This window comes from Rhizobium anhuiense, assembly GCF_003985145.1.
GTDB lineage: Bacteria > Pseudomonadota > Alphaproteobacteria > Rhizobiales > Rhizobiaceae > Rhizobium > Rhizobium anhuiense.
The window spans coordinates 624582-850703 of the sequence record NZ_ML133522.1 but is presented as its reverse complement, the minus strand read 5'-3'; the positions used below and the strand labels follow the sequence as shown (position 1 = coordinate 850703).

Annotated in this window: 225 protein-coding genes, 2 pseudogenes, 1 riboswitch and 1 other annotated feature (1 of these 229 cut by a window edge); of the genes and pseudogenes, 111 read left to right on the top strand and 116 right to left on the bottom strand. The window is 61.3% G+C overall.

Annotated features, from left to right (window positions below; translation table 11 throughout):
* The 3 genes from EEQ99_RS10250 to EEQ99_RS10240 form a co-directional block, all read left to right on the top strand.
* On the top strand, positions 1-1346 hold the 3' portion of the coding sequence (locus tag EEQ99_RS10250; RefSeq protein WP_210304718.1) for a SulP family inorganic anion transporter. It extends 346 nt beyond the left edge of the window; only the last 1346 of its 1692 coding nucleotides appear in the window; its start codon lies beyond the left edge, outside the window; the stop codon is at positions 1344-1346.
* 132 nt (positions 1347-1478) lie between these two features.
* Positions 1479-2321: a polyphosphate kinase 2 gene (gene ppk2, locus EEQ99_RS10245; protein ID WP_028757192.1), complete on the top strand. Its 843-nt coding sequence runs from the start codon at positions 1479-1481 to the stop codon at positions 2319-2321.
* A gap of 139 nt (positions 2322-2460) precedes the next feature.
* The gene (locus tag EEQ99_RS10240; RefSeq protein ID WP_028756252.1) at positions 2461-3615 is read left to right on the top strand and encodes an AI-2E family transporter; all 1155 of its coding nucleotides are present in this window, start codon (positions 2461-2463) and stop codon (positions 3613-3615) included.
* Between the two features lie 35 nt (positions 3616-3650).
* Here EEQ99_RS10240 and EEQ99_RS10235 read toward each other — a convergent pair whose 3' ends face one another.
* The 9 genes from EEQ99_RS10235 to EEQ99_RS10195 all read right to left on the bottom strand — a co-directional run bounded on the left by EEQ99_RS10235 (position 3651) and on the right by EEQ99_RS10195 (position 14191).
* Entirely contained in the window at positions 3651-3887 is a 237-nt protein-coding gene (locus tag EEQ99_RS10235; protein ID WP_028756251.1) for a hypothetical protein, read from the bottom strand.
* A gap of 110 nt (positions 3888-3997) precedes the next feature.
* Entirely contained in the window at positions 3998-4363 is a 366-nt protein-coding gene (locus EEQ99_RS10230) for a potassium channel family protein (protein ID WP_028757850.1), read from the bottom strand.
* Positions 4360-5454 carry a calcium/proton exchanger gene (cax, locus tag EEQ99_RS10225; RefSeq protein ID WP_028757849.1) on the bottom strand — a complete coding sequence of 365 codons (1095 nt, stop codon included), beginning with the start codon at positions 5452-5454 and terminating at the stop codon, positions 4360-4362. Before cax ends, EEQ99_RS10230 begins: the two co-directional genes overlap by 4 nt.
* Before the next feature lie 152 nt (positions 5455-5606).
* Entirely contained in the window at positions 5607-6524 is a 918-nt protein-coding gene (locus tag EEQ99_RS10220; RefSeq protein ID WP_028757848.1) for an amino acid ABC transporter substrate-binding protein, read from the bottom strand.
* Between the two features lie 17 nt (positions 6525-6541).
* Entirely contained in the window at positions 6542-7900 is a 1359-nt protein-coding gene (potE, locus tag EEQ99_RS10215) for a putrescine-ornithine antiporter (protein WP_028757847.1), read from the bottom strand.
* 18 nt (positions 7901-7918) lie between these two features.
* Entirely contained in the window at positions 7919-10282 is a 2364-nt protein-coding gene (speC, locus tag EEQ99_RS10210) for an ornithine decarboxylase (protein WP_028757846.1), read from the bottom strand.
* Positions 10279-12540, bottom strand: a complete 2262-nt coding sequence (locus tag EEQ99_RS10205; RefSeq protein WP_097594258.1) for an Orn/Lys/Arg family decarboxylase — start codon at positions 12538-12540, stop codon at positions 10279-10281. The genes speC and EEQ99_RS10205 overlap by 4 nt, the downstream gene beginning before the upstream one ends.
* A gap of 164 nt (positions 12541-12704) precedes the next feature.
* Entirely contained in the window at positions 12705-13631 is a 927-nt protein-coding gene (locus EEQ99_RS10200) for a cation diffusion facilitator family transporter (RefSeq protein WP_028757844.1), read from the bottom strand.
* Positions 13632-13831: 200 nt separating this feature from the next.
* Positions 13832-14191, bottom strand: coding sequence for a hypothetical protein (locus tag EEQ99_RS10195; RefSeq protein ID WP_244604781.1), 360 nt, complete (start codon positions 14189-14191; stop codon positions 13832-13834).
* A gap of 256 nt (positions 14192-14447) precedes the next feature.
* Between EEQ99_RS10195 and EEQ99_RS10190 the strand changes: the two genes are divergently transcribed.
* Positions 14448-15818, top strand: coding sequence for an amino acid permease (locus tag EEQ99_RS10190; protein ID WP_028757843.1), 1371 nt, complete (start codon positions 14448-14450; stop codon positions 15816-15818).
* Positions 15819-15830: 12 nt separating this feature from the next.
* Here EEQ99_RS10190 and arcC read toward each other — a convergent pair whose 3' ends face one another.
* The 4 genes from arcC to EEQ99_RS10170 all read right to left on the bottom strand — a co-directional run bounded on the left by arcC (position 15831) and on the right by EEQ99_RS10170 (position 19396).
* The gene (gene arcC, locus EEQ99_RS10185) at positions 15831-16769 is read right to left on the bottom strand and encodes a carbamate kinase (protein ID WP_028757842.1); all 939 of its coding nucleotides are present in this window, start codon (positions 16767-16769) and stop codon (positions 15831-15833) included.
* Position 16770: 1 nt separating this feature from the next.
* The gene (locus EEQ99_RS10180; protein ID WP_028755964.1) at positions 16771-17775 is read right to left on the bottom strand and encodes an ornithine carbamoyltransferase; all 1005 of its coding nucleotides are present in this window, start codon (positions 17773-17775) and stop codon (positions 16771-16773) included.
* A gap of 37 nt (positions 17776-17812) precedes the next feature.
* A complete protein-coding gene (gene arcA, locus EEQ99_RS10175; RefSeq protein ID WP_063475211.1) occupies positions 17813-19042 on the bottom strand; it encodes an arginine deiminase in 1230 nt (409 codons plus the stop codon).
* A 147-nt stretch (positions 19043-19189) separates the two neighbouring features.
* Positions 19190-19396 carry a hypothetical protein gene (locus EEQ99_RS10170; protein WP_028755968.1) on the bottom strand — a complete coding sequence of 69 codons (207 nt, stop codon included), beginning with the start codon at positions 19394-19396 and terminating at the stop codon, positions 19190-19192.
* Positions 19397-19837: 441 nt separating this feature from the next.
* On the opposite strand from EEQ99_RS10170, the gene EEQ99_RS10165 reads away from it, so the two are divergent.
* The 3 genes from EEQ99_RS10165 to EEQ99_RS10155 all read left to right on the top strand — a co-directional run bounded on the left by EEQ99_RS10165 (position 19838) and on the right by EEQ99_RS10155 (position 23593).
* The gene (locus EEQ99_RS10165) at positions 19838-21085 is read left to right on the top strand and encodes a two-component system sensor histidine kinase NtrB (RefSeq protein ID WP_127430346.1); all 1248 of its coding nucleotides are present in this window, start codon (positions 19838-19840) and stop codon (positions 21083-21085) included.
* On the top strand, positions 21051-21719 hold the full coding sequence (locus EEQ99_RS10160) for a response regulator transcription factor (protein WP_028757838.1): 669 nt from the start codon (positions 21051-21053) through the stop codon (positions 21717-21719). Before EEQ99_RS10165 ends, EEQ99_RS10160 begins: the two co-directional genes overlap by 35 nt.
* 92 nt (positions 21720-21811) lie before the next feature.
* Complete coding sequence (locus tag EEQ99_RS10155; RefSeq protein WP_174824445.1) at positions 21812-23593, top strand: hypothetical protein; 1782 nt, start codon at positions 21812-21814, stop codon at positions 23591-23593.
* A 63-nt stretch (positions 23594-23656) separates the two neighbouring features.
* Here the strand turns inward: EEQ99_RS10155 and EEQ99_RS10150 are convergent, their stop codons facing one another.
* A complete protein-coding gene (locus EEQ99_RS10150; protein WP_028755965.1) occupies positions 23657-24616 on the bottom strand; it encodes a membrane protein in 960 nt (319 codons plus the stop codon).
* 157 nt (positions 24617-24773) lie between these two features.
* Between EEQ99_RS10150 and EEQ99_RS10145 the strand changes: the two genes are divergently transcribed.
* Both EEQ99_RS10145 and EEQ99_RS10140 read left to right on the top strand, forming a co-directional pair.
* Complete coding sequence (locus EEQ99_RS10145; RefSeq protein ID WP_127430344.1) at positions 24774-25418, top strand: helix-turn-helix domain-containing protein; 645 nt, start codon at positions 24774-24776, stop codon at positions 25416-25418.
* Between the two features lie 77 nt (positions 25419-25495).
* Positions 25496-25855, top strand: coding sequence for a hypothetical protein (locus EEQ99_RS10140; protein ID WP_127430343.1), 360 nt, complete (start codon positions 25496-25498; stop codon positions 25853-25855).
* Positions 25856-25949: 94 nt separating this feature from the next.
* On the opposite strand, the gene EEQ99_RS10135 is transcribed toward EEQ99_RS10140, so the two are convergent.
* The 4 genes from EEQ99_RS10135 to EEQ99_RS10120 all read right to left on the bottom strand — a co-directional run bounded on the left by EEQ99_RS10135 (position 25950) and on the right by EEQ99_RS10120 (position 32276).
* Positions 25950-27884, bottom strand: a complete 1935-nt coding sequence (locus EEQ99_RS10135; protein ID WP_127430342.1) for a mechanosensitive ion channel family protein — start codon at positions 27882-27884, stop codon at positions 25950-25952.
* 11 nt (positions 27885-27895) lie between these two features.
* Positions 27896-29104, bottom strand: coding sequence for an alpha/beta hydrolase (locus tag EEQ99_RS10130; RefSeq protein WP_127430341.1), 1209 nt, complete (start codon positions 29102-29104; stop codon positions 27896-27898).
* A 382-nt stretch (positions 29105-29486) separates the two neighbouring features.
* Positions 29487-30551: a sensor histidine kinase gene (locus EEQ99_RS10125; RefSeq protein WP_127430340.1), complete on the bottom strand. Its 1065-nt coding sequence runs from the start codon at positions 30549-30551 to the stop codon at positions 29487-29489.
* 279 nt (positions 30552-30830) lie between these two features.
* Positions 30831-32276: an MFS transporter gene (locus tag EEQ99_RS10120; protein ID WP_127430339.1), complete on the bottom strand. Its 1446-nt coding sequence runs from the start codon at positions 32274-32276 to the stop codon at positions 30831-30833.
* 567 nt (positions 32277-32843) lie between these two features.
* Here EEQ99_RS10120 and EEQ99_RS10110 point away from each other — a divergent pair.
* The 13 genes from EEQ99_RS10110 (at position 32844) to EEQ99_RS10050 (ending at position 44653) form a co-directional block, all read left to right on the top strand.
* Entirely contained in the window at positions 32844-34169 is a 1326-nt protein-coding gene (locus EEQ99_RS10110; protein WP_127430338.1) for an ABC transporter substrate-binding protein, read from the top strand.
* Between the two features lie 123 nt (positions 34170-34292).
* The gene (locus EEQ99_RS10105) at positions 34293-35261 is read left to right on the top strand and encodes a carbohydrate ABC transporter permease (RefSeq protein WP_174824444.1); all 969 of its coding nucleotides are present in this window, start codon (positions 34293-34295) and stop codon (positions 35259-35261) included.
* On the top strand, positions 35258-36211 hold the full coding sequence (locus EEQ99_RS10100; protein WP_028757828.1) for a carbohydrate ABC transporter permease: 954 nt from the start codon (positions 35258-35260) through the stop codon (positions 36209-36211). Before EEQ99_RS10105 ends, EEQ99_RS10100 begins: the two co-directional genes overlap by 4 nt.
* Positions 36208-36420, top strand: coding sequence for a hypothetical protein (locus EEQ99_RS10095; protein WP_063475102.1), 213 nt, complete (start codon positions 36208-36210; stop codon positions 36418-36420). The genes EEQ99_RS10100 and EEQ99_RS10095 overlap by 4 nt, the downstream gene beginning before the upstream one ends.
* Before the next feature lie 3 nt (positions 36421-36423).
* Entirely contained in the window at positions 36424-37521 is a 1098-nt protein-coding gene (locus tag EEQ99_RS10090) for an ABC transporter ATP-binding protein (RefSeq protein ID WP_127430337.1), read from the top strand.
* On the top strand, positions 37514-38521 hold the full coding sequence (locus EEQ99_RS10085; RefSeq protein ID WP_127430336.1) for an ABC transporter ATP-binding protein: 1008 nt from the start codon (positions 37514-37516) through the stop codon (positions 38519-38521). Before EEQ99_RS10090 ends, EEQ99_RS10085 begins: the two co-directional genes overlap by 8 nt.
* Before the next feature lie 53 nt (positions 38522-38574).
* Positions 38575-40215, top strand: coding sequence for a dihydroxyacetone kinase subunit DhaK (locus EEQ99_RS10080; RefSeq protein WP_127430335.1), 1641 nt, complete (start codon positions 38575-38577; stop codon positions 40213-40215).
* 46 nt (positions 40216-40261) lie between these two features.
* Entirely contained in the window at positions 40262-40882 is a 621-nt protein-coding gene (dhaL, locus tag EEQ99_RS10075; protein ID WP_047610382.1) for a dihydroxyacetone kinase subunit DhaL, read from the top strand.
* Positions 40879-41277, top strand: coding sequence for a dihydroxyacetone kinase phosphoryl donor subunit DhaM (gene dhaM / locus EEQ99_RS10070; RefSeq protein WP_097542335.1), 399 nt, complete (start codon positions 40879-40881; stop codon positions 41275-41277). The genes dhaL and dhaM overlap by 4 nt, the downstream gene beginning before the upstream one ends.
* On the top strand, positions 41277-41621 hold the full coding sequence (locus EEQ99_RS10065; RefSeq protein WP_028757822.1) for an HPr family phosphocarrier protein: 345 nt from the start codon (positions 41277-41279) through the stop codon (positions 41619-41621). The genes dhaM and EEQ99_RS10065 overlap by 1 nt, the downstream gene beginning before the upstream one ends.
* Entirely contained in the window at positions 41605-43200 is a 1596-nt protein-coding gene (locus tag EEQ99_RS10060; protein ID WP_047610386.1) for a putative PEP-binding protein, read from the top strand. Before EEQ99_RS10065 ends, EEQ99_RS10060 begins: the two co-directional genes overlap by 17 nt.
* A 1-nt stretch (position 43201) precedes the next feature.
* A complete protein-coding gene (locus EEQ99_RS10055) occupies positions 43202-43609 on the top strand; it encodes a hypothetical protein (RefSeq protein ID WP_028757820.1) in 408 nt (135 codons plus the stop codon).
* Between the two features lie 51 nt (positions 43610-43660).
* Entirely contained in the window at positions 43661-44653 is a 993-nt protein-coding gene (locus EEQ99_RS10050) for a dihydroxyacetone kinase subunit DhaK (protein WP_097542334.1), read from the top strand.
* Positions 44654-44717: 64 nt separating this feature from the next.
* Here the strand turns inward: EEQ99_RS10050 and EEQ99_RS10045 are convergent, their stop codons facing one another.
* Positions 44718-45677, bottom strand: a complete 960-nt coding sequence (locus EEQ99_RS10045) for an acetylxylan esterase (RefSeq protein WP_097542333.1) — start codon at positions 45675-45677, stop codon at positions 44718-44720.
* A gap of 76 nt (positions 45678-45753) precedes the next feature.
* The gene (locus EEQ99_RS10040; RefSeq protein WP_127430334.1) at positions 45754-46536 is read right to left on the bottom strand and encodes an alpha/beta fold hydrolase; all 783 of its coding nucleotides are present in this window, start codon (positions 46534-46536) and stop codon (positions 45754-45756) included.
* Between the two features lie 226 nt (positions 46537-46762).
* Here EEQ99_RS10040 and EEQ99_RS10035 point away from each other — a divergent pair.
* Positions 46763-47024: pseudogene (locus EEQ99_RS10035) on the top strand (FCD domain-containing protein); the annotation flags it as partial.
* A 10-nt stretch (positions 47025-47034) separates the two neighbouring features.
* On the opposite strand, the gene EEQ99_RS10030 reads toward EEQ99_RS10035, so the two are convergent.
* A complete protein-coding gene (locus EEQ99_RS10030; RefSeq protein WP_127430333.1) occupies positions 47035-47430 on the bottom strand; it encodes a hypothetical protein in 396 nt (131 codons plus the stop codon).
* Positions 47431-47852: 422 nt separating this feature from the next.
* Here EEQ99_RS10030 and EEQ99_RS10025 point away from each other — a divergent pair, with 422 nt between their 5' ends.
* Complete coding sequence (locus EEQ99_RS10025; protein ID WP_097542331.1) at positions 47853-48623, top strand: siderophore-interacting protein; 771 nt, start codon at positions 47853-47855, stop codon at positions 48621-48623.
* A gap of 156 nt (positions 48624-48779) precedes the next feature.
* Here EEQ99_RS10025 and EEQ99_RS10020 read toward each other — a convergent pair whose 3' ends face one another.
* The 6 genes from EEQ99_RS10020 to EEQ99_RS09995 form a co-directional block, all read right to left on the bottom strand.
* Complete coding sequence (locus tag EEQ99_RS10020) at positions 48780-49991, bottom strand: FAD-dependent oxidoreductase (RefSeq protein ID WP_063475112.1); 1212 nt, start codon at positions 49989-49991, stop codon at positions 48780-48782.
* 1 nt (position 49992) lies between these two features.
* The gene (locus EEQ99_RS10015) at positions 49993-51222 is read right to left on the bottom strand and encodes an Atu1372/SO_1960 family protein (protein WP_063475113.1); all 1230 of its coding nucleotides are present in this window, start codon (positions 51220-51222) and stop codon (positions 49993-49995) included.
* A 23-nt stretch (positions 51223-51245) separates the two neighbouring features.
* Positions 51246-51908, bottom strand: a complete 663-nt coding sequence (locus EEQ99_RS10010; RefSeq protein WP_097542330.1) for an amino acid ABC transporter permease — start codon at positions 51906-51908, stop codon at positions 51246-51248.
* Entirely contained in the window at positions 51905-52564 is a 660-nt protein-coding gene (locus EEQ99_RS10005; RefSeq protein ID WP_063475115.1) for an amino acid ABC transporter permease, read from the bottom strand. Before EEQ99_RS10005 ends, EEQ99_RS10010 begins: the two co-directional genes overlap by 4 nt.
* A gap of 7 nt (positions 52565-52571) precedes the next feature.
* Positions 52572-53324: an amino acid ABC transporter ATP-binding protein gene (locus EEQ99_RS10000; protein WP_097542329.1), complete on the bottom strand. Its 753-nt coding sequence runs from the start codon at positions 53322-53324 to the stop codon at positions 52572-52574.
* 180 nt (positions 53325-53504) lie between these two features.
* Positions 53505-54383, bottom strand: a complete 879-nt coding sequence (locus tag EEQ99_RS09995) for an ABC transporter substrate-binding protein (protein ID WP_028757808.1) — start codon at positions 54381-54383, stop codon at positions 53505-53507.
* Here EEQ99_RS09995 and EEQ99_RS34535 point away from each other — a divergent pair.
* The 3 genes from EEQ99_RS34535 (at position 54325) to EEQ99_RS09985 (ending at position 56225) form a co-directional block, all read left to right on the top strand.
* On the top strand, positions 54325-54483 hold the full coding sequence (locus EEQ99_RS34535) for a hypothetical protein (protein ID WP_164735909.1): 159 nt from the start codon (positions 54325-54327) through the stop codon (positions 54481-54483). The genes EEQ99_RS09995 and EEQ99_RS34535 overlap by 59 nt on opposite strands.
* 63 nt (positions 54484-54546) lie before the next feature.
* The gene (locus EEQ99_RS09990) at positions 54547-55602 is read left to right on the top strand and encodes a GlxA family transcriptional regulator (RefSeq protein ID WP_097542328.1); all 1056 of its coding nucleotides are present in this window, start codon (positions 54547-54549) and stop codon (positions 55600-55602) included.
* 149 nt (positions 55603-55751) lie between these two features.
* The gene (locus EEQ99_RS09985) at positions 55752-56225 is read left to right on the top strand and encodes a MarR family winged helix-turn-helix transcriptional regulator (protein WP_097542327.1); all 474 of its coding nucleotides are present in this window, start codon (positions 55752-55754) and stop codon (positions 56223-56225) included.
* Between the two features lie 25 nt (positions 56226-56250).
* Here EEQ99_RS09985 and EEQ99_RS09980 read toward each other — a convergent pair whose 3' ends face one another.
* Positions 56251-57552, bottom strand: coding sequence for an epoxide hydrolase family protein (locus tag EEQ99_RS09980; protein WP_127430332.1), 1302 nt, complete (start codon positions 57550-57552; stop codon positions 56251-56253).
* Between the two features lie 229 nt (positions 57553-57781).
* Here EEQ99_RS09980 and EEQ99_RS09975 point away from each other — a divergent pair, with 229 nt between their 5' ends.
* Positions 57782-58198 (top strand): NUDIX hydrolase, encoded by a 417-nt coding sequence (locus tag EEQ99_RS09975; protein ID WP_097542325.1) that lies wholly within the window; start codon positions 57782-57784, stop codon positions 58196-58198.
* Positions 58199-58239: 41 nt separating this feature from the next.
* Here EEQ99_RS09975 and EEQ99_RS09970 read toward each other — a convergent pair whose 3' ends face one another.
* Complete coding sequence (locus tag EEQ99_RS09970; RefSeq protein ID WP_097542324.1) at positions 58240-59283, bottom strand: DUF3095 family protein; 1044 nt, start codon at positions 59281-59283, stop codon at positions 58240-58242.
* A 118-nt stretch (positions 59284-59401) separates the two neighbouring features.
* Positions 59402-59797 carry an Ohr family peroxiredoxin gene (locus tag EEQ99_RS09965; protein WP_097542323.1) on the bottom strand — a complete coding sequence of 132 codons (396 nt, stop codon included), beginning with the start codon at positions 59795-59797 and terminating at the stop codon, positions 59402-59404.
* Between the two features lie 267 nt (positions 59798-60064).
* Between EEQ99_RS09965 and EEQ99_RS09960 the strand changes: the two genes are divergently transcribed.
* Positions 60065-60862: a class I SAM-dependent methyltransferase gene (locus EEQ99_RS09960; RefSeq protein ID WP_127430331.1), complete on the top strand. Its 798-nt coding sequence runs from the start codon at positions 60065-60067 to the stop codon at positions 60860-60862.
* A gap of 22 nt (positions 60863-60884) precedes the next feature.
* Here the strand turns inward: EEQ99_RS09960 and EEQ99_RS09955 are convergent, their stop codons facing one another.
* From EEQ99_RS09955 to EEQ99_RS09940, 4 genes are all read right to left on the bottom strand, one after another.
* The gene (locus EEQ99_RS09955; protein ID WP_028757223.1) at positions 60885-61508 is read right to left on the bottom strand and encodes a hypothetical protein; all 624 of its coding nucleotides are present in this window, start codon (positions 61506-61508) and stop codon (positions 60885-60887) included.
* A 127-nt stretch (positions 61509-61635) separates the two neighbouring features.
* Positions 61636-61983 (bottom strand): CAP-Gly domain-containing protein, encoded by a 348-nt coding sequence (locus EEQ99_RS09950; protein ID WP_028757224.1) that lies wholly within the window; start codon positions 61981-61983, stop codon positions 61636-61638.
* A 137-nt stretch (positions 61984-62120) separates the two neighbouring features.
* On the bottom strand, positions 62121-63443 hold the full coding sequence (locus tag EEQ99_RS09945) for an extensin-like domain-containing protein (RefSeq protein ID WP_127430330.1): 1323 nt from the start codon (positions 63441-63443) through the stop codon (positions 62121-62123).
* Between the two features lie 151 nt (positions 63444-63594).
* Complete coding sequence (locus EEQ99_RS09940) at positions 63595-65412, bottom strand: methyl-accepting chemotaxis protein (protein ID WP_028757799.1); 1818 nt, start codon at positions 65410-65412, stop codon at positions 63595-63597.
* 289 nt (positions 65413-65701) lie between these two features.
* On the opposite strand from EEQ99_RS09940, the gene EEQ99_RS09935 reads away from it, so the two are divergent.
* The gene (locus EEQ99_RS09935; RefSeq protein WP_049813453.1) at positions 65702-66088 is read left to right on the top strand and encodes an acyl-CoA thioesterase; all 387 of its coding nucleotides are present in this window, start codon (positions 65702-65704) and stop codon (positions 66086-66088) included.
* 18 nt (positions 66089-66106) lie between these two features.
* On the top strand, positions 66107-66694 hold the full coding sequence (locus EEQ99_RS09930; RefSeq protein ID WP_127430329.1) for a hypothetical protein: 588 nt from the start codon (positions 66107-66109) through the stop codon (positions 66692-66694).
* A gap of 125 nt (positions 66695-66819) precedes the next feature.
* On the opposite strand, the gene EEQ99_RS09925 is transcribed toward EEQ99_RS09930, so the two are convergent.
* From EEQ99_RS09925 to EEQ99_RS09905, 5 genes are all read right to left on the bottom strand, one after another.
* Entirely contained in the window at positions 66820-67518 is a 699-nt protein-coding gene (locus EEQ99_RS09925; RefSeq protein WP_127430328.1) for a DUF4405 domain-containing protein, read from the bottom strand.
* A gap of 33 nt (positions 67519-67551) precedes the next feature.
* Positions 67552-68034: a cytochrome P460 family protein gene (locus tag EEQ99_RS09920; protein WP_127430327.1), complete on the bottom strand. Its 483-nt coding sequence runs from the start codon at positions 68032-68034 to the stop codon at positions 67552-67554.
* A gap of 73 nt (positions 68035-68107) precedes the next feature.
* The gene (locus EEQ99_RS09915) at positions 68108-68524 is read right to left on the bottom strand and encodes a carboxymuconolactone decarboxylase family protein (protein WP_174824443.1); all 417 of its coding nucleotides are present in this window, start codon (positions 68522-68524) and stop codon (positions 68108-68110) included.
* Between the two features lie 26 nt (positions 68525-68550).
* Entirely contained in the window at positions 68551-69639 is a 1089-nt protein-coding gene (locus EEQ99_RS09910) for an alpha/beta hydrolase (protein ID WP_127430325.1), read from the bottom strand.
* 138 nt (positions 69640-69777) lie between these two features.
* A complete protein-coding gene (locus tag EEQ99_RS09905; RefSeq protein ID WP_127430324.1) occupies positions 69778-70677 on the bottom strand; it encodes a LysR family transcriptional regulator in 900 nt (299 codons plus the stop codon).
* A gap of 148 nt (positions 70678-70825) precedes the next feature.
* On the opposite strand from EEQ99_RS09905, the gene EEQ99_RS09900 reads away from it, so the two are divergent.
* Entirely contained in the window at positions 70826-71815 is a 990-nt protein-coding gene (locus EEQ99_RS09900) for an aldo/keto reductase (RefSeq protein WP_127430323.1), read from the top strand.
* A 219-nt stretch (positions 71816-72034) separates the two neighbouring features.
* Here the strand turns inward: EEQ99_RS09900 and EEQ99_RS09895 are convergent, their stop codons facing one another.
* The 7 genes from EEQ99_RS09895 to EEQ99_RS09865 form a co-directional block, all read right to left on the bottom strand.
* The gene (locus tag EEQ99_RS09895; protein WP_127430322.1) at positions 72035-73207 is read right to left on the bottom strand and encodes a DUF1501 domain-containing protein; all 1173 of its coding nucleotides are present in this window, start codon (positions 73205-73207) and stop codon (positions 72035-72037) included.
* A 12-nt stretch (positions 73208-73219) separates the two neighbouring features.
* Positions 73220-74731 (bottom strand): DUF1800 domain-containing protein, encoded by a 1512-nt coding sequence (locus tag EEQ99_RS09890; protein ID WP_127430321.1) that lies wholly within the window; start codon positions 74729-74731, stop codon positions 73220-73222.
* Positions 74732-74915: 184 nt separating this feature from the next.
* Positions 74916-75263, bottom strand: a complete 348-nt coding sequence (locus EEQ99_RS09885) for a DMT family protein (RefSeq protein ID WP_127430320.1) — start codon at positions 75261-75263, stop codon at positions 74916-74918.
* Between the two features lie 122 nt (positions 75264-75385).
* Positions 75386-76786 (bottom strand): PIN-like domain-containing protein, encoded by a 1401-nt coding sequence (locus EEQ99_RS09880; RefSeq protein ID WP_127430319.1) that lies wholly within the window; start codon positions 76784-76786, stop codon positions 75386-75388.
* A gap of 327 nt (positions 76787-77113) precedes the next feature.
* Positions 77114-78364 carry an MFS transporter gene (locus EEQ99_RS09875; RefSeq protein ID WP_127430318.1) on the bottom strand — a complete coding sequence of 417 codons (1251 nt, stop codon included), beginning with the start codon at positions 78362-78364 and terminating at the stop codon, positions 77114-77116.
* A gap of 415 nt (positions 78365-78779) precedes the next feature.
* A complete protein-coding gene (locus tag EEQ99_RS09870) occupies positions 78780-79589 on the bottom strand; it encodes a class I SAM-dependent methyltransferase (RefSeq protein WP_127430317.1) in 810 nt (269 codons plus the stop codon).
* A gap of 227 nt (positions 79590-79816) precedes the next feature.
* On the bottom strand, positions 79817-80698 hold the full coding sequence (locus EEQ99_RS09865; protein WP_028758744.1) for an NmrA/HSCARG family protein: 882 nt from the start codon (positions 80696-80698) through the stop codon (positions 79817-79819).
* A gap of 100 nt (positions 80699-80798) precedes the next feature.
* On the opposite strand from EEQ99_RS09865, the gene EEQ99_RS09860 reads away from it, so the two are divergent.
* Positions 80799-81722 carry a LysR family transcriptional regulator gene (locus tag EEQ99_RS09860; protein WP_028758743.1) on the top strand — a complete coding sequence of 308 codons (924 nt, stop codon included), beginning with the start codon at positions 80799-80801 and terminating at the stop codon, positions 81720-81722.
* Between the two features lie 21 nt (positions 81723-81743).
* On the opposite strand, the gene EEQ99_RS09855 is transcribed toward EEQ99_RS09860, so the two are convergent.
* The 4 genes from EEQ99_RS09855 to EEQ99_RS09840 all read right to left on the bottom strand — a co-directional run bounded on the left by EEQ99_RS09855 (position 81744) and on the right by EEQ99_RS09840 (position 85265).
* Positions 81744-83210: a SulP family inorganic anion transporter gene (locus tag EEQ99_RS09855; protein WP_028758742.1), complete on the bottom strand. Its 1467-nt coding sequence runs from the start codon at positions 83208-83210 to the stop codon at positions 81744-81746.
* Positions 83211-83280: 70 nt separating this feature from the next.
* Positions 83281-83336 (bottom strand) — a sequence feature (sul1 is cis-regulatory element that is thought to sense ions involved in sulfur or methionine metabolism; They are found in Alphaproteobacteria).
* Positions 83337-83473: 137 nt separating this feature from the next.
* Positions 83474-83725, bottom strand: a complete 252-nt coding sequence (locus tag EEQ99_RS09850; protein ID WP_025554522.1) for a hypothetical protein — start codon at positions 83723-83725, stop codon at positions 83474-83476.
* A gap of 77 nt (positions 83726-83802) precedes the next feature.
* Entirely contained in the window at positions 83803-84180 is a 378-nt protein-coding gene (locus tag EEQ99_RS09845; RefSeq protein WP_025554521.1) for a response regulator, read from the bottom strand.
* Positions 84181-84476: 296 nt separating this feature from the next.
* Positions 84477-85265 (bottom strand): DUF899 domain-containing protein, encoded by a 789-nt coding sequence (locus EEQ99_RS09840; RefSeq protein ID WP_028758741.1) that lies wholly within the window; start codon positions 85263-85265, stop codon positions 84477-84479.
* 207 nt (positions 85266-85472) lie between these two features.
* On the opposite strand from EEQ99_RS09840, the gene EEQ99_RS09835 reads away from it, so the two are divergent.
* Both EEQ99_RS09835 and EEQ99_RS09830 read left to right on the top strand, forming a co-directional pair.
* The gene (locus EEQ99_RS09835) at positions 85473-86120 is read left to right on the top strand and encodes an ankyrin repeat domain-containing protein (protein ID WP_028758740.1); all 648 of its coding nucleotides are present in this window, start codon (positions 85473-85475) and stop codon (positions 86118-86120) included.
* A 45-nt stretch (positions 86121-86165) separates the two neighbouring features.
* Positions 86166-86690 (top strand): YHS domain-containing (seleno)protein, encoded by a 525-nt coding sequence (locus tag EEQ99_RS09830; protein WP_049812608.1) that lies wholly within the window; start codon positions 86166-86168, stop codon positions 86688-86690.
* A 17-nt stretch (positions 86691-86707) separates the two neighbouring features.
* Here EEQ99_RS09830 and EEQ99_RS09825 read toward each other — a convergent pair whose 3' ends face one another.
* On the bottom strand, positions 86708-88927 hold the full coding sequence (locus EEQ99_RS09825) for an adenylate/guanylate cyclase domain-containing protein (RefSeq protein WP_028827926.1): 2220 nt from the start codon (positions 88925-88927) through the stop codon (positions 86708-86710).
* Between the two features lie 233 nt (positions 88928-89160).
* On the opposite strand from EEQ99_RS09825, the gene EEQ99_RS09820 reads away from it, so the two are divergent.
* Complete coding sequence (locus tag EEQ99_RS09820; RefSeq protein ID WP_028759161.1) at positions 89161-89928, top strand: adenylate/guanylate cyclase domain-containing protein; 768 nt, start codon at positions 89161-89163, stop codon at positions 89926-89928.
* A 72-nt stretch (positions 89929-90000) separates the two neighbouring features.
* On the opposite strand, the gene EEQ99_RS09815 is transcribed toward EEQ99_RS09820, so the two are convergent.
* Complete coding sequence (locus EEQ99_RS09815) at positions 90001-90378, bottom strand: hypothetical protein (protein ID WP_028759162.1); 378 nt, start codon at positions 90376-90378, stop codon at positions 90001-90003.
* A 207-nt stretch (positions 90379-90585) separates the two neighbouring features.
* The gene (locus tag EEQ99_RS09810; RefSeq protein WP_028827925.1) at positions 90586-90975 is read right to left on the bottom strand and encodes a hypothetical protein; all 390 of its coding nucleotides are present in this window, start codon (positions 90973-90975) and stop codon (positions 90586-90588) included.
* Between the two features lie 362 nt (positions 90976-91337).
* On the opposite strand from EEQ99_RS09810, the gene uvrB reads away from it, so the two are divergent.
* From uvrB to dusA, 6 genes are all read left to right on the top strand, one after another.
* On the top strand, positions 91338-94376 hold the full coding sequence (gene uvrB, locus EEQ99_RS09805; protein WP_127430316.1) for an excinuclease ABC subunit UvrB: 3039 nt from the start codon (positions 91338-91340) through the stop codon (positions 94374-94376).
* Between the two features lie 141 nt (positions 94377-94517).
* Positions 94518-94904, top strand: coding sequence for a GNAT family N-acetyltransferase (locus tag EEQ99_RS09800; protein WP_028756377.1), 387 nt, complete (start codon positions 94518-94520; stop codon positions 94902-94904).
* Positions 94905-95287: 383 nt separating this feature from the next.
* Positions 95288-98137 (top strand): cadherin domain-containing protein, encoded by a 2850-nt coding sequence (locus EEQ99_RS09795; RefSeq protein ID WP_028827923.1) that lies wholly within the window; start codon positions 95288-95290, stop codon positions 98135-98137.
* Positions 98138-98367: 230 nt separating this feature from the next.
* The gene (locus tag EEQ99_RS09790; RefSeq protein ID WP_028756073.1) at positions 98368-98835 is read left to right on the top strand and encodes a DUF3828 domain-containing protein; all 468 of its coding nucleotides are present in this window, start codon (positions 98368-98370) and stop codon (positions 98833-98835) included.
* A 788-nt stretch (positions 98836-99623) separates the two neighbouring features.
* A complete protein-coding gene (locus EEQ99_RS09785; protein WP_003540801.1) occupies positions 99624-99836 on the top strand; it encodes a cold-shock protein in 213 nt (70 codons plus the stop codon).
* A gap of 184 nt (positions 99837-100020) precedes the next feature.
* Positions 100021-101022 (top strand): tRNA dihydrouridine(20/20a) synthase DusA, encoded by a 1002-nt coding sequence (gene dusA / locus EEQ99_RS09780; RefSeq protein WP_097542305.1) that lies wholly within the window; start codon positions 100021-100023, stop codon positions 101020-101022.
* 12 nt (positions 101023-101034) lie between these two features.
* On the opposite strand, the gene EEQ99_RS09775 is transcribed toward dusA, so the two are convergent.
* Positions 101035-101991: a S1C family serine protease gene (locus EEQ99_RS09775; RefSeq protein ID WP_029733162.1), complete on the bottom strand. Its 957-nt coding sequence runs from the start codon at positions 101989-101991 to the stop codon at positions 101035-101037.
* A gap of 460 nt (positions 101992-102451) precedes the next feature.
* On the opposite strand from EEQ99_RS09775, the gene EEQ99_RS09770 reads away from it, so the two are divergent.
* From EEQ99_RS09770 to EEQ99_RS09745, 6 genes are all read left to right on the top strand, one after another.
* On the top strand, positions 102452-103288 hold the full coding sequence (locus EEQ99_RS09770; RefSeq protein ID WP_029733163.1) for an alpha/beta fold hydrolase: 837 nt from the start codon (positions 102452-102454) through the stop codon (positions 103286-103288).
* Between the two features lie 41 nt (positions 103289-103329).
* The gene (locus tag EEQ99_RS09765) at positions 103330-103599 is read left to right on the top strand and encodes a hypothetical protein (protein ID WP_088930345.1); all 270 of its coding nucleotides are present in this window, start codon (positions 103330-103332) and stop codon (positions 103597-103599) included.
* Between the two features lie 202 nt (positions 103600-103801).
* Complete coding sequence (locus EEQ99_RS09760; protein ID WP_028756077.1) at positions 103802-104017, top strand: hypothetical protein; 216 nt, start codon at positions 103802-103804, stop codon at positions 104015-104017.
* Between the two features lie 758 nt (positions 104018-104775).
* Positions 104776-105255, top strand: coding sequence for a BA14K family protein (locus EEQ99_RS09755; protein WP_127430315.1), 480 nt, complete (start codon positions 104776-104778; stop codon positions 105253-105255).
* A gap of 359 nt (positions 105256-105614) precedes the next feature.
* Positions 105615-106142, top strand: coding sequence for a BA14K family protein (locus EEQ99_RS09750; protein ID WP_028756080.1), 528 nt, complete (start codon positions 105615-105617; stop codon positions 106140-106142).
* A 249-nt stretch (positions 106143-106391) separates the two neighbouring features.
* Entirely contained in the window at positions 106392-106976 is a 585-nt protein-coding gene (locus tag EEQ99_RS09745) for a GNAT family N-acetyltransferase (RefSeq protein ID WP_047610477.1), read from the top strand.
* Positions 106977-107105: 129 nt separating this feature from the next.
* Here EEQ99_RS09745 and EEQ99_RS09740 read toward each other — a convergent pair whose 3' ends face one another.
* From EEQ99_RS09740 to EEQ99_RS09730, 3 genes are all read right to left on the bottom strand, one after another.
* On the bottom strand, positions 107106-107975 hold the full coding sequence (locus tag EEQ99_RS09740; RefSeq protein WP_127430314.1) for a DUF3313 domain-containing protein: 870 nt from the start codon (positions 107973-107975) through the stop codon (positions 107106-107108).
* Between the two features lie 103 nt (positions 107976-108078).
* Positions 108079-109428, bottom strand: a complete 1350-nt coding sequence (locus EEQ99_RS09735) for a sensor histidine kinase (protein WP_373289031.1) — start codon at positions 109426-109428, stop codon at positions 108079-108081.
* Positions 109425-110096, bottom strand: a complete 672-nt coding sequence (locus tag EEQ99_RS09730; protein WP_028756072.1) for a response regulator transcription factor — start codon at positions 110094-110096, stop codon at positions 109425-109427. Before EEQ99_RS09730 ends, EEQ99_RS09735 begins: the two co-directional genes overlap by 4 nt.
* Positions 110097-110235: 139 nt before the next feature.
* Here EEQ99_RS09730 and EEQ99_RS34530 point away from each other — a divergent pair, with 139 nt between their 5' ends.
* Positions 110236-110382, top strand: a complete 147-nt coding sequence (locus EEQ99_RS34530) for a hypothetical protein (RefSeq protein WP_164735916.1) — start codon at positions 110236-110238, stop codon at positions 110380-110382.
* A 19-nt stretch (positions 110383-110401) separates the two neighbouring features.
* Here the strand turns inward: EEQ99_RS34530 and EEQ99_RS09725 are convergent, their stop codons facing one another.
* The gene (locus EEQ99_RS09725) at positions 110402-110944 is read right to left on the bottom strand and encodes an NADPH-dependent FMN reductase (RefSeq protein WP_029733203.1); all 543 of its coding nucleotides are present in this window, start codon (positions 110942-110944) and stop codon (positions 110402-110404) included.
* Between the two features lie 158 nt (positions 110945-111102).
* Between EEQ99_RS09725 and EEQ99_RS09720 the strand changes: the two genes are divergently transcribed.
* Genes EEQ99_RS09720 through EEQ99_RS09710 form a run of 3 tightly spaced genes read left to right on the top strand, consistent with a single transcriptional unit; the run spans position 111103 to position 113725 of the window.
* Entirely contained in the window at positions 111103-112122 is a 1020-nt protein-coding gene (locus tag EEQ99_RS09720; protein ID WP_127430313.1) for an ABC transporter ATP-binding protein, read from the top strand.
* A complete protein-coding gene (locus EEQ99_RS09715; RefSeq protein ID WP_127430312.1) occupies positions 112119-112919 on the top strand; it encodes an ABC transporter permease in 801 nt (266 codons plus the stop codon). The genes EEQ99_RS09720 and EEQ99_RS09715 overlap by 4 nt, the downstream gene beginning before the upstream one ends.
* Positions 112920-112921: 2 nt before the next feature.
* Positions 112922-113725: an ABC transporter permease gene (locus tag EEQ99_RS09710; RefSeq protein ID WP_127430311.1), complete on the top strand. Its 804-nt coding sequence runs from the start codon at positions 112922-112924 to the stop codon at positions 113723-113725.
* A 15-nt stretch (positions 113726-113740) separates the two neighbouring features.
* Here the strand turns inward: EEQ99_RS09710 and EEQ99_RS09705 are convergent, their stop codons facing one another.
* Positions 113741-114262, bottom strand: a complete 522-nt coding sequence (locus EEQ99_RS09705; protein WP_028827836.1) for a winged helix-turn-helix transcriptional regulator — start codon at positions 114260-114262, stop codon at positions 113741-113743.
* 90 nt (positions 114263-114352) lie between these two features.
* On the opposite strand from EEQ99_RS09705, the gene EEQ99_RS09700 reads away from it, so the two are divergent.
* The gene (locus EEQ99_RS09700; RefSeq protein WP_127430310.1) at positions 114353-114994 is read left to right on the top strand and encodes a dihydrofolate reductase family protein; all 642 of its coding nucleotides are present in this window, start codon (positions 114353-114355) and stop codon (positions 114992-114994) included.
* Between the two features lie 200 nt (positions 114995-115194).
* A complete protein-coding gene (locus tag EEQ99_RS09695) occupies positions 115195-115398 on the top strand; it encodes a hypothetical protein (protein WP_029868413.1) in 204 nt (67 codons plus the stop codon).
* A gap of 102 nt (positions 115399-115500) precedes the next feature.
* Here EEQ99_RS09695 and EEQ99_RS09690 read toward each other — a convergent pair whose 3' ends face one another.
* The 3 genes from EEQ99_RS09690 to EEQ99_RS09680 form a co-directional block, all read right to left on the bottom strand.
* Complete coding sequence (locus EEQ99_RS09690; protein ID WP_029868412.1) at positions 115501-116376, bottom strand: bifunctional helix-turn-helix transcriptional regulator/GNAT family N-acetyltransferase; 876 nt, start codon at positions 116374-116376, stop codon at positions 115501-115503.
* A gap of 179 nt (positions 116377-116555) precedes the next feature.
* Positions 116556-117257 carry a class I SAM-dependent methyltransferase gene (locus tag EEQ99_RS09685; protein WP_244604779.1) on the bottom strand — a complete coding sequence of 234 codons (702 nt, stop codon included), beginning with the start codon at positions 117255-117257 and terminating at the stop codon, positions 116556-116558.
* A 155-nt stretch (positions 117258-117412) separates the two neighbouring features.
* Positions 117413-117790 (bottom strand): winged helix-turn-helix transcriptional regulator, encoded by a 378-nt coding sequence (locus EEQ99_RS09680; RefSeq protein ID WP_174824442.1) that lies wholly within the window; start codon positions 117788-117790, stop codon positions 117413-117415.
* Positions 117791-117921: 131 nt separating this feature from the next.
* Between EEQ99_RS09680 and EEQ99_RS09675 the strand changes: the two genes are divergently transcribed.
* Together EEQ99_RS09675 and EEQ99_RS09670 are read left to right on the top strand one after the other, a co-directional pair.
* Positions 117922-118761 carry an SDR family oxidoreductase gene (locus EEQ99_RS09675; protein ID WP_097542299.1) on the top strand — a complete coding sequence of 280 codons (840 nt, stop codon included), beginning with the start codon at positions 117922-117924 and terminating at the stop codon, positions 118759-118761.
* A 117-nt stretch (positions 118762-118878) separates the two neighbouring features.
* Positions 118879-119241, top strand: a complete 363-nt coding sequence (locus EEQ99_RS09670; RefSeq protein WP_127430309.1) for a hypothetical protein — start codon at positions 118879-118881, stop codon at positions 119239-119241.
* A gap of 17 nt (positions 119242-119258) precedes the next feature.
* On the opposite strand, the gene EEQ99_RS09665 is transcribed toward EEQ99_RS09670, so the two are convergent.
* Complete coding sequence (locus tag EEQ99_RS09665) at positions 119259-119726, bottom strand: Lrp/AsnC family transcriptional regulator (protein ID WP_047610502.1); 468 nt, start codon at positions 119724-119726, stop codon at positions 119259-119261.
* 128 nt (positions 119727-119854) lie between these two features.
* Here EEQ99_RS09665 and EEQ99_RS09660 point away from each other — a divergent pair, with 128 nt between their 5' ends.
* Together EEQ99_RS09660 and EEQ99_RS34525 are read left to right on the top strand one after the other, a co-directional pair.
* Positions 119855-121066, top strand: coding sequence for an argininosuccinate synthase (locus EEQ99_RS09660; protein WP_097542386.1), 1212 nt, complete (start codon positions 119855-119857; stop codon positions 121064-121066).
* A gap of 244 nt (positions 121067-121310) precedes the next feature.
* A complete protein-coding gene (locus tag EEQ99_RS34525) occupies positions 121311-121484 on the top strand; it encodes a hypothetical protein (RefSeq protein ID WP_164735915.1) in 174 nt (57 codons plus the stop codon).
* A gap of 173 nt (positions 121485-121657) precedes the next feature.
* On the opposite strand, the gene EEQ99_RS09655 is transcribed toward EEQ99_RS34525, so the two are convergent.
* Complete coding sequence (locus EEQ99_RS09655; RefSeq protein WP_097542298.1) at positions 121658-122041, bottom strand: VOC family protein; 384 nt, start codon at positions 122039-122041, stop codon at positions 121658-121660.
* Here EEQ99_RS09655 and EEQ99_RS34520 point away from each other — a divergent pair.
* The 4 genes from EEQ99_RS34520 to EEQ99_RS09640 all read left to right on the top strand — a co-directional run bounded on the left by EEQ99_RS34520 (position 122040) and on the right by EEQ99_RS09640 (position 124733).
* The gene (locus tag EEQ99_RS34520; RefSeq protein ID WP_164735914.1) at positions 122040-122213 is read left to right on the top strand and encodes a hypothetical protein; all 174 of its coding nucleotides are present in this window, start codon (positions 122040-122042) and stop codon (positions 122211-122213) included. The two genes, EEQ99_RS09655 and EEQ99_RS34520, sit on opposite strands and share 2 nt — an antisense overlap.
* A 32-nt stretch (positions 122214-122245) precedes the next feature.
* Positions 122246-123160 carry a 4-hydroxybenzoate octaprenyltransferase gene (ubiA, locus tag EEQ99_RS09650; RefSeq protein WP_127430308.1) on the top strand — a complete coding sequence of 305 codons (915 nt, stop codon included), beginning with the start codon at positions 122246-122248 and terminating at the stop codon, positions 123158-123160.
* Between the two features lie 23 nt (positions 123161-123183).
* A complete protein-coding gene (locus tag EEQ99_RS09645; RefSeq protein WP_127430307.1) occupies positions 123184-123960 on the top strand; it encodes a phosphodiester glycosidase family protein in 777 nt (258 codons plus the stop codon).
* Between the two features lie 158 nt (positions 123961-124118).
* Positions 124119-124733, top strand: coding sequence for a LysE family translocator (locus EEQ99_RS09640; protein ID WP_028758944.1), 615 nt, complete (start codon positions 124119-124121; stop codon positions 124731-124733).
* Positions 124734-124768: 35 nt separating this feature from the next.
* On the opposite strand, the gene EEQ99_RS09635 is transcribed toward EEQ99_RS09640, so the two are convergent.
* On the bottom strand, positions 124769-126649 hold the full coding sequence (locus tag EEQ99_RS09635) for an ABC transporter ATP-binding protein (RefSeq protein WP_097542295.1): 1881 nt from the start codon (positions 126647-126649) through the stop codon (positions 124769-124771).
* A gap of 231 nt (positions 126650-126880) precedes the next feature.
* Between EEQ99_RS09635 and EEQ99_RS09630 the strand changes: the two genes are divergently transcribed.
* Positions 126881-127282, top strand: coding sequence for a GFA family protein (locus EEQ99_RS09630; RefSeq protein ID WP_127430306.1), 402 nt, complete (start codon positions 126881-126883; stop codon positions 127280-127282).
* A gap of 103 nt (positions 127283-127385) precedes the next feature.
* Here the strand turns inward: EEQ99_RS09630 and EEQ99_RS09625 are convergent, their stop codons facing one another.
* Positions 127386-127859: a VOC family protein gene (locus EEQ99_RS09625; RefSeq protein WP_097542294.1), complete on the bottom strand. Its 474-nt coding sequence runs from the start codon at positions 127857-127859 to the stop codon at positions 127386-127388.
* A gap of 245 nt (positions 127860-128104) precedes the next feature.
* On the opposite strand from EEQ99_RS09625, the gene EEQ99_RS09620 reads away from it, so the two are divergent.
* From EEQ99_RS09620 to dapB, 3 genes are all read left to right on the top strand, one after another.
* Positions 128105-128689 carry a histidine phosphatase family protein gene (locus tag EEQ99_RS09620; RefSeq protein ID WP_127430305.1) on the top strand — a complete coding sequence of 195 codons (585 nt, stop codon included), beginning with the start codon at positions 128105-128107 and terminating at the stop codon, positions 128687-128689.
* 147 nt (positions 128690-128836) lie between these two features.
* Entirely contained in the window at positions 128837-129052 is a 216-nt protein-coding gene (locus EEQ99_RS09615; protein ID WP_097542293.1) for a hypothetical protein, read from the top strand.
* A 133-nt stretch (positions 129053-129185) separates the two neighbouring features.
* Positions 129186-129956 (top strand): 4-hydroxy-tetrahydrodipicolinate reductase, encoded by a 771-nt coding sequence (gene dapB, locus EEQ99_RS09610; RefSeq protein WP_097542292.1) that lies wholly within the window; start codon positions 129186-129188, stop codon positions 129954-129956.
* 15 nt (positions 129957-129971) lie between these two features.
* Here the strand turns inward: dapB and EEQ99_RS09605 are convergent, their stop codons facing one another.
* From EEQ99_RS09605 to EEQ99_RS35090, 3 genes are all read right to left on the bottom strand, one after another.
* Positions 129972-130892, bottom strand: coding sequence for an ornithine cyclodeaminase family protein (locus EEQ99_RS09605; protein ID WP_097542291.1), 921 nt, complete (start codon positions 130890-130892; stop codon positions 129972-129974).
* A gap of 86 nt (positions 130893-130978) precedes the next feature.
* On the bottom strand, positions 130979-131485 hold the full coding sequence (locus EEQ99_RS09600; RefSeq protein ID WP_127430304.1) for a GNAT family N-acetyltransferase: 507 nt from the start codon (positions 131483-131485) through the stop codon (positions 130979-130981).
* Between the two features lie 109 nt (positions 131486-131594).
* Positions 131595-131996, bottom strand: a complete 402-nt coding sequence (locus EEQ99_RS35090) for a hypothetical protein (protein ID WP_097542290.1) — start codon at positions 131994-131996, stop codon at positions 131595-131597.
* A 311-nt stretch (positions 131997-132307) separates the two neighbouring features.
* Between EEQ99_RS35090 and EEQ99_RS09590 the strand changes: the two genes are divergently transcribed.
* The 3 genes and pseudogenes from EEQ99_RS09590 to EEQ99_RS09580 all read left to right on the top strand — a co-directional run bounded on the left by EEQ99_RS09590 (position 132308) and on the right by EEQ99_RS09580 (position 135426).
* Positions 132308-133705, top strand: a complete 1398-nt coding sequence (locus EEQ99_RS09590) for a pyridoxal phosphate-dependent decarboxylase family protein (protein ID WP_097542289.1) — start codon at positions 132308-132310, stop codon at positions 133703-133705.
* Between the two features lie 215 nt (positions 133706-133920).
* Positions 133921-134511, top strand: a complete 591-nt coding sequence (locus EEQ99_RS09585) for a hypothetical protein (RefSeq protein ID WP_097542288.1) — start codon at positions 133921-133923, stop codon at positions 134509-134511.
* A 128-nt stretch (positions 134512-134639) separates the two neighbouring features.
* Positions 134640-135426 (top strand): annotated as a pseudogene (locus EEQ99_RS09580) (class I SAM-dependent methyltransferase).
* Between the two features lie 38 nt (positions 135427-135464).
* Here the strand turns inward: EEQ99_RS09580 and EEQ99_RS09575 are convergent.
* The 3 genes from EEQ99_RS09575 to tyrS all read right to left on the bottom strand — a co-directional run bounded on the left by EEQ99_RS09575 (position 135465) and on the right by tyrS (position 138995).
* A complete protein-coding gene (locus EEQ99_RS09575; protein ID WP_028758913.1) occupies positions 135465-135887 on the bottom strand; it encodes a TIGR02594 family protein in 423 nt (140 codons plus the stop codon).
* A 504-nt stretch (positions 135888-136391) separates the two neighbouring features.
* Positions 136392-137567 carry an MFS transporter gene (locus EEQ99_RS09565; RefSeq protein WP_097542287.1) on the bottom strand — a complete coding sequence of 392 codons (1176 nt, stop codon included), beginning with the start codon at positions 137565-137567 and terminating at the stop codon, positions 136392-136394.
* Between the two features lie 135 nt (positions 137568-137702).
* On the bottom strand, positions 137703-138995 hold the full coding sequence (gene tyrS, locus EEQ99_RS09560) for a tyrosine--tRNA ligase (RefSeq protein ID WP_097542385.1): 1293 nt from the start codon (positions 138993-138995) through the stop codon (positions 137703-137705).
* Positions 138996-139329: 334 nt separating this feature from the next.
* On the opposite strand from tyrS, the gene EEQ99_RS09555 reads away from it, so the two are divergent.
* Positions 139330-141231 (top strand): potassium transporter Kup, encoded by a 1902-nt coding sequence (locus EEQ99_RS09555; protein WP_097542286.1) that lies wholly within the window; start codon positions 139330-139332, stop codon positions 141229-141231.
* A gap of 100 nt (positions 141232-141331) precedes the next feature.
* Here EEQ99_RS09555 and EEQ99_RS09550 read toward each other — a convergent pair whose 3' ends face one another.
* Together EEQ99_RS09550 and EEQ99_RS09545 are read right to left on the bottom strand one after the other, a co-directional pair.
* Entirely contained in the window at positions 141332-142915 is a 1584-nt protein-coding gene (locus tag EEQ99_RS09550) for a Na+/H+ antiporter (protein WP_028827844.1), read from the bottom strand.
* 50 nt (positions 142916-142965) lie between these two features.
* The gene (locus EEQ99_RS09545) at positions 142966-143277 is read right to left on the bottom strand and encodes a hypothetical protein (RefSeq protein WP_097542285.1); all 312 of its coding nucleotides are present in this window, start codon (positions 143275-143277) and stop codon (positions 142966-142968) included.
* 38 nt (positions 143278-143315) lie between these two features.
* On the opposite strand from EEQ99_RS09545, the gene EEQ99_RS09540 reads away from it, so the two are divergent.
* From EEQ99_RS09540 to EEQ99_RS34515, 3 genes are all read left to right on the top strand, one after another.
* Positions 143316-144092, top strand: a complete 777-nt coding sequence (locus tag EEQ99_RS09540; protein ID WP_063475133.1) for a dioxygenase family protein — start codon at positions 143316-143318, stop codon at positions 144090-144092.
* Between the two features lie 159 nt (positions 144093-144251).
* Positions 144252-144809, top strand: coding sequence for a hypothetical protein (locus EEQ99_RS09535; RefSeq protein ID WP_028758923.1), 558 nt, complete (start codon positions 144252-144254; stop codon positions 144807-144809).
* Between the two features lie 13 nt (positions 144810-144822).
* Positions 144823-144969 carry a hypothetical protein gene (locus EEQ99_RS34515; protein ID WP_164735913.1) on the top strand — a complete coding sequence of 49 codons (147 nt, stop codon included), beginning with the start codon at positions 144823-144825 and terminating at the stop codon, positions 144967-144969.
* 7 nt (positions 144970-144976) lie between these two features.
* Here the strand turns inward: EEQ99_RS34515 and EEQ99_RS09530 are convergent, their stop codons facing one another.
* The 3 genes from EEQ99_RS09530 to EEQ99_RS09520 form a co-directional block, all read right to left on the bottom strand.
* Positions 144977-145753, bottom strand: a complete 777-nt coding sequence (locus EEQ99_RS09530) for a molybdopterin-binding protein (RefSeq protein WP_028758922.1) — start codon at positions 145751-145753, stop codon at positions 144977-144979.
* Positions 145750-146592: a cytochrome b/b6 domain-containing protein gene (locus tag EEQ99_RS09525; protein ID WP_047614046.1), complete on the bottom strand. Its 843-nt coding sequence runs from the start codon at positions 146590-146592 to the stop codon at positions 145750-145752. The genes EEQ99_RS09530 and EEQ99_RS09525 overlap by 4 nt, the downstream gene beginning before the upstream one ends.
* 84 nt (positions 146593-146676) lie before the next feature.
* Positions 146677-146961, bottom strand: coding sequence for a pentapeptide MXKDX repeat protein (locus tag EEQ99_RS09520; RefSeq protein WP_047610538.1), 285 nt, complete (start codon positions 146959-146961; stop codon positions 146677-146679).
* A gap of 182 nt (positions 146962-147143) precedes the next feature.
* Here EEQ99_RS09520 and EEQ99_RS09515 point away from each other — a divergent pair, with 182 nt between their 5' ends.
* The 3 genes from EEQ99_RS09515 (at position 147144) to EEQ99_RS09505 (ending at position 148783) form a co-directional block, all read left to right on the top strand.
* On the top strand, positions 147144-147692 hold the full coding sequence (locus tag EEQ99_RS09515) for a sigma-70 family RNA polymerase sigma factor (protein WP_047610540.1): 549 nt from the start codon (positions 147144-147146) through the stop codon (positions 147690-147692).
* Positions 147689-148333: an NrsF family protein gene (locus EEQ99_RS09510; RefSeq protein ID WP_047610542.1), complete on the top strand. Its 645-nt coding sequence runs from the start codon at positions 147689-147691 to the stop codon at positions 148331-148333. The genes EEQ99_RS09515 and EEQ99_RS09510 overlap by 4 nt, the downstream gene beginning before the upstream one ends.
* A 168-nt stretch (positions 148334-148501) precedes the next feature.
* Positions 148502-148783: a hypothetical protein gene (locus EEQ99_RS09505; RefSeq protein ID WP_047610543.1), complete on the top strand. Its 282-nt coding sequence runs from the start codon at positions 148502-148504 to the stop codon at positions 148781-148783.
* Between the two features lie 70 nt (positions 148784-148853).
* Here EEQ99_RS09505 and EEQ99_RS09500 read toward each other — a convergent pair whose 3' ends face one another.
* The 7 genes from EEQ99_RS09500 to EEQ99_RS09470 form a co-directional block, all read right to left on the bottom strand.
* Positions 148854-150335, bottom strand: coding sequence for a right-handed parallel beta-helix repeat-containing protein (locus EEQ99_RS09500; protein ID WP_047610545.1), 1482 nt, complete (start codon positions 150333-150335; stop codon positions 148854-148856).
* A gap of 597 nt (positions 150336-150932) precedes the next feature.
* Positions 150933-152420 carry a right-handed parallel beta-helix repeat-containing protein gene (locus tag EEQ99_RS09495; RefSeq protein WP_127430302.1) on the bottom strand — a complete coding sequence of 496 codons (1488 nt, stop codon included), beginning with the start codon at positions 152418-152420 and terminating at the stop codon, positions 150933-150935.
* A gap of 320 nt (positions 152421-152740) precedes the next feature.
* Positions 152741-153955, bottom strand: coding sequence for an ABC transporter permease (locus EEQ99_RS09490; RefSeq protein WP_127430301.1), 1215 nt, complete (start codon positions 153953-153955; stop codon positions 152741-152743).
* A gap of 4 nt (positions 153956-153959) precedes the next feature.
* Positions 153960-155099, bottom strand: coding sequence for an ABC transporter permease (locus EEQ99_RS09485; RefSeq protein ID WP_127430300.1), 1140 nt, complete (start codon positions 155097-155099; stop codon positions 153960-153962).
* On the bottom strand, positions 155096-155800 hold the full coding sequence (locus tag EEQ99_RS09480; RefSeq protein WP_047614052.1) for an ABC transporter ATP-binding protein: 705 nt from the start codon (positions 155798-155800) through the stop codon (positions 155096-155098). Before EEQ99_RS09480 ends, EEQ99_RS09485 begins: the two co-directional genes overlap by 4 nt.
* Positions 155797-157086 carry an efflux RND transporter periplasmic adaptor subunit gene (locus EEQ99_RS09475; RefSeq protein ID WP_373289055.1) on the bottom strand — a complete coding sequence of 430 codons (1290 nt, stop codon included), beginning with the start codon at positions 157084-157086 and terminating at the stop codon, positions 155797-155799. Before EEQ99_RS09475 ends, EEQ99_RS09480 begins: the two co-directional genes overlap by 4 nt.
* Positions 157083-158189, bottom strand: a complete 1107-nt coding sequence (locus EEQ99_RS09470) for a helix-turn-helix domain-containing protein (RefSeq protein ID WP_063475139.1) — start codon at positions 158187-158189, stop codon at positions 157083-157085. Before EEQ99_RS09470 ends, EEQ99_RS09475 begins: the two co-directional genes overlap by 4 nt.
* Before the next feature lie 343 nt (positions 158190-158532).
* Between EEQ99_RS09470 and msuE the strand changes: the two genes are divergently transcribed.
* The 8 genes from msuE to EEQ99_RS09430 all read left to right on the top strand — a co-directional run bounded on the left by msuE (position 158533) and on the right by EEQ99_RS09430 (position 166782).
* On the top strand, positions 158533-159117 hold the full coding sequence (gene msuE, locus EEQ99_RS09465; protein WP_127430298.1) for an FMN reductase: 585 nt from the start codon (positions 158533-158535) through the stop codon (positions 159115-159117).
* Positions 159118-159145: 28 nt separating this feature from the next.
* Positions 159146-160255, top strand: coding sequence for a dimethylsulfone monooxygenase SfnG (gene sfnG / locus EEQ99_RS09460; protein WP_127430297.1), 1110 nt, complete (start codon positions 159146-159148; stop codon positions 160253-160255).
* A 112-nt stretch (positions 160256-160367) separates the two neighbouring features.
* Positions 160368-161279, top strand: coding sequence for an ABC transporter ATP-binding protein (locus EEQ99_RS09455; RefSeq protein ID WP_127430296.1), 912 nt, complete (start codon positions 160368-160370; stop codon positions 161277-161279).
* On the top strand, positions 161279-162175 hold the full coding sequence (locus tag EEQ99_RS09450) for a branched-chain amino acid ABC transporter permease (RefSeq protein WP_127430295.1): 897 nt from the start codon (positions 161279-161281) through the stop codon (positions 162173-162175). The genes EEQ99_RS09455 and EEQ99_RS09450 overlap by 1 nt, the downstream gene beginning before the upstream one ends.
* Before the next feature lie 3 nt (positions 162176-162178).
* Positions 162179-163225: a branched-chain amino acid ABC transporter permease gene (locus tag EEQ99_RS09445; protein ID WP_127430294.1), complete on the top strand. Its 1047-nt coding sequence runs from the start codon at positions 162179-162181 to the stop codon at positions 163223-163225.
* A 69-nt stretch (positions 163226-163294) separates the two neighbouring features.
* Positions 163295-164638: an ABC transporter substrate-binding protein gene (locus tag EEQ99_RS09440; RefSeq protein WP_127430293.1), complete on the top strand. Its 1344-nt coding sequence runs from the start codon at positions 163295-163297 to the stop codon at positions 164636-164638.
* 90 nt (positions 164639-164728) lie between these two features.
* Positions 164729-165508, top strand: coding sequence for an ABC transporter ATP-binding protein (locus tag EEQ99_RS09435; RefSeq protein ID WP_127430292.1), 780 nt, complete (start codon positions 164729-164731; stop codon positions 165506-165508).
* A 35-nt stretch (positions 165509-165543) separates the two neighbouring features.
* Positions 165544-166782 carry an SfnB family sulfur acquisition oxidoreductase gene (locus EEQ99_RS09430; RefSeq protein ID WP_127430291.1) on the top strand — a complete coding sequence of 413 codons (1239 nt, stop codon included), beginning with the start codon at positions 165544-165546 and terminating at the stop codon, positions 166780-166782.
* A 150-nt stretch (positions 166783-166932) separates the two neighbouring features.
* Here the strand turns inward: EEQ99_RS09430 and EEQ99_RS09425 are convergent, their stop codons facing one another.
* The 5 genes from EEQ99_RS09425 to EEQ99_RS09410 all read right to left on the bottom strand — a co-directional run bounded on the left by EEQ99_RS09425 (position 166933) and on the right by EEQ99_RS09410 (position 172334).
* Positions 166933-167670 (bottom strand): SDR family oxidoreductase, encoded by a 738-nt coding sequence (locus EEQ99_RS09425; protein ID WP_127430290.1) that lies wholly within the window; start codon positions 167668-167670, stop codon positions 166933-166935.
* Positions 167671-167936: 266 nt separating this feature from the next.
* Positions 167937-168533 (bottom strand): dienelactone hydrolase family protein, encoded by a 597-nt coding sequence (locus EEQ99_RS09420; protein WP_127430289.1) that lies wholly within the window; start codon positions 168531-168533, stop codon positions 167937-167939.
* 97 nt (positions 168534-168630) lie between these two features.
* On the bottom strand, positions 168631-170619 hold the full coding sequence (locus EEQ99_RS09415) for a primary-amine oxidase (RefSeq protein WP_127430288.1): 1989 nt from the start codon (positions 170617-170619) through the stop codon (positions 168631-168633).
* A 93-nt stretch (positions 170620-170712) separates the two neighbouring features.
* Positions 170713-170886, bottom strand: a complete 174-nt coding sequence (locus EEQ99_RS34510) for a hypothetical protein (RefSeq protein WP_164735912.1) — start codon at positions 170884-170886, stop codon at positions 170713-170715.
* Positions 170883-172334, bottom strand: a complete 1452-nt coding sequence (locus tag EEQ99_RS09410) for an APC family permease (RefSeq protein WP_127430287.1) — start codon at positions 172332-172334, stop codon at positions 170883-170885. The genes EEQ99_RS34510 and EEQ99_RS09410 overlap by 4 nt, the downstream gene beginning before the upstream one ends.
* Positions 172335-172456: 122 nt before the next feature.
* Between EEQ99_RS09410 and EEQ99_RS09405 the strand changes: the two genes are divergently transcribed.
* Positions 172457-173494, top strand: coding sequence for an AraC family transcriptional regulator (locus EEQ99_RS09405; protein WP_127430286.1), 1038 nt, complete (start codon positions 172457-172459; stop codon positions 173492-173494).
* Between the two features lie 63 nt (positions 173495-173557).
* On the opposite strand, the gene EEQ99_RS09400 is transcribed toward EEQ99_RS09405, so the two are convergent.
* The 7 genes from EEQ99_RS09400 to EEQ99_RS09370 all read right to left on the bottom strand — a co-directional run bounded on the left by EEQ99_RS09400 (position 173558) and on the right by EEQ99_RS09370 (position 179682).
* Positions 173558-173923, bottom strand: coding sequence for a cytochrome C oxidase subunit IV family protein (locus tag EEQ99_RS09400; RefSeq protein WP_127430285.1), 366 nt, complete (start codon positions 173921-173923; stop codon positions 173558-173560).
* Positions 173924-173930: 7 nt separating this feature from the next.
* Positions 173931-174650 carry a heme-copper oxidase subunit III family protein gene (locus tag EEQ99_RS09395; protein ID WP_127430284.1) on the bottom strand — a complete coding sequence of 240 codons (720 nt, stop codon included), beginning with the start codon at positions 174648-174650 and terminating at the stop codon, positions 173931-173933.
* A 9-nt stretch (positions 174651-174659) separates the two neighbouring features.
* Positions 174660-175373: a cytochrome c oxidase subunit 3 gene (locus EEQ99_RS09390; RefSeq protein ID WP_127430283.1), complete on the bottom strand. Its 714-nt coding sequence runs from the start codon at positions 175371-175373 to the stop codon at positions 174660-174662.
* A complete protein-coding gene (ctaD, locus tag EEQ99_RS09385; RefSeq protein ID WP_127430282.1) occupies positions 175370-177139 on the bottom strand; it encodes a cytochrome c oxidase subunit I in 1770 nt (589 codons plus the stop codon). The genes EEQ99_RS09390 and ctaD overlap by 4 nt, the downstream gene beginning before the upstream one ends.
* A 64-nt stretch (positions 177140-177203) precedes the next feature.
* On the bottom strand, positions 177204-178022 hold the full coding sequence (locus EEQ99_RS09380; protein ID WP_047610571.1) for a cytochrome c oxidase subunit II: 819 nt from the start codon (positions 178020-178022) through the stop codon (positions 177204-177206).
* A gap of 148 nt (positions 178023-178170) precedes the next feature.
* The gene (locus EEQ99_RS09375) at positions 178171-178560 is read right to left on the bottom strand and encodes a c-type cytochrome (RefSeq protein ID WP_127430281.1); all 390 of its coding nucleotides are present in this window, start codon (positions 178558-178560) and stop codon (positions 178171-178173) included.
* 198 nt (positions 178561-178758) lie between these two features.
* A complete protein-coding gene (locus EEQ99_RS09370) occupies positions 178759-179682 on the bottom strand; it encodes an MYG1 family protein (RefSeq protein WP_127430280.1) in 924 nt (307 codons plus the stop codon).
* Between the two features lie 145 nt (positions 179683-179827).
* On the opposite strand from EEQ99_RS09370, the gene EEQ99_RS09365 reads away from it, so the two are divergent.
* Positions 179828-180319, top strand: coding sequence for an HIT family protein (locus EEQ99_RS09365; protein ID WP_127430279.1), 492 nt, complete (start codon positions 179828-179830; stop codon positions 180317-180319).
* A gap of 105 nt (positions 180320-180424) precedes the next feature.
* Here EEQ99_RS09365 and EEQ99_RS09360 read toward each other — a convergent pair whose 3' ends face one another.
* The 5 genes from EEQ99_RS09360 to EEQ99_RS09340 all read right to left on the bottom strand — a co-directional run bounded on the left by EEQ99_RS09360 (position 180425) and on the right by EEQ99_RS09340 (position 185777).
* Entirely contained in the window at positions 180425-181189 is a 765-nt protein-coding gene (locus tag EEQ99_RS09360; RefSeq protein WP_127430278.1) for an ABC transporter ATP-binding protein, read from the bottom strand.
* Complete coding sequence (locus EEQ99_RS09355; protein WP_047610579.1) at positions 181186-182226, bottom strand: FecCD family ABC transporter permease; 1041 nt, start codon at positions 182224-182226, stop codon at positions 181186-181188. Before EEQ99_RS09355 ends, EEQ99_RS09360 begins: the two co-directional genes overlap by 4 nt.
* Positions 182223-183239 (bottom strand): ABC transporter substrate-binding protein, encoded by a 1017-nt coding sequence (locus tag EEQ99_RS09350; protein WP_127430277.1) that lies wholly within the window; start codon positions 183237-183239, stop codon positions 182223-182225. The genes EEQ99_RS09355 and EEQ99_RS09350 overlap by 4 nt, the downstream gene beginning before the upstream one ends.
* Before the next feature lie 182 nt (positions 183240-183421).
* Positions 183422-183671, bottom strand: a riboswitch (cobalamin riboswitch).
* A gap of 274 nt (positions 183672-183945) precedes the next feature.
* Positions 183946-185226: a bifunctional sulfur transferase/dioxygenase Blh gene (gene blh / locus EEQ99_RS09345; protein ID WP_127430276.1), complete on the bottom strand. Its 1281-nt coding sequence runs from the start codon at positions 185224-185226 to the stop codon at positions 183946-183948.
* Between the two features lie 182 nt (positions 185227-185408).
* The gene (locus EEQ99_RS09340) at positions 185409-185777 is read right to left on the bottom strand and encodes a DsrE family protein (RefSeq protein ID WP_063475164.1); all 369 of its coding nucleotides are present in this window, start codon (positions 185775-185777) and stop codon (positions 185409-185411) included.
* 88 nt (positions 185778-185865) lie between these two features.
* Between EEQ99_RS09340 and EEQ99_RS09335 the strand changes: the two genes are divergently transcribed.
* The 3 genes from EEQ99_RS09335 (at position 185866) to EEQ99_RS09325 (ending at position 188788) form a co-directional block, all read left to right on the top strand.
* A complete protein-coding gene (locus EEQ99_RS09335) occupies positions 185866-186861 on the top strand; it encodes an AraC family transcriptional regulator (RefSeq protein ID WP_127430363.1) in 996 nt (331 codons plus the stop codon).
* Positions 186862-186969: 108 nt separating this feature from the next.
* On the top strand, positions 186970-188442 hold the full coding sequence (locus tag EEQ99_RS09330; RefSeq protein ID WP_127430275.1) for a sensor histidine kinase: 1473 nt from the start codon (positions 186970-186972) through the stop codon (positions 188440-188442).
* Between the two features lies 1 nt (position 188443).
* Positions 188444-188788 carry a response regulator gene (locus tag EEQ99_RS09325; protein WP_127430274.1) on the top strand — a complete coding sequence of 115 codons (345 nt, stop codon included), beginning with the start codon at positions 188444-188446 and terminating at the stop codon, positions 188786-188788.
* 106 nt (positions 188789-188894) lie between these two features.
* Here EEQ99_RS09325 and EEQ99_RS09320 read toward each other — a convergent pair whose 3' ends face one another.
* The 3 genes from EEQ99_RS09320 to EEQ99_RS09310 all read right to left on the bottom strand — a co-directional run bounded on the left by EEQ99_RS09320 (position 188895) and on the right by EEQ99_RS09310 (position 190389).
* On the bottom strand, positions 188895-189377 hold the full coding sequence (locus tag EEQ99_RS09320; protein WP_063475166.1) for a cupin domain-containing protein: 483 nt from the start codon (positions 189375-189377) through the stop codon (positions 188895-188897).
* A 43-nt stretch (positions 189378-189420) separates the two neighbouring features.
* A complete protein-coding gene (locus tag EEQ99_RS09315; RefSeq protein WP_047611701.1) occupies positions 189421-189801 on the bottom strand; it encodes a VOC family protein in 381 nt (126 codons plus the stop codon).
* Between the two features lie 324 nt (positions 189802-190125).
* Positions 190126-190389, bottom strand: coding sequence for a hypothetical protein (locus EEQ99_RS09310; protein ID WP_047610594.1), 264 nt, complete (start codon positions 190387-190389; stop codon positions 190126-190128).
* 177 nt (positions 190390-190566) lie between these two features.
* Between EEQ99_RS09310 and EEQ99_RS09305 the strand changes: the two genes are divergently transcribed.
* Complete coding sequence (locus EEQ99_RS09305) at positions 190567-192579, top strand: BTAD domain-containing putative transcriptional regulator (protein ID WP_127430273.1); 2013 nt, start codon at positions 190567-190569, stop codon at positions 192577-192579.
* 138 nt (positions 192580-192717) lie between these two features.
* Complete coding sequence (locus EEQ99_RS09300; protein WP_047610596.1) at positions 192718-193704, top strand: aldo/keto reductase; 987 nt, start codon at positions 192718-192720, stop codon at positions 193702-193704.
* A gap of 86 nt (positions 193705-193790) precedes the next feature.
* Here the strand turns inward: EEQ99_RS09300 and EEQ99_RS09295 are convergent, their stop codons facing one another.
* From EEQ99_RS09295 to EEQ99_RS09275, 3 genes are all read right to left on the bottom strand, one after another.
* A complete protein-coding gene (locus tag EEQ99_RS09295; RefSeq protein ID WP_210294331.1) occupies positions 193791-194939 on the bottom strand; it encodes a hypothetical protein in 1149 nt (382 codons plus the stop codon).
* Positions 194940-195734: 795 nt separating this feature from the next.
* Positions 195735-196148, bottom strand: coding sequence for a hypothetical protein (locus EEQ99_RS09280; protein WP_047610598.1), 414 nt, complete (start codon positions 196146-196148; stop codon positions 195735-195737).
* Positions 196149-196216: 68 nt separating this feature from the next.
* Positions 196217-196705, bottom strand: coding sequence for a hypothetical protein (locus tag EEQ99_RS09275; RefSeq protein ID WP_097542254.1), 489 nt, complete (start codon positions 196703-196705; stop codon positions 196217-196219).
* 141 nt (positions 196706-196846) lie between these two features.
* Between EEQ99_RS09275 and EEQ99_RS09270 the strand changes: the two genes are divergently transcribed.
* From EEQ99_RS09270 to ftsZ, 3 genes are all read left to right on the top strand, one after another.
* Positions 196847-197515, top strand: a complete 669-nt coding sequence (locus EEQ99_RS09270) for a response regulator transcription factor (protein ID WP_063475171.1) — start codon at positions 196847-196849, stop codon at positions 197513-197515.
* Positions 197512-198882, top strand: coding sequence for a sensor histidine kinase (locus tag EEQ99_RS09265; protein ID WP_127430272.1), 1371 nt, complete (start codon positions 197512-197514; stop codon positions 198880-198882). Before EEQ99_RS09270 ends, EEQ99_RS09265 begins: the two co-directional genes overlap by 4 nt.
* A 317-nt stretch (positions 198883-199199) precedes the next feature.
* Positions 199200-200219 carry a cell division protein FtsZ gene (gene ftsZ / locus EEQ99_RS09260; protein WP_012758070.1) on the top strand — a complete coding sequence of 340 codons (1020 nt, stop codon included), beginning with the start codon at positions 199200-199202 and terminating at the stop codon, positions 200217-200219.
* 124 nt (positions 200220-200343) lie between these two features.
* On the opposite strand, the gene EEQ99_RS09255 is transcribed toward ftsZ, so the two are convergent.
* The gene (locus EEQ99_RS09255) at positions 200344-200556 is read right to left on the bottom strand and encodes a hypothetical protein (RefSeq protein WP_047611710.1); all 213 of its coding nucleotides are present in this window, start codon (positions 200554-200556) and stop codon (positions 200344-200346) included.
* A 544-nt stretch (positions 200557-201100) separates the two neighbouring features.
* Positions 201101-202642 carry an Ig-like domain-containing protein gene (locus EEQ99_RS09245; protein ID WP_127430271.1) on the bottom strand — a complete coding sequence of 514 codons (1542 nt, stop codon included), beginning with the start codon at positions 202640-202642 and terminating at the stop codon, positions 201101-201103.
* Between EEQ99_RS09245 and EEQ99_RS09240 the strand changes: the two genes are divergently transcribed.
* On the top strand, positions 202641-202844 hold the full coding sequence (locus EEQ99_RS09240; protein WP_125853736.1) for a hypothetical protein: 204 nt from the start codon (positions 202641-202643) through the stop codon (positions 202842-202844). The two genes, EEQ99_RS09245 and EEQ99_RS09240, sit on opposite strands and share 2 nt — an antisense overlap.
* A gap of 2 nt (positions 202845-202846) precedes the next feature.
* Here the strand turns inward: EEQ99_RS09240 and EEQ99_RS09235 are convergent, their stop codons facing one another.
* On the bottom strand, positions 202847-203671 hold the full coding sequence (locus EEQ99_RS09235; RefSeq protein WP_127430270.1) for a helix-turn-helix transcriptional regulator: 825 nt from the start codon (positions 203669-203671) through the stop codon (positions 202847-202849).
* Positions 203672-203762: 91 nt separating this feature from the next.
* On the opposite strand from EEQ99_RS09235, the gene EEQ99_RS09230 reads away from it, so the two are divergent.
* A complete protein-coding gene (locus EEQ99_RS09230) occupies positions 203763-204653 on the top strand; it encodes an SDR family oxidoreductase (RefSeq protein WP_063475174.1) in 891 nt (296 codons plus the stop codon).
* 98 nt (positions 204654-204751) lie between these two features.
* Here the strand turns inward: EEQ99_RS09230 and EEQ99_RS09225 are convergent, their stop codons facing one another.
* Together EEQ99_RS09225 and EEQ99_RS09220 are read right to left on the bottom strand one after the other, a co-directional pair.
* A complete protein-coding gene (locus tag EEQ99_RS09225) occupies positions 204752-204961 on the bottom strand; it encodes a hypothetical protein (RefSeq protein WP_028757272.1) in 210 nt (69 codons plus the stop codon).
* Between the two features lies 1 nt (position 204962).
* Positions 204963-205163: a hypothetical protein gene (locus EEQ99_RS09220; RefSeq protein WP_028757271.1), complete on the bottom strand. Its 201-nt coding sequence runs from the start codon at positions 205161-205163 to the stop codon at positions 204963-204965.
* A gap of 219 nt (positions 205164-205382) precedes the next feature.
* Here EEQ99_RS09220 and EEQ99_RS34505 point away from each other — a divergent pair, with 219 nt between their 5' ends.
* Positions 205383-205556, top strand: a complete 174-nt coding sequence (locus tag EEQ99_RS34505; protein WP_088930348.1) for a hypothetical protein — start codon at positions 205383-205385, stop codon at positions 205554-205556.
* Positions 205557-205735: 179 nt separating this feature from the next.
* Positions 205736-206668: a hypothetical protein gene (locus EEQ99_RS09215; protein WP_127430269.1), complete on the top strand. Its 933-nt coding sequence runs from the start codon at positions 205736-205738 to the stop codon at positions 206666-206668.
* A gap of 47 nt (positions 206669-206715) precedes the next feature.
* Here EEQ99_RS09215 and EEQ99_RS09210 read toward each other — a convergent pair whose 3' ends face one another.
* The 4 genes from EEQ99_RS09210 to EEQ99_RS09195 all read right to left on the bottom strand — a co-directional run bounded on the left by EEQ99_RS09210 (position 206716) and on the right by EEQ99_RS09195 (position 209275).
* Positions 206716-207159 carry an SRPBCC family protein gene (locus EEQ99_RS09210; RefSeq protein WP_003560606.1) on the bottom strand — a complete coding sequence of 148 codons (444 nt, stop codon included), beginning with the start codon at positions 207157-207159 and terminating at the stop codon, positions 206716-206718.
* A gap of 143 nt (positions 207160-207302) precedes the next feature.
* Complete coding sequence (locus EEQ99_RS09205) at positions 207303-207716, bottom strand: GFA family protein (protein ID WP_127430268.1); 414 nt, start codon at positions 207714-207716, stop codon at positions 207303-207305.
* A 149-nt stretch (positions 207717-207865) separates the two neighbouring features.
* A complete protein-coding gene (locus tag EEQ99_RS09200; RefSeq protein WP_028757268.1) occupies positions 207866-208558 on the bottom strand; it encodes a type 1 glutamine amidotransferase domain-containing protein in 693 nt (230 codons plus the stop codon).
* A 165-nt stretch (positions 208559-208723) separates the two neighbouring features.
* Entirely contained in the window at positions 208724-209275 is a 552-nt protein-coding gene (locus EEQ99_RS09195) for an alpha/beta hydrolase (RefSeq protein WP_127430267.1), read from the bottom strand.
* A gap of 476 nt (positions 209276-209751) precedes the next feature.
* Between EEQ99_RS09195 and EEQ99_RS09190 the strand changes: the two genes are divergently transcribed.
* The 13 genes from EEQ99_RS09190 (at position 209752) to EEQ99_RS09130 (ending at position 226023) form a co-directional block, all read left to right on the top strand.
* A complete protein-coding gene (locus tag EEQ99_RS09190; protein WP_097542251.1) occupies positions 209752-210336 on the top strand; it encodes a TetR/AcrR family transcriptional regulator in 585 nt (194 codons plus the stop codon).
* Positions 210333-210935, top strand: a complete 603-nt coding sequence (locus EEQ99_RS09185) for a 2-hydroxychromene-2-carboxylate isomerase (protein ID WP_097542250.1) — start codon at positions 210333-210335, stop codon at positions 210933-210935. The genes EEQ99_RS09190 and EEQ99_RS09185 overlap by 4 nt, the downstream gene beginning before the upstream one ends.
* A 157-nt stretch (positions 210936-211092) precedes the next feature.
* Positions 211093-212469, top strand: a complete 1377-nt coding sequence (locus EEQ99_RS09180; protein ID WP_028758199.1) for an FAD-binding oxidoreductase — start codon at positions 211093-211095, stop codon at positions 212467-212469.
* A gap of 47 nt (positions 212470-212516) precedes the next feature.
* Positions 212517-214838, top strand: coding sequence for a molybdopterin guanine dinucleotide-containing S/N-oxide reductase (locus EEQ99_RS09175; protein ID WP_127430266.1), 2322 nt, complete (start codon positions 212517-212519; stop codon positions 214836-214838).
* A 134-nt stretch (positions 214839-214972) separates the two neighbouring features.
* Entirely contained in the window at positions 214973-216625 is a 1653-nt protein-coding gene (locus tag EEQ99_RS09170; RefSeq protein WP_097542248.1) for an ABC transporter substrate-binding protein, read from the top strand.
* 37 nt (positions 216626-216662) lie between these two features.
* Complete coding sequence (locus EEQ99_RS09165; protein ID WP_097542247.1) at positions 216663-217673, top strand: ABC transporter permease; 1011 nt, start codon at positions 216663-216665, stop codon at positions 217671-217673.
* Positions 217670-218518 carry an ABC transporter permease gene (locus EEQ99_RS09160; RefSeq protein WP_097542246.1) on the top strand — a complete coding sequence of 283 codons (849 nt, stop codon included), beginning with the start codon at positions 217670-217672 and terminating at the stop codon, positions 218516-218518. The genes EEQ99_RS09165 and EEQ99_RS09160 overlap by 4 nt, the downstream gene beginning before the upstream one ends.
* Positions 218497-220227, top strand: a complete 1731-nt coding sequence (locus EEQ99_RS09155; RefSeq protein ID WP_127430265.1) for a dipeptide ABC transporter ATP-binding protein — start codon at positions 218497-218499, stop codon at positions 220225-220227. Before EEQ99_RS09160 ends, EEQ99_RS09155 begins: the two co-directional genes overlap by 22 nt.
* Entirely contained in the window at positions 220224-221315 is a 1092-nt protein-coding gene (locus tag EEQ99_RS09150) for an LLM class flavin-dependent oxidoreductase (protein ID WP_127430264.1), read from the top strand. The genes EEQ99_RS09155 and EEQ99_RS09150 overlap by 4 nt, the downstream gene beginning before the upstream one ends.
* A gap of 211 nt (positions 221316-221526) precedes the next feature.
* Positions 221527-222630, top strand: a complete 1104-nt coding sequence (locus EEQ99_RS09145; protein WP_097542243.1) for an LLM class flavin-dependent oxidoreductase — start codon at positions 221527-221529, stop codon at positions 222628-222630.
* Between the two features lie 114 nt (positions 222631-222744).
* Entirely contained in the window at positions 222745-223926 is a 1182-nt protein-coding gene (locus EEQ99_RS09140) for an acyl-CoA dehydrogenase family protein (protein WP_127430263.1), read from the top strand.
* Between the two features lie 77 nt (positions 223927-224003).
* A complete protein-coding gene (locus EEQ99_RS09135; RefSeq protein ID WP_127430262.1) occupies positions 224004-224981 on the top strand; it encodes a ketopantoate reductase family protein in 978 nt (325 codons plus the stop codon).
* A gap of 37 nt (positions 224982-225018) precedes the next feature.
* Positions 225019-226023 (top strand): C-terminal binding protein, encoded by a 1005-nt coding sequence (locus tag EEQ99_RS09130; RefSeq protein WP_127430261.1) that lies wholly within the window; start codon positions 225019-225021, stop codon positions 226021-226023.
* Positions 226024-226122: the final 99 nt, after the last annotated feature.

The window sequence follows — 226122 nt, the reverse complement described above, 5'->3', positions numbered from 1 at the left end:
TGCTGAGGCTCGGCGTTCTCGCGAGCTTTCTCTCCCGTCCCATTCTGGTGGGTTTCTTCGCCGGCGTATCGCTCTCGATCCTTGTCGGACAAATCGGTCGTTTCACGGGGGTAAAGATCTCATCGGATGGACTGATCCCGCCGCTCGTCGAAATGCTCGCCAAGAGCAGCCTGATCCACTGGCCTTCGCTCATTCTCGGCCTGATCATGTTCGCCCTGTTATGGATCGTCCGGGCCTTTCGGTTCCGAGTTCCAGGCCCTGTTCTGGTGGTTGTCCTCTCGGTCGTCCTTTCGGCGATCTTCGACTTCCAAGGCCGGGGCATTGCAGTTGTCGGCGATATCCCAAGCGGAATGCCGAGCCTATCTCTGCCTGCATTGCATCAGATGCCTCTCGATAAGATCGTGCTCGGTTCGGCCGCGATCTTTCTCGTCAGCTTCGGCGCAGGCATCGTCGCGGCAAGAAGCTTCGGCTCACGAACCGGAGAGGAGGTCGACGCCAATCAGGAATTGATCGGACTTGGCGCCGCCAACATCGCGCCCGGCTTGTTCGGCTCGTTTCCCGTCAGCGTCTCGGATTCCCGAACCGCGATAAACCTGTCGACAGGCGGCGTCTCTCAGGTCGCTGGATTGGTATCGGCCGCGACGCTGATCGCCGCGCTTGTTTTCCTTCACAGTGCGCTGCGGATACTCCCCATTCCCGCGCTCGCCGCAATCCTCGCAACGGCGGCAATCAGCCTCATCGATATTCACGAATTGAAAAAGATCTGGCGCATCAGCCGCATGGAATTCATTTTTGCGCTGATCGCCATGTGGGGCGCAATCAGCTTCGGTGTTCTCAACGGCGTCATCGTCGCGGTTGCGGCAACGCTCGTCTATCTCTTGCGTCAGACGATGTTTCCCCGCGACGGTCTTCTTGGACGTATCGAGGGACGGCACGGCTTTTTCGATCTTGCCCGCTTTCCGGAAGCGCGCCCTGTCGAGGGGGCCGCCGTCTTCGCCATCCAAGGCAGCATTCTGTTTTACAACGCCGATTACGTGCGCCTGCGGCTGGCGTCCGTAGCGAAGGAACTCCCTGCCGAAACCAGATGCCTCGTGCTCGATGCCAGCGCCGTCACGCATATCGACAGCACCGGCGCAGCCGCGCTCGATGCCGTGGCCGAGATCCTGGCAAAGCGGAATATCGTTTTCGCAATGACCGACCTCAGCGAGGAAAGCCGCGGCATCCTCGAGCGCGCGGGGGTCGTCGAAGCGATCGGTGTTCACAATCTTTTCAACGGCAGGGAAGAGGCGTTGCGAGCGCTGATAGGAAATGTCGGCGAGACCGGCAGCACCGCGTCGGCAGGCTAAAGCATGTCGCGCAAAAGTGTGCAGCGGTTTTGCGGCAACGACATGCGTAAAAACAAAGAGCTAAAGCGCAAGGAGCGAATCTGAAAGATCGCGACGCGCTTTAGAATATGTTCGCGCAAGGGAGGTAGAGAAATGGACGAGAATTACGAGCCCGCAAAGACGGATGGAGGGGCAGGCCGCGTCGGAAAGGATAAAAAGAAAAAGAAATCATGGGACTATGACAAGGAAATCGAGCGACTGCAGGTGGAGTTGGCCCATTTGCAAGCCTGGATCAAGAAATCCGGTGCGAGAGTCGTCATCGTCTTCGAGGGACGGGATGCCGCCGGCAAAGGCGGCATGATCAAGCGCATAACAGAAAAGGTCAGTCCGCGGGTCTTTCGCGTCGTGGCACTGCCGGCGCCCACCGACCGCGAGAAATCTCAGATCTACATGCAGCGCTATATCGCTCATATGCCGGCCGCCGGCGAAATCGTCATATTCGACCGCAGTTGGTACAACCGCGCCGGCGTTGATCGGGTCATGGGATTTTGCAGCGAAAAGAAAGCGCAGCGCTTTCTTGAATTGGCGCCTCGCTTCGAGGCCGCGATCGTCGAAAGCGGCGTCGTTCTACTGAAATACTTCCTGACGGTCAGCGAGGAAGAGCAGGAACGCCGTTTCAGACGCCGGATCGACGATCCTCTGCGACAGTGGAAACTCAGTCCGATGGATGTTGAATCCTATCAGCGCTGGTGGGACTACACGCGTGTCTATGACGAGATGCTGCGGATGACCGACAGCAACCATGCACCGTGGTGGGTGGTGCCCTCGGATGACAAGAAACGTGCCCGGGTCAACTGCATCTCGCACATCCTGCAATCCATCCCTTATGAGCGGGTGAAGTTCGAAGCACCCGATCTCGGCAAACGTCAGAAGCGGCCGTCGGATTTCATGGAGGACCACAGCATCCGCCATGTCGTGCCGGACGCGACGTCATAAGACGACCTCAGCCTGAAGCAATTCCAGGCAAAGCGCGAAGCGCTTTTGCCGGGAATCGCGTCAGAACAAAAGGTTAGAGCAGTTCTGCGTTTCCGCGAAAAGCTGAACCGCTCTAGAACATGGCGGACGGGACGCAACGATGGAGACCACAGGCGATACGGCGGCGCAGGGAGCCGGGTCAGGGCAGATTTCGATAGAGGCGAGAATAAGCGATCTTGTCCGATTGGGCATCATCGGGCTTTTTGCCTATTGGACCATCGTTCTGATTGCTCCCTTTGCGCTGATCGTCATCTGGTCGGCCATCCTTGCGGTCGCCCTTTTCCCGATATTCGAGGCACTTTCGAGGCTGATCGGAAACAGGCCCGTCATCGCGGCCGCCATCATCGTCGTCTTTTGCCTCGTCCTGATCATTGCGCCCCTGGCCCTCGTTGCGGTCAATTTTGCCGACACCACGCAGGCGTTGATCGGCAAGCTGCGGACGGGGAACTTCACGCTCCCCTCGGCACCGGTCGCTATTCGGGAATGGCCCGTCGTCGGCGAGCGGATTCACGACGCCTGGAATCGGATTGCAAGCGATCTGGCCGCTACCATCATCAAGTTTCAGGCGCCCATTCGTGAAGTCACGGCCGTTATCGTCACGAAGCTCGCCTCGATCGGCGGCGGCGTTTTGAGCTTTGTCGTTTCGATCATGCTTTCGGGCCTATTGCTGACGCGATCAGCACGCCTGGCTGCAGCCATACAGGTGCTGGCAAGCCGGATCGCCGGTGAAAAGGGTGTCGGCTTTGCCCGGCTGGCGGGAGCCACGGTGCGCAATGTATCGCGGGGCGTCATTGGCGTTGCCTTCCTGCAAGCGCTGTTGTGCGGACTGTGTTTTGCCCTTTTTGACGTTCCGGGGAGCGGCCCCTTGACCTTTCTTGTGCTCGTCCTGTGCCTGATGCAGCTCGGGCCTGCGCTCATTCTTTTGCCGGTCATCATTTGGGCGTGGTTCTCCTGGCCCATGTCGATCGCCTTGGCTTTCACCGTCGTGACGATCCCCATCATGATCATCGATAACATACTGAAACCGATCTTGATGGCGCGCGGCCTCTCCACTCCAATGCCGGTGATACTGATCGGCGTCATCGGCGGCACCTTGTCACAAGGCCTGCTGGGGCTGTTTTTGGGGCCGGTCGTTCTCGGTGTCTTCTACGAACTGCTGAAAGCCTGGGCCTGGCCTTCGGTTTCGACCGGATCGGAAAATAGCCGCTCCGCGAGATTCGATGCTCAACCGGAACGCATCGAACACCCGCAATGACGATCGTCGAGGCGCCAGCGGCGGCCTGGCGGGACTCACCTGTTCTTGCAGTAGACGACAACCTCCTGCTCGATTTCGCGGCAGAGCTGTTCATACTCGATGATGAGCTTCTCTTCCCTCGGGCTCTTACTTCGGAACCGCTCCAGCGCATCGACAGCAAGATCGTAGGATTCAAACATCTCCGCGAGCGCTTCACTGGTCATGCTCTCCAGGAGATGCCGGATATCGGGGAGCCGCAACATCAGTTTTCTGCGGCCACGCTCTTTGCTCATGGATCAGCTCCGCATTCAACGTATCCCTGCAATGGATACGAAGTCACCAAGGTATCGGATCGTTCCCCGAGATCACGAATAAAATGTACGGCGGCGCAATCTGATCAAACCTAGCTGCCGTCTCGGTCCGTCACGCTCAAGGCTTTTACTGTGATAGCTGCAATGACGCCGGTCAGCACGATCCCTGCAAACCCGATGACCAAAGCGAGTATCCGTGCCGAAACATGTTTGGGCGTAAAGTCGCCGTAGCCGATGGTAAGTCCCGTCACGAAGGTAAAATAAAGCGCTTCATCGATCCGCCAATTTTCGATCCGCCAAATTGCCAGTCCGGATGCGACCATGATCGACACGATGCCGGAAAGGATCGGCCAGATGACACGCAGCTGCTGTGCGAGTGCGATGAAGAACAGCCTTCTCACCTGCCGGGTATGCGGTCCGCCGCCCGATCGCTCCTGTTTGGGAACGCGGGACCTCATCGCACTGCCGGCGGCAGGACGTACAGCGTTATGGCGAAAATCATGTACACCATCAGCACCAGGACGCCGACAAACCATGCCGATCGCCCGCTGTTGGTGACGAACATCGCAGTCACCGTCGCAAGGAACATCATCGTCACGGCACCCGGCCAGAATTGCAGATCCATCGGCGACGGACCGATGAAATAACTCGTCAAGACCAGAACGGGCGCAACGAACAAGGCAATCTGGGAAGCGCTCCCGAGCGCGATGCCCACGCTCAGATCCAGCCGGTTCTTGCGCGCGCCGGAAAATGCCGAGGCCATTTCGGCCGCACCGCCGACCAATGCGACGACGATGAAACCGACAAAGGCGGGGGTCATTCCGAAGGCCTCCGCCGCCTCCTGCACGGACTCGACGAAGATCTCGCTCACCAGGGCCACGATTACGGTGACGCCGGCAAGCGTGCCCAGAGCAAGGCCGATCGGCCACGGCGCTTCGCCGGCCTCGGCATGTTCCGTTGAAGAAAAAAATTCCCGATGCGTCCGAAGCGTGAACAACAGCCCAAGCCCGTACCCGACGATCAGCAAGGCAGCCAGGCTGAGACTGAGCGTTTGAGTGACTGGTGCGACCGATGCCGAGTCCAATCCACCAAGCGCCGAAGGCATCAGCAGGGCGATTGTGGCCAGGAAAAGCAGGCCGGCTTGAAGTCGCGCGCTGGCTCGGTTGAACTCCTGAATGTGGTATTTGAGCCCGCCGAGAAGAAACGAAGCACCCAGCATGAACAGCGTGTTGGTGACGATCGCTCCGGCGATGGATGCCTTGACCAGCGTATATTCGCCTGCCTGCAGGGCAGCCAGCGCGATGACCAGTTCGGTGAGATTGCCGAGGGTCGCATTCAGCAGCCCGCCCGCGGCGTCACCCGTCTTGGCGGCAACGGATTCGGTCGCATGGCTGAGCAGTCCGGCCAACGGGACGATGGCCAGCACCGACAGGACGAAAAGCGCCGTGTGGGCCTCGGGGAAGAGCGCCGCAGCTGCGAACACCACCGGCACGGCGGCCAGCAGCCAGAGCATGGGGCTATCGCGAATCTCTTTGAAAAGAAGGCTCAACCTTCACTCCCCTCTGATCACCTAGCCCCTGATTACCTGGCCCCCGATAACCTGGCCCCCGATTACCTGGATCGCGATGATCTGTTGCCGCTAGCTCCCGGCCGACGCCAATGATCCCTGTCTTGCTCGTCTTCCCTGATCTGCTCGCGGCCTCATTCCGGAAGAGCCGTCTGCTGGAAGAAGGTCACGACTGCGTCGTCAGGCTGGCCAAACCATGTTGTAAAAAACACCCGGAAATTCTGCGCCGCATAGGCCTGGCTCAGGGCGCGATCGACGGCCAAGCGAAAATCCTCGTCCCCGCGCGCCAGCTCGAGGCCGAGCGGTTCGTAGGTGAAATGACGCTCGAGGATTATGAGATTGCCGGAGCTGTCGCTGCGGGCGGCGGCATCCATCAGAAGCGGCATGTCGCCGAAGAGCACCGCCGAACTGCCGTCCAGGACACGCTCGATCCCCTGTTGATAGCTGTTCACGGGCGTCGCCGTTGCCGCGAGCTGAAAGGTCTTGATCCTGTCGGACAGCCAGCCTTCGCTTGTCGTGCCGGCTATCGAGGAGAATGTCTTGTGCTCGAGGATCGTGCGGGCCGGCGCGCCGCGCCAGACGGGCCGGCTCGATGGCTCGCCATATTGCAGAACCTCGCGCAGCGCCAGCGGAGCACTCGCATTGAGCAGCGCCCCGGTACCGCTCGGGAAGATCGGGAGTGAGAATGAGACCTGCTGCCTGCGGCTGAGCGTCACCGGCTCCGCCCCGCAGACAAGGTCCACCGTGCCATCCTGTATGGCACGCAGCTTGGCGTCGCCCGAAAGGGAAACCCATTCCACGTCGAGCTTCGGCAGGTTCAGCTGAGCCCTCAGGCTGTCGGCTATCCGGTTGCAGAGGGCAACCGCATAGCCATCGGGTTTGCCCTGCTGGGCATCGAATGAAAAAGGTCTCGCGTCGGGGTCGTAGCCGAATTTCAGCGCGCTGGACGTCCTGACGCGGTCGAGCGTCTGGGCGGGCGCGGGCGGTGCGACGGCCATCACGGCGAGGACAGAGGCGACAATTGCCGCCCAGCGACCATTTCTACCTGACATGTTTGGTCCTCCCTGTGTTACTCGGCCGGCGCCCGGTTCACGCCGCTGGCGAAACGCGGGGCGATAAGCCCGTAAATGATGAAAGCGATCCCTGTAACGATCATGCCGCCGAGTACCGCATCCTTGCCGGAGGCATAGATGGCGAAAACGCTGTAAGCCATGCCGACCAGGGCGATCGTGGCATTCAGCCGGTATTTCGCCGGCGGCACGCGAGCGGCCTTCATCATGACGAACAGGGCAGACAGCGCGATGATGTAAGGCAGCACATTGGTGACGACAGCGAGGTTGACGAGCGCGGAGAACTGCTCGCTCAAAGTCGGCGATATGGTCATCAGGGCAAGACCTGTCTGCACGATGCCTAGAATGATCATGCCGCTGACCGGCGCGCCCATCTCGTTCACCCGGGAAAATATGGACGGGAACATCCGCTCATCGGCAGCGGTTTTCGCCGTCTGGGCGATCGTGAACTGCCAGCCCAGCAAAGAGCCGAGGCAGGCAAGGACCGCCAGCGCCATGATGATCGAACCGATCGTCGGATTGAACATCGTGGCATAGGCCAGTGCGAACGGACCTGTTGAAGTGGCGAGCTCGGCATTCGGCACGATGCCCTGAATGACTGTCGTCGACAGGATATAGATGACGGCTGCCCCGAGCGTGCCGAACATACAGGCGAGCGGCACGTCACGCTTTGGGTTTTCGACGGCATCCGAATTCTGCGCCGCCGACTCCATGCCGAGGAAGGCCCAGAGCGTCAGCGAAATGCTCGATCCCATGCCCTGGGCCAGTGTCAGCCCTTTCGGATTCCAGGCAGCGCCGAATGTGCTTGAACTGAACCAGAGCCAGCCGATGATCGACAGCAGCCCGACCGGAAGGATGACGCCCCAGACTGTGATCGAACCGATACGCCCGGTAATGCGCGGACCGCCGAAATTGGCGGCCGTCGTCAGCCAGAGAAGCACGATCAGCGCCAGGCAGGTCATGATGGGCGTGGATGTCAGCACCGGAAAGAAGCCGGCGAGATAACCGACGGCCGAAATACCAATCGCCACATTGCCGATGGCGAGCGACAGGAAATACAGGAAGAACACCAGGAAATAGCCGTCTTTTCCATAGGCATCTTCCGCGTAGGCGGACATGCCCCCGGGGCGCTGATTGAACAATCCGGCCTGAGCAAAGCCATAGGCGATCGCCATCGAGCCGACGGCGGTCACCAGCCAGGAAAGGAGCGAGATTGCACCGACCTGCGCCATGTTGGCGGGGAGCATAATGATGCCCGACCCCATCATGTTCACGGCGACGATGAAGGTGAGCTGCACCAGATTCATCTTTTTCTTCGCGGTGGTCTCGGCCGCGAGATGCATCGTGTTGTCGGTCATGATGAAATCCTCCTGCCCCTACTCGCGAACGACATATGTGTGGAATTTGATCCGCCCCTCGACCCGCTCCTGGAACACGCCCTGGACCTCGTAGTTGAAACCCGGAAACCGGTTGAAGGATTCCTCGAAGGCGAGGAAATAGTCGCGCATGGGTCGAGCGCGGTCGTCCCAGCGCTCTCCCGGCACGATCACGCCGATGCCGGGCGGATAGATCAGCGCCAGCGTTGCCGAAATGCGGCCGGCGGCTTCCGTCAACGACACATAGTCGACATTGTTGGCGACCAGCGCTTCATAGGCCTGCTTCGGAGCGATGGCCGGCTCCGGGAAGCTCTCCGAGCGGAAGCAGAGACGCTGCAATTCCTTGACGCCGGCATCGCGATAAAAGGTATGCATTTCGCGGCAGACCTGGCGGACCGTATAGCCGGCATAGCGCTCGCGATTGGCCGCAAAGACGGTCGGCAGCACCTCCTGCAGCGGCGCGTCGCGATCCCAGAGATTCTTGAACTTGACGAGTTTGGCGACGAGCGTGTTCAGCTTGCTCTCGTCTTCGGCTGGAGTGAGCAGGAAAAGCAGGCTGTTGAGGTCGCATTTTTCGGCGACGACCCGCTGCTCGCGCAGATAGTTGGCGACGACGGTCGCCGGAATGCCGAACTCGCGATATTCACCGGTCTTGCGGTCGATGCCGGGCGTCAGCAGCGTAAGCTTGTTCGGATCGACCATCGTGTAATCAGGCGCATATCCGGCATAACCGTGCCACTTTGCCTGTGGATCGAAACGCCAGCATTGCTGCTCGCGCTTGAGCACATCCGTGGACACATCTTCCCACCGTACGGCTTCGAGGTCGGTGGTATGTTTTGAGCCCGAAATGGTGACCTTGTCCGGCACGAAGGGATCGAAGAACCATTGCTCTTCCGTGCCTGCGGCTTTGGACTCGTAGTGCTCGACGAAACCGCGCAGCTTCTTGCGCACCTCGATCCCCAGTTCGATGCAGCGGTCCCAGAGCATCTCGCCCGCCTTGCCCTCATGCACCTTGGCGTTGACGTCAAGCGAGGCGAAGAGCGGATAGAAGGGAGAGGTCGAAACATGCATCAGCAGCGATTCGTTGAAACGCTTGTGTTCGACGAACCGGCGCTGGCCGCTGATATGTTCGTCCCGCTTGTGGATCTGCGATGCCTGCGAGAAGCCGGCGCCCTGCTTGTGCACGGATTGGGTGGAGAACAGGCCAGGCATGTCCGCCCGCAGGTCTTTCAGGCGCATCGGGCTGTGGCCCTCGAAGAGCGGATGAAAGGCGTTGTAGCCGATCCAGGCCTCGTCCCAGAGCACGTAGTCGCAGAGATGACCGATCTTCTCCATGACCTGCCGGACATTGTAAATCGTGCCGTCATAAGTCGCGAGCTGGATGCAGGCTAGGCGGAAAGGCCTCTCCGCCTGCGCGCGGCTCTTGTCGGTGACAAGCGGATGTTCCTCGATCTTTTGCCGCAGCCAGCTCTCGTCCCAGGCCGCCCAGTCGACCGCGCCGATCATGCCGAAGGAATTGCGGGCGGTCGGCAGATAGATCGGGATGGCGCCCGCCTGAACCAGCGCGCCCTGATGCAGGGATTTGTGATTGTTGCGGTCGAAGAGCACGAGATCGCCGCTGCGCAGCACCGCGTTGGCGACCACCTTGTTGGAGGTGCTTGTTCCGTTCAGGATGAAGTAGGTGCGGTCCGCGCCGAAGATGCGCGCAGCCTGCTTCTGTGCTTCGACGGCGGGGCCTTCATGGATCAGGAGGTCGCCGAGATCGACGTCCGCATTGCAGAGATCGTTGCGGAAAATGCTCTCGCCGAAATATTTGAAGAAGAGCTGGCCGGCCGGTGATTTTCGATAGAACTGGCCGCCCTGATGTCCAGGGCAATCGAAGGCGATATTGGCCTCGCCGTCATAGGCCATCATGCCGCCGAAAAACGGCGGCAGCAGCGACTTGCCGTAATTGACCGCGCTGGAAACGATCTGCTTGGCATAGAAGGTCGGCGTCTGCTGGCCGAGATAGACGAAGCCATCCACCTCGCCGGCCATCTCGACGACATCCATATCCGCAATCGTCAGCGTATCCGCCATTGCCCAGATCGGCGTGCGAAAACCGATATCCCTGACCGAGCGGAGAAAGTTACGTGCCGCCGGCAGCTTGCCGCCCTCGACCGAGCCGATATAGGCGCCGACGTCAGCATCCTCAGATACATCAGCGGAATAGTCGTGCCGCAGCTCCACCTGGAAGCCCTGGGCGGTGATCTGCGCCACCAGTTCCTGGGCCTGAGAATTGTCGCGGTCGATGACGGCCACGATCTTCAGCATCTTGTGAAACGGTATGGCGACCGTCGGAGACTTCACATCGCGCGGGATCATTCCTGCCCCTCCTCTGCAATGCAATCGACAAGATAGCGGCGACCGCCGTCACCGGGCAAGAATCGAAGGCCGTGGATATCCGTCTCGAAACCGGGGAACTTCCGGTCGAAATCACGGGCGTAAAGCAGATAGTCCTGAATGGATTTCGTCGACTGGGTGATCCGCTCGCCCGGCATGATCAGCGGGATACCCGGCGGATAGGGTACGATCATCACGGCGAGGATGCGGTTCATGAGATTGTCGATCTCGACGCTCTCGATCCGCCCCTTGACCAGCCGGTCATAGGCGTCGGCGGGACGCAACGCCATTTCGGGCAAGACGGTGTACATCTCGCGCTGCGCCTTCGGCACATCGTCCTTGCGGTAGATCGCATGGATCTGTTCGCAGAGGTCTTTGAGCCCCATGCCGCCATAGGCTTCCGGATGGGAGGCGGCGAGTGCCGGCAGCGCGCGGGTCAATGGCGCATTGGCGTCATAGAGATCCTTGAAATTCAGGAGCTCGGTGACGAGCGTGCTCCACTTGCCGCGCGTGATGCCCATCGAGAAAAGCACCAGGAAGGAATAGAGGCCGGTCTTTTCGATTTCTATGCGTCGGGAGGACAGGAACTTCGTGATGACGGCCGCCGGTATCCCATGCTCGTCCATCGCTCCGCTTGCCGACAGGCCCGGCGACAGAATAGTGACTTTGATCGGGTCGACCATGACGTGGTTTTCGGCAAGGCCGGTAAACCCATGCCAGGCATCATCCGGCTTCAGAACCCAGTCGGCATGGATATCGGTCGGCGTCTGCTCGGCGACCGTCGGCTCCCAGACGTCAAACCACCAGCTGCCTTCCGTCTGTTGCCTCATCGTGTTCATCGCCCGGCGGAAGCTGATCGCCTCGTCGATCATCTCCTGGACGAGCGCGCGTCCCGCCGGTTGCTCCATCATCGCTGCGGCGACATCGCAGGAGGCGATGATGCCGTATTGCGGCGAGGTGGAGGTGTGCATCATGAAGGCTTCGTTGAAGCGGGTGACGTCGAGCCGCGTGGTCTCGGCATGCTGGATGTGGATCATCGAGGCCTGCGAGAACGCGGCCAGAAGCTTGTGCGTCGATTGCGTGGCAAAAGTGATGGCGGTTTTCGAACGCGCCGGCTTCGTAGACGAAATCCCGTGGAAGCCATCGTAGAATTCGTGGAAATTGGCATAGGCGTACCAGGCCTCGTCGAAATGCAGCACTTCGACTGCGTCGCCGAGCGATGCCTTGATCGCATCGACATTGTAGCACAGCCCGTCATAGGTCGAGTTGGTGATAACCATCAACCGGACCTTGCCGCTCGTCTGCCCGGCAAAGGGGCTTGCGGCAATCTTGCGACCAATCGATTCCGGGGTGAACTGATCCTTCGAGATCGGGCCGATGATGCCGAGCCCGTTGCGCGACGGCGTGAGATAGATGGGAGTTGCGCCCGTCATGATCAGCGAGTGCAGGATCGACTTATGGCAGTTGCGGTCGCACAGCACCAGATCGCCGCGCCCCACCATGCCATGCCATACGATCTTGTTTGCCGTCGACGTGCCGCCGACCACAAATAGGGTCTCGTCGGTGCCGAAGATGCGTGCGGCATTGCGCTCGCCCTCGGCGATCGGCCCGACGTGATCCAGCAGCGAACCAACGCTGCCGACCGATACGGAGATATCGGATCGCAGCGTGTTTTCACCGAAGAAAGTATAGAAGAGCTGGCCGACGGGGCTCTTGCGGAAAGCGACACCACCCCCATGGCCGGGCGTATGCCAGGAATAGGCGCCCTCGAGGGTGTAGTCCATCAGCGCCTTGAACATCGGCGGCGGCAGCCGGTCGAGATAGTTGCGCGCAGCCTGCGCTATGGCGCGCGCCATGAATTCCGCCGTATCCTCGAACAGCCGGAAGAAGGCGTTGGCGTGGCGAAGCACCCCGGCCGGGACGTCTTCCGCGGTCGTTTCGTCGCCGAAGAGGAAAATCGGCAGGCGGTCGTTCCTCTGCCGCTTGGCGGCCAATACCTCTCCCAACAGCTGCCAGCGCGTGGTCTTGTCCTCGCTCCCGTCGACGGATACCAGCCAGCAGGATTCGGTGTTGAAGATATGCACGAGGCGCCGCGCATCCTCGTAGGAAACGCCGGAGACGATCCGGAAGCCTTCCTTTTCGATTGCGGCCGCCAGATCGCGCATGCCGCGTCCTGCGGCGCTCTTGCCATCAAAGTCTTCGTCGATAACGGCTATCGGAAATGCCATCTGGAATTCCATGCGTTCCTCCGGAAACCGAGGGTCAAAGGCCGTGGCCGCTCTGCAGCGACGCGTATCTCAGCTGGAGGGATCGTACATGACGGGTGATGCACCGTCGTTGATTGCAATCAACCTGAGGCAAAGGATTTCGATATCGATGGGAACGCTGACGTCGCCTGTTCCGCCTATTCCGCCCATTCCGCGTCGGCCGTGAAGGCGATCGTCAGCCAGCGATTGGCGCTCTCGTCTCCGATCGAGGCCCCTATCTCGTCGCGGAGTGCGTCCCATTCCTCTACCGTCTTTGCCGGAAGCCCTTCCGGTACGATGAAGTAGAGTTCGATCTGCATTGCGCGGCCGACCCGGGCGACATAGGCGCGGTGCGAAAGGAAGCCGAGGCGGCGAACCGTTTCCGAGGCGACGCGGTCGACATGCTCCTGGAGATCGACAGGGGCGATCAGCAGGATCTCGCTCAACGCCTTCCGGACAGTGCCGATCGGAAGCGGGATCATGACCAGGCAGACCAGCGCCAGAACCGCGGGATCCATATAGCTGGCGACCCATGCGACGGGCGTCGCCTGCACAGCCATGCCGATCAGAAATGCAATCAGCAGCGCTAACGCGATGCCGCCGGACATGATCCACGCCTTGATGTCGAGCGAGATGAAATCGGATTTGATGCCGGCATTCAGCCTGATGCCAAGGAAAGCCATGGCGGCGCAGACAAGCAGGGTCGCCGCAGAATAGGCGACCGCCATGCCGAATTGCAGTTCGTGGCCGCCGTTCAGGATGCTGATGATCGCGCTGATCAGTGCATACACGGCGACCGTCATCAGCAGGCAGCCATTGAGCATCAGCACGATGGGCTCCAGATGCCAGAAGCCCATGGTAAAGCGGTTTCGGATTCTGCCCGACTGCGCGTCGCTCTGGGTCGATTGTATGATGAGGCTGGAAACCCAGAGCGCAAGCCCGGTCATCGCCGCATCGGCCAGCGAATAAACGCCGTCGAAGGCGATGGAGAACGATCCGGAAAGGATGCCGAAAACCACGCCGAGCGTAGCGACCACAACCGTCGCCGCGATCGAGATCCTGAGAAATCCCTGCTCGCCTAACATCATTGTCCCCGCCTCCGACACCTTTCGTTCCAATCGTTTTATGCTGGTCGTGAAGGTGAGACGAGGTGTGAGACGGAGTGGGCCCCCTTTTTCCATTGCCGGCCGCAGCCGCGCCATGGCAACCAGCCAATCATGCGGTGGGCGCGCAGGGAAGGCCGCGCGGCTGCCCCAGCCTGAAATTTACCCGGCACAAATGCCGCTCATTTTGTATAGAAGGTCATATTGCCGTTGCGTGCCCGCGAGACCCATTCGATGTCGTTCGCGGTAAGCTTCTTGGCCTTGAGCTGGGCCGCAAGCCATTTGTTCGCGCGAATTGCGTCTCTGATGGCTTTGACATGTTCTTCACTTCCCTGCTTAGGGTGTGAGCCTGTCTCCGAAAAATCCGCCATCCTGTAGCTAACGATCGTGAATCGTCTGTCGTGATAGGTTCTCACCGCCTCGGGCAGATTTTCGCTCCAGTTCATTCTCCTATATTCGCGTCGATTCTGCTGGGCCTCGACCGGAGCAATTCCGGCGGCGGCAGTGAATACGGCAAGTCCAATGATCATGGCCATCTTCATCGCTCTTACTCCCGAGAACTAAATGACGTTCGGTGTCGAAGATAGCTCATGCACCGACGCCAAGCATTGAGTACGATCAATGCTGTTCAAGCAGGTACATTGCCGATGGCCCGCATATTTTCTGATGCTTTCAGACCGTCGCCCACTACGCATTGAACCGGATTGCGGCATCTGTTCTTTGGGAGGAAGATTGCGTCCGGGAACAGATGTCCGAGGCGATATCGGCGTCGGAAAGGATGTTTATCGGGAGGGGACCATGACAACGTCGCCAAATGGCAAGAGCCTCGGACTTGCTGCCTGCACCGCCATCGTGGTGGGAAACATGGTGGGGTCGGGCTTTTATCTTTCGCCGGCCGCAGTCGCGCCCTATGGCAACCTTGCGATTATCGTCTGGATCGTCATGGGCGCCGGCGCGATCTGCCTCGGCCTCACCTTTGCGCGCCTGGCGCGCCTTGTGCCCGCTGTCGGCGGCCCCTATGCATATACGAGGCTCGCCTATGGCGATTTCGCCGGCTTCCTGATTGCCTGGGGCTACTGGATTTCCATCTGGACGTCGCTGCCGGTCATCGCCATTGCCTTTGCCGGCGTCATGGTCGATCTCTTCCCTGCTCTCGGCAACCGCTTCGCCGCGACCGTGCTGACGCTTGGCGTGATATGGGCGATCGTGCTCGTCAATCTTCGCGGCGTCCATGCGGCGGGTGTCTTCGCGCAGGTCACCACCTATGCCAAGCTGCTTCCCTTCGGCGCCGTCGCCATCATCGGCCTTCTCTTCATCGACACCTCGCATTTCTCCGAATTCAATCCGAGCGGACAATCGCTGCTGCAGTCGGTCGCAACGCTGGCGCCGCTGACGATGTTCGCCTATCTAGGGCTGGAATCGGCGACCGTGCCTGCAGGCGATGTCGAGAATGCCGAGCGGACCATCCCCCGTTCGACCGTGCTTGGGATCTCGATCGCCGCCGCCCTCTATGTCCTGGGCACCATTGTCGTGATGGGCCTCCTGCCGCGCGAACAGCTCGTTCGCTCGGTTGCGCCATTCTCCCAGGCCGCGGGGATCATGTGGGGACGGCCCGGCGAGTTGGCGATCTCGATTGCCGTGCTGCTCTCCTCGATCGGCGCTCTCAACGGCTGGACCCTGCTGATGGGGCAGGTCCCGATGGCTGCTGCCCGGGACGGGCTGTTTCCGCCGCTTTTTGCGCGGCTCTCCGCGCGCGGCGTGCCGGCATGGGGCATGATCATCTCAGCCTCGTTCGCAACGCTTTTGGTGCTTGTCCAGGCGATCGGCTCCGAAGGTTTCGCGGCGGCCTACCGGCTCATGGTCGGTCTGAGCACCATGGCCGCCGTCATTCCCTATGCCTTCTGCTCGCTTGCCCGAAGCCTCGTTGCTGGTGCCGCCCATGGGCGAATGCCACGGGTGAGCGCAATCGAGATCATCGCCTTCGTCTTTGCAATCTTCACCCTCTACGGTTCCGGCGCCGAACCGGTGCTATACGGCCTCGTGCTGTTGATGCTCGGCATCCCGGTCTATGTCTGGCAAAAACGAAATGCGACTGGCGCCACAGACAAGGAGACGGCAGCAGGGGGCGCGATACCGCGCCCCCTGCCCTCTCAGGATAAGTTTGCTTGAAAGATCGGGCGGTCAGCTGTGCCAGCTCAGGCCGGCAAAATTTTCATTGATGATCGTTCCGCGTTCGCCGCGCACCATTCCCGCAATGTCGGCAAGCGATCCGATGGCCGCGGTCTTGCCACCGGCCCGCGCAAAATGGCAGGCGGCATCGATCTTCGGGCCCATCGACCCGGCCGGGAAGGAAAACTGCTTGAAATCGTCGGGACGGGCCTGATGGATCGCCTTCTGGGACGGCTTGCCCCAATCGGTGTAGACGGCCTCGGCATCCGTCGCCATGATCAGGAGATCGGCTTGGAGCTCGCGCGCCAGCAGCTCCGAGCACAGATCCTTGTCGATCACCGCTTCGACACCGATCAGCTTCCGGTCGTGGCCCTTTTCGTACATTGTCGGAATGCCGCCGCCGCCCGCACAGATGACGATGGTGCGCTGTTCCAGCAGCCATCGGACCGGGCGGATCTCAAAGATGCGTTTGGGCGCCGGCGAGGCGACGACACGCCGCCATTTTTCGCCATCCTGCTTGAAAACCCAGCCCTTTTCCTTGGCGATCCGGTCAGCCTCGGCTTTCTCATAGACCGGGCCGACGAACTTCGTGGGGTTCTGGAAGCCCGGGTCGGCGGCATCGACCTCCACCATGGTCAGCAGCGTGGCCAAAGGTTGCTCGAACGGCAAGAGATTGCCGAGTTCCTGTTCCAGCATGTAACCGATCATGCCCTCGGTCTCGGCGCCGAGAACATCGAGCGGATAGGCTTCCTCGGGTTTGTAGGCCGCCCCCTGCAGCGCAAGCAGCCCCACCTGCGGCCCGTTGCCGTGGGTGACGACGATCTCATGTTCGGCCGCCAATGGCGCGATCGCCTCAGCCGCGACGCGCGCATTCCGTCTCTGGGTATCGGCGGTCATGGCTTCCCCACGCCGCAGAAGCGCATTGCCGCCAAGCGCAATCACCACACGCATGTCAATCTCCCAGGGTCGCGACAAGCAGGGCCTTGATCGTGTGCAGACGGTTCTCCGCCTGCTCGAAGGCGACATTGGCCTCGGACTCGAAGACGTCGTTGGTGACTTCAAGTCCGTTGTCCATGCCGTAATCTTCGGCGATCTGTTTGCCGAGCGTGGTTTCGGTGTCGTGGAATGCCGGCAGGCAATGCATGAACTTGGTCTGCGGATTGCCGGTCGCCTTCATCAGTTCCTGATTGACCTGATAGGGCGTGAGCAGCTTGATGCGTTCGCGCCAGACCTCCTTCGGCTCGCCCATCGAAACCCAGACGTCCGTATGGATGAAATCGACGTCTTTGACCGCCTCCTTCGGATCTTCGGTGACCAGCAGGCGAGCGCCCGAGGCCTGCTGAAGATCCCTGGCGATCTTCATATATTCTTCCGAAGGCCACAGCGATCTCGGGCCGCAGATACGCACGTCCATGCCGAGCAGGCAGCCGACGATCAACAGCGAATGCCCCATGTTCGAGCGGGTGTCGCCGACATAGGCATATTTGATCTGGGCGACCGGTTTGTCGCTATGTTCGCGCATGGTCATGACGTCGGCAATCATCTGCGTCGGATGATATTCGTCCGTCAGGCCGTTATAGACCGGCACCCCGGCATAACGTGCCAGCGTCTCAACGCCCTTCTGCGCCGAGCCGCGATATTCGATGGCATCATACATGCGGCCGAGCACTCGCGCCGTATCCTTGAAGGATTCCTTATGCCCGATCTGCGAGCCGGACGGATCGAGATAGGTGACGTTGGCGCCCTGATCCGAGCAGGCGACTTCGAAGGCGCACCTCGTTCGCGTCGAGGTTTTCTCGAAAATCAGGCAGATCTCCTTGCCTTTCAGGTGTTCCTGCTCGGTGCGGGCATATTTGGCCCGCTTCAGATCGCGGGCGAGATCAAGGAGGTAACGGAATTCCCGCGGTGTATAGTCCTGCACGGTCAGAAGCGATCGATTGCGCAGATTGAAGCTCATGGTCTTGCTCCGTCAGCCTGTTTCGTGGATGGAAACGTCAGTAAGCAGGGTCGCGCCAGATGGGACATGTCATGCAGTGCCCGCCACCGCGGCCACGGCCGAGTTCGGCGCCGCGAATGGTGACGACCTCGATCCCAGCCTTCCGCAGAAGCGTATTCGTGTAGGTGTTGCGGTCGTAGGCGACGACGACGCCGGGCTCGAGCGCGACGACATTGTTGCCGTCATCCCATTGTTCGCGCTCGGCCTGGTAGGAATTGCCGCCGGTTTCGACGGTGCGCAATCGCGGCAAGTCGAGCGCCTCGCTGACGACATCGAGCATTGGTCGAGTTTCAGGATGAATCTCGAACGTGCCGTCGTCGTCTTTCGGATACATGCTGTAGCAGCGGACCTGGTCGACGACCTCGGCAAACAGCGTGACGACATCGCGATCGCAAAAGCTGAAAACGGTATCCAGGTGCATTGCCGCACGGCTCTTCGGCATCAGGCAGCCGATCACCCTCTTCGCGGCCTTGCTCCTGAACAGCGCCTGCGCCACCTGACCGACGGCCTGATAGGTCGTACGCTCGCCCATGCCGATCAGGACGGTGCCGTTGCCGATCGGCATGACGTCGCCTCCCTCCATCGAGGCGTTGGCGAACTGATTGTCTGAATCGCCCCACCAGATCTGGAAATCACCGCCGAGGAAGATCGGATGAAACTTGTAGATCGCACGCTGGATCAGCGTTTCGGCGCGTCTTGCCGGCCAGAACATCGGGTTGCAGGTCACGCCGCCGTAGATCCAGCAAGACGGGTCGCGCTGGAACAGGGTGTTCGGAATCGGCGGGATGACGAAATCCGTCTCCGGCAAGGCGCTGAGCATCAGCGACTTTGCCTTGACCTCAGGCAGGTCGGAGATTGCGATGCCGCCGATCATGAATGCGGCAAGCTGCGTGGGCGGCATTTCGTCAAGCCACGGCCGCATCGCCTCGGCGATCTGCGAGCCGAGCACATTCGGAGTAATGCGCCGGTCCAACACGAAATCGCGCGCCTGTTTGTTGGCAAGCGCCTGGCCAAGCAAGTCGTGGAGCTCGAGAACTTCAACGCCCCGTTCCTGCATCTTCAGCACAAAATCAAAATGATCTTTCTGAGCCTCATGTACCCATAGGACATCGTCAAAAAGCAGATCATGGCAGTTAGCAGGTGTCAGTCGCTGATGAGCCAACGACGGTCTGCAAACCATGACGGTTCTCAATTTCCCGACCTCCGAGTGAACCCCGAAACCACGCATGTGGTCCTCCTTCCGGCTTTCCAGATCGCGGCCGCGTCGGCCGTCCTTCGAAAAGCAGACTATTTCGGCCCGATCGGTCGTGTCATTGATCGCAGACAATCCACGGCACAGTATGTTGCGATCCTTCCGCCGCTTTGGGGTGGGAGGTCATTGAAGACCCGGAACATCGCAGCGATGGATTTGCCATAGGCGCCAATGGGTGGGATGAATGTCGAGCGCGTCGCCGGTCACCGCATTGATCCAGCCGTCGGGGAGACGCTGGCAGGGGAAAACCAGGGCATGGACGCCTTCGTCGTCGATGACGGCGAGCTCTATATCCTGTTCGAATGGAGCTTCGACTGGCAATCGCCACATTACCAAACCCTCCCGACGATCCACCGGGTCAACCGGACACGAGGTTGTCATTCCGGCACACCAATCATCCAACCGGCAAGTTTTGGCCTGACCGGCGATCAGCCGGCAAGTGTGGGTCTTGTCTGCGGAAATAGATCCGACGAGCTTTGGCCATCGCTCGATCGCCGATGTTCCTTGCGGCTCGCCCGCCCACGGGCGGCCCGGCCACTTGCCCGCTGTTTGTCACCATAGTGGAACAATGAGACGGAGGCATTGAGCCGGATCAATGGCGACGAAGTCGGACGACGCGCTATGGGTTTGCGCCGAAGGTTCGCGGAGCAAGACCAATAGAGGCTACGCGATACTACACGGATTACCCGCCCAACGGTGGTATTGTGACCTCATTCTGGAGGAAAAGACGGTCCATGGGCCAAGACTTCTCAATGGACGGAGGAGACCATCATGTCCATCAAGATGGCGCCGCCGCGCGTCGTCGCCGAAGCCAGTTCCACCGTCGCAGTCGTCGCAGGACAAGTCCGATCCGGGACGTCGCAGGTGGTGTCTCACGAGCCGGTGCGCGCCTTGCGCGAAGGAAACGACGGGCTACGGATGGACTGTATCCGGCAACTCCACGAACACATGCCGGACGCCGTGTTTTTTATCGATGGCCGCCATAGAATTTCCGGCTGCAACAAGGCTGCGGTTGCCATGTTCGGTTATGAAGAGCGCGAATTGATGGGCCGAAAGATCGGCCTCGTCTGGCATCCGACGCCGAATGTTCGATTGAATGGGCGTTGGGCAGACCACGGGGCGGTGCGTGCCGGTCTGGCGATCACCAAGAGCGGAGTTCAATTTCCGACCGCACTTACCATTATCAGGAAGGATGATGAAAAAGGCGTCTTCACTGCGGCGATTTTTGAGGACTTTCGAACCGAACGCCAGACCTTGCAGCAAGTTCAGGAGCTGCAGCAAGAGATTGCCCGGCTTGCAAGAATGACTGAGCTGGGGGAGATGGCGTCCACTCTTGCCCATGAGCTTTCCCAGCCGCTGTCGTCTATCGCGGCCTATTCAGAGGGGTGCGGGCGCCTTGTCATGGGCAAGCGTCGCCGGCGCGGTGAAGAGCTTCACGAAGCACTGCTGGAAATTACGCAGCAGGCGCTCTGGGCAGGAAGTATCGTCCAGAACGTGAGAGAATTCGTCGAGCGTGGCGCTTCAGAGAGGAAACCGGAGGCGATGCACGAACTGATCCATAGGGCGACAAGGCTCGCACTCATTGGGTCGCGGCGAAAAGACCTTCACACCGACTTTCGGCTCGAAGCAGTGAAGAACACCATCCTTGGAAACCGCGTTCAGATCGTGCAAGTGCTCACGAACCTCGTTCGCAACGCCTTGGAGGCGACCGAGTGTGTCGAGCAGCCCTTGATTACGATCCGGACAAAAGACAATTCCTCGTATGTCATTGTCGACGTGTCCGACAATGGCTGCGGGATTGCAGCCGAAATGGAAGAGTCGTTGTTTCGTCCTTTCGTGACCGGCAAGCCGCATGGCCTTGGCATGGGCTTGGCATTGTCCAAGCGCATTGTCGAGGCGCATGGAGGCCGAATAAGCGCGCGTAGAAGTACAGAGAATGGTTCAGTCTTCTCGTTCTCGCTTCCGCTGGTGGAGACAGAAATCGATGGCGAACGACCTTACGATCCATCTCGTCGATGACGAGGAGGTATTGAGACGATCTTTGACATTCTTGCTGGTATCGGCAGGGTTTGCCGTGCGAGCACATAGTTGCGCAAAAGCATTTCTGGATATTCTGCCGCTTTCGGGCCGAAACTGCCTTGTGACGGATCTGCGCATGCCTGATGTCGACGGCATCGAATTGCTCCAGCGTCTGCGCCGGTTCGGCGTGGACGTTCCGGCGATCGTCATTACCGGCCAGGGCGATATCGCTGCAGCCGTTCAGGCGATGAAGGCGGGAGCGTCGGATTTCCTCGAAAAGCCTCTCAGGGAGGAAGCACTGATCGCGGCGATCAATCTGGCAATGGGACAAAGGCGGCCAGGCAGCGCAATCGCCGGTTCCGAAAGCGTCGCGGCACGGGTTCGTCAACTCACGGACCGCGAACATCAGGTTCTGATCGGCGTGCTCGACGGTCTGCAGAACAAGATGATCGCCTATCATCTCGGCATCAGCTCGCGCACGGTGGAGGTCCACCGCGCCAATGTCATGGCCAAGATGGGAGCTCGCAATCTTGCAGAGCTCATGCGCATGGCCATCGCCATCGACGCGGTCGAGCAGTCGACCGAAACCGGACGGATCTCACCGGCCAACACCTGGCCAGCCTGCGCGCGATAATTCGAAAAGCGGTGCTTGCAACTGGACGCTCCTCAGATATGATGCTTTAGAAAACGCTTATATAATTGCGTGATCTTGTCGTAGGGGCGATCATGAGAAACGCAACAAAGATCGATGTATTCAGCAGTCTTGGACCGACGGCTGAGGAAATCTGCCGGCAAGTCGAGCGAATTCTCGCAAGTGAAGAATTTCACGCGCCGAAGCGCGGGCGAAATTTTTTGGAATTTGTTGTCAGCGAGACGCTCGCTGGTCGATCAGGTTTCCTGAAGGCATTTACCATTGCAAATATGGTTTTTGGTCGGGAAGCGTCATTCGACCCGCAGAATGATCCGGTCGTCAGGATCGAGGCGGGCCGAATACGAAAGGCCCTGGAACGTTATTATCTCGTCGCAGGCCAGGCGGATGACGTCATTATTACGGTGCCGAAAGGCGGATACGTGCCGCATTTCGAATACACCCGCGACGCGCCAATGCCGGCTCGGCCCGAAAAAGACCCGGAAAATCCGCGGATCGGAGAATTTGCTGATCAAGATCATTCACCTCATGAGGCGCGCCGTCCGCCGCCGATTGCTCGTGGTCTCGGAACCGGTCTGCTGGCCATTCTTCTTCTTCTCGCCCTTGCATCGGCATTTCTTGTGGCGGGAAGTGCCCCGATCAGACCATTGCCGACGCATAAACATACCTCCCCGCCGACGGTAGCTGTCGAGGTTTTTGCAGAGAGCAACTCCGTCGATTCCAATTCGGATATCGCCCGCGGCCTGAGAGACGATGTTATCGGCCAGCTTGCCCAGCTCGAAGACATCGTCGTGGTCGCCGATCCGCCGCCGGGTGATCATGCCGCTGCTGCCGACTACGCGCTTCAGGGCAACGTCCAGACGGATGGAAGCCGGTTGCGCTCCGTTGCCAGGCTGGTGCGTCGGGCAGACGGGGCCGTCATCTGGGCCAATAATTTCGATGCCGATCTTCGCGCTCAGAACAAGCTCTGGATTCAAACAAATGTTGCCCGGCAAATCGCCAGTGCGATAGCGCAGCCCGACGGCGCCATCTTTCAGGCCGAAACAGCCATGATCGCGCAGGCGGCGCAGAAGGCAGACCAGGATGCCCGTGCCTGTATCCCGGCCTACTATAGCTATCTCCAGGCGATGACTTCGCAAAGCCATGGCGCGGTGCGCGAGTGCCTGCAACAGGCTATCCGGCGCACCCCCGATAATGCGACGTCATGGGCGCTCTTGTCCCTGGTCTATCTTGACGAAATCAGATTTCGCTACAGGCTCGGCACACCATCTTCGGCCAAGCCCCTCGAATTGGCAACGGCTTCGGCGCAGCGGGCGGAATCGCTGGCGCCGGATAATCCCCGCGTGCTTCGCGCCGTTATGCTGGTGAACTTCTTCCGTGGAGATATCGACAAGGCGCTGGCGGCCGGGACGGCGGCCTATGGCGCAGATCCCAACGATGTCGAAGTTGCGGGCGAGTACGGCTTGCGATTGGCGATGTCGGGCAAATGGCAATCGGGTTGCGAGTTGATATCGATCGCGCTTGACAAAAATGCCGGCCCCAGTGGCTATTACGAGGCGGGTATGGCGATGTGCGCATTTATGAGAGGCGATATCGAAGCGGCAGAACAATGGTCGCGAATATCGGATCTCGACGGCAACCCCATGCGCCGCCTTGCCTTGTTGTCCATTCTCGGAGCCGCGGGGAAGATGGAGGAGGCCAAGTTGGAGCAGGATTGGCTCCAGTCCCACGCACCGGCATTGATGACGAACATCCGCCAGGAGGTTTCGCTGCGCTTGCAACGCCCGGCGGATCAGGAAAGGTTCTTTGCCGGCCTGCGCGCCGCAGGGGTGGCCGTTGACCTGCCATCGGGAGGATAATGGCACGAACGATCCGGGTGGACGGTCCCGCCGGCGATGGGAAGGCGGTCGCTTGCTAGGGGGCTATGGAATCGGGTCTGCGCCACTCAGTTTCTGGTTGCTTGAAATTTCCATAACGATTTGAGCGGCAATTTCGTCCTCGACATCGAGAATGGTTTGATCGCGCAACTCGCGATCATATTGATTTGCCCAGACGACCGTGCCGTCGGCGCCGTTGATCAGGCGGACATGCAGATGCAGGACTGTGCCCTCGACAAGGATGCTTCCCTGCAGATTGAACAGCGAGCCGGTCGTCTCCATCCCGGATCGATCGGGAGCAAGCACGACGAGGTTGTCCACTTTCATGAGCTTGGCGATCAGCTGATCGGCCAGCCCCTTGGCAAAATCCGCGCCGCGCGCAGTACCGCCGAGGGCTGCGAAGGGTTCGACAACAATCCTGGTTTTGCTTTTCAACGTCGAGACGGCAGCCGGCGGCGTTTTCGGCGGCGACAGGTAGGATTCGAGCGGGCGGATGAGGGCGAGTACCGCCATTGCGCCGAAGAGCGCGGGAATGCCGATCGGCAGGAGAAGATCGCGATATCGCATCGATCGCTGATGCCCGGGATGGCGGTGCCTGTTCTCCCGATTTGGCGCATCGGCGGCCTCGACGTTCGAGGTGTCTTCATCGCTTGAAAAATGTGGAGCATAGCCCCCTTTGGGAATGGTGATTTGTATCGGGTCGCTGCTTCCGCAGACGAGATAGTATCGTTCAAGGGCGCGACGGATCCGCCCGGCTTCGATACGGACAACCGGATCGTTCTGTGCATCGAAGGAGGCATCGCGGCCGAACACGGCCTGTGCAATTGTAAAAGCCTTGAGCTGTCCGGCGTGGCCTTCAAGCGTCTCTTCCACAATATATTGCAGGAAGCGGCGCCCGCGTTCAGGCGCAAGAAATTCCGGGCTTGCGAGTATACGATCAAGCTGCGCGCGAACGCTTTCGGTATCTTGACGTGCCTGGCTGCCCCCTCCCTCTTCCGGTGCCATCTAGACCTCCCGCGATACCGCCGTATCACTCTCAAGGGGTGGAAGCATTATACACCCATCGGCGGTCGCGTGCTTCCGTAGCAATACGTAAGGGGTATCTCGAATACCGAGGCACGCAGCGATTGCTTATGCTGAACGCGGATGGGGGACGACGCACATGTTCCAGGGTCACGCGATCGGAAAATACACAACGGTTCCCGCCCACCACCATGGAGCGGTTTCCGCGACGGCCAAAGATCAGTCGATCAAACTCAGCGCCGACGAAACGATCTACAGCGAAGGCGAATATGCCCTTGCCATCTACCAGGTCGAAGCAGGCGCCGTGCGGATTTACCGCCTGACGTCGAGCGGCCAGCGGCATATCCTATCCTTCTGCGGCAAGGGCGAATGGTTCGGGCTCGAAAACGGGAATGTCCGGACCGATTTTGCAGAGGCCATTTGCGAAACGCGCGTAAGGCCGTTTCGCACCAATCAGGACGCAGTCGTCCCCATCGATCTTTTGCACATTGCCCTGACGAACCTGGAAAAGGCGCAATGCAAACAACTCATCATCAGCGAGCAAAGCGCCTTGAAGCGCCTTGCAGCCTTCGTTCAGGAGATGGCCGACCGCCATCCCGAGGATCCGGAATTCGATATGATGATGTCTCGCAGCGATATTGCCGACTATCTCGGGCTGACGGTCGAAACGGTTGCCCGCTCTTTTACGAAGCTCCGGGAGAAACGCATCCTTCGTCTTGCCGGCAAATCACAACGGATTGTACGGCTTCTCGATCGCGATGCGCTCGTCGCCTTGACGATTTAGCAATGCAGAGTGTGACAGCGGCCTTTGCGAATCTGACGATACGCGCGGCGCTGCAGGCTACGATAGAGGATTGAACCATGACACATGCGTCCCGCCGAAAATCGATCGCATTGGCCAGTAGAGTTCTTGCAGGCCTGGTCGCCGCGCCGACTCTGGTCGCAGCTTTTCCACTGCACGCCGTCCATGCCGAGGATGATCCCTTCTCTCAGTTTCCGTTGGTCATCCATTGCAAGTACAACGAAACCTACCATGCCTTTTACATATCGCGTGTCTCGCAAGACGGCGTGGCGACCTATGTCGCATCCGATCGGATCGCCGGCACGATCACGCTCGATGGACAGGCAAAGGCGATCGGCGGCGCCGGCGGCGGCAGCTGCGTCGGCAAGACGCTGGTGGAGCTTCGTGCGTCTCAGCAGGCCTATGATCTGAAACCTTAGCGCATCGGCCCGAAAATCGGAATCGATTTTCGGAAAGCACAATGCGACGATTGAACGTGTTGGAGTATCCTTTCATCTGCCGTGGCCGGCGAGGTCACTTCGCCGGCGTCGCCGATTTTGCCGCCTGCTGCGCAAGGATCGCTTGAGCGGCCGCCGCGCCGCCACCCTTGTCGTCGCCTCCGACTTGCACCGTTGGCTGCGCGAATGCGATGCCGTTGGCCAGGAACAACTCGCGAATCTTGGCATAGGCTTTGCGACGGATATAAGTCTGCATGCCCGGAACCGTGGTCATGGCGAAGCTCAACACGATGCCGTAGTCGCCGAACTGCTCGACGCCCTTCATTTTCAGCGGCTCGATGAAGTGCTGGCCGAGTTCCGGATCTTCCATCAGATCGGCTCCGACCTTCTTGGTCAGCTTGCGCGCCTTGTCTATGTCGGTATCGAATCCGACGGTGATCCTGAACTTGTCGATCACCCAGTCCCGGCTCATGTTCTCGACGGCACCCAATTCGCTGAACGGCACCGTGAACACCGGGCCGCGATGATGGCGCAAACGCACCGAGCGCAGGCTGAAGCTCTCCACCGTCCCCTTGTAGTCCTTGGCCTGGATGTATTCACCCACACGGAAGGCGTCGTCGAGCATGTAAAAGACACCGTTGATCACGTCTTTGACCAAAGTCTGCGAGCCGAAACCGATGGCGACCCCGAAGATGCCCGCTCCGGCGATCAGCGGTCCGATCTGCACACCCAATTGGGCCAGCACGATCAGCCCCGCCATGACCGCGACAGCAACGGCCAATGCATTGCGAAGGATCGGGAGAAGTGTCCGAAACCGCGCGCGTCGGGCTGCGTCGGCCGGCGCAAGCGATGTCGTGCTGGTCGATACACGCAGCGTTCGATCGATCCAGCCCCGCGCCACTTGCCAAAGAAGGTCGGCGACCACGAGGATCAGGACGCTCTTCAGGCCGCCGTAAAACAGAGCCGCGATCATCGGGTCGCGCCGACCCAGCGTGTCTGGATTGAGACGCCAGACAAGCGCCAGCCATCCCACGGCGAGCGCGATAACTGCGGCGCGCGCACCGCGGGCGACCAGGATACCGCGCAGGCTGCCGGGATCGCTGGTGAAGGACAGCGCCATGCGGCCGACGGCATTCAGGACCGCCGGCAATATCAGCGCGTAGATGCCGATCCAGAACAGGCCCTTCATATTGAGGCACCAGACGAGCCACAGGACGACGAGGAAAGCCGTTAGCGCCGCCTTCCAGGCGCGGCTTCCTTCCCAGATCGACCACACGGCCTCGATGGCAAAAAGCAGCCCAATCACGGAGAAGCAGTAGCTGATTGCGTCGCTGGCTTCAGGGGAAACGCCGAGCGGCTCGCCGACGGCTGCTGTCGCGCTCGCAAAGCTGATGAGCCCGAACAGGATCAATAGCCTCATCCGCAGCGACGAGCCCATCGCTACCGCGGACAGGAGTGCAGCCGCCAATCGAAACAGGATGAAAGCCGAGAGATAGGCAAGGAGCGTCACTCGCGCGAGCGGCGGCCATTCGACCGCGAAAAAGACGATGCCCATCGCGCCGGCGAATATGCCGACTGGGATAAGCCGGCCAAACAATGCCTCGCGACGTGCGGCGAACCTGCGATACACCGCCTCGGCGGCGAGACCAAAGGCGACCAGACCGCCGAATATGACGAATACCGGCGCATAGCCTCTGTCGGCAGCTTCGCGCCTTGCTCTCGTTGCCGCCGCCGTCACCTCTGCCGGAATCGCCGGGATCGCCGCCAGAATCGCGTTCACACGCCCCCGCACGCCGGCCTCCCACCTGGCCAAGGCCGAATGGCCGGCCGGTGAAACGGATGGCGCGGATCCGCTCTCCTGCTTGCGGCTATCGAGCCAGACTTTCACCTCGGGATCCTGCAGCAGGCGCACGAGTTCGTCGATCTTCTGCTGAGGGCTTACCGGTGGCGTTTGCGCCAAAGCGCTCAATGCGAAGAAAAAGGCGGCGGTGAAGGAAAGCAGCCATTTCAACCTGAGACTCCTCATTGCGTCAGCGTCTGTTGTTTCAGGTCACCGTCGAGCGTCTCGTTGGCGGATCGTGGCGGCCTCCTCCGCGTGACGGGCTGCTCGATGATCGCAACCGGCGCCGCGACGGCGGTGGCCGCTACAGTGCCGATATTTGCCACCGTGCCGCCGACGACAGCTGTAATGCCCTGGCCCAGCGTGATCTTGGAATCGGTAAGGGTCTGGCCGGTCATAAGGCGCTGGCCGATGAGTTGGACAATCTCGGGACTTTCCGCAAATTTGCCGTGATTGAGCTTGTCGTTGGTCTTCACCTTCGTCAGATCGATGGCGGTGATGCCGGCCTTTTCCAGTTTCGAGCGGTAGGGCTCTTCAGCAGGGTTGATCGCACCGAGACGGGATACACGTCCGGTGAGAAAGCTGGAGACTGCAAGAGCCTTGTCATCCTGGGAGACGAAGATCGTGAATTTCGGGCGCGGTTCGCCCATCTCCACATATTGTTTGGCGAAGACCTGAATGTCGATGTCGGGCGAGGCCAGGATGACATTGTGGATTTTCGAATTGACGTGACCGTCACGTATCCCCATCTGCCGCAGGGATTCCATGGCAAGCCAGGTCCCCATAGAGTGGGCCATGACGGTGATGTCCTTGACGTTGGGATCGGCCGCCAGCGTGCGAAGCGCCTGCTCCAGCGCCGTGCGCGAATAGTTCGTACTTTCCTTGTCGTACTGGTAGGCAGTGATTTCCGCTCGTGACGGCCAGGTGAACAGGACGGGCGTCGCCTGCATCTTGCTGTCGTGCACGATCTGCGCCAGCCGGAAGACGGAATCCTCATAGGTGTTGTTGAAGCCATGAATGAAGACGAGTGCATGCCCGCCGTTCACGTGCTGTCGGAACCAGACGCGGCCTTGCGCGACGGTGTCGATCTGCTGAACGTTCGTCACGGCAAAGTCGGTGGCGGGATCGGGGGGAAGGCGTTTAGGCCACTGAACCGTGCCGGCTTCACGCTTTGCCGGGATTGAAATGGAGATCTGGGTCAGATGTGGCTTGGAACTGCGCTCGCCGTTGAAGAGTGTGGCCGGGCTTCCGGAAGGCTCGCGCGTGGTCGCAACCAGCATGTCGACCCTTGATGTTGGCGGCGTCGATGAAATTGAAACGGGTGTCATCACGCCGCCCGGATGCCCGCAACTCGTTAGAAGAAGAAAAAGAGCCACGCTACGCTTTGCCATTCACGCATCCAGCAATCGCCCAGGAGGAGGCTTCGGAGCCGGAATACTAGCAGCTGGGTCGCAGCGGCGCCTGTAGCATCACGTAATATCTGTATGCTTTGAAAGCGATCGTTGCGCAGGCATGGATAGGAGTCACGTCCCGCACAGGCCGTCCGAGCGCAGCGAAAGAAAGCAGGCTTTGGCGACAGGTGTCGGATATAGCATAGCTTACGGCTATCCGACCGCGAGATCGTATCCGGCAGGATCTGGCTGCTGCGGGGCAGACTTCTTCCCGAGCCCGCCGCGGGTCGACCGTAAACAGATCATCGCGCTCTGGAGCTGCTTCAGGGCGCACAACATTTCAAGAAAAGATCGGCCGGCAAGCCTTTAGGCTGCACAAACCCTACTTCCCCTCATGCAACGAAAACACCAATGTCGCCTTGGTGCCGTCATGCCCGGGATCATAAGCGAAATCCGATTTCAAACTCGCGGCCATGGCCGTCAGAATGCGCGTGCCGAGGCCGGTTCCTCTGGCCGGGCTCGACGGGTCGAAACCGGCGCCGTCATCCTCGACGATGACGCGCAATGTCTCGTCCGTTTGGTCGACGAGGACGCGGATCTCGCCCGGCACGCTATCCGGATAGGCATATTTGAAGGCATTGGTGACAAGCTCGCTGACGATCAGCCCGAGCGTGATCACCTTGTCGGTCGCCAGATTGACCGGCTCAGCGGTAAGCACGATGCGGTGTGGCCGCTTGTCGTCGCGCATCGAGGCTTCGAGTTCGGTGAGCAGGCTGTTCAGATATTCGTCGACCTGCACCGAGCCGACCTGCCGGTTGGTGTAGAGCCGGCGGTGCACGCTGGCGATGGCGTTGATGCGCATCTGCGTTTCATGCAGCGCATCGATCGCCACCTGGTCCTTGGTCATCGAAGACTGCATGCGGATTAGCGCGCCGACCAGGCCGAGGCTGTTGGCGATCCGGTGGTTGACTTCGGTAAGCAGCATCTCGGCAAGGTCGCGCTGCTGGCGGATCACCTCCTGCGCCTGCGCCGTTTCGCGGCGAAAACGCGCCCGCTCCAGCGCCTGTTCGAGGGCAGCGGCCAGCAGGTCGAAATAATCGGCTGAGATCTCCTTGAGCATGTAGTCATCGGCGCCGGCCTTCAGCGCCGCAACCGCGATGCTGGTATCGTCCGAACCCGTCGCATAGATGACCGGCGGATGATCCGGCATCGCCGCAATGCAAGGCAAAATGTCGAGGCCGGTCTCGTCAGCCAGGACATGATCGAGCACGACGGCATCGATGCCGCCTTCGCCGAGTCTCGCAAGGCCGGCAGCGCCATTCTCAGCCCACTCCACCGAAAAGCCGCGCCGGAGCAGGTTCTTCTGCATCAGCAGGGCAAGCTCCTCGTCGTCGTCGATATAGAGGATGTGGATCAGGGCATCCGCATCGCCGCTAGAATTGCTCATTCCGTCTCCCGGCGTTCTCTCTGAGCGACGAACGCCCGCAAGCGTCCGAGTCGTCCGCATGGCAATGTCGTATTGCATTGACCGCCTGGGGTAAACAGCGGTTATCCCTCGCTCTTGTCGCAGGCGGCGCGGAAGAGGATGTCGGGCAGCCGGCATTTTCAGAACATGACCCTGGCCCTGGGGAGGATCCCATGGAAACCGTTGAAAGAGGCTGGGAAACGAGAACCCTGAAGTAAGATTCATAAACGCCGAGTGGCCCGATTGGTTCCGCAGGCCAAGCTAATTTTTCTGGAATTTCCGATGGCCGGATACTTCGGCCCCCGCCTCCACCGGCAATTGCAGGAAGCGTAGCGACGAGACGATGCCGATCGCGCCGACCACGACGAAAGCCCAGCGAAAATCGGCAAGAACGGGATTGTCGGTGCCCCTGAGAGCCGAGGCGATATTGAGCACTGCCGCCGCCACCGCCACGCCGAGCAGCATCGACACCTGCTGCAGCATGCTCGACAGCGTCGAGGCCGAGCTTCGCTGCGCCGGGCCGATATCGGCAAAAGCCAGCGTGTTCAGCGCGGTGAATTCCATCGACCGCGACAGGCCGGCGAGAAAAAGCAGCGCATGGATGAAAAACGGCGGCGTCGCCGGCGAAAGGAAGCCGCAGCCGACAATCGAAAGCGCCGCGATCAACCCATTGACCCCGAGCACGGTGCGGAAGCCGAAGAACCGCAGCAGCGGCGTCGTCACCGCCTTCATGCTGAAATTGCCGAGGAAATAGACGAGCAGATAGGTGCCGGCGGCAATCGAGCTCAGTCCGAAGCCGAGCTGGAACAGCAGAGGCAGTAGGAACGGCGTCGCGTTGATGGCCATCCGGCAAGCCGTGCCCGCCGACAGCGTCGACATCGAAAAAGTCTGGATGCGGAAGGCCGAAAGGTCGAGCAGTGGATTGTCGACGGCGAGAAAATGCCGAGTCGCCATGACCGAAAGCACGATGCCCGCCGCCAGCATTGAAATGATCGGCAAGAGACCGCCGTCCCATTTGACCGAAAGCTCCAACGCGGCAAGCAGGAAGGTCAATCCCGCAGCGCTGAGGACGAAGCCCACCAGATCCAGCCGGCCGGGATTGCTCTCGCGCTGCTCAGGCACGAAGCGCAGCACCAGCACCATGCCGAGAATGCCGATCGGGATGTTGATGAGGAAGTTCCAGTGCCAGCTGGCATAGGTGGTGATGAAGCCGCCGAGCACCGGGCCGATCACCGGCGCCGTCAGCGCCGGCCAGGTGATCAGCGCGATCGCCTGCACCAGTTCCGACTTGCGGGCATTCTTGAGCACGATGATGCGCCCGACCGGCGTCATCAGCGCACTGCCCGCCCCCTGGACGGCGCGCCACAGCACGAATTCCGCAAGGCTGCCAGAGAGCCCGCAGAACAGCGAGGCGCCGGTAAAAACGGCAATCGACATCAGGAAGATACGGCGCGCGCCGAACCGATCGCCGAGCCAGCCCGACAGCGGAATGAAAGCGGCCATCGTCAGCATGTAGACGGTGATGCCGATGCTCATCGACACCGGCTGCACGCCGAAGCTTGCCGCCATCTGCGGCAGCGAGGTGGTGACGATCGTGCCGTCGAGGATCTGCATGAAGAAGGAAACGGCAACGACCAGCGCCACGATTTTCGCCTGGCGGCCGCTCGCCGCCTCTTGCCCGTTCTCGCTCGTCTCTGCCGTGGTCATCGATCTGCCAATGAAAATTCCGGATGACGCGGCAGGGAAACGGGAAGGAAGCCGATCGGAGATCTGCCGCGCGGAGGCGCGCGGACATGGAAAGCCGCGCACTGGCTGAATACGCCCGTTGCAGCCGGCCGGAAAGGCTAAATCTCGCACTGCGCAGGAATATTCCCGATAGGGCCGGACGGCGGCCGACATCGATCCTCAGAAAGGATTCAAGAAAAAGGCCCCGCCGAAGCGAGGCCAAGCCTGATCCGCTCCGGGGAAAAACAGGAGCGGCGCACAATCCATATCGGGCGATCGATGTCGCAGCGAGGCCAGATGTCGCTGCTTTGGTACGCTTGCGGAGAAATTTCCCGATTTCGCGGAAAAGATTGCGCCCAGAAAGTCGCTGCCGGGTGGGCGCGACAGCTGTGCACTGCAGCAACGATTGCCGCTTGCAATGTTTATAAAAATAGTTTTCACTAAACATATTGCTAAACATGATGATTGAGGAGTTCATGTGAGCATTTTCTGAAACGGGTGAGCATGCGACGCCGGCGGGGAGCCGGCCCTTGGTTCTGGGAGGAACTTATGCAGAAAACATCGAAAGCCCTTTTGGGGCTGGCCACGGCATTCGTCATGTCGTCGGCATTGCCCAATCTCGCCAAAGCCGATGAACTGACGCTGTGCTGGGCCGCCTGGGACCCCGCCAATGCGCTGGTCGAGCTGTCGAAGGATTTCACCGCCAAAACCGGCACGCAGTTGAAGTTCGAATTCGTTCCGTGGACGAGTTATGCCGACCGCTTCCTCAACGAGTTGAACTCCCATGGCAAGCTCTGCGATCTCATCATCGGTGACAGCCAGTGGATCGGCGGATCGGCCGAGAACGGCCACTACGTCAAGCTCAACGACTTCTTCGACAAGGAAGGCATCAAGATGGATGACTTCGTGCCGGCGACGGTCGTCGGCTACTCGGAATGGCCGAAGAACACCCCGAACTACTGGGCACTGCCCGCCATGGGCGACGTCGTCGGTTGGACCTACCGCAAGGACTGGTTCGAGAAGCCGGAACTGCAGAAGGAATTCAAGGCAAAATACGGTTGGGATCTTGCAGCGCCGAAGACCTACGATCAGCTGAAGCAGATCGCCGAATTCTTCCAGAAGCGTGAAATCGACGGCAAGACCGTCTATGGCGCCTCGATTTATACCGAACGTGGCTCCGAAGGCATAACCATGGGCGTGACCAACGTCCTCTATGACTGGGGCTTCCAGTACGACAATCCGAAGAAGCCCTATGACATGGAAGGTTTCGTCAACTCGGACGATGCGGTCAAGGGCCTCGAATTCTACAAATCCCTCTATGATTGCTGCACCCCGCCCGGCAGCTCGAACGTCTACATGGTCGAATCCGCCGATGCCTTCAAATCCGGCCAGGTCGCCATGCAGATGAACTTCGCCTTCACCTGGCCCGGCCTCTATAAGGACGAAAAGGTCGGCGGCGACAGGATCGGCTTTTTCCCAAATCCAGCCGAAAAGGCGCATTTCGCCCAGCTCGGCGGCCAGGGCATCTCGGTCGTCTCCTACTCCGACAAGCGCGACGCCGCCCTGCAATATATCAAGTGGTTCGCCCAGCCTGATGTGCAGGCCAAATGGTGGGAACTCGGCGGCTTTTCCTGCCTGAACTCCGTCGTCAACGCGCCAAGCTTTGCCAAGAGCCAGCCCTATGCCCAAGCCTTCCTGGACTCGATGGCGATCGTCAAGGACTTCTGGGCTGAGCCGAGCTACGCCTCACTGCTGCAGGCCATGCAGAAACGCGTCCACAACTACGTGGTCGCCGGCAACGGCACCGCCAAGGAAGCGCTGGACGGTCTGGTGAAGGATTGGGGCGACGTCTTCAAGGACGACGGCAAGATCTAGCGCGTGGCATCACTGTTGCGTGTCATCCTCGCCAGGATGGCGGCCCGGATCGGCAGACGAGCCGGGCCGCCAGATCTGCCATATGCCAAAAGACCCCGTACCCCAATAAGACCAGGTGAAAACTTGACTATGTCCCATTCCTCCATCGTCGAGAAGGCAGCCGACGCAACAGCAAGGGCAACGCCGGTCTCGGTCGCCCGGCGCGTCCGCGGGCTCTCCGACAGGGCGATCGCCTGGCTGTTCATTGCACCGGCCATCACCTTGCTGCTGGCGATCAACATCTTCCCGCTGCTTTGGGCGGTCTATCTCTCCTTCACCAATTACCGCGCCAACCGGCCGAATGCGCCGGTCCAGGGCGTCGGCCTTGGAAATTACCAGCGCGTCCTCAACGATCCCGACATCTGGTTTGCGATGCAGACCACCGCGCATTTCGTCTTCTGGACGATCGTGCTGCAGACGGTGATCGGTTTCACGCTGGCCTATCTGATCGACCGCAAGTTTCGCGGCCATGCCTTCTGGACGACGATCATCCTGATTCCAATGATGCTGTCGCCTGCCGTGGTCGGCAATTTCTGGCGCTTTCTCTACGAGCCGCAGATCGGCCTCTTTGCCTATGCCGTGTCGCTGATATCAGGCATTCCGACATCGGAGATCCAGATGCTCGGCAACGTCACTCTGGCGCCCTGGGCGATCATCATCGTCGATACCTGGATGTGGACGCCCTATGTGATGCTGATCTGCCTCGCCGGCCTGCGCTCCATCCCCGATTATATCTATGAGGCGGCCGAGGTCGACCGCGCTTCGCCCTGGCGCCAGTTCTGGTCGATCACCGTGCCGATGGCCCTGCCCTTCATCATGCTCGCCGTGCTCTTCCGCGGCATCGAGAATTTCAAGATGTTCGACATGGTGACGCTGCTCACCGGCGGCGGGCCCGGCTCGGTCACCGAAGTCGCTTCGATCACGCTGAAACGCGCGGCCTTCGAAAGCTGGGCGACCGGCCGGGCCTCGGCCTTCGCCATCATCCTCTTCGTCGCGGTGTTTGGCCTCGCCAACATCTACGTCAAGGCATTGAACAAGGTGAAGCAACGATGAGCGCCGCCAACTCCGCCCATTCGGTCGTCGAACCGAGCCTTTCCAGCAAGCGCATCGCCGGCACCATCGTCGTCCTATACGCGCTGATCACCCTCATCCCACTCGTCTGGATCTTCCTGACCAGCATCAAGTCGCCGCCGGATTCGATCAGCTATCCCCCGAAGATCGTCTTCACGCCGTCGCTCGAAGGCTATTGCAACCTGTTCACGACGCGCACCCGGCAAACGCCTGATTATATCGCCTCGCTGCCGGCGCCGGTCGGAGCCTGCGATGAGGTGACGCGCAAGCGCAACATGGTGATCGCCGGCCCGTCGAACTTCCTGCCGCGCTTCGTCAATTCGCTGGTGATCGCCTTCGGCTCCACTTTCCTGGCGGTCTTCCTCGGCACGCTTGCCGCCTATGGCTTCTCACGCTTCAAGGTGCCGCTCGCCGACGACCTGCTGTTCTTCATCCTGTCGACACGCATGATGCCGCCGATCGCCGTCGCCATTCCGATCTACCTGATGTACCGCGAGCTGGGCCTGTCGGACACAGCGCTCGGCATGATCCTGCTCTACACCGCCGTCAACGTCTCGCTTGCCGTCTGGCTGCTGAAGGGCTTCATCGACGAGATCCCGCGCGAATACGAGGAAGCGGCGATGATCGACGGCTATACGAGGCTGCAGGCCTTCCGAAAGGTCGTGCTGCCGCAGGCGACCACCGGCATTGCCGCGACGGCGATCTTCTGCCTGATCTTCGCCTGGAACGAATATGCCTTCGCCGCCCTTCTGACCTCGGGCGAGGCCCAGACCGCGCCGCCCTTCATCCCGACGATCATCGGCGAAGGCGGGCAGGACTGGCCGGCGGTCGCCGCGGGCACGACGATCTTCCTGATCCCCATCCTCGTCTTCACCATTCTTCTGCGCAAGCAGTTGCTGCGCGGCATCACCTTCGGAGCCGTCCGCAAATGAGCCATCTGATCGAGACACGCACTCCCGCCCGTCCGAAGCGACCGTTCTTCCTGCGTCGTGGCCCGATGGAGACCATCGCCACCGTGCTGATCGGGCTCGGTTTCCTGATGCTGTTCCAGCCCTTCCTGCTGGTGCTCTACACCTATTCGCTGGTGACCCTGCTCATAGGCACCGTCATGTTCATCATCGTTTCGAAATTCCCGGAGTGAACCATGGCGGATATCCGGATCGAAAATCTCCGCAAGGAATTCGGCAGTTTCGTCGCCGTTCAGGATTCGAGCTTCACCGTCCATGACGGCGAGTTCCTGGCGCTTCTCGGACCTTCCGGCTGCGGCAAGACGACGACGCTGCGCATGATCGCCGGCCTCGAGCTGCCGTCGAGCGGCAAGATCTATCTCGACGGCGAGGACGTCACTTTCAACCGCGCCAGCGCCCGCGACATCGCCTTCGTCTTCCAGCTCTTCGCGCTCTACCCGCATATGAACGTGCGTAAGAATATCGGCTTCCCGCTGCTGTCGCAGGGCATGGCCAAGGCCGAAATCCGAGCCCGCGTCGAGGAGACGGCGCGCCTGCTGCAGATCGACCATATTCTCGACCGCTCGGTGTCCGGCCTTGCCGGCGGCGACCGCCAGCGCGTGGCGCTCGGCCGCGCCATCGTCCGGCGCCCGAAATGCTTCTTGATGGACGAGCCGCTCGGCACGCTCGATGCCGAATTCCGCGAGGTCATGGTTCATGAGCTGCGCGAACTGCACAACCGCATCCACGCGACCACCGTCTACGTCACCCATGACCAGCACGAAGCAATGGCGATGGCCGACAAGATCGCCGTCATGAACCATGGCGTCATCGAGCAGTTCGGCACGCCGCAAGAGATCTATGCCAAGCCGGCGACCATGTACGTCGCCGATTTCATCGGCTCGCCGCCGATGAACTTCATGCGCTTCACCTCGGGCCTGAAAAGCGGCGACCGCTCCATCCTGCTCGACGGCATCGATGTCGCCGTTCCCGAAATCCACCAGGACATGGCCGAGAGCGAACTGGCGCTCGGCGTCCGGCCGGAGCATATCCGCTTCAGCGATGCCTCGGCGCTCCGCGGCGCCGTCTATGGCAGCGAATATCTCGGCACCAACCAGGTCGTCGCCGTGGAAACCCCGGGCGGCCTGATCAGGGCCCGCGTTCCAGCCAATCGCAGCTTCCGGATCGGCGAGAGGGTCGGCCTGGAATTCAATCCGGCAAAACTCGCACTCTTCGACTGCAGGTCGGGCCGCGCGGTGCCGTCCTCACTCTATCAGGAGACCCGGCATGGCTGATGTCGTCCTCAGGAATCTCGCCAAGCGCTTCGGCGATACCCAGGCTCTGGCCGATCTCGATCTTTCGATCCGTGACGGCGAGTTCGTCGTGCTGCTCGGTCCCACGGGTGCCGGCAAGACCACGACGCTGCGGCTGATCGCCGGCTTGGAAAGACCAGATAGCGGCCGCATCGAGATCGGCGGCCGCAATGTCGCCACTGAGGCCCCCGCCGAACGCGACGTCGCCTTCGTCTTCCAGCAATATTCGCTCTATCCGCATATGACGGTTTACGAGAATCTCGCCTTCCCGCTGAAGGCGCCGGTCCGCAAGCTGAGCGCCGAGGAGATCGATCGGCGCGTGCGCGAGGTCGCGCGCATGGTTCGGATAGACCATAAACTCGAGAACCGCTCGACCAGGCTTTCCGGGGGCGAAATGCAGCGTGTCGCGATCGGCCGGGCGCTGGTGCGCCGGCCGGCCATCTATCTGATGGACGAGCCACTGTCCTCGCTCGACGCCAAGCTGCGCGCCGAACTGCGCCTGGAACTGAAGCGTATCCAGAAGGAACTGGGCTCGACGCTGCTCTACGTCACCCATGACCAGGTGGAAGCCATGACCATGGCCGACCGCATCGGCATCGTCGCCGAGGGACGGCTGATGCAGGTGGGAACCCCGCGCGAGATCTACGGCAATCCCGCCAACCTGCATGTTGCCGCCCGCCTCGGCCAGCCGCATATCAACCTTCTGCCCGCCGACCTGCTGCCGGGCGGCCGTCCGCCGGCCGGCACGAAAACCGTCGGCGCCCGCACCGAACATCTCGATATCATTGTCGGCAAGGATGCCAATGCGGAGATCGACTGGATCGAGCATCTCGGCGACCAGAACCATCTGCATATCAGAGCAAGCAATCACAAGCTCGTCACACTCGCCGATCCATATCTGGCGATCGCGCCGGGCGACCGGATCAGCCTGACGCTGCGCGATCCGCTTTATTTCGATGCGGCTGGACAGCGCCTTTCCTGACCGGCAAACAGACATGACGACGGCATGAAAAACAAACAGACGGGTCTCAATCGATGAAACATTTCTTCAACCGCAGGGAAAACATCGTCACCGAAGCCTTGGACGGACTGCTTCTGACGAGCAGCAACGGTCGTCTCGCCCGCCTCGACAGCTTTCCCGACATCAAGGTGATCCTGCGTGCGGACTGGGACAAATCGAAGGTGGCGATCATATCGGGCGGCGGCGCCGGCCATGAGCCCTCCCATGCCGGCTTCGTCGGCAAGGGCATGCTGACGGCAGCCGTCTCCGGCGAGATCTTCGCCTCGCCCAGCGTCGATGCCGTGCTGACGGCGATCCGCGCCGTGACCGGCCCGAAGGGCTCCCTGCTGATCGTCAAGAACTATACCGGCGACCGCCTGAATTTCGGCCTCGCCGCCGAAAAAGCGCGCGCCGAAGGCTTCGACGTCGAGATGGTCATCGTCGCCGATGATATCGCCATCCCCGGCATCAACCAGCCGCGCGGCGTCGCCGGTACGCTGTTCGTCCACAAGATCGCAGGTTATCAGGCCGAAAAAGGCGACGATCTGAAGACGGTCGCCGCCCATGCCGCAGCAGCAGCTGGCGACATCGTTTCGCTCGGCATGTCGCTGTCCACCTGCAGCGTGCCTGGCCAGGTCCATGAGGATCGTCTCGGTGCTGATGAAGGTGAACTCGGCCTCGGCATCCATGGCGAGCCCGGTGTCGAGCGCATCACCCTGCAGCCGGTCGCAGATATCGTCGCCACCATGGTGGCGCGCCTTTCGCCTGCGCTGCGCGAAGGCGCAAGCCATGCCCTCCTCATCAACAATCTCGGCGCCGTGCCGCCGCTCGAAATGACCGTCATTGCCAAAGCAGTACTGTCCTCCAGCCTCGCCGCTCGCATACAACTGATCATCGGCCCGGCGCCGATGATGACCGCGCTCAACATGAACGGTTTCTCGCTGTCGCTGATCCGGCTGGATGCCGCGCGCGAGGCGGCGCTGACGGCGGCGGTCGAGCCGCATGCCTGGATGCCGGCCGTCGAGCGCCATGAGATCCGGATCATCGCCGCACCGAGAACATCAGCCGGCTTGAACGGCGCGGCCGTGGCCGGGGAAAACACCCGCAACCGGCGCTTGATCACGGCGCTCTGCGAGCATCTGATCTCGCAGGAAAGCGAGCTCAACCGGCTGGACAGCCGCGTCGGCGACGGCGATACCGGCTCGACGGTGGCCTCGGGCGCCCGCAGCGTGCTTGCCCGCTTGGACATGCTGCCGCTCGACCGACCAGCGGCAACGCTTGCCTGCCTCGGCGATATTCTCGGCACCAGCATGGGCGGGTCGAGCGGCGTGCTGCTGTCGATTTTCTTCACCGCGGCGGCAAAGGCGATGGCCGATAAAGCCGATATATCAGCAGCCCTGCTTGCCGGGCTCGACAGGATGACGTTCTATGGCGGAGCCGGAGTCGGCGACCGGACAATGGTCGATGCGCTTTCGCCGGCCCTGCGGGCGCTCGAATCCGGCGATATCACTGCGGCGGCAAGGGCAGCGGCAGCGGGTGCGGAGTCGACGAAGACGATGATGAAGGCGAGAGCCGGACGCGCCTCCTATGTCGGCGAAAGAGATCTGGCGGGCGTCGCCGATCCCGGAGCCGTCGCGGTTGCCGGCGCGTTCGGCGTGGCGGCAAGCCTCGCCTGACCAAAGAGACGTTTGAAAGCCCGCGGGAGGCGCGGCGACAGGGAGGATGGCAGTGCAGGCGGAACCGGTGCTTGTGGCAGGATTGATCGAGGTGTGCTGCGCGACGATCGCTGATAATACCGATCACCTCTGCGCGCTCGATCGCGCCATCGGCGATGGCGATCACGGAACCAATATGCGGCGCGGCTGCGAGGCGGTGAGCGCCGAAGGCGCAAGCCTGTCCAGCCTGCCTTTTCCCGACGCCGTGGAAAAGATCGGCCTGACGCTGGTGATGAATGTCGGCGGCGCGGCCGGGCCGCTCTACGGCACGCTGCTGATGGAGATCGGCCGCGAGCTTCGCAAAAGCGAGGAAAAGATCGATTTTTCGCAGGTGCTGAAACAGGCGATCGACGCCGTGGCAAGGCGCGGGCGGGCGCATGCCGGCGACAAGACCCTGCTCGACGTGCTCTATCCCGTGCATGCCGCGTTGGCGAAGCGGTCCCCGCTCGGTGACATCGCCCGCAAGGCTGAACGCTCCGCCGACAGGACGGCCGCGATGAAGGCGATGCGCGGGCGCGCCGCCTATCTCGGCGACCGTTCGATCGGCCATGTCGACCCCGGCGCGTCGAGCTGCGCGCTGCTGACCACGGCGATCTGCCGCTATCTCGGGGAGCACCGTCAGCAATGAATGGAAAGACCACAAACGTAGGCATCGTGATCGTCTCCCACTCGCCGCTGGTGGCAAGGGGCATCGCCGACATGGTGCGGCAGATGGTCGGCGACTGCGTGCCGCTCGCCTGGTCGGGCGGCAACGTCCACGGCGAACTCGGCACCGATGCCGGCGGCATCCTCAAGGCGATCGAGACGGCCTGGTCCGATGCCGGCGTCGCCGTCTTCGTCGATCTCGGCGGCGCCGAGACCAACAGCGAGATGGCAATCGAAATGCTGGGGCTTCCCCGCGCGGCGCTCGTCTCCATCTGCAATGCGCCTTTGGTCGAAGGCGCCGTCATCGCCGCTGCCGAGGCGTCGGGGGGCGCATCGCTGGCCAAGGTCGTCGCCACAGCCGAGGAACTGTCCCCTTGATGACGAGCGGATTGCGTAGTGAAAAGCAGGAGCCCGAGCCATTGCACCTGAACTGCCAGACGGAAGTGGAAGTCAAGCACGGCGTCGGGCTGCATGCCCGTCCCTCCGTCACCTTCACGCGGCTTGCCAAGTCCTTCCCCTGCTCGATCGAGGTCGCCGTCAACGGCAGCGATGTCTGGCTGAACGGGAAGAGCATCATCAAGATCATGGGCGCGAGAATTCGCAAGGGGTCGATCCTCAGGATCCGGGCCGACGGTATCCTCGCCGAAGAGGCGATCCGCGCCCTAAAGGAACTCATCGAGCGCAACTTCGATGAGGAAAAGAAACATGGCCGAACCGCTTAGACTGAAAGCGAAGAGCGCATCCCCGGGCATCGCATCCGGCCCGGCCTTTCTCGCGGAGGAGCCAAAGGCTCCTTCCGCAGAGCGGCCGGACGGCGCACCCGCGCCTCAAATCGCCGGCGGATTCGGCGCACTGGAAAAGGCGATCGATGTCTCGATCGGCGAACTCGAGCGCCTTGCCGAGGGCGCCGATGCCGAAAGCCGCGATATCATCGATTTCCAGATCGAGGTGCTGCGTGATCCGACGATTGCGGAAGCGACCGGCGCGCGCATGCAAGCCGATGAGAACGTCGTCTTCGCCTGGGTCGCCACGCTCGACGCCTATATCGGCGAACTCGAAGCGGCCGACGAGGAGCAGATGCGGGCGCGCGCCGTCGACATTCTCGACATCAAGAACCGCGTGCTCGGCGCGCTCGCCGGCACACCGACCCCCGATTTCCCGGCTGGCTCGGTCTTCGTCGGCAAGGACATGGAGCCGAGCCGCTTTCTCGCTCATGATTGGTCGAAGGGCGGCGGCATTGCGCTGTTTGCCGGCAGCGCCGCCGGCCATGTCGCCTTGCTCGCCCGGGCGAAATCGGTGCCGATGGTGGTCGGCACGGGTCGTTTTTCGGCAGAAGATGGAGATCCAATCAGCGTGGATGGCGACGCCGGCGCGGTCATCCTGCAGGCGGGCGGCATGCTGATCCCGACACCGGCACAAGCACCTGCTACCGACACGCAGACCGAAAGCGGCGAACTGCGCTCTGCGGACGGTGTGCCGATCCAGCTGTCCATCAACATCAACGATCCCGCCGAGATCGATGCACTCGATCCGGCAACGGCAGGCGTCGGCCTGATGCGCTCGGAATTTTCAGTTGCCTCGGTCGCCGATGCCGCCAATGAGGAACGCCAGCTGGCGATCTATCGCCAGGTGCTGGAGCGGGCGGGCGATAAGCCGGTGATCATAAGAATGCTCGATATCGGCGGCGACAAGCCGCTCGCCGGCCTCGAAGACCTGCCGGCCCTCGCCTCGGGCCTGCGCGGCATCCGGCTGCTGCTCGCTCAGCCGGAAATCGCTCGCGTGCAGGCCCGCGCCCTGCTGCGCACCGCCGTCTTCGGCAGGCTGTCGGTGATGCTGCCGATGGTGACTTTTCCCGACGAAATCGACAGGATGCGGGACATATTTCGCGAAGAAGCCGAAAGACTCGGCCGCCGTGCCTTGCCCCACCGGATGCCGCCGATCGGCATGATGGTGGAGGTGCCAGCAGCCGCATTGATGCTCGACACCTTCGGCTCGGCAGCATTCTTCTCGTTCGGCACCAACGATCTCACGCAATATCTCGCCGCCTCGACCCGCGACAGCAGCGAAGCCGATACCGGCAAGGCGGCACCCGCCGTGCTCCGGCTGATTGCCCAGGCGGTCAAGCTTGCCGCCGGCAAGCCCGTCAGCATCTGCGGCGACATGGCCGGCGATCCGCACTATCTGCCCGGGCTGCTCGCCGCCGGCCTCCGGCATTTTTCCGTGGCGCCGGCCCGGCGTCCCGCGATAAGATCGGCGATCATCGGCCTCAATGCCGATGGCACAAGGGCAGCCGGAGAATAGGATGGCGCGCGAAGACACCGAAGACGCCATTATCGCCTACAAGTCCATTCTGGCGCAGATCATCGACAACAGGCCATCGGGTACACGCCAGCGCCTGGCGACGGCGCTTGGAAAACATCGAAGCTTCGTCACCCAGATCACCAGCCCGACCTATGCGACGCCGCTGCCGGCGCGCCATCTCGCGACCATCGTTCGCGTCTGCCATTTCAGCGGTGCCGAACAGGAGCGTTTTCTCGAAGCCTATCAGGCCGCCCATCCCGGCAAGCTGCCGGATCTCGGCCATTCCGAGAAATTGCGGCACCTGTCGCTGATGGTGCCAGATTTCGGTGACGACAGGAAAAACCGCCTGCTGGAAGAGGCGATCTCGGATCTGGTGCAGAAAATCGTCGCGATATCGGGTGCGGAATGACGAGTGAGCTGATTGACGTAACGTAATGTCTTTAGCCTTGGGAGAGGCTTGATGAAGAAGTTCATGAACACTGCGAAAACCATGGTCGCCGAAAGCGTCGAAGGCTTCGTGCGCGCCCATGAGGCTTTCGTGGTGTTCGGGGCTGAGCGCAAATGTATTCGCCGCCGCCATCTCACGTCAGGCAAGGTGGCGCTGATTTCAGGCGGCGGCGCCGGCCATGAACCGATGCATATCGGCTTTGTCGGCCAGGGCATGCTGGATGCCGCCTGCGTTGGCCATATCTTCACCTCGCCGACGCCGAGCCAGATCATCGCCGCCATCGAAGAGACGGATACCGGCGCCGGCTGCCTGCTCGTGGTCAAGAATTACGACGGCGACCTGATGAATTTCGAAATGGCGATCGAGATGGCCGGCGACCGCCACAGCCTCGATATGGTCGTCGTCAGCGACGATATCGAAACGTCGAGAACAGGCGAGGGCCGCGGCCGGCGTGGCGTCGCCGGTACGCTGATCGTCGAAAAGATCCTGGGTGCTGCGGCCGAACGCGGCATGTCGCTTGCCGCATTGAAGCAGCTTGGCGAGGGACTGAACTCGCGGATCCGCTCGATGGGTGTGGCGCTGAACGGCGTGACGGTGCCGCAGACCGAACGCAGCACGTTTTCGCTCGGATCCGGCGAAATGGAAATGGGCGTCGGCATCCATGGCGAACCCGGCCATGCCAGGCAGTCCTTCGCCGCCGCCGACGCCATCATCGGCCATCTCTGCGAGACCATCGCCGACGATATCACGGTCGCGCCGGGCACCCGAGCCCTGCTCTTCGTCAACGGCCTCGGCGGCACGCCGCCGGCCGAACTCTACCTCGCCTATAACAGTGCTCGCCGTTTCATCGAGGAGAAATCCATGCCGATCGAGCGCTCGCTTGTTGGAACCTATGTCACCTCGCTCGACATGCAGGGACTGTCCGTCACCCTCGCCTTGCTGACCGACGAGGAACTCTCGCTCTGGGACGCGCCGGTGGCAACGGCGGCGCTGCATTGGCCGTAACCGCATCCTGCCGTGCGTCTCTCCAGGAGATGACTTTATTCTTAAATCGATGCCGAATTGCGGTTTACGGCACTCCGAAGAATTGACCGACCCTGTCGCGGAGAGCGGCCTCTTGCTCAGCGCTGCCAGGATAGTCGAAATGCCCCGCATCCAGGATGAAGATCTCATTTGGTTTCGGTATCGCATTGGCGACAGCGAACTGGCAGGGCGGTGCCACCGCGGGATCGAAAAGGGCGACGGCCGTCAGCATCGGCACGTTGATCCGTCTGGCGGCGGTCGCCGCATCGTAGAAGCGCAGCGTCTCGAGCGCATTTCCGTGTTCTGCCTGATATTCCTGCACCGATTGGGCGCTGCCGACAGTTGGAAGCTTCAGCCGTAGTGGCTGGTGCCCGAAGCTCGGCAGTGCCAGATGGCCGCGATCGATGCGCTCATCATAGGCGATCGCCATCGCTCCGACACCGCCGCCGAAGCTGATGCCGCTATAGCCGATATGGCCACAGAGCCAAGGATAGAACGCCGTAAGCGTCGAGACCGCAAGCCAGATATCCTCGACACAGCCGCCGATAATATAGGAGTCCGGCTTGTCGATATCGTGCAGCACATGCCAGGACGGATTCTGGGAGATTGGCGGATGGGCGCTGAGCGACAGCCCGCGGCAACAGGGAAAGAGGATCGCCGTTTCCTTGATCGGCAGCTCGAAATCAGGACGATCCCGCCCGCCGTAACCATGGCCGACGACCAGACCGCGCCGGACCTCCCCTTCACGCGGCAGGATGAGCCAGCCGCCGATCCGGAATGCGTCTGTGGAGAGATAGACGAGATCGAGCACATGCCAGTCGGGATGGGTGATCCGACTGCGCGAAAGCACCGGCTGCGGATCGACCGCCAGCGCCTTGTGATACCGCGCCTCCCAGAAATCGTCGAAACCCTCGGGCGGCTCCGGCGGCTTAACCGCGAGAAGCTCTTCGAGCCGCATGCCGTAGGTGGGATCGAAATCAAAGGGGTGTGTCTTCGGAATGCTCATCCGGGCTTTGTCCCGTGAAACAGCGGGCTGCGCAAGCCTGGGATCCACGCCCGCCTCCACCAGCCGCGGGCTTGGCTCAGTCCGCATTCTGCCCCGCCGCCTCGAGGATCAGCCGGGTGATCTCGTCGGGATGGGAGATCAGTGAAAGGTGGCTGGCCTTCAGCTCGATCGTCTTCGCGCCCATGCGCTTGGCCATGAAGCGTTCGAGATCGGGATTGATCGTCCGGTCCTCGGTCGAGACGGCATACCAGCTCGGCTTCGAATGCCAGGCGGCCTGCGTCGTCTTGCCGGTCAGCAGCTCTTTCTGGAACGGCTGCTGCACGGCATAGAGCACTTTCGCCTTCGCCTCCGGCAGGTCGCCGGCAAAATCGCGCAGGAAGGCTTCCTCGCTGAGCCGGCCCTCATCGCCGTCGAAGACGATGCCGGCCGAAGCCGGTGGAGTCGGGAAGGTCTTGGCGAGAGCGGTATAATCCTCGCCCGCATCCGGCGCCCGGGCTGCGACATAAACGAGCGCCGAAACATCAGGGTGCACGCCGGCCTCGGTCACGAGCATGCCGGAAAACGAATGCCCGACCAGAACTGTCGGGCCGTCCTGCCGGTCGAGCACTCGCTTCACGGCAGCGACGGCCTCGGGCAGCGTCGTCAGCGGGTTCTGCACAGCGGTGGCATTGAGCCCGGCCGCCTGCAGGCGCGCGATCACCTCGGTCCAGCACGAGCCGTCGGCAAACAGCCCGTGCGCCAGCACGACGTTGCGCGCCTTCACCGGAGCGGATGTCGCGGCCATGCCGCGGGTGGCGAGCAGAGAAGCGGCGGCGCCGGCAACAAGGGCGGCCGAGAAAGTCCGTCTGTTCATCATCATGATCTGGTTCCTTGTGGGTCAAGAAATTGAAAGATCGAAAGCATGTCGGCTCAAGCCTGAAGAACCGAAGCCCAGTCGAAATCGGCTGATCTACAATGCGATGTCGGGATGATTCGCCCTGCCCGGCGCAAGGCGTCAACCTTCGCCCCGTTGCGCTCCCGCATATTCAAACTCGGCATTTGAAGCGGCTTCATCTATGCAGAAACCTGCTTGCTGGAGACTTATGTATTCCCATCCGGTCCATGAAGCCATCCATCCCACCGCACACAATGGCGTCCTTGCCGGCAGGCGTCGCCATGCGCAACCGCATGCCCCTTCCGGCGCACACACTGCGCCAGGGCGAACGGCTGCGCCGATCTCAGGACAAACATGAGGCTATCATGCAGGCGATCGCCGACGGCGAGATGGCATCACGGCGCATGCGCGCCCACATGCTGAACGCCGCCACCTCGCTCAGCCGGTTTATCGAGGCGGGCAAGCTGGTATGAGCTTGACGTCCTACGGCACGAGGCAACGGTATTTATAGGCCATCAAGGTCGTCATCGGCTCGTCGCCGGTGGCCTCGCGTATGCCGGGGTTCTCATCCAGGAATGTACACAACGTATTGCCGATCGCCTCAGCTGTGGTTCCAACCGGGACGCACAGGTTTACGCCGACGGAATTGGCAAAATAAGCCGAGTTCACCATCGCCTTCGGTGCAGGAACGGCTTCGGTGAAGATACGGCGGGCCAGATACTCGTCCCGGCTCCACTTGTCCAACCAACCCGCGACATATCCGACGACAAACTGCCGTGAGCCGCCGCAATCAGAATAAAGGAGATCACCGCTGGCAAATCCGGCGGGAATCTTTGCTGAAACCGTTGCCAAAAGGGTGGCGATAAGAATGCCCGACATCGTATCTCCAAAGCTCGCAATAGCGCAGAGCTTCGATCGGGAAAGTGTCGGAAATTAGCTTCAAACGTGTCATCTTTTATGCTGCATTCAAAAGTAGCAACCAGGGCAGATGGCGCTTGGGAGGTTATCGTGGCTGGGCGCCAAATCCCTCCTCCATCGGACGGAACTCCTGCCCGCTGATCGGCCGATCATTGCCCGGCCCGGAACGGCACCGGAAAGTTAAACTTTGGCAATCATCGCCGTTGTCGGCTCCCTTGCGGTTGCACATGCCGCCGTCGTCGGCTACATCATGCCCTCAATGGTCGGGTCACCCGGCCACGTAAGCGTTAACGTCACTCAACGCGTATGATCGAACGGCTTTGCGGCTTCGATCTGCGCGACTGTGTCCTGCGGATCGAGCTCAAGAAAGCTTCTGAGGACACATGGATAACAATCAACTCAAAGATCAGACTTCACCTGCCCCCGGCATCGAACGGGTCCGCCACGACACGCGGCGGCGCACCCTCGCCGTCGACAGCGTCGTCGATGTCACCCCCGGTATGCGTCGCATCACATTGACCGGCGATGATCTTGCCGATTTCATCAGTCTTGCTCCCGACGACCACATCAAGATTTTTGTACCGGCCGCCGATGGCGGCGAAGAACGCCGGGACTACACGCCGCGCCGTTACGACAATACTGAGCGGACACTGACCATCGACTTCGCCTTGCACGAGGCAGGCCCGGTGACCCGATGGGCGATCGACGCACGCGCCGGCGACAGGCTCGAGATCGGTGGACCAAGGGGCTCCGCCGTGGTCTCCAGGACGGTAAAACGATGGCTGCTGATCGGCGACGAAACGGCACTGCCCGCGATCGGCCGCCGGATCGAGGAGAGCGGCGCCGGAACCGTTATCACCGCAGTCGCAGCCGTCACTGACCCGCTGGAAGAACAGGTCTTCGAGACATCAGCCGAACTGCACGTCCGCTGGGCGCATCGGCCTCTCTCGCAGGCAACCGATGCCACTGCCCTGCTGAAGCTCCTGAGCACGGTCGACATCCAGCCGGAGACCTTCATCTGGGTCGCGGCGGAAGCCTCGGTAACACGCGATATCCGCGCCCATCTGCTGGAACGAGGTTGCCCGCTCAGCTGGATCAAGGCATCCGGCTACTGGGTATTCGGCAAGGCCGATACGACCGAGAAATTCGGCTAGGACCAACCCCGCATTCCGGATACCATTTGGTGATGAGTTCTCACTCCCTTCGTTCCGGATTTTATGATCCGGAACGATCCGATGGATGTGAAGAGGTATGAATTGAGCGAAGCCTCGGCAGCCTCTGCCCGAACGCACCGGGTGCCAGCCACCGACTTATTGAAAGAGATCAACCACGCGGCGGGCAGAACCTAATGCAAGCGTCCATCCCAACATGCCGTGACCGGCATTGATGTAAAGACCTTTGATGCGTCGGGAGGCGGCGATAATGGGCTTGGAGGTCGGAGTCATAGGCCGCTCGCCCGACCATCTCATCAGTTCATCCGATCGCTCGAAAAGGTCGGGCAGCACCGCCGACGCGGCCAGCTTGAGCGTGTCGAAACGTCTGGCATCAAAACCGGCCCCGGGACGCTCGATGTCTGCCAGTCCGGCGACACGAAAACGGTCGCCGATGGCAGCAAAGGCAAGCTTTCGCTTGACGTCTGTCAGGCTGATACTGGGTGCAAGGCCAGTTCTTGGAATGGTGAGCGAGTAGCCTCTGACGGGGCGTATGTCCCGGGCCTCAGGCAAATCGGATATGAGGGAACCGATCTGCGGTCCTGCCGCAACGATGGCGGCATCGACGCGAAGCTCGTCGCGGTCCTCGAACCTCAAGCCTGTCAGCACGCCTCCCGTTTGGACGAAGCTCGAGACCCTCCTGCCGAAAAGCGCCGACACCTGCCCGCGCTCGATCATCCAGATGGTGAGCTGGCGGCAAAATCCAGCCGCATCGCCGAGGGCATCACCGGGAGTGTAAACGGCGCCGGCAATCTCTCCCTGATACGCGGCGAGTGCAGGTTCGATGTTTTCCGCCTCCACCCGCGTCAGCAGGCACTGTTCGAAGCCAAGGGCATTCTTGCGCGCCACACTGGAGTCGGCGGCAGCAAAACTTTGCCGATCGGCGTAGAGATGCAGCTTTCCGGCGACACGGTAATCGAATTCGACATCGGTTTCCTTAAGCAGGATGGCGAGTTCGTGACGGGATTGCTCGGCAAGGCGCAGGATGTCCTGCGTATTGGTCCACCAACGCCTGAGCGATGTATTGGCAAGAAATTTCAAACCCCAGCACAGAAAGTCCCGATCGAGTTGCCACTGGATCCGAAAGGCCGGATCGCGGCTCATTGCAATGGCTGGCAGATGCTTCAGCAAGGCTGGCGACGCCATTGCGTCACCGTAGGCCCAGGACAGCTGCGCGGCGTTGCCGGCACTCGCCCCCATGCCCGGCTCGCTTGCCGCATCGATAAGTGTCACATCATGCCCCGCCCGGGCCATCAGATAGGCCGACGATACGCCGATGACGCCGGCGCCGATCACCGCAACGCGCGCCATCTCAAGCCTCATCGCCGACGACGGCTGTCAGCTCGACTTCAACAGGAACCCCGCGCGGCAGGGATGTTACGCCGATCGCGATGCGGGCATGCGCCCATCGATCCGGGAAAAGCGCTCGGAGCAGTTCCGAAGCCCCATCGACGACGGCGCCGTGGCGCTCGAAAGCAGCATCTGCCGCGACATAGCCCGCCAGCCGGACGAAGCCCAGGATGTTGCCGAAGCCGCCAGCAGCCGCCTCCAGCTGCGCAAGCGCATTGAGAAGCGCCCAGCGCGCGCATTCCCGCCCCTCTTCGATGGAGACGTCCGCTCCGAGATGTCCCGTCTGCAGCACGGCGCCATCCTTCAGCGGCACCTGACCGGAAACGGTGATGATATTGTCGGTCCGCACAGCCCCGGAAAACGCGCCTGGCGGCAAGGATGCTTCCGGCAGAGCAAGCTCGAGCTGTGCCAGCCGTTCGCGCACGCGATTGCTTCCAACCGATGAAACATTGCGCGCCTTGCGGGCTGCCGCTTCTGCGCTGCGGCCGACGAAGGCTCTCATAATATTCCTGTCGAGTTCAGTCAGCCGGTATTCTGGGTGCCATTGAATGCCCAGACAAAAGCCGTCCGTTTCTCCTTCGAACGCTTCGATGGTGCCGTCCGGCGCCCGCGCAGCGACACGGAAGCGTCCGTCGCCGGCCAAAGCATGGCGGTGCAGGCTATTGACGCGCGCTGGACCTTTCCCGACCCAATTGGTGAGCACGCTGTCCGGCTCGACCGTGATCTCGTGCGCCAACACATCGGGAATCCCTTGCGGGATGTGGGATATGGCGGCGGCCGGCAGCTCGGTGCGAAATTTGCCTCCAAGGCATTCCCCGATCAGTTGCATGCCGTGGCAGATGCCGAGAAGCGGCTTGCCCGTTTTCAAGGCTTGCTCGACCAGCTGAATTTCGAACTGTCTGCGCGCGCCTGTCACCTCAGTCCCCGGCCGCGCACCGGTAAGGACGATTCCATCCGCAAGAGCCAACGCCGATGCCAGGTTCTCGAAGTTATAAGGCAGGATCAACGGAATTCCCCCCGCCTCGGCTATGGCGTCCGCATAGTTGGCGCGCACCACATACTCCGTCTCGGTCGGAACACCAGGCGCCTCGCTGACATCGGGCGTCATGAGGATCACCGGCCAACGAGGTTCATGCGATTGCGTTGCATGCCGACGGGCGTTGCCAGTGGCAACGGTCGTTTCAATGGTCATGGTCTTGGCCTTGTGATGACGAGTTAGCGGGCGGCCGGAAGGGCTAGCCGGCGCGAGAGGACCGAGAAAGGCCAGGCTATCGCGAAATAGCAGAGGCCGACGGCAATGTAGATCTGCAAGGGCAGGAAATACTCCGTCGCCATCGACCGCCCGGTGAGGACCAGTTCGTTGACGGTAATCAGCGAAGCGAGCGAAGAATCCTTGAGCAGCGAGACGAAGGTGATGATCATCGGCGCCAGAATGACACGCGCGACCTGCGGCAGGATGATCAGGACGAAGCTCTGGGCCGGGGTGAAGCCAGCAGCCAGCGCTGCCTCGCTCTGCCCGGCCGGTATAGCCTTCAGGCCGGCGCGGAAAAGCTCTGCGACCTGGGCCGCGAAACACAATGCCAGGCCCGCAATCGCCGCGCCGAAAGCATCGAAGACGATCCCGATACCCGGCAAACCGAAATAAAGCAGAAACAAAACCGCCAGCAGCGGCACGCCACGCACGATCGTCACATAAAGGGCCGCGAAATACCTCAGCCCTGCAAAACTGGATTTCTGGCAGAGCGACAGCAGCAAACCAAAAACGAATGCCAGGGCAAAGGCACAAACGGAAAGCAAGGCCGTATTCACCATCGCCCGCAACAGCAGAGGCAGCCATTCGACACCATAATCACCATAGGGCGCGAAGAAGACGCTCATCCTTTCAATCTCCCGTAACGTCTTTCGAGGAACCGCGTTGCCTGCATCAGTGGCAAGCTCAGCAACAGGTAGAGTGCCGCCGCCGTCGCGTAGATCATTGTTGTCTGGAAGGACGACGTCACCATGGAACGGGCAAAGAACATGATTTCCGGCGCCGCGATGGCCGAGACGACGGACGTATCCTTGAGAAGCTGCACCGCGTAGTTCCCGAGCGCTGGAAGCGCTATCCGCATGGCCTGCGGCGTCAGGATCTCAAAGATCGTCTGGAGCGGGGTCAACCCTGCGGCAAGCGCCGCCTCCGCCTGCCCGCCCGGCAACGCAGCGAAACCGGCGCGAAAGATTGCGCAGGTAATCGCCGCTCCGATGAGCCCGAGGCCCAGGACGGCCGCCGTGATCGACGTCAATTTCACGCCGATGCTGGCAAGCCCGAAATAGAGGATGAACAGATGCGTCAAGGCCGGCACATTGCAGAGGATCTCGCAGCAGGCATCGATCGCCAGATTGATAAGCTTGATCCCGGCAAATTGCCTGAGCAGGGCGAGAAAAAACCCGAAGGCGGTTGCGAGCGCCAGTGAGGCGATCGTGACGAAAGCGGTTACGCCAAGCCCGGCAACGAGCCCTTCGACGACCGAGAAGAATATGGAAAATCCGGTCATGGCGCGCCTAATGCCGGATCTTGTTGAGAAACGCTTGCGTGCGCGCTTCGCGGGGAGCGGTGATGACCTGGCGTGCCGGCCCGGCTTCGACGATGGTGCCGCCGTCAAGAAACAGGACGCGATCGGCAATGTCGCGCGCAAACGCGATCTCGTGCGTGACGATCAGCATCGTGCGCCCCTCGGCCGCCAGTTCCTCCATTACTTTCAGAACCTCCTGGACCAGTTCGGGATCGAGTGCGGATGTCGGCTCGTCGAACAGCATCAGCTTCGGCTTCTGAGCAAGCGCCCGCGCGATCGCGACACGCTGCTGCTGGCCGCCGGACAGTTCGAGCGGTGAGGCGTCGGCGCGGTGTGTCATATGGACTTTGGCCAACATCTCCAAAGCCAGTTCGCGTGCCTCGGCAGTAGGCAGACCGCGCACCTTGCGCGCCGCGATCGCCACGTTTTCCGTCACCGACAGATGCGGCCAGAGATTGAAGAGCTGGAAGACCATGCCCATCTCGGCGCGCTGCGGTGCTAGTTGCCGATCACTCATGACATGGCCGTTGCGCACACCGATCCGCTCGCCAGCGAGGCGGATCTCGCCGGCACTGGGCTTTTCCAGGAAATTCATGCAGCGCAGACAGGTGGATTTTCCGGAGCCGGATGGACCTATCAGGGCAATCTTCTCACCTGGCGCGACATCGAAATCTATGCCTTTGAGAACTTCGATAGGACCATAGCTCTTGCGCAGGCCTGCAACGCTGAGAAGCGCATTCATCGCCGTTTCCTTATGCGATCATATCTACAGCGCCGCGCGTCTTTTCAGACGCGCCAAGGACGCTGTAGCACTTTGAATTGCTGCATAATTTTCTCCTGAAATCGATTCCGATTTAAGGAATTATGCAGTAGGCGGAGAGGGACGAAAGCCACCAATTGCAGCTTCCGTCCGCACGGCCGTTCAGCCGCCAGCTGCGCAGGAGGGCAGCTTGTAATCTGCAGGGCGATCCACGCCGGCGCGGAAGTTTTGGCCCACAGGCTTGAACCAGACATCCGACGACAATCCGTAGCGGGCGCCGATTTCCTTCATCTCGCAGGTCTTCCACATGTCGGCGATGATGGCGTCCATCTTCTGGCGCAGATCGTCGTTCTTCTGATTGAGGCCATAGACGACCTGGCCGAGACCGGTCAGCAGCGGGAAATCCGGACTGTTATCGGTGAAGGCAAGGAAGTGCATATTCCAATCAGGGTTCTGCTTGATGGCGTAGGAGATCACCGGCGGATCGCCGATGACAGCGTCGATGCGCCCGGCGATAAGATCGCGGACGGCCGCATCGGAAGTGTCGTAGAGCGAGAGCTGGAGATCTTTGATGCTCTTCAATTCCGGAATGAACGAAAAGCCGGTGATCGTGCCGATCTTCTTGCCTTCCAGATCGGAAAGCTTGTCCCAGCTGGTCTTCGTCGATTGCATGATGCCGTTCTTGAAGTAGTGGATCGGTTCGGACAGGGTCATGATCTTCGTACGCTTTTCAGTCCAGCCCATGGTGCCGAGCATGACGTCGACCCGGCCTGACTGAACCGACGCGATCGTACCCGACCATTCCATGAGCGCAGGCTGGATCTTGAGGCCGAGCTTGTCGGCAATGCGTTGCATGATTTCACCGTCATAGCCGACCAGCTTCCCGTCCTGCCAGCCGGAGCCGGGCATGTCGCCGGTAAAGGCAACCGTCAGCTTACCCTGCTCGGCAAGCTCGAAAGCACTGGCGATAGATGAAAGGGACATGAAGCTCCCTGCCAGCAGAGCGCACGTCACCATCCTTCTCGAAAGAGAAAGTGCCATTGTTCTGATCCTTGATTTGTTGGTTCCCCTGTCCGGTGGTTTCCGTTCCCCGGATGTCGCGTTCGACGAGAGCAAACTTGACACCGAAGGTCGCCCTTGAATTTTACAAATCGGACATTTTCTTTGAGAAAAGGACATGACTTCTCTATCATTGCCATGCGCCATGATCACATCCGAGAAACCTTCCGAAGTATCAGCCAACGAGCCGGACTATGTGCGCTGGCTCGACGATCTTTGGGCCGAGCGGCTTCTGGCCGCACGCGACCGAAAGGCCGATCTTTCCATCGGCATTCTCCTCTGGCCGACCTTCCCGATGATGTCGCTGACGGGTATCGTCGAGCCTCTGAGGCATGCGGCGGACTTTGCCGACAATTCCCGTCCATTACATTGTCGCTGGTCGATCATGGGGGCTCCGGGCCATGCAGCGGTGGCCAGCTGCGGCATCCGGGTTCACGCCGACGCGCCCTACATCAACCCGACCGACTTCGACTACGTCGTGGTCATCGGCGGCCTGCTGCCACATCTGCGCGCCGCACCCGGCAAGCATCGCGACTATCTCAGGGTGGCGGCATCGGCGGGTGTGCCGGTAATTGGTGTTTGCACGGGCGCCTTCGTATTGGCTCAGGAGGGACTGCTTACCGGACGCAAGGCGTGCGTCCACCCCTTTCACGCAGAGGATTTCCGGATTGCCTTCCCGCGTCTTGCCTTCTCCACGCGCGATGACTTCCTGATCGAAAACGGCCGCATTACCGTGCCTGGCGGCGTATCGATCCTGTCGCTGATGACGGAGCTGATCCGAACGCATTGCGGACCGGATCGGGCGGCCAAGGCCGTGCACCAGCTTTCGCTCACCGAGCAGAAGCACATGAGCGCCTTCGATCACGGCCGCGCCTCAACATTTCGCCGCACAGAAGATTCGCGCATACAGCGAGCCGTCGTTCTCATCGAGAGTCGGAAAGGCCGCGACGTCTCACCGGAACATGTGGCCTCTCTCGTCGGTCTGTCACCACGCCAATTCGCGCGTCTCTTCCAGGACAATATCGGCATGGCCCCGAAGCGCTTTATCGTCGAGACGAGATTGCGCTATGGCCGTTTTCTGGTCGAAAATAGCACGCTTCCGATGACTGCCATCGCCTTTGAAATCGGATTCTCCGACTCCGCCCATTTCGCGACCGCTTTTCGCAAGAAGTATGGGAAGCCTCCCAGGAGTTTCCGCTGATCTTTGTCGAGTGACCACAAGCGGCAGGATTGAAAACCGACTTCAACACCATTGCGATTTAATCGGACACGATTTATATTGGTCTCATCGTTAGAAAGCCTGGACAGGATGAACCGATGCCGACGTCTAAAGCAGCTAAGGGGCCGGATATGCTTGCGCCCACCTCGCCTCAGGCAGGCGCAGATGGCAGGAAACTTTCGAATTTCCTGTGTTTCGCGGTCTATTCGGCAAATCTCGCCTTCGGCCGCGCCTATAAGCCGATCCTGGATGAGCTTGGCCTGACCTACACCCAATATATCGCCATGGTGGCTCTCTCCGAAGAGGACGACCAAACCGTCGGCGTGTTGGGGGAAAAGATGTTCCTCGAATCCAACACGTTGACGCCCATCCTCAAGAAGCTGGAATCGAATGGTTATATCACCCGTCACCGCGATCCCGCCGACGAACGGCAGGTGCGGGTCAGCCTGACGCCGGCGGGACGCCAACTCGTCGAATCTGATCCCGCCAACGCGCTGCTTGGCGCCACCGGCCTCGGCGACGACTTTCCCGTCGTTCAGAAATCGGTGACGACGCTGCGCGACAACCTGCTGCGATCAATGCAGGGCGAACCGGGGAAATCTTGAATCAGTCGCCTGATTCCGCCTGGGTCTACTGCCGCAGCGGCCGGAACGCAGTCCTGAGCTCGGCAGTGAAAGCCGTCGGCTGCTCCCAGGCGGCGAAGTGGCCGCCCTTTTCCAGCCTGTTGTAGTGGATCAGCTTCGGGTAGGCCCGCTCTGCCCAGCTCCGCGGCGCGGCATAGATCTCGTCGGGAAACACACTCACGGCAACCGGGATCTTGATACCCCTGGGGTCGAAGAATCCTCCTGTGGGATGGTGCGCGTTTTCCCAATAGAGGCGTGCCGAGGAGATTGCGGTATTCGTCAGCCAGTAGAGCGTGACGTTGTCGAGAATATCGTCCTTCGTCAGCCCCTCGGGCTCTCCGTCGAAAACGCGCGCGATCATCCGGTAACTGCGGATGTCGTGGTCGAGCATCCACGCCGCGAGGCCGACCGGCGAGTCGACGATCGCGTAGAGCGTCTGCGGCCGGTTGTTCATCTCGATGGCATAGCCCAGCCCATTCTTGTAGAAATCGTCGAGCTGCCCCCAGGCCTGTCTTTCCTCCGGCTGCAGGTCGGCGGGTGGCGGACCGCCGGCAGCCAGAGCCTTAGCGATGTCAGCCGGAACCGTGGCGGCCATGTTGGTGTGGATGCCGAGCAATCCCGGCGGTTCCTGTATCGCCATCAGTTCGGTGACCGCATTGCCCCAGTCTCCGCCCTGCGCCACGAACTTGGTGTAGCCGAGACGCTGCATCAGCGCCGCCCAGGCGTGCGCGATGCGCGGCGGGTTCCAGCTCCCCGACCCCGTCGGTTTCCCGGAAAAGCCGTAGCCCGGCAAAGACGGGATCACCACATCAAATGCGTCCTCTGCGCTCCCGCCATGCGCTGTCGGATCGGTGAGCGGTTCGATAATCTTCAACTGCTCAATGATGGAGCCAGGCCATCCATGTGTGACGATCAACGGCAACGCATTTTTATGCTGGGAGCGGACATGAATGAAGTGGATATCCAACCCGTCGATCTCGGTGATGAACTGCGGCAAAGCATTGAGCCGCGCCTCCATCTTGCGCCAGTCGTAATTCGTCGCCCAATGGTTCGCGAGTTTCTGGATCGTCGCGAGCCGCACGCCCTGCGTATCGCCCGTGACGGTCTCCTTATCAGGCCAGCGGGTCGCTGCCACGCGCCGGCGCAGATCATCCAGCGCCTCCTCGGGGAAGTTGACGTTGAAGGGGCTAAGCCCGTCGCTGTTCGCCTCAGCACCACGCGTCCCGGCAAGCATGCTCATGGCTCCGGCGGCGGCCGTGGCGGCAAGCAACTCGCGCCGCGTGGGCGTTGATAGAGATGTGGGTGGCATGACGCTTTCCTCTCCGTTGGTCTGTCAGGAAACGGACGAAGATCGACTGACCGACCTCGTTCGCAGCAGCAGGTCATTCGCGTCTGTCCGGGGACTATGCTCCCGGGCAATAGAGGGGTCAACTTGCCCTGTCAGGCTATGTCTCGACTGTCTCGATGAACGACCGGACATTGCAAGAAGCCGTAGCTGCGGGCAGCATGTGCGAGATCGATGAGGCAGAGGAGAATGCATGCCCGACATCGCGATGGGCGTCTTGAGCCGGAACGGAACCGTTCTTCTGGCAAGACGCAGTTCAAAGCGCAAGGTGCACCCGGATCGCTGGAGCCTTCCGGGCGGCCATATCGAAGAGGGCGAAGACGCCGAGACGGCAATGTGCCGGGAATTGATCGAAGAAATAGGCGTGGCGCCGGAGCGCTGGCGGTTTGCAGGACGGTTCGCATCGGAAGGCCCGCCCGAACCATTCACCACATTCTATGTCTATAACGTCGATAAATGGCACGGCCAGCCGCGACTGATCGGTGATGAACATACCGAACTCAGATGGTTCACCGCCGCCGCGATAGAAACAGAAGCCGAATTGGTGTTGCCTCAGCTCACTGAAATGCTGGCGAACCTGGCTAGCCGGGAAACACGCCCGCCCGTTTAGGTTTCTTGGCGGTCACGACGTCTCGCCGGCTGAACCGGTCTTCAGCGAGCATGATGCTGAGCGTCGCCAAGTGCCCCTTGCTCCATCATCTCGGCCGCCCTGGCATAACCGCCGCCCATTCCGTCGAGGAAATGCAGATGTGAATCCGGCCTGTCCGATGGCACGAGACAGGTCATCAGCGCATGCGACTGCCGATGCAGTCCGAAGTTGATCTCGCCGCGCGTCCTCGCGGCAACGAGCATGGCTTCGACCCTGTCGATCTGTTCGGGCGTACAATCCAACGTCAGGCGCAAACCGTCGTCGAACTTGCGGAAATCCGAATTGGCGGCGACCTCAGACCAGCCTTTCGCATCGACCTGTCGCCCACTGTCCTTGGGAATAGCCATATCCCCCGACAGCGGATGAGACCGGCGCCGCGCGGTATCGAAAACCGCAAGCACCCGTTTTGCCAGCGCTGCAAAGGCCTCGGGACTGGTATGGTCATTCGGCTCGACCAGTAGCGACAGGATCTCGCCCTGCCGACTCGGAAACGGGGTCCAGTCACAGCTGAGGCCGGTCAGATCAGGCTTCGTCGCATAGCGTCCCGGCTTGACCAGATACCGGCCGTTCTTGATCTGCTGCTCCGCCCATTTGAGGCCGCCCCCTGCAAACATCGCATAGGTCGCACTTTCCGAAGCCGCGTAGCGCGCAACGCGCACGTCGCGCCCACTGGTACGGATTTCCCGCACGGTGACGAGCCCGATGCGCAGGGTAAGGCCGAGATCGGCTGCGGCAAAGCTCGCCACCTGCCGCAATGCCGATGTCGCGGCCATAATGCCCTGCGGCGGCAGAGCGAAAGCCGCCCCGTCTCCACGAAACACGAAGGGAAAATCGAACGATCCCCAGGCATTGCCGAGCGCCGCGATCACAGATGCGCCCGCGAAGTTCACGTCTTCATAGCGCCCCGAGCGGATCGCCGAGGTCGAGTTGACGACGTCGGTGATGCCGATCAGCCAATCATCGGGCAACGGCTCATAAACATCAGGATCGAGCACGCGTGAAAACTCGTCATAGGCCTTGTGCGGCTGGGCGTCGCTATTGATCATGGCATGTTCTCCAGATCGGCAAGATTTCCGGTGCCTGCTACATCAGGAAGGGGTCTGCCGGCCGATCGGCAGGCCCTTCGCATCAAATCCTCTGACAGTGAGGTCCTCCCTTCCCCGCTCAGAGAAGCGTGGTCTCGACGTCGATATTGCCGTGTGTCGCCTTGGAATAAGGGCAGATGCCATGGGCTGCCTCGATCAATTCCTGCGCAACCTCGCGATCGATGCCGGGCAGGCTGACATTGAGGCGCGCCCTGAGGAAGAAGGAGCCGTTATCGCCGTTCAGATCGATCTCCGCATCGACCTCGGGACCGGCCGGCAGGGTGATCTTCCGCTGTGATGCGGCAAGCTCGATGGCGCCGATATAGCAGGCCGACCAGGCGATTCCGAACAGGTTTTCGGCAGCTGGATGCGGTTGCGGCAGCTTGATGTCGATCGTGCCGTCGCTACTGCGTGCAGAGCCGTTGCGGCCGCCGGAGATGTGGGTCTTGCCGGTAAAGAGAAGCTTCTCGGTCATGATAATATCCTTTCGATTTGGGTTTTGTACGCATCCGATTTAATCGGATGCGCTCTAATACGCCTCACCAAAATCGATGTCAACACCATTCCGATTTAATCGGATACGATTTATTTTGATAGTCAAACTCGCCGTACCCGGACAATCCTCAACAGCGATATGCGAGAGGTCCGACCTGCAAGTCATATCTTGTCGGGCGACCGAGCCCTCTATACGCTCTGCTCACAAGCTCGAGCCGATGCCCCCGTGAAGAGCCAGAGAGATGGGATGTCCTCCATAACAGAAGACAATGCGGGCCAATATGGCGACAGCCGGAAGCTCGCCGCGCGGGCTCGACTGCATAACCAATACACCATCGCCGAGACGGCATGGTTTCCATGGGTTGCGGCGCAGCTGCCGGTGAAGCCGGGCGATCGTATCCTCGACATCGGCTGCGGGCCGGCCTGGTTCTGGGCGGCAACGGCAGGTCTGCTGCCGGAGAATCTTGACCTGACGCTCGCCGACCTTTCGCCTGGCATGGTCGACGAGGCGGTGGCGCGCTGCAGCGCATTGCCATTTGGCTCCGTTCGAGGCCGCCAAGCCGACGCCGCCGCGCTTCCCTTCGAAGACGGCGCCTTCGATGCCGTGGTCGCGATGCATATGCTCTATCACCTGCCCGACCCGGCCGCCGGCATCGCCGACATGTCAAGAGTGCTGAGGCCGGGCGGGTCTCTTACGGTCACAACCAACGGCGCCGGCAATATGGGCGAGATCTACGCGCTGACGACCATCTTCGGCAGCGCGCCATCCGATCCGGCTGCCGAAGCATTCGGATATGACGCTGCCGAGCAATCGATGCGGTCACAGTTTGGAAACGTCTCCATGTCGCAGCATCCGGCAAAGCTGCGGATCACCGAGCCCGACGATGTATTCCTGGCGCTGACCTCCTACCCGCCCGGCGACAGCGCCGGCGAACTCGAGCTCACCAAGCTCCGTCAAGCCATTGCCGATGCGTTCAGGCAATCCGACGGCGTCCTTGAGGTTCGTAAAGAGACCGCGCTGTTCCTGAGCAGGAAGACGGCCTGATCAGGATCGCGGGCTGCTGGCCCTACGACCGCGGCGGCCGGCCGTCATCGAACAGCGTGGCCAGCCACTGGTAGTATCGCGGCTGTTTCTCCCGCAGCTGGCTGCGTGAATAAGGCGGCCGGTCGATGTCGCCGAACAGGTAGACGCTGGCCGTGACCGCGAAAAATTCGTGATCATTGCTCATCATATAGGAATCGCCCGGCCAGACCCGCCGGCCGATATCAAAGAATTGCTTGACATCGGCATTGCCGAATCCGCCCGGAAGCATCCGGTCGTGATAGGCATGCAGAAGTTCATGCAGGATGATCGGCTTGTCGGACGCAAGACTCTTGACGCGCAGGTCGATGCCGGTCTTGCTGCTGTAGTGGCCGGGCCCGGCCTTTGCGGCGGCCGGATTGGCCCAGATCCTGATCGACCGCATAAAGGTGAGGACATCGGGTTTTAGATCGACATGCTCGACAATATCGAGCTGCCGTTTGACGGCCGCGACCATCTCCCGGTCGGGCTCCGCGTCCCTGGCATTGGTGAGATCCACCTGCCATCCGCGATAGGTGAAAACCAGCGGATCGGCGGCCGCCGTTCCCGTTGCCGCGATCATGATGGCGATGGCGGCGCAGAGCCCCAGGATTTTCGAAATCAGTCTCATGGCGCACCCTCAAACCTGCCCCTCGCGGACTGTCGCACAGGCAAACTAGACCAGAGGCACAAGCGCGTCATAACGGTGTTGATGTCCCGCGCACGAAGTCAGGAAAATGCTGGTGTCGCCGGGGCGCTCAGACCTTCTCTTTCTTCTTGATCTTTTCCTTCGGTTCCACCGGCGCATCCGGTGTCGGCGCCAGAAGCTTGCGCAGCGATGCGATCTTGTCCTTGACCAGCGGCCGGAAGCGCGTTGCGCGGTAAGGCATGTCGGCCGCACCGTAACCTTCCGGCCCGTCATCATTGCCGCGATGGATTTCCGCGAGCTTCACCCCGATGAACGTGCCGTCGACATAATGGGTATATTCACCCACCCAGCGGATCGTATAAATCTCGCCCTTGCGGATAAGTTGGTCGATGCTGACATGCTTGAAAGTATCGTTGATGCAGACGACCTTCTGGCCGACATGGAAATCATAGCTCATGGATCAAACTCTCGAAAGGCAATCCGCCTGACCGATCTATAGCGCGCGCCGCGGCGGGGATGAACCATTTTCTGCCAGCCGGGCCGATTGCTACGATATCAATTGCACCCGCGCCGCACGCCTTACGGCGACATACATCAATCGCAATAGGCCTTGCCGCTCTTGCGGGAGCGCAGGTCGAAGTGGAAGTGGTTCCAGTGTTCCGGGTTGCTGCCCGGCCCGAGCACGGTATTGAAATAGCGGCAGCTATCGGTGCGCACCGCCTTCAGCAGCCGACCCTCGCGCAGCGAGAACAAGCCCTTCTTGCGCACGTCGATCTCGTGGCCGTTCTTCAGCACGAACTTGCCGACGTCGATGGCGTTGCCGCGGGCGTGTTCCGACATCGGATTGTATCTCTGCCGGCTGTTGTTCATGCGGCGGCAGGAATAGCCGCCGAGCGGCTGGATCGTCTTGATGCCGGTCCAGTAGCGGAAGCGCGCCGACGGCGCCAGCTCGTTCTTCACCCATTTGGCGAAGGCGAGCGTCACCTGGCAGTTCAACGTCACGGCCGGCTTCACGCCGATATTGCCGGAAAGCCCCTTCAGCGATACCGGATAAGGCACCTGACAGGCCGGCCCGTTCGAGATTGGCGGCTTTTCATCGAAGAGCACGCCCATGCGCTTCAGCTCGCGCCGGCAGGCAAGCTCAGAGGACGGCATGACGCTGGGATCGACGGGTGCCGCCGGTTCGCTCATCATCGGATTGTTCGGCCGCAGCATCGCGACCTCTTCGCTCTCGTCCTCTTCGGGAACCCGGGTCGGCGCCACGACAGGGCTGCCGTCGCTCCAGGCGGGCGCCCGGCTCATCTGTGCCTCGGCCGCCGGCTGCGGCATTGGCTGCTGCGCGGGCTGGCGCATCGGCTGGTTGAGCTGCGTCGGATTGTCGGTGCCGATGCCGTCGACAACCGGCTCGGTGGCATTGCCTTCGGCGATCTGCTGCTGTTGTTCCTGCGCCAGCCCGACGACCGGCTGGGCCCCGAGCTCATCATCCATGTTGACGCCGCCGGAAGGGATCGCAAGGTTCTGCGTGCCGCCCCAATTGCCGCTCGGCTGGCCCGCCGCCAGCGCCTCGTCGCTGTCGATCATTGGCAGCCGCCGCGACCCCGGTGCGGTCTGCGCCGGTGCGACTCGTGCCGCGTGGCCGGTGCCGGCGAGGTTTGGTGTATCAAGATAATCGACGGAGCCTTGCGTATTGCCGACGACCGCGCTGGAAACCGGATAGGAGGCCTGGCTCTCCACCGGCGCCATGCGCACGGCAGGCGCCATGCGCGCAGCCCCCCGTGCCGGTGAGATCGAGCTGACCCTGGTGCCGCTGTCGACATTGGCCGGCGGCACCAGCCCATCACTGATCGAACAGGTCGTCAGCGCCGCCGAGAGGATAACGGGCAAAAGGGTTCGCCGAGGAAAGGAAACAAACGCCATACTCTTATCGCTTCCGCAGGCTGGCTGGGCAGTGACCGAAAAAACTCACTTCAATTTTAGTTAAAAACGGTGAATGAAAACTTACCGGCACAATCTGAACGCGACGCAATTGAAAAAGGCCGGTTTCCCGGCCTTTAATCTCTCCGCTTCCTCACGCTGCCCGTGTGTATCGGGCCACCGCCGATGGCTCCGCGCGCAGGCGGAAATTCGCGAGCAGCGTCTTCAACTGGGTGCTCTCGTCAGCGAGCGTACGGCTTGCCGCCGTCGTCTCCTCGACCATCGCGGCATTCTGCTGGGTCATCTGGTCCATATGGTTGACGGAACCGTTGATCTCGTTCAGCCCGGTCGACTGCTCGCGCGCCGCCGTCGCGATCGAGGCGACATGATCGTTGACCTGGTTGACCAGCGCCTCGATCTCCAGCAGCGCCTCGCCCGTCGAGCGCACCAGCGCCACACCGCCCTCGACTTCCGTTGCCGACCGGCTGATCAGTTCCTTGATTTCCTTGGCTGCATTGGCGGACCGCTGGGCGAGCTCGCGCACTTCCTGCGCGACGACGGCAAAGCCGCGACCCGCCTCGCCTGCCCGCGCGGCCTCCACACCGGCATTCAATGCCAGAAGGTTCGTCTGGAAGGCGATTTCGTCGATGACTGAGATGATCTGGTTGATACGGCTCGACGATTCCTCGATCCGGCCCATCGCCGTCACTGCATTGCGAACGATATCGCCGGAGCGTCCGGCGCTTGCCTTAGTCTCGGCCACCATCTCGCGCGCCTCGTTCGCGCGCTCGGATGCCGTCTTCACCGTCGCGGTGATCTCGTCGAGCGCTGCCGCCGTCTCTTCGAGCGCGGCTGCCTGCTGTTCGGTACGCTTCGACAGGTTGCCGGTCGCCTCGCTGATGTCGGAGGCGCTGTCGTTGACGACGCGGCTCGATTCGGCGATCGCATGGATGACGCCGTTCAGCGCATCGACGGCGGCGTTGAAATCGCTCCTGAGCTTGGCGTAACCCTCGCCGATGTCGCCGATCGAAACCGTCAGGTCGCCGCCTGCGAGCTTCTCTAGGCCAACGCCGAGCGCCTGCATCGCTTGGGTCTGTCGTTCGGAGGCCGAACGCAGGCTTGCCTCGTTGCCGCGGCGCTCTTCCTCGATCTGCCGCTGCCTTTCGTCTTCCCGGCCGCGCAGTGCGCTACGCTCGTCAACGGAATCACGCAGCACCAGCAGCACCTTGGCCATCTGGCCGATCTCGTCGCGGCGGTCGCTGCCGGCAATCTCCACCGATGCCTCTTCGGCTGCGATCGCGTTCATCGCCGCCTTCAGCCGGGCGATCGGCACTGTCACGCTGCGCACGATGGCATAGGCGATGGCCATCGTGGCGGCAGCCCCGAGCAGGCAGAGCACCGCCGCCCAGATCGCGTTCTGGCGATAAAGCGCGGCAAGGTCATCCGCATAAACACCAGTGCCGACGATCCAGCCCCAGGGCTCGAAACCGGCGACATAGGAATATTTCAGCACCGGCTCTTCGGCGCCCGGCTTCGGCCAGTAATAATCGACGAAGCCCTTGCCGTCCTTCTTCACCTTGTTGACGAATTCAACGAACAAGAACTTGCCCGTGGGATCCTTCATCTGCGAGATATCGGTACCGTCAAGCTGCGGCTTGATCGGGTGCATCACCATGGCGGGACGCATGTCGTTAATCCAGAAATAACCGTCGGCGCCGTAGCGCATCGCGCCGATCACATCCTTGGCCGCCGCCTGCGCCTGTTCGCGGGTCATCGTGCCCGCCTGTTCCATCTTGTAATATTTGTCGAAGATACCGAGCGCCGTCGCCTCCATCTTCTCCAGCCCCGCCTTCCGCTCCGCTTGCAGCTCGGAATAGGAATAGTTCAGAAAGAAGATCATCGCCGCTGCAAGCACGGCAAGCGTGAAGCCGACGAGGCAGTAAAGGCGGGTGGAAATCTTGACGTTGCGCATGAGGTTCCCGGCGATTCTTTAGGTGAGATCGATCGCATTCTGAATTGCCGGAATTACTGGAGCGTAAAACTTAATTAGAAGATGATTAAATAACGTAAGGTCAGGCCGAAACGCCCGAAATCAACCGTTTGAAATCGAATGAGATTTCGATCTGCGAAGGCTGCAACATTTTTCCCGTCGGCTGCCTTCAGCGCCCGGCCGTGCCGTCTTTTACAGCCCACGGCCTTTGCACTAGGGTGATCCGCAGTGAATCGCCGGCCCATGGCCCATACCAGATGGAGAAGACGTGATGACCGATGCCGCCAAGCCGAGAGGGGAACTGACGCTCAGGACGCTTGCCATGCCCGGCGATGCCAATCCGGCCGGCGATATCTTCGGCGGCTGGGTCATGGCGCAGATGGACCTTGCATCCGGCATCCGTGCGGCCGAGCGCGCCAAAGGCCGCGTCGTTACCGCCGCGGTCAAGGAGATGGCCTTCGAACTGCCGGTCAAGATCGGCGACACGCTGTCGGTCTATACCGATATCGAGCGTGTCGGGCGTACCTCGATCACACTGATCGTCGAAGCCTGGGCGCATCGTTCGCGTTACAACCAGCAGGAAAAGGTCACGGCCGGCACCTTCATCATGGTCGCGCTCGACGAAGAGGGCAAACCGAAGCAAGTCCCTGTGGAGTGACAGGCCGGGATCGAAAGCATGGAAATGGTCAGCTCGCCGGAGGTCTTCCTTCACATCAAGGTGGTGATGGGCATGGTCATCAGCCTGTCGCTCGCCAGGGTGCTGACCGGCGTTGCCGGCATCGTCCAGCATCCTGGTAAGGCCAAAGTCTATCCCATCCATCTCGGCTGGGCGCTGTCGATGTTCCTGTTCATCATCCACATCTGGTGGTGGGAATATCGCCTGCAGGCCGTGCCTGCGATCGGCTTCGGCATCTATCTCTTCCTCGTCTGCTTCTGCAGCCTGTTCTTCCTGCTTTGCGCCCTGCTCTTTCCGGCTTCACTCGACGAATATGGCGGCTACGAGGAATATTTTATTTCCCGGCGCAAATGGTTCTTCGGCATTCTCGGCCTCACCTACGCCATCGATATCCTCGACACGGCGATCAAAGGCCAGGAGCGCATCCTCTCGCTCGGCTGGGAATATCCCGCCCGCAACATCATTTACATCATCCTCTGCGCCATCGCCGCCTGGACCCCCAACCGCCGCTTCCACACCGCCTTCATCACCGCCAACCTGCTCTACCAGATCAGCTTCATCTTCCGGCTCTATGATGTGCTGGGGTGAGACGTGGTCCCGCGAAGCGGGAGCAATCGATCCAGTGAATCGATGCAACGTCGAACGCCCTGAGCCCAAGCGAAGGGCCGGGAGAGGCGCAGCCGCAAACTCCATCCCCACAGTCGTCGCAAACATCACTCGCCGGCATCCGTCACCCGCCGCACCCCACCCGCCCATCGCAGCCATCCTGCTGCATAATGCGCAGCACAAGCACACGCCCCCAGGATCGCGACGTGATGCAAAAAGAAGCCCGCGGTCGACTCCTGAAAGTCCCAGAAATCGATCGATGGCCTGGCCAAGAGCCTGTCTCCGATGCCCGTGACCACCATGCTGTGAATGCCGTAAGCCGCAATTGCGCCCGCAACGGCACGAATGGCTGCGGTCCGGATCGCGTTTGGCGACCCGGCCCGCAATAGCCTGCCCGCGACCGCCGTGATCATCGACCAGTGAAGGCCGAGATGGACAGCTGCGAGGATGAACGCCCAGTAGGCAGCAAGGATGTGAATTTCACGCGCCGTCGGTCCACCGCTGACGGGAAGGAAAGCAAACACACTGCGCGACATCAGCAGACTGGTCACCAGCAATGCGGCCATTACCAGGGCAATCGAGATATTCGAGGCGATTGTCACGAGCCCAGGCCTGCCCCGCGCCGCCCTTGGAAGCCTCGCCCACCACCGCCTGTTGAAGACATTGTGCGATAGGAGAAGGACGAACATACCGCTTCCGATCAGTTCATGTGACGTGTTGTCGAGCCACCAATAGGCGAGCGCGACCAGAAGCAGCCCGGCGGCCGTGAAGTCCAACACCAAGCGTATCAGGAATAGCGGGCTCATGACGCGGCGCTCTCGCAGCGGCTTCGATCTCCTCTAGTCAATGACAGCTCCGTCGAAAGCCTTGAGATCATCAAGCGTGTAGAGGAAGTCTTCGTCGGCCCGGGAGGAATGGCAGGATTGGCACCGCGCCGTGTTCTCGGCCATGTTGATGCTGCCATCAGGCTTGAACCATTGGAACTGCCAGTCGCCGGTGCGGCGGTCTTCGTCATAATCACCGCCCCAGCCGAGGCCCTTCTCCATGACGAAAGTGCGATAGACTTGCCCATCGCGGTAATCGACCAGCACGAAATGCGTGCCTGCGGGAACAGGCTGCCCGTTCTTCACAGCCTGGATGGCCTCCTTCGTCGTCATGATGTGCTCGGTCACGTTGCCACGTCTGACGGTGGTGTAATGAACGAGACCGGCCAATTCGGGCATCGTCGTCCGGTTCGGCTCTGCCTCGACCGTCCAGCCGACGAGAGTGACGGCGCCGGCCACGGCAACGAGAATGGGAATGCGTTTGATGAAATGACGCATGGATGTCTTTCCTGGTTTTGTGCGGAAGATGTTCGGGGGATCGGCTCCGGCAAAAAGCGGAAGGCCGTTCGTCTCATTCACCTGCGAAAACGTCTTTCGCGATGGCGACGGCCGATACCGCACTCGGCCAGCCCGCATAGAAGGCAAGATGGGTGATCGTCTCGATCAGTTCGTCCTCGGTCACACCGTTCTGGCGAGCGATGGTGAGATGAGACCTCAGCTGGTCGGGCCGGTTCATGGCGATCAGCGCCGCAACGGTGATGAGGCTGCGATCCCGCTTCGACAGCTGCGGGCGCTCCCATATGTCGCCATAGAGGACGTCGTCGGTCAGTTCAGCCAGCTTCGGTGCGGTCGCACCCATCAGCTGTTGGGCGCGCGACCGCCGGGACTTGTCGTCGCCTTCGGCGGGTGTCTGAGCGCTGACGACGCCCGGTAAAACCGCCAGCATCATGCTGGCCGACAGCATCAGGTTACCCAACAGTTGTTTCATGGTCTTCACCTCATGATTTCCGGGAATCAGTCGAGCTTCTTCTCGCTAAGGAAAGCCGAGACTAGGTCAGCGATCTCAACGTTGTTCAGGTCGGAGAACGCGAAGTGGGTGTTGCCGCGGATGCCGATCTCCGGAAGATGCACGACGGTGACATCGCCGCCATGCCTGTTCACCGTGTCCCGCCACAGGCGGGCCATTGCAAGGCGCACCCGCCAGCTGTCCTGCGCCGGCATCGTCGTCGGCTGGTCGGGAATGTTATCGCCGTAATAGATGACGATCGGGATCTTCGTCAGTTTGATGAAGTCTTCCATCGGCACCGGCACGCCCTTCAGCGTGTCGAAGGCGCTCGGCATATCGGCGGGGACCTCGCCTGCCGGGAACACGAAGCTGCTGCCGGGTTCGAAGGCGATGATGGCTTTAACCTTGTCGCTCTTGATGGCCGTCAGCCAGCCAGGTCCGCCGCCCTGCGAGTGGGTGAACAACACGGCCGGGCCGATCTTCTCGAACAGCTTTGCCGCCGCATTCGACGCGACCTCCATATCGAACGGCCCGGTGTTCGGCGTCATCGCGCGAAAGTACTGGTTCAGCGCTTCCGGATCACGGGAGAATTGCACGCCGTCGAAATAGTTCGGCCAGATGCCGACGCGAAACTGGTTGAACCAGAGCTGCTCGTCCGGCGTCGGTTTCACTGTTGTCTCGGCCATGCTGCGCCCGGCCCCGCCCCGGCGCGGCTGGTCGACGAGATAGGTGGAGAAGCCTCGGCGCAGGAAGAGGTTCTGGAAGCCTTCGCGGCCGTCGGGCGTCGTCTCCCAGGTCTTTGAGAATTGTCCGGCACCGTGCCACATCACGATCGGATACTGACGCGGGTTGACTGGCACCTGGTAAAAGGCAAAGGCATGATCGCCGTGATAGGTCTGGCCTGTGGGATCGAGAGGCTTCAGCGGATCGAAGGTTCCGGGCGCCGTCGTGCTGGTTCCCCCGACGGCAAAACTGCCCTGCTCCTGGATGACCAATGGCTCGGACTTTGCCGCATCGGCAGCCGTCGCCAATGGCGCGGCAAGCTGTGCTGAGGCAAGCAGCAATGCGGCCAGGGTGTTGGACAATCCATATCGCATGGCGGCTTCTCCCGTTTCAGATGGCGAGAAGGTAGCGGCATCGCAGAGAAAGGATTAGACGGCTCGGACAGCTAGGGTCTATTAGATCAGCTAATCAATCACGATATTTTGATAAGCCGTGATGGAATAAAATCGACATTACTTTCCTCTGTAACGGAGCGCGTCGACGAACAGCGTGAATGCCGGAGACGCATGCCGCCTGTTCGGATAGTAGAGATGGTATCCTGGGAAAGGCTGGCACCAGTCTTCCAGAACCCGGATCAGCCGCCCGTCTTCGATATAGGACTGAACCTGGTCCTCGGGCATGTAGGCCAGTCCCAGCCCATCCAGCGCCGCGCCCATCCGCATGGCGATGTTGTTGAACACCGTCTGCCCCTCGACACGGACGCGCAGTTCGCGGCCGTCCTTCTCGAACTCCCAGGGATATATCGTCCCGTGCGTCGGCAGCCGAATGTTGATGCAGTTGTGAGCCGTCAGGTCCTGAGGGATGTCAGGGCGCTGATGGTGATCGAGATAGGAGGGCGCTCCAACGACGGCCATCCGCATCTCGGGACCGATCCGGACCGCGATCATGTCCTTCGCCAAATGCTCGCCGAGCCGGATGCCGGCGTCGTAACGCTCGGCGACGATGTCGGTCAGGCCGTAGTCGACGATCACCTCGACGTTGACATCGGGATGATCTGGGAGAAAGCGCGCCAATACGGGAGAAAGAATGGAAACCGCGGAGTGCTCGCCGGCCGTGATGCGAATGGTGCCGGCCGGCCGCTCGCGCATTTCGCTCAAGGCGGCGATCTCGAACTGGATTTCTTCAAATCGCGGCCCGACCCGTTCCAGCAGGCGTTCTCCTGCCTGTGTCGGCGACACGCTTCTGGTCGTGCGGGTCAAAAGCCGAAGCCCGAGCTTCTCTTCGAGACCACGCACCGTCTGGCTCAACGCCGATTGCGACACGCCGAGCTTGGCAGCCGCCCGGGTGAAGCTGCGTTCCCTGGCGACTGTCAGAAAGGCGACGAGGTCGTTGAAGTTGTTGTCCTGGGGCATTCATTAGTCCGCCTTATAGGTCCATGCGCATTACGGCATCTAATCGAAAGCTGACATGGGGACTAAGTTCACGTCAACTCGACCGGCCGGCAATCCTGAACCCGCTCCTTCCCCTCGAGCCTACACAAAGCCACGAACGGACACGACCATGAAAATACGCAATATCGGCGATCTCGAAGTCTCCGCACTCGGTCTCGGCTGCATGAGCATGAGCGCTGCTTACGGCCCGCCTGCCGACGAAGGCGAGATGATCAGATTGATGCGCACCGCCCATCAGCAAGGCGTGACCTTGTTCGACACGGCCGAAGCCTATGGACCTTTCGTCAATGAAGAGCTTGTCGGCAAGGCGCTCGCACCTATCCGCGACCAGGTGGTCATCGCCACAAAATTCGGCTTCGATATCGATCAGCAGACCGGCGAACGCCGCGGCGGCACGAACAGCCGTCCCGAACATGTCAAGGCGGTTGCCGACGCTTGTCTGCGCCGCCTGAAGACGGATCATATCGACCTGTTCTACCAGCACCGCGTCGATCCCGACGTGCCGATCGAAGATGTGGCCGGCGCCATCAAGGACTTGATCGCAGCCGGCAAGGTCAAACATTTCGGCCTTTCCGAAGCCGGCGTTCAGACGATCCGCCGCGCCCATGCCGTCCAGAAGGTGACTGCCGTCCAGAGCGAATATTCGCTCTTCTGGCGCGGCCCCGAGGCGGAACTGCTGCCCGCCCTTCAGGAACTCGGCATCGGTTTCGTGCCCTTCAGCCCGCTCGGCGCCGGTTTCCTCACAGGCAAGATCGACGAGAACACCAAATTCGATCCGAGTGATTTCCGCAACAGCGTGCCGCGTTTTTCACCTGAGGCGCGCAAGGCCAATTTTGCGCTCGTCGACCTGATCAGGCGGATCGGCGACCGAAAGGGCGCAACACCCGCGCAAATCGCCCTCTCCTGGCTGCTGGCCCAAAAACCATGGATCGTACCGATCCCGGGAACGACGAAGCAGCATCGACTGGAAGAGAATCTCGGGGCTGTCGACATCGACCTTCTGGCCGACGATCTCGCCGAAATCGACGCGGCCCTCTCCGGCATCCAGGTTCAAGGCGAGCGGCTTCCCGAAGCAGCACTGAAGATGACCGGTCACTAAAGGCCCTCTCTCCAGCCTCATCCTGAGGTGCCCCGAGGGGCCTCGAAGGACGAGGCTGGCCACCCATTTCGCTGAATGCGGATGCCGGCGTGGCGCCCAGTCACCCGCCCCCGTGGTTCGAGACGGCCCTTTAGGCCTCCTCACCATGAGGGCTGGTCGGTACCGCGCCTCCCCGCCCTCCGTAGAGTGCCTGTCACAATGGCGGAACAAGACTCCCCCTCACACCTTCAAAAACTGCGACCCCTTATCAAAGCCCAGCCCCGGAAAGATCTTCCCCGTCAGATCATCCGCACTCACATCGAACTGCCGGTAAAGCATCGCTGCGGCCAGTTCGCGTACATCTGCGGTCGGCATCAGGTCGCGGTCGTCGAGCAGTTGGCCGTCGCTGACACCGGGCCAGCGGCCGAGGATGCGGCCGCCGTTGATGGCGCCGCCTGATAGCACCGCGCAGCCGCCGGTGCCGTGGTCTGTGCCGGCCGAGCCGTTTTGGCGGACGGTGCGGCCGAATTCGGTCATGGCGAGCACCACCGTCTTTGCCCAGATCTCAGGCCCGAGCGTGGTCTTCAGCGTGTTGATCGCCTGCGAAAGGTCCTGCACCGGCCGCTTGAACTGGCCGGCCTGGCCGATATGCGTGTCCCAGCCGGTGATGGAGAAGCTGGCGATGCGGTAATCGCCCTTCAGCATATTGGCCGCGAGCGCGGCCACATCGGCGGTCTTTTCACCGCGCTGGCCATCCGGCTCGACCATCATCGCGGCGGTGTCGGCCCGCGTCGCCTCGGCGAGTGCTGCGGCAAACGGCGGATCGCCGGCATAGAGCCGCGCCAGGAACTGCATCTCGTCACTCGCCGGCGACAGATTGGAGTCCGACGCCCAGACATCGACGTTGTTCGGCCCGGAGAGGATCAGTTCCGTCGAGGTGTTGACGTCGATCGCCCTGCGCGCATCCGAGCGCGGGATGACGGCGAGCGCCCGGTTCAACCAACCGGTCTTTTCCTCGGCGACGTGCTCGCCGCCGGATTCCAGCATATCCTGCCCGTCGAAATGGCTGCGCTGGTCGCGATAGGGCGTCGACACCGCATGCACGAAGGCGAGCTCCCGGCTCCTCCAGAGCGGCATCAGTTCGGCGGCGGCAGGATGGAGGCCGAAATGCCCATCGAGATCGAGAAGCCCGGTGTCGGGCGTCAGCGCCAGGGTCGGCCTGAGCGCCGCAAAACCGGCATCGCCATAGGGCTGCACCAGGTCCAGCCCGTCCATCGCGCCGCGCAGCACGATGGTGACGAAACGGTTGTCACCCGGCATCGCCGCGAAGGTGACCGGGGTGAAGGGGGGGGCGGCGGCGAGACAGCAGGCCGACGTCAGAAAGCCACGGCGGGAAAGCAGGATCTGGCTCATGGGCAGACGCTCCTATCGGCGATTGAATTCGGGGGAAGCCAGCACCAACGTCAACCCGCTGATCTTGTTCGGCGCTTGGGAGACCACGCGGATCGTCTCGTCGCGGGCTGCATCGGCAAGCGTCGATTTCAGGAATTCGCGCGGATCCTCGTCTCGGCCGAACTGCGCTGCGGCCCGTCTTGCCCAGGCCAGCCGTTCGGCAATCTGGCTGCCGGTGATCCAGGCGGAGAAGCCTTCTTCGAAACCGGCCGGGCTTGGCGGCAACCAGATCGGCTGGCCCATGCGCTTCAACGCGCCCTGCCCCAGTGCCCGCGCCGTCCGGAAGGCCTTGAGGCGCTTGTCTCTTGCCTCGCCGGCGGGATCCGTCGTCACCGGTGATCCCGCCATGCCAGGCGTATTGGCGGCCATGTCGCCCTCTTCAGTGCCCTGCTGATTGGCCGCCAGGAAGCTGCCGACGACGCCGTTGACCGGCCCCGCATTCAACGCCCTGAGACCCGCAACGACATAATCGAAGGGCTGGCGCGCCTTGGCGCCCTCGTCGCGCCAGGCGGCGGGATGGTCGAGCATGGCGGTATAGACGGCCGTCAGATCGCCATCCGTCTTCTTCCAGGCTTCAACCATGTCGGACACCATGCCCTCGTCGGGCTGGTCGGAGACGAAATGCACTGCGAGTTTGCGGCTGATATGCGCCGCCGTCTTCGGATGGACGGCGAGATCATCGAGCAAATCGAGATAATCGTCGCGCGAGCGCCTGTTACCACCATAGCTGACGCCGAGCACCTGATGCGCGCCGGGCTCCGATATATTCGGCCGGAAGGCGATATCCATCTCCTTGCGGTCGATGGTGAGCCCCGTCAGCACCATGGCTGCCGCCGTGACATCCGCCTGGCTATAGCCGCTGCCGGCGCCGAGCGTGTGCAACTCCAGCAGCTCGCGGCCGAGATTCTCGTTCAGCCCCTTATTGCGCTTGATCCCGCCGGCCGATTCCGGCCCGAGCGAATCCGCCTGGTCGAGATAGATCAGCATGGCCGGATGGGCAGTGGCACTGCGCAGCAGATCACCGAACCTGCCCGATATGAACGGCCGGATCGCCTCGGCCTCGTAGAGCGGCACGATGAGGCGCATCGGCAGGCTCTTATTGGCGCTGGTGGAGAAATGATTGGTCCAGAAGGTCGCCAGCCGCTCATAGAAGCCGTAGGGCGATAGCACCGCCTGCATCAATCGCAGGTTCGAATCGTGCTGGAACTGCTGCTGCGCCTGGCGCTGCACGCTCTTGCGCATCTCCCGCTGCACCGTGTCGTCGGTCACCGTCTTGGCGTCTTGCCTAATCTGCGTCAGTTGCGACTGCAGGCTGAGAATCGCCTGGTGGCGCATGTCAGGACCACCCATGGGAAAGTCCGGTATCGCCGCCGCCCCCTTGCGCAGCTGGCCGATGAGCTCGTCCTTGCTGTCAGGTGGCGCCTCGCCCGGCCGCAAGCCATAGCCGAACCGGATCGCCGCCATCGTCGGGAAAGACAGGCTCATGGCAGATCACCTCCTGATCAATGCTGAAGCAATTCCAGCAAAAATGCACAGCGGTTTGCGCCCGCAATTGCGCAAAACAAAAAGCGTGAGGTGACAGGCTGCCAGCCGATTGCGACCGCAATCTGTAGGAAATGCGGCGATATCGAGACATGGACGATTTGTAATCTATTGAAAAGGCTAAATTTTATGCACGGAAAATGAAGGACGCTCCGATCGCGATCAGGGCGAAGCCGATCGCATGGTTCCAGGTCAGGTTCTCGCCGAGCCAGAAGATCGAGAAGCCGGAAAAGACGATCAGCGTGATCACTTCCTGCATCGTCTTCAGCTGCGCCGTCGTATAGACCGCCGAGCCGATACGGTTGGCCGGCACCGCCAGGCAATATTCGAAAAAGGCGATACCCCAGCTGACGACGATGGCCAGGAAGATGGCACTGCTCTTGTGCTTGAGATGCCCGTACCAGGCGAATGTCATGAAGATGTTGGAGGCAAACAGCATGACGACAGGCCAGACGGCGGCGGGAGAAAAGGACATGGGCTAACTCGGGGGCTGTGAAAGAAAATTGATCCGGCGAGATACCGGCGGGCCTTACCTAGCACGCTGTCGTTCGACGGCAAGTCCGGTTATGCGCGGTGTGTCGACACGGCTGCACAAGGCTACTTCAGATCATTGTTGCCTATTCGTAGCAACGGCTGAAAAGCATCGTCAACAATCTCGCCGACGACTAATTCAGTCAGGGGGTATGCGCTGATCACATCGCGTAATCGCTCCAACGAGTTCACGAATTGATCAGCTATCCTTGAAGGAACCACGCATGCTAGAACGAATCCCGCAGCCACACCTTTGTCAATGAGGTCTTGTACTACAATAATTTTGCTCTTGGCCTCTTCGAGAAAATGCGAAGGGCCGCCCGCCCGGCCCGGCGACATTATCTCGACCGCGAATTTCAAACCAGAGGCTTCGTCGAAGGCGAATGCGTCGGGGAAACCAGACGGATTCACCTCAAGTTCATCAAAGCGGTTTTCGAGATAAGCCAGCACAATGTCTTCAATTCGACTCGTGGTGAGGGGGCGGAACGTCAGCGGTATCAGCCCGTTTGATGATTGAAATATCTCTTCCCATCGGCTTTTTAGTGCCTTTACTTCATCCACCGACGACGACGAGACTTTTGCAATATCGTTCGTCTTCGCCATTTCGAGGAATTGGTCTGGGCGATACATCCAGAACAATTCGACGCCGGTTTCTCGTTTGATTTCAGATACTAGCTCAGGGCTCGGACCGAGGGTTTTGCCCTTTTCCGACCACCACCAGTCTTCTTTTCTGTCGCGCGTTACAAAAAGGACACTTTTCGGCTTCTCCGCTTTGACGTAGCTTATAAGTTGCCGCCAAAGAATGAGATCGCCGAATTTCGCCGTATATTTAATTCCATTATGGACGTAAGACGCCTTTGTTGGGTCCTTTCCTTTGTCGACATCAGCAAAGCCTGGCGGAATGCGATCGCTAAACCGCTGGTCGCCTCCAGCAACTAATTGGTCCATCTCGGCCTGTGTTGAAGGAGGTGATCCGACTTTGCCTTTTAGAATCTTGTCGAGGCGGTCACGGATTTCATCTTTGTGGCCAGGATCAAGGCGTGCTTCATGAACCTTAGTTAGGGCTTCCTGCAGCTTTTGATTCGAGTTTTTTAAGTCCTTTATGAGTTCATCCGGCTTCAAGCCGAGGCCATGCTTGTCGAGTTCCAAATCTTCGACCTTTTGGGTCAGTTTCTCGACGAGTTCTTTTGCAGAGTCGAGCGCATCTTGCGTAACTTTTCGCTCGTCGGTGATAACCGTAAGCCGGTTTCTTTGAAACTCCAACGCCACTTGGAACGGAATCCAAAGACGATCTTTCAGTCCCGCAAGTACTTCAAGGAATTCATCACGAGCGCTCGCTGGTAGTCGATAGAGGTCAAGCAGCGAGTTCGCGTCGAAAACAACGAGCGATTCCTTGGATATTTTTTCATATTCTTGCGCGGTTGGTGGATAAAATCCGGGAAATAAATCTCTCACGATGCCGCCCATTACTGCAGGTTCGGTGGACGATAGTAAACGGCAAAGATTCGAGCAATAGTGGCAATAGCGCCTTTATTGCAGTCACCGCGTTTGGTTTAAGTCGTGGACAAATTTCCCGAGCCAACTCTGGCGTACTCGGTGATCAATTCTACATCATCCTGACAATCGCGGCCACCGCCTGATGGCTCTGGGGGTCTTCTTCTGGCGCGGACAGACATTTTACGACAGCATCTGTGCCTACAAAGTGATTACGGACTCAAAGGCATTTCGGATCGAACGGTAACGCAAGGAAGGCCGGCGACATCAGCCGCCGGCCTCTTTAGACCGCAGGCAGCGCTAGATTCGCATCGCGCCATGCGGCTCCTCGGCCTCCTCCGTGCCGAAGCGGACATCCTTCTTCTCGTAGCCGAAGCCGGCGAGAGCCGCGACGACCAGCGCCACTACCGCCGCGACGATTAATAGCGCGTAGGCATAGTCGCCGTCCCAGCGGGCAGCCAACCCCGCCTGCAGCGTCGCATTGCCGGAGGCGAACAGGTTGCCGAGCTGGTAGGCAAAGCCCGGAAAGGTACCGCGCACCTCATCCGGCGACAGCTCGTTCAGATGCACCGGCACGATGCCCCAGGCGCCCTGGACGAAGAACTGCATCAGGAAGGCGCCGATGGCGAGCAGCACCGGCCCCGGCGCATAGGCCCAGAGCGGTGCCACGGGCACGGCGATCAGCGCGGCGATGACCATTGCGCGTCTGCGCCCGATCCGCTGCGATAGCGCCCCGAAGAACAGCCCGCCGCAGATCGCCCCGATATTGTAGACGATGGCGATGGCGCCGACCGTATAGCTCGAATAGTTGCGCTGGGTTTCGAGGAAAGTCGGATAGATGTCCTGTGTGCCGTGGCTGAAGAAGTTGAACGCCGTCATCAAAAGCACCGCCCAGATGAACAGCGGAATGTTTTCGCGCAAGACCGTCAGGAATGGCCGCCGCCCCTCGGCCTGCCGCTTCAGGAAGGCCGGGCTCTCCTCGACATTGCGTCTGATGTAGAGCACCAGCAGCGCCGGAGCCGCGCCGACGAAGAACATGCCGCGCCAGCCGATGACGGGAAAGAGCAGGAAAAATACGATCGAAGCGATCAGATAACCCGAGGGATAACCCGCCTGCAGAATGCCCGAGACGATGCCGCGGCTCTGCTCCGGCACCGTCTCCATGACGAGCGAGGCGCCGACGCCCCATTCCCCGCCCATGGCGATGCCGTAGAGCGCCCTGAGCACGAGAAACATGGTGAGCCCGGTGGAGAAGCCGGTCAGGAATTCAAACAGCGAATAGAGCAGCACGTCGGCCATCAGCGTGATGCGCCGACCGTAGCGGTCGGCCGCAAGCCCGAAGATCAGCGCGCCGAGCGCCCGCATGGCGAGCGTCAGGAAGATCGCCACCGAGACGGCGGGGACGTCTGTATGGAATTCCTCGGCGATGTATTTGAGAACGAAGACGAGAATGAAGAAATCGAAGGCGTCGAGCGTCCAGCCGAGATAGCTGGCAATGACCGTATTGCGCTGCTGCGGCGTCAACAGGCGCAGGCTTTCCAAAGCGGACATCTGATATTCCTCCGTCCGAAAGCGGCGGCGAGGCGGGCAATTCCGGATGCAGTCGGAAGGGGTGCCCGAAACGGGCGGGTGATGCTGTCGACAATGGCGTTCGCCGTCGGCGACAGCGGGCAATAACGTCAGCAATCCTGCCGCTGTTCCATCACGATTGGCGTGATCGGGTCACACGCGGCTCCTTGTCGCAGGCATGCGACTGGCCAGCGCCCTGCCCTTTGGGCGCGGCATTCTCCAACGTCCCTCATCCTGCTGCGCCGAGCCCGAAGGGCGAAGCCTCGAAGAACACGCCGCAACGCCGCTCCCTGCGTCCATTTGATGCCGCCCCGCATCCGCCCCATCCTTGGAGGTCTCTGCGCGGTGCCTCAGGAGGAGGCTCTCTTGGACTTGCGCCATACGCAGCAAGCTGTGCCTAGCCTTCCGCTGGCACCTGCCCCCGGCACGCCCACGCCACCGACGCGAAAGACCGCGGCCCATCGGGCTCACCCGCCTCGTATGCCGCCCTGACGGCGGCATCGACGGCCCTTCGCTTCGCCGGATCCAGCCCTGCGACATATTTACCGAGCGGCCCCTCACCGGCAGCGATTGGATCCCAGTAGTCCTCGAAGGAAGAATACTCCATCCGGATCAGCAGCGACGTCTCCTCCACATCGACAAGGCCCTGCGCGATGAAGCTCTCCTTCATTTCCCCCTGCCGCATCATCGGCTGAAAACAATATTTGCGCCGCAAGGGCAGCGCATTCTCGTCGAGCATCACCACGGTATCCCACATCATTCGCATGCCGGACATGCCGCCATAATGGTCCCAGACGGCCGCCGCGACCACGCCGCCCGGGCGCACAACGCGAACCATCTCGGACACCGCCTTTCCCGCCTCCGGCACGAAATGCAGGACGAGCAGCGACATCGCCCGGTCGAAGCGGTTGTCCTCGAAAGGAAGAGCGCAGGCATCGGCCTGCTGGATCGTTATTCGCGGATCGGTGTTCCGCCGGGTTGCGGCCTCGACGAAGACCGGCGAATAGTCGACGGCGACGATCTCCCGCAGGCCTGGCGTTTCCGCCAAAGTGAACGCCAGGCTGCCGGTCCCGCAACCGACATCGAGCACGCGATTACCATTCGCGAGACCGGTGAAATCGATCAGCATCGGCGCCAGCCTTCTGCTCCAGCGCCCCATCAGCCGTTCATAACCATCGGCACTTTCGACGTTGAAACTCGACGGCATCGAAGCCTCCTCCTCAAGGACATAAGTCTTCGATTGAATACTAGGATTCACCGGCGACTGTGCAAGCGGGCACGATCGCCTGCATCCTCGGCTCGAGGCCGAGGATGCCGAGAAGTTGGGCTATCGTTGCCCCTCTTTCGAGGTGGCCGTAAGGCGATTGCCGGCCGATCCACCTCCGTCAGATGTCATCAGCCGGCGATATCACCGTCCGGTGATACCGCATCAACTCAGCCGCCCGCCCTACCGAGCACACTCCAATCGAAGCCCCGCGCCCAGTCGGCGTAGCTGTGCCAGCCGACCTCAGGAAAATCGCGGCGCAGGGCGGCGATACCGGCGTCGTAGCCGGTGCGGTCGAACCATTCGAACATCAGCGCCGTATCCTCGCTCTGCTGCCGTATCGCCGCGATCGGCAATTCCCGGTAAGTGATCGGGCGGCCGAGCACCTCGGACAAGATCTTCACCTGCTGCTCGCCCGACAACTCGTCGCCGGCAATATCGAAACGCTTGCCGAACACCTGTTCGCGCCGCTCCGCCAATGCCGCGACAAAAGCACCAATGTCATCAATGGTGATCTGTTGCAGCACGCGCGTCGGCGGCAGCGCGGCGGCGTAGACGCCCTGGCGCAGGCCGTCGATCGCCCAGGGTGCCACGGTGTTTTCCATGAAGGCGACGGGCGCGCTGATCGTATAGGGTATGCCGAGACCGGCGATATGCTTCTCGACCAGATACTTGCTGTCGAAATGCGGAATGCCGGTCTTCTTGTCGGCATCGGCGACGGAGGAATAGATCAGGTGGCCGACGCCGGCGGCCTTTGCCGCATTGGCGACGGCAATGCCCTGACGGGTTTCCGCGTCCGTTCCGGCCTCGTAGCTGTTGCCCATCAGAAACATCGTGTCGACGCCCTTTGCCGCCGTCGCCACGGATGCCGCGTCGTCAAGATCGCCGGCGACGACCTCGACTCCCGCCGCGGTCAGCCGTTTTGCGCCTTCGCTGTCCGGCCGGCGGCTAATCGCCTTGACGCGATGTCCCCGCGCGATCAGGGCGCGCACGACCGCGCCGCCCTGCTGGCCGGTGGCGCCTGTGACCAGAACGCTTCGTGTGTTGCTCATCTGTCTACTCCTTGTTGTGACGGATACAGCAAAGTTAGGGTCTGTCGCATTGAACCATAATGGCCCATAATTGAGAAACATCGTACCATGTGGAGCTACAATGCTCGATCTAAACGATATCATGATCTTCGCCCGCGTCGTCGAAGCGGGCAGCTTCACCGCCGCCGCGCGCTTGCTCGGCATGCCGAAGACGACGGTCAGCCGCCGCATCGCCGAGCTGGAACGCGAACTCGGCGTGCGGCTGCTGCAGCGCACGACCCGCAGCCTCAACCTGACGGCTTCAGGGCGTCTCTACTACGAAGAAAGCAGCCAGGCGCTACGCACCATCGAAGGCGCCAACCTGCGGCTTGCGGAAGCGCGTGCGGAGCCTGCCGGCACGATCCGCATATCGGCGCCGGTCGGCTTCGGTGGCCATTTCCTCCAGGATGCGATCTTTGGATTTCTTTCGACCTACCCGAAGACGAGGGTCGAACTGCGCCTGACCGACGACAGGCTGAACCTCGTCGAAAACGGCATAGACTTGGCCTTCCGCACCGGTGTCCTCGAGGATTCTACCTTGGTCGCCCGCAAACTCGGCTCGATGCACCGCCTTCTCTGCGCAAGCCCGGATTATCTCGCCCGCTGCGGCCCGCCCGCTGCGCCTGAAGATCTCGTCCGCCACGACTGCGTCATCGCCGGCCAGTCCGTCCATGCGCAATGGTTGCTGGAAGGTCCGCGCGGTCAGGAAACGATCGCGGTTTCGGGCCGCTTCGCCGCCAACGAGATGCAGGCGGTGATGGCCGCCGCGATCGCCGGCCATGGAATCGCCCAATTGCCACACCGATTTGCCGAAGCCTGCATCAAGGACGGGCGGCTTCGCCGCGTTCTCGACGGCTATACGACCCCGGCCGGCGGCTTCCATGTCGTCTATCCCAGCAGCCGACACCTGCCGCCTTTGGTCAAAGCATTCATTGAACTGGCCGTCACACGGCTGAACGCCACAGGAACTGGCGGGAGCGAGGAATTCGCCATCATATCGCCGTAGGATGAAATCCGACCTTCGCCGTTAGACCTCCTTCAACACCACCTTGCCGTCGAGACTTCCGATCAAAGTCGCGCTGGCTTGGTTAAGGCCCGCGACCTCCACGGCTATGTCGTGCGCCCTAAAACGATGGACGACCTTGTCGAGCGCAGCAACGGCCGTGATGTCCCAGAAATGCGCTTCGGACACGTCGATCAGCACGGTCTTGCCGATCGCGTCCTGAACGTCGAAAGCCTCGACGAAGACATCGGCGGAGGCAAAAAACACCTGGCCGGACACGCGGTAGGTCAGCCGCCCGGTCGTTGCGTCGGGCGCGACGTCCACCTGCAGCAGGCTAGCAACCTTGAAGGTGAAGAACACGCCGCTGAGCAGCACCCCGACCGTCACCCCGAGCGCCAGGTTCGCGGTGAAGACGGTGACGATGACGGTCGCCACCATCACGGCGCTCGACATCCTGGGATGGACCACCACGGCTCGGAGCGACGACCAATCGAACGTGTCGATCGATACCATGACCATGATCGCCACCAGTGCGGCGACGGGAACCTCGGACACCCACGGCTTCAGGAGCACCATCAGGATCAGCAGGAACGCGCCGGCAAACAGCGTGGAAAGCCGGCCGCGCCCGCCATATTTCACGTTGCTGACTGTCTGGCCGATCATGCCGCAGCCGGCAATGCCGCCGAACAGGCTCGCGGCCGCATTGGCGAGACCGAGACCGGTACATTCGCGGTTCTTCGAACTCGGCGTATCCGTGAGATCGTCGACGACACTCGCCGTCATCATCGATTCCAACAGCCCGACCATGGCGATGGCAAGTGCGGGTCCGGCGATTATGCTAAGCGTTTCCAGCGTCAGCGGCACAGCCGGCCAGCCGAACACCGGAAGCGATTCCGGCAGCTTGCCGAGGTCAGCGACGGTGAGCACGGGAAGCCCGAGCACCATCGACGCGACGGTCAGGATCAGGATGCAGATCAGCGGCGACGGGATCGCGGTGGTGATCCGCGGCGTCAGGTAAATGATAACAAGCCCGGCGATCAGCACGGCATATTCCATCCAGCCGGCACCGACAATATGCGGCATTTGCGCGGCAAAGATCAGAATAGCTAGCGCATTGACGAAGCCGGTGCGGACGGATTTCGACACGAAGCGCATCAACACGCCAAGGCGCAGCAGGCCGAAGCCGATCTGGATTAACCCCGCCAGCAGCCCGGCCGCGAAGAGATAGGGCAAACCATGGGCATGCACCAGCGGCGCTGCGACCAGCGCCACCGACCCGGCGGCGGCCGAAATCATCGCCGGGCGTCCACCGGTAAAGGCAATGACGATGCTGATCACGAAAGAGGCAAACAGACCGACTTCGGGATCGACTCCCGCCACGAAGGAAAAGGCGATCACCTCGGGGATCAGGGCGAAGGTCGCCACCGCTCCGGCGAGCATTTCGCGCATAGGATTGGCGGACCAATCACGACGGATGGAGGAAAGCAGCATGGGATAGATTCTCGCAAAGCATGGCCAGACCCGCTCTGGCGAGCGGTCGCGTGACGGCATGCAGGTTTTGCGTTGTCTGGCGGATCGGCGGCCAGAAGAGCCACCCGGGGTCTCACCGGGTCCGTTGTGAATGCCTGCGGTATAGACGAAATTTTTACCGCAGCGCAACATTCAACTGCACTGAAATGAAAAATGCAAAAGTCAACGAGCAGCCTCAAATGCTCGAGGTGCGCGCACCTTGCGCCCTCTGGATTGAGGAGCCTTCACTGCCAAAGGAAGTCCGGCCCTGTGCTTTGGGACGTCAGCTTGAGCGTCCCATCCGGTTGAACGACATAGGTTTCGAAGACGCGGTAACCGAAATCGCCGAGAAAGGTATTCTTGACCACCGTTCCCGGACGATAGGGCGAATGGAGGACCTTTCCGCCATACGTCAGGCTGCCCGGAAGAGGCTGCGGATCCCCTGCGCTGGCGCAAGCGCTGAGAATGAAGAGAACGGCAATGAGCGCGTGCTTCATCCGGACTGTCTCCTCAGGTGGGCGCCAACGGTCTGAATGACGCCGATCTTCTTCTTATCACAACATAGCCTTGCTGTTCAGAACGCAGCCTTGCTGCTGTCGAAGTCTTTGCGTCGCGCCGCCGCCCGCGAGAGCGCGCTGGCGACCCTCTCGTCGGTAAAGGGCTTGGCGATCACATCAAGCGCACCGTCGATACCGTGACCGACGCTCTCGGGACTGCCAGTCACGAAGATGACGTCAACTCTATGGCGATCGATCAGCCGGCGCGCGAGCTGGGCGCCGCTCAGCCCGTCGGAGAGACTGAGATCGACGAGCGCGACATCGCTTCTTTGAGCGTGGGCGAGAGCCTGCTCCACCGTCGAGACCGGCCCAATGGTCTGGTGTCCGGCCTCTTGCGCGATGCGCTCGAGTTCCAGAGCGATAAAATTCTCGTCTTCAACGATCATGACCTTCATGCATAAGCCTCCCCATAGACGGCCCTGTCAGGCGCACTGCCGGTAGCGGCTACAACGCAACCGTCCCCGAAAAGTTTCCACTTTGAGAAGAATAAGTTGGCGATCAGCGGGCAGCGTTACCGGCCCCGCTACTGGTCCTGTGGAGAAACCAACCGATGGCGCGGTCGCTCCGGCATCGGGAAAGCACGGGCCGCGGCCGGCAAGGCAACGGCTCTACGGCGGGCGGCCGAAGATTTGACGGCGCGGCCCGACGGACCGGCGCCTGCAGGCCGCTGATCCGCAGCCGCCTGCCTCCCTCACGGTTTCTCGTTTGCGCTCTCGGCCCGAAACGCCGCCTCCCCTGCATCAGACACCTCGACCCACCTCTTGTCGGGCTCGGCGTCCGGCACATAACTGTCGTGCCAGTTCCACCACTTGTAGGTCGGGGTCTGGGGGTAGCCCTTGGGCGAGTCTTCCCAGACTTCCTGGCGGCCGAGCGGGGTGATGTCGAGGTAGTTCCAGGTGCCGCCCATCTGCTCGTCGCCACGGTTGTTGATGAAATAGGTGCGGAAGATGCGCTCGCCGTCGCGGTAGAACACGTTGGTGCCGTGCCACTCGTCGACGCCGAAATCCTTGTCGAAGCTGTCGGTGATGGTAACCCACGGCATCGTCCAGCCCATGCGCGCCTTCAGCCGGGTGATGTCGGCCTGCGGCGCCCGCGAGGCAAAGACCAGCGTCGTGTCGCGGGCGTTGAGATGGGCGACATGGGCGACCTGATCGGCCACCATCGAGCAGCCGCGGCAGGCATGCTCGGGCCAGCCGAACACGCCGGGCTCGTAAAAGGCGCGGTAGAGGATGAGTTGGTGTCTGCCTTCGAACAGATCGAGCAAGCTGACTTTGCCCCCGGGACCTTCGAACGCATAGGCCTTCTCGACCGCCACCCATGGCATGCGCCGGCGCTCGGCGGCGAGCGCATCGCGAGCCCGGGTCTCGGCCTTTTCCTTGACCAGCAGCTGTTCGCGGGCCGCCTCCCAGGCCTGCGGCGACACGACTGGCGGCTTGTGCATGGCTTGTCCGCTTTTTCCATTCTCGGCTGAAGCAGTCATGGTTCAATCTCCTCATCAGGGCAAATTCCCGGGTTTGGAAGCCCGGTTCATCGCGCATTGGTCTGAGATAGTTTCGCATCGGAAATCGGACAGGGGGAGTAACAAGTGTGACCGTATTCCCCGGAACCGTTGGTCGCAGCCGCAGCGCATGCGTGGTGTTGACCACGAGCGCGTCCATTAGCGTAATCTTGTTTACGGTCGGGACGCGTGCTAAAACGCGACAAAACGGCGCATGCGAACCCCAATCAAGCCGAGATCGTGCCCGTGAATGTTTTTATCGCGACTGTTGCTGCGCTTGCCATGGGCGTGCTGCCATCATGGGCCGGTCCTTTGCACCAGGCGGCTAGGGATGGCGATGTCGCACGCGTCAAACAGTTGCTGGATCAGGGCTCCGATCTGTCGGAGGTCGACGAGGCGGGCGAGCCGGCGCTGATTATCGCGTCATTGGCGGGCCATGCCGATGTCGTCGTTCTTTTGCTGGATCGCGGCGCCGACATCGAAATTCGCAACAAGGGTGGGCTGACGGCACTGCATGCGGCAGCCTATGGAGGAAATCTGGAGGTGGTGAAACTGCTTGTCGCAGAGGGAGCTGTCGTCAACGACAGGAAGAATTTCTATCAGATGTCGCCGCTGCACGGCGCCGCCGAAGAGGGCCGCACTGAGGTGGTCGCTTTTCTGTTGACGAAGAATGCGGATGTCGAAGCGACGGAAAGAAATGGGTACACGCCTCTCACTCAAGCCGGGTGGCGGGCGCATTGGGATACGGCCAAATTACTCATAGAAGCCGGTGCTGTTTGCCAGAAAGCCGAGCTTGTAGGCGAACCGCTCTACAAGGAATGCACCAAACGGCAATAGCATTTCGCTTGAGGTAACAGACCGCGTCCGGGAACGGAGCTTGTTATGTCTTATCATGTGCAAAAATGCGGAAAGCGGGTGGGCGTAACCGTTGGCGCTACGGTCATGCTGCTCTCCTTCCTTCAGCCTGCGGGGGCCGAGGAACTCGTCAATACCGGCTATTTCGGAAATGTTGCGATCAAGGGTTACGACCCGGTCGCCTATTTCACGGAAAATCAGGCCGTCGAAGGATCCGAGACATATTCCTATCACTGGCTTGGCGCGACCTGGTATTTTTCCAGCGCTAAAAATCGCGACCTCTTTAAGGGCGATCCGTCCAGATATGCGCCGCAATATGGCGGCTATTGCGCCGATGGCGTGTCCTTCGGGACGGTGACCACCAATATCGATCCGAAAGCCTGGCGGATCATCGATGGCAAACTGTATCTCAGCTATGATCCCGGGGCGGCGGAAGGCATGGAGAAGAATCCGACCAAGGTGACCGACTCCAAGAAGCATTGGTCCGAAGTTCAGCAGACACTGATTTCGGAGAAGATGCACACCGTCTGGCAGCAACCGGCGACGAAATGAAGCCCATCGCCGGCACGTCATGACGTAAGTGAAAAGAACGTCAGGGCGCGCGGCGTCACGTGTACATATGGCCGGTCGCCCTGCTCGCCTGTGGTGTTGCGGTAGACATATCCGCATACCATCCGGTCGAGGAAGTAGCCGGCGAATTTTTCGCAGATTCTGTCGCCTCGCACCTCGACCGTGCCGGTGATGTTGGTATTGGCGCTGCGATAGGCCGTGTTTCCGGCCTTGTCGAAATACTGCATGAAATCCGTGCCGTTCTTGTGCTTGCCGCTCCAGCTTTTGCCGTCGACGAGATTGCGCAGCTCTGCCTCGCCGAGCCTGTCGGCTTGATGACCTGCAAAACCGAAGGGCCATTCGGGAATGCCGGCCTTTCGCAATCCGGCCAGATGGCGCTGCAGATCACCGTCCTGCCAATAATCATAGAGATAGCCGTAATAGGTCAGATTGCTCTCCGGGAAGAGCTCCAGCAGCTTTGCCGTCTCCGCCGCGGCCCTGGTTTGATTGCCCTGATCCGCATAGGCAGCCGCCAGATATTCGCGCGCCGGCTCGACCTTCGGCAGGCTGTCGAGCGTCGGCTCTATCAGCGAGATCGCCCGCTGGTCGTCGCCGGCGGTATAAAAGACGATCCCCGCCAGCAGTTGAAAGCTCGGCGCCGGCGATGGGTCGAGCCGCAAGGCCTTCTCCATCTCGGCGACGGCCTGGCCCGCGCTTCCGGTGTGAACGAGGATGAGCGCGAGATTGGCGGCGGCCTCCGCATCGTTCGGCTGCATCGCGACGGCCATATTGGCGGAGTTCCTGGCCTCCGTCTCGCGCCCGTCCACCCATTGCAGCAGGGCAAGGACGGTGTGCGCCCTGGCATTGTTGGGATCGAGCTTGAGCGCCTGCCCGGCGGCGTCATAGGCGATCTTGCGGGCAACGGCAGCCGACCAGAGATAATTGTAGTCGTTGCGCCAGACATCGACGGCGACGCGCGCAATGCCCGCATGGGCATTGGCAAAGCCCGGATCGAGATCGATCGCTTTCTGGTAGAAGGAGAGCGTCCGGCGGTAGGTATCGACATCCCTGAAGATGAAGCCCTCCTGCTCGGCCCTCATGTAATAATCATAGGCTTCGAGATTTTCGGTCGGGATTCGGGCCAGTTGGTCGCGCTCGCGCGCGCTGAGCTTGACCGACAGGGCCGCGATGATCTTGCCGATCACATCGTCCTGAACCGCGAAGAGATCGGTATACTGGCGGTCGTAGCGCTCGGCCCAGAGCGACAGGCCGGTGACCGCGTCGATCAGTTTGACATTGATCCGCAGCCGCGGCCCGGCGCGCTGCAAGGTGCCTTCGAGCACATAGTGAACACCGAGTTCGGCAGCCACGTCCTGGATCTTGCCGGCGGAGTCCTGGATGGCGAAGACCGAATGGCGTGCGATGACGAAGAGACCCGATACTTTCGATAGTTCGGTGATCAGGTCGTCCGTCAACCCTTCCGCGAGGTGGTCGTGCTCGGTATCGCCGCTGACGTTGATGAAGGGCAGAACCGCAACCGAGGGCCTGTCCGGCAGCGGATAGGCAAAACGTTCGCCGAGCCCCGGGGGTTTAGCCGGCATCCACGGCTGCCACCACCAGAGCGCCGCACCGGCAAGAGCGAGGATGACGGCGGCTGCGATGCCCGCAATGAGGCGGCGCATCGGCGGGCGCCTGCGGGTCTTGACGGTTTTGCCGGCAGCAGTCGGGTCGAGCAGGACGCGATAGACCCGGACCGGTTCGGTGATGCTCTTCAGCCGCTGCTCGCCGAGCGACGCGAAACCGACCGGGACTTTCGATTTCACCTGGTCGTATGTCGTGCCCGATATGGCGATGCCGCCCGGCTCCGCCAGCGCCTGCATTCGATCGGCGATATTGACGCCGTCGCCCTGGATGTCCTCGCCCTCGACGATGATATCGCCGAGATTGATGCCGATCCGGAACTCGAGCCGATGCTCCGGGACAACAGCGGCATTATGCGTGGCTTTCAGCTGTTGAACCTCCACCGCGCAGCGCAAGGCATCGACGACACTCTGGAATTCGACCAGCAGACCATCGCCCATGGTTTTGACCAGCCGGCCGTGATGACGCTCGATCGCCGGCTCGAAGACATTGTCCTGATCCGCCTGGAAACGCGCACGCGTGCCCTCTTCGTCGATCTGGCTCAATCGACTGTAACCGACGACATCAGCGATCAGGATTGCTGCAAGACGGCGCTCCATCCCCGGTCTTTCCTGGAGAGCGAATGTATTGTTAACAATATCCTACAGGATGTCCTATCGCGATGCTATCGCCGGACCACACGATATTCGACTTGGCGGCGATGTGTCTGATCAGGATGGCGCCGGACGAAATACTTCAAGCCATCATTGTCTTCGATGATTGAGAGAGTTGTCAAAAGCAACCAAGTATTGGAAGCTTGTTTTTTTGGCTATCAGGCGATGGATTTGGAAATATGACGACAGCCTCTTCCATGGAGCCGGCCAGGCACGGCAGCGCCAGGATCTGCCGCGGCTGCTGGGACCAGATGCATATGCCGATCCCGATCGGCGGTCCGCTGGCTTTGCCCTTCCGCGCCTTCGGCATCACTCGCAGCAAGATGAACCCCGATATCTGCACGATCTGCGAGCGCTCCTTCCAATACGTCAAGAAGCAGCGCCAGATCACCGTCGACGCCACCATCCTGTTTGCCGATATCAGGGGTTTCACGGATCTGTCGGAGCGCATCGAGGCGGTGCAACTGAGCGAGATCGTCAGCCTGTTCCAGGATCGCTGCGCGCAGGCGATCTGGGCGCATGACGGCATCGTCAACAAACAGATGGGCGACGGACTGATGGCGATCTTCAATTTCCCAATCGTTCGGAATGATCACGCCGGCGCTGCGATCCTGGCCGCCCTAGAAATACAGCGAAATTGCGCCACAGCGCTGAACGGCCTGACGCTCGAGGCATTACCCGGCCGCACCCTCGGCGTCGGCGTCGGCATCCACTCCGGCGAGGTCCAGATCGGCGAATTCTCAAGCTTCCGCAGCGATTTCACCGCGATCGGCGGAGTCGTCAATCAGGCCGCAAGGCTCGAATCCCAGGCCGCCGCCGGCGAGATCCTGATCTCTGCCGAAACGACTGCGAAGGCGCCCGCTCTCACCGCAGACGCCGAAACGCGCATGCTTGCCCTGAAGGGTATCGAGCAGCCGGTGCAGGCAAGCGTGCTGGTCAAGCGCTGAGTGACGAGATCTCTGGTTTTGATGGCGTCCGAAAGGGGTGCCGGCGAGGCTGGCAAAGACCCCGCCTCTGCCTCAGTACTTCATGTTCCGCAGTTCCGGAAAATCATAGTAACGCAGCCGTTCGTCGTGGCAGCGATAGTCGTTCCTTTTCAGGTACAATATCATGTTGTGTTGCAAGCCCAGGCCGATATAGGACCAGTTTGGGTTGCCGCGCTCCGTCGTGCGCGTGCAATAAGCATATATCTGCTTTTCCGGATTAAGCAGAACCACGCTGGAAATCTCCGCCTTTACGAAGTTCCCCGGTTTAATGGTTCCCCGCAGAGCGTCGACGTACTCGTGTCGCACTGCGCTGGAAGGCGGCCGTTGGGAGTCTGTAACGGATTGCGGCACCGCGGTTTGGCAGCCGGCCAATACCAACAGGGCAGCGTAAGCAAGAAACTTGATTTTCATTCCGTTGAATCTCTCTCAATCAGAATTGATGAATCGGGTTTCCCGAGGCTGCAAGCAGCAGCGCCGCACCCTGTGCTTCGAGGCTCCGCCTGCGGGCTACGCACCTCAGCGTGAGGAAGGTTGGAGGATGCCGCGCGCCCATGACGGGCATGCCGCGCTGCCGCTCATCAAAGCCTCGAACGGTGGCGCGCGCCCCTCGCTCCTTCGTCAGGTTTTCATGCCGTTCATCTCAGGAAACGGGTAGTAGCGCAGCCGCTTGTCGCGGCAGCGATTATCATTCACCGTCGCGCCTAATATTTTGCCGTCCGTGAAGGAGACGCCGAGATAGGCCCAGTCTCCCCAACTGCGCTTGGGCACCACCCGCACACAGTAAGCATAGATCTTCTTTTCAGGATCGAGCAGAACCACGCTGGAAATGCGAGCCCATACGACTTCTCCCGCTTCGTGCCTGTAGGTTCTCTTGAACACGATGTTGACGAAGTTCTGCCGGACGTCAGTCGAGGGAGGACGCTGGGAATCTGCAACGGATTGCGACACCGGGGCATTGCAGCCGGCCAGCGCCAGCAGGGCGGCACAAACAAGGACTTTAATTCTCACTCAATTCATCTCCAAATAAGCCGACGCGCAGTCGCGATATATTTCCTACAAACATTGCGAGAATATTATTTGCAATACACGATCTTAGGACATGCTTAACGTTAGCAAATGGTTACCGCACAACGATGGTGAACTGCTGTTAGCCCGAACCTATTGCACCCGTCGTGCCGCGCGCCGGAGTGCCGACACGCAGAGAGCCTCACCTCGAAGGGCGAGGCGGGTGCTCCGGCGGCAGACCGAATGCAAGGAGCACTGTTGCGGTCCTGCGTTGCAAACTATTCACACTTTCGAACACACAGTTCGTTTCCCTTTTGTACTCTTTCCCTCTTCCCTTTCGCGCTGACTCTCTCCATATTCCGGCCATGGCCAAATCTCCGAAGAAATCCCCCGCCCCGAATGGCTTCGAGGAAGCCCCGCAATCGTCCTTCGAGGGAGCGCCGCTCTCGGGCTCCGTCGCCGATTGGGTGAAGCAACTGGAGGCGGACGCCGAGGCGGCGGGCGTCGAAAGCCAGCGCGAGATTGCCTCCAAGGCGGGCAAGCATCGCAAGACGGTGGAAAACGCGGCGCGCAAGCATTCAGAGACCGTCAGCGTCAACAAGAAGGCGACGGCGAGCAAGACTGCCCGTGGCGTCTCGATCGGCGGTTCGACCGACCCGAAGACGCGCGCCGCCGCCGGCCTGAACCCTGTGGCGGGTCTCGACATTTCGCTGGAGGATGCCGGCAACATCTCGCCGGGTGGCGTCACCGCCACGGTCGAAGCGCTGTCGGCGCTGATCGAGAGCGGCAATCCGCTGCACAAGAACGGCAAGATCTGGACGCCGCACCGCCCTGCCCGGCCCGACAAATCCGAAGGCGGCATCGCTATTCGCATGCAGTCGGATTACGAGCCGGCCGGCGACCAGCCCACGGCCATCCGCGATCTCGTCGAAGGCCTGGAGAATGGCGACCGCAGCCAGGTGCTGCTCGGCGTCACCGGCTCCGGCAAGACCTTCACCATGGCCAAGGTGATCGAGGCGACGCAGCGCCCGGCCGTCATCCTTGCGCCGAACAAGACGCTGGCCGCCCAGCTCTATTCCGAATTCAAGAACTTCTTTCCCGACAATGCGGTGGAATATTTCGTTTCCTACTATGATTATTACCAGCCGGAAGCCTATGTGCCGCGCTCCGACACCTATATCGAGAAGGAATCCTCGATCAACGAGCAGATCGACCGCATGCGCCACTCGGCGACGCGCTCGCTGCTCGAACGCGACGACTGCATCATCGTCGCCTCGGTCTCCTGCATCTACGGTATCGGCTCGGTCGAGACCTATACGGCGATGACCTTCCAGATGTCGGTCGGCGACCGGCTCGACCAGCGTCAGCTATTGGCCGACCTCGTCGCCCAGCAATATAAGCGCCGCGACATGGATTTCACCCGCGGCTCCTTCCGGGTGCGCGGCGATACGATCGAGCTCTTCCCTGCCCACTTGGAAGATGCCGCCTGGCGCATCTCGATGTTCGGCGACGAGATCGACGCCATCACCGAGTTCGACCCGCTCACCGGCCAGAAGGTCGGCGACCTGAAATCGGTGAAGATCTACGCCAATTCGCACTATGTCACCCCGCGCCCGACGCTGAACGGCGCCATCAAGTCGATCAAGGAAGAGCTCAGGCTTCGCCTGGCCGAACTGGAAAAGGCCGGCCGCCTGCTGGAAGCCCAGCGCCTGGAGCAGCGCACGCGCTACGATATCGAAATGCTCGAAGCCACCGGCTCCTGCCAGGGCATCGAGAACTATTCACGTTATCTCACCGGCCGCGACCCCGGCGATCCGCCGCCGACGCTGTTCGAATACATCCCCGACAACGCCCTCGTCTTCATCGACGAAAGCCATGTTACCGTGCCGCAGATCGGCGGCATGTACCGGGGCGACTTCCGCCGCAAGGCGACGCTGGCCGAATACGGCTTCCGCCTGCCCTCCTGCATGGACAACCGGCCGCTGCGCTTCGAGGAATGGGACGCCATGCGCCCCGACACCATCGCCGTCTCTGCCACGCCGGGCAGTTGGGAGATGGAGCAGTCGGGAGGCGTCTTCGCCGAACAGGTGATCCGCCCGACCGGCCTGATCGACCCGCCGGTCGAGGTCCGCTCGGCCCGCAGCCAGGTCGACGACGTGCTCGGCGAGATTCGCGAAACATCAGCCAAGGGTTACCGCACGCTCTGCACCGTGCTGACCAAGCGCATGGCCGAGGACCTGACCGAATATCTGCATGAGCAGGGCGTGCGCGTGCGCTACATGCACTCAGACATCGACACACTGGAGCGTATCGAGATTCTCCGCGATCTCCGCCTCGGCGCCTTCGACGTGCTCGTCGGCATCAACCTGTTGCGCGAAGGCCTCGACATTCCCGAATGCGGCTTCGTCGCCATTCTCGACGCCGACAAGGAAGGCTTCCTGCGCTCGGAGACATCGCTGATCCAGACCATTGGCCGTGCGGCGCGTAACGTCGACGGAAAGGTCATCCTCTATGCCGACCAGGTCACCGGTTCGATGAAGCGGGCGATGGAAGAAACCGGCCGCCGCCGCGAAAAGCAGATGGCGTATAACGCAGAACACGGCATCACGCCGGAATCGGTCAAGGCCAGGATCTCCGACATCCTCGACAGCGTCTACGAACGCGACCACGTCCGCGCCGATATCTCCGGCGTCTCGGGCAAAGGCTTCGCCGATGGCGGCAACCTCGTCGGCAACAACCTGCAGACCCATCTCAACGCGCTCGAAAAGAGCATGCGCGACGCCGCCGCCGACCTCGACTTCGAAAAAGCCGCCCGCCTCCGCGACGAAATCAAACGCCTCAAGGCTGCCGAGCTGGCCGTCATGGACGATCCGATGGCCCGCGAAGAGTCAAAGGCAATGGAAGGCGTCAGACGGAACGCCAAAGCGACCCGCGAATCCCTTCTCCCCGCGGGGGGTCCGGAGGACGGGTCGAGACAAGCGGCTCGACCCGGGTCGGTGCCCGGCAGGGCGGATGAGGGAGCCACCCCCTCCTACTTCACCAGGCCCAGCCTCGACGACATGGGCCCGGGCACCGACATGACCACCCCGCTCTTCCGGAAACCGGATCTGGATGAGATGGGCCGGGACATCGCCGAACCCGCAAAGAAGAGCCTGTTCCGCAAGAACGACCTCGACGAAATGACCGTCGGCCGAACGGAAAAGCCGGTCATCGGCCAGGTTCCGGAAAAGCCGGAAGCCGCCAAGGGCACCAAGCGGTTTTCGCCGTTGCTGGAAGGCCAGCCGGAGCGCGACGATGTGCGGCCGGTCGTGCGTGGGAAGACCGGCGTTGGGAGCTATGAGGACCCGGGTGAGCAGAAGCGCAAGGGGCGGACAAAGGGGAAGACTGGGCGACCGGGACGGTGATCAACGAATTCTACGTGTCTTGAAAGCGAAATTAGGTACGTGGCCACCACAGGTGCTCTTCGCCGTCACAAAATGAGTCAGGCCCGCCCCTGCCTTTGATCGGGAAGACCCTCCATGCCCGCTGAATGAAGGGAACCGCCAATGCCAGAACTGCGCATCGACCCTTTCCCCTCCGCCGCCGAACTGAACGCCCTCTGGTCAGCCGTCTGGGGCACCTCTGAAACCCGCGATTTCACTCCCATCCTGTCCCGCAGCCTCGCCCATATCGGCGCCTACCACGACGACAGGTTCGTCGGTTTCGTCAATGTCGCCTGGGACGGCGGCATCCACGCCTTCATCCTCGATACATCGGTCCACCCCGACATGCGCAGGCAAGGGATCGCGACGCGCATGGTTCGGCAAGCAACGAGCCTCGCTCGTGAGCGCGGCGCCGAATGGCTGCATGTCGATTTCGAACCGCACCTGACCGGCTTCTACCGCTCCTGCGGTTTCAGGCTGACGAAGGCAGGACTCATCAAGCTCGCGTGAGGCGTCCCGCGAGAGAGGCCGAAACATGTCGAAGCCAGCACCAACCTGCGATAGTGACACGGACGGCCGTGCGGCGCGGCGGCGCCGAAGAATCCGCTGAAAACACAATTCTGGCGAGAGTATCCCGCCCGAAAAGGAAAGATAATACCATTTAGGAGACCAAAGTATGCCTTTGAGTTCTCAAATTAAAACTCGTTTCTCCAGTATTTCATCCTTAGTTTTTCATTAAAAAAGCGATGAAAAGGCACAATTATGCATTGAAAACTTATTCTGGGATTGGCATAGATCCCCAGGGGGTTGTCGTCCGTTGAAGCTGCAAGAACAGTTCTACTGAGGATGTCTCATTTTCATAGAATGCAACGCATCTTTTTGGAAAGTTTAATATGGCCTTGAACATTCTGGACACGAACGGCGCAACGATTACCAAGACAGGCGCCGCATTCGAAGCTTACGACGTTATCCGGGACTCCGCCGCAAATCCTTCCTCGCCTGTCACTCTGGTTGTCTCTGATTCCGGCGTGGCCGATCTGGCCGACGAGTTGGGTTCGGTCTCCGCGCAGGTGACTGGCTCGAGCAACGGCAGCACGATCACGACGGGCGCAGGCAACGACACGCTATTGGGTGGTGACGGCGCGGACACGCTGAACGGCGGCGCGGGAAACGACACGATCATTGGTAATGCCGGCAATGACAAATTGATCGGCGGCGACGGCAACGATAGGATCACCGACGGTGGCTTTCCCGTCTTTCTGCCGGGACCTGGCGGCCCGCAGCCGGAACTCATCGACATTGACGCCGGCGCTGGCGACGATTCCATAACCATAGACAGACTCGCGTCACAGATTTCAGGAACAATCGATGGCGGTACCGGGATCGACACGCTGCAAGCCTCGTCACTACAGGGCCTGACGATCAAGAATGTCGAAATCCTTGAAACGGGGTTCTCACAGGTTAGCGGATCGAGCGCCCAGTTCGAAAGCTTTGATAAGATTCTGGGATCGACCTTTCCATTCGACTCTCGCCCCTCATTGACGGTGACGGACAGCGCCCATCTCGACCTTTCCGACGAACTGGGAGCCCGCGGGGCTTTCATTACCGGCTATGAGGGCGTTGACGCCAAGACCGGCAGCGGCGACGACGAGTTTTGGGGCACCGACGTCAACGACATTTTCGACGGCAGCGGCGGCAACGACACCATCGATGGCAATGCCGGCAATGACAAATTGACTGGCGGCACCGGCAACGACATCATCAATGGCGGCGACGGCACCGACACGGCGGTCTTCTCCGGCAACTTTGCCAATTATTCCTTCGCGATCGACAATGGCACCCGTGTCGTGACGAGCACGCTTGAGGGTACGGACAAGCTCACAGACGTCGAATTCGCGCGATTTGCCGATGGTACCTACGATTTCGGCACACAGACTTTCGCCGTCAACAGCCCCGGGCCGGGTACTCCGCTGAATATCCTGGACACGAACGGCGCCACGATTACCAAGACCGGCGCTGAGTTCGAAGCTTACGACGTGATCCGCAACTCAGCAATCAATCCTCTCGTCCCAGTGAACCTGGTCATCTCGGATTCAGGGACGGTAAACCTTGCCGATGAACTGGGCTCTGGCTCCGCGAATGTGACGGGCTCAAGCGGCGACAACGCGATCACGACAGGCGCAGGCCACGATAACATCAACGGCGGCGACGGTGCAGACACGCTGAACGGCGGCGCCGGAAACGATGAGATTTATGGCGAAACTGGCAATGACACGCTGAATGGCGACATCGGAAACGATGAGATCCATGGCGGAAATGGCAATGACACGCTCAATGGCGGTGACGGTAACGACCTGCTCTGGGGAGACGCCGGAAATGACGTCATCAGAGGCGGCGCGGGTAACGATACGATCTCAGATGCTGAGCACTTCGGCTCCACCCCGGAAGTTGTCGACATCGACGCTGGCACCGGCGACGATGTCATCACCATACAATTCACTCCGCCGCTTTCCGGAACAATCGATGGCGGTGCCGGGATTGATGCCCTACAAGCCACCTCGCTGCTGGGCCTGACGCTGAAGAACATCGAAGTCCTTGAAACGGTGGGATGGTCGGTTGCCGGTTCGAGCGCGCAGTTCGAAAGTTTTGATAAGATCGTTTGGTCGACCGATCCATTCGACGATTATAATCCCTCATTGGCATTGACGGACAGCGCCCACCTCGATCTTTCCGACGAGCTCGGCGATCGCGGGGCTTATATTGCCGGCAATGTCTCCGGTATTGACGTCAAGACCGGCGGTGGCAACGACGAGTTTACGGGCACCGGCGGCAACGACATTTTCGACGGCAGCGGCGGCAATGACATCCTCAATGGCGAGGCCGGCAATGACAAATTGACCGGCGGCGCCGGCAACGACGCCATCAATGGCGGCGCCGGCATCGATACAGCGATCTTCTCAGGTAATTTCGCCAATTATTCCTTCGCATTGAACAACAGTGATCACATCCTGACGAGCGCCGCGGAGGGGACGGATACGCTGCATGACGTCGAATTCGCGCGCTTTGCCGATGGTGTCTACGATTTTGCCAGGGAAAAATTCACGCTTGACGGCAGCAATAGCGCTCCGACCAATATCCAGCTCTCCAAGACCGCCCTCTCCGAGGACACCCCGATCTGGACCACGGTCGGCCTGCTCAGCGCCAAGGACGCCGATGGTGACGTCCTCACCTACAAGCTGCTCGACGGGGCGAACGACCATTTCCGGATCAAGGGCAATCGCATCGTCACCTCGAAGGCGCTGGACTACGAGACGGACAAGTCGCACACGATCAAGGTGGCCGTTTCCGACGGCAAGGTCACCGTCGAAAAGGACATCACCATCAACGTCCTCGACGTCAACGAAGCCCCGGTCAACCAGGCGCCGATCAACCTCGCCTTCTCGCGCAGCTCGATCTCCGAGAACGTCGCGATTGGCACTTCGGTCGGCCTTCTCTCGGCGGTCGATCCGGAGGGCGGCACGGTGAAGTGGCGGCTGACGGATGATGCCGACGGCGTCTTGAAGCTCGTCGGCAACAAGATCCAGACCAAAGCTGGAATCGACTACGAAAGCACCCACAGCCTGACCTTCACCGCCGAAGCCTATGACGCGGCTGGAAACGTCACCAGCCACGATTTCACCGTGGCCGTGAAGGACGTCTTCGAGTCGTCGTTTTCAAGCTTGTCGCATGAGGCGTTGATTTAGTTGCGACTGGATTGCAGGCGACGCAGCGATGCGTCGCCGATGGTTTTCAAAACGGAGGGGCTTGCGGCCAGCAAGCCCCGCAGTGTCGATCAGGCGGAACAGGGCGCCCCGCCCAATCTCTTCTCCCCGCTCGGAAGAAGGGCGAGTTCGGGCTGGCCGCCCGGTCCAAATTGCCGCTCCCCTTCGCGCCCGATTCGGCTATAATTCCTGCCGATCCGAGGAGAGCCCGTATGCGCCTGTCCACATTGATCCTCGCCCTCACCTTCTCGGCGGTCGCAGCTTTGCCGGCGTTAGCGCAGACCTACAAGACGCCGAAGGCACTGCTCAAGGCGCTTTACAGCTATGACACCGACAAGAGCGACGCCGAAGCGCCCTCGCCCTATTCCGCCTTCTTCTCCGACCATCTGAACGAGCTCCTCCAGGCTGATCTCGACAATACGCCGGAAGGCGATGTCGGCGCGGTCGACTTCGATCCCGTCATATCAGGTCAGGATGGCGCAGCCAGCGACGTCAGGATCGGCCAACCGATCCTGCTGGATGATAAGGCCGAGGTGGAGGTGCAATTCGAAAACGGCGAAGAGGTGACGCTTTTCTACACCCTGGTACGCGAACACGGCGGCTGGAAGGTCGACGACATCGCCAACCAGAAGGGGGATAATCCGTGGAGTCTCGGTGCGTTGCTGGGTGAGGCGCAGTAGGCGGGCAGGACAAAGCCAACGAGGCGCACGCCGGCAATCCCACCCTCTCCTTCATTCCTGTGCTCGTCACAGGAATCCAGCCACGGCGCGTCGGCGCCGTGAATGACTCTCATGCGATGAAGTCGTTCGCCCGCGCCCAAGGACGTGGGCGCACTGGATTCATGTGACGAGCACAGGAATGAAGGAGACGAGGGAGGTCGACGGCACCAACGGCAGTGGAAGGCGGCAGACGCAAAGAGAGCCCTCATGGTGAAGGTGAGTTGGGACCGCCGGCTCCACCAAATTCGGCTCCACCGCCACCAGCATCAGGCCACCATATCACCTTCGCATCCGCCAGATCCTGTTCGCCGCCATGCCTAGCCGCCCAGAACGATTTGCTGACAAAATCCATGCCCGGCTATCGAATCCGCCGCTCATCCCGTTTCGGCACAGAATCCCGATATGGCACAGCCGTGCAAGGATCCGTTAACCCACGGTCAAGTATCTGAATCTTCGGCATTTCCCGTCACGATAAGGGACATGCCACAATAATCCCGCTTGCTTTTTGCCCGAAAAGCTGGCACCAATTCACCTACTCGGGCATTTGCATGCCGGTGACTGGACTGATGTGGTAATCCCTTCCGTTATGGAAGGCGGCGCGGGACTACCCGCCTACGTAGACGTTCTTTCCCCGTACGTGACTTCTCCGACTGACCCTTCGTCCCAATCGATCGGGGCGAAAGCTAAAGCCGTCCGCTTCCTCTCGGGGGCGCGGATACTACACAGACTAAGGGAAAAGGACGATCCCAATGGCCACCAAGGGCACCGTAAAATTCTTCAACCAGGACAAGGGTTTTGGTTTCATCACGCCGGACGGCGGCGCTAAGGACGTTTTCGTCCATATCTCTGCGCTGCAGGCTTCTGGCATTCAGTCGCTGCGCGAAGGCCAGCAGGTTACCTTCGACACCGAGCCGGACCGCATGGGCAAGGGCCCGAAGGCTGTCAACATCTCGGCTTCGTAAGTCAGACTTCCGCTCACGCGGGATGAACGGCGCTCCGCAGGGGGCGCCGTTTTTGTTTGCAGCGCGGCCGCCGTTTGTCGATCGCATCGGCAAGTGTTATATGCGCGCTTATGGATGATCCCGCCCCTGCGGCGGTGCGATGCCGCATTGCGGCACCCAGAGAACAACGAACAATGGAACGTCGATGACGCAGAAGAGGCCCATTTTTGCGGTCGCCCCGATGATCGACTGGACGGATCGGCATTGCCGTTATTTCCACCGCCAGATCAGTCGCGAAGCGCTGCTCTATACCGAGATGGTGGTGGCCGATGCGATCATCCACGGCCCGCGCGACCGGCTGCTCGGTCATGACGCCGCCGAGCATCCGCTGGCGCTGCAGCTTGGCGGATCGGACCCGGTCAAGCTTGCCGACGCGGTGAAGATCGCCGAACCCTATGGCTATGACGAGATCAACCTCAATGTCGGCTGCCCCTCCGACCGCGTGCAGTCCGGCACCTTCGGCGCCTGCCTGATGCTGACGCCGGAAACGGTGGCCGAATGCATCGCGGCGATGAAGAGGGTTGCGACCGTGCCGGTGACGGTGAAATGCCGGATCGGCGTCGACGAGCAGGAGCCGGAACAGGCGCTGCCGGAGTTGATCACCCGCGTCCTTGATGCCGGCGCCGACGCGATCTGGATCCATGCCCGCAAGGCATGGCTGAAGGGCCTGAGCCCGAAGGAAAATCGCGAGATCCCGCCGCTCGATTATGAGATCGTCTACCGGATGAAACAGCGCTGGCCCGATGTCTTCATCGGCATCAATGGCGGCATCCGCACGCTTGATGAAGCCGCCGCACATCTTGAACATGTCGACGGCGTCATGCTCGGCCGCGCCGCCTATCAGAATGCCGCGATCCTTGCCGATATCGACCAGCGCTTCTTCGGCGCGCCGGCGGTCGAGCCGGACTGGGAGGCGCTTTGCGGCCGGATGATGGCCTATGCCGAACGCCACATCGCCAGCGGCGGCCGGCTGCAGCACGTGGCACGCCACATGGTCGGCCTCTTTACCGGCCTGCCCGGCGCAAGGCGCTACCGCCAGATCCTGTCCACCGACGCGGCCAAAAGCGGCGCCGGGCCGGAGGTGCTGGCGGCAGCCTTTGCGGCGGTGGATTTTTCGGGGATGGATCAGGAGGCGGTCAGCGCCTGACGCGAAGTGGCGTCACGATCGGGCCATCGGCAGCAGCATCTTCTTTTCGATCCGTCCCGCCACCGAAAACACCAGGATGTAAGTTTCCCTGCCGATCCTGCTGCCATCCATCAATCGGACGATATCATCGACACCGCCGACAGGGCTGCCGTCGATGGCGAGGATATAATCGCCCTCCTGCAGTCCGCCTTTTGCCGCCGGGCCCTCCGGCTCGACGCGGCGGATGCGAACCGAGGTCGTCTGCACCGTGCCCGCCGCAAGCGCCACCCGGCGCGGCAGCACGATCGTGTCACCTGAAATGCCGATGAAGGCACGCCTGACCTGGCCGTAGCGGAGAATCTCCGAAACGACGAAATTGGCCGTATTCGATGCCACGGCAAAGGCGATGCTCTGCGCGCCCTGGATCACCGCGGTATTGACGCCGATGACCTCCCCGCCCGAAGACACCAGCGGCCCGCCGGAGTTGCCGGGATTGAGGGCCGCATCGGTCTGGATGACGTCCTCCATCAGCCGGCCGCTGGCTGCCCGCATCGACCGCCCGAGCGCCGAGACGATACCGGCAGTAACCGTCCATTCGAAGCCGAGCGGGTTTCCGATCGCGATGGCGATGTGGCCCCTGCGCAGGCGCTGGGAATCTCCGAGCTTCGCCCAGGCGCCGGTACTCGTATTGGCACGAATGAGGGCGATATCCGTATCGACATCGCGGCCGAGCACCCGGCCCTCGGTGACGAAGCCATCGGGCGTGGTGATGCGAACGACCTTGGCATCGTCAACGACATGACTGTTGGTGATGATCAGGCCGTCGGGCGAGACGGCGAAGCCCGACCCGTGCCCCTGCCGGCCACCCACCCTCTCGATCCGGCTGACGGCTGGCCCGACGATGTCGACTGCTGCTGCGATCGATTGCGAATAGGCATCGATCAGCGCCCCGTCATTCTGAGGCGCTATGTTCTTGTCCATATAACCCATGATGTGATCCTCAAGCAGCGGTAACGATCGTCCCGCCGCCGGCGAAGCGGTCGCGGTTGCGACGGTTCGCCATTGTGCTGTTGTATGAGGATTAGATGGTTGGGCCTCGATCCGCGTTCAAGTGAGCGCCAGCCGCGGGGCAGCCATGCGGGCGTCGGGGGACGTGCCGTCGTGCGACCGGTGTGCCCTTATCGTCGGGCGACCGGTGTGCCCTCATCGTCGGGGGCTACGGCATCCTCCAAGGTCCTCATCCTGGGACGCGCAGGCCGCGGCGCGAAGAAGCCTCTTCCAATATAAAATTCTGTTATGTCAATTGAATACAAAGAACAGCTTGATGACGAGATCAACATATTCCAACCTGGTCCCGGGTAGTCTTGCCTATGGCCTTGTCAATTCCGCCGGCAACGGCGCAAATTTCTGCCCGCATTCATCCAATCCAACCCAACCAACGGAGCCAAAGATGAGCACAGTCACCACCAAGGACGGCGTCGAGATCTTCTACAAGGATTGGGGGCCGAAGACCGCCCAGCCGATCATGTTCCATCATGGCTGGCCGCTGTGCTCCGACGATTGGGATGCCCAGATGCTGTTCTTCCTTGAGAAGGGCTATCGCGTCGTTGCCCATGACCGTCGAGGCCACGGCCGCTCCACCCAGGTCGGCGACGGTCACGACATGGATCACTACGCCGCCGATGCCGCAGCCGTCGTCGAACATCTCGATCTCAGGAATGCCGTCCATATCGGCCACTCTACCGGCGGCGGCGAAGCGACCCATTATGTCGCCCGCCATGGCCAGCCTCAGGGCCGCGTCGCCAAGCTCGTCATCATCGGCGCCGTGCCGCCCATCATGGTGAAAACGGATGCCAATCCCGGCGGCTTGCCGATCGAGGTCTTCGACGATCTGCGCAGGCAGCTCGCCGCCAATCGTTCGCAATTCTATCACGACCTGCCGGCCGGCCCGTTCTACAGCTTCAACCGGCCGGGTGCGAAAGTGTCGGAGCCGGTCATCAACAATTGGTGGCGCCAGGGCATGATCGGCGGCGCCAAGGCGCATTACGACGGCATCAAGGCCTTTTCGGAAACCGACTTCACCGAAGACCTGAAGATCATCACCGTGCCGACCTTCGTCATGCACGGCGACGACGACCAGATCGTGCCGATCGCCGACTCCGCCCTGCTCTCGGCCAAGCTGCTGCAGAATGCCACGTTGAAGGTCTACGAGAAATTCCCGCACGGCATGTGCACCACCCATGCCGACATCATCAATCCCGACATCCTGGCCTTCATCAAAGGCTGATCTCTGATGGTGCCGGGCGCCCATGAGGGCGCCCGGCTGCCATGATGGCTTTCACGCCGGGCCACGCCGATCGATTGACGGCCAGTTACGCATTTTCCCATGAAACCGTTTTCGCCGATTTGCGTTTAGCGGCCATGAAAAGAGAACGTGAACCCTCATCAAAGGCTTACCGGCAGGATCGTTTCGAAAACACCGAGCGAGCCGCCAAGGAAACCATCGAGGCGGAGCAGCGGGCTCGCCGGGAGAAAACCAAGCGGCTGAAAGAGCTGCGCCTGTCGCAGCAAAGCGGCAAGGCACCCGCAACCGAGTAGATCTCGCGCTCGCACCATCCGTTGAGCCGACGCGCCGATCGGTCCGTCTCCACGCCCTGACGCCCTCGCCTGCGTCTTACGGCGTGCGCCCCGAATTGTTTTGAATTTCGGACCTTCGCCCATCTTGCGGAGCAAAGATCGCGAAATTATCTTTTTTTTTTACTCGATAGCGATTCACGGCATCCAAAAAGGGCAGATTGCGATGTCAGACAAGCTGTTCAGCACGCGTGACGAACCGCTCGCCTCCGAAGATCTGGATGTGTGCAGGCGTGTCCACGAAGCCCTCTGTAGCGGGCTCAATATCGACAGATCAAGCGAGGCAGCCGACCGTCTTGGCGCGCTCATCATCGAACTCTATCGCCAAGGGGTGCATGACGAAAGCCAGCTTCGATTGCTGGCCGGCGGAAGGGGAGCCTGACAGCGCCAGACGTCAAGCTAGTCGCGACCTCCCCTTCCCTCTGCGGGGTGAAAGATGCGTTTTCCTGGATCGTCCCGGACTTGGTTTTGATCTGCGGACGCAGTCGCGGTTTTTGCTCAGCTTGGGATGAAGCTTCGAGAAATGACGCGGCGGCTAGTGTGTCACTCTTTGGGAAGCGTCACCATGACGCTCAGGTAATTTTGTTGAATAGAAGGGTATCCGCGGTGGGTGAGGATTTTCGAGTTCGTGTGCTCACAATATTTGGCATACTGGTCGGGGCGCTCTCAACCGCAGCTATCGCCGTTTTGACTCAGCCTTTCGAAGTGGCTCCGATCGCCAAATGGCTCTTTATACTGGTCGGCGCCCCAGCGCTCGCGCTTCTCATCCATATGGGCGTTGGTAAATTATACTTCTCGGCGAAAGGCGAAGGGCCCTTTGGTCCGCCACGGCCCAAATCGCGAATTCCAAAATACCACGAGCCAAAGCGCATATTTCCTTGGGTCCCTTACACAAACCTATTTACCGTCTTTATGACGTTTTGCGTCTTGCTTATGTCCGGCATCCGCTAGGGCATGTGACGGGAAGCCCTCCAGTAAACCCCACCGAACTCTCCTGGCATTCGATCGTCGCGATGTGGCCGAACAGCCCTGCTGCGTTAGCGCCGACGCACATATTTCCTCCCGTCCATCTCAAAGTGAAACCTATTTCCTTCCCCTGCGTTACCCACTCGATGGATTAGTTGACCCAAGGTGAGTGAAATGAACAGATTCGCCATCATTGCCCTGTCGATAGCGACGGCCTTCTCCGGAACGCCGGCCTCGGCAGGTCCGGTTTTCGTGCCGAGCCCGGTGCAGTCGGCGCCTCAAAACACTGACGCCCGCGTCATGACCATCGGCTGTAACAACTTCACGAACTGCCCGGGTCAGTTCAACAATGGTCGCAAGTGGTATCGCAACCGCCACCACTATCGCGACGGGCGCTACTACCGCGACGACCGCTATGGCTGGGATCGCCGCTACGATCGCCGGTATCGCCGATATGACAATCGATATGACAATACCGGCGCCATCATCGGCGGCCTGGCAGCCGGCGCCCTCCTCGGCGGCATCATCGCTTCGCAGCCGCGCACGAGTGGCTATAGTTCGCATGCCGACTATTGCTATAGCCGCTACCGGTCCTACCGCGCCTATGACAACACCTACCAGCCGAATTACGGCCCGCGCCGCCAGTGCCGCTAGTCCGGTCCATCTATCAGAACAAGCCTCGCAATGAAGATGCGGGGCTTTATTGATGGCCGAAAGCCCGTTGCGCGGCTTGCCAGGGACATCGTTAGGCTGTTCTGATAATCGTCGCAGTCTAATGGCAATGTCCAGCGCAACGGTCCTCCAACACCGACTCCCTCGCTGCCCTCTCCACTCTCACCTCACGCCGGCCAGCAAATCGCCTTGCTCCCTATCGCCCACACTCTATATATATGTGAAAAGCACGATAGGTTAGCAGATACGCACATACATAATCCCTCCTCATGCCAAAATGAAACTTAATCCCTTCCCCTGCGTTATCCCCTCGATACATCCATTGACCCAAGGTGAGTGAAATGAACAAATTCGGCATCATTGCTCTGTCGATAGCGACGGCTTTCTCCGGAATGCCGGCCTCGGCAGGCCCGGCTTTTGTGCCGAGCTTGGTGCAATCGGCGCAGCCGGCGCCTCAAAATACCGATGCCCGGATCATGACCGTCGCCTGCAACCCATACTCCATCGTCTGCTCGGGCGACGGCGATAACCGCAGATCCTACCGCAACCGTGACCGCGATAACGATGGCGACCGGGACCGGCGCAGCTACCGCGACCGCCGCTACGACCGTGATGACCGTTATGGCTGGAATCGCCGCGATGATCGCTGGGATCGCCGCTATGATCGGCGGTATCGCCGCCACGACAACAGCGGCGCCATCATCGGCGGCCTGGCAGCCGGCGCCCTCCTCGGCGGCATCATCGCTTCGCAGCCGCGCACGAGCGGCTATAGTTCGCATGCCGAGTATTGCTATAGCCGCTACCGGTCCTACCGCGCCTATGACAATACCTACCAGCCGAATTACGGCCCGCGCCGCCAGTGCCGCTAGTCCGGTCTATCCATCAGAACAAGCCTCGCATGAAGATGCGGGGCTTTTTTGATGGCCGAAATCCCGTTGTACGGCTTCCAATTGCCGGTCGGTCGTGCTTGCCTGCGCGGCCAAGCTTGATTGGTTAGGCGATAGGAACCTAAAGCATGTCGCGCAAAAGTGTGGTTTTGCGACAACGACATGCGTCGGATTAAAAGGCTAAAGCGTCAGGAGCGAATCTGAAAGATCGCGACGCGCTTTAGGTGCGACATGCCATCTGGAGATACAGCGAAGCACGCCGTCGTCCTGCTACGGCCGGATCTGGAAAACCTGTCGGGCTTCGAAGCGGCGCTCGCCGCCGGTTGGTCTCCCCATCCGCGCCGCGCGGGCGACGAAGCCTATGTTCGCGGCGAGCTCCAGCGGCTGCGCCACGACAGATCAAGCTTTCTCGACGATCTCATTGCTGATGGCAGCCGGCGCGCCGAATCCGGACCGCGGCCGCTGATCACCCGTCTGTTCTGGATCTGGGATGGCGAATTCTGCGGCAGCATCAGCCTGCGCTTTCAAGCCGGCACCGAGGAACTGCCACCCGACGTATCGGGCCATGTCGGATATTCCGTCGTGCCGTGGAAACAGCGCAACGGCCACGCGACGACCGCCCTCACCCTTCTGCTGGCCGTCGCAGCAAAGGAAGGCCTCGACCGCCTCACCATCCTCTGCAACGAGGACAATGACGCCTCGCGGCGCGTGATCGAGCGCAATGGCGGCGAATTGTTCACGCGCGGCCCCCATTCCTCCGACAGGGCCGATCAGATCAAACTGTATTTCTGGCTGAAGCCCGGAACCGCCAGCTGACATGAAATGCACAACGGATTTCCAGACGGACGGAGCACAAGCCTTGCCCGCCTATGCTCCGTCCGTCCCATCAGCCTGGGGCGGGCTGAGTGCTGGTCGCGGCGGCTGTCGGCGCCGCCGCGCATTGTCTCAGTAGGTCGCGGCCGGTTTCGGCTTCTTCTCGGTCCATTGCGGCGGGGCGCCGTATTTGGCGGCGACCGCCCCCATCAATCCGGGCGGCCGGCCGAAGGCGTCGCAGGCGGCGTATTTCGGTTTGCCGCCGAGCCAGGATTTCATCCGTTGCCCCGATGGCAGCGAGATATCCAATCCCTTCGGCTCCTTGCCTTTGATCAGCATCCGGGAAAACTCGCCGCTGAATTTCGAAGCCAGGCTATAGGCGTCGCCGACCTCGGAAACGCGAGGGTTGTTCTGCAGCGAGTTTGCCCCGCGCGACCAAACGATCGCGGCCCGCTGCACGCCACCGCTGTCGACAGCTTCCGCCTCGACCGCCAGTCCGCCGAGGCCCGCCGGCAGCCGCGGCACGCCGACGGGCAGCACGAAACCGGTGCCGACGGTCACGACCGTCGAAACACCCGCCATCGCCTTGTTGGTCGGCACGATGTCGGTGACGACGGAGCGGACCGTCAGATCCGCCGGCTGGCCGGCAGAGACCAGTTGATATTTGTCGCTGAGCGAAATGCAGAGCGCCCGGTCCAGCGCATTCGCCACCATCGTCCGGTCGGCGCCCGATTTGACGCGGGTCGCAGCGCTGAAGGCGAAGGTCGTCGGCACGATGCTCACCGTCTTTGCCGGGGCAAGGCGCGTCCCATCGACATAGACGCGCGATTTCGACAGCTTCCCCTTCGGCGCGCCGAGATTGCCGTAGGAGGAGAGCGTGCCTGCCTCTTTCAGTGGCACCGAGCTGCACCCGGTCGCGGCCATGGCGAGCGCCAGCGGCAGAGCGAGGGACAAGCCTCTCGAGGCCTGCGGGAAGAAAAATAGGAATGGATTGCTGCGCACGCTGTCTGGCCTCCGTCGCCGATGAACTCAGGCGAAAGTGGCGTCCAAGAATTGCCGCAACATTACATCGTCTCCGGCAGCATGGGCTGCCGGAAGAGCCGGTCTATCCGAGCTGGATCGTCACCTCGGTGCCGGCGGAACTGCTTTCGATGCTGACCTCGCCGCCATGGTTCAAGCAGATCTGCTTGACGAGGCTGAGGCCGAGCCCTGCCCCCCTGCTCTTCGGGGTGACGCGGTAGAAAGGTTCGAACACCAGCTCGCGGTGCTCGGCCGGGATGCCGGGCCCCTCGTCGGCGACGCTGATCCGTCCACGGCCGGCAGCCGAGACCGAAACGGTGATCATGCCGCTCCCGCCGCCATGGTCGATGGCGTTGCGCACGAGGTTGCTGACGGCCCGCGGCAGCGCCGAAGGGCTCCCTTTGCATTTCAGGCTCTCGACCTCGCTCTGAAACGAAATCTGATAGCCGGCGCCGATCGCCAGCGGCGCAAGATCGGCCACGACGCTGCGGCCGATTTCGACCAGATCGACGATCTCATGGAGATCGGTCGCCTGGTCGTTGCGCTCGAAATCGAGTAATTGTTCCGCCGTCTCGGCCAAACGCGCGACGTCGTCGAGCAACCGCCTGCGGTCCTGCCCCTCGGCCGTTCCATCGATCCGGGTCTGCATGATCGCGATCGGCGTCCTCAGTTCATGCGCCGCATCGATCAGGAAGTGTTGCCGTTTGCGGAACTCGTTTTCCAGTCGGTCGAGCGCCTCGTTGAAGGCGATCACCAGCGGAGCGACTTCCCTCGGAATGCCGTCCAGAGGCAGGCGAGCATCGTAGCGGCGAGGTTCAATCTCCGACGCCTTGCGGGCAACCTCGCTGACGCTGGCCAGGCCGCGCCTGACGATTCTGGGAACGGCGAGAAAAACCGCGGGCAAGGCAATGGCGAATAGCGGCACGTAGATCGGATAAACAGCGCCCATAAGAGTAAGAACGGGCCAGCCCTTGTCGGCGACGCCGCCAAACAGCACCCGTAGCTCGCCGATCGCGGTCCCCACGCTTTCGACCGAGGCGATCTCGTCCGTACCGGCCGATCCCCTGATATCAGCCCCTTCGAACAGATAGGTCAGGTGCGCAAGCTCACCGTAGGCTGCAGGGATGGTTCCGTAGGACACGAAAGAACCGTTCGTCGTCGCCGCAACATACCAAAGCCCGTCATACTGCTGCTTGAGCGCGTCCAACTCCGGTGTATCTCTTATTTCAAGCCGCCCTTCGACATCGAGCGCAACGGCCGGGGCCAACGCGGCGGTGATATGGTCCTCCAGCGCAACGTTCGGAGAAAGGATCGTCGCGCCGTAGAAGCAGAGCCCGATAACCACAGCCGTCACCACACCGACGAAGACGAGGCTGAGCTGCCAGCTGAGCCGCCACCAGAGCGACGGATTGGTGTTTCCCGCCCCTCCCATCATTCTTCCTTCATCAGATATCCGACACCGCGGATATTGTGGATCGAAACCTCGGCTCCTGCGTCGGAAAGCCGTTTGCGAAGCCGCGATATGTGGGCATCGAGGGCGTTCGACTGAATTTCCTCTTCATAATTGTAGACCGCCGCCTCCAGCGTCGAGCGGAGCACGGTCTTCTCCTTACGCCTTGCGAGTGCGGCCAGCACCAGAAGTTCTCGCCGGGGCAGATCGAGCGGCGTATCGCCGACCGTGACGCTCAGATGCAGCGGATCGATCACCATGCGCCCAGCCGCGATCTTGAGATCGGACAGGTTCGGCGGCCGGCGCAGCACGGCGCGCAGCCGCGCCATCAGCTCCTCGACCAGAAACGGCTTGCCGAGGTAGTCGTCGGCACCGAGATCGAGGCCTTCCACCCGTTCCTTCGGCTCGTTCAGCGCCGTCAGCACGATGATCGGCGTCTCCTTCCCCGTCCGCCTCAACTCCGGAATGAAGCGCAACCCTTCGCCATCCGGCAGGCGCCGGTCGAGCAGGATCGCATCGTAGAGGTTCTGCCGCGTCAGCTCGACCGCGTCGGCCAGATGCATCGTGTGGTCGGTGACGATCCCGTGTTTGCCGAGCGCCGCCGACAGCGCCTCGGCCAGCTCCCTCTCGTCTTCTATCAACAGTATTCGCATCGCTCGTCCATTGTCTCGCTCACCCCTCTCTCCGCCACAAGGGTTGCGGCAGCATTGCGGAGCTTGCAAGGCAGCCGGTCATGCTGCTGCAATTGTTGAAGTCCAGCACAAAGAATATTCGCGGCAGCTGGAGATCAAGATGATCCGACCTATCCTACGTCTCCTGACGAGACACTTCCTTTCCGCCTTCCTCCTCGCCGCGCTGCTCGCAGCGCCCCTCGTGATACTGCACACGCTTCACGAAAAGGCAGCCTTCGAGAGCGGTCTCCTGATGGAGGTGCGATGAGCGTGCGAGCGAGCGAACCTCAGGCGGTCTCGCTGCCTGCCATGCAATAGGCCGAGAACGCCTGAAGATAGGCTTGCACCCTGGAACGGTTCTCCGCGGTTTCGACGGTCCTGAGCACATCGGCCGGCTCCAGTTTCATCAGAGGAAGCCGGAGGAAAATATCGCCGGCGAACCGGTCGGTGATGGTCGCAAGGATCGTGCGAAGACCGGCCAGCATGTCGTCGCCGCGATGCGATGCGTGCAGCAGCGCGATCGGCTTATGGACGATCTCATCTCCCGATACCAGCCAGTCGATCGCATTCTTCAGCCCGCCGGGGATGGATCGCACATATTCCGGGCTGGCAATGATCACCCCGTCGCTCTGAGCGATCGCCTCGATGAAATCCCGCACCGCCACCGGCAGAAATTCCCCCTCGAGATCGGGCGAAAATACCGGCAAACCTCCCACGCCATCGAAGATCGCAATTTCGATCTCATCTGGCGCAACGGCGCGCACCGCCCGCAGCATTGATGTATTGGTGGAATTGCGCCGGGCGCTGCCGGATATGGCGAGAATCTTCATGGCCCCTAACAGGAATCGATTGATCATGGCTGTCAACGCAAAAGGCTAGGATCGATTGAGTAACGCCAAAAAAGCGACTTTTGCTTGAACTAGCCAAGCCTCGCGTTAGCCTGAGTACCGCTGCCGAATCGGCGGGAATTACCCTCGAGGAAATACACATGACGGCTTTGATCGAGGCACGGGGCGTCAGCAAACGCTTCCGGCAGCACAAGAGATTTCCGGGCCTGCTGGGCGCCCTGAAGACGTTGGTGACCAACGAATATACCGAAATTCTGGCCGTTTCCGACATTGGTTTCGACATCACGGCAGGCGAGGCCGTTGGTTATCTCGGCCCCAATGGCGCCGGCAAATCCACGATGATCAAAATGATGACCGGCATTCTGGTGCCGAGTGCCGGCACGCTCTCGGTGCTCGGACGCACGCCGCATCTCAAGCGGATGGACAATGCGCGCGAGATCGGAGTTGTTTTTGGCCAGCGCAGCCAGCTGTGGTGGGATCTGCCGCTGGTCGACAGTTTTACCTTGCACCAGCGCATCTATGATATCCCAGCCGCCCGCTACGCGGACAATCTCCGGCGATTCAGCGAATTGCTCGATCTCACGCCCTTTCTCGACCGCGCGGTGCGCCAGCTCAGCCTCGGCCAGCGCATGCGCGCCGAGATCGTCATGTCGCTGCTGCACGATCCCAAAATCCTTTTTCTCGACGAACCCACAATCGGGCTTGATGTGGTCGCCAAGGATGCGGTGCGGCGCTTCCTCGCCGAGATCAACCGCGAGCGCGGCGTCACCATCATTCTCACCACCCATGACCTTCAGGATATCGAAACCATCTGCCCGCGGCTGATCATGGTCGATCATAGCAGGCTCATCTTCGACGGCGAGTTGAGGAGCCTGCGTGCGGCATTGGGCTCTGCCCGGCGGCTGACGCTTGAATTTGCCAGCGACCCTGGACCGCTGCCGTTGCGCACCGCGGCCCTCGTCAGCGACGAGGGCCTGCGCAAGAACTATCTCATCGAGCGTGAAGACATCTCGCTGGTCGCAATCCTGTCGGAGGTCGGCAGCGGGCGCGGCCTCAAGGACGTGGCGCTGCATGAGCCCGACATCGAAGAGGTCATCCGCACCTTCTACCAGCGCCGCAACGCCGACCAGCGTAGCAATGCCAAGGCCCGGGCATCATGAGCGCCTATTTCGCCTTTGCGCGCAGTTCGTTCCATTCGCAACTCGCCTACCGCAACGAAGTATGGGCCAACATCTTCGGCAAACTCGTGCAGGTCTTTGCTCGTGTCGCCATCTGGCAGGCGGCCTATGCCGGCGTCGGCGCAATCGTGGTCGAGGGGGTCTCCCTGCAGCAGATGGTGACCTATGCCCTGCTCGGCGGCGCCGTGATGGGCGCAACCCGCCCAGAAAGGATCATCGGCGAGATCGGCCGGTCGCTCAAAACAGGCGATGTCGCGATCTGGTTACTCAAGCCCTTGTCCTATCCTCTCTATCTCTTCGCCAACGAATGCGGCAGCTTTCTCTACCGCCTGGCAACGCAGGTCATCCCGACCGTCGCCTTCACCGCCTTGTTTTACGGCATGCTGCCGCCCGTAAGCCCGTTCCATGCCGTGATGTTCATCGCCTTCTGGGCGCTGTCCTTCGCGCTGCTGTTCCTGATATCAGCGCTTTTCGGCCTCGTCGCTTTCTGGCTGATGACGAGCTTCTCGCTGGACTGGATCCTGGGCGCCCTGCTGCAACTGTTCTCAGGCGTGCTGGTGCCCTTCTGGTTCTTCCCCGAACCTCTGGCCACGATTGCCCGCCACCTGCCCTTTGCCTGGATCGTCTATTACCCCAATGCCGTCTATCTCGGCAGGCTTTCCACGCCCGAGATCTGGCTTCATCTCGGCTTGGGGCTCGGCTGGGCCGCCTTGTTCCTCGCCGGCGTCCTTTGGCTGTGGCGCTGCGCCTCCAGCCGTATCACCGTGCAGGGAGGTTGATCATGCTGATGCATCACCTGCGCGTCCTGCCGCTGCTGGTGCGGATGCACGTCCGCTCCAAGATGGAATATCGCGGCGCTTTCTGGCTCGACCGTCTTGCGCAGATACTCTCCTATGGCAGCGTCTTCGCCACCATCGGAATCCTGCTTGCCCGCTTCGACACGCTCGGCGGCTGGACCTGGCCGGAGCTTGCACTGTTGTTCAGCTTCCAACTGCTGGCCTATTCGCTCGGCGCTGCGATGAGCTTCGTGCAGTTGCGCGAACTCGAAGAACTGGTGCGGCTCGGCACTTACGACACGCTGCTGGTAAAACCTTTCAGCCCTTGGGCCTATCTGGTCTTTTCCGGCCTCAATATCGGCTATGCCGGTCACATCATCCTCGCAGCGGCGCTGATGGCCTGGGCAGTACTGTCGGTCGACTTCGTTTGGTCGGTCTGGTCCGCGTCATTCTTCATTGCTGCGCTTGTCAGCGCAACGCTGCTGACGGGTGCGCTCATCACCATGATCGGCGCCACCGCGCTGATCTGGGTGCGGTCCAACCATTTGTTCTCGATCTTCTTCGGCTTTTGGGAGTTGACCCGCTACCCGCTCAATATTTTTCCTGGCGGCATACAGCTCATCCTCATAACCGCAGTCCCGCTGGCCCTCACCAGTTCCGTTCCCGTCGGCGCCCTGCTCGGCAAGCCCATCCCGATCCTCGGGGGCTGGGCCGAGCCGGTGTCGCTTGTGGCCGGGCCGATCTGGGTCTTGCTGGCAATCGCTCACTGGCGGTACGCCACCGGCAAATATCAGGGTGCCGGCGGCTGATCGGGCCTGCCGGCGTCAGGACGCCTGCGCCGACGATCTCGCGCGGACCTCGAGGAATGCCGCCGTCAGCTTCGCCAGCACCGGTGAGGTGCAGGTGCCATTGGCGCCGCCGATCGGATCGACGATATGGATCTGCCGGAGATCCTCCATGAACGCGTCCCAAAGCGGCGGTCCGCCTTCTTCAAGAAGCTGCGCGCGGATGCTCAGTTCCTCGCTCACCGGCAGATGGCGGCGTCCCCAGGCGCCGATCATCGCGAAGACGGGCACGAGCTGGATCGCCGGCTCCGTCAGGCTGTAGATTGCTTTCTGGCTGTGGCTCGGATCGTCCCGCTTGCTGATGAATCCGAGCGAGAGCAGACGCTTCAACCGGGCGGCCAGTATGTTGGAGGCGATCCCCTCCTCCGAATGGGTCAGAAGCTCGCGGAAATGACGGCGGTTGCCAAACATGATGTCCCTGATGATGATGAGGCTCCACCGATCGCCCAGCACTTCCATCGTCAGGTTGATCGGGCAGCCCGACCGCAGTTCGATATCCACCAATTCTCTCCTTCGAAAAACTGGTTGCAATATAGGATCACTTATGCAACAAAGCAACCAGTTTCAAACAGCAATCAGATGGAGGAAAGCATGACCAAAGTGCGTGTCGCAGCGTTTTCCCTTTCCGTGGATGGTTTCGGCGCCGGGCCGGAGCAGAGCCTGAGCGATCCGCTGGGCAAGCGGGGAACGGAACTGTTTGAATGGTTTTTCCGCACCCGCACCTTCCGCGCGATGATCGGAAAGGACGGCGGTTCTGAAGGCGTCGATGAAAATTATGCTGCCCGCGGCATGGCCGATTTCGGCGCCTTCATTCTCGGGCGCAACATGTTCGGCCCCATCCGCGGCGATTGGCCGGATGACGCCTGGAAAGGCTGGTGGGGGCCGAACCCGCCTTATCACGCGCCGACCTTTATCCTGACGCATCATCCCCGCGAACCCATCGTCATGGAGGGCGGCACGACGTTTCACTTCGTCACCGCCGGCATCGAGGAAGCGCTTGCCAAGGCGAAGGCCGCGGCTGGCGGCAAGGATGTGAAAATCGGCGGCGGCGTCAGCACAGTCCGCCAATATCTGCAGGCCGGCCTGATCGACGAATTGCATTTCGCCATCTCGCCGGTCGTGCTCGGCAAGGGCGAAGCGATGTTCACCGGCATCGACCTCCCGGCGCTGGGCTTCCGCGTCGCCGAGCATGTGACGACCGAACACGCCACCCATATCGTGATGGCAAAATAAACGAGCCGAAACCATCCTGGCAGGCGCCGCTCTGACGGTCGCCTGCCTGAATCGTTCCCAGGTCCGAGACCAAACCGTGTTAAGAAAGCTGTGGCATTGCTCCCGAATGAGCGTAAAATAAAGGGCATCGGCCCATCGGACATCGGCGAGACCGCTTGAGAGATCATACGTGCTCTTGCCATTTCATGGAGGGCACGGAAATGCTCCTGTCACTCATTTCCCTTAACGATGATGAAATCATCACTGTCACCGATGCTGTTCGGCAATGGTGCTGCGAGAGGAAACTAGACATCGACAGCATCGAAGGACACCGCGCCATCACCGTCGCCGTCGATCTCATCCAGATGAACAGCGACCGCAACAGGCTTTTTACCGAGCTGTCGAAGCAGCTGGATCACCGGTAGGATTATCGATCCATCGAACCCGTCCCGGAGAGATGCAAGGAGCAACGCTGCGACGGGTCTCGAAGCGCGAGGCGGGCGCACAGCTCGATCGAATTTGCTTAGCTAAAGACGTTTTTCAAAGAACGTGTCAGGGTACGGGTCGTCGTTGAAACGGTCGATCTCGTTCCAGCCGGTTCCGCGATAAAGCTGTGTTGCCTCAGGCAGCGCACTATTCGTATCCAGACGCAGGATCTTGACGGACAGCTCGCGGGCGATGGTCTCGGCAGCCGTCATCAGGTGTTTTGCCAGCCCGAGGCCACGCGCGGAGGGGGCGACCCAGAGTCTTTTGATCTCCGCGACTTCGCCGCCACTGCCCTTCAATCCGACACAGCCGATCGGCAGGCCATCTGAGATGGCCACCAGGAACGCGCCGTGCGGGCGGATCATATCCTTGGCGTCGGGATCGCGAGAAAGCGAGACATCGAAACCCTTCTCGAAGCGGCGTGCAAGTTCGCCGTAATATTCACTCAGACAATATCTGGCGTCCTCGTGCCGAGGATCTTGCTCCTCGAGAATGATGTGGTCACGCCTGAGCGAGGAAGCGACGATATCCATGGCGCGCAGGAGCTCTTCCGGGCGGCGATGGCGTGCCAGAAAAGACTGAGCCTGCGTGTTGGAAAGCGCTTCATAAGCCCGAAACTCGGAACGGCCGCTTTCGGTCAGCCGGACAATACGGCGGCGCGCATCCTCCGAGTTCGCGACCGTCTCGATGAGCCCCTCCTCTTCCAGACTGCGCAGCAGTCGGCTCATCAGACCCGAGTCGAGACCGAGATAATCGCGGATCATCGCAACGTCCGATTGGCCCTTGCCGATCGCATTGAGAACGCGAGCTGCGCCCAAAGGGCGGCCACGTCCGAGGAAAGAGGTATCGAGAGCGCCGACTTCCGAGGTGACGGCACGGTTGAAGCGACGGACACGAGAGACAGGATCGAAAGCCATATTATCTGACTTAAGTCAGGTAATTGATCATGTCAATTCTGCGCACTCAAAGAGCAGATTTTCCGGCCGGTCGCCGGCTGACGGCCACCTTGCGCAACACCATCGTCTCACCTATGGCCGCGCCGCCCGCCACAACGACCATATTCACATCCAGGTCGAATGATCCTCTCGCCGACCCGTCAAGAATGCCGGCGCGCCGTATAGATCGCCGTCGTCATATTGCGTTCGACGTGTCGGCCGAACCTGGATGCGGCGATGTCTTCCAGGGCATCGAGCAGTGCGCCACGCTCCACCGGCGGCAGTGCAGTCACGTTGGAAAAAGTCGCGTAAAGCCTGCGAACGGCTGGCGGATCAAGCGTCAGCGTCCACAGGAGAAATTGCGGCGAGTCGGCAGTGAAGCCAGTGGCGGCCAGTTCCCCGACACGGGCCTCGGCGTCCAGCCCGTGAGGCAGCCGTTCGGCATCGCCGCTCGACGGGCTGGACGCGCTATTCGCGAAGAGATGAAGGGTTTCGTCGTGGAAGGCATCCGGCCGGCCGGCATCGCCAAAGACATTCCACCACAGGGCGATGGCTCCGCCCGGCCGAAGCAGATCATGGATTTTTTTCAGCGAATTGATCGGGTCAAGCCAATGGAAGGCCGTCGCAGCGGCGATGAGATCGAAGAAGGCAGGCTCGAGATCCGCGGTCTCGAAAGGAGCCGTCACGATATCAAGACGCGCGTCGTCGATCGAAGCGCGAAGGTAGTCCGCAAGCCGGCCATCAGGCTCGACGGCAACGAGCCTGCGCGGCCGGTGGCCGAGCAACGTCCTCGTCGCCAACCCTGAACCGGCGCCGATCTCCAATATGTCGATGCCGGCCTTGAGACCGGCGCGCTCGCGCAAGGCCGTCCATGTCGCTTGCGGATAAGGCGGCCGCCCGCGGTGATAATTGGCAGGATCATTCCCAAACGCTTCGCGGCCAACCGACGGTCGAGCTTTGCCGTTTCCATCGCGGACTCCATCTACAGCGTCCTTTGAATTATGCGGCAGCCAGGCTATCAAACGGGGTGGGTATCGTCATAGGCACGTTGTGCCGCAAAAATGGCATCCATATTCTTCTCGGCCCAGTGGGCAAGAGCGGAAACGGTATCCGTCAGGGTGTGCCCCAGCGGCGTCAGCGCATATTCGACGGTCACCGGCACGGTCGGAAAGATGGTGCGAGAGATCAGCCCGTTGCGCTCCAGCTTCCGCAGCGTCTGGGCCAGAACCTTCTGCGATATACCCTTGATATCGCGGCGGATGTGGTTGAAACGCACCGGCCCGCCTTCCAGCCGGTCGAGAATGAGCAGCGCCCATTTGTCCGCCAGCCGGTCCAGCACCAGCCGCGTCGGACAGCGGTCCTCATAGACGTTGTAGGCCTGTTGCATCGCCGTCATCTGCTTTTCCCTTCCCGAAGCGGTTTCCCGGAGGAAACCAGGTGACAAAAAAGTGCTCTCTTTTCCAATCCGAATTTACCTGTATCTATCCAATGGTAAGATAGTTTCCAGTAGATACTAAGGAGAGTGACATGAGCAACAAGATTCTCGTTCTCGGCGCGACGGGCACCGTCGGCAAGCATGTGGTGGATGGGCTTCTGGCGAAGGGCGAGGCTGTCAAGGCCGCTTCCCGCACGGGCAAGCCCGTGGCGGGCGCCGAGGGCGTCGTCTTCGACCATGGCAAGCCGGAAACCCATGGCCCGGCCTTCGAGGGCGTCGACCGCGCCCATGTGCTTCTGCCTTCCGGCTATGTCGATGCCAAGGGTCTGCTGCTGCCCATCATCGAAGCGGCGGCCAGCCGCAAGGTAAAGGTCGTGTTCCAGAGCGTTTTCGGCGTCGACGCCGACGACTCCATCCCCTATCGCCAGGTCGAGATCGCCCTGGAGAAATCAGGAACACCCTACGTCATCCTGCGTCCGAACTGGTTCGCCGACAATTTTCATACCTTCTGGAAGGCCGGCATCGACCATGGCCAGATCGCGCTTCCGGCGGCCGAGGGCAAGTCGAGCTTCATCGACGCCCGCGACATCGCGGCAAGCGCCGTGGCCGCCCTCACCTCCTCAGCCTTCGACGGCAGGGCGTTCAACCTGACTGGGCCGGAAGCCCTGTCCTACGCTGAGGCCGCCGTCATCCTTTCCGACGTCATCGGCAAGCCCGTTGCTTACAACGCCATCACGGACGAAGCCTTCGTCGGCATTCTCACCGGCGCTGGCGTGCCGGCCGACTATGCGAGCTTCCTCGCTTCGATCTTCTATCCGGTTCGCCAGGGCTGGACCGCCGCCGTGACCGGCGATGTCGAGACGCTGACGGGCAAGGTGCCGCGTTCGCTGAAGACTTACGCGGCAGATTATGCCGCGGCACTGAAGGCATAATTGCAAACAAAGTCGCAGACGGCGGTGTCCGCCGTCTGCCCTCCATGCAATGATAAAAGGAAGTCCGGCAATCGCCGCAGCAGCCGCCCCAGGCGATATCCCCCAGGGAGCCATGCCATGCGTCCAGCCATCGCGATCCTCTTCCTGGTCGAAACCTGTCTTTATGCCGTTGCCTCGCTCACCCATGCCGGGCTCATCCTCGAAGGCCACGAACACCGGCAGGCGATGATTGCCGAAGCGGTGATATCGGTCGCCCTTCTCCTCGGCCTGATCTCGCTCAGCCTTGAAAGACCGTGGAACCGCACGGCTGCGATCTCGGCCCAGTCCTTCGCCCTCCTCGGCACTCTCGTCGGCGCCTTCACCATCGCCGTCGGCGTCGGCCCGCAAACCAGGCTCGATTACGTCACCCATGCCGTAATGATCCTGCTCCTGGTCACAGGCCTCATCTGGCTGGCAAGGAAGCGGAACGCCCCGGGATAAGGATCGAGCCACGACGCCTATCGCAACGGCAGTTCGTAACTCCGCTTCAGCGTTTCCATCGGCACGTCGGTCTTGACGCTGAGGACGCTCGGGATGCGCGTCAGGTGATCGGCCTGGAAACGCCAGTAGCTGTGCAGATCGGTGGTGACGATCCGAAGCACGGCGTCGCATTCCCCCGTGGTCAGGTAGCATTCCATCACCTCGGGAAACCGCCTGACGGCTTCTCCGAAACGGAGCGTCACCTCGGCGTCCTGGGTCTTGAACCACACGCGGGCAAAAACCGTCAGCCCCGCCCCGACCTTTGCAGGGTCCAGCACGGCGACGTAGCGATCGATGATCCCGGCCTCTTCCAGCAGCCGCACGCGACGCAGGCACGGCGAAGGCGACAGCCCCACCTCCCTCGCCAGATCGACGTTCGAAATACGCCCGTCGCGCTGAAGCACGCGCAGGATATGGCGATCGATCGGGTCCAACGTTCCTGGCATTTCATAGCTCCAACTATTCTCTGAATGGCAGAATATGCCAAACTTTTGCAATTTTGAAGAAGCTTTGAAAGCTCATTGCGTACGAACTGGCCTATCGTTCTTCTCGTTAAATCGGAGATGGACTGATGGTGAAAAAGATAGAGAAAATCGTGCTCGCTTATTCGGGCGGGCTGGATACCTCGATCATTCTCAAATGGTTGCAGGAGGTCTATGAGTGCGAGGTCGTGACGTTCACGGCAGATCTCGGCCAGGGCGAGGAACTCGAGCCGGCGCGAGCCAAGGCTGCGATGTCAGGGGTCAAGGACATCCGCATCGTCGATCTGCGTGAGGAGTTCGTCCGCGATTTCGTCTTTCCGATGCTGCGGGCCAACACGCTCTATGAGGGGCAGTATCTGCTCGGCAGTTCCATCGCCCGGCCACTGATCGCCAAGCATCTGGTCGGCATAGCCCGAGAAGTCGGCGCGGATGCCGTTGCCCACGGTGCGACAGGCAAGGGCAATGACCAGGTCCGGTTCGAACTGGCGGTCAATGCGCTCGATCCGTCGCTTAAGGTCATTGCTCCCTGGCGCCAATGGAACATCCGCTCCCGCACCCAGCTTCTGGAATATGCCGAGAATCATCAGATCCCGGTGCCAAGCGACAAGCGCGGCGAAGCGCCATTCTCGACCGACGCCAATCTGCTGCACACCTCGACCGAAGGCAAGATTCTCGAAGATCCGGCGCAAGTCGCGCCCGATTATATCTATCAGCGCACAGTCGACCCCGTCGATGCTCCCGACGTCCCCGAGATCATCACCATCGGTTTCGAAGCAGGGGATCCGGTTTCCCTGAACGGCGCGGCGATGACACCGGCCGCATTGCTGAGCGAACTCAACGGACTGGGCGGCCGGCATGGCGTCGGGCGGCTCGATCTCGTCGAAAACCGCTTCATCGGCATGAAGTCGAGAGGAATATACGAGACGCCGGGAGGCACGATCCTGCTTTCAGCGCATCGCGGCATTGAATCGATCACGCTCGATCGCGCCGCCGCGCATCTGAAGGATGAGATCATGCCCCGCTACGCCGAGCTGATCTATAACGGCTTCTGGTTCGCGCCCGAGCGGGAAATGCTGCAGGCCCTGATCGACCGGAGCCAGGCCTTCGTCAGCGGCGAAGTGGCAATAAGGCTTTACAAGGGAAGCGCCTCGGTCATCTCCCGCGCCTCCCCCTGCTCACTGTATTCCGCCGATCTCGTCACCTTCGAGGAGAGCGCCGTCGCCTACGATCACCATGATGCCGAAGGCTTCATCAGGCTCAATGGCTTGCGGCTCAGGAGCTGGGCAGCCCGCAACGGCAGATAACCGCTCGATCTTACGTCAGCCAGATGGGCCGATAGGTCAATGCCACATTGACGGTACCTTCCCCCCGGCGGGCCGAAGCAGTCAAAACCACGGAGAAGCGAGGAACCCAATTTCAAACGATCTAAAAACAGCAGCTCGAAAATTAATCGATTTTAATTTTATCATTAAAATTTTCTTGTTGCATCGCAAAAGAATTTAGACATTATTTTTTGTGGATGCTCAGTTTATTCGTTGGAGAACTCGCATGACTGTGACATTTCCGCTGACCGAAAAGCGCGACCCAGAGACATTGCTGAAACACTTGACGTTGCACAAGCTAAGCGTTCCGGGAAACTGCGTCGTGTCGCTCAAGGCCAACGTCGCCCACGTCTCATCCTCCCATACGACTGCGCTCGGCACCGCCCGTACCGCCTGGTAGGGGATCGGGGCGGCATTCTCCAGCTCCCTCATCCTGAGGTGCGATCCGTAGGATCGCCTCGAAGGACACACGCAACGCCGCTTCTTGCCTGTAGGACGCCTGCGGTACCGATCCCCATGTCAGGGGAAATATGAACATTCCCCGAGACATCGAAAGCGGCAATCGAGCTGACCTCAGCCGTCGTAGACGACAGCAATCTTGTTCCCAGCCGGGTCACGCATGTAAGCGGAATACCAGTTCGGCCCATAATGCGGACGTAGACCAGGTGCGCCCTCATCCGTTCCCCCATTGCTCATCGCAGCTTCGTAGAATGCATCCACCTCGGCGCGGGACTTGGCCATGAAACCGACCATCGAACCGTTTCCGGCGCTTGCCGGCTCACCGTCGAAAGGCTTGCAGATCCACAGAATGAAACCTTCGCCTTTCCCGCCTTCGGAATAGGCTCGCCATCCGGGAAATTCCTTATGTTTGCTCCATCCGATCGTTGCCAGAGCGGCATCGTAAAAGGCGTTCGATTTGGCGAAATCCATTGCGCCGAGAGTTGCGTAAACGCTCATGACCTTCCCTTCCCTGCTGCAGGCTCACGCAGAATTCATATCGCGCGCACACGAACATAACAAGAACAATTACGAGCAGTTTCGCGAAGGATCATCGCAGCAGACGGTGATTGCCGTGTCTGCAAAAATTCCTATTCTGCGCATTGCCGATGACGATGAAATCTCGGTGTAACCCCATGACTGCGACGGGAAATTTGGATCACCATGATGACTTTGGACCGCCCTGATCTCAGCGATATCCACCGTGGCGACTGGGTGGATCGCCGTTTGCCGGCCGCATGGCGGCCATATACGCGGTTGGCGCGGCTGGATCGCCCGGTTGGGATATGGCTGACATTTTTCCCGTGCTGGGCCGCCCTTATTCAGGCATCGAACGGCCTCCCGGACCTCGGGCAATTGGCGATCTTTTCTCTCGGCGCTCTTCTGATGAGAAGCGCCGGTTCCACGATCAACGACATTGCCGATCGGAAGTTTGACGGCCATGTCGAGCGGACCCGCTTTCGGCCCTTGGCAAGCGGAGAGATTGCCACGCTGCCGGCCTTTGTTTTCCTGGCCGTTGAACTCGCACTGGCGGCTTTGCTTCTGTTCTTCCTGACGCCTTACACACGCCTCATTGCGATATGTGTGCTGCCGCTCGTCTTCGTCTATCCGCTCTGCAAACGTTTCACCCACTGGCCGCAGGCCGTCCTGGGTGCATCGTTCAACTGGGGAATGCTGATGGCATGGGCCGAGGCTGCGGGCCACATCCCGGTTGGTGCCATGCTCATGTGGGCCGGCGCCATCGCCTGGCAGATCGGCTATGATACCGTCTATGCCTATGTCGATCTGAAGGACGACACCCGTCTCGGCCTGAAATCGACGGCAATCCTGTTCGGCCGGCATGGCAAGATCTTGATCGGCCTGTTCTATGCCTTGGCGGTCGGCGCGTGGTCGCTCGGGGGCTGGCTGTTGGAAATGTCACCGCCTTATGCGATCGGAATGCTGGTGATCGCTGTCCATCTTGGCTGGCAGACCCGGCGGATCGACCTTGCCCGCCCGGACGTGAATTATCGCTTGTTCCTGGCGAATATCCTGACGGGAGTGCTGCTCGCCTGCACGGCGTTTTCAGGCACATGGTAAGCAGCTCGAGGACGTTAGCACCGATGACCTACTTCAAACATGGCGTGCTCGCCGCGGTCGTGACGCTGGCGGCAACGATGACATCCCTCCATCAGGCGTATGCGCAACCATGCGAGCAGCAAACCTTCGAAGAAGCAAAATATGTCATCTGCACGCTGGAACCGGGCAAAGCCGATCTGCGATTGTTCTGGAAGAATGACGATGGCGCGCCATACCGCGCTTTTTCAAGCCTTGCCGAAGCTGTTCGCGCCGAGGGGCGAACCCTGGTTTTCGCCGTCAATGCCGGGATGTATCGGGCCGATTTTTCGCCGATGGGACTTTATGTCGAGAACAGCAGGGAATTGAACTCCGCCAATACGACGCCAGCCGAAAGCTCCGCCGGTCAGGTGCCGAATTTCTACAAGAAGCCGAACGGCGTGTTCTTTCTGAGTGAAGCAGGCGCCGGGATACTCCCGACCGCTGAATTTCTGAAGCGTCGGCCCAAGGTGCGGTTCGCCACCCAGTCCGGCCCGATGCTTGTTATCGCCGACAAGCTGAACCCGATCTTCATCGTCGGCTCGACGGACCGAACCCGCCGCAGCGGTGTCGGAGCCTGCGAGCGCGGCACGGTTCGTTTCGCGATCAGCAAAGACGGGGTGAATTTCCACGATTTCGCACGGCTCTTCCGCGACCATCTGAAATGCCCGGACGCCTTGTTTCTCGATGGCGGACGAGGGGTCGGACTTTACAATCCGGACATGGGCTACAACGACTGGTCCTGGCACGGCGGCTACGGCCCTATCTTCGGGCTTGTCGAGTAACGCAAGGAAAAGCCGGCTTCTACCTGGCTGGCCGAGGATCCTGTCAGTCGATCGTTCACTGCCGGTCCGATGCCTGTTGCATGATGTCCAGGATGACGCGCCTTTCAAAAACCGCCTGCTTCGCATAGGCTCCCGAACTTCAAAATTGGAAGGGCCGGATGGAATATATCGATTCACTCGCATTGCTCATCAGCGTCTATGTCGTCTCCCTCGTCAGCCCCGGACCGAATTTCATCATCGTCACCAACACCAGCATGACGGTATCGCGCGCGGCCGGCCTCTTTGCCGGTCTCGGGCTTGCGATCGCATCCCTGACCTGGGCCGTCATGGCGATGGCTGGCCTCGGCTTTCTGCTGACCCATTTCGATTGGCTGCATATGACGTTGCAGGTGGTCGGCGCGCTGTATCTGATCTGGCTGGGCCTGAAGATGATCCGCGGCGCGGCCAAGCCCTTGAAGACGACCGGACCGACTGAGGTCACATGGCGCTCCGCCATGCGCCGTGCTTACGTCGTCAGCATGACCAATCCGAAATCAGTGGCTTTCTTCGGAAGCATCTTTGCGCTTGTCATCCCGGCACATGCGCCTGTCTGGCTCTATTGCGTCATCGCCCTGACCTGCTTCCTGCTCTCGGCTCTCTGGTATTGCGGCCTGGCCTTTTTCTTCTCGAACCCGCGCGTTTCCGCCAGCTTCCTGCGGTTCAAGGCCGGCATCGAGCGTGTGATGGGCGCCGCCCTCATCCTGATCGGCGGCCGCCTGCTCTGGGCTCGCTGACCTCATTCCGGCATGCGGGAGGGCCGGCCACTCGGTCAGGCAGCAGGCGAGGCCGCCAAGGGTTCGTCGATCTCTTCGGGAATGAAGCCGCCGGTCTGGCGTTTCCATAGGCGGGCAAACAGGCCGTCCCGTTCGACCAGTTCATCCGGCCTGCCCTCCTCCACGATGCGCCCGTGATCGAGCACGACGATCCGGTCCATCCTGGCAATGGTCGACAGTCGATGGGCGATGGCGATCACCGTCTTTCCCTCCATGACGAGATTCAGCCTTTCCTGGATGGCGGCTTCGGATTCGCTGTCGAGGGCGGAAGTCGCCTCGTCGAGCACCAGGATCGGCGCGTCCTTCAGGAGAACGCGGGCGATGGCCACGCGCTGGCGCTGGCCGCCGGAAAGTTTGATGCCGCGGTCGCCGACGAAGGCATCATAGCCCCTGCGGCCTTCGCCATCGGAAAGATCGGCTATGAAGGCATCGGCGCTGGCCATCTTCGCCACCCTCTCGATCTCGTCCGTCGTCGCCTCCGGCCGGCCGTAACGGATATTGTCGCCGACCGAACGATGCAGCAGCGCGACGTCCTGCGCGATGACGCCGATGGCGCGGCGAAGGCTTGCCTGCGTGACCGTGCGGATGTCCTGCCCGTCGATCAGGGTCGCGCCGTCGGCGATGTCGTAGAAGCGTAAGAGCAGGCTCACCAGCGTCGTCTTGCCGGCCCCGGAGAGGCCGACGAGCCCCACCTTTTCGCCGGCACGAACCGTCAGCGACAGGTCATCGATAACAGGCTTGCCGGAGGTGTAGGCGAAACGGATATGCTCGAAACAGATCTCCCCACGGCTGACCGTCAATTCGGTCGCATCCGGCCGGTCGGTGATGGTGGGTGGTGTCGTCATGACCGGCATGGCATCCTTGATCGTGCCAAGCGCGCGGAAGATCTGCTGTCCCATTTGCAGGAAGGTGAAAGACCCGGCCGAAAGGCGCTGGAGGATGTACACCGTTGCAACGAAATCGCCCACGGTCAGAAATCGGTCAAACAGACCCCAGAAACCAATGCTGAGCATGACGAGCCAGAGCACCATGTTGAGGCTGATGACGACGAGTTCCGTTGTCCGGTAGATGCGCTGTTCGTGGTGAAGCGTGTCGACGCCCTTGGACATGGTCTTTCTCAGCGCACCCGCCTCGCTATCTTCTGCTGCGAACTGCTTGACCATCTGGATGTTGCCGTAGATGTCCGTCAGGGCACCGGAGATGAGGCTGTTCTGCTTTGCCGAGCGGCGGGCGCGCTCCGTAAAATCCGGAACGACCTTGATCGTGAAGAGCACGTTGAAGGCAACCCAGACGACGACCGGCAGCGCAAGCTGCCAGGAGAGCGCGAGCAGAAGAACCACCGACCCGATGATCTGAAGCAGAAAGCGGGGGGCCGTCTGGAACGCGATCACGATCTGTTGCTGAACGGCATTGGCGACCTGACCGAGCCTTGATGCGACCTGACCGGCGAAAAGATCATGGAAGAAGGCGAGATCCTGCCGCTCGACGGCCTTGTGTCCCTGCCATTGAATTGCAACGGGCAGGCTGATGCCGATCGTGTGCGAGTTGAGAATATTGGTGATATAGAAAAGAATGGGCATCACCGGAAAAAGCAGAAAGGCAAGGACTGCCAGCAGCCCGAACTTGCTGTCGACGAAGAGTTCGACACCCTGCGTCGTCACTCCGTCGACAATGACCGAAAGCCCCCAGATGATCGTAAGATTGATTGCTTCGATGGCCATCGAGCTCGCCGCCATAGCGATGATGACGCCTCGAAACATCGCGATGAAGTGCAAAAGAACCGCCACAGGTCCCTTCGTGGGCAGCGGCCGGTAGGGGATATCGAGCGGCCGGATCAAGGTTTCGAAGGGACGATAGATCGCATCTGAAATCGACATGGGCCACTCGGATCAAAAAATCGGGAGGAGGCGTGGACTCAGCTACGCTGGGTCGCAGAAAATCATCTTCCGGCCGTGATCTCAATTAGAGATTTCAGAAAACGCCCGATGCAAAAGGTATCGTGAAAGCCGTTTCAGGAGCACGTGGCGCCTGAAAGCGCCAATTGCGGTCATCGCGTAATTGCGGCAGGATGCCGTCGTTGAACAAGGAGCAGGATTGAACCGGCGATCATGCTGACGGGCTCATGTCATTGCGGCAAGGCGACCTGGACACTCGAAGGTGATCCCGGCTCGATCACCGCGTGCAACTGTACGCTCTGCCGGCGCTACGGCACGTTGTGGGCCTATGATTACGAAGGAGAGCGTATCGCTCTGACTGGAGAGACCGCCTCCTACACCCGCGCCGACAGGGACGAGCCGTCTCTCGAAATATTATTCTGCCCATCCTGCGCCTGTGTCTTGAGCTGGCGCGGCCTGCGGCTTCGAAAGGATGGCCGCCGGCGCATGGCCGTCAACATGCGGCTTGCGCCGGCCGATCTCGTTCAGGACCTGCCGATCGATCATTTCGACGGCCTGGACACGTTTGAAGACCTTCCGTCCAAAGGGCGCTGCGTGCGCGACCTCTGGTTCTGACTGCTTGCCACGTTTCGACCTCCGGCCGATTGCGAAGATCGCTACCCGGCCGGATCGCACCAGACGCAACGCTCCGACAAAAGATCGTTCCGCGATAGGCTTCTCAGCCGCGCCGCGCCGCCTCGATCGCTGCGATGTCGATCTTCTTCATGGTCATCATCGCGTCAAAAGCACGCTTTGCCTGGCCACCGCCTGCCGAGAGCGCTTCGGAGAGGACGCGCGGCGTGATCTGCCAGGACACCCCCCATTTGTCTTTGCACCAGCCGCACGCACTTTCCTGGCCGCCATTGCCGACGATGGCGTTCCAGTAGCGATCGGTTTCCTCCTGATCGTCGGTCGCGATCTGAAAGGAGAAGGCCTCGTTGTGTTTGATCGCGGGACCGCCGTTCAACCCGATGCAGGGAATCCCCGCAACGGTGAACTCGACAACCAGCACATCTCCCTGCTTACCCTCGGGATAATCTCCCGGTGCACGGATAACGGCGTCCACGGTACTGTCGGGAAAAGTCGCAGCATAGAAGCGGGCGGCAGCCTCGGCATCCTTGTCGTACCATACGCAGATCGTGTTCTTTGCCATTGTGTGCTCTCTCGCTCCTCGTTTCGCATTTCCAACTGAAATAAGAGGCAAGCCGTCTTTCTCCAGCCCACGGCAGCGATTTCCCGCGGGCAACTGCCGAGCGCTGCTAAAATGGTCGAAGTACCCGCTTCGGCCGACAGCAGAAGACGTGGCACATATGGATCGGAGCAGTTGCGGTCATTATTGATCTGTCGCATCACTTGGCCGCTGAACCAGCCTTTTGGCATTCTTTTAGGACAACACAAGTGATTTACCTGCTTCGCCACGGCGAGACCATTTGGAACACCTTGGGTCGGTTCCAGGGCCAAAAAGATTCACCACTTACAGCGCGCGGTATCGAACAGGCCGAACAAATGGCGAAGCTTTTGAAGAAGGAAATTGCAGGCAGTGAGCGATCGTTCCAGCTTCACGTCAGCCCTCTCGGCAGAACGCAGGAGACTGCGACTCGCATCGAACGGGTATTGCCGCTGGCCGCTCGTCCGGAATCGCGGCTCATGGAGGTGACCGTCGGTTCTTGGGACGGCATGACCAAGTTCGAGATCGACAACGAGTTTCCAGGAATGCTGGACAGATCCGACGCTTTTGATTGGTATTTCAGATCTCCAGACGGGGAGAGCTTCGATGCCGCCTGTGCGCGAGCAAAGAACTGGATCTCAGGCATATATGAACCGACAATTGCGATTTCTCACGGGCTGTTTGGCCGATTGGTACGTGGCGTATATTCCGGCCTTTCGAAGCGGGAAATGCTGGAATTGCCCGTTCCCCAAGATGGGTTTTTTCGTCTTTGCGACGGTGAGTTCAGTCTGGTAAGCGCGTCGGCCGATACTTAGCACCACGACATTCATAAAAACAAAGACCTGCGACCGTCGCATGAATCAAATTCTAAACGACGCGCTTTTTCTGTCTTCGACACAAAACTCGTGTCAGACTGGGCGAGCTACGCATACGTCTGCACGACGATCGAAAGGCTCGAAGCCATGCACAAGTTTACTGTCACCATCACCCGGGAGATCGAGGCCGACACCGCCGAGGAGGCCGCCCTGCTCCTCTATCAGGAACTGTCGAGGGGACCGGTCCCCGATCGCTACGCGGTCACCCACGAGACGAACGCCACCACGGAGGTGAAGCTGGACCGCGAAAAGGCCGATGAATTCGCCAGCATCGATCACACCGCCGACCCAGGCAATTGGTAAGCATCACGTGACCTGCCAGAGATCCGGCTTTGCGCCGCGAGCGCAAGTGCGGTAGTTGCGGGTCCCCTTCTCCGGCGCGAATGCTGGCTGTAAATAGCCGTTCGGCCGGAATATCGAGAGCCAAGGAAAGACCGTGATCTCACCAATCAAAATAGCCGTCGCCGGCGCGAGGGGCCGCATGGGTCGTGCCATCCTGCCGCTGCTGGCGGCCGATCCGGCTTTTGCGTTCGTCGGCGGCATTGGCCGTGCAGGCTCCGCTGGCGCGGGGCTGATCGACCGTTCGGCCGCGATCGGAGCGGCCGACGTGATTCTGGATTTCACGACGGGAAGCGCTGCGGCCGAACTTGCCGGCTTGTGCGCAGCGGCTGGCGGGCCGGCGCTGGTGATCGGTGCGACGGGTTTTGAACCGGATGAACTGGAACGGATCGCCGAGGCCGCCCGCACGATTCCGATCCTGCGCTCTGGCAATTTCTCCATCGGAGTCAACATGCTGATCGGCCTGGTCGCCCAAGCCGCCCGCGCCCTTCCCGCGCATGAGTGGGATATCGAAATCCTCGAAGCCCATCACAACAGGAAGATCGACGCGCCCTCCGGCACGGCGCTGATGCTTGGTGAAGCAGCCGCCGAGGGCCGCGGCGTTTCCCTCGCATCCGTCGAGCGGCGCGGCCGTGACGGCATCACCGGCGAGCGGCCGCCCGGCGAGATCGGCTTCGCCGTGTTGCGCGCCGGCGGGATGGTCGGAGAACACAGCGTGATGTTTGCCGCCGCCGAGGAAGTCGTGACGCTCTCGCATTCGGCTCTCGATCGCGGCATGTTCGCCCGCGGCGCGCTTGCCGCCGCCCGCTGGATCGCAGGACGCGCACCCGGCGAATACGGCATGAGGGATGTTCTGGGGCTGGCGTGAATAAGGGAAACAAGCTCACAGCATATCGAGGATTGCCGAAGCGACGACCACTTCGGTTCCGGCCAGTCCCACTGAGCAAAACAGCGTCGTATCCTCAGGTGATCTCCGCCCCGTCGCTTTCCCGGCAATGATATCGGCAAGGTCGACCATGCGACTGTCGTTGCCCGAGCCGGCAAGGAAAAACGGCGACGCATAGGCGCGCGTCTGCTCCGGAGAATCCGTCGCGATCACGGCTGCCGCATCGGCGATATCCAGGCCGAGTTCGTATCCCCGATGCGTTTTCGGGCCGACGGTGTTGACGTGCGCACCGGGCTTCAAATCCCCAGCATGAACGATAGGCGTTTGGCTCGTTGTCGCGCAGATGACGATATCGGCATCATCGACGGCTTCGATGGCGCTGCCGGCAACCTCCACCTCAATATCCAAGGCGTGCTGCATCTCGCTTGCGAAAGCCGTACGCTTTTCCTCGTCGCGGCTATAGACGCGGGCGCGATCCAGTTTTCGAACCGCGGCGGCTGCGGCAAGCTGGGTTCGCGCTTGCGCTCCGCTGCCGAGTATCCCCACGGTTCTGGCATCCGGCGCGCTGAGGTGACGGATGGCGAGACCTCCGATCGCACCGGTCCTGAGATTGCCGAGACGCTCTCCGAGAACGATACCTTTGAGCCTGGCGTCGTCAGCCGACCATACAGCGACGATCTGCGAATGCTCCACCCCCTCGAATGTTTCATAGACCCGAAAGCCCGCGAGCGGTTTGTCGCCGAGGATGCCGCCGACGGTGAAGACGAGATCGCCGCGATCGGCAAACGAGACATGATGCCGGGGCGGAGAGATCAGCCGATTGCCGGCTCTCGCGAGAAAAGCGGTCTCGAGCGCATCGATCGCGACCGTCATCAACGCGCCGTCGACCAGATCTTCGTCTCTCAGGATTTTCGCCATCCCCAAACCTCCGGTTCATGCCGGCACCCTGCAACCCCAACCCCGCTTGAGGTCAATAGGTCAGCAAACCGATATGCGCGGGAGACTTAATCGACCAGACGGCGCGCCATCATGACGTCGTCGATCTCCCTGCCCTCCTCCAGAACCCCGCCGGGAATCCTGCCGATTTCGGAGAAGCCTTCCCGCTGATAGAACCGTATTGCCGCCGGGTTCTCAGCGCTGACGAAGAGTTCCAGCTGCAGGATGCCGATATCGCGCGCGTGATCGGCAACCGCACTGAGCAGCCTGCTGGCAAGGCCCGTTCCGCGCAGGCTCCTTCTGACATAGACCATGATGATCGTTGCGCGATGGGCCATCTTGCTCGACCGCTGGCGAAGCAGGCCGGTTATGCCGACGGGTTCATCGTCCTGAAACGCGATGAAAACCGGCTCGTTCAGGCGATTGCGCCATTCCTCGAGAGAAAGAACCTCCCAGTCTTCGTAGCGGCTTGCAAAGAGGGACGGTTCGGTGCGAAGCGCTTCCAGACGGATGCGCCGGAAAGCCTCCACCTCGTCTGCCCTGATATGCCTGATCGCTGTACCGCTTCCATCCATCGGAACCTCCTTCGAGATGAGAGGTACAGTCAATACAGATGGGCTCAGCCGATGCAACCGGCGTTGAAAGCTTCATGCCCCAGCCTGTGGCGATCGTCTCAAGCGCCGATCACTGCGCCGGACTCCTCAGCCGGCCGCCCTTCCGGACGGCCGGTTCACGGGGTGGGTCGACCACTGTTTGATCGGTTGGGGGCGCGGCCGGTTCGCCGGTTGGGCCGACCGCTGGTTTATCGGTTGGCCCGTCGACAGGCTGCCTCGTCGACCGGACGATCAACGGATCGGCTGGCTGGACGGCGGATTGATCGGTTGTCGGCCCGTTCACCGGTTCCCCGGTTGGCCCGGCGGCCGATTGTTCGGTTGGTTCGCCCGCTGCCTCATCAGTTGGCTTGTCGATCTTGAACGATACAACTTCATGGATGATGACGAGAAGAACTATCCCGACCAACGTGCATGTCAGCGCGTAGAGAAGGAAATATTTCAGTGCATATCCCTCGCTAGTTGGCAGCACCAACTTGACAATGGTGCAAACGATATTTCCGCATTATTGAACGATACTTGAGACGAAGGCAATCATTTTCAAGCATAGCCATGAAATTTCAAAAATGGACAGAACGGAATAGAGTAAGTATTGTAGATATTTAGGAAGCCCTCTCTGGATGCTCAATTTATCTTGAGCCTCGGCAAGGACGAGAAAGTACTCTGGATCCCAAGCCCGGGTCTCCTGGGCGAAGACAGAGCTGGCGATATGGGCTAAATTGCATAGCGCCGGCAGCCTGCCTTCGGGGGCGGTCCCTCCAGGATCGGCGGCGGCAGGGGGAACTTATGTCGGCAATTGCATCTCTGTTTCAGGAAGCCGCCCGGCTTGCTGCGGGGTTCCGGCAGGCAGGGCCCGCCCGCCATGTGCCTGCCCACGATTACGCAGCCTCGCTTGCCTGCTTCGACGAACCGCTGCCGGCAGCCGGTTGCGATATGCTCAATGTCATCAGGCAGTTGGCGAGTGACGCCGAACCCGGGCTGCACGCAACCACGGGCCCGCGCTTCTTCGGCTGGGTCATCGGCGGCTCCCATCCGGTCGGCGTCGCGGCCGATTTCCTCACCAGCGCCTGGGGCCAGAACGCCGGAAACCATGCCGCCGCGCCGGCCGCAGCCGCAGTCGAGACCATCGCGGCGAGATGGCTCCTCGATCTCCTGAAGCTGCCGGCCGAAAGCTCGGTCGGCTTTGTCACCGGGGCGACAGTGGCGAACTTCACCTGCCTTGCCGCCGCCCGCGGCGAGGTGCTGCGCCGGACGGGCTGGGATGCCGATGCGAGCGGCCTGTTCGGCGCGCCTGAGATCACCGTGCTGATCGGCGACGACGCCCATACGACGGTCTTCTCCGCACTGCAATTTCTCGGCCTCGGGCACGATCGCGTGTTGCGCGTGCGCACCGATCCAGTAGGCCGGATAGACCCGGTCGCGCTGACCGGCACACTCGATACCGTCTCCGGTCCCCTCATCGCCATTCTCCAGGCGGGGCAGATCAATACTGGCGCCTTCGACGATTTCGCCGCCATCATCCCGCTGTTGAAGGCGAAAGGCGCCTGGGTGCATGTCGACGGCGCCTTCGGCCTCTGGGCGCAGACGTCGGTGAAAACCAGCCACCTCAGCCGCGGCATCGAAGCGGCCGACAGCTGGGCGACCGACGGCCACAAATGGCTGCAGACGCCCTATGATTGCGGCTATGCGATCGTCCGCGACGAACTCGCCCATCGCCGCGCCATGACGATCGCTGCAAGCTATCTGCCGCTCGCTGGCGAAGGCGAGCGCGATCCTTCCCATTACGTGCCGGAGCTTTCGCGAAGGGCGCGCGGCTTCGCCACTTGGGCGATGCTGAAACATCTCGGCCGCGAGGGTGTGGCGGCCCTCATCGACCAGTGCTGCGCCTCGGCGCGGCTGATCGCCGATCGGCTCGCACGCGAGCCCGGCATCGCCATTCTGAACGAGGTCGCCCTGAACCAGCTCGTCATCCGCTTCGGCACCGACCTGCCCTCCGAAGAAGGCGACACACTGACGCGAAAGACCATCGAAAAGATCAAGGCGGACGGCATGATCTTCGCAGGCGGCGCCAAATGGCGCGGCCGCGACATCCTGCGTCTCTCCGTCACCAATTTCCAGACGACATCAGATCAGGCGCAACTCGCCGCAGAAAGCATCGTCGCCGCCTTCAAGAGTGTCAGCTGAGGGTGATGCGTCAACTCCCTTGGTTCGCCCGCGCACAGAATGGTGCTGTCGCCGGCCGCGCATCCCAAATGAAACTGTCCGCGAGAAGCCCCGGCCATTAACGCAAATGTGGAATAGTTCCTGTCGCAAGAATGAAGCTCATGACAGGCACCGCGGGTTCCAGTATTTCCAGGCGATCAAACGAGATCGGTCCAGTCTTATCGGAAACGAAAACCATGTTTAAGAATCGCCTTGCTTCATTATTCATTGCCGCCCTTCTGCCTGTTTCGGTTCACGCAGCCGATTGTCCGTCTGCTGACACCGCCGCCAAGGGTTTTGTGCTGGAAAATACCGGCGCACGGAGCGAATTCCACAAGGCGGAAGGGCAGATCGTCAAGACTGTCAATCATTTCGGCGGCTCACAGCAGCAGACGGTGTTTTCCTTTGCAGGTCTCTTCGATCTGGCCCGCTTCAGCAAAAACGAACAATATGCGATGCACCCGCTCTCCGATCTGAGCCGCATCGTTCCGCTGAAGAAAGGCGCTCGAACCAACGTTGCTTTCTTACCGCTTGGCCCGGACGAGCGGGCGGATACGCGCTGGAGCCTGGAATTGACCGTTGCCGGACAGGAGAGCTTCAGTCTCGGCGAATGCAAATACAAGGTGTTCAGGATCAAGCAAGTGACCAAGAGAGGCGACGAGCAGGTCGACATCTTGAGCGTGCTCTATTCGCCTGACCTCCAGGCCACGTTGGCGAAGGTCTATGACGAGGGCACGGCCGACGAGTACACGGTCCGCTACGACAGGATCCAATCCCTGACGCACTGATGCTACCGAGCGTCAGTTAATGGCACACTTCTTCTCTTCCAGGTTGAGGTGCGACAGCTCGTCTTCTCATTGTCACAGGCTGCGCTTATAGCTCCCCGCCCGTTCCGATCGCGCAAGGAGGAAGAGCCATGAAAGCCAATGATGTCGCCGCGCATTGGGAGAGCAATGCCGAGACCTGGACGATCTATTCCAGGGCGGGCTACGACAAGTATCGCGATGCGCTGAACACGCCGACCTTTCTGGAGATGCTGCCGTCGGTCGGCGGCCTGAGAGGTCTCGACCTCGGCTGCGGCGAAGGCTCCAATACCCGCGCGGTCGCCCGGCTCGGCGCCCGCGTGACCGGCCTCGACATCGCCCCGACCTTCATTCGTTATGCCCGCGAGAGCGAGGCAGACGCGCCGCTCGGCATCGACTATGTGCTCGGCGACGGCCAGAGCATCGATTTCCGGGAAGCGAGCTTCGATTTCGTCACCGCCTTCATGTCGATGATGGACATGGCTGATCAGCGCGAGGTGCTGAAGGGCATCCACCGCATTCTGAAGCCCGGCGGCTTCCTGCAGTTTTCGATCCTGCATCCCTGCTTCGTGCCGCCGACGCGCCGTAATATCCGCAATGAGGCCGGCGAGCCCGTCGCGGTAGAGATCGCCGACTATTTCGACGAGAGCGACGGCCGGATCGACCGTTGGATCTTTTCCTCGATACCGCAAGCGGAACGGGCGGCGCTGACGCCGTTTTCCGTTCCGCGCTTTCACCGCACGCTGTCGACCTGGGTGTCGATGAATCGTCGAAGCCGGGCTTACGATCGAGGCCTTCGGCGAGCCGATGGCCTCAGCCGTAGTGGCGCAGGCCTTACCCGTCGTCGCCGACACCCGCGTCGCGCCGATCTTCCTGCATATCAGAGCACGCAAGGCATAGGACCTGTTTTCCCGCCGCGATTGAGGTTTGGAACCGCTTTATCGTCGCACGGCAACCACCGAACTGGCGCGATAGCGCGACAGCTGCACCCGGTTGGATTGGTTGCCGCCGAAGAGATAGACATATTGCCGGCGCTGGTCGATGTGATCGAACAGGCTGACATGAAAGCGCCGGCCGGTGCGGATCACCACGACATCCCCACGCCTGGCGGAGCGGACGCCGACCGGCTTGCCGAACTTCTTCCAGGACGCCGCCATGTTGGGGTTGGGCGGCGGCTCCCTTGAAGATCGTTTGGCGACAAAGGCCAGGAACGCCCCGCACCACGATACCCTGCGCGGATTGATGCTAAGGAAGGAGATGGAGCGTTCATGCATGCTTTTGTACTTGGACGCCGTGCCGAGCATATCCGCCTCACAGGGCACGGCAAGCGCCGTGAGGACGATGACGAGAATAACCTTCATAGTTACCCACCATTGTTTGTATTATGCTGAAATTCCAAAATGTGGCGAAGAATAAAACAGGCGCAGCAACGTAGATGCGAATTATGGCGTGAATTAGAAACAACTAATACTGGCATTTTGGCGGCGGGAATTTGTCCGAAGAGAGGCACGGATCGGCGCTGACCAGCCTCTCGTTGCGGCCGAACGCGACGATCGAAGAACTCGTAGAACCCTTATTTTGCAGGCTCGAAAGGCTGACATAGGCCGTCCGGGCCAGGTGTATGCAGAGAAGGTGGACCGCGCCCGCAAGTGCTTGAGCGGCAAGACCATTCACCAAGAGTTGACGATCCTGCACGGCCTTGGGCCATCACCTATACGAGCTATATTTGAGACGGCCATCAGTAATACTTAGACGTCACCGGCAATACATTGCGCCCGCCCTATTCAACAGCGAAAATCGGTGGTCAGCCCCCGCCGATTGCGAACATGCGCGACCTTGGGATAACGGACCGGCGGCGCGGCGTATCAACCGTGTGGTTGTACCGGTTCGGGCTGCCCTGTGATCGGGGCAGGAGCAGCGATGAGCGCCTTGGTGACGAGGAGCGCAGCGGCGATCACAGGGACGACCACCCAGTACGAAAAGCGGATACCGAAGTGTTCGGCAACGAAACCGAGCAATGGCGGCCCAGCGAAAAACACGAGAAAGGTCGTCTGCCCGAGCGCTGCAACGCTGACCGATGCGGGTCGGTCCGTGCGCCGGGCCGCGGCCGAGATGGCAAGCGGATAGACCGACGAGCAGCCGATCCCCGTCAGGCCAAAGCCCGCGAGGGCGACGACAGGCTGTGCCGCCGTCGCAACCAAGACAAGGCCGATGGCCGCGATCCCGAGGAGGGTTATTGCGACGGGGCGTGGATTGAAGCGGTCAATCACAGAGTCCATGCCGAGCCGTCCGATGGCGATGAACGAGGAGAAAATGGCCACGCTGAGCCCGCCGACAAATGGTTCGACCGCAAATACGTCGCGCATATAGATCGCCGACCAATCGACGCTCGCGCCCTCGGCGAGAAGCGGAGCAGCGCCTATGAGGCAAAGGGGAAGCAGCCCGATCGTGGGAAAAGCGACGAGCGGAGCATCGCCGGGGTGAGCGTCATGCCGCCGGGGCGCATTCTCGATCCCGGAGAAAACGATCGACCCGGCAATCAAGACCGTCACGAGGACGATGAAGCTATGCAGTTCGATGGAGACTGCGGCCTGCCGCATACCGGCGGCAACAAGGGCGGTGATGCAGAATCCGAGGCTCCACATGCCGTGAGCCCGGCTCATGATGCGGTAGCCGAGCAGCGCCTCATGGCGATCGGTTTCGAGATTGGCGTTGATCTCGAATGCGCCGGCGAAAATGCCGGCAACAAAGAATAATGGCATCGCCAGGGAAACTGCAGGCATCCAGGGGATCAGCGCATAAAACAACGTCACACCGAAGACGGTGACGAAGGCCGTTGTGCGCGCACCAAGCCTCTCGATGAGCCTCGCCGAGAACGTCAACCCGCAGAGAACCCCGAGGGACATGATGGCGAGCAAAAGGCCCAGCTCTCCTTCGCTCAGGCTAAACTTGAGCTGAATGTCGGGCAGCCGCGAAAGAAACGCCCCCACGGAAAGGGCCACGGCAAACTGAATGAAGAAAATACGATGGTGCGGCTTCATCTCGGGGCTCTGCTCCGATTGGCGGGATTGAAGTCCAACTATCCCCCGTGGGATAGCCGGACATTCCGACGAAATGGCGACTGGCTCGGAAACCCGCGGCTTCAGCATCGTCGACCACCATGCTGACAGCCCCTGTCAGCATGGCGGCGCCACCGCCGATTGAAGGAGGACGTGTCGCTTCTTGCCGACGGACAGCCGGATGACGCCGTCCTGGACATCGGAGTGACCAAGCTGCATTGCCTCGTCGTTTACGCTGCCGCCGTTCACCCGCACACCGCCGCCGGCGATCAATCGACGTGCTTCGCTTTTCGACTTGGCGAGCCCGGCAATGACCATCGCATCAGCGAGCGGAAAGGTGCTGCGAAGGCTATCCGGGAACCTGACGGTCGGGAGGCCGACCGGCACCTCACCTTCTTCGAAGGTACGCCGGGAGGTTTCGGAAGCTTGCGCTGCCGCATCCGTCCCGTGGCACAGGCTGGTGATCTCGTCGGCAAGTATCTTTTTCGCTTCGTTGATCTCGGAATCCCGAAGCACGTCAAGGCGGGCAATTTCACTTAACGGCAACTCGGTGAACAGCCTGAGAAAACGACCCACATCGGCATCTCCGGTGTTTCTCCAGAATTGCCAGAATTCATAGGTCGACAACCGGTCGGCGTTGAGCCAGACCGCCCCCGAAACGCTTTTGCCCATCTTCGCGCCCGACGATGTCGTCAGCAGCGGAGCGGTCAATCCAAACAAGGCGCGTCCACCGATCCGCCGCCCAAATTCGACGCCGCTGACGATGTTGCCCCATTGGTCGGAACCACCAAGCTGAAGCAGGCAGCCGCGGCTTTCTGCGAGCACATGAAAGTCGTAGGCCTGCATGACCATGTAGTTGAATTCCAGCAATGACAGCGATTGCTCCCGCTCCAACCGTTGGCGCACGCTCTCCGATGTCAGCATCCGGTTGACTGAAAAATGCGGTCCAACATCGCGCAGGAAGTCGAGGTAGTTGAGCCTGCCCAACCAATCGGCATTGTTGACCATCACCGCATCGGCCGGGCCATCCCCGAAAGCGAGGAACCGCTCGAAGACACGCCGGATGCCGAGCAGGTTTTTCATGATCTGCTCTTCGCTGAGAAGGGGGCGTGACGTGTCGCGCAAACTCGGATCGCCCAGCCGACTTGTCGCACCACCCAGCAACGCGATGGGTTTGTTACCAGTCTTCTGGAACCAGCGGAGCATCATGATCGGAATGAGATGCCCGACATGCAGGCTGTCGGCGGTGAGATCGAAGCCGTTATAGGCTGTGCCGGCTCCCGAACAAAGCCAGCTGTCGAGTGCTTCCAAGTCGGTACATTGATGCAGGAAACCGCGCTCGGTCAGGGTGCGGAGAAAGTCGGATCGGGGTCCGGTGGGCTGAGAGGATCGTGTCACGGGGGTCTCCATTGGGGCCGATGAGGCCGGAGACCTTCTGTTGACACGCGTGCCGCCGACCATGCGGCGTCTCGGGTGTCAGGAATATGACCTTGCGCCGCTCTCTATGGGAGCAGCGTATAATAGAAGCTCGAAAGGTTCAGGGTGCAGGTCATGGATCCTTATTACCATGCGACTGCGCAATCGCAAGAGGCGACCGCCGAAGTCCAAGCCGATCGTGCGCCCCACCCCTCTCCCGCTCACGCCGCCGCCCCTCACAAAAAATTCGCACACGCATCAATTTACTTGCCGTTCTGCAATGCGGCATATGTTTGTGTTCATAGGCAAGGGGCATAAGCGGGGAACCATGGCGTCGACGCATATAGACAATACGGGTGAAGGTGCCGGCCGGAAGGGCTTTGCCGGACTGGTCGTCGGCGCGATCGGCGTCGTCTATGGCGATATCGGTACCAGCCCGCTCTATGCCCTTCGTGAGGCGCTGAGGCCTTTTGCCGCCGATGGCGTACACGAGGCCGAGGTCATCGGTCTCATTTCGCTGATGATCTGGACGCTGACGGTCATCGTGACCTTCAAATATGTGCTCTTCCTTCTCAGGGCGGACAATGACGGTGAAGGCGGCACGCTTTCGCTTCTCGCCCTGCTGATGAAGAAGATGGGGCGAAACGTGCCGGTGCTCTTCTTCGCAGGCCTGATCGGAGCGGCGCTCTTCATCGGCGATGCGATGATCACGCCGGCCCTGTCCGTCATGTCGGCGCTCGAAGGCCTGAAGCTGGTCACGCCGGCCTTTGCCGAATACGTCCCGCTCGCGTCGGCTGCGATCATGATCGTTCTCTTTGCCGTCCAGTCCCGGGGAACGGCCGCCGTCTCGATGTTTTTCGGGCCGATCACGGTCTTGTGGTTTCTGGCCATGGCAGCGGGCGGCCTGATCCATATCGGCGACGACTGGAGGATTCTCGAAGCGCTCAATCCGATCAACGCGCTGTCGTTCCTCGCCCATGCCGGCACCGTCGGCCTCATTGTGCTTGGCGCCGTCTTTCTGACGGTGACGGGCGCCGAGGCGCTCTATGCTGATCTCGGGCATTTCGGGCGCCGCCCGATCCAGATGGCGTGGTTCGTGCTCGTCTTTCCGGCATTGCTCTTGAACTATCTCGGCCAGGGCGCGCTGGTTCTCTCCCATCCCCACGCAGCCACCAATCCGTTCTTTCTGATGTATCCCGATTGGGCCTTGCTGCCGGTGGTTCTGCTGGCAACGATGGCAACGATCATCGCCAGCCAAGCGGTGATAACGGGCGCATTTTCACTGGCCCGCTCGGCGGTTCACCTCGGCTTCCTGCCGAGGCTGCGCATCAAGTTCACATCGGAGACCAACACCGGCCAGATCTACGTGCCGAGCGTCAATCTTCTCCTGCTGGTCGGCGTCTTGATGCTGATCTTTTCCTTCGGCGATTCCGAGTCGCTGGCGACGGCCTATGGCATCTCGGTGACCGGAACCATGGTCATCTCGACCATGCTGGTCTTCCAGTTCCTTCGGGCCGTCTGGGGCTACTCCCTCGTGGTTGCCGCCCTCCTGCTGCTGCCGCTCTTCTTCATCGAAGTCATGTTCCTGGCGGCCAACCTGCTGAAGATCCATGATGGCGGCTGGGTTCCGGTCGCCCTTGCGCTGGCGATCATGATCCTGATGTGGACATGGACCCGAGGACAGGCCTATCTGAAGCGACTGCGGGCCAACAACGAGATCCCGCTCGATTCCTTCATCCGGTCAATCGAGCGAAAGTCGGACCATTCGCCGGTCACCGTTCCAGGAACGGCCGTCTTCCTGACCAGCGTCCCGGATCGCACGCCGAATGTTCTGCTCCACAATCTCAAGCACAACCACGTGCTCCATGAACAGAACGTTATCCTGACCGTCTGGACCGAAGACGAACCTTACGTCCCCGACAGCAGGCGCATCAAGCTCAGCCAGCTCTCGCCACGCTTCGTACGTCTCGATATCACCTTCGGCTTCATGGACGACCCCGACGTTACCCGGGCACTGGCGCTCTGCCGCGAGGGCGGCTTCAAGTTCGAAATCATGAAGACCTCCTTCTATCTCGGCCGCAGGAACCTCGTCAGAACGCCGAACACCGGGCTGCCCGCTTGGCAGGAGCGCATATTCATGGCGCTGGAGGGCTTGGCGATCGACCCCTCCGACTATTTCAACCTGCCGTCAAACCGCGTCGTCGAACTCGGTGAGCAGATTGCCATTTAGAACATGATGCCGAAGGCCGGGGTGTCGCGACTGGGACAGGAGAGATGGAAGCGAGGCAAGAGTGGCTCCCGTCGCAAGCGTCACGGCATGAGGCGCGAAATCATGCCTTGGCCGAGATCGCGCTCAATTCCTCCAGATCGAGATCCCGTTCCAGCTCCCGCAACGTCTCGTCATCGATTTCGCCGGCGCGATGGAGGCGGATGAGTTCCCGGCGTCCCGTTGCAACCGCTTCGAGAATGACGTCGAAATGCGCATGCAGCACCGGTATGTAATGCTCGGTTCTCTCGGCATAGTCGACGATCGACGTCGCCCGGCGCTGGTAGCGCTCCAGCAATTGCGGATGGATGAGTTTCCCCTCGGCGTCATATGCCAGGCTCTGGACGGTCCCGAACTGCGCCTGGGCCATGGCGGCTTCGGCCTGGCTCATCGTCAGGCGCGCTCTTTCCGAATCCGGCTCCACCAGCCGCGCCCAGGCGATCACTCGCCCCAATGTCGTGCCCTGTATGAGCACGGTTCCGAGAATGACGGCGAACGATGTGACGAGGATGAAGTCACGACCTGCGAACCCTTCGGGCAGGCTCAGCGCCAGGGCAAGCGTGACCACCCCGCGCACGCCCGCCCAGCTCAGAACCGTCGCACCACCGGCGCCGAGCGGTCGGGCGCGCGTGAACCCCAGGACAGCACAGAACCTGAGAACGAAATCGGAGGCGAAGACCCAGGCAAAACGCGCGATCACGAGCGTGACGAGGATCGCCAGCATCGGCAGTCCCATTGTCGCGATCACAGTGGTAAAACCGCCGCCGCGTTCGACGACATCCCTGAGCGACAGCCCGATCAAGATGAACACCGCAGCTTCCATCAGGAAGATCATCACCGTCCAGAACGAGGTGCCGCGCATGCGCATTGCGGCTGAAAGCACTGTGTGCTGGTGCCAGCTCATGATCAGCCCCGCCGTAACGGTGGCGATGACGCCGGAAACATGCAGCTGCTCTCCGAGCAGATAGGCAATCCAGCCGAGCAGCACCGAGGCTGCAATGATGAGATATTCGTCGCCGAGACGCCGGACGAGTTTGAACCACGCCGTTCCCACAACGATGCCGACGATGGCGCCGCCGAGCGCCAGCACGAAGAAATTGCCGATCACCTCCCCCGTGCTGAAGGCTCCGGTTGCAGCGGCGGCAACGGCAAAACGGAAAAGAACCAGGCCACTCGCATCGTTGAGCAAGCTCTCGCCTTCGAGCAGAATCTGAAGCCGCCGCGGCAGCCTGACGCGCTCCAGTACGGCGCGCGCCGAAACCGCGTCCGGCGGCGCGACGATCGCGCCGAGTGCCGCGCAGGCAGCCCAGGGAAGTGAGGGAAAGAGGAGATGGGCGACAACGGCGACGACGGCACAGGTGAAGAGCACCGCACCGACGGCAAGTGAAGCGATGCCGATCACATGACGCCGCAACCGCGCGAGCGCGATCGACCAGGCGCCGTCCATCAACAGCGGCGGCAGGAAGATGACCAGAACCAGTCCGGGGTCGACTGATATCGCCGGCAGTCCCGGCGCAAAGGCCAGCAAGGCGCCACCGGTCAACAGCGCGACGGACGGCGGCAGCCCGAGCCTGTGGGCGGCATAGTGCAGCGCGATGATCGCGAGAAACATCACGATAACGAGCTCGAATAAGTGGGTTGGTTCCATCTGCCTCTGCCCCTGCTCAGCAACGGATGTCGGATGCCTGACGCAAAGAGTTACAGCGACCTCGCGCGTCTGAAAAGACGCACCGCGCTGTAAAGCCGCCGAACCGGGAAAACCGCTTCGCCCCAGAGGCGACCGGCGATAATGCCCGCCTTGTGCCATAGCTGGTTGGAGTCGGTACTGCCATAAGGCTTGTCGGCATAGCCCGAGCCGGTCAACCACGCGATCGAGACATAGACGTGACCCCTGGCGTCACCGGAGTTGACGGCCACATTGGCAAGGTTTGCCCTGCACGGCAGGCATTTGATGTCGATGATCGCTTGCCGTCGATCATTGCCGGGATTTAATTGGAATTTCCTGCGCATCCTCCTTACACCCTGAGTCTTGAGGCAAAGGACGATATATGAAGAGACGGACCCTTGTGCTTGGAGGTGCGGCGATCGTTGCATCGTCCGTCGCGGCGGTAGCGATCTGGCCCCGGCGGCATATCACGGTCGCCGCCAGGACATTCGACTGGAAGGGGACGGATTTCCTGAGCGGCGGCACCAAATCGGTCGCCTTGGAAAAGCTGCCCGTCCCGCTCTTCCGCAGCCGTCCGAATTGCGTCGTCACCGTCGCTCAGACTCTTGGCCCCTGCCACGTCAACAATATTCCCGTCCGTCAGGACGTCTCGGAAGGAAAGGCTGGACTGCCCTTGCGGTTGGCCGTCCGGATCGTCCATGCAGCCGATTGCCGGCCGGTCGAGAATGCCGATATCGAAATCTGGCATACGGATCACCGCGGCATCTATTCCGGCCGCGAGGCTGCGAAGATGTGTACACTTGGCGATGCCGAGGCGATCAGCGGGCTCGCCTTTCGCGGTCGCCAGCTGACGGATGCACAGGGGCAGGCAGGCTTCCTGACGGCCTATCCCGGATGGTACCAGGGCCGCACACCCCATGTTCATTGCCGAATCCTCGTCGACGGCAAGGAGCTTCTCGTCAGCCAGATCTATTTCGACGATGCGCTGAGCGACATCATCTATGGCGAGCATCCGGACTATATTGGACGCCCGGCCCGCGATACGCGCAATGACGACGACGGCATCATCCCTGAGGACGCCGCCGATCACATATTCGATTTCGAGAAGCTCGATGGCGGCGTGCTCTCCGCCACCATCACGATCGGCCTCTCTGCCTGAACGCAGGTAACGCCGGAAATGCATGGCCGGAGCTGTAGATTGCCATCCGCGAGGGCCTGTATTGCAACTTCACTAAGACAAGATACAAAATCTTCGCGTCAATCGGGATATCTGTGCTTCCCCGGTTCAGACCAGCGTGTTGAGCGATGGAGGATGAGGATGCGAGGCTTTGGGTTTGTTGCGCTCTTCAATCTCGGAGCCATGCTGGCAGCCGGGCCGACCAGTGCCTGTATCGATATTGCCCCCATGGACCTTCACGATGTTTCATATGCAGACGTCGTGGTCGTTGGTCGCGTGACGAAATACACGTTGGTTCTCGACCCCGAGGCGAGGAAACGACATCAGGAATTCCTTGCCCACAGTAGTGGCAAAGTCCGGGAGCTTCTCGGGAAGGCGAACAGTTTTATGACTGACTATGCGCGCTTGGAGATAGCGGTCGAGGAAGTTCTGCGTGGCACGGCGCCTCATACCCTCACCGTCACCTGGGATAACACTGCATTCAGCGAGACTATGCCGCCTACCTCCTACCTTATAGCCTTGCGCAGTTCAGGCTCACCGCTACCGCCACTTCGAGGTGCCACCGCCACTATTCTTCCGGACCCGGATCCGGCTTCCCTGTCTGTCCTGCGGGCGCCGTGTTCCGCTCCGTTCTTTTTCGAAAGCACCAGCAGTGATGCAGATATTGTTCGGCAGATATTGAACTCAGGGTCCAAATGAATCTTTTGAGGGGATGACGACCTTGCTGGAACCCGAGATCCCCCTGGATGGCGGCAACGTCAATGCCGCCGTCGTGCGCGTCGGCTGCCATTTCGAGCACTGGCGGCGCGAGGCAGACGCTTTCGCTCTTAATCTGATAGAACTGGGACGGGCGTTATGACCGCCACCTATATACCCGCATACCATTCATAACCGCGATCTTCCCAAAAGCCGCCATTGCCGCCGTAAAGCTGGCCGAGATCGGCGACGGCTTCGATGCCGGTCAGGTATTTTGCCTGCTTGTAGCCGAGCTGGCGCTCGACCCGGAGCCGGAGCGGCGCGCCGTGGGCGACTTCGAGATCGCGGCCGTTCATGGTGTGGGCGAGGATGGTCTGGGGATGAAACGCGTCGACGAGATCGATGCTTTCGTAATACCAGCCGCTGCCGTCGAGCGTCTTTTCGTATTCGTCGGCGCAGTGGAACACAATGTAGCGGGCTTCGGGTTTCAGACCGGCTGCCTGTAGCAGCGCGCCGAGCGGCACGCCGGTCCATTTGCCGATGGCGCTCCAGCCCTCGACGCAGTCGTGCCGGGTGATCTGTGTACGGGCCGGCAGGGCTTTCAACTCCGCCAGCGACAGTTGCATCGGCTTGTCGACCAGCCCGCCGACCTCGAGCCGCCAGCTTGAAAACCGCTGGTTCATCCACTCGATATAGCGAGCATTGTCGGGCATGCTCGTGCCGTTGGCGCGAAAGGTCGGCGAGATATCGGCTTCCGTGAACTCGCGGGCGAGCGCGTCGTCGCCAAGCAGGAAGCGCTGGGTCTTCATGCTGAGGCCTTCGGCGATCTTGAGCACCGATTTCGTCCGATCGCTTTCGCCGAGTGCATCGCAGCCGGCAAGCCCCAGCGCCGACGCCGTCATGGTCGCGCCGATCAGGAAGCGGCGTCTGGTAATGATGCGGCTCATGATTTCCCTCCCTGGCCGATGTCGTAATAACCGGTGATCATCGAGCGCAGATTGTTGAACACGCCCGAGACCAGCACCATCGCCACATGCACCGCGACGAAGGCGACAAGCGAGAAAGCAGTCAGAAAATGCAGCGTCCGCGCCGATTGCCGGCCACCGAACAGGTCGAGCAGCCAGGGCGCGACCGCATTGAAGCCCGGCGACATGGTTAGACCGGTTGCAACCATCAGCGGCAGCAGCACGAAGATCACCGCGATATAGGCGAGTTTCTGCAGCGTGTTGTAGTGGCGTGCCTCAGGCCCCTTGGGAAAGCGCAGCCGGGCGTGATTGACGATCTCATGGCCGAGATGCGAAGGCTTCAGCTCCTGGGGCGCCGGCAACAAATCGCGGCGGAAATGCCGGCTGATAAAGCCATAGGCGAGGTAGATGAAGCCGTTGATGACGAACAGCCAGGCAAAAAAGAAATGCCAGCGCCGGCCCGTCGCCAGGTCCCGGTAGCTCGGCATGGTCAGCCAGCTCGGAAAACCTTGCACAGAAGCCTCGCCGTCGACATTCGAAACCCCGAGAACGCCCGTCGTGTCGAAGGTCAATCCGCCCAGGCGTGTCACCCCTTTCAACGCATCGCCTTCCTGCTCCGCTTCCATGGAAATGAAGGACGGATCGTCATCAGCGCCATACTGGCCCCAATAGAGCGCCGGGTGGGCGTTGAATATCTGCAGGCCGCTGAACAGCAGCACCGTCATGCACAGCACGTTTACCCAGTGCGACAGGCGCACCAGCAGGCCATGGCGGTAGAAGAGCGTTCCTCCGCTCGCCATGCCGGCATCGGTCGTGGCCATCGTAGGTCCTCCGGATCGACTTGAAAGGTCTTCTCGAAAAGACGCGGCCGCGGGCAAAATAGTTTCAGCGGCCGCGATCCACTATTACTTCATCGCGTCGCAGGCCTTCATCATCGTGTCCTTCTTCATAGAGTCCTTCTCCATGCCGGCATTGTGCATGCAGTCGGCCTTGGTGCTGCCGGTCGCCATGTTGTCCTGCTTCATCGCGTCCTTCGACATCGTATCCTTCGACATGGCGTCCTTAGACATCGCGTCGGTCTTCATGCTGTCTTTCTTCATGGCATCGCTGCTTTGAGCGCTGGCGGCGCCGGCAAGCGACAGGCCGATAACGAAGGTGCAGGCGGCAAGGGTGGAAAGGATCTTGGTCATGAGGGTCTCCTCGGATCGATTGATGTGTCCGCGGCACCCGCCGACGGCTCACAGTGCTGAATTCGATCTTCTTGCGAAGGCAGTTACAGCCTCACGCTTATGTGATAGCGCTGGCCCGTCAGGAGATTTTCGAATCCGCCTGTAACCAAAGCGTCATCCACGCGAATGACATTGCAGACGACATGACGAACGCCCATTCGGAACAAGCCCTGAAGATGCTGATGCTTCTGTCCCTCGACGGGGACGAGGCTGCCTATCGGCGTCTGCTCGGCACGTTGCGACCCCTGCTCGTCGGCTACTACGGCGGGCGTATTGGCACCGCGGCGAAGTCCGACACGGAAGATCTCGTGCAGGAGACGTTGCTGGCGCTGCATGCGCGCCGGGCGACCTATGACAGGGAGCGGCCGTTTACCGCGTGGTTCTTCTCGATTGCCCGCTACAAGCTGATCGACCATCACCGAAAACATGGCGGTCGCTACAAGTCGGAAATGGAGCTTAACGAGGAGATCGAAGGCGACTTCAGGGAGGATGCGATTGCAGCGCGCATGGATGTCGAGCGGCTGTTGAACGGCCTGCCGCAGCACCAGCAGGAACTGATCCGTCAGGTCAAGCTCGAAGGGCAGTCGGTGGCCGATACGGCAAGCCGCACCGGACAGTCGGAATCGGCGGTCAAGGTCGGTGTTCACAGAGGCATCAAGGCGCTGGCGGCAAGATTGCGAGGTGGGACGTGAGAGAAACTGAGGACGTGATCGACATCCTTGTCAGAGATCTGAAGCCGGTACCGAGACATGCGCTGGAACGCCGTTTCGTGCTCGCCGTCCTGCCTGCTTTGGCAGTCTCGCTGCTGCTGATGCTTGTTGTCGTCGGCCTTCGCACAGACATGACGCAGGCGCTGACGCTGCCGGTTTTCTGGATCAAATCCGGCTATAATGCCCTGCTCGCAATCGCCGCCTTCGCCGCCGTTTACCGCCTCTCCCGGCCGGATGGCTCGGAAGGCCGCTTTTTCGGCATTGGCGCTGCAATCGTGCTGGCTCTGGCCGCCATGGCGGTCATCCAGCTCGCTTTGTCGCCGGCATCAAGCTATCCCGTGCTGGTGCTCGGCTCCTCCGCCCTGCATTGCCCGCTGCTGATCCTTGCCTTTGCCATGCCCATCCTGATCGCCAATACATGGGTGCTACGCGGCGCCGCACCAAGCAAGCTTGGGATGACAGGCTTCGTCGCCGGCATTGCAGCAGGCGCATCCGGCGCCTGGGTCTATTCCTGGTTCTGCACCGAAAACGGCCTGCCCTTCGTCGTCCTCTGGTATTCGCTCGGCATCCTGTTAACAGGCGCAATCGGCGCCCTCTTCAGTCGTCGCCTTCTGCGCTGGTAGGACCGGCTGTCGGATTCTTGCGCCCCGATACCACGATGCAATAACCAATTTTTCCGTGAAGGAATCGGAGCGGCGCGCACTAATCCTGCATCCGGCATGAAACCAGATGCAGCATTCCTGCGTACTACCCCTCAGGACAGGCAAACGAAGGCAGCGAGGGGTGATGGCATGGTCAGGAAAGAAGGCATAGCACACATTCCCCGGCAAGCCGCCGAACAAGGGCTGGCCAGGCTGATGATGAGGCTGCCCGCGACGCGGGCAACCATCAGAGCAGCCGCGGCGAGCCGCCCCCATCTTTATGAATTGTGCGGCGCCTATGGCGAGGCCTGCGCCGTCCTTGACCGCATGCGCAGGGAAATCTCCGCCGATCCCGCAATCGTCACCGAATACGAGATCATCTGCGCGGAAATCGAAATCGACGTCACCAGGATCCTGTTCAGCGACCGCTGAGACATGCGCTCTCCTCCTCCATCGCCGCGCCTCGGACCGGGCAAGGCGCCGTTTGCTGCCCACATTCCTCTCAGCTCAGCAAGTCATCCACATGGATGGAGATGCTCAGCGTATCCGTGTCGAAATGGTGCGCGGCCCCGTCGGAGATCTTATAGTAAAAAGTCTCGCTCACCTCACCGCTAAGCCCGGCAAGCTTCGTCGCGTCGACCGTGTAGCTATAGTCACCATGATCGTCGACATGGATGGTGCCGTATTGGCCGGTCAGCGTCAGACCGTTCTTGTTGACCAACTCGCCGTCAAAGCGGCGAAGCAGCAGGATCCCATTGGCCGAGCTGTCATTTTCGAGGAGATTGCCATGATGGGCGTCCGCGTCGGCCGAGATTTTCAGGCTGTCATGGGTTGCGACGATCGTCGGGGTTGCGTCCGCATGCGTTGCATCTCCCGCAACGTGACTATCAAGAATCGCAAGCTGGGCCTCTTCGAGCGTCGTGTTGTTGCTGACCGGAAAGGTGTTCGCGGCGATGATGGCCGGGGATATGCTGTAGGGCGTGACATCGCTGGCGATGACATTGTCATGAAAAGAGCCGGATGCAGGCCTGTCGACCTTCAGCGCCGCCTGCGACAGGTCGTCGAAGACATTGCCGTAGATCTCGATACCTTCGCGAACGTAACTGGTGGTGCCGGCAGAGCTGACCGCCACGCCCCATACGCCGTCATGGATATAGTTGCCTGAGATATCGTAGTCCCGCGTATTGCCCTGGTCCCCGAGACCGATGGCATAGGACCAGCTGTACCCGCCATAGCCTGAAATATCATTGTCGTGGATGGCGATATTCGTGCCCGCTTGGGCGCTGATCCCGAAGCCGCCACCAATCAGCGTATTATCCTCGACCACGGCATTCACCGGCCGGATGAGCGCAATGACGCCCTTCGGCGTCGCGGCGCCCGTCTGGTCGAGGTAATTGCCGCTGATCACGATATTGCTGCTGTCGTTCATCTGTACGGCATCTGCCGCGGTGCCGTGGGCGTTGGTGACGGTGTTGTTGAGAAAATTGACGCCGTTGACCTTCTCGATCCAGACGCCGTCACCGTTCACGCCGGTGATCGTGCTGTTTTCGATGGTGATGTTCGAGCCGGTCCTGAACGTGACGGAGCCGGACTTGGTGGAGCTTCCGGTATTTTCCACCTCGACATTGCGGACGGTCCAGTTCGAAACATAGCCGCCATAGATGGCCGCGCCTGCTGTCTCGGAGATCTTGAGGTTCTCGATGACGATATTCGACGCATAGAGGCTGTGAATGCCGTCGCCGGGGCTATGGATAACCGGCGCGTCGCCGACCCCATAGCTGCCGATGGTGATCGGGGCGCTAGCGGTGCCGGAATATTTCAGGTCGAGTTGGTCGTTGAACACGCTTCCGGCGGCGAGCAGCACGCTGTCGCCCGGCTGCAGCTTCAAGTTTTCCACCGCCCAGAACGATGCAAACGGCGTGTCCACGCTCGTTCCATTGTTGCCGTTGGAGCCTATCGCTGGATTCACATAATAGATTGCCATATCGCCTTGTTCTCGAATTGCCGCGCAGCCGTCTGCATCGGCTGCAACGCGTGGATCGGATGCGGTCGGGGTTAAAGGCCATCAAGAGGGCCTTCGATATTGCCTTCACGGCGGTTGGCAGACCCTGTGGGCGGCCTGCCTTGGTCCCGAGAAACGCCTGGCGGTGGCGGTATATTAAAGACTACAACTTATAAGAAAATAATCTACAGAACAACGACCGAAAGGTGAATGAACCGTATCGCAGCTCGCGACCAATGGTCACCGGCGCTGACAGTGAACACCCTTTTGCAGGCTTTCCGGTGCATTTGAATGCAGCTGCGGTTCATTATGAGACACCGCGACGTTCCGCGGGCAAGGACGAGGTCCGCATCCTGGAAGGCGCTGCCTCCGCCGATGCACGACCGGGTTGCAGCTGCGGCGAAGGTTGTGCCCGTTCCGTCGTTGCCTGAATCCGATCCCGTGGCAACGAACAGCCGGCAAAAACTTACGGTTGAGCTTGAAAAAACGCGTCCGCGCCCCGCACGGGGGCTGACGGCTGCTTATGAAATCCCGGAAACTTTCCGGGATTTCTCCTTGTGTCATTGCAGCCTCGCACCCTCAGCCCAGCAAGTTATCCATATGGATGTAGACGGTCAGCGTATCGCCGTCGGTATGGTGCGAGTTTCCGTCGTTGATCCCGTAGCTGAAGGACTCGCTCACATGGCCGTCATGGTCGGGAAGCTTCGTTTCATCGAGCGTGTAGGCATAGTTGCCTTCCCGGTCCACGTGGATGACGCCGTAGTCGCCGGTCAGCGTGAGGCCGTGTTTGCCGACGCTTTCGTCGCCGAAGCGGCGCAGAACCAAGGTGTCGTTGTCAGAGCCGTCGTTTTCGAGAAGATTGCCGCGATGGGCCTCGCCCGTATCGCTGAAGATCTTCAAATTGTCATGGACGGCGGCAACCGCCGGATCCGCGGACGCCTCCGTGACTGCGGCAGTCTTGGCAACCGGGCGCGCCAGCACCGTTTCGACATTGGCGACCGTATGGTTGTTGCTGACGGTGAAGGTGTGCGCGTCGACGATGGACGGCGATATGGCGGTGGCCGTGGTGCCGGTCTCGATCGTATTGTTGGTGAAGGAGCCGGAAGCCGGCCTGTCGACCTTCAGCGCCGCCTGCGAGAGGTCGTCGAAGACATTGTCGTGCACCTTGATATTCGTGCGGGTATAGCTGGTGCCGCTGGCGTCGCTGATGGCAACGCCCCATGCGCCGTCATGAATGTGGTTGCCTGAAATATCATAATCCCGCGCATTGCCCTGATCGCCGAGGCCGACGCCGAAGGACCAACTGTAACCGTGAAATCCCGATATGTCGTTGTCGCGAATTGCGACATTCTTGCCGGCCGGCGCGCTGATGCCGAAGCCGCCGCCGGTGAGCACATTGTCCTCGACCACGGCATCGGTGGCCCGCACCAGCGCGATCACGCCCTTGGGGCTATCGGCGTTCGTCTGATCAAGATGGTTGCCCTTGATCAGAATATTGCTGCTGTCGTTCACCTGCACGGCATCGGCGGTCGAGCCGTTCGCGCTGGTCACGGTGTTGTCGAGAAGCTTGACGCCGGCGACCTTTTCGATCCAGAAGCCGTCGCCCTTGACGGCCGTTATCTTGCTGTCTTCGACCGTGACGTTCGTGCTGCTCCGGAAGGTGACGGCGCCGGCATTTTCCGACATGCCTGTCTTGGCGATCTCGACATTGCGGACCGTCCAGTTCGTGACACTGCCGCCATAAATGCCGGCAGTCCCGGTATTCGATATTTTGAGGTTCTCGATGACGATGTTCGAGGCATAGAGACTGTGAATGCCGTCGCCGCCGCTGTGGATGACGGGCGCTGCCCCCGTCCCGTAACTGCCGATCTTGATCGGCGCGCTTTCGGTGCCGGAATATTTGATATCAAACTGCTCGTTGAACACGCTCCCCTTGGCAAGAAGCACGCTGTCGCCCGGTTTCAGTTTCAAGGATTCCACTTTGGACAAAGTCGCAAAAGCCGAGTTCTGGCCCGTTCCGTTGTTGCGGTCGGAGCCAGTCGCTGAGTTCACATAGTAGATTGTCATATCGCCAATGTTGCCCTGTTCGTCGGATCGCTAAGTCGCCACGAAGATCGACCGGGATCGGCCGATCGAGCGCGGCGGGGGCAACCGTCCACGGCAAGAAGGCGATAAGATGTTGTCAATGGGGCAACTGGCCGGTTCACGGGCCGTATTCCACAGGCAATGGCCTGGGCGCCGCATAGATGGCCGAAAGCTGCAACTTCGGCCTGGAAAACAACGACTTCGAGGCGAATAAATCGGGGACCTGCTGCGCGGGACTTATGTTAGCTCAAGCTGTTTAACATGCGATTCGTGGCTTCGCTTACGCGCAGCGTATTCGCTCCTCACCCCCTCGCCTGCAAAGCCCCCCTCAACGGCAGCCGCGTCGCCGCCAGCGCCGGCAAGGCTCCGCCGACAATCCCGATCGCAAGTCCCAGCAGGCCCGCGGTAAGTACGACGTCGCTGGTAACGTCGAGCTGGAAGGCCATCTTGGTATTGTTGGCGCCCATCGTGCTTGCCCGCCAGCCGTCGAAGGCGAGCCGCGAGGCGAGGATGCCGACGACCGCGCCCACCGACGACAGCAGCACCGCCTCGACCCAGGTCGCAGCGAAGGCCGGCACGCGGGCGAAGCCGATCATACGCAGCGTGGCGATCTCGACGGTGCGGTCGGAAACCGAACTCATCATCGTGTTCAGCGCCCCAGCCGTGGCACCGACCGCCATCAATAGCGCAATCGGCCAGCCGAACAGGCGAATGAGGCTCTCGGTGCGCTCCGCCTGCCCGGCATAGAGATCGGCTTCGGAGACTGAGGTAAGTGGGGCGCCGGGAACCGCAGAAAGGCGCGCGCGCAGCGTCGTCAGCGGAAGAGCGGGATCGCCCCGCCCGTCGAGGCGCACGCGCAGGCTCTGCACCTGCCCCAGCCGGTCGAAAGCCGATTGCACAGCCTCCAGATCCGCCCAGATCTCGGATTCGAAGGCGCTGCCGCCGGAGGTGAAATGCCCCACGACAGTCCATTCGACCGGGCCGAGCCGCACCCTGTCGCCGACCGCAAAGCCGGAGAATTCGTCGGCGATACGGGCGCCGACGACGATTTCGCGGGCGCCCTGGGAAAACAGCCGCCCCTGCGAAAGCGCCGCACGATCGCGCAAGCCGGGACCCAGCGGGTCCATGCCTCTCAACGACAGCGTCTGCTCCGCGCCGTCGACTTGCCTGACGACATCGACGGGAACGACGATCTCGCGCGACAGCGCCAGCCCGCCCGCGCCATCCCGCACCACGCCGATATCACCGGTCATGGCGGCAAGGCTGCGGATCGCCTCGGCAGGTACGTCAGAGCCGATCTCCTGGTTGGTCCCGCCGCCGAGAATGACGGCGATGCCAGGCGAGCCGGCGCCGGCAAGCGCGGTTTCAAATCCCCGCGCCATGGCGAGAAATCCTGCGAGCACCGCCACCACGAGAGCGACCGAGAGCACCATCGACAGCGAGATCCAGAGCCGCCGCGGCAGGCTGCCGAGGTTGATTCTGATCATGAGAAAGGTCTGCTTGAGCACTGATGACATTGGACTATCTCGATCTGAAGGCATTGACGATGGGCATGCGCATGGCGTTCCAGGCGGGCAGCAGCCCAGTCAGGAGGCCGAGACCCGCAATGATGGCGAGGGATTTCGACAGCACCGACAGACTGAAGACGAGGCCGAATTCAGGCCCGATCAACAGTGTCGCAAGCTTGGCAAGAAGGAGCCCGGCCGCCCCACCGGCGGCAAAGATGAACAGCGTCTCGCCGAGCACCAGCGTCATGATCCGGCCTTGGGAAAAGCCCAACACCTTCATCACGCCGATCTCGAAGCTGCGTTCCCTCACGGCAAAGAGCATGGTGTTCACCGTGATCATCAGGATGGTCACGAAAGCCGCGCCGACGACGAGGCCGACAATCAGGCCGACATCGGCGAACTGCCGCAGGAAGCCTTCGAGGAACTGCTTTTCCGATTGCGTCCGCGTCTGTGCCGCCGAATTGGCAAACAGCGCATCGATCCGCGCCGCCAGCACGCCGGATGATACTCCCTCGCGCGGGCGCACCACGAAGGTGTCGACCGTATCCTTGTCTCGCGCCCGGGCCTCATTGATCGTGTCGTAACGGGCCAGCATGAAATAGGTGTCGGTGCTGGCATTAGCTCCCTCGAAGATGCCTGATATCACGAAGCGCCAGTCGCGGCTGCCGTCGGCCCTCATCAACTGGCTGGTGACGCCGATGCGCTGGCCGACCGACCAACCCTGAGCCTCCGCCAACGCTTTGCCGACGAGCACCCGGTCACGGCCCTCTTCGAGTGCTGCGATCAGATCAGGCGTCAGTCCAAGCTCATCGCCATTGGCAGCGGCGACCGCGCGCGGATCGACCGCGCTGGTCATCACGATATTCTTCTCGACCTCGACGAACCCGCGCATCCGCGCGGTATAGGCAACGGCGGCGACATCAGCGTCCGCAGCGATCCGGTTGAGATAGGCGAGCGGCAGCGGCAACCCGCGGCCCGACTTGTTGAAGACGCCGAGCAGGTTGTCGCTGGCGCCCGCCGCCCCTTGGCTGCCGCCGAGGAAGCTGGCGGTCAGGGCGTAAATCAGGAAGGCGACGCCGACCGAGAACATCAGCAGTGTCGCCCTCAGCCGCTTGCGCCAGGCATTGCGCCGCATGAGCTGGAAGAAAGTCATTGGCCCCTCCCTTGCTGCTCGACGAATTCGCCCTTGTTGAGATGCAACGTGCGCCGGGCAAAGGCGGCGGCCTCGGGATCATGCGTGACCATGATGATCGTCTTCTGAAGCTCACGATTGAGAAAGCCCAGCATCTCCAGGATATCGTTGGCCGATTTCCGGTCGAGATCGCCGGTCGGTTCATCGCAGAGCAGAAGGTCGGGATCACCGACGATGGCGCGCGCAATGCCGACGCGCTGCTGCTGCCCGCCGGACATGCTCGACGGAAACTGCCGCTGCCGGCCCGCAAGCCCGACGAGATCCATGACGGTCTCGACGCGGGCGCGCCGCTCCTTTCGCCCGAGCGGCTTCAAAAGCAGCGGCAGCTCGATATTCTCGCTCGCATTCAGCATCGGCAGCAGATTGTAGAACTGGAAGACGATGCCCATGCCATGCGCCCGCCATGCGGCTCTGGCGCCCTCGCCCATCTGTTCGAGATGACTGCGGCCGATCCTGATCTCCCCGGCATCAGGGCTGTCGAGGCCGCCCAACATGTTGAGCAGCGTCGATTTCCCCGAGCCCGATGGTCCCATGACGGCGACGAAATCGCCGCGCGCAATGGAAAGGTCGAGCCCGGAAAAGATCGGGATCGTCTCCGCACCGATCCTGAATGCCTTCTGGACGCCGCGAAGCGCGATATAGGGCTCTTGCGTATCGTTCATCGCTCTGCTCCTTGCTGATGATCTGTGATATCCGCGGCCTGTGGCCGAACGGTCGCAGCTCCGCCCGCCTGTGAGCCGGAAGCTGTTGTCTCATCCACCACAAGGCGGATGCGCGCGGCCATCGCAGGGCGCATGCCCGGCGGCGACGAAGACAGCGACAGGCGAAGCGTCACCGTTCCCTTCTCCCGCGAAATCATGGGCGCGATCTTCGACACTACGACCGCAAAGGGCCGATCGGGAAAGCCGTCGAGGACCGCCTCACCGGATAGGCCCGGTCGCATCTGCGCGATGTTGGTCTCCGCCACATCGGCATCAATGGCCATGTTTGCCGTGTCGGTAATCACAAGCAGGCTTTCATTCTCCCGCACGCTGTCCTCGCGCGACAGCACGGTGTCGCCGGCATGCGCGGTAAGCCGCGTGACGGTGCCCGATATCGGCGCCCGGACGGTCAGCGCCTCCACCTGCTCGCGCGCCCTGTCGATATCGAGATCCGCCTTGGCCACATTCTGCCGTGCCTGCAGGGCAGCATTCTCGGCAGTGTCGAAAGCAGTCCTCGCCTCCTCCAGCGTCTGCGCCGACATGGCATCGCGCCCGGCCAGCCGCTCGATGCGCGTCAGGGAAGACCGCGCCTGCGCGAGATCGATATTCTTTGCATCAAGCGCCAGTGCCGCCGCCTGCCGGGCGATCTCGGCCCCCCGAAGCGCAAAGCGGGCGCCCGCATCGTCGAGCCGCACCAGCACCTGCCCCGCGGCAACCCTGTCACCCGCCTCGACCTCGACGGTGACGATCCGGCCTTCATATTTGGAAAAGACGGTCGCGGCATCGGGCGCCACGACATAGCCGGAGCCGGTGACCTCCCGGGCCGGCAAGGCCCGAACCGCCGGTGCATCAGCAACAGCCCGCATCCGCTCGGCAGCGGCACCCTCGGCAGGCCCTTGCGTTCCGCCTATTGGTGTCGTCGCCCCGCGCTGAACCGCGAGGCCTGCAAGCACCGTTTCGATGCGCTGCAGCATCTCGGGCCGAGAGAAAAGAACCACCGCGAGCGATGCCGTCGCGGCAAGCGCAAGCATAGCAAGTGGCATCACGCGCCGCCGGGCTTCACGCTCCGGCGGCTCTGTCTTGAAGGCCGCGGGTTCGATCGAAAGCGATCTCAGCTTGGCGGCAAGGTTTCGGTCATGTTCTGATGTCGTGTTCATGCCGACAGAATGGTCGCAGGCTGCAAAACCGCGACCTCGAACACGTTTCCGGCAGTCCTCGATCGCGATTGTGTACGTGGCGTATCTCAGGACGAGGCCGGAGAGCCTCCCACCCCACCCTTCCTCTGCCGCCAGGCAAGCGGTGTCATATCCGTAACCCGGCGGAATTCGCGGTTGAAGTTGGACTTCGTCTGGAAGCCCACCTCGAACATCACCTCGGTCACCGATTTCTCGGTGCCGGCAAGCAGCCGGCAGGCATCGCCGATCCTGTAATCATTGACATATTGCGAAACGTTCTTGTCCATCGCCCGGTTGATCGCCGCCGAGATCTGGCGCGCGGGAATGCCCGCCTTGCGAGCCAGCCGGTCGAGATTGAGATTGGCGTCGCGATAGAGTTTTCTTGCTTCCATCAGCGCATCGACCGTGGCGATGGTCTCCTTGTCCTCGGTCGTTTCGGACTTCGATGCCGTCTCCACCGTCTCGGCCGGCGCCCGGCTTCGGCTGGCCGCCGCCGCCGCAATGCCGAGGATGACGAGGACGGCGAGATTGCTGACGCTGATTAGCGTCACCGCATGCTCGCCATGTGCCCAAGTGAAGTCGAGAAACACGAAAATATCGACTGCCGCCGACAGGCACAGCGCCACCGCCGCGAAGATGATCGCCCGATAGGCCGGCACCGCCCCCTCAAAGGGCGCAAGCCGAAGCGCATCCGCGCCCGGCCGCATCAGAAGCAGGATGGCCAAGGCATACCCGATGAAAACAAGCACCAGCGCGATATCGATCGCCTCCCGCCGGAAGGTGATCAACAAGAGGATGACGGCGGCCGGCGCGGCATGCAGCGCAATCCGCTGCGGCAGCGACCGGCGGCTCGTCCGCACCAGCCTGGATACTCCGGCATAGGCAAGCGGCGGCACCATCGCCGCAATGACAGGCGCGATCATACCCACCGCCTTCACTCCGTAGCCCCAGCGCAAGCCGGAGAGGATGGACAGCAAGACGCTCAGGAGGATCAGTGCCAGAAATGGCCGGTTCGGCGCCGCCTCCTCGTCGCGCTTGAGCACGGTAACGAAGAGGACGAGCAGCAGAAGAGCAACGACGAAGGGAAGCGGAATGAACAGCATGGCCTGGTGGGATCGGAGTGACGAATAGATGCCATCATTGCCGAGATCCTCACTAGGCGCGACCTCCATCATGTTTTAGAACCTGTTTTCGCGTGGGATTTTTGATGACCGGCATGTATTACCGGCCCATCAGGCTCTGAGGCGCACCTTCTCCGACTAACTCCTTCCGCGCGAAAATCTCCACGGGAGATTCGTGAGGGACCGAGGCAAGGACAGCTGGCCGAAGGCCCGAATTCGCCCGGCGGGTGTTGCGGCGACCGCTTTCCGCGTGCCAGCGCCTGCGAAGGCAGATGAAAATATTTCTAAAAATGGATGTTCTTTGGAATTTGATATTCCGATCGCCGGTCAAATCGGATGTCCCACTCGTTGCCAATAGTCTAGTTAATTTATAGGTTTTGTGCATTGGAGGATCCCCATGCAAGAACTGCGCATCGTCGGAATATCAGGAAATGTAAAGGCGCCATCCCGCACATCGGCGCTGGTCGCGTCCATCCTTCGGCGCATCGAGTCTGAACTTGGCATCCCTGGACGGCACATTGACCTGGCTGTGTCTGCACCGGTGCTGTTTCGAGCCTTGCGGGCTGACCAACTGGGTGAGGAAGGCGCGGAGATCGTGCGCACGGTTGAGCGCGCGGATGTCCTCATCGTCGGCTCCCCGGTTTATCGCGCTTCATATAGCGGGGCGTTCAAGCACCTGTTCGACCTAGTTCACTATGAGGCGCTGGTCGGCAAACCGGTGATCCTCGCCGCAACGGGCGGAACGCCGTTGCACGGCCTGATGATCGACCATCAGCTCCGGCCCCTGTTCAGCTTCTTCAAAGCGCTGCCGCTGCCAACATCGGTCTACGCGCTTGAGAGCGAATTCGACTCATACGCCATTGCAAGTTCAGACATCCAGAAACGGATCAGAGCGGCCGTGCGGGAACTGGAACTGATCGTTCCGCACGCCAGGATGCTCGCCTTAGCCCGCGCCGAAGAACAATCGCGGCTAAGCGCCTGACAAATTACGAATAAGCACGGAGAGACCGATGTCACAATCGAAGAAAGAACCCTTGAAATTTGCCTACTGGGTGCCGAACGTGTCGGGCGGCCTGGTTATCAGTTCGGTCGAACAACGCACCGATTGGGGTATCGACTACAACCGCAAGCTCGCCCAGATCGCCGAACAGTCGGGTTTTGAGTTTGCCCTGAGCCAGATTCGCTTCACGGCCGGATATGGCGCCGACAACCAGCACGAGTCGGTCTCCTTTTCCCACGCACTTCTTGCAGCCACCGAGAAGCTTCGCGTCATTGCCGCCGTCTTGCCCGGACCGTGGAACCCGGCGCTGCTTGCCAAGCAGATCGCCACCATCAGCCACCTCACCAACGGCCGCGTCGACGTCAACATCGTCTCCGGCTGGTTCCGCGGCGAGTTCGCCGCCATCGGCGAGCCCTGGCTGGACCATGACGAACGCTATCGTCGCTCCGAGGAGTTCATCCGTGCGATCCGCGGCATCTGGACGGAAGACGTCTATAACCTGCGCGGCGATTTCTATCGCTTCACGGATTATTCGATGAAGCCGAAGCCGATCGGCGGCGTTCCGCAGGTATTCCAGGGCGGTTCCTCGCGCGCGGCTCGTGACATGGCGGCCCGCGTGTCCGACTGGTACTTCACCAACGGCAACACGCCGGAAGGTCTGAAGGCCCAGGTGGATGACATCCGCACCAAGGAAAAGGCTTTCGGCAAGACCTGGCACACGAAGATCGGCATGAATGCTTTCGGCATCGTCCGCTCCTCGGAGAAGGAAGCGCAGGAGGTCCTCCAGGAGATCCTCGACAAGGCCATTCCCGAGGCGGTCAAGGGTTTCCACCACGAGGTTCAGAATGCCGGGAATTCCTCGCCGGAGCGCGAAGGCAACTGGGCGAAATCAACCTTCCAGGATCTGGTGCAATACAACGACGGTTTCCGTTCGAACCTGATCGGCACGCCGGAGCAGGTGGCCGAACGCATCATCGGTCACAAGCGGGCCGGCGCGGACCTCATTCTGCTCGGCTTCCTGCATTTCCAGGAAGAGGTGGAATATTTCGGCAAGCACGTCCGGCCGATCGTCCGCGAACTGGAAGCGATCGAAGACCAGCGGCTGGAAGCCGCCGAATAACGGCTTCCTTCACAAACTGAAAAAGCGAACGGCTCCCCATTCCAGGGGAGCCGGATGGTGGCGCGCGTCTTCAGGCTGGGCCTGCGGATTTCTGCGCATAACGGAGCAGACGATGGTGAATGCGCATTACACGGCACTCGATGAGACTTCTACGGTGAGGGAATATTCCCCGCTGCCGGTGTCCGGTCAATCGAGCCGTAGCGTGGCGACTGCCGACAGCAATGCGCTGAGCCACCCGCCCATATTGGCGCTCGCGGGCATCACACTCTCCTTCGGCGGCGTCACGGCGATCTCGAATGTCGATCTTGCGGTCCAGCCGGGCGAGATCCGCGCGATCATCGGCCCTAACGGCGCCGGCAAGAGTTCGCTGATCAACGTGATTTCAGGGCAATACCGGCCGGATGTCGGCCATGTCAGCCTCAATGGCAAGACCTATGCGCAGGTGCCGGCGCAGAAAGCCGCGCGGCTCGGCATCGCCCGCACCTTCCAGAATCTTGCACTATTCAAAGGGCTGACGGTTCTCGAAAACGTCATGACCGGCCTGACATTCCAGCGCCGCTCGACCTTCATCGGCCAGGCGCTCGGCTCGCCCCGCGCGCGCCGCGAGGAGCGCGAGGCGCGTGAACGGGCACGGCAAGTCATCGACTTCCTGCATCTCGGCCATGTGCATGACCGGCTTGCCGGCTCGCTCCCCTATGGCCTGCAGAAGCGCGTCGAACTTGCCCGGGCGCTAGTGCCCGATCCGCAGATCCTGCTGCTCGACGAGCCGATGGCCGGCATGACCGCCACCGAAAAGCAGGAAATGGCAGGCTTCGTCCGCGCCGCGCGGGAGGGTTACGGCACGACGATTATCCTCATCGAACACGATATCGGCGTGGTCATGGGGCTTTCAGACCGGATCGCCGTGCTCGACTACGGCCGCAAGATCGCCGACGGCACCCCGGCCGAAGTGCGCGCCGACCAAGCCGTCATCGACGCCTATCTTGGCGTTACCCGCGAGGACCAGGAAGAGGGGGACGCGTAATGGAAAGCTTCGACTATCTCTTCTTCCTCGAGGTGCTGACTGGCGGACTGCTCTCCGGCGTCATGTACTCGCTCGTCGCGATCGGTTTCGTGCTGATCTACAAGACCTCGGGCGTCTTGAATTTCGCGCAAGGGGCGCTGCTCCTGTTTGCCGCCCTCACCTTCGTCTCGCTGGTCGAGCGCGGAGTGCCTTTCTATCTGGCGCTTGCCCTTACCTTCGCCATCATGGTGCTGCTGGGCATCGGCGTCGAACGCGCGGTGCTCCGACCGCTCGTCAACAAGCCGCCGATCACGCTGTTCATGGCGACGCTCGGGCTTTCCTACATCATCGAGGGTGCTGCCCAGCTTCTCTGGGGCACGCAGGTCCATGCCCTGGAGCTTGGTATCGAGGATGTGCCTTTCGAATTTTACGGAGTCTTCATCTCGCAGTTCGATCTCTTCGCCTCGGCCGTCGCAGCCTTGATGGTCATCGGACTGACGCTCTTCTTTCGCTATACCCGGGTCGGCCTGACCTTCCGCGCGGTGGCGGACGACCAGTTTGCGGCACTCGCCGTCGGACTTCGCCTGCCGCGCATCTGGGCCACCGTCTGGGCAACCTCGGGCCTCGTCGCACTGGTCGCAGGCCTTCTCTGGGGCGCGCGCAGCGGGGTACAATTCTCACTCTCGCTCGTGGTGCTGAAGGCTCTGCCAGTGCTGGTGCTCGGCGGTTTCGATTCTATCGCCGGCGCCATCATCGGCGGCCTGCTGATCGGCGCCTCGGAAAAGCTCGCCGAAGTCTATATCGGCGAATATTTTGGCGGCGGCATCGAGGGCTGGTTCGCCTATGCGATCGCGCTGGTCTTCCTGCTCATCCGCCCCTCCGGCCTGTTCGGCCAGAAGCTTGTGGAAAGGGTCTGAGCCATGGCTGCCATCACCTCCCAACCCGTCGTTTCGGCAAAACTTCCAGGCTGGATCGCGCCGCTTGCCATCCTCATCACCGCCTTCGCCGTCGTGCCCTTCATCGGCTCGAGCTATCTCATCGAAGCGCTGCTGCTGCCGTTCCTGGCATTGTCGCTGGCCGGCGTCGGCCTCAACCTGCTCACCGGCTATGCCGGGCAGGTATCGCTCGGCGGTGCTGCCTTCATGGCCGTCGGCGCCTTTGCCGCCTTCAATTTCAATCTGCGTGTCGAAGGCCTGCCGCTTCTCGTCTCCATCGCGCTCGCCGGCGGTATTACGGCTGCGGTCGGCATCGTCTTCGGCCTGCCAAGCCTGCGGCTGCGCGGCTTCTATCTCGCGGTTTCCACGCTTGCAGCACAGTTCTTCGTTCAGTGGGCACTGACCAAGTTCGGCTGGTTCTCAAACGACGATCCGTCGGGCGTGATCGACGCGCCGAAACTCACTATCGCCGGCATCGATTTCGACAGTTCGACTGGGCGCTACTATTTCTCGCTGATCGTCGTCACGGTGCTGACTTTCTTCGCCTGGCGTATCGCATCCTCCCAGACCGGACGCAACTTCATCGCCATTCGCGACAATGAGACGGCGGCCAGGATCATCGGCGTGCCGGTGCTGCGCACCAAGCTGCTCGCCTTCGCGCTTTCCTCCTTCATCATCGGGATCGCTGGCGCGCTCTGGGCCTTTGCCTATCTGCGCACAGTGGAGCCGGCCGGCTTCAATCTCGACCGTTCGTTCCAGATCCTGTTCATCATCATCATCGGCGGGCTGGCGACGATCCGCGGCGCCTTCCTGGGCGCGGCGTTGATGGTGGTCTTTCCTGTCGTACTGTCGCGGGTCGGATCGTTCCTCCTCGGCGATCTGTTCGATTCAGGCGTGCTCGACATGAGCCAGCGCATCGTCATCGGCACACTCATCATCGTCTTCCTGATCCTCGAACCCGATGGGCTCGCGGCGCTCGGAAGGCGGCTGACCGGACGGTTCAGGCCCAGCACGCCAGAACCCGTCGGCTGAGCTGCCACATCATCATCTTTGAACGCATTGGAACACCGGCATAGCCGGTCAACAGAGGGAGTATGTCCAATGAAAAATCTGAAAACCACAGTCAAGGCGGCGGTCGCAGCGCTCGCCATCATCGGTGGGGTCGGCTTGGCACCGGCCCATGCCGATGAACAATATTTCCCGCTGCAGAGCTATCGCGTCGGGCCTTATGCCGCCGGCGGCACCGGTTTCTTCGGTGGTTTCATCGACTACCTGAACCTGATCAACACCCGCGACGGCGGCGTGAACGGCGTCAAGCTCACCTGGGACGAATGCGAAACCCAGTATGAGGTCGAACGCGGCGTCGAATGCTACGAGCGCCAGAAGAGCCATCCGAACGCGGCAGCCTGGAACCCGCTTTCGGTCGGCATCGCTTATGCCATGATCGACCGCATCACCGGCGACAAGGTGCCGCTGATCACGGTGAACCATGGCCGTACAGACTCCACCGACGGACGCGTTTTCCCCTACGTCTTCCCACTGTTGCTCAATCCCTATTCGGAAACATCGGGCATCGTGAACTACCTTGCCTCTAGGGAAGGTGGTCTCGACAAGCTCAAGGGTAAGAAGATCGTCGTGCTCTATCACGGCTCGCCCTATGGCAAGGAAACCATTCCGATCTATGACTTGTTGGCCGAGAAGTATGGCTTCACGGTTCAGCAAATCGAGGTGCCGCATCCCGGCAACGAGCAGCAGTCGCAGTGGTTGACGATCCGTCGTGCCAAGCCGGATTACGTCGTCCTGCGCGGCTGGGGCGTGATGAACCCGGTGGCGTTGAAGACCGCGGCCAAGGTCGGCTTCCCCGCCTCCAAGATCGTCGGCAATGTCTGGTCGAATTCGGAAGAAGACGTGATCCCCGCAGGCGAGGCGGCGGTCGGCTATACCGCGATCACCACCCAGGCTTCAGGCCAGCAGTATCCTGTCCTGCAGGAGATCGTGAAGACGCTCTACGATCAAGGCAAGGGTAATCTCGAAGATAAGAAGCGCATCGGCTCGGTCTACCACAACCTCGGCATCGTCAATGGCATCCTGAATGTCGAAGCGATCCGCACCGCACAGGAAAAATTCGGCAAGCGTACGCTGACCGGCGACGAAGTGCGCTGGGGCTTCGAGCACCTGAAGCTCGATGAGGCCAAGGTCGCAGCACTGGGCGCCAAGGACCTGTTCCACTCCATCAACGTCTCCTGGGACAACCACGAAGGCGATGGCTATGTGACCTTCCAGCAATGGGACGGCAAGAAGTGGAACGTCGTCTCCGACTGGATCGCGCCGGACTGGAAGCTGCTGCGTCCGATCATCGAAAAATCCTCGGAAGCCTACGCCAAGGAAAAGGGCATCAAGCTGCGCACAGCGGCCGATGCCGAAGGCACCGTGACCACGAACTGACGATGTGAGGGATGGCGCAAGCCGCCATCCCTCATTCCATAACCCGGTGCGGCAGATCGGTTTGCGCTGATTGGCTTTGGAACGAACGACATGTCCGACGAAACGATCCTTCTTGATATCAACTCCGTGCACGCCGTCTACAACAAGACGATCAAAGCCCTGAACGGCGTGAGCTTTCAGCTACGGCGCGGAGAAATCCTTGCCCTTCTCGGGTCGAATGGCGCGGGCAAGACGACGGCACTGAAGGCTATCTCGAACCTGTTGCCGGCCGAACGAGGCCAGGTGACATCGGGCACGATCCGTTTCGAAGGCCGCGATGTGCTCAGCGAGAAGCCCGCCAATCTGGTGCGATCGGGCCTGGTGCAGGTGCTCGAAGGGCGGCATTGCTTCAAAAGCCTGTCGGTTGAGGAAAATCTCATCTCCGGCGGCCTCGGGCGTTCATCGTCCAGGCGCGAGATCGCTGCCGACCTCGAGCGCATCTATGCCATTTTCCCCCGGCTCAAGGAAAAGCGCCGTACAGCGGCTGGACTTACTTCAGGCGGCGAGCAGCAGATGACGGCGATCGGTCGCGCGCTGATGTCGCGGCCGCGGCTGCTTGTTCTCGACGAGCCCTCGATGGGTCTGGCACCCCTCGTGATCAAGGATATCTTCCGTTCGCTCAAGGCGCTGAACCGGGAGGATGGACTTTCCATCCTGGTTGCTGAACAGAATTCGACGGTGGCGCTTCAGTACGCCGACCACGCCACCGTCATCGAAAACGGCGTCGCCGTGCTGTCGGGTTCCGCCGCCGAATTGCGCAGCCGTGACGACATCAAGGCTTTTTATCTCGGGGAAAGCGCGGCCTTCGCCCACGGCAGGCCGGCGGCCTGATCCATTCACATCCATCACGCAGAAGGGAGACCAAAATGAACGTCATTGCCAAAACAGACAGGGTTGCCGTACCCGGCGTCAAGCGGCCGGAAAAGCCTGCGCATATCATCAAGGGCGACGCAGAAGCGATCGCGGTCGCTCACCGGCTCGCCGCGGAGTTCGTCAAGGGTTCCGCAGATCGTGACCGCGAGCGGATCTGGCCGGCGGAAGAATTGGATGCCTTCTCGCAGAGCGGACTCTGGTCGATCAATGTGCCCAAGGCGTTCGGCGGACCGGAGGTCTCCTACGTCACGCTCGCAAAGGTGGTCGAGATCATCTCCGAGGCAGATTCGTCAATCGGCCAGATCTCGCAGAACCATCTCGGCGTCGTGGCGGCAATCCGTACGGTTTCAGACGAAGCGCAGCAGGAACTGTTGTTCGGCGAAATTCTCAAGGGCACCCGCTTCGGTAATGCCTTTTCGGAATTCGGCTCCAAACGCGCGGTCGATTTTGAAACCAGGTTTGTCGACCATGGCGACCACGTCGTGGTGAACGGTCAGAAATTCTATTCGTCCGGCGCCTTGCTTGCCCATAAGGTGCCGATCGTGGCGCTCGATGACGAGGGCTGCGCCTGGTACGCGATCGCCGATCGCGATGCGCCGGGTTTGACTGTCATCGACGACTGGTCGAGCTTTGGCCAGCGAACCACGCTGTCGGGCACCGTCATCCTCGACAATGTCAAAGTCGACAAGGCGTGGCTGGTGCCCGGTTACAAGGGCTATGACAGACCGACGGCCGACGGCGCCATCTTCCAAATCATCCAGGTTGCCGTCGATACCGGCATCGCATCGGCAGCGATTAAGGAGACGATCGATTTCGTCCGCACCAAATCCCGCGCCTGGGTCGATAGCGGCCTCGACCATGCCTGGGATGATCCTTACACGATCCAGGCGATCGGAGGACTCCAGCTCAGGCTGCATGCGGCTCAGGCGCTGCTCGAGAAAGCCGGACTTGCAATCGACCGGGCGGTCGCCAATCCCAATGCCGATACCGTGGCGGAAGCCCAGGTCTTCACGGCCGAGGCCAAGATCCTCTCCACCGAGATCGCTATCGAGGCGACCAACAAGCTGTTCGAACTGGCGGGCACCCGCTCGACGCTTGCCGAGCACAATCTCGACCGCCATTGGCGCAATGCCCGGACGCATACGCTGCACGATCCGGTACGATGGAAATACTCGATCCTCGGCAAGTATTTCCTCAATGGAGAGAAGCCGCCGCTGCACGCCTGGAGCTAAAAAGGCTGCCATTCGCGCTTCGAAACTCAGAATATTTCAGTGGCGAGAGGGACCTCATCGCCACTGTCCTGCTATCCTTATATGTCGAGAGCATCCAGTGACCGCGGCGTTTCGGATTGATCTGCTCCCTGGAATATAAGCGGTCTTAGGTTAGCCGCCGTTCAACCGCTCGAACATCGCTTCGCCATGCTTGCGCGTGTGGACGGCGGTGCCGACCAGCAGTTCGTCCTGGTCATTCTCCAACTGGGCAAGTGCGTCCGTGGCGAATTCCTCCGGCGACATCATGTATTGCCGCTCCGCACCCGCTGCCCGCACGCCACCGCCGAGATTGGTGTCGACCACCGGCGGGACCATCTCGACCACCCGCACGCCCGTCGCCTTCAACTGGTGGCGAAGCGACAGCGTGAAGGAATGGAGGGCGGCCTTGGTCGCACAATAGACGGGAATGTCGGCCTTCGGCGTAAACGCCAGTCCCGAGGTGACGTTGACGATGACGGCGCTGGGTTGCCGCTTCAGCATCGGCAGCAGCTCGCCGATCAGTTGGATCGGCGCGGCAAGGTTGATGGCTATCTCCTGGTCGAGATCGGCCACGGCCTGATCATCGTCGAAATGCCTGACGTACTGCACCCCGGCATTGTTGATCAGCATGTTGAGGTCGGGATGGTTGTTTTCCAGCCAGCCCGACAGGCTGTCACGATTGTCGAGATCGGTGACGTCGCAGACCCGCGTTATCAGAGCAGGAACGGCCGCCTGCGCCGTGTCCAGCGCCTCCCTGCTCCTGCCGCAGATGATGACGCGATTTTTCCGTTCGGAAAGTTGCTTAGCGAGCGCCAGCCCGATGCCGCTTGCGCCGCCGGTGATGAGAATGGTGTTGTCCGTCAGTTTCAAGTCGAACGTCCTTCTATGTTGACATGAAGGTGCGCCGACAAAGGTTTCAGAGTTCCCGGCGGACACACCTACGAGACCGGCAAGCCGGCTGCGGTGTCGCGGTTACCCTGAAAGGAGGAGTTGCCGCCCGATGGGCGACGGCCGGGCTACCATCCGACCAGCACTCTTTCGACGGAATTTTTATAAGGCAGATTTTGCTACGATGGCAAGTGGCGACGATGGCTATGCCGAACTGCTGCGCTCAGCCGCATCCCTGCCCTCCAGCCTCATCCAGACGTGTCGTCCAAGGAGTCCAGGAACGCGAGCACTCGGCTGGTGAGGAGCGCGGCCGCATCCGCGTCATAGGATGGAAGCGAGCTGTCGGCGAAGTAGTGCTGATCGCCGGGGTAGAGGAAAAGCTCCGCCTTCTCGACCTTTTCCACAATCTCGCGGGCGGCTTCGATATCGCCCTCGCCTGCGAAAATCGGGTCGTTGTCCATACCGTGGATCTGCACCGCGACGCCATCCGGCCATGGTCCGAAGGCCCACTCGCCGCTGATCGGCAGGCAGGAGTAGAAGAGCAGCGCCCCACGGGCCCCAGGCCGCGTCTGCGCCAGCTTCTGCGCCGGCAGCACACCCAATGAGAACCCGCCATAGACGAGCTCGACCGGCAGTTCGTCGGCGAGGCGGACGCCACGCTCCCTGACAGCGTCGAATCCGATTTCACCGATATAGGCGAGGCCTTCTTCGATGCTGGGGAAGGTACGCCCGTCGAACAGATCAGGCGTATGCACGATGTGGCCGGCTGCCCTCAAAGCGTCGGCGAACGCATGCACACCCGGGGTCAGCCCCTGTGCGTGGTGGAATAACAAGACCTCAGCCATACGAAGCCTCCGGATGGGATGATCGGGCGCACATTCGGCAACTCTACCGGGTCATCGCCTCGTCGGGAAGACGTCAGTCGCAGGCCAGTGCCATACTCTAGGTGTGGCAGCAGGGACCGTTCCCGCTGTCATCGGGTGAAGGCTGCAGGCGATTGTCGACACTCTCCTCGTTTCCACCAGGCGGCAGGTCCATGGCGATGTTGGATGCGAAAAAGCCGTTCGGTTTCAGTGTGAAGCCTGCATATTCCACCGGCATGATCGGAAAATCCTCGGGCTTGCAGACATGGGTATGACCGAAGGAATGCCAGAGCACGATATCGGCATTCTCGATTTCGCGATTCTGCTTGACATAACCCGGCAGGCCGTCGCCGCCGGCATGCACGTTCGGATAATCGCCGCTCGCATATTTCTCCCTGGCATCGAAGGCCGTGACCCAGATGTGTTTCTTGGCGAAGCCGCCGCGCTGGGCAACGGTCGAATCCGGCTGGGCAAGCATGACCGGTGACGGCATGACGATGATCTTGTAGCCCGGCGTTTTGCCGACGCTGTTCTGCATGTTGGGGTTGGAGACTTTCCAGTAGCGGCCGGTCTCACCATTGGCGAGTGAAGGCGAATCGAGTTCGCGCTTCAACACGCGAGTCCTGGTATCGAAGACATTGCCATAGGGATTGTCCTCACCCCAGGGACGCGGCACGAACTCATGCTCGGTCACAGTGTTACCACCGCCATCGACATCCATATGCAGGCGCGCATTGAAGAAATGCTGGTGGGTCGGACCGCCGAGATTGTCATCGACCATGCCGCCCCACGGATAGGTTTCGCCGGTCGCGACTGCCGCCGTCTGGATGATGCCGGTAAGCTTGGCTTCGAGCTGGATCGTGCCGTCCTGGTAGAGATACCAGTAGAAGCCGTAATCATAATTGCCGACGGTTGCGAAGAAGGAGATGACGAGGCGGCGGGAGCGGCGCACTTCGAAAATACCGTTGCGAAATTCGTAATGCTTCCAGAGGATTCCGTAATCCTCCTCATGCAAGCAGATGGCGTTCTTCATGATGAAAGGCTGGCCGAAATCATCGGCCGCCGGCACGTCGAAATAGTGAATATGGCCGAGGCAGTCGCAGCCGAGTTCGAGGCAATTGGCCAGGCGCCCGAGGCCATATTCGCCGGCATCGAAAGCGCTCTTCCAATAATGGTTCGCAGTCGGATCGGCATAGGGAACGACCATTTCGGTGACGCTGGCGCGAAAGACGACAGGCCGCAGCCTGCCCTGATCCCTGATGCCGAGTTCATGCAGAACGAGGCCTTCGCGCGGGGTGAAACCGACACGGAAACTCCAGTTCTGCCATTCGACTTTCCAGCCGTCGACAGCAAAGCTCGGCCCTTGCGGCTGAACGATATGCAGCGGCTTGAGATCGGGTCGGAGTTCCGGGAAGGTTTCGCGGCCATAATTGCGCTTCTTCCGTGGAACCGGAATGATCTTTTCATCGTCGACGAGATCGACCACTCGGTTGGTGATCAGGTCGACCACCGCCACCACACCCTCGATCGGATGCGCATAGCCGTTGTCGCGGATATCCTCGCGCCAATAGGACACGGCGCGGACGATGCGCTTTCCCTTCTCGAATTCGCGGCCAAAATAGCCGGAGGAAAAAGGATCGATCTGGATGAGCGGAATATCCTCGTCGGTGATGCCCCGCTTCTTGACGGCAGCAATCCAGCGCGGATCGGATTTGACGGTGCCCTCAACGGTTTCGAATTCACACAGCATGACCGGCGGCTGGCCATAAGGCAGCTCGCCAAGAGGCAGTCTTATATAGGAGGACACTTTGCCGGCGGTCAGATCGACGATGCCCTCGAAGGTCTCGCCGTTGCTGATATCCATGGCCAGAATGAAGGCGAGACGCGGCAGACTATCGCCCAAGCGATAAGTGGCAAGATCCGTCTTGGCCGGCTCCTCCAGCCGGGTTATCGGAAAGCGGAAGGTGGCTGCGAGTTTCTGCGTATCCTTGAGGATGGCAACGGCAGAAGCGATCTCGGCCAGGCTCAGGGGATCGAGCGGATGGGTGACTGCGACAACGGCGTCCATGGACATACCTCTTTGATTTGGGCCTCTTTGATTTTGGGCCTCTTGGCTTCCGGAAAGACGACGCACCATCGCGCGTCGCAAGCTGTGCGGTGATCAGGATCGACCGGAGCAGATCTGCGTCTCGATCGTCATTGCCTCTGCGTGAATGCAAAACACCGAGCAGAAGACATGCGCCTCAACGGCAACCAGCAAAGTCGCGCCGGTAAGGATCGCGCTCGCGAGAGCCAGAAAGCGATCGACGGGTGCAAGTTCGGCAATGGCACTCATTCGAAGACCTTTCCGAGTGAGGCATAGAGAGCGGGCTTGGACTTCTTGACCTGGATCGCAAAAAGCGCACCGAGAATGCCCACCAGTACCATCGCATAGGGGAAAGCCTTGACGATCGGGCTTTCGCTGCCGGAAAGCAGGGAAAGATTGGAACTGACCAGCACCAGCGAACCCATCAGGCCGAGCAGCGCCAGCGCCGGAGCGATCATCGTGGTCCAGGCGCTGTAGCTGTTCGGCGTCTTGCGGAAGAACATGACGATCGCGACGGAGACCAGCACCTGCACCAGCAGGATACCGATCCCTGCAAGCGCCGCCATCCACGAGAACACGACGGTGTAGGGATCGGCGCCGAAGATGACGAACAGGGCAAGAACGACGGCCGCGATCAGACTTTGCAACAGGCCTGCGGCATAGGGTGAGCCATGCTTGGCGTGAACCTTGCCAAGCACCTTGACGGCCAGCCCTTCCCGGCCAAGGGCGAAGAAATAGCGGTTGAGCGTATTGTGGAAGGACAGGATGCAGGCAAACAGGCTGGTGATCAGCAGCACGTTCATCACCTGGCTCGACCATGCGCCGAGCACGGAATTGGCGGCAACGAAGTAGAAACTGTCGAGGCCGGCGGCAGCGGAGGCCTGCACATTGCCCGGACCGTAGAATTGCACGATGGCCCAGGTGGAGAAGGCGTAGAACAGGGTGATGAGCAGCACCGCAACATAGGTGGCGCGGGGGATGGTCTTTTCCGGATTTTCGGCTTCCTCGCCGAAAATGGCCGTCGCTTCGAAGCCGATGAAGGAACCGATGACGAAGACCAGCGCCACACCAAGACCTGATGTAAAGACCGACGATGGAGCGAAGGAGGAAAAGGTGATGCCTTCTGGTCCGCCGCCTGAAAAGACGATGGCAAGATCGAGAACCAGCAATATGGCGATTTCGGCGATCATGCAGACGCCAAGGATCGCGCCTGAGAAGGCGATGTTGCGTTGACCGCAGACCAGCACGACGACGAGTGCCGCGAAGGCCCAGGCCCACCACGGCAGGACCAGCCCAAGCGGCGCTATGGCGTTGGCCACGAAGAAGCCGAACAGCCCATAGATGGCGATCTGAACCGCGCTATAGGTGACCAGCGCCATGAAGGCGCCACCCACCCCGGCCGGCTTACCGATGCCATGGGTGATATAGGTGTAGAAGGCCCCCGCCCCGCCCACATGCCGGCTCATGGCGGTGAAGCCGACCGAGAAGAGCAGGTAAAGCAGGCCGGCGAGCACGAAAGCGCCGGGAACGCCTGCGCCATTGCCAAAGGCAAAGGCGGCCGGTGAAGCGCCGACGACGGCCGTGAGAGGCGCGGCCGCGGCAACGACGAAGAACACGATATGGGCAAGCCCCACCGAGTCCTTGGCCAGACGACGCTCCGGCGATGACGGCGCGGGCATGCTTGCTTCCAATGTCATGGAGAAACCCCTCTTTGCTTGTTTGTTGCCAAGAGGGTAAGCGCGGCGATCTGGCCTCGAAATTGCAGTTTATGCCAATGAATCGATAATTCGCGCCACGACGGTCACCGGAGACGCTGAAAATGGCAGTTGCACGGCATTTGATCAGCCGAATGCCCGCAGTTGCTTCAATTCGAGCCTCTGTCTTGATCCCGCTGGTGCAACAAATCGATAAAAGATCCGGGAAAACCGACCTTCTTCTGGCTTCGCACGGCATTCTGCGCTCGCAACTCGAAGATCCCTACGCTGTCCTGCCTATGGCGCGTTATGTCGCGCTGTTCGAGGATGCCGCGACGATAACAGGCGAACCGGCACTCGGAGCCCGCATGGGCACCGGTTTCAGGCCCGCCGATCTCGGCCCCATCGGCATGCTCTTTGCGCTCTCGCCGAACATTCGCAGCGCTTTCGAACGGCTGTCGAAATATGTGAACGCGTTGCAGGGCGCGACCAGTTCCGGCGTATTCGAGGAGAATGGCGATTTTGTCTGGAGCTACCGGATCGTCGACCCCAGCATGTGGCCGCGCCGGCAGGACAGCGAATTCACGATTGCCGCCTCCTGTCAGCTCGTCCGTTCGTGCTTCCGCCGAGGCTGGCGGCCGATCGAAATCCAGCTCGAGCATCACGCCCCACGCGATGCCGGCGTGCTGGAACGCATCTATGGCGCGCCCATCCTGTTCGGCCAATCCGGCAACCGCATCGTCATGAACAAGGCGGATGCCGATCGTGTCCACCGCTCGGAAGACAAAAGCCTGATCGAAATCCTGGAGCGGCACATCGGCGATCTGGTCAACGAGCCGGCGGCCGGCGAAGCTGTCAAGGAAAAGGTCCAGGCCCTGATCGGCATCTATCTTGGCCGCAAACCGATCACGGTCGCAATCCTCGCCGCCGAACTGAAGATGTCGCCGCGAAGCCTGCAGCGTCGGCTGTCGGAGGAAGGCGTGTCGCTTCGCGATCTCGTTCGCCAACACCGCCAGACACTCGCCGCCCATTATCTCGGCGACCGACATGCCGCGCCGATGTCCGAGGTGGCGCGTGTGCTGGGTTATGCAGACAATACGGTGCTCTGGCGTGCGCTGCGGTCCTGGGAGAAGAAAGGAAACCGCTCATCTTCGATAGGTTGAACGAAGATGTAAAAGCAAAGCAAATACGAACGGAACGGCAACGGAGACTGCCCGATTGCCGCTCTACGGCGTAGCACCGAAAAACGCTATCCGGGTGAAGATCGTATAGTCCGCTTCCGAGACCATCAGCGCCACGAAAACCAGTACCAGCAGCGGCGGCAGCAGGATGGCGTAGACCAGCGCCAGCCGTTCCCAGGCCATGTGCATGAAGACGGCGACGATCAATCCGGCTTTCAGCATCATGAACACCAGGATCAGCGTCCACCTGAGATAGCTCTGGACGCCAAGATAATCGACCATATAGGACGCCGCGCTGAGCACGAAGAGCAGGCCCCAGACGAAGAAATAGAGCCCGATCGGGTGCTGCTGTCCGCTGTGTGCCTGTGCGTCCATCGTTTGGCTTTGTGCATGCGCCGTTGTCTCGCTCATGACGACCTCACCACAGATAAAAGAATGCAAAGATGAAGACCCAGACCAGGTCGACGAAGTGCCAGTAGAGGCCCATGATCTCGACGGCCTCGTAGCGGCCTTTCCGGCTGGTGAAGAAGCCACGCCGTTCCACGTCGAAATCGCCGCGCCAGACCTTGCGGGCGACGATGAGGAGGAAGATGACGCCGATCGTGACATGGGTGCCGTGAAAGCCTGTTATCATGAAGAAGGTCGAGCCGAACTGCGCCGCCCCCCACGGGTTTTCCCAGGGGCGCACGCCTTCGGTGATCAGCTTCGTCCATTCGAAGGCCTGCATGCCGACGAAGCATGCGCCGAGAAGCGCTGTCAGCAGCATCAGCACCGCCGTCGTGCGGCGGTCGCGGCGATAGCCGAAATTGACCGCCATCGCCATGGTGCCGCTGCTCGAGATCAGCACGAAGGTCATGATCGCGATCAGGATCAACGGCACATCCTGGCCGCCGATATGCAGCGCGAAGACCTCGCTCGGATTGGGCCATGGTACGGGCGTCGACATTCGGGCGGTCATATAGGCGATTAGGAAACAACCGAAGACGAAGGTGTCGCTCAAGAGAAAGATCCACATCATCGCCTTGCCCCAGGAGGCGGTCTTGAAGGCGCGCTGATCCGAGCTGAAATCGGCGGCGACACCGCGAAGGCCTGATGGCCTGAGGTCAGCCCCGCCATGTGTCTCGATAGTCTGTGCCATCTGCACCCCCTAGCTAATCAACGTCCGGCAGAGATCGACGAAATCGCTGGCCCAGCCGGCAAAAAGCGCGAAGAGCAGCAGCCAGACCGCAAGCATGAAATGCGAATAGATAGCCGAGAGATCGACGCTAAGGCTCAGCCTCTCCGGCGCGATATCGGCTGCGAAGGCCTTGACCGTCGTGCGCGCCAGCACCGCCAGCCCACCAAGAATATGCAGGCCATGCAACCCGGTCAGCATGTAGAAGAAGCTGTTGGCAGGGTTATCATCAAGCACGTAGCCTGCCGCGACCAACTCCCGCCATGCCTGGATCTGCCCGGCGAGGAAGAAGACCGCAAGCGCAAGTGCCGTAACGAGCGCAGGCCGCAGGCTTTCCATGCGGCCATGCCGCTCTTCGCGCTTAGCCCATTGCAGCGCCGCACTGCTCAAGGCCAGCGCCGCGGTGTTCACCCAGAGCAGGCGCGGAACCGGCATCCCCCACCAGTCGGCCGAGGCTGCGCGCATGAAATAGGCGCTGACGGCAAGGCTGAAGAGCGCGCCGACGACGCCGAGAAAGACGAAGAGACCGATCTTCACCGGCGGCACCGGCGGCCGGCCGGTGCCGTCATGAACCGGCATCTGCACGGAGCCGGTCTCCAGCCAGGGCTTCGAGGTCAGCCGCTGCCCGGAGAGCCACCAGATCATGATGGCGGCGATGGCGGCCAGAAAGATCAGCACGACGCTCATGCCGGCGTCTCCCGGGTGACGCCAGCCGTTGCCGGCACATTCTGCGGAATGAAATCCTCGGCCGCCCCCGGCACGCTGTAATCATAGGCCCAGCGATAGACCACAGGCAGGTCGTTGCCCCAGTTGCCATGCGCCGGCGGCGTCTCAGGCGTCTGCCATTCCAACGTCGTTGCCCGCCATGGATTGCCGCCGGCCTCCCTGCCCCGGAAGAGGCTCCAGGCGAGATTGAACAGGAAGACCATCTGCCCGGCGCCCACGACCAGCGCCATGACTGTGATGAAGATGTTCAGCGTGTGGGCCGACGGCGGAACGAAGGCCGTCTCCCCCATCTCGAAATAGCGGCGCGGCACGCCGAGCAGACCGAGATAGTGCATCGGAAAGAAGATCGCATAGGTGCCGAGGAAGGTGATCCAGAAGTGGATATGGCCGAGCACATCGTTCAGCATGCGCCCCGTCACCTTCGGATACCAGTGATAAATCGCCCCGAAGATGACGAGGATCGGCGCGACCCCCATGACCATGTGGAAGTGGGCCACGACGAACATCGTATCCGACAGCGGCACGTCGACGACGACATTGCCGAGGAACAGGCCGGTCAGCCCGCCATTGACGAAGGTGACGATGAAGGCGAGCGCAAAGAGCATCGGCAGCGTCAGGTGGATATCGCCGCGCCACAGCGTCAGCACCCAGTTATAGACCTTGATCGCCGTCGGGATGGCGATGATCAGCGTCGTCGTGGCGAAGAAGAAGCCGAAGGCCGGGTGCATGCCGCTGACATACATGTGGTGCGCCCAGACGACGAAGCTCAACGCCCCGATGATGACGATCGCCCAGACCATCATGCGGTAGCCGAAGATATTCTTGCGCGCATGCGTGCTGATCAGGTCCGAGACGATGCCGAAGGCCGGCAGCGCCACGATATAGACCTCGGGATGGCCGAAGAACCAGAAGAGGTGCTGGAACAGGATCGGGCTGCCGCCGCCATGCTGGAGCTGCGTGCCCATCTCGACGATGGCGGGCATGAAGAAGCTGGTGCCGAGCACGCGGTCGAAGAGCATCATGACGCAGGCGACGAAGAGTGCGGGAAAAGCGAGCAGCGCCATCACCGTCGCGGTGAAAATGCCCCAGACGGTGAGCGGCATCCGCATCAGCGTCATCCCTCGCGCCCGCCCCTGCAGCACGGTTACCACATAGTTCAGCCCGCCCATCGTGAAGCCGATGATGAAGACGATCAGCGAGGTCAGCATCAGCAGGATGCCCCAGTCCTTGCCGCCTGGTGTGCCTGAGAGAACGGATTGCGGCGGATAAAGCGTCCAGCCGGCCCCTGTCGGGCCGCCGGGGGCGAAGAAGCCGGCGGCGAGGATCAGCACCGCGAGGAGGTAGATCCAGTAGCTCAGCATGTTGGCGTAAGGGAAAACCATGTCGCGCGCGCCGACCATCAGCGGAATGAGGTAATTGCCGAAGCCGCCGAGGAAGAGCGCAGTCAGGAGATAGATCACCATGATCATCCCGTGCATGGTGATGAACTGGTAATAGTGATCGGCATCGATGAAGGTGAAATAGCCGGGGAAGGCGAGCTGAATCCGCATCAGCCAGGAGAGTACCAGCGCCACTAGGCCGATCGCGATGGCGGTGATCGAATATTGCACGGCGATGATCTTGGCATCCTGGCTGAACACATATTTCGTCCACCAGCTGTGTGGATGATAAAGCTCCACATCCTCGACTTCGGCGGATGGGATGCTGCCGGATGGAATCTCGACCATGATCTCTCTTCCCTTCCCCCGCCGGTTCACCGAACCGGCCTGCGGTCTGCGACCACTGCACGGTTCAGTTTGCCGACGGCAGCTCTCCCGATGACGCCGTCAACTGGGTGAATGTTTGCTGCTGCCCGAGCCAGGTCTGATAGTCCACGTCGTTGTCGACGACGACGGTGCCGCGCATTTGCGGATGACCGACGCCGCAGAGTTCGGCGCAGAGGATCTCGAAGGTACCCGTCCGCGTCGGCGTGAGCCAGAAGTAGGTGACCATGCCGGGGATCATGTCCATCTTGGCGCGAAACTCAGGCACGTAGAAATCATGAAGCACATCGACCGAGCGCAGCAACATGTGCACCGGCTTGCCGATCGGCAGGTGCAGTTCGCCGCCTTCGATGATGATGTCATCGAGGCCGCTTGCATCGTTCTTGTCGAGGCCGAGCGGGTTTTCGGGCGTAACGTCGCGCGTTTCGGCGCGGCCGAGCTTTCCGTCCGCCCCCGGCAGGCGGAAGCTCCACAGCCACTGCTGGCTGACGACCTCCACCGATGCGGCATCGGCGGGCACCGTGATGAACTGGTTCCAGACGATGAGGCCGGGCGCCAGCATGGCGGCGACGCCGACCGCCGTTCCCGAGGCGAGCATCACCTCCAGCCTGCGGTTTTCAGGCTCGTAATGCGCCTTGTTGCCCGGCTTATGCCGGAAGCGAAAGACGCAATAGGCCATGAACAAGACCACTGCCACGAAGACGATGCCGGTGATCCAGAAGGTGATGACGAGAGTGCTGTCGATATAGGTCCAGTTGGACGCGATCGGCGTCCACCACCACGGGCTCAGCACATGGAACAGCACGGAGCCGACGACAATCAGGACGAGGATCAGCACGACAGCCATTTCCGCTCCTCCTCGAGCAGGTTGACCCGTGAAACCGCATTCCGCAAAAAGTCCGTCTTTATTATCGCACAGATAGAAAATATCGGCAATTACGGCAATTTAGGCACCTGCCGCGTCACTTCCACCCGTCATTTTGGAGTATGGCCCATCATTTGGAATATTGCTTGAGATAGGCGATGAGATCGGTGATCTCCTGGTCGTCCTTCACGCCGACGAAGGCCATCTTCGTGCCCTTCACCTTCGCTTTCGGATTATGCAGATAGTCGCGCAGCACTGTCTCGTCCCAGACCAGACCGCCTTCGCCGGCCGCCTTCATTCCGGCCGAATAGGCGAAATCAGGATGCGTGCCGGCCTGTCGGCCGAACAACTTGTTCAGCGACGGACCGACCTTGTTCGTATCGGAATCGGCGACATGACAGGTTGCGCATTTCTTGAAAACGACGGCACCCGCGGTCGCATCGCCTTCCTGCGCCCCGGCGCGACCGGGGGAAAGGGCAATCACGGATGTGGCAATCAGCAGAATAACACGATAGTCCATGGCAAACCTCATCCTCCTCAAGGTTGCCAGCCACTTGCACCCTCAGCAATCTCTCGCGTATGGGTAGTGGTTGTATGGCTTAAAGCTTAGTCCTTCGCGGCAGCAAGTCAATCGGCCCTACAATTGGAGCCATCTGAACGTAATCTGATACGAGGTGAACCCGGCGCGGATAAGCTGCCTGAGCTGCCGCTATTTGACCTATTGCCCGATCGAAAGCGCCTCCTCTACCGCCAGTTCGGCCATGGCAAGCGCCGCCTCTCGGGTCCTGGCGGCGGCGATGAATCGGCCGTTGTGGCAGAAGCTCGCGCCCTCTATGCCGCACGCCGCCTCCAATGCGCCATTGGTGAGCCCGGCCCAGGCCGCCGGCAGATCGGCCCTGAGCTCGAAACCATCCTCGGCGCGGCGGATGCCGGTCACGCACCAGTCCTTTTCGCGCGGGTGGACGACGAACAGCAGATGATCGGCGCCTGCTTTCACGATAGCAGGCCGGAAGGGCATTCCCCTCGGCAATTCCAAAACACGCCCCTGCCCGGTAGCCTCGATTGCCTGATGCACGACCGCCTCGGCCCGCAATTTCGCAGCACTCTGCGCAATCCTGGCCTCGACGAAACTGCGGGCGATGGCAAGGGCCGCGTGGAAGGCACGGTCGTCGGCAGCGGGGTCGGCATCGTCGAAGACCGGTTTCAGCGTTTCCAGCAGAGCCGGCAGCGTCAACCCGGCCAGCGGCCCGGAGGGGCTGAGCGCGCCATTGTCCGTCAGGTCGACCGGCAGCACGAAACTGGCGTCGAAAGAACCATGCAGCGTCTCGACATGTGCTTCGGGAAGGCCGGAGGCTGCGAGATAATCACGGCCGTAATGCTTCCAGATCAGGCCGAAGGAACTGTAGGGCTGGCCATCGTCACGCAACGGCGCGCCGCGCTGGTGGTGGTCGAATATCCCGGCGGCAGGGTCATAGGCGCCGCCGACATCGTAGATGATGCGATCCTTGCCCGGCGTGATCCATTCCGGCGCCCGGCTGCGGACGATACGCGCCTGCGGGAAAAGCCGGGTCAGGATGACGCTCGACAGCAATTCGTCGGCATGGAAGCCACCGGAATGGGTGACGAGGAAATCGGGGATCATAAAAGGCCTTATCGTTCTCGGCGGGTTCGCCTAGGATCAGCACCAGATAGCGGTTGGCGGATATGACGACAAGTCTCTCTGGGATAAGGCTCTTGGACTTGGCCTTGATTATGTCTCGGATGCGTCATTTGCAACCCTCGCGAAACTGCCTATTCTGCCGCCACCACAAGTGAATAGCGACATTTGCGAAAACGGAAGACGCAACTCCGCCCTTCCCGGCTACCTCATGCTCAGTTCCAAGACCGATACCAACGATCTGTCGGATTTGTCTGAAGACGCTTTGGCCGAATTCGGCCCCTTGCTCGCAAGGGTTCAGAGCGCCCTGAAACGGAAATTGAATGCCCAGCGCGTCTATATCGGCCGATACGGGCACACGCCCGGTTATCCGATCCATTTCCATGTGATCCCGATATATGACTGGGTGGAGGAGTTGTTCTGGAAGGACGCTCGATATCGCCTGCTCCAGAGTTTTGCAGAGGGTCCGGGGGAAACCGCAACGGATGGCGCGGAACTGACGCTGTTTGTCTGGCGCGAATTCTGCGAACGCACAGAGCCGCCGCCCATCAGCGGGCCATCGGTCTCAGAGGTCATCAAGCTGTTGCGGGAGGCAATGCGGTTTTCGGCGCCTGAAGCCTAAGACAGCGCCGGTCCCGGCTGTCTTGCGACGAGCGCACGGCGCCAGGCCCGGAAGAAGGCCAGTGAGGTCATACCCCTCCTTGAGATCGAAATTCCCCGCCGTTCCTTAATCCATGACGTATTGGATATGATGCCGGCCATGCACGGCCGATTTCTGGACATGGGCGCGAACGCCGAAGACCCGGCCGATCATCTCCTCCGTCAGCACATCCTCCGGCGCGCCCGAGGCGATGACCTTGCCCTTTTGAAGTACCGCCAGGCTGTCGCAGAACATTGCCGCCAGGTTGAGATCGTGCAGCGCGACGATACAGGTGATACCGAGCTTCGAGATCAGCGAGAGAATGTCGAGTTGGTGCTGGATATCGAGATGGTTGGTCGGCTCGTCGAGCAGCAGTTCGCTCGGCGCCTGCGCCAGCGATCTCGCAATATGGACGCGCTGGCGCTCGCCGCCCGACAGTGTCTGCCAGAGCTGGCCTGCCCTCTCCCGCATGCCCGTCCGCGACAGCGCCTGGTCGACGGCAGCGTCGTCTTCGGCGCCCCAGGACGACAACAGCCCGCGATGCGGGGTGCGGCCAAGCCGCACCACATCGCGCACGGTCAACTGCGTATCGGTCGTCGACTGCTGCTCGACGAAGGCGACGCGACGCGCAAGGGCTGCGCGCGACAGCGAGGAAATGTCGTCCTCGCCGAGCCTGATGACACCGCTGCGAACCTTGCGCAGCCGGCAGATCAATCTGAGAAGGCTCGACTTTCCGGAACCGTTCGGCCCGAGCAACCCGAGCACCTTGCCCCTTTTCACCGTCAGGCTGACGCCGTTGACAATGACGTTGTCGCCGGCGGCAAAGCTCACCTCGTCGACGTTGATGCTCATGCATTCCCTCGTACGCGATAGAGGATGACGGCGAAGGCCGGCGCGCCGAAGAGCGCGGTGACGACACCGATCGGCAGGATCTGCTGCGGTATGATGATGCGCGAAAGGATATCGGCGCCGACCATGTAGATGGCGCCGCCGAGCGCCGTTGCCGGCAGCAGCCGCCCATGGGCCGGCCCGACAAGGAAGCGGGCGGCATGGGGTATGACGAGGCCGACGAAACCGATCGAGCCCACCATGCTGACGACGCTTGCCGTCATCGCCGCCGTCAGGGCGAACAGCACGATCTGGACGCGGCGCACGGCAATGCCGAGCGAGGCGGCGGCGTCCGTGCCGAACGCGAAGGCATCGAGCGCCCGCACATGGGCCATGCAGACGATGAAGCCGGCAAGCGCGATCGGCACCGAAAGGTAGACATCCGGCCAGCGTACGCCGCTGAGCGACCCCAGAAGCCAGAACAGGATGCCGCGCGCCTGCTCGGCATTCGCCGATGTCGTCACGATGTAGGAGGTGAGCGCGTTGAAGAGCTGCGAACCGGCGACGCCACACAGTATGATGCGTTCGCCGGTTCCCCCCGCACCCGTCGCCAGGAAGCCGACCAGCAAAAAGGCCATGACTGCGCCGATGAAGGCCCCGCTCGACAGGCCGAGAATACCGTAGCCGAAGCCGAGAATCATCACGCAGACCGCTCCCGTCGAGGCGCCGGCGGAGATGCCGAGCACATAGGGTTCGGCCAGCGGATTGCGCAGCAGCGCCTGCAGGATGGCGCCGCAGAGCGAGAGCGACGCGCCGGCGCTGGCCGCGACGAGGGCGCGGCTCAGCCGATAATCCCAGACGATGCCCTGGTGGATGCGGCTGAGCTCGAAATCGGTTCCGAACAGGCGGTTCGAAACCGCCTCAGCCGTCGTCGCAAGCGGGATGGCAATCTCGCCGATGGAAACGGCGAGACTGATCATCAGTCCAAGAAGGAGAAGCGCGGCAATGGTGAGCGCGGCGAGCGCCCACCATCCCTGCCGCCTGAGCGATACTGTCTTCACTGTGCCAGGCCGAAGGACTTGATGCCCTTCGCCAATGTCTCGACGCCGTCGATCGTACGGATCGTTGGATTCATCGATTGCGCATCCATCATCACGAAGTGCCTGTTCCTGACGGCATCGAGTTCCCTGGTCACAGGGTCGTTCTCGAGAAAGTCGAGCTTGACCTTGGGATCGTCGGCCGCATAACGGCGGCGATCCATCGTCGCCAGCACGATCACCGCCGGGTTCGCCTGGGCGATGGTTTCCCAGCCGACCAGCGGCCATTCCTCTTCGGTTGTCACGACGTTCTTCGCGCCGATCGTCTTGAGGATATAGGCAGGCGCGCTGTTCTTGCCGGCGATGAAGGCGTCGCCGTTGACCTCCTTGCTGGAGAACCAGAAGACGACCGGTAGGTTCTTGCCCGTTGCGCCCGATATCGACGCCACGGCATCCGCCTCGCGCTTCCTCAGCGTGGAAATCAGCGTGTCGCCGCGCTCCTTGACGTCGAAGATCTCCGAGAGTTCGGCGATTTCCCGGTAGATCAGATCCATCGTGAACAGCTCCCCACGCACACCGTCGCCGCCATCGGTGTTGACCTTGGCGACGCAATCGGCCGGCGCGAGAAAGGTATTGATCCCGAGATCCTTGAACTGCTCCCGCTTGCCGACGGAGCCCTGCGCGCCGACATGCCATTCGAACTCGGCCGCCACGAGGTCGGGCTCCTGCCCGACGACGGATTCGAAGCTCGGATCGTTGTCGGCGAGGCGTTTGATCTTGCTGTTGGCCTCGGCATATTGCGGCAGGACGGGGCCAACCCAGACTGCGGTTCCGGCGATCTTGTCGGCAAGGCCGAGCGAGAACAGAATTTCAGTCATGCCCTGGCCGATCGAAACTATCCTGGCGGGCGCCTTCTGGAACGTCACCTGCTGGCCGCAATTGCTGACGGTCAGGGGATATTGGGTCGCGGCCAAGCTTGGTGCCGCAAGGCCGGCCAGCCCGAAGGCAAATGTCATGATGGCGAGAAATTGACGCATGAAAACCTCGATGATGGGAAAACAGGCACGGCCGCGCCGCGCGCATATACGCAACGCTGAAGTCACGCCGACGCGTAGACTAGCCGCGGGAGGCCCAATCGAGACGGATGCATGCCGATATCAGGCGAAGGTTCAGAAGGTCAATCATGTCTGTTCCTTGTCCGGGCATCCCCGCCCGGTTGATTGGATCGCGATTGACGGCAGGTCTCCTGGCTTGCGGATATCCGTCTTTCATCCGCCTTCCCGCGATATCCGCAGTGGCGTAGCCTTTAGGCCAAGGGCATGATCGCTCCGCGATCAACCCCGAGATCGACAATCCGCTTACAGTTGCGGGGGCAGCCACGGTCTCGGTCCCTACTGGGTCGTCCTCACCGTGTTCCCTATTAATCCCCTTGGAGTCATCTTCAGGAAACCGTCTCCCCCAGTTACGTCGCCTGCCCGCGCGCCGTCAATGATTATTCAGAGGGCGCCGCGCCACCGGCGGATAAATATATCGCGCGCATGGCTGCGCGCCGCCGTTCGGTGCGCAAACTGCCGGTGGCGGTCGGTTGATATTGCGGCGAAAGGCGCTTCCTTACGATAAACTGCCTTGCCTATGAAGCAGTTGGGGAACATGGGTGCCGGCTGCTATTGGTGGGGATGACTTCGCCGGGGCTGCTATAGGAAACGCGCTTTGAACGATGCGGCGGTTGCCAGGGCCGCCCCCTCACAACGCATCCAGCGGAATCTTCAGATACCGCCGGCCGTTCTCCTCCGGCTCGGGCAGCCGCCCGCCGCGGATATTGACCTGCAGCGCGTGCAGCATCAGCTTCGGCTTCGGCAGCGTGCGGTCGCGCGCCTGGCGCAGCGCCACAAAGCCGGCCTCGTCGATGCCCGATATATGCGGATTGGCGCGCTTCTGGGCGGCAACCGTGCTTTCCCAGCGCGGGTGGCGGCCACCCGGCTGATAGTCGTGGCCGGAAAACAGCCGGGTCTCCTCGGGCAGCGACAGGATCGCCTGGATCGTGTGCCAGAGGGCGCTGGCGCTGCCGCCCGGGAAATCCGTGCGGGCGGTGCCGGAATCCGGCGTGAACACCGTATCGTGCACGAAGGCGGCGTCGCCGATTACATAGGTGATCGAGGCGAGGGTGTGCCCGGGCGAAAACATCACGCGGGCCTTGAGCGTGCCGATCTCGAACGTCTCGCCATCGGCACACAGCCGGTCCCATTGCGAGCCGTCGGTCGCGAGCGCCGGCCAATTGTAGATCTCCTTCCAGAGCGCCTGCACGTCGGTGACATGGGCGCCGATCGCCGTCGGCGCACCGGTCTTTCCCTTGAGGTAATACGCAGCGGAGAAATGATCGGCATGCGGATGCGTGTCGAGGATCCACTCGACCGTCAGCCCTTCGCTCTCGATATGGGCGAGGATGGCGTCGGCATTGGCCGTGCCCGTCGCCCCCGACATCTCGTCGAAATCGAGCACCGGGTCAATGATGGCGCAGCGTTTCGTCGCCGGGTCGGAAACGACATATTGCACACTGCAGGTGCGGGGCTCGAAGAAGGCCTTCACATGAGGTACCTGCCCTGCCCGCTTCTCCAGCCAGCGCCGCGCGCCGGCAAGATCGAAGCCGAGGCCTTGACCAAAGGCCTCGACATCCCCGGACTTCATCCGCCCGTCCAGCGCCTCGCCCAGCGCATAAAGCGTCAGCGCCCGTGTGCCGCTCTTGCAATGGGCGACGACCGGCCCCTTCGCCTCAGCTATCGCCGCCTGAAAGGCGCGGATATCGGCCTCGGTAATCTCGGCCCCCTTCACCGGCACGAAGCTGTAGGCGATCCCGGCGGCGGCGGCTGAAGCCTTCTCCGCTGCATTACCGGGTTGCCCCGGCTCCTCGCCATCCGGCCGGGCATTGATGACGGCGGCAAAGCCGTCTGCCGCGAAAGCACCAAAGTCCGCGGCGCCGGGCTGCCCCGTCACCGATATCAGCTCATTGACCCTCACGGATGTCATCGAAGCCCCCGCGCTGCCCTCATCAGGCATTATCGCATGTATATCGACACAATCTCACAAGTATATTGCCGAGCGCAAGAATAGACCACTTGTCGCATCCCCGAGCTTGCCGCCGGCCCGCAAAGCCTGACGAAACCGGCGGGAGAGGCTCCTCATACTTCCGCCCGGCCCGGCTCCTCCGGTCAAAACGACAGCGTCGCAGCGCCCTCCTTGATCTCGGCATGCATGGCGCTGGCGCCGACGATGACGACACCGTCGAGCATGTCCTCCTGCGTGTAACCGCGCGAGGTCACGCAGGGCGGGCAGGCCCAGATCGTGCCGCCGCGCTGCTGGAAATTCTCGATCAGCATCGACAGCGGATCAAGCGGCGGCACATGTGTCATGCGCTGGCCACCCTTGCGCACCAGATCGATCCCGGTGCTGGTGAGGAACACCGAGACCTTCAGCCCGGCGGTGATGCCGCCATTGGCAATGGTGAAGGCGACGGAGGACAGTTCGGATTCGATGCCCTTGGTGATGAGCACGACCAGTTTGTCGCTTTGAGTTTGCATAGTATTCTCCCAGTGAATTGAAATGAACGCTCACCACGAGTGAGCGAGAACACCATAGGAGGGTGCGCGGGGCGCGTATTTGGCCGGGATGCGTGAAGCCTTGTCCGAAAATCCAGGCGTTGCGGGTGTCGTGCGCGACGACGTGTTGTCGGCGCTGCTTTCGACGATCCGCCTGTCGGGATCGCTGCAGTTCTGCTTCATGCCGACGGGCGACTGGCAGACGGATGCCGCGCCGGCCTTAGCAAACCTCTCGGCCAAGGCTTCGGGCACGATGCCTTTTCACATCGTCGTGGCCGGCAGCTGCTGGCTGAAGACGGAAGGGGAAGAGACCGATCTGGAGGCCGGAGACGTGCTGGTCTTCCCCTTCGGCACCGGACATCAGCTCGGCGCGGGAAGGGACGGCATGCTGGTGCTGCCGACGCGCGACCTGCCGCAGAAGCCCTGGCGTGAGATTCCCGTGCTGCGCTATGGCGAGGCGGCGCAAAGGGTGCGGCTGCTCTGCGGCTATCTGCAATGGGACGGCTTGAGCTTTGCGCCGCTGCGCCAGGCGCTGCCGAAAATGATCCATGTCAGGACACGGGCCGTCAATGACGGCGACTGGTTGCGCGCCACCATCCGCCAGATGATCGAGGAGGTCGACAGGCCGCGCGCCGGCGGAGTTTCCATGCTGCCGCGGCTGACTGAAATCGTGTTCATCGAGATCCTGCGCCATCAGATCATGATGGCCGAACCGCGCTCGGTCGGCTGGCTGGCAGCCCTTGCCGACCCCGCGCTGTCGCGCTGTCTCTCCCTCATTCACGACGATCCCAGACACGACTGGTCGCTGGAGGACCTCGCCTCAGCCTCCGGCCTGTCGCGCAGCGCCCTCGCCGACCGCTTCCAGGCGATGCTCTCGACCTCGCCCATCCGCTATATCAGGGACTGGCGGCTCTACCTCGCAAGTGTCGCCCTCGCCACCTCAGGTCAGCCTATCGCAACAATCGCCTACGACGCCGGCTACGCCACCGAAGCCGCCTTCAATCGCGCCTTCTCTCGCGCCTTCGCCACCCCGCCGGCGACGTGGCGGGCGATGGCGCGGGCCTAGAGTGTGATCGGCTCGGACAAGGTTGGCATGAGGAAGCCGCAACACTCATGGGTGGAAAAAATCAAAGGATGCGCTAATTAGAAGCACCATCAAAATCGGGAGCGCGCCTTGGATTCCGAATCCCCTCAGCCACTCACAACTCGCTTTCCTGTCGGTGGCGGGGAAATTGGCCGACTGATCCAGACCCGCGACTGGAGCAAGACGCCGCTCGGTCCTCTCGATCTCTGGCCGCAAAGTCTGAAGACGGCCACCAACATGCTCCTGCTCTCACCCGTGCCGATCGTTCTTCTCTGGGGCGAGGACGGCGTGATGATCTATAACGACGCCTATTCCGTCTTCGCCGGCAGCCGCCATCCGGATCTTCTCGGTTCCAAGATCCGCGAGGGCTGGAGCGAAATTGCCGACTTCAACGACAATGTCATGAAAGTTGGGCTGTCCGGTAAAACGCTCGCCTACGAAAACCAGGAACTGACGCTGTTGCGCCACGGCAGCCCGGCTCCTGCCTGGATGAACCTCGACTATTCGCCCGTCCTCGACGAAAGTGGCAAACCCGCGGGCGTCATCGCGATCGTCGTCGAAACGACGAAAAGCGTCCTTGCCCAGCGGCGGCTGCGCGAGAGCGAAGAGCGGTTCAGGGCGTTCACTACGGCCACGACCGATATCGTCTATCGCATGAGCGCCGACTGGAAGGAGATGCAGCAGCTCGACGGTCGCAACGTTCTTGCCGACACCGCCAATCCGACTGTCGCCTGGCAGGAGGCCTATTTGTTTCCCGAGGACATTCCGGCGATCCAGGCGGTGATCGACGAGGCGATATCAAGCAAGGGTGTTTTCGAATGCGAGCATCGCGTCCGGCGGGCCGACGGCAGCACCGGGTGGGTGTTGTCACGGGCTGTTCCACTCCTGAACGACGCAGGCGCCATCGTCGAATGGTTTGGGGCCGCGACCGATATCACCGAGCGGCGACGCAAGCAGCAGCAGCTGGAACTTGTCGTTCATGAGCTCAATCATCGCGTTAAGAACAATCTGGCGATGGTGCAGGCTTTTGCGTACCGCACCTTCCGGGATGCCGACGACATCCCGCGTGCACTGGACAGTTTCACGGCGCGGCTGGTGTCGCTCGGCCGTGCCAATGATCTGCTGACGGGAGAACTGTGGAGCAGCGCGTCCCTGAAACAGACGCTCGACCAGGCGACAGTTCCGCATCGGCCGGATGGCGGGCGATGGGAGCTCACCGGAGACGATATCCGGGTTTCCGCAAAGACGGCGCTGGCGCTGACCATGGCCTTTCATGAACTCGGCACAAATGCCGTGCGCCACGGCGCATGGTCGAGTGATGGCGGCGCCGTCCGCGTCAGATGCTCCCTTCAAATCATCGACGACGGAACGCAACGCTACCGCATAGACTGGGACGAACATGGCGGACCGCCGGTGGAACAACCGAAGCGGAAGGGGTTCGGCACGGTCCTCATCCAGCGCGGCCTTGCCGCGGAGACGGGAGGCAATGTGGAGATTTCGTTTGCCGAACGGGGTTTTTCCTTCCGTCTCGACGCTCCGGCAGACCGTCTCCGGAACGAATGACATGGCCAAGCGTGTACTTGTCGTTGAAGATGAAATGACCATCGCCATGATGATCGAGGACATGCTGATGGACCTCGGTCACGAGGTCGTGGCGACCGCCGCGCGTTTGCCCTCGGCGCTGGAGGTTGCCGCCGATGGCAATCTCGATTTCGTCGTTCTCGATGTAAACCTCGCCGGGCATCAGTCATTTCCGGTGGCGGCGGTCCTTCAGCAGCGCGGTATCCCCTTCGCCTTCGCAACCGGATATGGGCCAGCGGGTATCGATCCCGCCTTTGCCGGCCGGCCGGTGCTGACCAAGCCATTCACATCAGCCGATCTCGCCGCCGTCATCGAAACCGTCAGCTGAGACCCAAGAGGGCCGACGCCCAAGTCCAAGAGCCGCCCCAATGAGACATGTTGTGGCGGGCGATGGCGAGGGCCGAACTGGATTCGATCGACACCCAGATAATCGATCAGCGCGGTTGCGGGCCTGTCAATCCGAGCGCCAGCGTAATGTCGTTGATGATCCCCAGTCGCGCTTCGATCACCGCGATTTTCTCAGGCGTATCGGCACTGCAAGCCTCGATATCGATGAACATTTGCTCGCAGCCGCCTGGCGTCACCGTGCCGAACATCTGGCCGGGTTCGTCGCCTATGTTTCGCCAGCTGTGCGGGACATGTGGCGGCAGAACGACGACGGTTCCCACAGGCGCGTCGAACGCTTCGTCGCCGCATTGGAATCGATAGAGCCCCCGGATGACCCGAAAGACTTCCGTCTCCCGCGTATGCGTGTGGGGAGCCGGACCATGACCCGGCGGTGTGAAGGTTTCCCACATCCCGAACGCGCCGCCGGTCTCGGCGGCCGTCGCATGAATGATGATCCTCGCGCCAAAGGGCGTCCTCGCCAGGCGCTCCTTGCCGGGTAAAGAGACGACGGCGTTCCTGAAACTTGACATACCCACCTCCCCTCGATTGCAATCTTTGGGCGGAGCCTGCCCCTCACCCTTGCGACGCCGGCTGATTGAGCATCGCTTCGATATTGTATCCGTCGGGATCGAGAACGAAGCAGGCATAATAGTTCTCTTCATATTCCGGCCGCGGACCGGGCGCGCCGTTGTCCCTCGCACCGGCTTCAAGCGCGGCGCGATAAAACGCCTCGACCTCCGCCCTGCTTTGGACCCGGAAGGCAACGTGCACACGCGTCAGAGGCGGCTTGTCGTCGGTGTGCTGGATCTCGAACAGACTGCCGCCGACATCGAAGGCCCAGAACACGCCCTCCTTCCCGAAGGTACGGCGATAGCCGAGGGGGGCGAGAGCACGTTCATAAAACAGCTTGCTCTTCTCGAGGTCACTCACTGCGATGGTGATATGATCAATCATGCCGTGCATCCCTATCGTTCCATCATCCCATCATAGGCGAAATCGCCGCGGCGGAAAAACAGACGACTGCTGGCGAAGGATGGATGCCAGATCAGCGGCCCTTGCCCCAACGGCGCGGGCTCGCCCATACCTCGTCTGCCACCTGCCCGCCGGACAGCAAAAGCCCCGCCAATCATTGACGGGGATGTGCATGTTGAAAATCGGCCTGCATTACATCCTGGGAAGAATCAATGATCGCCTTCTGCAAATCGAATCCGCGCTTGCGTTTTGGATCCTTATGCCATCGACCTGCAGCCGACGCATCCGCGCAGCGGAATTTTCCGACTAGCGCATCGACATCAACTTCGTCATCAGCCCTGCCTTGATCTCGATCACAGGGCGATTGATCTGGGGATGGCCGAGTTTATCCCGGGGATAGCCGATGTCCCTCAGTTGATCCGGCGTCAGGTCCGCCATTGCCTTCCGTCTTACGACGCTCAGCCGCCACGTCCTCAGGGCGGCGACGATGATTGCTACGGCGTTCGGCTTAGCCCCGAACAACTGTCCTTTCGGCGCGCTGATGCCGGCATGCGTTTCCATGTGAGCCATTTTTCCGTCTCCCATTTTTCAGATTTGCAAGTGGGAGCCTGCCACGCCGGTGTTTTCGCGCCGTTCGGCTGAGCGTGAACGGGCGGGAAAACTTCGACAAGCCGCCGCTAAATCGGTGTTAAATCTGTCTGCCGAGATGTTAATCTGCGGTGGCGGTCGAAATCTGGGAGACGGTCTGTGCGCATCAGGTTGCTGGGTGGCCTCGAAGTGACGTCCCGGGAGCACCGGCAGGTCCGCTTCACCACGCGCAAAACGTCGCTTCTCTTTGCTGCCCTGGTGCTCGCCGGCCACCGCGGTCATCGCAGGGAACCGCTTTCCGAAGCCTTTTGGCCGGGACGAGGCAGTGATCAAGCTCGCAATAGTCTCCGGCAAGCGCTCGTCGATATCAGGCGATCGTTTCCAGCCGGCGGGGATGCCACCATCTACATCGATGGGGATCAAGAGACCATCGCGCTGATAACAGGTCCTGAAGAGACCGACATTTCGATCTTCGACCGTAAACTCGAGGCGGGCCGGACGGCCGATCTCGCCTTCGCCGCCGATCTCTATCGCGGCGAGGTGTTGGCAGGCGAAGCCATTCCGGACGGGCTGGATGAGTGGTTTCGACCCTACCGGAGCACATATCAACGGAAGGCGCTGCAGCTCGTGGAGCGACTGAGCCTCGCATTCTCCGAGCCGGGTTCCGGGGAAGAATCGGCCTGCGAAAGGCTCGCCGAAAGGCTATTGGCTGCGGACCCGACCATCGAGGGCGCCCATCGGGCACTGATACGGATACACACTCTCAGGGGTCACGAAAACGCCGCCCTGCGCCAGTTCGAAGCCTGCCGGGCATTGTTGAGGAAGCATCTTCAGGCAGAACCCGAGGCAGAAACCTCCTCCTTGGCTGCTTCGCTGCAATCGCGGCAGGGATCCGAATATCAGCGGAGCGCACCTGGCCCCGACCTCGTACCGCAGCCGCAGGCCATCTCAGCGCCGGCGAAACATCACGATCGGCCATCGGTTGCCGTATTGCCGTTTCAGAATCTGAGCGGCGACGCGGAGCAGGAATATTTCGCCGACGGCATCGTCGAGGACATCACCATCGCGCTTGCTCAATTCCGCCACCTCTACGTCATCGCGCGGAATTCGAGCTTCACCTACAAAGGTCAGGCGGTCGACATAAAGCAGGTCGGGCGCGAGTTAGACGTCCGCTACGTGGTCGAAGGAAGCGTGCGCCGGACGGGTGACCGCCTGCGCATCGCAGGCCAGCTCATCGACACCTCGACCGGTGCGCACCTTTGGGCCGATCGTTTTGATGGAACCCTGGCGAATGTCTTCGATCTTCAGGATCAGGTCGCCTCGAGCATCGTCGGCGCCATAACGCCGAAAGTGGAGGAGGCTGAGATCGAGCGTGCCAAACGCAAGCCGACCGAGAGCCTCGACGCCTACGACTACTATCTCCGCGGCCTGGCGGCCTTCGACCGGACCATCACCAGCAGATCGGTCGTCGACGAAGCCTTGCGGCTGTTCATGAAGGCGATCGAGCGCGACCCGGAATTCGCCATAGCCCTTGCCCGGGCGGCGCGGTGTTACGCCACACGAAAGAGCAACGGCTGGATGGTCAATCCCGCAGAGGAAACTGCCGAAGCCACCCGACTGGCGAGGAGAGCTGTCGAACTCGGCTGGGACGATGCAGTTACGCTCTCCTACGGTGGATATGTCATCGGTTATGTCGGCGGGGACCTCGACGGCAGCGCGGCCTGTATCGATCGCGCGGTCTTTCTCAACCCGAACCTCGCCGCAGCACTCGGCGTCAGCAGCTGGGTGAAGGCGTGCCTGGGCGAGCCTGATATGGCCGTCGAACACGCCGCCCTTGCCATGCGCTTGAGCCCTTTGGATCCACGCCTGTTTGCCTGGCAGTTCAACACCGGGCTCGCGCATTTTTGCGCCGGCCGCTATGACGACGCTACAGCCTGGGCAGGAAAATCGCTACGCCACCAGCCGAACTACCCGAGCGCCATGCGCGTGATGGCGGCGGGCCAGGCCATGGCCGGGCGGATTGGCCAAGCCCAGGAAACGGTCGCTCGCCTGTGCCTGATGGATCCCGCGCTCCGGCTTTCCAACCTCGCCGACGTGCTCCCACCGTTCCGGCGGCCCGACGATCGTGCACGCTATATCGAGGCTCTCAGGATGGCGGGACTGCCGGCGTAGCGCCGTCCTCCGAGGATCGTCTCTGATCCAACGGAGATGCATTTATGAACCCAACTCATAAGCCCATGCCGATATCACCGGCTAATCGATACCAGCCTTTGCCCTTAGCTTACGACCGAACCTGAGGAGGACATCCGCATGATCAAACGTAGGCTCGGCCAAAGAGGCCCTGATGTATCGGCGATCGGTTTCGGCTGCATGGGACTGAACTACCATCGCGGGCCGGCGGTGGAGCGCGGCGATGCCATTGCGCTCTTGCGGGCGGCGCACGAGCGGGGCGTGAGTTTCTTCGACACGGCAGAGGCCTACGGGCCGTTCACCAACGAGGATCTTGTCGGCGAGGCGCTGGCGCCGATCCGTGATGAGGTGGTGATCGCGACGAAATTCGGCTTCAAGGATGGCCGGCCGGAAGTCGGCCTGGATAGCCGGCCGGAACGCATCCGTGTGGTCGCAGAAGAAGCCCTCAAGCGGCTTCGCACCGATCGCATCGATATCTTCTACCAGCATCGGGTCGACCCTGCAGTACCGATCGAAGAGGTGGCAGGCACGGTGAAGGATCTGATCGGCGCCGGTAAAGTGCTGCATTTCGGCCTATCCGAAGCCGATGCCGGCTCTATCCGCCGCGCCCATGCCGTGCAGCCGGTCTCCGTGTTGCAAAGCGAATATTCGTTATGGTGGCGCAACCCCGAAGCGGAAATCCTGCCCGTCCTCGAAGAACTCGGAATCGGCTTCGTGCCCTATAGCCCGCTCGGCCGTGGCTTCCTCACCGGCAAGATGGATGAGAACACCAGTTTCGAAGGCGGCAACGACCACCGCAAGACCAATCCGCGCCTTTCGGCCGAAAACCGCAAGGCAAACCAGCCGGTGGTCGATGCAATCGAGGCGATTGCCGGCCGCAGGAAGGTGACCGCGGCCCAGATCGCCATCGCCTGGCTGATGGCCCGCAAGCCCTGGATCGTCCCCATTCCCGGCACCACCAAGCTGCACCGGCTGGAAGAAAATATCGCCGCCGCCGACATCACCTTCACATCGGAAGAACTGGCTGAGATCGACGCGGTGTTCTCAGGCATCGAGATCCACGGCGACCGCTACTCCGCAACGTCGGCAGCCCGCGTCACGCGGTGAGCCGACGACACCGAGTTCGATGCGACAGCACGAACATCCTTGTCCCTCAATGCGCCGGCGTCCGATGGATGCAGGGAGTGGCGCCTTCAGTCGTCAACCGTAAATCCCCATGCCGACGGCTCTATCAATTCGCGCGGCGGGAGCATTTCGTTGATGTCGACGGGACGGCGTTTGACCTCGACGGCGGTGTAGAATTCACCGTCCCCCATACCGAAATGCAGTTCCACTTTCAGGGGCACGCCATCCGGCGTCAAACATTCCATTCTGATCGCGTCTGCCGCGTCGGGCGTCATGTTGAACCAGGCGCAGGATTCACCAAGGTGATTATCCCTACGTTTCATGTCCGCATGGCCTGTTTCAGCGTCGAATTGATTGAACGGTCGTGCGGGATCAAGCGGTGAACGGAAGGCTTGAAGACTATATTCGCGCTTGGAGTAAATGACATTGATTCCCTGATTTTCGAGGTCGTTCCAAACCTTGAACCGCACCGATCCGTCCTTGCCGCGACGCTCTTCAGCTTGCCAGGGATAATGTCTGAATATTCTGAGGTCTGAGTCTATCCCCGCCATTCTGGCTTCAAAATCGACGAGCGCGGCGGGTCTGTCCGGATAGTACCTGAGCGGCTTCAGCCAGAACCCGGGGTCGAAAAGCCTCTTCGGGGGCAGGACTTCGGAATCGGCAACAGGTGTTCGCTCGAGCTTGACCAATTGCGTTTCGGTCATAGGCTCCTTGAGCTCCTTGCTACTGAGCAATACCCTTGTGCCAATTTCAATGCCGTCACCTGACAGGCAACTGAGCCAGAGCGGTTCGGACGTGCTACTGTGCGAGGCCTTGCGGGTGATCTCCGACCATTTGCAAGCTTCACCAGCCTGATTGTCCGCGTCCCCGGTGTCCCTCGCTTCCCGTGGCGTGGTCTTGTCGATGAAGATCCCCGTAAAGTCCTCGTCACCGGTCTTTGTTGCCCACAACAAAACGTTATCGCGGGCGCTTCCATAGGCAATGCGTGTCCTATTGCTTATGACCTCCTCGACCCGGGTCCAGCCATCGTGATGGACGACCGAACGCCAATATTCCTTCGGCTCATGATAGGCCTCTCGAACGGTCATCGACGCCCTGTAGTCCGGAACATTTCCGCTGGCGGAAAATGGGACCCCGCCGGCATCACTGGTGCCGGCCGGAAGCACCCCAGCGCCGCCCGCGAGTAAGAAGACCCACGCCACGACCCGTCTTTTCAAGATTGCACCTCGCCAATGTCTACAAGCAGAACAACTGCCAAATCAAAGCTTTGCACTCTGATTGACTCTCAAGAAAAATCCAATATTCATTCAAGCAAAAGTTGAGGGTTTATAAGTGAAAAGCATCTTTGCATATTCGATATTGGCAGCGGCGGTGATTTCGCTTTCGAGCTGCACGACAACCTCCGACAGCTTCAGACGCGAGTCCGCATCATTAACGGTACGCAGTGGTGAAAGGACGAGAGCGGGCCAAGTCTGGCGTATCCACAGCGATTGCAGCCTCGCCGATTACCCGCCTACGCATATCATCGAGCAGCCCAAGCATGGGCGTCTCCAGATTGTCCATGAACCGATATTTCCCCACGAAGCAAAGGGAAAACTGGCAAAATGCCGGACGGTCAAGGTGGGAGGCGTTGCTGGTTATTATACATCAAAGCCAGGCTACATCGGCAGTGACAGGTTCGTTGTCAGGTTCCCTGTTGGAGACGGGGAGATCAAGGAGATGGTGTTGAACGTGAGCGTCATGCAATAGCAGGCTGTTGAGATGGGGGTGGCGGTCTGCCACATCGAGCCATCACCTCCGAGAAAGTCACAAAACCACCTGCGAGAGGACGCGCCAACCGCTCTTCCGTCATGCTTGGGCTTGTCCCGAGCATCTGCATCCGGCGCCGCAGATCCTCGGCACAAGGCCTGACATGACGAAGAGCGGGGCGGCGTTCGCGTCAAACTTAAACCGCCCGCGAGAAAACGCGGACGGTTGCATTATCGTGCGGCATCCGCCTCAAGTGCGGATGATCAGTCCTGCCCCTGCAGGCGGTCCATCACCTGCAGCAGCAGATCCGCGCAGGCCTTCATCGGTTCGTCCTCGGCGCATTTCAGATCGATCCGGGTGTTTCCATCCTCGATCCGGAAATGCGCTGCCTTCGATGGCGGTAGCGGTGGCGGGCGATGACCGCGGAAGCCACGGAAGCCCATATCGCCTCTCCGACCATGCCAGCGGAAATCCGGGCGATCTCCCGGCCTCGCGTCCGGCCGGTCCGTCATCTGCTCATCGTCATCAGGAGCGGACGGAGACGGCGGCGGAGGCGGCGAGCCGGGTTCAGCCGCTGCGGGCGGAGTCGCGGCGGATGGCGGAGCCGGCGGCTGCTGGGCGAAGGCGGTGCCGGCCAGTGCGGCAAGGGCAAGGCCTGATAGCAGAAGTCGTTGCATGGAAACGTTCCTTTCGGAGTTATGAGGCGTGTCTGTTAACACCGCAGCGCGGCTTTGGTTCACGCCCGTCACGGCCTGTGATCGAAATCTGCAAACCGTCTGTGCGGAGGACCTTTCGGCGGACGCAGCGCTTCGGTTCGTCCGTCCTGGCGAACGAGGTAACTCGCATGCACAAAGCCGTCGTCGAAGCGGCCCTGGACGGTGACGGCCTCATCCTGGGTGACGAGTGCGCCACCCTCGCCGGCCCGACCGGTCTCAACAAGCGCCTTGCCGCTGTCGTCCTGCAGCACGAACTTGTTGCCGTAGATCTCGGCGACCTTGCCCTTGATGGTGACGAGGCTCGATACCGGCATGGTCGAAATCGCCACCGGCGTCATCGGCGCCATTTCGGGCGTGGGACGCATCATCTTCACGGCGCCGGCACCACCGGCAGCACCGATAACAAGCGCCACTGCGGCTGATATGACAGGGATCGCCAGCCGGCGCCGGCGGTGTCCTGGCGGCATCGGCGCGGCGGCACCTTCGGGATGTCCGTTGTCCTGGTTTTCATCAGGCATATATCTGCTCCTTGCTTCAGTAATGGCCGCAATCTAACCGCGACACCCCCTCGCCTGCCTGAACCTCTCCGTTCAGATTGAGTTAAGCTCGGCCCGATAGTTTTGGTCCGTCCCCGGCGATGCCCTATGAAAGCCCTGCCCATGCGCGTACTACTCGTCGAAGATGACGAAGACCTGAGCGGCCGGATCGCCGCCGTGCTCCGATCGGAAAACTTCGTCGTCGATATTGCGCGCAACGGCGAGGACGCTCTCCATGCGGGACTGACCGAACTCTTTGATGTCGCAATCCTCGATCTCGGCCTGCCGAAGATCGATGGCGTCAGCGTGCTGAAGGGATGGCGCGAGGGTGATCGCAACCTGCCGGTTCTGGTGCTGACGGCGCGCGACGGTTGGCCGGACAAGGTCTCGAGCTTCAAGGCCGGCGCCGACGATTTCCTTGCCAAACCTTTCAAGGTGGAGGAACTGGTGCTGCGCCTGCGCGCCCTGGTGCGCCGGGCGTCCGGTCACGCCGCCTCGCGCCTTGTCTGCGGCGCGCTGGTCTTCGATGCCCAACTCGGCACCTTCGAGCTCGACGGCCTGCCGCTGAAGCTGACGGCGCTGGAATGGCGGGTGCTCTCCTGCTTGATGCTGCGTAAGGGAATGATCGTCGACCGGCGCGAACTCACCGAGCGCGTCTATGACGGTGATGCCGAAGTCGACTCCAATTCCATCGAGGTCATCATCGCCCGCTTGCGCAAGAAGCTCGGGGCCAACAGCATCGAAACGGTGCGCGGCCGCGGCTATATGCTGACGGCAGCAGCGGCATCATGAAGGCCCCGTCCGTCAAGCCGAGATCGATCGCCGGCCGGCTGCTGATGTTTTCCGGCATCTTCGTGACGCTGGCGCTTGTCGTCGCCGCCATCGTACTCTGGCTGGCGCTGAAGACTGTGGTGCGCGAGCAGGTCGACCAGCGTTTGGACATTCAGATCGGCGCCCTCGCCAGCGCGGTGACGCGTGACGCTGGGGGAAGGCTCGCCCTCTCCGCACCGCTCGATGCGCCCCCATTTGATCGCCTCTCATCCGGCTGGTACTGGCAGATCGATGACGGACAGCAGCGCCTGACCTCACGCTCCCTGATGAACGGCACGATAGACGCGCCGCCACCCCGGCAGGATCTGCGCCATGTGCTGATGGGCATGCCGACATCAGGCATGGGCGGTGATCGCGGAAGAGGACCGCTCTATCTTCGGCAGGCCATCCGCAGCATCGACGGAATGACGCTGACGATCACCGCGACGGCGCCGATGATCGCCCTCGTCGGCCCGGCACTGCGCGCCCTCTTCTGGCTGGTGCCCTGCATGCTGCTGCTCGGCCTCGTGCTGATGGCCGGCACGCTCTGGCAGATCCGCTTCGGCCTGCGCCCGCTGATATCCATGGCGGCTAATATCGATGCCATCAACCGGAGAGAGCGCGGCCGCCTACCCGATGAGGCGACAGTCGAACTTGCGCCGCTCTCACTGAAAACCAATGCGCTGCTGGAGGCCAACGAAGAGAGGCTTGCGGCAACGCGCATGCAGTTTGCCAACCTCGCCCACGGCCTCAAGACTCCGGTGGCGAGCCTGCTGCTGGCGCTCGACGAGCAAAACGACCCCAAAGGCGCATTACGCGGCCTCGCAGCCCGGATAGACAACAGGATCAAACATCATCTCGCCGCCGCCCGCCGGGTGATGGCCTCCTCGGACAATGTCGCCAGCACCGACGTGGCGGCAGCGATCACCGATCTGCATCGGGCGATCGGCCAGATTCATGCCGAGCGCAAGCTCGCCTTCGACACCGATATATCAGAGAGCCTTCGGGTCGCCTGCGACGAAAGCGATGTCGAGGAAATGCTCGGCAACCTGATCGACAACGCCTTCAAATGGGCCTCCGCGCGCGTCATCGTCCGCGCCCGCCGCGACGGCCCGATCGCCCGCATCACCATCGAGGACGACGGCCCCGGCATCCCCCCGGACCGCCTCGCCGCTGTGCTGCTGCCGGGTGTGCGCGAGGACGAACATGTCCCGGGCAACGGGTTCGGACTCAGCATCGTCAATGAACTCGCGGGGCTTTACGGCGGCTCGCTGGTGCTAGAGGCGAATGAGGCGGCGGGCTTGCGGTGTGTATTGTGTTTGCCGGTGGCTGTGGGATCGAGGCTGTAGGTTTCTTCTGCGTCGATGCAGAAATGGAGTCACAGCGCAATTTCATTCCGAGAGGCGTAAAACAAAACCCTACGCGGCGATTTTTTCAACAATATCGCCGCAAGCTACCTTCACGGCCTGTCCTTGAAGCATAATTGTCAGCTCTCGGCATGATGCTCCCTCCCTGAAAGGCACCAGCTGGGGGCCCTTCCCGACCATCTCCGCTCCATCCGAGACGTCTTTCGCCTCGCCTCTGCCTTGTTGCTCGCGTATCCTGACGCCCGATTCGCCGTCCGCAAACGAGGGTGGGCATGAACGAAGCATCAAAGGAGAGCGCGATGACGGACGCCAAGAGCGGCATTTCTGGACTACGGCCGCATATTACAGTCATTGGCGTCGGCGGCGGTGGCGGCAATGCGATCAACAACATGATCGCGGAAAAGCTGGCAGGCGTCGAATTCGTCGCCGCAAACACGGATGCTCAGGTGCTGGCCACCTCCAAGGCGACGCGCCGCATCCAGCTTGGCGCGAATGTGACGGAGGGTCTCGGCGCCGGTTCGTTGCCGGAGGTCGGCCATGCGGCGGCCGAAGAGTCGCTCGATGAGATCATGGATCACCTGGCCGGCTCGCACATGTGCTTCGTCACCGCCGGCATGGGCGGTGGAACGGGCACGGGTGCTGCACCCGTCATCGCCCGCGCTGCGCGTGCCGCCGGCATCCTGACGGTCGGCGTCGTCACCAAACCCTTTACCTTCGAAGGCAATCGCCGCATGCGGATGGCGGAAATCGGCATCGAGGCGCTTCGCCAAGCGGCCGATACGGTCATCGTCATTCCCAACCAGAACCTCTTCCGCATCGCCGATGCAAAAACAACGTTCGCCGATGCCTTCATGACGGCCGACCGCGTGCTCTATGCCGGCGTCGGCTGCATAACCGATTTGATCGTCAAGGAAGGCCTGATCAACCTCGATTTCGCCGACGTGAAGTCGGTCATGTCAGGCATGGGCCGTGCGATGATGGGTACCGGCGAAGCCTCCGGTGAGAGCCGCGCGATGAAGGCGGCGGAAGCAGCAATTGCCAACCCGCTTCTGGATGACATCTCGATGAGGGGCGCCAGGGGCGTGCTGATCTCGATCTCCGGCGGTTCGGATATGACGCTGTTCGAAGTGGACGAGGCGGCAAGCCGCATTCGTGACGAAGTGCAGGAAGACGCCGATATCGTCGTCGGGGCGATCTTCGACCGCAGCCTCGACGGCAAGTTCCGCGTTTCGGTGGTAGCGACCGGCCTCGAAGGCAGCCCCCTGCCCGCATCCGCGCCTCACGCCGCCGAGCAGATCCAGACGCGCACGCTGCAGTAAGCGCAGCGGCGCGACATATCCGAGCACGACAGCCTGCCACGTCTTTTCAGACGCGCGGCGCTGTCGCGCTTCAATGTCATGCGCTCCGGGGAAATCGCTGCGATCACCGATCGTTGATTCGCGATCACCTGTCGTTGATCGTGGGAAGGTGCGTTTCGACCTCTACGCGGCGCTTGTCATCCAGCGGCTCGATGTGCTCCTGCCAGAAGGCCTCGGCCTCCGGCGTGTCATCCTCCCAGTGGCGGATTTTAACGATATTGTCATCGATCTTGGCCAGCCGTTTGCCGCCAAGCCGCAGGTATTCGTCCGCCAGTTCTTTCGATCGGGTCGTTTGCATGTTGTATTCCTCCATAGGCGAACCGAAAGGCCGATCGTCATTACCGGGTTGGCCGGCAATCGGCATCCCCGTTATCGGCGCTTCCGCGCCTTCCAGTTAAACAGTACTGCGGGATCATGGTTCCAAATCATCGGCCGAAACCGGTCCACGCGGCCGGCTGAGGGCATCGGCCGCCATCCATGTTCCGCACGCCCCGCCGCTCTTGCTGCAAGGACAGCCGGAGACGCCTCGTACTTGCTGGAAAGCGGCCTTGTCCGGAACGGCAAGACTGCATACGTCGGGGCGATTTCCGACCGCAGCCTCGACGGCAAGTTCCGCGTTTCAGTGGTAGCGACCGGCCTCGAAGGCAGCCCGCTGCCCGCATCCGCGCCTCACGCCGTTAAACGCCCCGCCGTGAAGAGAACGGGCGGGGCGGCGTCGGCATTCGAGCGGTAAGGCCCATTAGAGCGCCGTGCGTCCTTTCGGACGCACAAAGGACGCTCTAACACTTTCAATCCTCGCATTGTGCTTTCCGAAAATCGATTCCGATTTTCGGGCCGATGCGCTAGGCGAACAAAACGTCCGAGATATTATGCACCACGGCGATTTCGTCGGTCCCGGTGTTGGTGAGGTAAAGATTATCCGCCGCTGAGTCATAGACCACGTTGGTGATCAGGTCGTCTCCCGGTATGGCGATGTTGACGTCAACCGTTGTCTTGACCCCGGTTTCGAAGTCGAAGGCCGTGCCGATATGCTCGCTGCTGGAGGAATCGCCGAAGAAGAACGTGCCGTCGACGGCAAAGCCGTATCCGAGCCCGCCCGCCGCGAAGGTCTTGGATTCGATCGGGCTCAACGTTTCGGGGTCGATCTTCGAGACCTGCCAGGTGGAATCATTGATGCGGCCGACGACGTAAATGCCGATCGAATCCTGCATCGTATTGACGGTCGTGAATCCACCCCAGTCGAACGTACCCGCGCCATTCTTGCCGATAAGGCCGGGAATCGAAGCACCCTTCTGATCGAGAGATCCGTCGGCGGCATCCCATTTTGCAAGATAGGTCTGATCGGGGAAAGGGTCCTCCTCGCTTCTCGCCTCGTTGGTTCTTCCGATGATCTCGCCTCCACGGACCGAAAAATAGGTTCCGCCGACGTCATATTCGCCCTTGTCATAGTCGCCGAGGGAGATGGCGCCGCTGGCGTTGCCGGCTTCAAATGCCGAGGCGTTGTCGTAAACGCTCACCATGGAATCATCCGGGAAACCGTGGCCGGAACTGACGTAATACTTGCCCGTTAGCGGATCGACCGCGACTCCCTGGAGTTCGTAATGATCCAGGAAGGGGCGCACCACATCCGCCTGGACCTCGACATGATTGGTGTTCAACGACTTCCCGTCCGTCGCGCCGTCGACGGTCAGGGTGATCACGCCGGCATCCGCGTGACCGGCGCCGTCGGAGACCTTGTAATATTGGAGTTTCTCCGTGACATGCTCGCCATCGTCGAGGCCCGCCTTGACGGCCGGATTGAGATCGTAGGTGAAGCTTCCATCGCCCGCGAAATGGAAGATACCGAATTCACCCGCCACGTCGGTCGTCTGCCCCTGCCCCTGACCGGCAGGAATGCTGGTGCCCTCGACCGAGCGCAGAAAGAGCGTGCCGGCCTCTCCCGCGTGATCATTGGCGAGCACGTTGCCGGCCATCTCGCTTCCTTCGCGGAAGGAAAAGGCGCCGTCGACCGCGACCGGCGGGCTCGTGACCCCGTGAATGTCGAGCGTGAAATGGCCGACATCGGTGTTGCCGGCACCGTCGGAGATCTTGTAGCCGATCGTCTCCGTCAGCGTCATTCCCTGGAGGAAACCCGCCTTGGCGGTCTCGTTCAGCGTATAGGTGTAAGAGCCGTCGGCCTTGACGTGGAACGTGCCGTATTCACCCTCGATATCGGTGACCTGCCCGTCCCTCTTGGCAAGAACTCTCTCGCCGTCGAAGAAGTTGAGAAACATGTTGCCGGAGCCCCCGGCCAGATCATTCTCCAGCAGATTGCCTGAGATCACGTCATTCTCGGAAGCGCTGCTGACATCGTCGACCGTCACAGGTTTTGCAAGCTCTGTCATGGATATCTCCTTCAAGACCCATTCGCCTTGGCCTATCGGAAAGAAAGCAGCAGAGACTGGGACGGTCAACGAATTTTCCAGCAAAGGTAGTATTTTAGATTTTCACAGCTTTGCCATGAATGCTTCGCTTTATGGGTTGCACACCAAACCACTAGGGACGACGGAAGATGCCGCGCCTAAAGGCGTCACGGAATTGCCCTAGCCTCACCCCACCAATCCCTTGATCTTCGCCGCATCCTCCGCCGTCGCCGGGTTGTACACGACCATGCTGAGATCCGGCCGCCCGTCCACCTGGAAGGCGGAATATTCGAAGGCGAGCGGGCCGAGGATGGGGTGGCGGATATGCTTGGCGCCCTCGCCGTGGCTGCGCACGTCGTTGTCGCGCCACATCGCCAGGAATTCGGGGCTCTTGCGGCAGAGTTCGTCGACGAGGGGCTCGACCTCGGCCGCGGCACCCGCGCGGGCCGCATCCACGCGGAAAGCGGCGACGACGAAGCGAGCGACACTTTCCCAGTCGTATTGAGCGGCGCGTACGCGCGGATCGAGGAAGATGAAGCGCAGCACGTTGCGCTCTTCCGGCGGCAGCGCGCCGTAATCGGTTAGAAGCACCGTCGCCGCCCTGTTCCAGGCAATCACGTCCCAGATGGCGTTGCGGATCAGCGCCGGGCTCGGGTCCAGCGCATCAAGCACGCCCTGCAACCTCGGCGTCACGCCCTCTTGTCTGTGGTAACGCACCTCGGGCGGTCGACCGAGGCCGATGAGGAAGAGATGCTCGCGCTCGACATCAGTCAGCATCAGCGCGCGAGAGATCCGGTCGAGCACGTCGGCAGACGGCGCCCCGCCACGCCCCTGCTCCAGCCAGGTGTACCAGGTCGGGCTGATATTGGCGCGGCTCGCGACCTCCTCGCGCCGCAGACCCGGCGTGCGCCGCCGCTCCCCCGCAAAGCCGAAGACAGCGGGATCGAGCCTGACGCGGCGCCCCTTCAAATAGGCACCGAGCCGATTGTCCGAGGTGACGAATTCGCCCATCCTGTTAGCCTTTATACCATGATAATGTCACTACTTTACCATGATATAGGCAGGGCCGATATGTGTCTCCGGCAAAAACTGGAGATATCACATGCGCGTATTCGTCACTGGAGCCACCGGCTGGGTCGGCTCGGCCGTCGTCGATGAACTGATCGCCGCCGGCCACAAGGTGCTCGGCCTCACCCGCTCGGACAAGGGAGCGGATCAACTGGCCGCCGCCGGTGCCGAGGTCCATCGCGGCACGCTCGACGACCTGGACAGCCTGAAGAGCGGCGCGGCAGAGGTGGATGGCGTCGTCCACACGGCCTTCAATCATGATTTCTCGAAATTTGCCGAGAACTGCGCCGCCGACCGGCGCGCCATCGAGGCGCTGGGCGAAGCCCTCCAAGGTTCCGGCCGGCCGCTGCTGGTGACGGCGGGCCTCGGCCATGCGCCGGGGCGCACCGGCACCGAGAAGGACCCGCCCATGCCAACGTCGCAGACCTACCCTCGCGCCTCCGAAATCACCGCGATATCGCTTGTCGCGCGTGGCGTGCGGGCCGCCACCGTCCGGCTGCCGCCGTCAGTACATGGCCATGGCGATCATGGTTTCGTGCCGATCCTGATCGATTTGGCCCGGCGGACGGGAGTCTCGGCCTATATCGGCGAAGGGCAGAACCGCTGGCCCGCCGTGCACCGGCTCGATGCCGCCCGGCTCTATCGGCTGGCGCTGGAGCGCGGCGCTGTCGGTGGCCCGTTCCTGTCAGTCGCAGAAGAGGGAGTTCCCTTCAGGCAGATTGCCGAGGTCATCGGCCGGCGGCTCGATGTGCCCGCTGTCTCGCTCTCACGGGAAGAAGCGGCCGAGCATTTTGGCTGGTTTGGCATGTTCGCCGGCTTCGACGTCCCGACATCGAGCGAGCATACCCGCGCGCTGCTCAGCTGGGAGCCAAAGCAGCCCGGCCTCCTCGCCGATATCGACCATCCGGCCTATTTCGGTGGGTAGGAACAGTGTCCACATATGAAACTGGAGCATTTCCCTGACTGGAGAAAACGGAAATGCCTCGCGGCTTGGCTCGTGAGGAGAAGCAGCGACAGCCGGAGCTAGTGCGACCGGCTCTCGTTCCTAGCGGCGGGATCGTAGTTGATATCCCAATCCTTCCCGGACTTCTTCTTGCCGGGCGGGTTCTTGTTCACCGTGGCATCTTCCGAGCCGGTGATCACGGTCGGTTTGGCGCTGGCCACACCGCTGCTTTTCCGGTCGGCCTGGGATCTGGCGAACTGGCCGGCTGCGTCTTTTTTGGGATCAGCCATGTCATTGGCCCTTCTGCTTCAGCGCATCGCTGAGAGTCTTCGTCTCGGGATCGCGGTTGTTTTCGCCATGCGCGTCGCGATCGCGATCCGGATCGTCCTTGGCCTTCATATAGCCGCGAGGTTTATTTCCCTTCGGCCCTTCCCAGCGGGGAGACTGATCGGTGGTGCCGGGGGCGCCGTCTTTCGGTGTCGTCATGCCCATCTTCGTTTCTCCTTGTTGAACAGGGGAAACCGAAAAGATCAGGAAGTGTTCCCGCGGGAATTCTTCCCCGGTGAGCCGCCCTGTCGTTCGAAAGCAAGCTTGGCGCAGCAGAGGTGAGCAGGCCCAACCCGCTACCCGGCCCCGCCCTCCGCAAAAAATATGGAACCGTGTTGTCCGCCATTGGTTGACCAGAGGTCTACCTCAAACATGGAGCCGAAAATGAGCAAGACCAACGTTCGTGAACTCCAGAAACGCGCCGAACGGCAGGTAAAGAACACCAGCGCCGGCGGCCATCTCGGCGGCACATATTTCGGGCAGCAACCGGATGGAAAGACCGCCTCGTCGACCAGCAACGACAGCGCCAAGGCGCGGCCGAACGACGGAAGCAAATAGGCGCAGCGGACCTTACCTCACCTAGTAAAAGAACTTCTCCTGCGCCCAGGGACCTGGGCGCCTCCTCTGCTCGCGCCACTCCACCTCGCTATTGATCGGCGACGCCTCCGCTCTAGCTTCTGCTCGCGGGCAGAGCGGCCGCGAGGGATACAATCTTTGGGCGAAGGCTGAGGGGCGACGTGGCATCCTATTCGATTGACGATGCGATCCGGGAACTTGCGCCGGCTCTCGGCAAGGCGCCGGCGGGCGCGGTCAGTGGCGAATGGACTGCCACCACGATGCAGGCGGGGCACTCGTCCCGGACGGGCGGTTACCGCGATGCCGAAGGAAACCATGTCCCGGAGGCCTCCAGGCATCCGCTCGATATCATCTCCGAAGTCGTCGAAAAGCTCGGTGCATCAGGGGTGCCTCGCTTCAACAAGGTGCTAATACGCTGGAAGAAGCCGAAGTTTCCCTTCATGCGGGGAGAGATCACGCTCCAAACCAGTTATGATCGGACGATCGTGCCGCGCGCCCCCGACGACCCGATCTACGAAACCGCAGCCGCTGCGCGGCGCGTCTTCTGGCAGAGCCGCGGTACAGTGCTTCAGAACTTTGCGGCCGAGCGCGGAACGGCCAACATTCACGCCCAGACGAAATGGTTCGGCCCGCATCGCCGCATCCTCGCCATCCAGGCGCCGGACAGGCTGACGCTTGCCACCGACGGGCTGTCGACCCCTTGGGCCGGCATATCCGAGCCGGAGAACGGCGTGGAATGCGAACTCTTCATGGAATTCGGCCCCGCGACCCTGAATGCGGAGGGGATCAAAAACTGGGCAAACCTGCTGATCAACATCGGCGACCTTGTGGCGGACGGCTATCGCGTCGCCCGCGATGTCGAGAAACACGGCGCCATCCTGTTCTGCCGGCTGACCGAGGATTATAGCCCGATGAGCCGGATCATGCTGAGCCAGGCCCCCGGGCGGATCGACGGCCTGCCTTTCGGCTCGGTGCCGCTGATCCGGGCAACGCCGATCGCCGAAGCCGAGATCGAAGGGCAGGATCTTTCCGACGACTGGGGCGCTGCGGCCGCCCGCAACGCGCTCGCGAAACGCGGCATCGGCAGTCATTGATGTCGGCTGGTGCCGGGCGGTTGCCGCCCGGCCAGCGCGATCTTGGACTATTCCTGGATGTCGGGCTCGACGACCCTGGCGAGGTTTCGCAGCGACTCCTGCCAGCCGAGATAACAAGCCTCGGGCGGAATGACGTCAGGCACGCCGGCCTGCACGATGTCCACCTCGGTGCCGACCGAGACCTTTTTCAGTGTCACGGTGACTTCCATTTCGCCAGGCAGGTTGGGGTCGTCGAACCTGTCGGTGTAACGCAGGCGTTCACCTGGGACGAGCTCCAGATATTCGCCGCCGAAGGCGTGGCTGTTGCCCGTCGTGAAGTTACGGAAAGACATTCTGAACGTGCCGCCGACAACCGGCTCCGAATGATGCACGGTGCAGAGGAAGCCGTTCGGCGGAAGCCACTTGGCAAGCGCGTCCGCCTCCAGGAATGCGCGGTAGACTTTCTCCGGGCTGGTCGCCAGAACGCGGTGCAGGCGTATGGTACTCGGCATGGTCGTGATCCTTTTTGAATGGACGGAATGGACGAACCTAGGACGGGCGTGGGCTGATCGATCCGACACCGGATGGAACTTTTCTTCAAGAAAAATTGCTCAAAGCATGTCGCGCAAAACTGTGCAGCGGTTTGCGTCGCGGCTCAGCCGGGCATGCCGTCGAACTGTGGAAGATCGAGCGGCCTTGCCCAGGCGAGCCGCCGCTTGGTGAACATTTCGACTCCCGGCTTGATGAGCTCGGGCCGATCCAGACTGCCGAGCGTCACGAAGACGAGGCCAGGAAAGCTCTCCAGGTTGCTGCTGAACAATCTGGCGCCGCAATCCGGGCAAAAATTGCGGTCGAGCCCCTTGCCTGAATCGGCGACATAGTGAAACGCCTTCGGGCTACCGCTGATCACGGTGAAATCATCCTGCGGTACGGCGAAGAACGTGGCGGCCTCGCCGCCCGTTGCCCTCTTGCAGTCCAGGCAATGGCAGTTGGCGACAAAGTTCGGGTCGGTGTCGAAGGCAAATCTCACCGCGCCGCAAGCGCATTGTCCCGTATATTTCCCCATCATGTCAGGCGCCTTTCATCCCGTGTTTGAACGTTGGCTCGCCGCCGCCGTGCTGCAGACGTCGTCGAGACGCACCTGCGGCCGGCGTCGGCACAAGCCGAATGAGGAGATCTCGACCTCCAGGGCAGCCGTCGTGCCCAGGGCTTAAGCCCTTAAGCCGCGTCCTGCTTTCTCAAGGCCTCAAGAAGCCTCCGGGCGCCCTGTTTTGACGAAGCCGGGTTTTGACCGGTGATCAGCAGGCCGTCCTGGACGACATGCACGCCCCAATCCGCCGTCTTCGAAAACTTTGCGCCCTGCTCCTTCAATACATCCTCGAGCAGGTAGGGAACGACCTCGACCAGGTGCATCGCCTCTTCTTCGGAATCGGTGAAACCCGTGACCGTCCGGCCCTTGGCGATGGGCTTTCCATCCGGCGCCTTCACATTCGTCAGGATACCTGGTGCGTGGCAAACGAGCGCCACGGGTTTTCCCGCCGCGAGCATATCCTCGATGAGCGACAGAGCGTTGCGGTCGTTCGTCAGATCCCAAAGCGGACCGTGCCCGCCGGGGAAGAACACGCTGTCATAGTCCGCCTGGTTGATGTCGGACAATCTCAAGGTGTTGGCGAGCGCAGCCGTTGCCGCCTGGTCGCGCTCGAACCGCCGCGTGTCTTCCGTCTGGAAGGCCGGCTCGTTGCTCTTCGGATCGAGTGGAGGCTGGCCGCCCTTCGGCGAAGCGAGCGTGATGTCGGCTCCGGCGCCACGGAAAACAAAGTAAGGGGCGGCGAGCTCCTCGAGCCAGAAGCCCGTCTTCCTGCCGGTGTTTCCCAGTTGATCATGCGATGTTAGAACCATGAGAATTTTCATTGCTCAGCTCCTTCAAAGCCGGCCGGCGGACAACGCCGTCGGCGCCCGGTTTTACGGTGAATACTGCCTGCAGATCTCATGCTGAAACGGGAGAGGACATAGAGCGGCTGCGCTGGGAAACAAGCTTTCCCGCGTGGTGTTTGCTAGAATTGTCTGAGCAGAAGCCTAACCCAACGAACGGATGTCCCAGGCGACCTCGCTCATGTCATCATTGAACTGGTGATCCCTGCCCTCGAGCGTGCGCACCACGGCGTGCGGAATCGCTTTCGCGTAGAAATGGACGTGAGCCGTCGGCACCTCGTCGTCATCAATCCCATGATAGAGATGGACGGGAAGGCCGGGCGGAAGGGACCCCGAGAAATCCTCGGCACCGCCGATGTCATCGCTCGGCCATCCGCCTTCGCCGATGAAGGGTGCGGCGATGAGAAATAGCCCGCCCAACCTCGGTGTCGGCGGCTGCTCGGCAAGCGCATGCATCAAGATGGTGCCGCCGAACGAATGGCCCACGAGCATTGCGCCATCTTCCAACAAGGCGAATTCCCTCATCAGCGCAGACTTCCACGCAGAGAAGCTGGGATTGTCTTCGCCGGGCATTCGGGGATAGCGGACAACATAATTTCCACCGAGCTCGCGCTCGAGGCTCGCCACGAGCTTGTTGTCCCAGTGGTCATGAACGCCTTCGCCGGCGCCTTGGACAAAGAGAACCTGTTTGATCATCCCGTCAGCCTATTCCCCATAGCAGAGGCAGACAAGATTGCAGCCGCGGCCACGCCCAAACTGTCCGACCTGAGAGATAGATGGACACATGAGGTTGCCACCTATCGCCACGAAAAAGTCAGCTGTCTGCGAGAGCCGTGGACGAAACATTTTCCACAAATTCAGTAGAAAAAGAACGACCTGTCTTTCTCATAATCCCTCAAGCCTCTAGCTTCCACATTGCAAATCGAGCGGAATCATCTGTCGACGGTCGATGGGGAGTCCCGCTTGAAAGGAAGACGAAAAACAAAAATGGCTTGCACCTTAGGAGCCTACCGGTCGGACGCAGCATGGCCAAGCCTTCGCCCCCTCGGTTTCTGGTCCGCTCGACACCATCGATCGCGAAACAATGCAGCCAACCTCGGCAGAACACTTGCAATGACCTGATGATATGGGCTTGCTGATCCCATGATACATTCCCAACCCGAAGCGATCCAATGAAAGAGCCTATATCAGATCAGATCCTTACCGCCGCCAGCGCGCTTTTTTATAGCGAAGGTATTCGCGCCGTCGGCATAGATCGAATCATCGAAGAGGCAAACGTTGCCAAGGCGACCCTCTATCGACACTTCCCATCCAAGGACCACCTTGTGGCAGCCTATCTCCAGGATCGCCACGACCGCGTCATTCGTTCGCTACAGGAGGTTTTGGATGCGGCAAGCACGCCGAGGGATCAGATCAAACTGATTTTCGAGCGCTTGTACGAAAAGGCCGACAGCCCGGAGTTTCGGGGCTGCGCCTTTGCACTTGCCGTCGCCGAGCACGGCGATTCCGAACGCGTCCTCACCGTCGCGCGAACGCACAAGAAGGTTGTGAGGGACATATTTCGCACCATCCTGTCGAGGGCCGATGTCAAGCCCGACCAGGCGGCTGCTCACCTTTCCCTTCTCTATGAAGGCGCCCTTGCCACGGTGGCGGTCGGACGCGATCCCCAGGCCGTTCTCGTCGCCCGGGACTGCGCACTATCGGTATTCGACGCGGCAATCTACTCGACCAGATCTCTTGAGAAGAACGGAACATGACAAAGACCATCGATTACTTCTTCGGCATTGGCTCTCCCTGGGCTTTTATCGGCCTCGAGCCGTTTGCGGCGCTCGCCTCCGAGCATGGGGCATCGATCCACCCCTATGTGATCCCATTGATCGAGGACAATGGCGCGATCTATTCCCGCAACCGGCCGCAAGCGCGCCGCGCCTATTGGGTCAAGGACCTGAAACGTTGGGCCGCGCTGCGGGGTAAAACGCTGAACTTCGAAAACCGCGCCGCCCTTTCTGACCCGACCCCCGCCGGTTTCATGGTCATTGCCGCCATCGATGCGGGGCAAGACTGGCTCAGACTGACAAAGGCGCTTCAGGAGGCCTTCTGGACACGTGGCGAGGACATCGGCCGAGCCGAGGTTCGTCGCGCAATTGCGGATAAGGCAGGGTTCGACGGTGCAGTTCTGGAGCAGCGTGCTCAGGCCGAGGACGTGCAGGCGATCTGGAAATCGAACGCCGAGACCGCCAAGGCTGCCGGTGTCTTCGGGCTTCCAACCTTCCGATACGAAGATGAGTTGTACTGGGGACAGGACAGCCTGCCATTCCTCGAGCGCCATCTCAACGGCGACAAGATCGCCGCCTGATGGATCATCGAGCAGGCCGGCGCCAACAGCATCGGCCCGTTCGTCCCCGGCCAGAGCATCATCCGGAGCACTCCATGTCCATCATCCCCACCGAATGGCTGGCGGCGCATCCGGATAACCCTAGCCGCGTCATTCCTGAAGAGCGTCGAGGCGGCAAATGAGTGTTCTTTCTCCCGCTCTTTCGCAAACGCTTCGCATCCGTTTCGGCGATCGCTTCTCCATCTCGCAGGCCTTGCGCGAACAGCACGGCCGCGGTGAATCCCACCACACGCCCGCCATCCCGGATGCTGTCGTGTTTGCGGAAAGCACCGAGGACGTGGCCGAGATCGTCCGGCTCTGCGCGGCTGAAGACGTGCCGGTGATCGCGTTTGGCGCAGGCACCTCGCTCGAAGGCCATCTGACGGCGGTGCGCGGCGGTGTCTCGATCGATCTTTCACGCATGTCGCAGATCGTCCGCGTCAGCGCCGAGGACCTCGATTGCACCGTCGAGGCCGGTGTGAGCCGCGAGCAATTGAACACGCATCTGCGCGATATGGGCCTGTTTTTCCCGATCGATCCCGGCGCCAACGCCTCGATCGGCGGCATGGCCTCGACGCGGGCATCGGGGACGAACGCCGTGCGCTACGGCACCATGCGCGAAAACGTCCTGTCACTGACCGTCGTGCTGCCGAGCGGCCAGGTCATCCGCACCGGCGGCCGGGCGCGCAAGTCGTCAGCCGGCTACGATCTGACCCGACTGTTCGTCGGTTCCGAGGGTACGCTCGGCATCATTACCGAGGTGACGCTCAGGCTCTACGGCATCCCGGAGACGATTTCCGCAGCGCTCTGCTCGTTCGAAAGCGTCGAGCAGGCGGTCAATGCGGCGATTGCGGTCGTGCAGCTCGGCATTCCGGTTGCCCGCATGGAGTTGATGGACCGCGGCCTGATCGCGGCCGTCAACGCCTATTCCAATCTGTCGCTGAAGATCGAGGACACGCTCGCCTTCGAATTTCATGGCTTTCCGGCTGGGGTTCAGGAGCAGGTCGAAATGGTCAAGGCGATCGTCGAGGAGAATGGCGGCAAGGATTTCGAATGGGCAAACGCACCTGAAGAGCGCAACCGGCTGTGGAAGGCGCGTCACAACGCGTTCTACGCGGTCGTCTCCCAGCGCCCGCATGCCAAAGGCTGGTCATCCGACGTCTGCGTCCCTGTCTCACAGCTCAGCAGCTGCATCCTCAAGACGCGTGATCTTCTGCGCGGCTGCAGCGTTCCCGCCGCCATTCTCGGCCATGTCGGCGACGGCAATTATCACGTCGTCTTCGCTGTCGACCCGGGAAATCAGGCGGAACTCAATGAGGTTGCAGCCATCAACAAGAAGATGGTGCAACATGCAATCTCGGTGGGCGGCACCTCTACCGGCGAACACGGCGTCGGTACCGGCAAGATTGGCTATCTGCGCGGGGAACATGGCGATGCCGTCGATCTCATGGCCGTCATCAAGCATGCCATCGATCCGACAGGCATCATGAACCCAGGCAAAGTCTTGCCCGGATAGACGTCCGCAGTCCGTTGATAAACCCTTGTTTGCCTGGAGCTTTACAAATGAGTTCGTTTCAGCCCCATAGCTCCCACTGGGGCGCCTTTTCCGGCCGCTACGAAGATGGAAAGCTTGAAATCCGTCCCCATCCGGCCGACCCGCATCCATCGCCCCTGCTGGGCAATCTCGCCGCGATCGCCCATAGTCCGGCGCGCATCAGACGTCCGGCTGTCCGGCGCGGCTGGCTCGAAGGCAGCACCGGCAACGCGCAAAATCGCGGGGCAGACGATTATGTCGAAGTCAGCTGGCCGCAGGCGCTGGACCTTGTTTCGAAGGAACTTCGGCGCGTTTATGCAGACTTCGGCGCGCAGGCCGTGTTCGGTGGGTCCTATGGTTGGTCGAGCGCCGGACGCTTCCATCATGCGCAGAGCCAGATCCATCGGTTTCTGAATGTGCTGGGCGGATATATCAGATCCGTCAACACCTACAGCTCGGGTGCGGCCATGGTCATCATCCCGCATGTCTTGGGACCCTACGACCATTTCGAGCGCAAGAGCGTCACCTGGGATGCCATCGAGCGGAGCAGCGAACTGGTCGTCGCCTTCGGCGGAATGGCGATCAAGAACACGGATGTGCATGGCGGCGGCATCAGTGCGCATATCGTGCCCCGGACGCTGAATGGCGCGCACGCGCGCGGTGCGCGTTTTGTCCTCATCAGCCCCCTGAAAGACGATTTTCCTGCTGAGGTGAACGCCGAATGGCTGCCCATCTTGCCCGGCACCGACATAGCGCTGATGCTCGGCCTCGCGCATGTGCTTGCCAGCGAGGGATTGCACGACCGCCAATTTCTCGACCGCTATACGGTCGGCTACGAGCGCTTCGAGGACTACCTGCTTGGCCGGACCGATGGTGTCGACAAGAGCCCGGAATGGGCGTCCCATATCTGCGGCATCGGCAAAGACACCATCAGGAAGCTCGCGCTTTCCATGGCGCGCGCCAGGACGCTGATCACCGTCAGCCATTCCCTGCAGCGTGCCGAGCATGGCGAGCAACCGGTCTGGATGGGCATCGTGCTCGCCGCAATGCTCGGGCAGATCGGACTGGATGGCGGCGGCTATTCCTATTCGCTTGGCGCATTGGGCAATATCGGCAAACACCAGCTTGCCGTCCCACTGCCCACGCTCAGTCAATTCAAGAACGCCGTGCCGGATTTCATTCCCGTCGCGCGCATCGCCGACATGCTCCTCAATCCGGGCAGCGCGTTCAACTATAATGGTCAGGCGATGCGTTATCCCGACATCCGCCTCGTCTATTGGGCGGGCGGCAACCCATTCCATCACCATCAGGATCTCAACAGGCTGCGGGCGGCGTTCAAGAGGCCGGAAACCATCATCGTGCATGAGACGGCCTGGACGTCGTCGGCCCGTCATGCCGACATCGTGCTGCCGGCGACCACCACGCTCGAGCGGGACGACATCGGCGCGGCGGACCGCGATCCGCTGATGATCGCCATGAAAAAGTTGATCGAGCCGGTCGGCGAAGCACGGGACGACTATGACATCTTCTCCGAGATAGCCCGCCGCCTCGGCAGAGCCGAACAGTTCACCGAAAGCCGCACCAGCAAGGAATGGCTCGCCTTTCTTTTCGAGACGACGCGCGAGGCGCTCATAGCCGGTGGACACGAAGCTCCCGACTTCGAGACGTTCTGGGAACGCGGAGAGATACGCCTGCCGCTGAAGCCTGACGACGGTGGACCGGCGCGCGCCTTCCGCGATGATCCATCCGGATCTCCGCTGCAGACGCCATCCGGAAAGATCGAGATCTTTTCCGAGACGATCGAGAGCTTCGGTTACGACGATTGCCGCGGCCATCCGCGATGGTATCGCCCCAAGATGGAGGCAGAGGGCGATGCAAGCAACTACCCGCTCCATCTGGTCTGCAATCAGCCGCATCAGCGGCTGCACAGCCAGTTGGACTATGGCGATTTCAGTCGTTCCACCAAGATCAAAGGCCGGGAACCAGTCCGCATCAACCCGGCCGACGCGGCCGAACGCGGCATTTCGGATGGCGACATTCTGAGGCTGTTCAATGCCCGCGGCAGCTGCCTAGCGGCAGCGGTGATAAGCGAGGACGTGCGACAGGGCGTGATGCAGCTTGCGACGGGTGCGTGGTTCGAACCGAACGACCCGACCGCCGAGAAGTCCATGTGCATCCACGGCAACCCGAATATCCTCACCCGCGACGTCGGAACCTCGCAATTGGCCCAGGGCTCGACCGGACAGCTTACCAGGGTGGAGGCGGAGCGGTTCGCCGGCGAACTGCCGCCGGTGCGGATCTTCGAGGGAATGAAGTTCGCAGACATATCGCGACAAGCCCGGAAAAGCTGATCCACACACACGCAGAAACCGAACAAAATAATCCATAAATTTAGTAGAAAAAGAACAACTGGTCTTTCTCCCTCCTGTTGCCCTGCTTAGGCTATGCGTCGTGATCTCCTTGGCAAACAATACAGGACCGCATTATGATCGAACGCTTTTCCCCGTTCTCCCTTCCCCGGCGTCGCCTGCTGATCGCCACGTCCGCACTGGCAATCGCCGCCTTGGTGGTAACGGCGGAGTTCAATCCGGCTCTGAGTGCCGATAGCCCACACAACGGCGGTGACATCACCTTCCTCATCGACTCGCTGGGCGATACCTGGATCCCGAACAACAGCGCCATCTCCAGCTTCCAGGGCCACATCTGGGGCCATGTGACCGATAAGCTCCTTTACGTCGATGCTGACGGCAAGGTCAGCCCCTGGATCGCCGAGCGCTGGGAGCAGAACGACAAGGCCACCGAGTTCACCCTGCACCTGAAGAGCGGCGTGACTTTCTCCGACGGCACCCCGCTCGATGCGTCGGCCGTCGTCGCCAACCTCGACATCTGGTACGCCGGCCGCAAGAGCGAGGGCATCAACCCGATCGGTCTCTTCCCGAAGACTTACGACCACGCCGAGGCAGTGGACGCGGCTACCGTGAAGGTCTTCTTCAAGGCGCCGACACTCGGCTTCATCCCGACCCTCGGCTACCACGGCTCGATCCTGATCTCCCCCAAGACCCTCGCGCAGCCTGCCGCCCAGCAGGCCGACCTCAGCAAGACCGCCGGCAGCGGCCCCTATGTGGTCGATTCCTGGAAGGAAGGCGACTTCGTCAAGCTGGTCAAGCGCAAGGACTACAACTGGGGTCCCGCCGCGGTCGGCCATACCGGCCCGGCCTATCTCGACACGATCACCTACAAGCTGGTGTCCGAGCCGTCGCTGCGCGTGGCTGCGGTTCAGTCCGGCCAGGCCGACGTCGCCTACAACGCCTCGCCGCAGGAGCTGGAGTCTCTCAAGGCAGAAGGCTTCACCACCGCGACACCACGTTATCTCGGCTTCGTGAACGGCTGGGCTGTCAACACCAAGCTTGCGCCCTACGATGACGTGAAAGTACGCCAGGCCCTCCAGGCCGGCATCAATCGCCAGGAGATCATCGACACCGTCTATACGTCAGACTGGAAACTGGCGACCTCCTTCATCCAAAGCAACGTGCCGGGAGCGACCGACCAAAGCGCCCTGCTGGCCTACAACCCCGAAAAGGCCGAGAAGCTCCTCGACGAAGCGGGCTGGACAAAGGGCGCGGACGGCATCCGCACCAAGAACGGCCAGCCGCTGGTGCTGACGCTGCATTCCAACCCCTACCTCGCAACCTCGAAATCGGTCGATGAGCTTATCGCCCAGCAGCTCGGCAAGATCGGCTGGAAAGTCGCTATCCGTTCCTACGACGTCGTCACCTACGGCCAGAAGGTCAAATACGGCAGCCCGGCCGTGCCGGCCTATGAGGTGACGCGCAGCTTCATCGACGCCGGCACCGTCGCCAGTATCCTGACAAATGCCAACAACGGCGAGAACTGGTTCGCCCTCGACGAGAGCGACAAGACGCTCAACGAACTCCGTGACAAGATCGCCAGCGCCGGTTCCATCGAAAGCCGCAAACCGCTCCTCGACGAACTACAGAAATACATCCTCGATCAGGGTTACTTCATCCCGCGCACACAGATCGTCCAGCGGATCTACGTGCAGTCTCCGAAGCTCAAGGGCGAAGTCTACAACGGCGTCGCCTATGCCAGCTACTACACGGCCACGAAGAGCGAATAACCCGCAATTCAACCGAGCAACTTAAGAAGGTGACGGCATGAGCAAAGCCTACCTCAACTACGCCGCAAAACGCCTCGTGCAGGCGATCGTCGTGATCCTGCTGGCTTATGTCTTCACCTTCGTCGTCGTCAGCATCCTGCCCGGCGACCCGATCACCAATGTCCTGAACAATCCTCAGAATGGCTTCACACCGGATGAGATCAAGGAGATCATCGCCGCCCAGGGCCTGGATAAGCCGATCCCGGTCCAGCTGTGGACATCTTTTTCCGGATTCGTGACCGGCGATCTCGGCCTGTCGATGCGAACCAACCGGCCCGTGTCGACCCTGATCGCCGAGGTGCTGCCGTCGACCTTGGTCCTTGCTTCCGCAGGCCTCGTCGTCGCGCTGCTGCTGTCGGCGGTGATCGCCTATGGCACGCAGTTTCTGCCAAAACGGTTCGGTCAGGGCCTGCTGCGCGGCTTCCCGTCCCTGTTCCTGTCGGTGCCGAACTTTGTGATCGGCCTGGTGCTGATCCATCTCTTCGGCTTCCAGCTCGGCGTCTTTCGCGTGATCGAGCCCGACAGCTTCTGGGCGACGCTTTTCGCGGCCATCGCGCTCGGCATCCCCATCTCCGCGCAAATCGCCGAAGTGCTCATCGCCAATCTCGATCATGAGTCCGGGCAGGAATACGCCGCCGTCGCCCGGGGTCGCGGCCTCGGGCAAATGCGCCTGTTCGCCAAGCACCTGCTCAAGCCGTCGTCGCTGCCGGTTATCACCGTTATCGCGCTCACCATCGGCGAACTGCTCGGCGGTTCGCTGATCACCGAGACGGTGTTCGGACGCACCGGTCTCGGCAGCCTGGTGCAACGGTCGGTGAGCACGCAGGACCTGCCCGTCCTGCAGGCGGTCGTCTCGCTGGCAGCGGTGGTCTTCGTGATCGTCAACCTGATCGCCGATCTGACCTACCCACTGCTCGACCCGCGCGTAAAGCTTCTTGGCGCTCCCGAGCGCCGTCCAACCACGGCTGACGAAGGCTCCATCGGCATTTCCAAGGCGGTGACGCCATGACCCTCGCCTCCGCTTCCTCTGCCTCGCATGTCGCGGCGATCAGCCGGCTGACGGCGCTACGCCTACCGCCGATCGTCGCGCTGTCCTTCGCTATCGTCGCGCTCGCCATCGCCTGGTCTCTCGCTCCGAGCCTGTTCACCAGCTATGACCCGGTCAACGGCGTTCCCGCTCAAAAGCTGCTCGGCCCCAGCGCGGCGCACTGGTTCGGCACCGATCACCTCGGCCGCGATCTCTACACCCGCGTCGTCTACGGCACGGCCTCCTCGGTGGCGAGCGCGCTGATCGCCGTCGTCATCGGCGTTGTCGCCGGTGGCCTCATCGGCCTCCTGGCCGGCTTCTTCGGCGGCTGGGTGGACACCCTGTTCGCCCGCCTCGTCGACGTTCTGCTGGCTATTCCGAAATTCCTGCTGGCCGTCATCGTCGTCACCGCGATCGGCTTCGACACCACCAACGCCGCCATTGCAACCGGCGTTTCGGCGGTCGCCCTCTTCGCCCGGGTGATGCGCTCGGAGGTGATCAAGACCCGGCAGGCGACATTCGTCGAGTCCTCCTTTCTGCTCGGCGGGTCGCGCTGGCACATCCTGTGGCGTCACGTGCTGCCGAACGCCTCGCGCTCGGTGCTGCCGCTTGCGGTGCTGCAGTTCGGCGACTCGATCCTGGTGATCGCCAGTCTCGCTTTCCTCGGCTACGGCGACCCGCCGCCGGCCTCCGACTGGGGCCTGCTGATCTCGATCGGCAAGGACTACCTCAAATGGCCGTGGCTGGTTTACGCCCCCGCCTTCGTCACGATCGCAACCGTCCTCTCCGTGAACAGGATCAGCCGATGGCTTCGCAAAACAGACTGACTGAGCTTTTCGCCCACACAGACGCCACCGGGCTGCCGCTCCAGCGATCAGCCCCTCTGCTCCGGGTTGACGGGTTGTCGGTTTCCTACGGGCCGCACGAAGTCGTCAGCAACGTCGGGTTTCAACTCGGCCGCGGCAAGAGCCTCGCCCTCATCGGCGAGTCGGGTTCGGGCAAATCGACCATCGCCCGGGCGGTGTTGCGGCTGCTCCCCAGCGGTGGACGCGCTGCCGGCCGCGTCGAGTTCGACGGCCAGGAGATACTGGGACTCCCGGAGCGCCGTTTCCGGCCGCTCAGAGGACGGGCGATCGGGTTCGTCCCGCAGGATCCCGGCAACTCGCTCAACCCGGTGCGGACGATCGGCGCCCAGGCGATGGAGGCGGCAGCACTCGTCGACGAGCCCAATAAGGCAATCCGCAAGGCGCTCATCCTGGAGACCTTCGCCCAGGTCGGGCTCGACAATCTCCAACGGGTCTACGACTCCTACCCGCACCAGCTCTCCGGCGGCATGCTGCAGCGCGTGCTGATCGGCCTTGCAGTCCTGCCACGGCCGTCGCTGCTGGTCGCGGACGAGCCGACGTCGGCGCTCGACGTCACGATCCAGAAGCGTATCCTCGACCTGCTTTCCAAGTTGCAGCACGAGCTTGAGATCAGCCTGCTTCTCATCACCCACGACCTGGCGATCGCCGCCGAGCGGGCGGACTCCCTGGTGGTGCTCAAGGACGGCGTCGTCCAGGAAGCCGGCAGCACCGCTTCCGTCTTCTCCGCGCCCTCCTCGGCATACGCCAGGAAGCTGCATGCCGACGTCCCGGCCCTCAACCCCGATCGCTACCGTGCGCTGCGCGATCCCGGCTTCCGTTTCCTCGGAACCAAAGCCGACAAGGCACCGAAGATCGAAGTCAGCGGCGTCACGAAGACCTTCACGGTCGACGGCAAGGTTCTGACGGCCGTCAATGAGGTGTCGTTTGCCGTCCCGGCTGGCACCACACACGCGCTGGTCGGCGAATCCGGTTCGGGCAAGACGACGGCAATCCGGCTGCTGCTCGGGCTCGAGCAACCCGACATCGGCAATATTGCCGTCGCCGGCGAGCAGCTCGCCGGTCGCTCGCCAGAGTCCCTGCGCGCGGTATGGCGCCACCTTCAGCTCGTTTATCAGAACCCGTTCACCTCACTGGACCCGACCTGGAAAGTCGAGCAGTTGGTGCGCGAACCGCTCGACCGGTTCAAGATCGGCACCCGCGAGGAGCGGGCCGAGCAGGTCCGCGAAGCGCTGGCCAATGTCGGGCTCGGCGAACACCTGCTTTCCCGCAAGCCGGAAGCCTTGTCAGGTGGCCAGCGCCAGCGCGTGGCCATCGCCCGGTCGCTGGTGCTCAAGCCTGACGTCATCGTGCTCGATGAGCCCACCTCCGCGCTCGACGTCAGCGTCCAGGCCGATATCGTCGAGGTGCTGCTCTCGCTGCAAGCCAAGCTTGGCCTCACCTATGTTTTCGTCTCCCACGATCTGGCTCTGGTGCGCCAGCTCGCCCACACGGTTTCGGTGATGCAGCGCGGGCGCATCGTCGAGCATGGGACCGTCACCGACATCTTCGAACGCCCCAGGGAGCCGTACACACGCTCGCTGCTGGAATCGATCCCATCAGGCGCCGCTGCTATCGCCCGCGCGCCACACCCCAGACCGCAGTGGTTCGTCAACGAGGAAAAGATCGCATGACCATCGCCGCGCCTGCCATCCCTCAGCCCGCGCCGTTCCGTCCGAAACAGCGGCTCGGCTTCAACACCCGGGTGTCCTTCAACGACGACGCCGGGCCGGCGCAGGGGCTACGCGACGGGATCGAGCTGTTCAAGGCCGCCGAGCGGCTGGGTTATCAGTCGGGCTGGGCCTACCAACGGCACTTCGACCACTACCTGTCGTCACCGCTTCCGTTCTTCGCCGCGGCCGGCCAGCATACCAGGCATATCACGCTCGGCTCGGCTGTTATCCCGATGCGCTACCAGGACCCCATCCTGCTCGCCGAGGCGGCCGGCACGACCGACCTTTTGATCGGCGGCCGCTTGGAGCTGGCCATCTCGACGGGCGCCAATGCGGCGTTCGACGCCGTCTTCGGTACGGCAGACACCGATGCCCGGACGGAAGCCAAACGCCGTCAGGCGCGCTTCCTCGCCGCGATCTCGGCTGAGGTTCTCCACACCGTCGCTGGGCAAGGCCAAGGCGCCCCGGAGGGTACTGAACTGCGGGTGACGCCGCACAGCCCGACCCTGCGCTCGCGGATCAGACAGGGCTCGGCTAGTCTGGATTCGGCGGTGCAGGCTGCCAAGCTCGGAATCGGGCTCATCTCAGGCACTGTGCAGCACGACCACGACGAGGGCGAAACCTTCGGGGAGTATCAGGCTCGCTGCATCGCGGCTTTCCGTGCGACCTGGCGCGAGACGTGGAACACCCAACCGCCGCCAGTCGCCGTTGCCGCCTCAATCCTGGTCGGCACCACGGCCGAGCTTCGGGAGAAGTATGCCGCCTACGACCTCGAGCGCCGCACCCAGGGAATTGCCGCGTCCCGTCCCAAGGGGGCGCTGACGCCGGCCGTGCCAGCCAATCAGCCGCCCGGCATCCAGATCTCCCCGGTCTTCCAAGGCACGCCCGACCAGGTGCTTGAGGCCGTGCTTGACGACCCAGGCCTTGCCTCCGCCGATGAGCTTGTGCTCTTCCTTCCCCCCGCCTTCGACCTTGCCGAAAACGTGCGGCTGCTGACGGACCTGGCAGACACGGTGGCCCCCAACCTCGGCTGGTCGCCTACCATTTGAACCACACTGATGCCAGCGGTTGAGCGTCGCCATTGCGGCTGGAGCAGCCATCAGGGTTTTCAATGGAGAAGGTGACCAACTCTTCCCCACCAGGCTGCGACGCGCGAATATTTTCTACAGTTTTAGTAGAAAAAGAAAGACCTGTCTTCCTATGGGATTTGTCACGCCATAACGTGAAGGCATGTTCGGCAACCCCGGGAGAAACGCTCACATGGCCACGGAATTCATCAGCGCAAGCTTCGCCAATGCCTCCAATGACCTCAACCCTATTCCCGACGCGCCGGTCGATGCGCGTTTTCTGGAGCGATACGCACGGGCGCTCGACGATTACGGCTTCAACTACACGCTGATCCCCTATTCCTCGTCCTCCTTCGATCCGTTCACGCTTGGAGCGACGATCCTCGCACATACGAAAAAGCTCAGCATCATCGTCGCCCTACGTCCGAACACGGTCTATCCGACGGTTGCGGCGAAATCGTTGGCGACGCTCGATCAGTTGAGCGGCGGGCGCGTCGTCGTTCACTTCATCGCCGGCGGCAGCGACGAGGAGCAGGCGCGTGAAGGCGACTTCCTCAATAAGGAAGAGCGTTACGAGCGGCAGGAGGAATATATTCGCATCTTGCGTCTGGCCTGGACGTCGACCGAACCCTTTGATTTCGATGGGAAGTATTATCAGTTCAAGCAGTTCCGCAGCGCCGTGCGTCCCACCAGGGGCCTCATCCCCATCTCGCTCGGCGGCTCGTCGGATGCGGCTTACCGGATCGGCGGTTCGCTGTGCGATATCTTCGGCCTATGGGGTGAGCCGCTTGCTGAAACCAAGCAGCAGATCGACCGGATTTACGACGAAGCCGCCAAGGCTGGCCGCACGGATCGCCCGCGCATCTGGGTCACCTTCCGGCCGATCGTGGCCGAGACCGACGAATTGGCCTGGGCGAAGGCACATAAGGTTCTGGACCGGCTGAACGAGAACCGCGAGAAAGGTTTGAGCCGTGCGCCGCTTTCGGCTCCGCGTCCGGCCAATGTTGGCTCTCAGCGGCTGCTGGACATTGCTGCACGCGGCCATGTGCAGGACCGCGCCCTGTGGTATCCGACAGTAACCGCCACCAATGCCAGCGGCGCCACCACCGCGCTGGTGGGTTCGCCACGCACCATCGCTGATTCCATCCTCGATTATATCGATCTTGGTGCCGACCTGATCTCGATCCGCGGCTACGACAATTACAACGATGCCGTCGATTATGGCCGCTACATCCTGCCGCTGGTGCGTGACGGCATCCGCGAGCGAGAAGAGACCAAAAAGAAGACGGCCGCCTGATGATCACGGTCCGGTACGGTTGGACCATGCATTCAATCCCAGAACGAGCAGGCGACGCTGTCTTCATCGCGTCGGAGGATATCGCTCGGGCTTCCATCAGAAGGCTTCAACGACATGCCCCATGACACAAGCGTCCTGAACGCAACCGCGCGGGTTCTAGCCGAGGCCGCTCCGGAAGCGGATCGTACCGGTCAGTTTCCATGGACGGGCATTCGTGCCGTTCATGAAAGCGGCCTTCTGGAAAGCACTGTCGCCGTCCGCTACGGCGGAGGAGGTGCCAACCTTGCCGACACGGCTCACATCCTAGCCGCCCTCGGGCGAGGCGATCCGTCGGTCGCGCTCATCAGCGCCATGACAATTTTCAACCATCTCGGCCAGGCCGGAAAAAACCATTGGCCGGAAGATCTCTACATCAGGCTGCTGGCGGAGGGAAAGCAGCGTCCGCTGCTGCTCAACGCCGCCCGCGTCGAGCCGGAACTGGGGTCGCCGGCGCGCGGCGGTCTGCCGGCAACGCGCGCCCGCCGCACGGCCAACGGCTGGTCGATCACCGGTCGCAAGCGCTTCGTCACCGGCGCGGATGGTCTCACGCATTTCCTCGTCTGGGCGCATACCGATGAAACCCCAACGCGGGTTGGAACCTTCGTCGTGCCGAATGGACTGCCTGGCATTCGCGTGATCGAAAACTGGAGCAGCCTCGGCATGCGCGCCACAGGTTCGCACGACGTCGAATATACCGACGTCGAGATCCCGGCAGAGGACGTGCTTGATCTCACCGACGCCACAGTTGCCCAACAGGACAATCGCGCCCATGCGGCGCTCACGCTGGCGCTGACCGCGCTCTATCTCGGCGTGGCGGAAGCCGCGCAGGCCGCCTTCATCCGCTTCGCGCATGAGCGGGTGCCGACCAATCTCGGCCATCCCATTGCCCGCACGGAGCGTTTCGTGACGCTTTCGGGCGAAATCGACCTGCTTGTCTCCGGCGCCCGCCAGATCATTTTTGGCGCGCTCGAAGCCGGCCAAAGTGACGCGGAAAAATTCATAAGAGCCCGGCTCATTGCCGGCCGGCAGTTGCGCGAGGCAGTCCAGATCGCGGTGCGCGGCATCGGCAATCCGGGCCTGAGCGCCGACCTGGGGCTTGAACGGCATTTCCGGGACATCCAGTCCGTGCTCGTCCATGCTCCGCAGGAAGACGTATCGATTTCCATTCTGGGGCGCGCCGCCTTCGACCGGTGGAACCGGGATGAGACCGCCCTATCGAGCTATTCGACAGGCGTCCCCGTCCTTAAAACAGCCTGACGCGACGGGGACGGACCTCACCTGATGACCTTCCCACCTTCCCCTTCGGCCCCCCGGCCAACTCGCAGTGGACGAACATGACACGCTACATCATCATCGGCGCCGGCGCGGTCGGCGCAAGCCTTGCCGCCGAGTTCGAAACCCACGACATTCCTTACGTTCTGGTGGGACGCGGCGCTCAGATCGCTCATATCGCCGCCCATGGCCTTTCCTATCGCCGCCCGAGGGAAACCCGGGTGGTTCAGCTCAATGCGGTCGACACCGCAACGCCGCCCGTTCTGAAGCCGGACGATATCCTGATCCTCACAGTCAAGGCGCAGGATGTCGAAGCGGCAACCGATTTCTGGGCCTGGCGCGATGTGGATGGCGCAGGTCTCGCATCCGATCTGCCGCTGGTCACGCTCCAAAACGGGCTGGCGGCCGAGGATATCGCGCTGCGACGCTTCCATCGTGTTTATGCGGCCAGTATTCTCATTCCCGCGCGCTATACCGTGACCGGTGAGGTCGTCGTCGGCGGTGAACCGAATGTCGGCATTGTCACGCTCGGACGCTATCCGCACGGATTGGACGATACCGCATCGGCTGTTGTCTCCGACCTGACGAAGGCGGGATATCTGGCCGAAGCGCGTGCAGACATCCGCCGCTGGAAGGCCGCCAAACTGCAGCACAATGCGACTAACGCAGTCGAGCTTTTCGCCGGCACACCGGAGGTGCGCGCAAAAGCCGGCGCCGAATTGGCAGAAGAAGCGCGCACCGTCCTGAAGGCGGCGGGATACGATCTGGCGGCCCCTTCGGAACGGGCGATCGACATATCAGGCTGGCGCGTCGCCGAAGACAGCGGCATCGAACGCGGCCAGCAATCGACATGGCAGAGCTTCGTGCGCGGCACGTCAAGTGAAGTTGACTACCTGAACGGTGAGATCGTGCGGCTCGGACGTCTTCACGGCGTGGCCGCACCCCTCAACGCGGCCTTTCAACGAGCGGCGGCAAAACTCGCACGCGATGGAGGCAAGCCGGGTTCGCTGAGCATTGAAGAGGTGGGACGGTTGGCATGACCAAGGGATCAACAATTCAAGGCGGCTCTTCCTCCGAATGACAGAACAGAGAAAATATGTGGTCGGAATCACCGACCACATGATCGGCTCTCCGGACCTCGAGGCCGAGGTGCTCGGCCAGGATGTCGAGATCGACTTCTTCGCCACCACGGATGAAACGCTTTTCGCTGCCGATCGCCTCGCCCGGCTCGATGCCCTGATGGTCTGGGGCGCACGGCTCGGGCCGCGAAGCATCGCGCATTTGACCCGCTGCCGGGGCGTCGTGCGTTACGGCGTCGGTTACGAGAAGATCGATATCGAGGCCTTGGCGGCCGCCGGCATCCCCTTCGCCAACAACCCGGATTATGGCACCGAGGAAGTTGCCGACCACGCGGTCGCGATGATCCTGTCCCTGCAAAGACGGCTCTGGGAACATGATGCCCGCGCCCGTGGCTATCGATCCGGATGGCAAGTCCACAGCCTCAAGCCGCTTTCCCGTTCAAACCGGGCCACTGTGGGCGTCGTCGGTGTCGGACGGATCGGAACGGCGGTCGTCAACCGCCTGAAGCCCTTCGGCTTTCGCATCCTCGGCTATGATCCCGGCCAACCGCCTGGTCACGAAAAGGCGATGGGATACGAGCGTGTCGACAATGCGGGCGATCTTTTCGCGCGCTCGGATATCCTCACGCTCCACTGTCCAGCCACGGAGGAGACACGCGGCATGCTCGACGCCAACGGACTTGCCCGGATGAAACCCGGAGCCATTTTGGTCAATACGGCGCGCGGCGAACTTATTGACGATCTCGATGCGCTTGAAGCGTCCCTCAGAAGCGGCCACCTGGCAGCGGCCGCGATTGACACGCTGATGCAGGAACCGCCGGGCGACCATCCGCTGCTTTCGGCCTGGCGCAAACGTGAAGACTGGCTCGCGGGACGGTTGGTGATAACCCCGCACAATGCCTTTTACTCCGATCACGCCGCGGTCGAGATGCGCCAAAACGCAGCGCGGACGGTCAGAATATTGCTCGATGAAGGCAGGCTCCGAAATCGGATCACCGCCTGACGGCCTCCTGTGGTCCTGCTTATCCCAGTGCAGGCGCGGGCAAGACAGGTGATCGATTGCTTCTTTTTATCCGTGACATAAGTGTATCTCAATGCTGCG

Excerpts from the sequence above, each read along its gene's own strand:
- EEQ99_RS09675 (WP_097542299.1), top strand. The coding sequence starts at position 117,922 with ATGAGCAACAAGATTCTCGTTCTCGGCGCGACGGGCACCGTCGGCAAG.
- EEQ99_RS10205 (WP_097594258.1), bottom strand. The coding sequence starts at position 12,540 with ATGGAATTCCAGATGGCATTTCCGATAGCCGTTATCGACGAAGACTTT.
- EEQ99_RS09575 (WP_028758913.1), bottom strand. The coding sequence starts at position 135,887 with ATGAAGGTTATTCTCGTCATCGTCCTCACGGCGCTTGCCGTGCCCTGT.
- EEQ99_RS10240 (WP_028756252.1), top strand. The coding sequence starts at position 2,461 with ATGGAGACCACAGGCGATACGGCGGCGCAGGGAGCCGGGTCAGGGCAG.
- EEQ99_RS09965 (WP_097542323.1), bottom strand. The coding sequence starts at position 59,797 with ATGACCGAGAAGCTTCTCTTTACCGGCAAGACCCACATCTCCGGCGGC.
- EEQ99_RS09390 (WP_127430283.1), bottom strand. The coding sequence starts at position 175,373 with ATGAGCGTCGTGCTGATCTTTCTGGCCGCCATCGCCGCCATCATGATC.
- EEQ99_RS09665 (WP_047610502.1), bottom strand. The coding sequence starts at position 119,726 with ATGCCAGGAACGTTGGACCCGATCGATCGCCATATCCTGCGCGTGCTT.
- EEQ99_RS09155 (WP_127430265.1), top strand. The coding sequence starts at position 218,497 with ATGGCTTCGCAAAACAGACTGACTGAGCTTTTCGCCCACACAGACGCC.
- EEQ99_RS09415 (WP_127430288.1), bottom strand. The coding sequence starts at position 170,619 with ATGGACGCCGTTGTCGCAGTCACCCATCCGCTCGATCCCCTGAGCCTG.
- EEQ99_RS09545 (WP_097542285.1), bottom strand. The coding sequence starts at position 143,277 with ATGCGCAGGAAATTCCAATTAAATCCCGGCAATGATCGACGGCAAGCG.
- EEQ99_RS09775 (WP_029733162.1), bottom strand. The coding sequence starts at position 101,991 with ATGGGTTATATGGACAAGAACATAGCGCCTCAGAATGACGGGGCGCTG.
- EEQ99_RS09320 (WP_063475166.1), bottom strand. The coding sequence starts at position 189,377 with ATGTCAAGTTTCAGGAACGCCGTCGTCTCTTTACCCGGCAAGGAGCGC.
- EEQ99_RS09360 (WP_127430278.1), bottom strand. The coding sequence starts at position 181,189 with ATGAGCATCAACGTCGACGAGGTGAGCTTTGCCGCCGGCGACAACGTC.
- EEQ99_RS09190 (WP_097542251.1), top strand. The coding sequence starts at position 209,752 with ATGAAAGAGCCTATATCAGATCAGATCCTTACCGCCGCCAGCGCGCTT.
- EEQ99_RS09885 (WP_127430320.1), bottom strand. The coding sequence starts at position 75,263 with ATGTCCTTTTCTCCCGCCGCCGTCTGGCCTGTCGTCATGCTGTTTGCC.
- EEQ99_RS09735 (WP_373289031.1), bottom strand. The coding sequence starts at position 109,428 with ATGATGGGAGGGGCGGGAAACACCAATCCGTCGCTCTGGTGGCGGCTC.
- EEQ99_RS09630 (WP_127430306.1), top strand. The coding sequence starts at position 126,881 with ATGCTGACGGGCTCATGTCATTGCGGCAAGGCGACCTGGACACTCGAA.
- ubiA (WP_127430308.1), top strand. The coding sequence starts at position 122,246 with ATGATGACTTTGGACCGCCCTGATCTCAGCGATATCCACCGTGGCGAC.
- EEQ99_RS09315 (WP_047611701.1), bottom strand. The coding sequence starts at position 189,801 with ATGATTGATCATATCACCATCGCAGTGAGTGACCTCGAGAAGAGCAAG.
- EEQ99_RS09530 (WP_028758922.1), bottom strand. The coding sequence starts at position 145,753 with ATGAGCCGCATCATTACCAGACGCCGCTTCCTGATCGGCGCGACCATG.
- EEQ99_RS09845 (WP_025554521.1), bottom strand. The coding sequence starts at position 84,180 with ATGAAGGTCATGATCGTTGAAGACGAGAATTTTATCGCTCTGGAACTC.
- EEQ99_RS09635 (WP_097542295.1), bottom strand. The coding sequence starts at position 126,649 with ATGTCGATTTCAGATGCGATCTATCGTCCCTTCGAAACCTTGATCCGG.
- EEQ99_RS09920 (WP_127430327.1), bottom strand. The coding sequence starts at position 68,034 with ATGCGTCATTTCATCAAACGCATTCCCATTCTCGTTGCCGTGGCCGGC.
- EEQ99_RS09975 (WP_097542325.1), top strand. The coding sequence starts at position 57,782 with ATGCCCGACATCGCGATGGGCGTCTTGAGCCGGAACGGAACCGTTCTT.
- EEQ99_RS09340 (WP_063475164.1), bottom strand. The coding sequence starts at position 185,777 with ATGCAAACTCAAAGCGACAAACTGGTCGTGCTCATCACCAAGGGCATC.
- EEQ99_RS09200 (WP_028757268.1), bottom strand. The coding sequence starts at position 208,558 with ATGAAAATTCTCATGGTTCTAACATCGCATGATCAACTGGGAAACACC.
- EEQ99_RS09970 (WP_097542324.1), bottom strand. The coding sequence starts at position 59,283 with ATGATCAATAGCGACGCCCAGCCGCACAAGGCCTATGACGAGTTTTCA.
- EEQ99_RS10120 (WP_127430339.1), bottom strand. The coding sequence starts at position 32,276 with ATGACCACGGCAGAGACGAGCGAGAACGGGCAAGAGGCGGCGAGCGGC.
- tyrS (WP_097542385.1), bottom strand. The coding sequence starts at position 138,995 with ATGGAGACCCCCGTGACACGATCCTCTCAGCCCACCGGACCCCGATCC.
- EEQ99_RS10000 (WP_097542329.1), bottom strand. The coding sequence starts at position 53,324 with ATGAATGCGCTTCTCAGCGTTGCAGGCCTGCGCAAGAGCTATGGTCCT.
- EEQ99_RS09940 (WP_028757799.1), bottom strand. The coding sequence starts at position 65,412 with ATGCGCAACGTCAAGATTTCCACCCGCCTTTACTGCCTCGTCGGCTTC.
- EEQ99_RS10065 (WP_028757822.1), top strand. The coding sequence starts at position 41,277 with ATGACGAGCGGATTGCGTAGTGAAAAGCAGGAGCCCGAGCCATTGCAC.
- EEQ99_RS10180 (WP_028755964.1), bottom strand. The coding sequence starts at position 17,775 with ATGAGCTTCAATCTGCGCAATCGATCGCTTCTGACCGTGCAGGACTAT.
- EEQ99_RS09440 (WP_127430293.1), top strand. The coding sequence starts at position 163,295 with ATGAAAAATCTGAAAACCACAGTCAAGGCGGCGGTCGCAGCGCTCGCC.
- uvrB (WP_127430316.1), top strand. The coding sequence starts at position 91,338 with ATGGCCAAATCTCCGAAGAAATCCCCCGCCCCGAATGGCTTCGAGGAA.
- EEQ99_RS09185 (WP_097542250.1), top strand. The coding sequence starts at position 210,333 with ATGACAAAGACCATCGATTACTTCTTCGGCATTGGCTCTCCCTGGGCT.
- EEQ99_RS09800 (WP_028756377.1), top strand. The coding sequence starts at position 94,518 with ATGCCAGAACTGCGCATCGACCCTTTCCCCTCCGCCGCCGAACTGAAC.
- EEQ99_RS09245 (WP_127430271.1), bottom strand. The coding sequence starts at position 202,642 with ATGACAGAGCTTGCAAAACCTGTGACGGTCGACGATGTCAGCAGCGCT.
- EEQ99_RS09840 (WP_028758741.1), bottom strand. The coding sequence starts at position 85,265 with ATGACTGCTTCAGCCGAGAATGGAAAAAGCGGACAAGCCATGCACAAG.
- EEQ99_RS10055 (WP_028757820.1), top strand. The coding sequence starts at position 43,202 with ATGGCGCGCGAAGACACCGAAGACGCCATTATCGCCTACAAGTCCATT.
- EEQ99_RS34515 (WP_164735913.1), top strand. The coding sequence starts at position 144,823 with ATGACGACCTTGCTGGAACCCGAGATCCCCCTGGATGGCGGCAACGTC.
- EEQ99_RS10045 (WP_097542333.1), bottom strand. The coding sequence starts at position 45,677 with ATGAGCATTCCGAAGACACACCCCTTTGATTTCGATCCCACCTACGGC.
- EEQ99_RS09565 (WP_097542287.1), bottom strand. The coding sequence starts at position 137,567 with ATGAAGCCGCACCATCGTATTTTCTTCATTCAGTTTGCCGTGGCCCTT.
- EEQ99_RS09410 (WP_127430287.1), bottom strand. The coding sequence starts at position 172,334 with ATGACATTGGAAGCAAGCATGCCCGCGCCGTCATCGCCGGAGCGTCGT.
- EEQ99_RS09700 (WP_127430310.1), top strand. The coding sequence starts at position 114,353 with ATGACCAAAGTGCGTGTCGCAGCGTTTTCCCTTTCCGTGGATGGTTTC.
- EEQ99_RS10060 (WP_047610386.1), top strand. The coding sequence starts at position 41,605 with ATGGCCGAACCGCTTAGACTGAAAGCGAAGAGCGCATCCCCGGGCATC.
- potE (WP_028757847.1), bottom strand. The coding sequence starts at position 7,900 with ATGACCGACAACACGATGCATCTCGCGGCCGAGACCACCGCGAAGAAA.
- EEQ99_RS09745 (WP_047610477.1), top strand. The coding sequence starts at position 106,392 with ATGCCATCTGGAGATACAGCGAAGCACGCCGTCGTCCTGCTACGGCCG.
- EEQ99_RS10095 (WP_063475102.1), top strand. The coding sequence starts at position 36,208 with ATGAGCCATCTGATCGAGACACGCACTCCCGCCCGTCCGAAGCGACCG.
- EEQ99_RS09540 (WP_063475133.1), top strand. The coding sequence starts at position 143,316 with ATGAAGAGACGGACCCTTGTGCTTGGAGGTGCGGCGATCGTTGCATCG.
- EEQ99_RS09130 (WP_127430261.1), top strand. The coding sequence starts at position 225,019 with ATGACAGAACAGAGAAAATATGTGGTCGGAATCACCGACCACATGATC.
- EEQ99_RS09380 (WP_047610571.1), bottom strand. The coding sequence starts at position 178,022 with ATGGCTGTCGTGCTGATCCTCGTCCTGATTGTCGTCGGCTCCGTGCTG.
- EEQ99_RS09450 (WP_127430295.1), top strand. The coding sequence starts at position 161,279 with ATGGAAAGCTTCGACTATCTCTTCTTCCTCGAGGTGCTGACTGGCGGA.
- EEQ99_RS10005 (WP_063475115.1), bottom strand. The coding sequence starts at position 52,564 with ATGACCGGATTTTCCATATTCTTCTCGGTCGTCGAAGGGCTCGTTGCC.
- EEQ99_RS09720 (WP_127430313.1), top strand. The coding sequence starts at position 111,103 with ATGACGGCTTTGATCGAGGCACGGGGCGTCAGCAAACGCTTCCGGCAG.
- EEQ99_RS09820 (WP_028759161.1), top strand. The coding sequence starts at position 89,161 with ATGACGACAGCCTCTTCCATGGAGCCGGCCAGGCACGGCAGCGCCAGG.
- EEQ99_RS10145 (WP_127430344.1), top strand. The coding sequence starts at position 24,774 with ATGTTCCAGGGTCACGCGATCGGAAAATACACAACGGTTCCCGCCCAC.
- EEQ99_RS09900 (WP_127430323.1), top strand. The coding sequence starts at position 70,826 with ATGAAAATACGCAATATCGGCGATCTCGAAGTCTCCGCACTCGGTCTC.
- EEQ99_RS09695 (WP_029868413.1), top strand. The coding sequence starts at position 115,195 with ATGCTCCTGTCACTCATTTCCCTTAACGATGATGAAATCATCACTGTC.
- EEQ99_RS09710 (WP_127430311.1), top strand. The coding sequence starts at position 112,922 with ATGCTGATGCATCACCTGCGCGTCCTGCCGCTGCTGGTGCGGATGCAC.
- EEQ99_RS09870 (WP_127430317.1), bottom strand. The coding sequence starts at position 79,589 with ATGCCGTCGAGTTTCAACGTCGAAAGTGCCGATGGTTATGAACGGCTG.
- EEQ99_RS09760 (WP_028756077.1), top strand. The coding sequence starts at position 103,802 with ATGTCAGACAAGCTGTTCAGCACGCGTGACGAACCGCTCGCCTCCGAA.
- EEQ99_RS09945 (WP_127430330.1), bottom strand. The coding sequence starts at position 63,443 with ATGGCGTTTGTTTCCTTTCCTCGGCGAACCCTTTTGCCCGTTATCCTC.
- EEQ99_RS09300 (WP_047610596.1), top strand. The coding sequence starts at position 192,718 with ATGATCAAACGTAGGCTCGGCCAAAGAGGCCCTGATGTATCGGCGATC.
- EEQ99_RS09255 (WP_047611710.1), bottom strand. The coding sequence starts at position 200,556 with ATGCAAACGACCCGATCGAAAGAACTGGCGGACGAATACCTGCGGCTT.
- EEQ99_RS09480 (WP_047614052.1), bottom strand. The coding sequence starts at position 155,800 with ATGAACGATACGCAAGAGCCCTATATCGCGCTTCGCGGCGTCCAGAAG.
- EEQ99_RS10130 (WP_127430341.1), bottom strand. The coding sequence starts at position 29,104 with ATGGCAAAGCGTAGCGTGGCTCTTTTTCTTCTTCTAACGAGTTGCGGG.
- EEQ99_RS09335 (WP_127430363.1), top strand. The coding sequence starts at position 185,866 with ATGCGTGAAGCCTTGTCCGAAAATCCAGGCGTTGCGGGTGTCGTGCGC.
- EEQ99_RS09715 (WP_127430312.1), top strand. The coding sequence starts at position 112,119 with ATGAGCGCCTATTTCGCCTTTGCGCGCAGTTCGTTCCATTCGCAACTC.
- sfnG (WP_127430297.1), top strand. The coding sequence starts at position 159,146 with ATGTCACAATCGAAGAAAGAACCCTTGAAATTTGCCTACTGGGTGCCG.
- EEQ99_RS10040 (WP_127430334.1), bottom strand. The coding sequence starts at position 46,536 with ATGATGATGAACAGACGGACTTTCTCGGCCGCCCTTGTTGCCGGCGCC.
- EEQ99_RS09995 (WP_028757808.1), bottom strand. The coding sequence starts at position 54,383 with ATGGCACTTTCTCTTTCGAGAAGGATGGTGACGTGCGCTCTGCTGGCA.
- EEQ99_RS09890 (WP_127430321.1), bottom strand. The coding sequence starts at position 74,731 with ATGAGCCTGTCTTTCCCGACGATGGCGGCGATCCGGTTCGGCTATGGC.
- msuE (WP_127430298.1), top strand. The coding sequence starts at position 158,533 with ATGCAAGAACTGCGCATCGTCGGAATATCAGGAAATGTAAAGGCGCCA.
- EEQ99_RS09585 (WP_097542288.1), top strand. The coding sequence starts at position 133,921 with ATGTTTAAGAATCGCCTTGCTTCATTATTCATTGCCGCCCTTCTGCCT.
- EEQ99_RS09935 (WP_049813453.1), top strand. The coding sequence starts at position 65,702 with ATGACCGATGCCGCCAAGCCGAGAGGGGAACTGACGCTCAGGACGCTT.
- EEQ99_RS10195 (WP_244604781.1), bottom strand. The coding sequence starts at position 14,191 with ATGAAGATGGCCATGATCATTGGACTTGCCGTATTCACTGCCGCCGCC.
- EEQ99_RS09860 (WP_028758743.1), top strand. The coding sequence starts at position 80,799 with ATGCTCGATCTAAACGATATCATGATCTTCGCCCGCGTCGTCGAAGCG.
- EEQ99_RS09170 (WP_097542248.1), top strand. The coding sequence starts at position 214,973 with ATGATCGAACGCTTTTCCCCGTTCTCCCTTCCCCGGCGTCGCCTGCTG.
- EEQ99_RS09310 (WP_047610594.1), bottom strand. The coding sequence starts at position 190,389 with ATGGCTCACATGGAAACGCATGCCGGCATCAGCGCGCCGAAAGGACAG.
- EEQ99_RS09350 (WP_127430277.1), bottom strand. The coding sequence starts at position 183,239 with ATGCGTCAATTTCTCGCCATCATGACATTTGCCTTCGGGCTGGCCGGC.
- EEQ99_RS34535 (WP_164735909.1), top strand. The coding sequence starts at position 54,325 with ATGAAGCTCCCTGCCAGCAGAGCGCACGTCACCATCCTTCTCGAAAGA.
- speC (WP_028757846.1), bottom strand. The coding sequence starts at position 10,282 with ATGATCCCGCGCGATGTGAAGTCTCCGACGGTCGCCATACCGTTTCAC.
- EEQ99_RS09550 (WP_028827844.1), bottom strand. The coding sequence starts at position 142,915 with ATGGAACCAACCCACTTATTCGAGCTCGTTATCGTGATGTTTCTCGCG.
- EEQ99_RS09535 (WP_028758923.1), top strand. The coding sequence starts at position 144,252 with ATGCGAGGCTTTGGGTTTGTTGCGCTCTTCAATCTCGGAGCCATGCTG.
- EEQ99_RS09445 (WP_127430294.1), top strand. The coding sequence starts at position 162,179 with ATGGCTGCCATCACCTCCCAACCCGTCGTTTCGGCAAAACTTCCAGGC.
- EEQ99_RS09520 (WP_047610538.1), bottom strand. The coding sequence starts at position 146,961 with ATGACCAAGATCCTTTCCACCCTTGCCGCCTGCACCTTCGTTATCGGC.
- EEQ99_RS09855 (WP_028758742.1), bottom strand. The coding sequence starts at position 83,210 with ATGCTGCTTTCCTCCATCCGTCGTGATTGGTCCGCCAATCCTATGCGC.
- EEQ99_RS09750 (WP_028756080.1), top strand. The coding sequence starts at position 105,615 with ATGAACAAATTCGGCATCATTGCTCTGTCGATAGCGACGGCTTTCTCC.
- dhaM (WP_097542335.1), top strand. The coding sequence starts at position 40,879 with ATGAATGGAAAGACCACAAACGTAGGCATCGTGATCGTCTCCCACTCG.
- EEQ99_RS10090 (WP_127430337.1), top strand. The coding sequence starts at position 36,424 with ATGGCGGATATCCGGATCGAAAATCTCCGCAAGGAATTCGGCAGTTTC.
- EEQ99_RS10100 (WP_028757828.1), top strand. The coding sequence starts at position 35,258 with ATGAGCGCCGCCAACTCCGCCCATTCGGTCGTCGAACCGAGCCTTTCC.
- EEQ99_RS09275 (WP_097542254.1), bottom strand. The coding sequence starts at position 196,705 with ATGCCTGATGAAAACCAGGACAACGGACATCCCGAAGGTGCCGCCGCG.
- EEQ99_RS09895 (WP_127430322.1), bottom strand. The coding sequence starts at position 73,207 with ATGAGCCAGATCCTGCTTTCCCGCCGTGGCTTTCTGACGTCGGCCTGC.
- EEQ99_RS09270 (WP_063475171.1), top strand. The coding sequence starts at position 196,847 with ATGCGCGTACTACTCGTCGAAGATGACGAAGACCTGAGCGGCCGGATC.
- EEQ99_RS09850 (WP_025554522.1), bottom strand. The coding sequence starts at position 83,725 with ATGAAGCACGCGCTCATTGCCGTTCTCTTCATTCTCAGCGCTTGCGCC.
- EEQ99_RS09145 (WP_097542243.1), top strand. The coding sequence starts at position 221,527 with ATGGCCACGGAATTCATCAGCGCAAGCTTCGCCAATGCCTCCAATGAC.
- EEQ99_RS09395 (WP_127430284.1), bottom strand. The coding sequence starts at position 174,650 with ATGGCACAGACTATCGAGACACATGGCGGGGCTGACCTCAGGCCATCA.
- EEQ99_RS09205 (WP_127430268.1), bottom strand. The coding sequence starts at position 207,716 with ATGATGGGGAAATATACGGGACAATGCGCTTGCGGCGCGGTGAGATTT.
- EEQ99_RS10165 (WP_127430346.1), top strand. The coding sequence starts at position 19,838 with ATGTCCATCAAGATGGCGCCGCCGCGCGTCGTCGCCGAAGCCAGTTCC.
- EEQ99_RS09605 (WP_097542291.1), bottom strand. The coding sequence starts at position 130,892 with ATGGCGAAAATCCTGAGAGACGAAGATCTGGTCGACGGCGCGTTGATG.
- EEQ99_RS09525 (WP_047614046.1), bottom strand. The coding sequence starts at position 146,592 with ATGGCCACGACCGATGCCGGCATGGCGAGCGGAGGAACGCTCTTCTAC.
- blh (WP_127430276.1), bottom strand. The coding sequence starts at position 185,226 with ATGACATCCGTGAGGGTCAATGAGCTGATATCGGTGACGGGGCAGCCC.
- EEQ99_RS09730 (WP_028756072.1), bottom strand. The coding sequence starts at position 110,096 with ATGCGAATACTGTTGATAGAAGACGAGAGGGAGCTGGCCGAGGCGCTG.
- EEQ99_RS09180 (WP_028758199.1), top strand. The coding sequence starts at position 211,093 with ATGAGTGTTCTTTCTCCCGCTCTTTCGCAAACGCTTCGCATCCGTTTC.
- EEQ99_RS34520 (WP_164735914.1), top strand. The coding sequence starts at position 122,040 with ATGACCTTCCCTTCCCTGCTGCAGGCTCACGCAGAATTCATATCGCGC.
- EEQ99_RS09220 (WP_028757271.1), bottom strand. The coding sequence starts at position 205,163 with ATGGGCATGACGACACCGAAAGACGGCGCCCCCGGCACCACCGATCAG.
- EEQ99_RS09495 (WP_127430302.1), bottom strand. The coding sequence starts at position 152,420 with ATGACAATCTACTATGTGAACTCAGCGACTGGCTCCGACCGCAACAAC.
- EEQ99_RS09640 (WP_028758944.1), top strand. The coding sequence starts at position 124,119 with ATGGAATATATCGATTCACTCGCATTGCTCATCAGCGTCTATGTCGTC.
- EEQ99_RS10010 (WP_097542330.1), bottom strand. The coding sequence starts at position 51,908 with ATGAGCGTCTTCTTCGCGCCCTATGGTGATTATGGTGTCGAATGGCTG.
- EEQ99_RS09625 (WP_097542294.1), bottom strand. The coding sequence starts at position 127,859 with ATGGCAAAGAACACGATCTGCGTATGGTACGACAAGGATGCCGAGGCT.
- EEQ99_RS09135 (WP_127430262.1), top strand. The coding sequence starts at position 224,004 with ATGACACGCTACATCATCATCGGCGCCGGCGCGGTCGGCGCAAGCCTT.
- EEQ99_RS09140 (WP_127430263.1), top strand. The coding sequence starts at position 222,745 with ATGCCCCATGACACAAGCGTCCTGAACGCAACCGCGCGGGTTCTAGCC.
- EEQ99_RS10050 (WP_097542334.1), top strand. The coding sequence starts at position 43,661 with ATGAAGAAGTTCATGAACACTGCGAAAACCATGGTCGCCGAAAGCGTC.
- EEQ99_RS09925 (WP_127430328.1), bottom strand. The coding sequence starts at position 67,518 with ATGAGCCCGCTATTCCTGATACGCTTGGTGTTGGACTTCACGGCCGCC.
- EEQ99_RS09960 (WP_127430331.1), top strand. The coding sequence starts at position 60,065 with ATGTCCTCCATAACAGAAGACAATGCGGGCCAATATGGCGACAGCCGG.
- EEQ99_RS09670 (WP_127430309.1), top strand. The coding sequence starts at position 118,879 with ATGCGTCCAGCCATCGCGATCCTCTTCCTGGTCGAAACCTGTCTTTAT.
- EEQ99_RS09590 (WP_097542289.1), top strand. The coding sequence starts at position 132,308 with ATGTCGGCAATTGCATCTCTGTTTCAGGAAGCCGCCCGGCTTGCTGCG.
- EEQ99_RS09500 (WP_047610545.1), bottom strand. The coding sequence starts at position 150,335 with ATGGCAATCTATTATGTGAATCCAGCGATAGGCTCCAACGGCAACAAT.
- EEQ99_RS10125 (WP_127430340.1), bottom strand. The coding sequence starts at position 30,551 with ATGAGCAATTCTAGCGGCGATGCGGATGCCCTGATCCACATCCTCTAT.
- EEQ99_RS09175 (WP_127430266.1), top strand. The coding sequence starts at position 212,517 with ATGAGTTCGTTTCAGCCCCATAGCTCCCACTGGGGCGCCTTTTCCGGC.
- EEQ99_RS09555 (WP_097542286.1), top strand. The coding sequence starts at position 139,330 with ATGGCGTCGACGCATATAGACAATACGGGTGAAGGTGCCGGCCGGAAG.
- EEQ99_RS09280 (WP_047610598.1), bottom strand. The coding sequence starts at position 196,148 with ATGCAACGACTTCTGCTATCAGGCCTTGCCCTTGCCGCACTGGCCGGC.
- EEQ99_RS10200 (WP_028757844.1), bottom strand. The coding sequence starts at position 13,631 with ATGTTAGGCGAGCAGGGATTTCTCAGGATCTCGATCGCGGCGACGGTT.
- EEQ99_RS09430 (WP_127430291.1), top strand. The coding sequence starts at position 165,544 with ATGAACGTCATTGCCAAAACAGACAGGGTTGCCGTACCCGGCGTCAAG.
- EEQ99_RS09755 (WP_127430315.1), top strand. The coding sequence starts at position 104,776 with ATGAACAGATTCGCCATCATTGCCCTGTCGATAGCGACGGCCTTCTCC.
- EEQ99_RS09165 (WP_097542247.1), top strand. The coding sequence starts at position 216,663 with ATGAGCAAAGCCTACCTCAACTACGCCGCAAAACGCCTCGTGCAGGCG.
- EEQ99_RS09210 (WP_003560606.1), bottom strand. The coding sequence starts at position 207,159 with ATGCCGAGTACCATACGCCTGCACCGCGTTCTGGCGACCAGCCCGGAG.
- EEQ99_RS09435 (WP_127430292.1), top strand. The coding sequence starts at position 164,729 with ATGTCCGACGAAACGATCCTTCTTGATATCAACTCCGTGCACGCCGTC.
- EEQ99_RS09615 (WP_097542293.1), top strand. The coding sequence starts at position 128,837 with ATGCACAAGTTTACTGTCACCATCACCCGGGAGATCGAGGCCGACACC.
- EEQ99_RS09240 (WP_125853736.1), top strand. The coding sequence starts at position 202,641 with ATGGATATCTCCTTCAAGACCCATTCGCCTTGGCCTATCGGAAAGAAA.
- EEQ99_RS09795 (WP_028827923.1), top strand. The coding sequence starts at position 95,288 with ATGGCCTTGAACATTCTGGACACGAACGGCGCAACGATTACCAAGACA.
- EEQ99_RS10220 (WP_028757848.1), bottom strand. The coding sequence starts at position 6,524 with ATGTCAGGTAGAAATGGTCGCTGGGCGGCAATTGTCGCCTCTGTCCTC.
- EEQ99_RS10080 (WP_127430335.1), top strand. The coding sequence starts at position 38,575 with ATGAAACATTTCTTCAACCGCAGGGAAAACATCGTCACCGAAGCCTTG.
- EEQ99_RS09325 (WP_127430274.1), top strand. The coding sequence starts at position 188,444 with ATGGCCAAGCGTGTACTTGTCGTTGAAGATGAAATGACCATCGCCATG.
- EEQ99_RS09455 (WP_127430296.1), top strand. The coding sequence starts at position 160,368 with ATGGTGAATGCGCATTACACGGCACTCGATGAGACTTCTACGGTGAGG.
- arcC (WP_028757842.1), bottom strand. The coding sequence starts at position 16,769 with ATGCGTGTGGTGATTGCGCTTGGCGGCAATGCGCTTCTGCGGCGTGGG.
- EEQ99_RS09990 (WP_097542328.1), top strand. The coding sequence starts at position 54,547 with ATGATCACATCCGAGAAACCTTCCGAAGTATCAGCCAACGAGCCGGAC.
- EEQ99_RS09785 (WP_003540801.1), top strand. The coding sequence starts at position 99,624 with ATGGCCACCAAGGGCACCGTAAAATTCTTCAACCAGGACAAGGGTTTT.
- EEQ99_RS09955 (WP_028757223.1), bottom strand. The coding sequence starts at position 61,508 with ATGAGACTGATTTCGAAAATCCTGGGGCTCTGCGCCGCCATCGCCATC.
- EEQ99_RS10015 (WP_063475113.1), bottom strand. The coding sequence starts at position 51,222 with ATGACCATTGAAACGACCGTTGCCACTGGCAACGCCCGTCGGCATGCA.
- ftsZ (WP_012758070.1), top strand. The coding sequence starts at position 199,200 with ATGACGGACGCCAAGAGCGGCATTTCTGGACTACGGCCGCATATTACA.
- EEQ99_RS09690 (WP_029868412.1), bottom strand. The coding sequence starts at position 116,376 with ATGGCTTTCGATCCTGTCTCTCGTGTCCGTCGCTTCAACCGTGCCGTC.
- ctaD (WP_127430282.1), bottom strand. The coding sequence starts at position 177,139 with ATGGTCGAGATTCCATCCGGCAGCATCCCATCCGCCGAAGTCGAGGAT.
- EEQ99_RS09490 (WP_127430301.1), bottom strand. The coding sequence starts at position 153,955 with ATGTCATCAGTGCTCAAGCAGACCTTTCTCATGATCAGAATCAACCTC.
- EEQ99_RS34510 (WP_164735912.1), bottom strand. The coding sequence starts at position 170,886 with ATGAGTGCCATTGCCGAACTTGCACCCGTCGATCGCTTTCTGGCTCTC.
- EEQ99_RS09765 (WP_088930345.1), top strand. The coding sequence starts at position 103,330 with ATGATGGCTTTCACGCCGGGCCACGCCGATCGATTGACGGCCAGTTAC.
- EEQ99_RS10170 (WP_028755968.1), bottom strand. The coding sequence starts at position 19,396 with ATGTGGCGATTGCCAGTCGAAGCTCCATTCGAACAGGATATAGAGCTC.
- EEQ99_RS09680 (WP_174824442.1), bottom strand. The coding sequence starts at position 117,790 with ATGACGGCGATGCAACAGGCCTACAACGTCTATGAGGACCGCTGTCCG.
- EEQ99_RS09160 (WP_097542246.1), top strand. The coding sequence starts at position 217,670 with ATGACCCTCGCCTCCGCTTCCTCTGCCTCGCATGTCGCGGCGATCAGC.
- EEQ99_RS09400 (WP_127430285.1), bottom strand. The coding sequence starts at position 173,923 with ATGAGCGAGACAACGGCGCATGCACAAAGCCAAACGATGGACGCACAG.
- EEQ99_RS34525 (WP_164735915.1), top strand. The coding sequence starts at position 121,311 with ATGACTGTGACATTTCCGCTGACCGAAAAGCGCGACCCAGAGACATTG.
- EEQ99_RS09375 (WP_127430281.1), bottom strand. The coding sequence starts at position 178,560 with ATGGACTATCGTGTTATTCTGCTGATTGCCACATCCGTGATTGCCCTT.
- dusA (WP_097542305.1), top strand. The coding sequence starts at position 100,021 with ATGACGCAGAAGAGGCCCATTTTTGCGGTCGCCCCGATGATCGACTGG.
- EEQ99_RS09195 (WP_127430267.1), bottom strand. The coding sequence starts at position 209,275 with ATGATCAAACAGGTTCTCTTTGTCCAAGGCGCCGGCGAAGGCGTTCAT.
- EEQ99_RS10020 (WP_063475112.1), bottom strand. The coding sequence starts at position 49,991 with ATGGCGCGCGTTGCGGTGATCGGCGCCGGCGTCATCGGCGTATCGTCG.
- EEQ99_RS09985 (WP_097542327.1), top strand. The coding sequence starts at position 55,752 with ATGCTTGCGCCCACCTCGCCTCAGGCAGGCGCAGATGGCAGGAAACTT.
- EEQ99_RS34505 (WP_088930348.1), top strand. The coding sequence starts at position 205,383 with ATGAGCAAGACCAACGTTCGTGAACTCCAGAAACGCGCCGAACGGCAG.
- EEQ99_RS09950 (WP_028757224.1), bottom strand. The coding sequence starts at position 61,983 with ATGAGCTATGATTTCCATGTCGGCCAGAAGGTCGTCTGCATCAACGAT.
- EEQ99_RS09930 (WP_127430329.1), top strand. The coding sequence starts at position 66,107 with ATGGAAATGGTCAGCTCGCCGGAGGTCTTCCTTCACATCAAGGTGGTG.
- EEQ99_RS10110 (WP_127430338.1), top strand. The coding sequence starts at position 32,844 with ATGCAGAAAACATCGAAAGCCCTTTTGGGGCTGGCCACGGCATTCGTC.
- EEQ99_RS10150 (WP_028755965.1), bottom strand. The coding sequence starts at position 24,616 with ATGGCACCGGAAGAGGGAGGGGGCAGCCAGGCACGTCAAGATACCGAA.
- EEQ99_RS09405 (WP_127430286.1), top strand. The coding sequence starts at position 172,457 with ATGGCAGTTGCACGGCATTTGATCAGCCGAATGCCCGCAGTTGCTTCA.
- EEQ99_RS10085 (WP_127430336.1), top strand. The coding sequence starts at position 37,514 with ATGGCTGATGTCGTCCTCAGGAATCTCGCCAAGCGCTTCGGCGATACC.
- EEQ99_RS09265 (WP_127430272.1), top strand. The coding sequence starts at position 197,512 with ATGAAGGCCCCGTCCGTCAAGCCGAGATCGATCGCCGGCCGGCTGCTG.
- EEQ99_RS10155 (WP_174824445.1), top strand. The coding sequence starts at position 21,812 with ATGAGAAACGCAACAAAGATCGATGTATTCAGCAGTCTTGGACCGACG.
- dhaL (WP_047610382.1), top strand. The coding sequence starts at position 40,262 with ATGGCAGTGCAGGCGGAACCGGTGCTTGTGGCAGGATTGATCGAGGTG.
- EEQ99_RS09790 (WP_028756073.1), top strand. The coding sequence starts at position 98,368 with ATGCGCCTGTCCACATTGATCCTCGCCCTCACCTTCTCGGCGGTCGCA.
- EEQ99_RS10140 (WP_127430343.1), top strand. The coding sequence starts at position 25,496 with ATGACACATGCGTCCCGCCGAAAATCGATCGCATTGGCCAGTAGAGTT.
- arcA (WP_063475211.1), bottom strand. The coding sequence starts at position 19,042 with ATGCGTGGTTTCGGGGTTCACTCGGAGGTCGGGAAATTGAGAACCGTC.
- EEQ99_RS09815 (WP_028759162.1), bottom strand. The coding sequence starts at position 90,378 with ATGAAAATCAAGTTTCTTGCTTACGCTGCCCTGTTGGTATTGGCCGGC.
- EEQ99_RS09645 (WP_127430307.1), top strand. The coding sequence starts at position 123,184 with ATGACCTACTTCAAACATGGCGTGCTCGCCGCGGTCGTGACGCTGGCG.
- EEQ99_RS09910 (WP_127430325.1), bottom strand. The coding sequence starts at position 69,639 with ATGCGATATGGATTGTCCAACACCCTGGCCGCATTGCTGCTTGCCTCA.
- EEQ99_RS09230 (WP_063475174.1), top strand. The coding sequence starts at position 203,763 with ATGCGCGTATTCGTCACTGGAGCCACCGGCTGGGTCGGCTCGGCCGTC.
- EEQ99_RS09905 (WP_127430324.1), bottom strand. The coding sequence starts at position 70,677 with ATGCCCCAGGACAACAACTTCAACGACCTCGTCGCCTTTCTGACAGTC.
- EEQ99_RS09485 (WP_127430300.1), bottom strand. The coding sequence starts at position 155,099 with ATGACTTTCTTCCAGCTCATGCGGCGCAATGCCTGGCGCAAGCGGCTG.
- EEQ99_RS09980 (WP_127430332.1), bottom strand. The coding sequence starts at position 57,552 with ATGCCACCCACATCTCTATCAACGCCCACGCGGCGCGAGTTGCTTGCC.
- EEQ99_RS10025 (WP_097542331.1), top strand. The coding sequence starts at position 47,853 with ATGGATAACAATCAACTCAAAGATCAGACTTCACCTGCCCCCGGCATC.
- EEQ99_RS10235 (WP_028756251.1), bottom strand. The coding sequence starts at position 3,887 with ATGAGCAAAGAGCGTGGCCGCAGAAAACTGATGTTGCGGCTCCCCGAT.
- EEQ99_RS09370 (WP_127430280.1), bottom strand. The coding sequence starts at position 179,682 with ATGATCCCCGATTTCCTCGTCACCCATTCCGGTGGCTTCCATGCCGAC.
- EEQ99_RS09505 (WP_047610543.1), top strand. The coding sequence starts at position 148,502 with ATGGTCAGGAAAGAAGGCATAGCACACATTCCCCGGCAAGCCGCCGAA.
- EEQ99_RS10230 (WP_028757850.1), bottom strand. The coding sequence starts at position 4,363 with ATGAGGTCCCGCGTTCCCAAACAGGAGCGATCGGGCGGCGGACCGCAT.
- EEQ99_RS09770 (WP_029733163.1), top strand. The coding sequence starts at position 102,452 with ATGAGCACAGTCACCACCAAGGACGGCGTCGAGATCTTCTACAAGGAT.
- ppk2 (WP_028757192.1), top strand. The coding sequence starts at position 1,479 with ATGGACGAGAATTACGAGCCCGCAAAGACGGATGGAGGGGCAGGCCGC.
- EEQ99_RS09865 (WP_028758744.1), bottom strand. The coding sequence starts at position 80,698 with ATGAGCAACACACGAAGCGTTCTGGTCACAGGCGCCACCGGCCAGCAG.
- EEQ99_RS09515 (WP_047610540.1), top strand. The coding sequence starts at position 147,144 with ATGACGAACGCCCATTCGGAACAAGCCCTGAAGATGCTGATGCTTCTG.
- EEQ99_RS09150 (WP_127430264.1), top strand. The coding sequence starts at position 220,224 with ATGACCATCGCCGCGCCTGCCATCCCTCAGCCCGCGCCGTTCCGTCCG.
- EEQ99_RS09880 (WP_127430319.1), bottom strand. The coding sequence starts at position 76,786 with ATGGGCGGCATCGTGAGAGATTTATTTCCCGGATTTTATCCACCAACC.
- EEQ99_RS09225 (WP_028757272.1), bottom strand. The coding sequence starts at position 204,961 with ATGGCTGATCCCAAAAAAGACGCAGCCGGCCAGTTCGCCAGATCCCAG.
- EEQ99_RS10190 (WP_028757843.1), top strand. The coding sequence starts at position 14,448 with ATGACAACGTCGCCAAATGGCAAGAGCCTCGGACTTGCTGCCTGCACC.
- EEQ99_RS09600 (WP_127430304.1), bottom strand. The coding sequence starts at position 131,485 with ATGGATGGAAGCGGTACAGCGATCAGGCATATCAGGGCAGACGAGGTG.
- EEQ99_RS09830 (WP_049812608.1), top strand. The coding sequence starts at position 86,166 with ATGTCTTATCATGTGCAAAAATGCGGAAAGCGGGTGGGCGTAACCGTT.
- EEQ99_RS09725 (WP_029733203.1), bottom strand. The coding sequence starts at position 110,944 with ATGAAGATTCTCGCCATATCCGGCAGCGCCCGGCGCAATTCCACCAAT.
- EEQ99_RS09470 (WP_063475139.1), bottom strand. The coding sequence starts at position 158,189 with ATGATGGAGGTCGCGCCTAGTGAGGATCTCGGCAATGATGGCATCTAT.
- EEQ99_RS34530 (WP_164735916.1), top strand. The coding sequence starts at position 110,236 with ATGATCCGACCTATCCTACGTCTCCTGACGAGACACTTCCTTTCCGCC.
- EEQ99_RS09235 (WP_127430270.1), bottom strand. The coding sequence starts at position 203,671 with ATGGGCGAATTCGTCACCTCGGACAATCGGCTCGGTGCCTATTTGAAG.
- EEQ99_RS09420 (WP_127430289.1), bottom strand. The coding sequence starts at position 168,533 with ATGGCTGAGGTCTTGTTATTCCACCACGCACAGGGGCTGACCCCGGGT.
- EEQ99_RS09825 (WP_028827926.1), bottom strand. The coding sequence starts at position 88,927 with ATGGAGCGCCGTCTTGCAGCAATCCTGATCGCTGATGTCGTCGGTTAC.
- EEQ99_RS09655 (WP_097542298.1), bottom strand. The coding sequence starts at position 122,041 with ATGAGCGTTTACGCAACTCTCGGCGCAATGGATTTCGCCAAATCGAAC.
- EEQ99_RS09915 (WP_174824443.1), bottom strand. The coding sequence starts at position 68,524 with ATGAAACAACTGTTGGGTAACCTGATGCTGTCGGCCAGCATGATGCTG.
- EEQ99_RS10030 (WP_127430333.1), bottom strand. The coding sequence starts at position 47,430 with ATGTCGGGCATTCTTATCGCCACCCTTTTGGCAACGGTTTCAGCAAAG.
- EEQ99_RS09875 (WP_127430318.1), bottom strand. The coding sequence starts at position 78,364 with ATGTCCGCTTTGGAAAGCCTGCGCCTGTTGACGCCGCAGCAGCGCAAT.
- EEQ99_RS10160 (WP_028757838.1), top strand. The coding sequence starts at position 21,051 with ATGGCGAACGACCTTACGATCCATCTCGTCGATGACGAGGAGGTATTG.